This is a genomic window from Butyrivibrio fibrisolvens (assembly GCF_023206215.1).
Classification (GTDB): domain Bacteria; phylum Bacillota; class Clostridia; order Lachnospirales; family Lachnospiraceae; genus Butyrivibrio; species Butyrivibrio fibrisolvens_C.
Genome location: NZ_CP065800.1, coordinates 288,358 through 519,043, shown reverse-complemented (window position 1 = coordinate 519,043; position 230,686 = coordinate 288,358). Strand labels below are relative to the sequence as shown.

200 protein-coding genes, 2 tRNA genes, 1 other RNA gene, 1 riboswitch and 1 other annotated feature (2 of these 205 running past the window's edge) are annotated in these 230,686 nt (G+C 40.5%); of the genes, 175 read left to right on the top strand and 28 right to left on the bottom strand.

Features of this window, described 5'->3' with window-relative positions; genetic code table 11:
- The 4 genes from I7804_RS02130 to I7804_RS02115 all read left to right on the top strand — a co-directional run.
- A protein-coding gene (locus tag I7804_RS02130; RefSeq protein WP_248404703.1) for a GH25 family lysozyme crosses the window boundary here: on the top strand, positions 1 to 34 show its 3' portion. It extends 1,478 nt beyond the left edge of the window; 34 of the gene's 1,512 nt are visible here — the last part of the coding sequence; its start codon lies beyond the left edge, outside the window; it ends in the stop codon at positions 32 to 34.
- A 182-nt stretch (positions 35 to 216) separates the two neighbouring features.
- Positions 217 to 1,308 carry a PucR family transcriptional regulator gene (locus I7804_RS02125; protein WP_022753819.1) on the top strand — a complete coding sequence of 364 codons (1,092 nt, stop codon included), beginning with the start codon at positions 217 to 219 and terminating at the stop codon, positions 1,306 to 1,308.
- Positions 1,309 to 1,376: 68 nt separating this feature from the next.
- Positions 1,377 to 1,475: signal recognition particle sRNA small type (gene ffs, locus I7804_RS02120), an RNA gene on the top strand.
- A gap of 77 nt (positions 1,476 to 1,552) precedes the next feature.
- Positions 1,553 to 2,446, top strand: coding sequence for an AraC family transcriptional regulator (locus tag I7804_RS02115; protein WP_022753818.1), 894 nt, complete (start codon positions 1,553 to 1,555; stop codon positions 2,444 to 2,446).
- Between the two features lie 2 nt (positions 2,447 to 2,448).
- Here I7804_RS02115 and tadA read toward each other — a convergent pair whose 3' ends face one another.
- A complete protein-coding gene (tadA, locus tag I7804_RS02110; protein WP_022753817.1) occupies positions 2,449 to 2,964 on the bottom strand; it encodes a tRNA adenosine(34) deaminase TadA in 516 nt (171 codons plus the stop codon).
- Between the two features lie 100 nt (positions 2,965 to 3,064).
- Between tadA and I7804_RS02105 the strand changes: the two genes are divergently transcribed.
- Positions 3,065 to 3,514, top strand: a complete 450-nt coding sequence (locus I7804_RS02105) for an RrF2 family transcriptional regulator (protein WP_022753816.1) — start codon at positions 3,065 to 3,067, stop codon at positions 3,512 to 3,514.
- On the opposite strand, the gene I7804_RS02100 is transcribed toward I7804_RS02105, so the two are convergent.
- Positions 3,515 to 4,573, bottom strand: coding sequence for a radical SAM protein (locus tag I7804_RS02100; RefSeq protein WP_248404701.1), 1,059 nt, complete (start codon positions 4,571 to 4,573; stop codon positions 3,515 to 3,517). It abuts the gene before it with no gap.
- 335 nt (positions 4,574 to 4,908) lie between these two features.
- On the opposite strand from I7804_RS02100, the gene I7804_RS02095 reads away from it, so the two are divergent.
- The 12 genes from I7804_RS02095 (at position 4,909) to ftsH (ending at position 19,469) form a co-directional block, all read left to right on the top strand.
- Positions 4,909 to 6,108 (top strand): 5-bromo-4-chloroindolyl phosphate hydrolysis family protein, encoded by a 1,200-nt coding sequence (locus tag I7804_RS02095; protein WP_022753814.1) that lies wholly within the window; start codon positions 4,909 to 4,911, stop codon positions 6,106 to 6,108.
- 29 nt (positions 6,109 to 6,137) lie between these two features.
- Positions 6,138 to 6,377 carry a hypothetical protein gene (locus I7804_RS02090; protein ID WP_027218878.1) on the top strand — a complete coding sequence of 80 codons (240 nt, stop codon included), beginning with the start codon at positions 6,138 to 6,140 and terminating at the stop codon, positions 6,375 to 6,377.
- Between the two features lies 1 nt (position 6,378).
- On the top strand, positions 6,379 to 7,557 hold the full coding sequence (locus I7804_RS02085; RefSeq protein ID WP_022753812.1) for a toxic anion resistance protein: 1,179 nt from the start codon (positions 6,379 to 6,381) through the stop codon (positions 7,555 to 7,557).
- 27 nt (positions 7,558 to 7,584) lie between these two features.
- Positions 7,585 to 7,877 (top strand) — a binding site (T-box leader).
- Positions 7,878 to 7,952: 75 nt separating this feature from the next.
- Positions 7,953 to 9,389, top strand: a complete 1,437-nt coding sequence (proS, locus tag I7804_RS02080; protein WP_248404699.1) for a proline--tRNA ligase — start codon at positions 7,953 to 7,955, stop codon at positions 9,387 to 9,389.
- Positions 9,390 to 9,551: 162 nt separating this feature from the next.
- Positions 9,552 to 10,910, top strand: coding sequence for a CCA tRNA nucleotidyltransferase (locus I7804_RS02075; RefSeq protein WP_248404697.1), 1,359 nt, complete (start codon positions 9,552 to 9,554; stop codon positions 10,908 to 10,910).
- A gap of 310 nt (positions 10,911 to 11,220) precedes the next feature.
- Positions 11,221 to 13,563 carry a PEGA domain-containing protein gene (locus I7804_RS02070; RefSeq protein ID WP_248404695.1) on the top strand — a complete coding sequence of 781 codons (2,343 nt, stop codon included), beginning with the start codon at positions 11,221 to 11,223 and terminating at the stop codon, positions 13,561 to 13,563.
- 597 nt (positions 13,564 to 14,160) lie between these two features.
- Positions 14,161 to 14,439 carry an HU family DNA-binding protein gene (locus I7804_RS02065; protein WP_022753808.1) on the top strand — a complete coding sequence of 93 codons (279 nt, stop codon included), beginning with the start codon at positions 14,161 to 14,163 and terminating at the stop codon, positions 14,437 to 14,439.
- 158 nt (positions 14,440 to 14,597) lie between these two features.
- Complete coding sequence (locus tag I7804_RS02060; protein ID WP_022753807.1) at positions 14,598 to 14,837, top strand: RNA-binding S4 domain-containing protein; 240 nt, start codon at positions 14,598 to 14,600, stop codon at positions 14,835 to 14,837.
- 136 nt (positions 14,838 to 14,973) lie between these two features.
- Positions 14,974 to 15,279, top strand: coding sequence for an FtsB family cell division protein (locus I7804_RS02055; RefSeq protein ID WP_022753806.1), 306 nt, complete (start codon positions 14,974 to 14,976; stop codon positions 15,277 to 15,279).
- 81 nt (positions 15,280 to 15,360) lie between these two features.
- Complete coding sequence (tilS, locus tag I7804_RS02050; protein WP_248404693.1) at positions 15,361 to 16,896, top strand: tRNA lysidine(34) synthetase TilS; 1,536 nt, start codon at positions 15,361 to 15,363, stop codon at positions 16,894 to 16,896.
- A 23-nt stretch (positions 16,897 to 16,919) separates the two neighbouring features.
- Positions 16,920 to 17,444 carry a hypoxanthine phosphoribosyltransferase gene (gene hpt / locus I7804_RS02045; protein ID WP_022753804.1) on the top strand — a complete coding sequence of 175 codons (525 nt, stop codon included), beginning with the start codon at positions 16,920 to 16,922 and terminating at the stop codon, positions 17,442 to 17,444.
- A 147-nt stretch (positions 17,445 to 17,591) separates the two neighbouring features.
- Positions 17,592 to 19,469, top strand: a complete 1,878-nt coding sequence (gene ftsH, locus I7804_RS02040; protein WP_022753803.1) for an ATP-dependent zinc metalloprotease FtsH — start codon at positions 17,592 to 17,594, stop codon at positions 19,467 to 19,469.
- 431 nt (positions 19,470 to 19,900) lie between these two features.
- On the opposite strand, the gene I7804_RS02035 is transcribed toward ftsH, so the two are convergent.
- A complete protein-coding gene (locus I7804_RS02035; protein ID WP_022753802.1) occupies positions 19,901 to 20,806 on the bottom strand; it encodes a helix-turn-helix domain-containing protein in 906 nt (301 codons plus the stop codon).
- A 298-nt stretch (positions 20,807 to 21,104) separates the two neighbouring features.
- Between I7804_RS02035 and I7804_RS02030 the strand changes: the two genes are divergently transcribed.
- The 6 genes from I7804_RS02030 to fba all read left to right on the top strand — a co-directional run bounded on the left by I7804_RS02030 (position 21,105) and on the right by fba (position 29,356).
- On the top strand, positions 21,105 to 22,493 hold the full coding sequence (locus tag I7804_RS02030; protein WP_022753801.1) for an ABC transporter substrate-binding protein: 1,389 nt from the start codon (positions 21,105 to 21,107) through the stop codon (positions 22,491 to 22,493).
- Positions 22,494 to 22,613: 120 nt separating this feature from the next.
- Positions 22,614 to 23,501, top strand: coding sequence for a carbohydrate ABC transporter permease (locus tag I7804_RS02025; protein ID WP_022753800.1), 888 nt, complete (start codon positions 22,614 to 22,616; stop codon positions 23,499 to 23,501).
- Positions 23,502 to 23,598: 97 nt separating this feature from the next.
- Positions 23,599 to 24,465, top strand: coding sequence for a carbohydrate ABC transporter permease (locus I7804_RS02020; RefSeq protein ID WP_242952715.1), 867 nt, complete (start codon positions 23,599 to 23,601; stop codon positions 24,463 to 24,465).
- A 420-nt stretch (positions 24,466 to 24,885) separates the two neighbouring features.
- Positions 24,886 to 26,994 carry a glycoside hydrolase family 13 protein gene (locus I7804_RS02015; protein WP_248404691.1) on the top strand — a complete coding sequence of 703 codons (2,109 nt, stop codon included), beginning with the start codon at positions 24,886 to 24,888 and terminating at the stop codon, positions 26,992 to 26,994.
- A 119-nt stretch (positions 26,995 to 27,113) separates the two neighbouring features.
- Positions 27,114 to 27,851, top strand: a complete 738-nt coding sequence (surE, locus tag I7804_RS02010; protein WP_248404689.1) for a 5'/3'-nucleotidase SurE — start codon at positions 27,114 to 27,116, stop codon at positions 27,849 to 27,851.
- A 566-nt stretch (positions 27,852 to 28,417) separates the two neighbouring features.
- Positions 28,418 to 29,356, top strand: a complete 939-nt coding sequence (gene fba, locus I7804_RS02005) for a class II fructose-1,6-bisphosphate aldolase (protein WP_022755333.1) — start codon at positions 28,418 to 28,420, stop codon at positions 29,354 to 29,356.
- A 144-nt stretch (positions 29,357 to 29,500) separates the two neighbouring features.
- Here the strand turns inward: fba and I7804_RS02000 are convergent, their stop codons facing one another.
- Positions 29,501 to 30,811 (bottom strand): SLC13 family permease, encoded by a 1,311-nt coding sequence (locus I7804_RS02000; RefSeq protein WP_248404687.1) that lies wholly within the window; start codon positions 30,809 to 30,811, stop codon positions 29,501 to 29,503.
- 531 nt (positions 30,812 to 31,342) lie between these two features.
- Here I7804_RS02000 and I7804_RS01995 point away from each other — a divergent pair.
- From I7804_RS01995 to I7804_RS01975, 5 genes are all read left to right on the top strand, one after another.
- On the top strand, positions 31,343 to 31,846 hold the full coding sequence (locus I7804_RS01995; protein ID WP_074755887.1) for a GreA/GreB family elongation factor: 504 nt from the start codon (positions 31,343 to 31,345) through the stop codon (positions 31,844 to 31,846).
- A gap of 97 nt (positions 31,847 to 31,943) precedes the next feature.
- Positions 31,944 to 34,109, top strand: coding sequence for a beta-glucosidase (locus I7804_RS01990; RefSeq protein ID WP_248404685.1), 2,166 nt, complete (start codon positions 31,944 to 31,946; stop codon positions 34,107 to 34,109).
- Between the two features lie 102 nt (positions 34,110 to 34,211).
- Positions 34,212 to 36,197 carry a glycoside hydrolase family 31 protein gene (locus tag I7804_RS01985; RefSeq protein ID WP_248404683.1) on the top strand — a complete coding sequence of 662 codons (1,986 nt, stop codon included), beginning with the start codon at positions 34,212 to 34,214 and terminating at the stop codon, positions 36,195 to 36,197.
- Between the two features lie 112 nt (positions 36,198 to 36,309).
- Positions 36,310 to 37,779, top strand: a complete 1,470-nt coding sequence (locus I7804_RS01980; RefSeq protein WP_022755338.1) for an alpha-L-fucosidase — start codon at positions 36,310 to 36,312, stop codon at positions 37,777 to 37,779.
- A 186-nt stretch (positions 37,780 to 37,965) separates the two neighbouring features.
- Positions 37,966 to 39,549 (top strand): LCP family protein, encoded by a 1,584-nt coding sequence (locus tag I7804_RS01975; protein WP_248404682.1) that lies wholly within the window; start codon positions 37,966 to 37,968, stop codon positions 39,547 to 39,549.
- A 141-nt stretch (positions 39,550 to 39,690) separates the two neighbouring features.
- Here I7804_RS01975 and I7804_RS01970 read toward each other — a convergent pair whose 3' ends face one another.
- A complete protein-coding gene (locus I7804_RS01970; protein ID WP_248404681.1) occupies positions 39,691 to 40,476 on the bottom strand; it encodes a helix-turn-helix domain-containing protein in 786 nt (261 codons plus the stop codon).
- A gap of 158 nt (positions 40,477 to 40,634) precedes the next feature.
- On the opposite strand from I7804_RS01970, the gene I7804_RS01965 reads away from it, so the two are divergent.
- The 3 genes from I7804_RS01965 (at position 40,635) to I7804_RS01955 (ending at position 44,635) form a co-directional block, all read left to right on the top strand.
- A complete protein-coding gene (locus I7804_RS01965; protein WP_248404680.1) occupies positions 40,635 to 41,786 on the top strand; it encodes a glycoside hydrolase family 88 protein in 1,152 nt (383 codons plus the stop codon).
- A gap of 114 nt (positions 41,787 to 41,900) precedes the next feature.
- Complete coding sequence (locus tag I7804_RS01960; RefSeq protein ID WP_248404679.1) at positions 41,901 to 43,988, top strand: DUF2264 domain-containing protein; 2,088 nt, start codon at positions 41,901 to 41,903, stop codon at positions 43,986 to 43,988.
- Positions 43,989 to 44,212: 224 nt separating this feature from the next.
- Positions 44,213 to 44,635, top strand: coding sequence for a DUF1934 domain-containing protein (locus tag I7804_RS01955; RefSeq protein ID WP_248404677.1), 423 nt, complete (start codon positions 44,213 to 44,215; stop codon positions 44,633 to 44,635).
- Positions 44,636 to 44,782: 147 nt separating this feature from the next.
- Here the strand turns inward: I7804_RS01955 and I7804_RS01950 are convergent, their stop codons facing one another.
- The gene (locus tag I7804_RS01950) at positions 44,783 to 45,334 is read right to left on the bottom strand and encodes a hypothetical protein (RefSeq protein ID WP_022755343.1); all 552 of its coding nucleotides are present in this window, start codon (positions 45,332 to 45,334) and stop codon (positions 44,783 to 44,785) included.
- A gap of 287 nt (positions 45,335 to 45,621) precedes the next feature.
- Here I7804_RS01950 and tig point away from each other — a divergent pair, with 287 nt between their 5' ends.
- The 5 genes from tig to I7804_RS01925 all read left to right on the top strand — a co-directional run bounded on the left by tig (position 45,622) and on the right by I7804_RS01925 (position 52,126).
- On the top strand, positions 45,622 to 46,926 hold the full coding sequence (gene tig / locus I7804_RS01945) for a trigger factor (RefSeq protein ID WP_248404676.1): 1,305 nt from the start codon (positions 45,622 to 45,624) through the stop codon (positions 46,924 to 46,926).
- A gap of 65 nt (positions 46,927 to 46,991) precedes the next feature.
- Positions 46,992 to 48,362, top strand: coding sequence for an asparagine--tRNA ligase (asnS, locus tag I7804_RS01940; RefSeq protein ID WP_248404674.1), 1,371 nt, complete (start codon positions 46,992 to 46,994; stop codon positions 48,360 to 48,362).
- A gap of 373 nt (positions 48,363 to 48,735) precedes the next feature.
- Positions 48,736 to 50,001, top strand: coding sequence for a C40 family peptidase (locus I7804_RS01935; RefSeq protein WP_248404673.1), 1,266 nt, complete (start codon positions 48,736 to 48,738; stop codon positions 49,999 to 50,001).
- Between the two features lie 165 nt (positions 50,002 to 50,166).
- Complete coding sequence (guaA, locus tag I7804_RS01930) at positions 50,167 to 51,723, top strand: glutamine-hydrolyzing GMP synthase (RefSeq protein WP_027204318.1); 1,557 nt, start codon at positions 50,167 to 50,169, stop codon at positions 51,721 to 51,723.
- A gap of 163 nt (positions 51,724 to 51,886) precedes the next feature.
- Positions 51,887 to 52,126, top strand: a complete 240-nt coding sequence (locus tag I7804_RS01925; RefSeq protein WP_248404671.1) for a HigA family addiction module antitoxin — start codon at positions 51,887 to 51,889, stop codon at positions 52,124 to 52,126.
- A 74-nt stretch (positions 52,127 to 52,200) separates the two neighbouring features.
- Here the strand turns inward: I7804_RS01925 and I7804_RS01920 are convergent, their stop codons facing one another.
- The gene (locus I7804_RS01920) at positions 52,201 to 53,304 is read right to left on the bottom strand and encodes a GNAT family N-acetyltransferase (RefSeq protein ID WP_248404669.1); all 1,104 of its coding nucleotides are present in this window, start codon (positions 53,302 to 53,304) and stop codon (positions 52,201 to 52,203) included.
- 321 nt (positions 53,305 to 53,625) lie between these two features.
- Here I7804_RS01920 and I7804_RS01915 point away from each other — a divergent pair, with 321 nt between their 5' ends.
- The 4 genes from I7804_RS01915 (at position 53,626) to I7804_RS01900 (ending at position 56,907) form a co-directional block, all read left to right on the top strand.
- Entirely contained in the window at positions 53,626 to 54,234 is a 609-nt protein-coding gene (locus I7804_RS01915) for an SAP domain-containing protein (RefSeq protein ID WP_248404667.1), read from the top strand.
- Positions 54,235 to 54,419: 185 nt separating this feature from the next.
- Positions 54,420 to 55,181 (top strand): GNAT family N-acetyltransferase, encoded by a 762-nt coding sequence (locus I7804_RS01910; RefSeq protein ID WP_248404665.1) that lies wholly within the window; start codon positions 54,420 to 54,422, stop codon positions 55,179 to 55,181.
- 32 nt (positions 55,182 to 55,213) lie between these two features.
- Positions 55,214 to 55,969, top strand: a complete 756-nt coding sequence (locus tag I7804_RS01905; protein ID WP_248404664.1) for a class I SAM-dependent methyltransferase — start codon at positions 55,214 to 55,216, stop codon at positions 55,967 to 55,969.
- Between the two features lie 47 nt (positions 55,970 to 56,016).
- Positions 56,017 to 56,907 (top strand): aminoglycoside 6-adenylyltransferase, encoded by an 891-nt coding sequence (locus tag I7804_RS01900; protein WP_248404663.1) that lies wholly within the window; start codon positions 56,017 to 56,019, stop codon positions 56,905 to 56,907.
- A gap of 129 nt (positions 56,908 to 57,036) precedes the next feature.
- On the opposite strand, the gene I7804_RS01895 is transcribed toward I7804_RS01900, so the two are convergent.
- Positions 57,037 to 57,996, bottom strand: a complete 960-nt coding sequence (locus I7804_RS01895) for an AEC family transporter (RefSeq protein ID WP_248404662.1) — start codon at positions 57,994 to 57,996, stop codon at positions 57,037 to 57,039.
- Positions 57,997 to 58,520: 524 nt separating this feature from the next.
- Here I7804_RS01895 and I7804_RS01890 point away from each other — a divergent pair.
- The 4 genes from I7804_RS01890 to I7804_RS19045 all read left to right on the top strand — a co-directional run bounded on the left by I7804_RS01890 (position 58,521) and on the right by I7804_RS19045 (position 62,603).
- Complete coding sequence (locus I7804_RS01890; protein WP_248404661.1) at positions 58,521 to 59,303, top strand: aminoglycoside N(3)-acetyltransferase; 783 nt, start codon at positions 58,521 to 58,523, stop codon at positions 59,301 to 59,303.
- Between the two features lie 593 nt (positions 59,304 to 59,896).
- The gene (locus I7804_RS01885) at positions 59,897 to 61,579 is read left to right on the top strand and encodes a glycoside hydrolase family 9 protein (RefSeq protein ID WP_248404660.1); all 1,683 of its coding nucleotides are present in this window, start codon (positions 59,897 to 59,899) and stop codon (positions 61,577 to 61,579) included.
- 15 nt (positions 61,580 to 61,594) lie between these two features.
- The gene (locus tag I7804_RS01880) at positions 61,595 to 62,341 is read left to right on the top strand and encodes a cellulose binding domain-containing protein (protein WP_248404659.1); all 747 of its coding nucleotides are present in this window, start codon (positions 61,595 to 61,597) and stop codon (positions 62,339 to 62,341) included.
- Positions 62,342 to 62,450: 109 nt separating this feature from the next.
- Positions 62,451 to 62,603, top strand: a complete 153-nt coding sequence (locus tag I7804_RS19045; RefSeq protein ID WP_331477841.1) for a hypothetical protein — start codon at positions 62,451 to 62,453, stop codon at positions 62,601 to 62,603.
- Positions 62,604 to 62,839: 236 nt separating this feature from the next.
- Here the strand turns inward: I7804_RS19045 and I7804_RS01870 are convergent, their stop codons facing one another.
- Positions 62,840 to 64,363, bottom strand: a complete 1,524-nt coding sequence (locus I7804_RS01870) for an alanine/glycine:cation symporter family protein (protein ID WP_248404657.1) — start codon at positions 64,361 to 64,363, stop codon at positions 62,840 to 62,842.
- Between the two features lie 436 nt (positions 64,364 to 64,799).
- On the opposite strand from I7804_RS01870, the gene I7804_RS01865 reads away from it, so the two are divergent.
- The 18 genes from I7804_RS01865 (at position 64,800) to I7804_RS01780 (ending at position 82,291) form a co-directional block, all read left to right on the top strand.
- The gene (locus tag I7804_RS01865; RefSeq protein ID WP_034490026.1) at positions 64,800 to 65,423 is read left to right on the top strand and encodes an ECF transporter S component; all 624 of its coding nucleotides are present in this window, start codon (positions 64,800 to 64,802) and stop codon (positions 65,421 to 65,423) included.
- A gap of 79 nt (positions 65,424 to 65,502) precedes the next feature.
- Positions 65,503 to 65,617, top strand: a riboswitch (FMN riboswitch).
- Between the two features lie 385 nt (positions 65,618 to 66,002).
- Complete coding sequence (ribD, locus tag I7804_RS01860) at positions 66,003 to 67,211, top strand: bifunctional diaminohydroxyphosphoribosylaminopyrimidine deaminase/5-amino-6-(5-phosphoribosylamino)uracil reductase RibD (RefSeq protein ID WP_420314858.1); 1,209 nt, start codon at positions 66,003 to 66,005, stop codon at positions 67,209 to 67,211.
- Between the two features lie 5 nt (positions 67,212 to 67,216).
- Positions 67,217 to 67,930, top strand: a complete 714-nt coding sequence (ribE, locus tag I7804_RS01855; protein WP_248404655.1) for a riboflavin synthase — start codon at positions 67,217 to 67,219, stop codon at positions 67,928 to 67,930.
- A gap of 56 nt (positions 67,931 to 67,986) precedes the next feature.
- Positions 67,987 to 69,231: a bifunctional 3,4-dihydroxy-2-butanone-4-phosphate synthase/GTP cyclohydrolase II gene (locus I7804_RS01850; protein WP_248404654.1), complete on the top strand. Its 1,245-nt coding sequence runs from the start codon at positions 67,987 to 67,989 to the stop codon at positions 69,229 to 69,231.
- The gene (locus tag I7804_RS01845) at positions 69,221 to 69,373 is read left to right on the top strand and encodes a hypothetical protein (RefSeq protein ID WP_248404653.1); all 153 of its coding nucleotides are present in this window, start codon (positions 69,221 to 69,223) and stop codon (positions 69,371 to 69,373) included. The genes I7804_RS01850 and I7804_RS01845 overlap by 11 nt, the downstream gene beginning before the upstream one ends.
- Before the next feature lies 1 nt (position 69,374).
- The gene (gene ribE, locus I7804_RS01840; RefSeq protein ID WP_022757330.1) at positions 69,375 to 69,845 is read left to right on the top strand and encodes a 6,7-dimethyl-8-ribityllumazine synthase; all 471 of its coding nucleotides are present in this window, start codon (positions 69,375 to 69,377) and stop codon (positions 69,843 to 69,845) included.
- 176 nt (positions 69,846 to 70,021) lie between these two features.
- Entirely contained in the window at positions 70,022 to 70,462 is a 441-nt protein-coding gene (locus tag I7804_RS01835) for a hypothetical protein (RefSeq protein ID WP_248404652.1), read from the top strand.
- A gap of 2 nt (positions 70,463 to 70,464) precedes the next feature.
- On the top strand, positions 70,465 to 71,109 hold the full coding sequence (locus tag I7804_RS01830; RefSeq protein WP_110072507.1) for a prolipoprotein diacylglyceryl transferase family protein: 645 nt from the start codon (positions 70,465 to 70,467) through the stop codon (positions 71,107 to 71,109).
- Between the two features lie 193 nt (positions 71,110 to 71,302).
- The gene (locus tag I7804_RS01825) at positions 71,303 to 71,926 is read left to right on the top strand and encodes an RNA polymerase sigma factor (protein ID WP_248404651.1); all 624 of its coding nucleotides are present in this window, start codon (positions 71,303 to 71,305) and stop codon (positions 71,924 to 71,926) included.
- Entirely contained in the window at positions 71,923 to 73,092 is a 1,170-nt protein-coding gene (locus I7804_RS01820) for a hypothetical protein (protein ID WP_248404650.1), read from the top strand. Before I7804_RS01825 ends, I7804_RS01820 begins: the two co-directional genes overlap by 4 nt.
- A gap of 193 nt (positions 73,093 to 73,285) precedes the next feature.
- Positions 73,286 to 73,663 carry a helix-turn-helix domain-containing protein gene (locus I7804_RS01815; protein ID WP_027206848.1) on the top strand — a complete coding sequence of 126 codons (378 nt, stop codon included), beginning with the start codon at positions 73,286 to 73,288 and terminating at the stop codon, positions 73,661 to 73,663.
- Positions 73,663 to 74,484, top strand: coding sequence for an ImmA/IrrE family metallo-endopeptidase (locus tag I7804_RS01810; RefSeq protein WP_248404649.1), 822 nt, complete (start codon positions 73,663 to 73,665; stop codon positions 74,482 to 74,484). Before I7804_RS01815 ends, I7804_RS01810 begins: the two co-directional genes overlap by 1 nt.
- Positions 74,485 to 74,496: 12 nt before the next feature.
- A complete protein-coding gene (locus tag I7804_RS01805) occupies positions 74,497 to 75,312 on the top strand; it encodes a hypothetical protein (RefSeq protein WP_248404648.1) in 816 nt (271 codons plus the stop codon).
- 254 nt (positions 75,313 to 75,566) lie between these two features.
- The gene (locus I7804_RS01800) at positions 75,567 to 76,271 is read left to right on the top strand and encodes a response regulator transcription factor (protein WP_248404646.1); all 705 of its coding nucleotides are present in this window, start codon (positions 75,567 to 75,569) and stop codon (positions 76,269 to 76,271) included.
- A gap of 345 nt (positions 76,272 to 76,616) precedes the next feature.
- A complete protein-coding gene (locus tag I7804_RS01795) occupies positions 76,617 to 77,615 on the top strand; it encodes a sensor histidine kinase (protein WP_248404644.1) in 999 nt (332 codons plus the stop codon).
- Between the two features lie 300 nt (positions 77,616 to 77,915).
- The gene (locus I7804_RS01790; protein ID WP_022756844.1) at positions 77,916 to 78,611 is read left to right on the top strand and encodes an ABC transporter ATP-binding protein; all 696 of its coding nucleotides are present in this window, start codon (positions 77,916 to 77,918) and stop codon (positions 78,609 to 78,611) included.
- Positions 78,608 to 81,199, top strand: a complete 2,592-nt coding sequence (locus I7804_RS01785) for an ABC transporter permease (RefSeq protein WP_248404642.1) — start codon at positions 78,608 to 78,610, stop codon at positions 81,197 to 81,199. The genes I7804_RS01790 and I7804_RS01785 overlap by 4 nt, the downstream gene beginning before the upstream one ends.
- A gap of 138 nt (positions 81,200 to 81,337) precedes the next feature.
- Positions 81,338 to 82,291: a hypothetical protein gene (locus I7804_RS01780; RefSeq protein WP_248404640.1), complete on the top strand. Its 954-nt coding sequence runs from the start codon at positions 81,338 to 81,340 to the stop codon at positions 82,289 to 82,291.
- 96 nt (positions 82,292 to 82,387) lie between these two features.
- On the opposite strand, the gene I7804_RS01775 is transcribed toward I7804_RS01780, so the two are convergent.
- Positions 82,388 to 84,151, bottom strand: a complete 1,764-nt coding sequence (locus I7804_RS01775) for a hypothetical protein (protein WP_248404638.1) — start codon at positions 84,149 to 84,151, stop codon at positions 82,388 to 82,390.
- 812 nt (positions 84,152 to 84,963) lie between these two features.
- Here I7804_RS01775 and I7804_RS01770 point away from each other — a divergent pair.
- From I7804_RS01770 to I7804_RS01730, 9 genes are all read left to right on the top strand, one after another.
- Positions 84,964 to 85,293 carry a PadR family transcriptional regulator gene (locus tag I7804_RS01770; RefSeq protein WP_022754015.1) on the top strand — a complete coding sequence of 110 codons (330 nt, stop codon included), beginning with the start codon at positions 84,964 to 84,966 and terminating at the stop codon, positions 85,291 to 85,293.
- Position 85,294: 1 nt separating this feature from the next.
- Positions 85,295 to 86,710 carry an FtsW/RodA/SpoVE family cell cycle protein gene (locus tag I7804_RS01765; protein ID WP_248404636.1) on the top strand — a complete coding sequence of 472 codons (1,416 nt, stop codon included), beginning with the start codon at positions 85,295 to 85,297 and terminating at the stop codon, positions 86,708 to 86,710.
- Positions 86,711 to 86,820: 110 nt separating this feature from the next.
- The gene (locus I7804_RS01760) at positions 86,821 to 88,179 is read left to right on the top strand and encodes an MATE family efflux transporter (protein ID WP_248404634.1); all 1,359 of its coding nucleotides are present in this window, start codon (positions 86,821 to 86,823) and stop codon (positions 88,177 to 88,179) included.
- 34 nt (positions 88,180 to 88,213) lie between these two features.
- A complete protein-coding gene (locus tag I7804_RS01755; RefSeq protein WP_248404632.1) occupies positions 88,214 to 88,570 on the top strand; it encodes a hypothetical protein in 357 nt (118 codons plus the stop codon).
- Complete coding sequence (locus I7804_RS01750) at positions 88,509 to 89,015, top strand: hypothetical protein (protein ID WP_248404630.1); 507 nt, start codon at positions 88,509 to 88,511, stop codon at positions 89,013 to 89,015. The genes I7804_RS01755 and I7804_RS01750 overlap by 62 nt, the downstream gene beginning before the upstream one ends.
- A 450-nt stretch (positions 89,016 to 89,465) precedes the next feature.
- Complete coding sequence (locus I7804_RS01745) at positions 89,466 to 89,990, top strand: GNAT family N-acetyltransferase (RefSeq protein ID WP_248404628.1); 525 nt, start codon at positions 89,466 to 89,468, stop codon at positions 89,988 to 89,990.
- A gap of 13 nt (positions 89,991 to 90,003) precedes the next feature.
- Positions 90,004 to 90,561 carry a GNAT family N-acetyltransferase gene (locus I7804_RS01740; RefSeq protein WP_092041651.1) on the top strand — a complete coding sequence of 186 codons (558 nt, stop codon included), beginning with the start codon at positions 90,004 to 90,006 and terminating at the stop codon, positions 90,559 to 90,561.
- Between the two features lie 3 nt (positions 90,562 to 90,564).
- Positions 90,565 to 91,329, top strand: a complete 765-nt coding sequence (locus I7804_RS01735) for a nucleoside phosphorylase (RefSeq protein ID WP_248404626.1) — start codon at positions 90,565 to 90,567, stop codon at positions 91,327 to 91,329.
- Between the two features lie 204 nt (positions 91,330 to 91,533).
- Entirely contained in the window at positions 91,534 to 91,905 is a 372-nt protein-coding gene (locus I7804_RS01730) for a hypothetical protein (protein ID WP_248404624.1), read from the top strand.
- A 182-nt stretch (positions 91,906 to 92,087) separates the two neighbouring features.
- On the opposite strand, the gene I7804_RS01725 is transcribed toward I7804_RS01730, so the two are convergent.
- Positions 92,088 to 92,984, bottom strand: coding sequence for a LysR family transcriptional regulator (locus I7804_RS01725; RefSeq protein ID WP_022754023.1), 897 nt, complete (start codon positions 92,982 to 92,984; stop codon positions 92,088 to 92,090).
- Between the two features lie 477 nt (positions 92,985 to 93,461).
- Here I7804_RS01725 and I7804_RS01720 point away from each other — a divergent pair, with 477 nt between their 5' ends.
- The 5 genes from I7804_RS01720 (at position 93,462) to I7804_RS01700 (ending at position 99,953) form a co-directional block, all read left to right on the top strand.
- Complete coding sequence (locus I7804_RS01720; RefSeq protein ID WP_022754024.1) at positions 93,462 to 94,784, top strand: O-acetylhomoserine aminocarboxypropyltransferase/cysteine synthase family protein; 1,323 nt, start codon at positions 93,462 to 93,464, stop codon at positions 94,782 to 94,784.
- A gap of 350 nt (positions 94,785 to 95,134) precedes the next feature.
- Complete coding sequence (locus I7804_RS01715) at positions 95,135 to 96,256, top strand: cysteine desulfurase family protein (RefSeq protein ID WP_248404622.1); 1,122 nt, start codon at positions 95,135 to 95,137, stop codon at positions 96,254 to 96,256.
- A gap of 81 nt (positions 96,257 to 96,337) precedes the next feature.
- Positions 96,338 to 97,414 carry a tRNA 2-thiouridine(34) synthase MnmA gene (gene mnmA / locus I7804_RS01710; RefSeq protein WP_074754898.1) on the top strand — a complete coding sequence of 359 codons (1,077 nt, stop codon included), beginning with the start codon at positions 96,338 to 96,340 and terminating at the stop codon, positions 97,412 to 97,414.
- Positions 97,415 to 97,604: 190 nt separating this feature from the next.
- A complete protein-coding gene (locus tag I7804_RS01705; RefSeq protein ID WP_248404621.1) occupies positions 97,605 to 99,104 on the top strand; it encodes an ABC transporter substrate-binding protein/permease in 1,500 nt (499 codons plus the stop codon).
- A 99-nt stretch (positions 99,105 to 99,203) separates the two neighbouring features.
- Positions 99,204 to 99,953, top strand: coding sequence for an amino acid ABC transporter ATP-binding protein (locus I7804_RS01700; RefSeq protein ID WP_278303924.1), 750 nt, complete (start codon positions 99,204 to 99,206; stop codon positions 99,951 to 99,953).
- An 84-nt stretch (positions 99,954 to 100,037) separates the two neighbouring features.
- Here the strand turns inward: I7804_RS01700 and I7804_RS01695 are convergent, their stop codons facing one another.
- The 3 genes from I7804_RS01695 to I7804_RS01685 all read right to left on the bottom strand — a co-directional run bounded on the left by I7804_RS01695 (position 100,038) and on the right by I7804_RS01685 (position 102,864).
- Positions 100,038 to 101,087 carry a sensor histidine kinase gene (locus I7804_RS01695; RefSeq protein WP_248404619.1) on the bottom strand — a complete coding sequence of 350 codons (1,050 nt, stop codon included), beginning with the start codon at positions 101,085 to 101,087 and terminating at the stop codon, positions 100,038 to 100,040.
- Positions 101,088 to 101,202: 115 nt separating this feature from the next.
- Positions 101,203 to 101,892 carry a response regulator transcription factor gene (locus I7804_RS01690; RefSeq protein ID WP_027206867.1) on the bottom strand — a complete coding sequence of 230 codons (690 nt, stop codon included), beginning with the start codon at positions 101,890 to 101,892 and terminating at the stop codon, positions 101,203 to 101,205.
- Between the two features lie 84 nt (positions 101,893 to 101,976).
- Positions 101,977 to 102,864: a DUF975 family protein gene (locus I7804_RS01685; RefSeq protein WP_248404617.1), complete on the bottom strand. Its 888-nt coding sequence runs from the start codon at positions 102,862 to 102,864 to the stop codon at positions 101,977 to 101,979.
- 578 nt (positions 102,865 to 103,442) lie between these two features.
- On the opposite strand from I7804_RS01685, the gene I7804_RS01680 reads away from it, so the two are divergent.
- On the top strand, positions 103,443 to 104,075 hold the full coding sequence (locus tag I7804_RS01680; RefSeq protein ID WP_248404615.1) for a metallophosphoesterase: 633 nt from the start codon (positions 103,443 to 103,445) through the stop codon (positions 104,073 to 104,075).
- A gap of 1 nt (position 104,076) precedes the next feature.
- Here the strand turns inward: I7804_RS01680 and I7804_RS01675 are convergent, their stop codons facing one another.
- Positions 104,077 to 104,904, bottom strand: coding sequence for an exodeoxyribonuclease III (locus tag I7804_RS01675; RefSeq protein WP_248404613.1), 828 nt, complete (start codon positions 104,902 to 104,904; stop codon positions 104,077 to 104,079).
- A 235-nt stretch (positions 104,905 to 105,139) separates the two neighbouring features.
- On the opposite strand from I7804_RS01675, the gene I7804_RS01670 reads away from it, so the two are divergent.
- From I7804_RS01670 to I7804_RS01580, 19 genes are all read left to right on the top strand, one after another.
- Positions 105,140 to 106,018 (top strand): SPL family radical SAM protein, encoded by an 879-nt coding sequence (locus tag I7804_RS01670; RefSeq protein WP_248404611.1) that lies wholly within the window; start codon positions 105,140 to 105,142, stop codon positions 106,016 to 106,018.
- A gap of 421 nt (positions 106,019 to 106,439) precedes the next feature.
- Positions 106,440 to 107,282 carry a hypothetical protein gene (locus I7804_RS01665; RefSeq protein ID WP_248404609.1) on the top strand — a complete coding sequence of 281 codons (843 nt, stop codon included), beginning with the start codon at positions 106,440 to 106,442 and terminating at the stop codon, positions 107,280 to 107,282.
- A 570-nt stretch (positions 107,283 to 107,852) separates the two neighbouring features.
- A complete protein-coding gene (locus I7804_RS01660; RefSeq protein WP_248404608.1) occupies positions 107,853 to 109,361 on the top strand; it encodes an AAA family ATPase in 1,509 nt (502 codons plus the stop codon).
- A 79-nt stretch (positions 109,362 to 109,440) separates the two neighbouring features.
- Positions 109,441 to 110,736 (top strand): glutamate-5-semialdehyde dehydrogenase, encoded by a 1,296-nt coding sequence (locus I7804_RS01655; RefSeq protein WP_022754037.1) that lies wholly within the window; start codon positions 109,441 to 109,443, stop codon positions 110,734 to 110,736.
- A 69-nt stretch (positions 110,737 to 110,805) separates the two neighbouring features.
- Complete coding sequence (locus tag I7804_RS01650; RefSeq protein ID WP_248404607.1) at positions 110,806 to 112,170, top strand: hypothetical protein; 1,365 nt, start codon at positions 110,806 to 110,808, stop codon at positions 112,168 to 112,170.
- Positions 112,171 to 112,458: 288 nt separating this feature from the next.
- Positions 112,459 to 112,890, top strand: a complete 432-nt coding sequence (locus tag I7804_RS01645) for a hypothetical protein (protein WP_248404606.1) — start codon at positions 112,459 to 112,461, stop codon at positions 112,888 to 112,890.
- 37 nt (positions 112,891 to 112,927) lie between these two features.
- Positions 112,928 to 114,214, top strand: coding sequence for a zinc ribbon domain-containing protein (locus tag I7804_RS01640; RefSeq protein ID WP_248404605.1), 1,287 nt, complete (start codon positions 112,928 to 112,930; stop codon positions 114,212 to 114,214).
- A gap of 49 nt (positions 114,215 to 114,263) precedes the next feature.
- Positions 114,264 to 115,277 (top strand): hypothetical protein, encoded by a 1,014-nt coding sequence (locus I7804_RS01635; protein ID WP_248404602.1) that lies wholly within the window; start codon positions 114,264 to 114,266, stop codon positions 115,275 to 115,277.
- Positions 115,270 to 115,761 (top strand): FHA domain-containing protein, encoded by a 492-nt coding sequence (locus tag I7804_RS01630; RefSeq protein ID WP_248404600.1) that lies wholly within the window; start codon positions 115,270 to 115,272, stop codon positions 115,759 to 115,761. The genes I7804_RS01635 and I7804_RS01630 overlap by 8 nt, the downstream gene beginning before the upstream one ends.
- Before the next feature lie 29 nt (positions 115,762 to 115,790).
- Positions 115,791 to 117,704 carry a serine/threonine-protein kinase gene (locus tag I7804_RS01625; RefSeq protein ID WP_248404598.1) on the top strand — a complete coding sequence of 638 codons (1,914 nt, stop codon included), beginning with the start codon at positions 115,791 to 115,793 and terminating at the stop codon, positions 117,702 to 117,704.
- Between the two features lie 57 nt (positions 117,705 to 117,761).
- Positions 117,762 to 117,920 carry a hypothetical protein gene (locus I7804_RS01620; protein ID WP_248404596.1) on the top strand — a complete coding sequence of 53 codons (159 nt, stop codon included), beginning with the start codon at positions 117,762 to 117,764 and terminating at the stop codon, positions 117,918 to 117,920.
- Positions 117,921 to 118,023: 103 nt separating this feature from the next.
- Positions 118,024 to 118,302, top strand: a complete 279-nt coding sequence (locus tag I7804_RS01615) for a hypothetical protein (RefSeq protein WP_248404594.1) — start codon at positions 118,024 to 118,026, stop codon at positions 118,300 to 118,302.
- Between the two features lie 150 nt (positions 118,303 to 118,452).
- Positions 118,453 to 119,313, top strand: coding sequence for a transglutaminase domain-containing protein (locus I7804_RS01610; protein ID WP_110072534.1), 861 nt, complete (start codon positions 118,453 to 118,455; stop codon positions 119,311 to 119,313).
- Between the two features lie 32 nt (positions 119,314 to 119,345).
- Positions 119,346 to 120,803, top strand: coding sequence for a Wadjet anti-phage system protein JetA family protein (locus I7804_RS01605; protein ID WP_022756880.1), 1,458 nt, complete (start codon positions 119,346 to 119,348; stop codon positions 120,801 to 120,803).
- Positions 120,803 to 121,528, top strand: a complete 726-nt coding sequence (locus I7804_RS01600; protein ID WP_092041712.1) for a DUF4194 domain-containing protein — start codon at positions 120,803 to 120,805, stop codon at positions 121,526 to 121,528. The genes I7804_RS01605 and I7804_RS01600 overlap by 1 nt, the downstream gene beginning before the upstream one ends.
- An 84-nt stretch (positions 121,529 to 121,612) precedes the next feature.
- Positions 121,613 to 124,981: an SbcC/MukB-like Walker B domain-containing protein gene (locus I7804_RS01595; protein WP_248404593.1), complete on the top strand. Its 3,369-nt coding sequence runs from the start codon at positions 121,613 to 121,615 to the stop codon at positions 124,979 to 124,981.
- A gap of 212 nt (positions 124,982 to 125,193) precedes the next feature.
- Positions 125,194 to 125,466, top strand: a complete 273-nt coding sequence (locus tag I7804_RS01590) for a hypothetical protein (protein ID WP_022754043.1) — start codon at positions 125,194 to 125,196, stop codon at positions 125,464 to 125,466.
- Between the two features lie 215 nt (positions 125,467 to 125,681).
- Positions 125,682 to 125,767 (top strand) — tRNA-Ser (locus tag I7804_RS01585).
- Positions 125,768 to 126,059: 292 nt separating this feature from the next.
- Positions 126,060 to 126,935, top strand: coding sequence for a hypothetical protein (locus I7804_RS01580; protein ID WP_248404591.1), 876 nt, complete (start codon positions 126,060 to 126,062; stop codon positions 126,933 to 126,935).
- Between the two features lie 216 nt (positions 126,936 to 127,151).
- On the opposite strand, the gene I7804_RS18905 is transcribed toward I7804_RS01580, so the two are convergent.
- Complete coding sequence (locus tag I7804_RS18905) at positions 127,152 to 128,927, bottom strand: ammonium transporter (protein WP_282570453.1); 1,776 nt, start codon at positions 128,925 to 128,927, stop codon at positions 127,152 to 127,154.
- A 242-nt stretch (positions 128,928 to 129,169) separates the two neighbouring features.
- Positions 129,170 to 131,257: a glutamine synthetase III gene (locus tag I7804_RS01565; RefSeq protein WP_248404589.1), complete on the bottom strand. Its 2,088-nt coding sequence runs from the start codon at positions 131,255 to 131,257 to the stop codon at positions 129,170 to 129,172.
- 269 nt (positions 131,258 to 131,526) lie between these two features.
- On the opposite strand from I7804_RS01565, the gene I7804_RS01560 reads away from it, so the two are divergent.
- The 4 genes from I7804_RS01560 to asnB all read left to right on the top strand — a co-directional run bounded on the left by I7804_RS01560 (position 131,527) and on the right by asnB (position 139,635).
- The gene (locus tag I7804_RS01560; protein ID WP_248404587.1) at positions 131,527 to 131,682 is read left to right on the top strand and encodes a hypothetical protein; all 156 of its coding nucleotides are present in this window, start codon (positions 131,527 to 131,529) and stop codon (positions 131,680 to 131,682) included.
- Positions 131,683 to 131,912: 230 nt separating this feature from the next.
- Entirely contained in the window at positions 131,913 to 136,460 is a 4,548-nt protein-coding gene (gltB, locus tag I7804_RS01555; RefSeq protein ID WP_248404585.1) for a glutamate synthase large subunit, read from the top strand.
- Between the two features lie 2 nt (positions 136,461 to 136,462).
- The gene (locus tag I7804_RS01550; protein WP_248404583.1) at positions 136,463 to 137,965 is read left to right on the top strand and encodes a glutamate synthase subunit beta; all 1,503 of its coding nucleotides are present in this window, start codon (positions 136,463 to 136,465) and stop codon (positions 137,963 to 137,965) included.
- 83 nt (positions 137,966 to 138,048) lie between these two features.
- Complete coding sequence (gene asnB, locus I7804_RS01545) at positions 138,049 to 139,635, top strand: asparagine synthase B (protein WP_248404581.1); 1,587 nt, start codon at positions 138,049 to 138,051, stop codon at positions 139,633 to 139,635.
- Positions 139,636 to 139,700: 65 nt separating this feature from the next.
- On the opposite strand, the gene I7804_RS01540 is transcribed toward asnB, so the two are convergent.
- Together I7804_RS01540 and I7804_RS01535 are read right to left on the bottom strand one after the other, a co-directional pair.
- The gene (locus I7804_RS01540) at positions 139,701 to 141,023 is read right to left on the bottom strand and encodes an endo-1,4-beta-xylanase (RefSeq protein WP_248404579.1); all 1,323 of its coding nucleotides are present in this window, start codon (positions 141,021 to 141,023) and stop codon (positions 139,701 to 139,703) included.
- A 310-nt stretch (positions 141,024 to 141,333) separates the two neighbouring features.
- Entirely contained in the window at positions 141,334 to 141,702 is a 369-nt protein-coding gene (locus I7804_RS01535) for a S9 family peptidase (protein WP_248404577.1), read from the bottom strand.
- Between I7804_RS01535 and I7804_RS01530 the strand changes: the two genes are divergently transcribed.
- The 13 genes from I7804_RS01530 to dnaJ all read left to right on the top strand — a co-directional run bounded on the left by I7804_RS01530 (position 141,701) and on the right by dnaJ (position 157,322).
- Positions 141,701 to 142,087, top strand: a complete 387-nt coding sequence (locus tag I7804_RS01530; protein WP_248404575.1) for an MFS transporter — start codon at positions 141,701 to 141,703, stop codon at positions 142,085 to 142,087. The two genes, I7804_RS01535 and I7804_RS01530, sit on opposite strands and share 2 nt — an antisense overlap.
- A gap of 679 nt (positions 142,088 to 142,766) precedes the next feature.
- On the top strand, positions 142,767 to 144,194 hold the full coding sequence (gene purF / locus I7804_RS01525) for an amidophosphoribosyltransferase (RefSeq protein ID WP_248404573.1): 1,428 nt from the start codon (positions 142,767 to 142,769) through the stop codon (positions 144,192 to 144,194).
- Positions 144,195 to 144,389: 195 nt separating this feature from the next.
- Positions 144,390 to 145,463, top strand: coding sequence for a 6-phosphofructokinase (locus I7804_RS01520; RefSeq protein WP_022755267.1), 1,074 nt, complete (start codon positions 144,390 to 144,392; stop codon positions 145,461 to 145,463).
- Between the two features lie 157 nt (positions 145,464 to 145,620).
- Positions 145,621 to 147,471, top strand: coding sequence for a DNA polymerase III subunit gamma/tau (gene dnaX / locus I7804_RS01515; RefSeq protein ID WP_331477838.1), 1,851 nt, complete (start codon positions 145,621 to 145,623; stop codon positions 147,469 to 147,471).
- 127 nt (positions 147,472 to 147,598) lie between these two features.
- Positions 147,599 to 147,949, top strand: coding sequence for a YbaB/EbfC family nucleoid-associated protein (locus I7804_RS01510; RefSeq protein WP_027203832.1), 351 nt, complete (start codon positions 147,599 to 147,601; stop codon positions 147,947 to 147,949).
- Complete coding sequence (gene recR / locus I7804_RS01505; protein ID WP_248404571.1) at positions 147,949 to 148,548, top strand: recombination mediator RecR; 600 nt, start codon at positions 147,949 to 147,951, stop codon at positions 148,546 to 148,548. The genes I7804_RS01510 and recR overlap by 1 nt, the downstream gene beginning before the upstream one ends.
- Positions 148,545 to 149,612, top strand: a complete 1,068-nt coding sequence (locus tag I7804_RS01500) for an aldose epimerase family protein (RefSeq protein ID WP_248404569.1) — start codon at positions 148,545 to 148,547, stop codon at positions 149,610 to 149,612. Before recR ends, I7804_RS01500 begins: the two co-directional genes overlap by 4 nt.
- Before the next feature lie 95 nt (positions 149,613 to 149,707).
- On the top strand, positions 149,708 to 150,946 hold the full coding sequence (locus I7804_RS01495) for a DUF5711 family protein (RefSeq protein ID WP_110072553.1): 1,239 nt from the start codon (positions 149,708 to 149,710) through the stop codon (positions 150,944 to 150,946).
- Between the two features lie 334 nt (positions 150,947 to 151,280).
- Complete coding sequence (locus tag I7804_RS01490; protein WP_248404567.1) at positions 151,281 to 152,117, top strand: DUF6465 family protein; 837 nt, start codon at positions 151,281 to 151,283, stop codon at positions 152,115 to 152,117.
- A 183-nt stretch (positions 152,118 to 152,300) separates the two neighbouring features.
- A complete protein-coding gene (hrcA, locus tag I7804_RS01485) occupies positions 152,301 to 153,347 on the top strand; it encodes a heat-inducible transcriptional repressor HrcA (RefSeq protein WP_420314857.1) in 1,047 nt (348 codons plus the stop codon).
- A 39-nt stretch (positions 153,348 to 153,386) separates the two neighbouring features.
- Positions 153,387 to 154,025, top strand: a complete 639-nt coding sequence (grpE, locus tag I7804_RS01480; RefSeq protein ID WP_248404565.1) for a nucleotide exchange factor GrpE — start codon at positions 153,387 to 153,389, stop codon at positions 154,023 to 154,025.
- 129 nt (positions 154,026 to 154,154) lie between these two features.
- Positions 154,155 to 156,026, top strand: a complete 1,872-nt coding sequence (dnaK, locus tag I7804_RS01475; protein WP_248404564.1) for a molecular chaperone DnaK — start codon at positions 154,155 to 154,157, stop codon at positions 156,024 to 156,026.
- A gap of 114 nt (positions 156,027 to 156,140) precedes the next feature.
- Positions 156,141 to 157,322: a molecular chaperone DnaJ gene (gene dnaJ, locus I7804_RS01470; protein WP_022755277.1), complete on the top strand. Its 1,182-nt coding sequence runs from the start codon at positions 156,141 to 156,143 to the stop codon at positions 157,320 to 157,322.
- Between the two features lie 57 nt (positions 157,323 to 157,379).
- On the opposite strand, the gene I7804_RS01465 is transcribed toward dnaJ, so the two are convergent.
- Complete coding sequence (locus I7804_RS01465) at positions 157,380 to 158,717, bottom strand: sensor histidine kinase (protein WP_080651772.1); 1,338 nt, start codon at positions 158,715 to 158,717, stop codon at positions 157,380 to 157,382.
- A 97-nt stretch (positions 158,718 to 158,814) separates the two neighbouring features.
- The gene (locus I7804_RS01460; RefSeq protein WP_027203827.1) at positions 158,815 to 159,510 is read right to left on the bottom strand and encodes a LytR/AlgR family response regulator transcription factor; all 696 of its coding nucleotides are present in this window, start codon (positions 159,508 to 159,510) and stop codon (positions 158,815 to 158,817) included.
- A 146-nt stretch (positions 159,511 to 159,656) separates the two neighbouring features.
- Between I7804_RS01460 and I7804_RS01455 the strand changes: the two genes are divergently transcribed.
- The 5 genes from I7804_RS01455 to thiI all read left to right on the top strand — a co-directional run bounded on the left by I7804_RS01455 (position 159,657) and on the right by thiI (position 165,630).
- On the top strand, positions 159,657 to 160,601 hold the full coding sequence (locus tag I7804_RS01455) for a hypothetical protein (RefSeq protein ID WP_022756236.1): 945 nt from the start codon (positions 159,657 to 159,659) through the stop codon (positions 160,599 to 160,601).
- A 288-nt stretch (positions 160,602 to 160,889) separates the two neighbouring features.
- Entirely contained in the window at positions 160,890 to 161,963 is a 1,074-nt protein-coding gene (locus I7804_RS01450; RefSeq protein ID WP_022756388.1) for a 50S ribosomal protein L11 methyltransferase, read from the top strand.
- A gap of 190 nt (positions 161,964 to 162,153) precedes the next feature.
- Positions 162,154 to 162,906, top strand: coding sequence for an RsmE family RNA methyltransferase (locus I7804_RS01445; RefSeq protein ID WP_248404563.1), 753 nt, complete (start codon positions 162,154 to 162,156; stop codon positions 162,904 to 162,906).
- A gap of 208 nt (positions 162,907 to 163,114) precedes the next feature.
- Positions 163,115 to 164,275, top strand: a complete 1,161-nt coding sequence (locus I7804_RS01440) for a cysteine desulfurase family protein (protein WP_022755823.1) — start codon at positions 163,115 to 163,117, stop codon at positions 164,273 to 164,275.
- A 152-nt stretch (positions 164,276 to 164,427) separates the two neighbouring features.
- Positions 164,428 to 165,630, top strand: coding sequence for a tRNA uracil 4-sulfurtransferase ThiI (gene thiI / locus I7804_RS01435; RefSeq protein WP_248404562.1), 1,203 nt, complete (start codon positions 164,428 to 164,430; stop codon positions 165,628 to 165,630).
- 194 nt (positions 165,631 to 165,824) lie between these two features.
- Here thiI and I7804_RS01430 read toward each other — a convergent pair whose 3' ends face one another.
- Positions 165,825 to 166,055, bottom strand: coding sequence for an HPr family phosphocarrier protein (locus tag I7804_RS01430; RefSeq protein ID WP_022755825.1), 231 nt, complete (start codon positions 166,053 to 166,055; stop codon positions 165,825 to 165,827).
- Positions 166,056 to 166,141: 86 nt separating this feature from the next.
- Between I7804_RS01430 and mtaB the strand changes: the two genes are divergently transcribed.
- From mtaB to I7804_RS01365, 13 genes are all read left to right on the top strand, one after another.
- A complete protein-coding gene (gene mtaB / locus I7804_RS01425) occupies positions 166,142 to 167,524 on the top strand; it encodes a tRNA (N(6)-L-threonylcarbamoyladenosine(37)-C(2))-methylthiotransferase MtaB (RefSeq protein WP_248404561.1) in 1,383 nt (460 codons plus the stop codon).
- Between the two features lie 111 nt (positions 167,525 to 167,635).
- Positions 167,636 to 167,911 (top strand): IreB family regulatory phosphoprotein, encoded by a 276-nt coding sequence (locus I7804_RS01420; RefSeq protein WP_022755827.1) that lies wholly within the window; start codon positions 167,636 to 167,638, stop codon positions 167,909 to 167,911.
- Between the two features lie 27 nt (positions 167,912 to 167,938).
- Positions 167,939 to 168,382 (top strand): Holliday junction resolvase RuvX, encoded by a 444-nt coding sequence (gene ruvX, locus I7804_RS01415; RefSeq protein WP_022755828.1) that lies wholly within the window; start codon positions 167,939 to 167,941, stop codon positions 168,380 to 168,382.
- 33 nt (positions 168,383 to 168,415) lie between these two features.
- A complete protein-coding gene (locus I7804_RS01410; RefSeq protein WP_022755829.1) occupies positions 168,416 to 168,679 on the top strand; it encodes a DUF1292 domain-containing protein in 264 nt (87 codons plus the stop codon).
- A 106-nt stretch (positions 168,680 to 168,785) separates the two neighbouring features.
- Entirely contained in the window at positions 168,786 to 169,253 is a 468-nt protein-coding gene (locus I7804_RS01405; RefSeq protein ID WP_248404560.1) for a Fur family transcriptional regulator, read from the top strand.
- The gene (locus tag I7804_RS01400; protein WP_022755831.1) at positions 169,250 to 170,926 is read left to right on the top strand and encodes a ribonuclease J; all 1,677 of its coding nucleotides are present in this window, start codon (positions 169,250 to 169,252) and stop codon (positions 170,924 to 170,926) included. The genes I7804_RS01405 and I7804_RS01400 overlap by 4 nt, the downstream gene beginning before the upstream one ends.
- A gap of 11 nt (positions 170,927 to 170,937) precedes the next feature.
- Positions 170,938 to 171,480 carry an endolytic transglycosylase MltG gene (locus I7804_RS01395; protein ID WP_248404559.1) on the top strand — a complete coding sequence of 181 codons (543 nt, stop codon included), beginning with the start codon at positions 170,938 to 170,940 and terminating at the stop codon, positions 171,478 to 171,480.
- Positions 171,481 to 171,509: 29 nt separating this feature from the next.
- On the top strand, positions 171,510 to 172,157 hold the full coding sequence (locus I7804_RS01390) for an O-methyltransferase (protein ID WP_027206987.1): 648 nt from the start codon (positions 171,510 to 171,512) through the stop codon (positions 172,155 to 172,157).
- A gap of 96 nt (positions 172,158 to 172,253) precedes the next feature.
- Positions 172,254 to 173,507 carry a peptidase U32 family protein gene (locus tag I7804_RS01385; protein WP_027206988.1) on the top strand — a complete coding sequence of 418 codons (1,254 nt, stop codon included), beginning with the start codon at positions 172,254 to 172,256 and terminating at the stop codon, positions 173,505 to 173,507.
- Between the two features lie 88 nt (positions 173,508 to 173,595).
- Positions 173,596 to 173,668 (top strand) — tRNA-Gln (locus tag I7804_RS01380).
- A 128-nt stretch (positions 173,669 to 173,796) separates the two neighbouring features.
- Positions 173,797 to 175,407, top strand: coding sequence for a DUF5722 domain-containing protein (locus I7804_RS01375; protein WP_248404558.1), 1,611 nt, complete (start codon positions 173,797 to 173,799; stop codon positions 175,405 to 175,407).
- A 31-nt stretch (positions 175,408 to 175,438) separates the two neighbouring features.
- Entirely contained in the window at positions 175,439 to 176,206 is a 768-nt protein-coding gene (locus I7804_RS01370; RefSeq protein WP_027203820.1) for an acyl-[acyl-carrier-protein] thioesterase, read from the top strand.
- The gene (locus I7804_RS01365; protein ID WP_248404557.1) at positions 176,199 to 177,047 is read left to right on the top strand and encodes a S1 RNA-binding domain-containing protein; all 849 of its coding nucleotides are present in this window, start codon (positions 176,199 to 176,201) and stop codon (positions 177,045 to 177,047) included. The genes I7804_RS01370 and I7804_RS01365 overlap by 8 nt, the downstream gene beginning before the upstream one ends.
- Positions 177,048 to 177,111: 64 nt before the next feature.
- Here I7804_RS01365 and I7804_RS01360 read toward each other — a convergent pair whose 3' ends face one another.
- Positions 177,112 to 177,309 carry a YjfB family protein gene (locus I7804_RS01360; RefSeq protein ID WP_022753725.1) on the bottom strand — a complete coding sequence of 66 codons (198 nt, stop codon included), beginning with the start codon at positions 177,307 to 177,309 and terminating at the stop codon, positions 177,112 to 177,114.
- A gap of 282 nt (positions 177,310 to 177,591) precedes the next feature.
- On the opposite strand from I7804_RS01360, the gene I7804_RS01355 reads away from it, so the two are divergent.
- From I7804_RS01355 to I7804_RS01335, 5 genes are all read left to right on the top strand, one after another.
- Positions 177,592 to 178,680 carry a PucR family transcriptional regulator gene (locus tag I7804_RS01355; RefSeq protein ID WP_248404556.1) on the top strand — a complete coding sequence of 363 codons (1,089 nt, stop codon included), beginning with the start codon at positions 177,592 to 177,594 and terminating at the stop codon, positions 178,678 to 178,680.
- 105 nt (positions 178,681 to 178,785) lie between these two features.
- On the top strand, positions 178,786 to 179,478 hold the full coding sequence (ftsE, locus tag I7804_RS01350) for a cell division ATP-binding protein FtsE (protein WP_027203818.1): 693 nt from the start codon (positions 178,786 to 178,788) through the stop codon (positions 179,476 to 179,478).
- Positions 179,465 to 180,367: a permease-like cell division protein FtsX gene (ftsX, locus tag I7804_RS01345; protein WP_027203817.1), complete on the top strand. Its 903-nt coding sequence runs from the start codon at positions 179,465 to 179,467 to the stop codon at positions 180,365 to 180,367. The genes ftsE and ftsX overlap by 14 nt, the downstream gene beginning before the upstream one ends.
- A gap of 193 nt (positions 180,368 to 180,560) precedes the next feature.
- Positions 180,561 to 181,748, top strand: a complete 1,188-nt coding sequence (locus I7804_RS01340) for a murein hydrolase activator EnvC family protein (protein ID WP_248404555.1) — start codon at positions 180,561 to 180,563, stop codon at positions 181,746 to 181,748.
- A 29-nt stretch (positions 181,749 to 181,777) separates the two neighbouring features.
- Complete coding sequence (locus I7804_RS01335) at positions 181,778 to 183,142, top strand: S41 family peptidase (protein WP_248404554.1); 1,365 nt, start codon at positions 181,778 to 181,780, stop codon at positions 183,140 to 183,142.
- Positions 183,143 to 183,357: 215 nt separating this feature from the next.
- On the opposite strand, the gene uvrB is transcribed toward I7804_RS01335, so the two are convergent.
- Complete coding sequence (gene uvrB / locus I7804_RS01330) at positions 183,358 to 185,352, bottom strand: excinuclease ABC subunit UvrB (RefSeq protein ID WP_027206992.1); 1,995 nt, start codon at positions 185,350 to 185,352, stop codon at positions 183,358 to 183,360.
- Between the two features lie 348 nt (positions 185,353 to 185,700).
- On the opposite strand from uvrB, the gene uvrA reads away from it, so the two are divergent.
- The 16 genes from uvrA (at position 185,701) to I7804_RS01250 (ending at position 203,554) form a co-directional block, all read left to right on the top strand.
- Positions 185,701 to 188,529 carry an excinuclease ABC subunit UvrA gene (uvrA, locus tag I7804_RS01325; RefSeq protein ID WP_282570510.1) on the top strand — a complete coding sequence of 943 codons (2,829 nt, stop codon included), beginning with the start codon at positions 185,701 to 185,703 and terminating at the stop codon, positions 188,527 to 188,529.
- A 369-nt stretch (positions 188,530 to 188,898) separates the two neighbouring features.
- A complete protein-coding gene (locus I7804_RS01320) occupies positions 188,899 to 189,888 on the top strand; it encodes a rod shape-determining protein (protein ID WP_022753733.1) in 990 nt (329 codons plus the stop codon).
- A 128-nt stretch (positions 189,889 to 190,016) separates the two neighbouring features.
- Positions 190,017 to 190,844 carry a flagellar hook-basal body protein gene (locus I7804_RS01315; protein WP_248404552.1) on the top strand — a complete coding sequence of 276 codons (828 nt, stop codon included), beginning with the start codon at positions 190,017 to 190,019 and terminating at the stop codon, positions 190,842 to 190,844.
- Between the two features lie 52 nt (positions 190,845 to 190,896).
- Positions 190,897 to 191,721, top strand: a complete 825-nt coding sequence (locus I7804_RS01310) for a flagellar hook-basal body protein (protein ID WP_022753735.1) — start codon at positions 190,897 to 190,899, stop codon at positions 191,719 to 191,721.
- 59 nt (positions 191,722 to 191,780) lie between these two features.
- Positions 191,781 to 192,314: a hypothetical protein gene (locus I7804_RS01305; RefSeq protein WP_248404551.1), complete on the top strand. Its 534-nt coding sequence runs from the start codon at positions 191,781 to 191,783 to the stop codon at positions 192,312 to 192,314.
- Between the two features lie 120 nt (positions 192,315 to 192,434).
- Complete coding sequence (locus I7804_RS01300; RefSeq protein ID WP_110072571.1) at positions 192,435 to 194,678, top strand: ATP-dependent RecD-like DNA helicase; 2,244 nt, start codon at positions 192,435 to 192,437, stop codon at positions 194,676 to 194,678.
- A 97-nt stretch (positions 194,679 to 194,775) separates the two neighbouring features.
- Positions 194,776 to 195,543 carry a ComF family protein gene (locus I7804_RS01295; protein ID WP_143057189.1) on the top strand — a complete coding sequence of 256 codons (768 nt, stop codon included), beginning with the start codon at positions 194,776 to 194,778 and terminating at the stop codon, positions 195,541 to 195,543.
- Positions 195,544 to 195,600: 57 nt separating this feature from the next.
- A complete protein-coding gene (locus I7804_RS01290; RefSeq protein WP_022753739.1) occupies positions 195,601 to 196,008 on the top strand; it encodes a flagellar protein in 408 nt (135 codons plus the stop codon).
- An 85-nt stretch (positions 196,009 to 196,093) separates the two neighbouring features.
- Positions 196,094 to 196,483, top strand: a complete 390-nt coding sequence (locus I7804_RS01285; protein ID WP_022753740.1) for a hypothetical protein — start codon at positions 196,094 to 196,096, stop codon at positions 196,481 to 196,483.
- Positions 196,484 to 196,491: 8 nt separating this feature from the next.
- On the top strand, positions 196,492 to 197,682 hold the full coding sequence (locus tag I7804_RS01280) for a hypothetical protein (protein ID WP_248404550.1): 1,191 nt from the start codon (positions 196,492 to 196,494) through the stop codon (positions 197,680 to 197,682).
- Between the two features lie 77 nt (positions 197,683 to 197,759).
- The gene (gene cdaA, locus I7804_RS01275; RefSeq protein ID WP_330387516.1) at positions 197,760 to 198,578 is read left to right on the top strand and encodes a diadenylate cyclase CdaA; all 819 of its coding nucleotides are present in this window, start codon (positions 197,760 to 197,762) and stop codon (positions 198,576 to 198,578) included.
- Positions 198,575 to 199,888, top strand: a complete 1,314-nt coding sequence (locus tag I7804_RS01270; protein ID WP_022756411.1) for a YbbR-like domain-containing protein — start codon at positions 198,575 to 198,577, stop codon at positions 199,886 to 199,888. Before cdaA ends, I7804_RS01270 begins: the two co-directional genes overlap by 4 nt.
- 24 nt (positions 199,889 to 199,912) lie before the next feature.
- The gene (locus tag I7804_RS01265) at positions 199,913 to 200,179 is read left to right on the top strand and encodes an HPr family phosphocarrier protein (protein ID WP_022753744.1); all 267 of its coding nucleotides are present in this window, start codon (positions 199,913 to 199,915) and stop codon (positions 200,177 to 200,179) included.
- A 21-nt stretch (positions 200,180 to 200,200) separates the two neighbouring features.
- On the top strand, positions 200,201 to 201,067 hold the full coding sequence (gene rfbD / locus I7804_RS01260; protein ID WP_022753745.1) for a dTDP-4-dehydrorhamnose reductase: 867 nt from the start codon (positions 200,201 to 200,203) through the stop codon (positions 201,065 to 201,067).
- An 84-nt stretch (positions 201,068 to 201,151) separates the two neighbouring features.
- Complete coding sequence (locus I7804_RS01255; RefSeq protein WP_022753746.1) at positions 201,152 to 201,616, top strand: divergent PAP2 family protein; 465 nt, start codon at positions 201,152 to 201,154, stop codon at positions 201,614 to 201,616.
- A 30-nt stretch (positions 201,617 to 201,646) separates the two neighbouring features.
- Positions 201,647 to 203,554 (top strand): LIC_10190 family membrane protein, encoded by a 1,908-nt coding sequence (locus I7804_RS01250; RefSeq protein ID WP_420314856.1) that lies wholly within the window; start codon positions 201,647 to 201,649, stop codon positions 203,552 to 203,554.
- Here the strand turns inward: I7804_RS01250 and I7804_RS01245 are convergent, their stop codons facing one another.
- On the bottom strand, positions 203,555 to 204,427 hold the full coding sequence (locus I7804_RS01245) for an AraC family transcriptional regulator (protein WP_022753748.1): 873 nt from the start codon (positions 204,425 to 204,427) through the stop codon (positions 203,555 to 203,557).
- Positions 204,428 to 204,656: 229 nt separating this feature from the next.
- Between I7804_RS01245 and gmd the strand changes: the two genes are divergently transcribed.
- From gmd to I7804_RS01145, 20 genes are all read left to right on the top strand, one after another.
- Entirely contained in the window at positions 204,657 to 205,748 is a 1,092-nt protein-coding gene (gene gmd / locus I7804_RS01240; RefSeq protein ID WP_022753749.1) for a GDP-mannose 4,6-dehydratase, read from the top strand.
- Positions 205,749 to 205,826: 78 nt separating this feature from the next.
- On the top strand, positions 205,827 to 206,768 hold the full coding sequence (locus tag I7804_RS01235) for a GDP-L-fucose synthase family protein (RefSeq protein WP_027218582.1): 942 nt from the start codon (positions 205,827 to 205,829) through the stop codon (positions 206,766 to 206,768).
- A 144-nt stretch (positions 206,769 to 206,912) separates the two neighbouring features.
- Positions 206,913 to 208,433 (top strand): glycosyltransferase, encoded by a 1,521-nt coding sequence (locus tag I7804_RS01230; RefSeq protein ID WP_248404548.1) that lies wholly within the window; start codon positions 206,913 to 206,915, stop codon positions 208,431 to 208,433.
- Positions 208,430 to 209,146, top strand: a complete 717-nt coding sequence (locus I7804_RS01225) for a CpsB/CapC family capsule biosynthesis tyrosine phosphatase (RefSeq protein WP_248404547.1) — start codon at positions 208,430 to 208,432, stop codon at positions 209,144 to 209,146. The genes I7804_RS01230 and I7804_RS01225 overlap by 4 nt, the downstream gene beginning before the upstream one ends.
- A 32-nt stretch (positions 209,147 to 209,178) precedes the next feature.
- Positions 209,179 to 210,030 carry a YveK family protein gene (locus I7804_RS01220; protein ID WP_248404546.1) on the top strand — a complete coding sequence of 284 codons (852 nt, stop codon included), beginning with the start codon at positions 209,179 to 209,181 and terminating at the stop codon, positions 210,028 to 210,030.
- A gap of 119 nt (positions 210,031 to 210,149) precedes the next feature.
- Entirely contained in the window at positions 210,150 to 210,863 is a 714-nt protein-coding gene (locus tag I7804_RS01215) for a CpsD/CapB family tyrosine-protein kinase (protein WP_248404545.1), read from the top strand.
- Positions 210,864 to 210,944: 81 nt separating this feature from the next.
- Complete coding sequence (locus tag I7804_RS01210) at positions 210,945 to 211,742, top strand: class B sortase (protein WP_248404544.1); 798 nt, start codon at positions 210,945 to 210,947, stop codon at positions 211,740 to 211,742.
- Positions 211,743 to 211,757: 15 nt separating this feature from the next.
- Positions 211,758 to 212,390 carry a hypothetical protein gene (locus tag I7804_RS01205; protein ID WP_248404543.1) on the top strand — a complete coding sequence of 211 codons (633 nt, stop codon included), beginning with the start codon at positions 211,758 to 211,760 and terminating at the stop codon, positions 212,388 to 212,390.
- A gap of 49 nt (positions 212,391 to 212,439) precedes the next feature.
- On the top strand, positions 212,440 to 214,416 hold the full coding sequence (locus I7804_RS01200) for an LCP family protein (protein ID WP_248404542.1): 1,977 nt from the start codon (positions 212,440 to 212,442) through the stop codon (positions 214,414 to 214,416).
- 256 nt (positions 214,417 to 214,672) lie between these two features.
- Positions 214,673 to 215,377 (top strand): sugar transferase, encoded by a 705-nt coding sequence (locus tag I7804_RS01195; RefSeq protein ID WP_248404541.1) that lies wholly within the window; start codon positions 214,673 to 214,675, stop codon positions 215,375 to 215,377.
- 199 nt (positions 215,378 to 215,576) lie between these two features.
- On the top strand, positions 215,577 to 216,617 hold the full coding sequence (locus tag I7804_RS01190; RefSeq protein ID WP_248404540.1) for a glycosyltransferase: 1,041 nt from the start codon (positions 215,577 to 215,579) through the stop codon (positions 216,615 to 216,617).
- Complete coding sequence (locus I7804_RS01185) at positions 216,610 to 217,578, top strand: radical SAM protein (protein WP_248404539.1); 969 nt, start codon at positions 216,610 to 216,612, stop codon at positions 217,576 to 217,578. Before I7804_RS01190 ends, I7804_RS01185 begins: the two co-directional genes overlap by 8 nt.
- A gap of 10 nt (positions 217,579 to 217,588) precedes the next feature.
- The gene (locus tag I7804_RS01180) at positions 217,589 to 218,584 is read left to right on the top strand and encodes a glycosyltransferase family 2 protein (RefSeq protein WP_248404538.1); all 996 of its coding nucleotides are present in this window, start codon (positions 217,589 to 217,591) and stop codon (positions 218,582 to 218,584) included.
- A 15-nt stretch (positions 218,585 to 218,599) separates the two neighbouring features.
- Positions 218,600 to 219,001, top strand: coding sequence for a hypothetical protein (locus I7804_RS01175; protein WP_248404537.1), 402 nt, complete (start codon positions 218,600 to 218,602; stop codon positions 218,999 to 219,001).
- Positions 218,971 to 219,720 (top strand): EpsG family protein, encoded by a 750-nt coding sequence (locus I7804_RS01170; protein ID WP_248404536.1) that lies wholly within the window; start codon positions 218,971 to 218,973, stop codon positions 219,718 to 219,720. Before I7804_RS01175 ends, I7804_RS01170 begins: the two co-directional genes overlap by 31 nt.
- A 14-nt stretch (positions 219,721 to 219,734) precedes the next feature.
- The gene (locus tag I7804_RS01165) at positions 219,735 to 220,781 is read left to right on the top strand and encodes an SGNH/GDSL hydrolase family protein (protein WP_248404535.1); all 1,047 of its coding nucleotides are present in this window, start codon (positions 219,735 to 219,737) and stop codon (positions 220,779 to 220,781) included.
- The gene (locus I7804_RS01160) at positions 220,765 to 221,826 is read left to right on the top strand and encodes a polysaccharide pyruvyl transferase family protein (protein ID WP_092061422.1); all 1,062 of its coding nucleotides are present in this window, start codon (positions 220,765 to 220,767) and stop codon (positions 221,824 to 221,826) included. Before I7804_RS01165 ends, I7804_RS01160 begins: the two co-directional genes overlap by 17 nt.
- Positions 221,823 to 222,947, top strand: a complete 1,125-nt coding sequence (locus tag I7804_RS01155; RefSeq protein WP_248404533.1) for a radical SAM protein — start codon at positions 221,823 to 221,825, stop codon at positions 222,945 to 222,947. The genes I7804_RS01160 and I7804_RS01155 overlap by 4 nt, the downstream gene beginning before the upstream one ends.
- The gene (locus tag I7804_RS01150; protein WP_248404531.1) at positions 222,940 to 224,328 is read left to right on the top strand and encodes a lipopolysaccharide biosynthesis protein; all 1,389 of its coding nucleotides are present in this window, start codon (positions 222,940 to 222,942) and stop codon (positions 224,326 to 224,328) included. Before I7804_RS01155 ends, I7804_RS01150 begins: the two co-directional genes overlap by 8 nt.
- A gap of 13 nt (positions 224,329 to 224,341) precedes the next feature.
- Positions 224,342 to 225,418, top strand: a complete 1,077-nt coding sequence (locus I7804_RS01145; protein WP_248404529.1) for an acyltransferase family protein — start codon at positions 224,342 to 224,344, stop codon at positions 225,416 to 225,418.
- A gap of 409 nt (positions 225,419 to 225,827) precedes the next feature.
- Here the strand turns inward: I7804_RS01145 and I7804_RS01140 are convergent, their stop codons facing one another.
- Positions 225,828 to 226,394 (bottom strand): IS66 family transposase, encoded by a 567-nt coding sequence (locus I7804_RS01140; protein WP_282570509.1) that lies wholly within the window; start codon positions 226,392 to 226,394, stop codon positions 225,828 to 225,830.
- A gap of 126 nt (positions 226,395 to 226,520) precedes the next feature.
- On the opposite strand from I7804_RS01140, the gene I7804_RS01135 reads away from it, so the two are divergent.
- Both I7804_RS01135 and I7804_RS01130 read left to right on the top strand, forming a co-directional pair.
- The gene (locus I7804_RS01135; protein WP_248404525.1) at positions 226,521 to 226,985 is read left to right on the top strand and encodes a hypothetical protein; all 465 of its coding nucleotides are present in this window, start codon (positions 226,521 to 226,523) and stop codon (positions 226,983 to 226,985) included.
- 20 nt (positions 226,986 to 227,005) lie between these two features.
- Positions 227,006 to 227,146 carry a hypothetical protein gene (locus tag I7804_RS01130; RefSeq protein ID WP_248404523.1) on the top strand — a complete coding sequence of 47 codons (141 nt, stop codon included), beginning with the start codon at positions 227,006 to 227,008 and terminating at the stop codon, positions 227,144 to 227,146.
- A 13-nt stretch (positions 227,147 to 227,159) separates the two neighbouring features.
- Here the strand turns inward: I7804_RS01130 and I7804_RS01125 are convergent, their stop codons facing one another.
- Complete coding sequence (locus tag I7804_RS01125; protein WP_248404522.1) at positions 227,160 to 227,996, bottom strand: hypothetical protein; 837 nt, start codon at positions 227,994 to 227,996, stop codon at positions 227,160 to 227,162.
- 390 nt (positions 227,997 to 228,386) lie between these two features.
- Between I7804_RS01125 and I7804_RS01120 the strand changes: the two genes are divergently transcribed.
- On the top strand, positions 228,387 to 230,099 hold the full coding sequence (locus tag I7804_RS01120) for a hypothetical protein (protein ID WP_248404520.1): 1,713 nt from the start codon (positions 228,387 to 228,389) through the stop codon (positions 230,097 to 230,099).
- A gap of 104 nt (positions 230,100 to 230,203) precedes the next feature.
- On the opposite strand, the gene I7804_RS01115 is transcribed toward I7804_RS01120, so the two are convergent.
- Positions 230,204 to 230,686, bottom strand: the final stretch of a protein-coding gene (locus I7804_RS01115) for an ATP-binding protein (RefSeq protein ID WP_248404518.1). Its footprint extends 981 nt past the window's final position; the window shows 483 of its 1,464 coding nt (coding positions 982-1,464); the start codon falls outside the window, past its right edge; the stop codon is at positions 230,204 to 230,206.

Sequence of the window (230,686 nt, the reverse complement as noted above, 5' to 3'; positions counted from 1 at the left end):
CTGCGTAAGCAGCTACCTTATAGTTGTCGAATAATAGATTATTTCGGCATTAACTTGGATCAGTAGTATAACTATAAAACAATAACATATTTGTTATAACGAATTCTTGATTTGCACACATACATAAAATAGGCTAAAATTACCTTTGGTGTGAGCGATAATATGCACAAGTAGCACTAAGTAAGTGCTTACAGTAAATGAAGCGAGGATAAAAGAATGATTTCCGCACAGATAATCAAGCAGAGCATAAGCCAGCTGCAGGCTATAACAAGAGTTGATCTTACAGTCATGGATCTTGCAGGAGGTATTGTTGCAAGTACTAAGGACGGTGAAGATATAGATTCAAGCCTTGTTGTAAGCTTTGCTAACTCTCCTGTAGATTCACAGGCTATAGGCAACAGACACCTTCTTAAGATCATGGATGACAACGAGCCTGCATATATACTTATAGCAAGTGGCAATGATGAAGGTGCCTATACTATTGGTAAAATATGTGTCTGCCAGTTGCAGGATCTTATAGTTGCTTATAAAGAGAGATTTGACAGGAACAATTTCTTCCAGAATCTGATGCTTGATAATCTTCTTCTTATAGATATCTATAATAGAGCTAAAAAGCTCCATATCGATGCAGTAAGGCCCAGAGTTGTAATAATTGTTGAGACAGGCAAGGACAATGATAATACAGTATCAGAGCTTCTTGGCAGCATCTATACAACTCAGGCGGGTGATTATATCACTGCAGTTGATGAGAACAGTGTGATCCTTATCAAGTCAGTTGATAATCCTGACAGCTATGATGAGATCGCTCAGATAGCAACAACTATTGTAGATATGATGAATACAGAAGCAATGCTCAATGCAAGGGTTGCTTATGGTACAATAGTAGGAGAACTCAAGGATCTGTCCAAGTCATATAAAGAAGCCAAGATGGCACTTGAAGTTGGTAAGATCTTCTATGCTGAGAGGAATGTCAATGCATACAATACTCTTGGTATAGGAAGGCTTATTTATCAGCTTCCTGTTAACTTGTGTCATATTTTCCTTGAAGAGATATTTGGTGACAATGATGTCCTCGATCAGCTTGATGAAGAGACTCTTAGCACTATAGCCAAGTTCTTCGAGAATAACCTTAATGTATCAGAGACATCACGTCAGCTCTTCGTACATCGTAATACTCTCGTATACCGTATAGAGAAACTTGAACGCAGTACCGGCCTTGATATACGCAAATTCGATGATGCGCTTACTTTCAAGATTGCACTTATGGTTTCGAACTATATCAAATATCTTGATGCTAATGAGTATTGACAAATAAACGAAAAAAGGATATATTACTAGCATTGCGGCTCTGTGAAGGGTGCATATATTTTGTGAATAGCCGGGTCTTATGCAATGGGACTTTGCGAAACGTGTCAGGTCGGGAACGAAGCAGCACTAAGCATTTCATCTCATGTGTTGTAAGGTGCCTTGTTACTTTGCAGGGTATGTGCATCCGTCACAGGGTCGCAGTTTTTTTACAATTTTGTTGGTTTACTTTGGATGAGGTTATTTTATGGAAAAAGCGTATAAATTAGAATTCACCAAAGAAGAAAATGAAAGTTTATATGTTACCAGCTGTGGTCTGTCCAAAACCGGACCGAACCATCACTTCGGCCCTGCCATAAAGCCTCATCACATGATCCATTACATCTTAAGCGGTAAGGGAATATTCAGACTTAAGGGTAAGGAATATAAGCTTACTGAAGGGGCCGGATTTCTTATAACACCTGATGAGCTTGCATATTATGAGGCTGACGAAGAAGATCCTTGGACTTATGTGTGGGTCGGATTTGGGGGAAGCCTTGCAGGGTCTATAGTTGAGCAGTTGTCATTGTCTCCCGATCAGCCTATATTCAGAAACTCAGAATCAGACAAGATATATTCCATAGTTCATGACATGATGGAGCATAATACTTTTAGTGTTGCAGATATACTTGAGCGAAATGGCCAGCTCCATCTATTCCTTTCAGTTGTTGCAGGAAGCCTTATTTCTTCGAAGGGTGAATCGGAGAGTGCCAACAATTATGTTCAGAAAGCTATCTCTTTTATAAGGGCCAATTATTATAACCCAATCAAGATAACTGATGTTGCAGATTATGTCTGTGTTAACAGAAGCTATCTGTATACCCTTTTTGAAAAGGCGCTTGGAGTATCTCCTCAGCAGTATCTTAGTTCATACAGGATATCCAAAGCCTGTGACCTTCTAAAAGTCACAGATCTTCCTATAGAGAGTATTGCTATATCATCAGGATATAACGATCCGCTGGTCTTCACTAAGGCGTTTAGGATGAATAAAGGAATGTCACCTTCAAACTATCGTAAAGCTCACAAAAAAGATGCTCTCCCCGGAGGTAAAGAGCACCTTAAACAGCTTGAAAAGTATCTTGAAGGTAAGACCACAAACTAGTATTATTCCAGTTCTTTTCTTGCTTTCTTTTCAAGTTTGTTGCGGATACGAAGTTCTAAGAAGAATTTCTTTAATATAGAACTGCAATCTTCTTCCATAACATTCCATACAACTTCGCACTGATGGTTGAAGTCTGGATTTTCGAGGATGTTGAGGATAGTGCCTCCGCATCCTGACTTCTGGCTTTGACAGCCTATGACTACCTTGGGTATCCTGGCCTGAACTATAGCGCCTGCGCACATCTGGCAGGGTTCAAGTGTTACATACAAGGTGCAGTCTTCAAGGCGCCAGTCCTTGATGATCTTGCCTGCTTTCTTCATAGCAGATATCTCGGCATGGCACAGAACAGACTTGTCAGTATTTCTTCTGTTATAACCTCTGCCGATGATCTGCCCGTCATATACGATCACACATCCTATAGGAACTTCTCCAAGATCATAGGCTTTTTTAGCCTGCTTTAAGGCCTCTTTCATGTAGTAATTATGCTCTTTTTCAATATCATCAAAAATTTTTTTCATAAAATCTCAATCAAATCATACTATTCTGGTAGGTTTTGTGTTATAATAAGTCACACTAGAATAAACTAATGTTATTATACAACAGTAAGAGGTTTTTTATATGAAAATATCAACCAAAGGAAGATATGCACTCAGAGTCATGATAGATCTGGCTCTTCACGATAACGGAGAATACATAGCTCTTAAGGACATCTCCGAAAGACAGGGGATCACGGTCAAGTACTTGGAGCAGATCGTGACCAATCTTAACAAGGCGGGATTTCTTCGCAGTATGCGCGGCAACAACGGTGGTCACAGGCTTGCACGCAGGCCTTTTGAATACAAGGTTGGAGATATACTGCGCACTATGGAAGGAAGTCTTTCGCCTATAGAATGTCTTGCAGACTCTACATCAGACGGCGTGAACTGTCCACGTTCTGAAGAGTGTCCTACTTTGGGCTTCTGGCGCGGTCTTGATAAGGTTATCAATGAATACGTAGACAGATATACACTTCAGGATCTTATCGATCAGGAACAGATGATCGCCGGCGGGTACGACTATTCTATCTGATCATAGTCCGCTATAGTCAAAGGCGGGGATGAAGCTTGATTTATCAGTTTCATCTCCTTGAATGAAGGCGTATTCTACGCCTATGTCTATTGCATAGTCTACAAGCTTGTCGTAGTCAGCTACGCTTACAGTGCGTGTAAGCTCCGGGAATGCTGCACTATGCGGCATTGGAGTATACTGATTCATAATACTTATGTAGATATCATTTCCAAATCTGTTATGAATCCTGTTAACCACGTTTATAGAATCGTCAAGATGCCCCGGCAGTAAGAGGTGGCGGACGATGGTGCCTTTTTTCATCAAGGGGCCGGAATAATCAGATGACTCATCCTGCCCTGATATATCATAGTTCGTAGAGTCTTGATCAATTTTTTCTGTTTGGGTGACATCATCTAAAGATGAGTCTTCGCCGGTTACTATATCGTTATATTCATCAGCATTTAAGCTCTTTTGGCAGGCTTCTTTTCTAGAAATCCCCGGATGAACATGGGGATAATAAAATGTTGGAGCGCCAGTCTGTCTTACCATCTCTTCGATAGCAGGAAGTGCCTTTTCAAAATAATCCCTTGCTTTACTATACTTAAACGATAATTCGCTGTTATAGTACTTACAATCCGGAAGATATATATCAACAAGGCCGTCAAGCATCTTGATGGTGTCAACATTTTCATAAGCGCTTGTATTATAAACAACAGGGATTTTAAGGCCCTTATCTTTGGCGATTTCCAAAGCTTTGATAATACTTGGGACGAAATGAGTCGGAGTTACAAGATTGATATTGGCAGCTTTCTTGTCTTGAAGTTCTAAGAATATATCGGATAGTCTATCTACCGAAATCTCTTTTTTTACCTCATCATGCGCTATCTCATAGTTCTGACAAAAAACACATCCCATGTTGCAACCTGAGAAGAATACAGCTCCGGATCCTGTCTCTCCGGATATGCAAGGCTCTTCCCAAAAGTGAAGGGCAGCTCTTGCCGCAGCGATAGTTCCGGAAGCTTTGCAAAAGCCTCTTTCGCCCTTGGTGCGGTCTACGCGGCATTTTCTAGGACATATCATGCAATTTTCATATAGTAAGTTTAATTCATTATTCATAGCAATAGCATTTTAACGTAGTTACTGGTAATAATACAAGTTTTTGGATGGTGTGCATAAAAAAGCTAATGGTTGTAGTGTCATATATCAATGAGGTAGGTGTCAAAAGTTCCTTTTGACACCTTTTGACCCTTACGTCATATCAATTTAAGGGATTTAATTTAGAGAAAAATCAGTTTTTTTAACTTGAATGCTTGTGTATAATATGTTATGTAGAATTGCGAGATGAACGCAGTTCATATATTCTGATTTATAGTATTCATGTATAGATTTATTATTGTTTATGATTGGAGTACAAAATGGCATTCGGTGATGAGATAATGCAGGGGGTCATGAATGCGGCTGATACAGTAACCAAAGCTGTCGAAACCGGAAACTTCAGCAATTTGAGCAGTGACCTGTCTGCTACATTTAATGATACGGCTAAGAGGTTCAAAGAGCAGGCTGCGCGCAGCGGTATATACAATTCGTATATGCCTGGTGGCTCATCTGCAAGGAATAATTCCGGCGTTAACATGACAGAGCAGTATATTCTTAACAAAAAGAAGATCAGTGTATTTCAGAAGGCTCATGTTAGTAGTATATCAAGCACTATATCGGGTATAATCGCAGGCTTTTTTACAATATCATCTTTGCTTTTTACGTTAATAATGCTTCCCGGAGCTATAACTTTTACATCAGCATCTGAGATATCAGGATTTATATTTTTCTCTTTGATCACTATTTTATTTGGACTGTGGTGGAAGAAAGCTCATGATAAAAAGAAGCTTATAAAGCAGTTCAATCTTTTTAAAAAGGCAGTCGGTAACAGAGAGTATATATCAATTAAAGAGTTTGCAAGTATAGTTCAGATTTCGGAAGATGATCTTAAGAAATCTTTGAAGAAGATGATATCAAGCGGAATGCTCATTGGTGCAAGGTTTGATGATGAAGAGACAACTCTGATCCTGTCTGAGAATGCATTTGATGAGTACAAGAAATTCGTTCAAAGTCAGAGACAGCAGGAGATCTACGATCAGTCAGCTCAGGTTGATACTCAGGGTATGAATGTGACTTCTGATTCGCAGAAAGTTATTGATGAAGGCAATGAATACCTTGTCAAAGTAAGACGTATCAACGATATGATCCCTGATAATGATGAAGAGCATATGTCAGACAAGCTCTATAATCTCGAAAATATCATGAAGAGGATATTCGAACATGTAGGCCAGCATCCGGAGAAAGCGCAGGATCTTCGTAAGTTCATGAACTATTACCTGCCTACTACAGAGAAGCTCCTGAATGCATATGTTCATCTTGATGCTCAGCCTGAAGTCGGAGACAATATTAAAGATACCAAGAAGCAGATCTCTGATGCTCTAGATACCATTAATACAGCTTTTGAGAAACTCTTCGATGATCTTTTTGAAGAACAGGCTTGGGATATAGCATCTGATATATCTGTAATGCAGACAATGATGAGCCAGGATGGTCTTATGCAGAGCCAGTCAGGATTATAAGCGGTTTTTTTCCATGAAGACAGATGACAATGGCAATTAGCATATTCAAAAACAGAATTGTTTTTATCGGATATAAAGAAAAAGATATATATAGAAAAATAAGGAAAAGATATATAGAAAAATATAAAGAAAAGGATAGTTATAGTAAACGACTTAAGAAAAAGCACTTTGCCAGTCATCAAATGCCTTATATGCCAGCATTAGATAACTGGCATAAGGCATTTTCTAAAGTCGTTTACTATAGAAATAATCAGTTCTTTGGAGGATAATATGGAAAATCAGTTTTCAGATCTTAATGCAGCACCATCAGCACCAACACTTTCATTTGGTGATCCACAGCCTCAGGCAGCTACAGCAAGTGCTACTGCTACAGCTCCTGCAGCGGAGTCAAAAGAAGAGAGCACCAGAAAATTCGAAGCAGATGTTCAGCTCTCACCTGAAGAGCAGAAAATGGTTGATGAATTTGTAAAGCAGATTGATATAACAAATTCACAGGCTGTTATGAATTATGGCGTAGGAACTCAGAAGAAGCTTGCAGACTTCTCACAGAAGGCCATTGATAACGTAAGAACCAAGGACATGGGAGAAGTTGGAGATATGCTCTCAGGCCTTGTAACAGAGCTTAAGGATTTCGATGTCGATGAAGAAGAAAAGGGATTTATGTCTTTTTTCAAAAAGAGTGCTAATAGAGTAAATGCTATTAAAGCAAAATATTCTACTGTTGAAACTAACGTCAACGAGATCACTTCAAGACTTGAACAGCATCAGGTTACTCTTATGAAAGATGTAGCGCTTCTCGATCAGATGTATGCTCTTAACCTTAACTATTTCAAAGAGCTTACAATGTATATCCAGGCAGGTAAGAAGAAGCTTGAAGAAGTAAGAAATAACGAGCTTGTAGAACTTCAGCAGAAGGCTCAGGCATCAGGACTTCAGGAAGATGCAGAGAAGGCCAAGGATCTGTCAAACCTTTGCGATAGATTTGAAAAGAAGATCTATGACCTTGAGCTTACTCGTACGATTGCTATGCAGACAGGCCCTCAGATCAGAATGGTACAGTCTTCTGATACTATTATGGCTGAGAAGATCCAGTCTACTATCGTTAATACAATACCTCTCTGGAAGAACCAGATGGTCATTGCTATAGGCGTAGAGCATGCTAATCAGGCTGCCAAGGCTGAGCGCGAGGTCAATGACATGACCAATGCTCTTCTTAAGAAGAATGCAGATAAGCTCAAACAGGCTACAATAGCTACTGCTAAGGAATCTGAAAGAGGCATCATCGATATGGAGACACTGCGCCATACCAATGAGACTCTTATCAGCACTATCGATGAAGTTCTTGCAATCCAGAAGGACGGCAAGGAAAAGAGAAGAGCTGCCGAAGCTGAACTTGGCCAGATCGAGTCACAGCTCAAGGACAAGCTCATCGAGGCATCAAAAGCTTGACATAAACCGGCGAATTGATTACAATCAAACGTAACGTTGAAGAGGAATAGTAATGGAACTGTCCTGTCTCAGAGAGAAGACTTATCTGGTGCGAAGTCTTTACAGTGATGTCCGTGAACCTGCCTTGGAGTTCTGTGTGATAGTTGATTTTGTGATATAAGCTTGAATTTTTTGATGATAGTTTATATTCCTACTTCATTAACATAAACACAGCGTTTCCCGCGTTAAGGGATAGTTGAGAGAAATCTGCGTTTTTATCACATGCAGATTTAAATAGGGTGGTACCGCCGAAGATGAATTTATAACCTTTGGTCCCTGTTTTTAATTAAACATGGACTGAAGGTTTTTTTATGTGATAAAGCCTGATGGTCCTGGGTACAAAAAAGGAGAAAAAGATGGCAAACGAAAAGAAGAAAATGGTATCTGAGATCACATCCATGGATGAGGATTTCACACAGTGGTACACAGACGTGTGCATCAAAGCTGGTCTTATCAGCTACTCTAACATTAAGGGATGCATGGTAATAAAGCCTTCAGGATACGCTATTTGGGAGCTTATCCAGAAACACCTTGATGCCAGATTCAAAGAGACTGGTGTTAAGAATGTATACCTTCCTATGTTCATTCCTGAATCACTTCTTCAGAAGGAGAAGGATCATGTAGAAGGTTTTGCTCCTGAAGTTGCATGGGTAACACACGGAGGTCTTGAGCCACTTGCAGAGAGATACTGCGTACGTCCTACTTCAGAGACACTGTTCTGTGATTATTATAAGGGTGAGATCCACTCTTACAAGGATCTTCCACAGGTACTGAACCAGTGGTGCTCAGTAGTAAGATGGGAGAAAGAGACAAGACCTTTCCTTCGTTCACGTGAGTTCTTATGGCAGGAGGGCCACACAGCTCATGCTACTATGGAAGAGGCAGAAGAGCGTACAGTTCAGATGCTCAATGTATATGCTGACTTTTTGGAAAATGATATGGCAATCCCTGTTATCAAGGGTCAGAAGACAGAGAAGGAGAAGTTTGCAGGTGCTGAGCATACATACACAGTAGAAGCTCTTATGCACGACTGCCGTGCTCTTCAGTCTGCTACATCTCACAACTTTGGTGATGGATTCGCCAAAGCTTTCGAGATCCAGTATGCAGGTAAAGATAACAAGCTCCATTATGTATTCCAGACATCATGGGGACTTACAACAAGAACAATCGGCGCTATGATCATGGTTCACGGCGACAATGAAGGTCTTGTAATGCCTCCTAAGATAGCTCCTACTCAGGTAGTAGTAATTCCGATCCAGCAGAAGAAGGAAGGCGTCCTTGACTGTGCACAGAAGATTTATGAGAGTCTTAACGACTTCAGAGCATCTATCGATCTTACAGACAGAAGCCCGGGATTCAAGTTCGCTGAGCAGGAGATGCATGGAATCCCGATCCGTGTTGAGATCGGACCTAAGGATATGGAAGCCGGCAAGTGCGTTCTCGTAAGACGTGATACACGTGAGAAGATGGAGTGCGCTATAGCTGATGTTCCTGCTAAGGTTGGAGAACTTCTTGATACTATCCAGAAGGATATGTATAACAGAGCTAAGGCTCACCTTGATGCTCATACATATATTGCACACAATAAGGAAGAGTTCGAAGAGGATTTCAAAGAGACCAAGGGCTTTGTTAAAGCTATGTGGTGCGGATGCCGCGAGTGTGAAGACAAGATCAAGGAAGATTATAATGTTACAAGCCGCTGTATTCCATTCGAGCAAGAGAACATCTCAGATACTTGCGTAATCTGTGGCAAGCCTGCAACCAAGATGGTTTACTGGGGAAGAGCATATTGATGATATTTTAATATCTGTATCTTATAAAATGCTGCGCTAAGCCATAAACTTAGCGCAGTTTTTTATTGCCGGATTTGCTTTTATTGCAGCTTTTGAGCGGTTCATCTTATAATAAAAGCAATTTTTGAGCCCGTGTGTTAGAATATGCATAGGAGTTTAGATATGCGTAAAGAAGATATAAAAATCAAAATGCCCATAGAGGCAGCAGAAATACTTGAAACACTTCATGAGGCAGGATATGAAGCCTATATAGTCGGAGGATGCGTACGAGACAGTATCTTAGGACGTGTTCCCGGTGACTGGGATATCACAACCAGTGCCCTTCCTCAGGAGGTCAAGAAGCTTTTTAAAAGAACTATTGATACCGGCATCAAGCATGGTACGGTTACTATCATGAAAGGTAAGGAAGGTTTTGAAGTTACCACTTACCGCCTTGACGGAGTCTATGAAGATCACAGACACCCCAAGGAAGTTACATTCACAAGAAGTCTTATAGAGGATTTAAAAAGGCGTGATTTTACTATAAACGCCATGGCCTATAATGACACAGAAGGCCTTGTAGATGAATTCGATGGTCTTAAGGACCTTGATGATAAAGTAATAAGATGTGTAGGCGATCCTGTCAGAAGATTCGAAGAAGATGCTCTTAGAATACTTAGAGCAGTCAGATTCTCCGGACAGCTCGGTTATACCATAGATCCTGAAACAGCCAAAGCTGCCAAGGAGCTTGCACCAACACTTTCTAATATAAGCGCAGAACGTATACAGACAGAATTTATCAAGATGATGACATCCATGCATCCTGAAGTTATAAGAGATGCTTACGAACTGGGCATTACCAAAGTTTTTTTGCCGGAATTCGATCAGTGTATGGAATGTGAACAGAATGCCATCCACCATTGCTACACAGTAGGAGAGCACATGATCCGTTCTGCAATGGAAGTTCCGGCTGATAAAGTCCTTCGTATCACCATGATACTTCATGACATAGGTAAGCCTTCATGCAAGACAAGCGATGAGCGAGGTGATCACTTCAAAGGTCATGCCAAAGAAGGCACTGGTATGGCAAGGACTATACTTAGAAGACTTAAGTTCGATAATGCAACCACAGACCGTGTCTGCAACCTGATCCTGTATCACGACATCCTCATGAAGGATGAACCAAGTGAAAAAAATGTTAGAAAAACCCTCTACCTTGTAGGTCCTTCAAACTTTGAAGACCTTCTAATGGTCAAAAAAGCGGATATGCTGGCTCAAAGTACATATCGCCGCGAAGATAAAGAAAGACGCCTTGATCTTTTGGCATCCATTGGACACGAAATCTTAGAAAGAGGCGATTGCCTGTCACTTAAAGAGCTAAAAGTCGGAGGCAAAGATCTTATAGACTTAGGAATCACCCCCGGCAAAGACATAGGAATTATCCTTAACAACATGCTCAAAGACGTCATCGGTACCCCTAATCACAACGATAAGGAATACCTGATAAAACACCTTGCTAACTACAAAAATCCAGTTGAATGACATAATAATAAGAACGGTGCCAAAAGTAACTTTTGGCACCGAGGGTTATTGAATATTTACACTTGTTCGATCCTTCACCAAATTATAAATATTCGCAAGCTTGCTATTAAGAAAAGTATAAAAAAGCCGATATATTATCGGATAATGATAATCATTTTTAACCTCATGTCGCGAGCAAAGCGAGTGACTAATGGTTCAAATTTTCACATGAGGCGTTGATTTTATTTGTTAAAGTCTTGGGCATAACCTGCCTGTTATGGTCACAGCTTTTAATGCGTGCAGCCCACGGTTATTCAAAGGGGAGATGGATATGCGTAGATATGTTAGAAGTTTATTCGTAACCATTATAGCTTTTGTTGTAGCGCTGACTTTTTTCCCGGACATCTCGTATGCACAGACTGTTAACACAGTCTCTCTTGTAGGCAAGTATGATTCGTCAGATACTGCCATCATCAAATCAATCGATACAGATAACAATACCATCACGTTCCGTAATCATGATACAGGACGTGATTATACCCTTTCTTATGACAATACCACTTTGATATATAGCGAATATGGAAGAGCACTCTCGGCGCAGCTCCTTGAAGTCGGAGAGATTGCCAATATCACCTTTTTGTCAGGTTCAAGGCACCTTAACAGTCTTGATATAAATGGTGATGCTTTTACTATCGACAAGTCATACGGTTATGACCTTCAGGCAGGCACTGAGACAGCTCAGATAGGAAGCAGTTACTATCATATAACTGATAAGACACTGATCCTGATAGATGGCAGGTCAGGCCGCATCGCAGATGTGCTCCCCGGTGACAATATCAAAGTAACCGGAATAGATACAGAAATCTACTGTGTAGAAGTAAAGCAAGGTCACGGATATGTATCCCTTTCATCCAACATGGTAGGAGATGCTGACATCTCCGGATCCTATCTGGAGATTGGTGATAAGAATATATACCGCGTAACTGACGGAATGCTTGTGAGCGTTCCTGAAGGAACCTACAAGCTCTTTTTGACAGGTAACGGCGTAGATTATGAGACTACTATAACGGTTGACAGGGATAAAGAGACCATAGTGGATACCAGTCAGATAGAGATCGAATATAACTTCGGTCTTGTCACCTTCAATATCATCCCTCAGGAAGCAAGACTCTATATAGACGGCGAAGAGGTTAACCCGTCGTGGCCTATAGAACTAGCCTATGGAACTCACAAGATCGAAGCGACGGCAGAAGGGTATCTTCCTTGTTCGGAGTATCTTCATGTAGGCTCTTCCAAGGCAGAAGTTGAGATAACACTTCTTGTCGATGAAGATTATGAGAAGGAAGATGAGAAGGAAGATGAGAGTACTACAGCGACTTCTGTAAGCGACTCATCCACTGCCAATACAACGACCGAAGATAAATCCAAGGAGTCTGATAAGAGCAGTGACAATGCTTCAAGTAAGTCCAAGGCCAAGACAGTTAATACAGCCAAGGCATCTACAACCGCTACAACAGTTAAGGACGGAACTCTTATAAGCGGCTATTACATTAGGATAACAGCCCCTTCTGACGTAGAAGTATATCTTGATCCTGACAAGAACAAAAAAGGAGACGACGGCAAATACATCGGAATATCTCCATGTTCTTTTACCAAGATAACAGGAGATCATGTAATAAGGCTGAAAAAAGACGGGTATCTCACCAAGGACTATACTATTAGTATTGATTCTGAGAAAAAAGATAAAGAGTACGCCTTTGAAGCACTGAAAAAAGATCCTGCAGCATCTGCCAGCACTGCAAGTACAGAAGAACCGGACGGAACCTTGATAGAAGGATATGGCGTTTATGTGGATGCACCGGTTGGAGCTAATCTATATGTGGACGGCGAGGAAGTTGGAGAAGTTCCCTGCTCTTTTGATAAAGTCAAGGGAAGCCATACTATAACCTTCACCCGTGATGGATATGCTACCAAGAGCTATTCGATATACGTAGACGGCAATAAGAAGGACAAACTGTATGAATTCCCTGAACTTGAAAGGTATGTAGATATATATGCTCTTGCAGGGACCGAAGTGTTCGTAGACGACGAGCCTATGGGCGTGATAGAAGGCGATGAAGCTATCAGATTTGCAAAGCTGCCTGATGCTCACAGTCAAGGGTCATCTACTATAAGGCTTGAGCTTGAAGGATATAAGACCCTCGAAGAAGAGCTTAGCGTAAGTACCTATGACGGCGTAGACAGCCACTACTATGCAGACAGACAGGAAAAAGAGGAATCTGCTGATCCTGATTCCGGAAGCAGCAAATCTTCTGACAGTGCCAGCAGTGCATCTACAGAGGCATCATCCGACGAAGGATCGTCAGCAGCAAGTACTGATGCATCAGATACGGCTTCGACGGACGGATCTGATGAAGGCAGCTTGTCAAGTAGCGGAGATCAGAACGGTCAAGACCAAAATCAGGGAGATAATACAGAGAATACAGATCAGAACTCAGATCAAAATGGCGGCGACGAAGATCAAGAAGATAATCAGAGCATCCCCGACGAACAAGGTCAGGTTGATGACTCCGGAGGCGCTGATCAAAGTGAAGTTCAGGAAGGAAGTGATAATGCTACTACATCATCTTCCACTGCGCCTTCTTCCTCCAATACAGGAGGAACTACAGAATAGGGAGTTTGAGGCTGTAAAAGTCTGATTTTTGGAAGTTGTGTATATATTAGATACAGAAACTTCGCACTTGCCAAACATACGACACTTCTTATGGTTGTACCGATGCGGGTAGTTTATAAAGTCTTTTCGTGTTCTTTTGAAAGTGTTATAAAATTCAGGAGCGTGATAGATGGAGATTCATATTCCGCATAGGGTTCGCATGCCCCCGCGAAGCGAGTTTCGAACCCTGGAATATAAATCTCCAGATATCATGCCCTGAATTATAACACTTTCAAGACACGAAAAGACTTTATAAACTACTCGCATCGGTACAGCCGTAAGAAGTGTCGTATGTTTGGCAAGTGCGAAGTTTCATCTGGCTATTATAAATCGAGTCCGCCTTTAAACACAGATTATTACTGTAAAACGAAAAAAAGAATCTGTTCAAACGCAGTAAACTAGGAGTAAATTGGAATAAAAAGGCTAAAAAATGGCTTAAAATAAGGATTTTCCTTGACAGCTTTTGCGAAAACGTATATAAGTAAATATATACCGCTTGAAGCAGGTAATAAGAAGCGCTATTTTAGCGCATTACAATCTTAGAGGAGGAATTTCCTAATGAACAAGACAGAATTAGTAGCAGCAATTGCAGAAGATGCAGGATTATCTAAGAAGGACGCTGAGAAGGCTCTTAAGGCTTTCACAGACGCAGTTACAGCAGAGCTTAAGAAGAAGGGTAAGGTTCAGCTTGTTGGCTTCGGTACATTCGAAGTAGCTAAGAGAGCAGCAAGACAGGGCAGAAACCCTCAGACAGGTGCTACAATGAAGATCGCAGCATCAGTTGCTCCTAAGTTCAAGGCTGGTAAGGCACTTAAGGACGCTGTAAACAAGAAATAATTCCTTTGAATTATTTTAATAGAATAGGTATATAGACCTTTTCTAAAGATCAGCTATAAGTGTTTTGACACGAGTTGATAGCCTGCGGAGTTCATACTTCGCAGGCTTTTGTAAAGCTAGAGATTAGTTTTATACGGTTCATAGAAGGAGCTGTGAATATGAGACTTGATAAATATTTGAAGGTATCACGACTTATCAAAAGAAGAAGTGTTGCAAACGAAGCCTGTGATGCAGGCCGTGTTCTGATCAATGGAAGAGTTGCTAAGGCAGGAACCGAGGTCAAGGTAGGCGATCATCTTACGATCCAGTTTGGAAACAAAGACGTAAGTGTAGAAGTACTTGATGTGCAGGAGACTGTACATAAGGAAAATGCAGGTGAATTATACAAATATATTTAATATTGATAACAAAACGTCGTTGCGCCGAAACTCCCGAGGTGGTAAGATTAATGTAGCTATTAGTCTACATAATTACGGAAATTGATCAATACCAAGCTAGAAATAATATAATCCAGACCGCAGAGAGGAGTTCTATATGAAGACAAGATATAGAACCAGACGCAAGGAGAACCGATTTGGTGTACTACTTGCAGCGATTGTGGTGCTGCTTCTTACATTTGCAGTTTCAGTCAGGAGTATAGATTTACTAAGACAGGTTGGTGATAATGAAGCAAGGATAGAAGAGCTTCAGACTCAGATGGACAAAGAGAAGCAAAGAAGCGCCGAGATCGATGAGTTCGTAAAAGAGACGCAGACGCGTAAATATATAGAAGACATAGCAAGACAGAAGCTGGGGCTTGTATATCCCGGCGAGATCATTTTTGAAAAAGAATCAAATTAGGGGTGCAAACTTCCGCAAGTCAGGGAGTTTGCACTGTTTACGTTAAGGGAATGATATATGGATCTAAGGCAGCAGGTTCTAATGTTTATTAGAAAAGAAAATATGATACAAAAAGGCGACCACATCCTTGCAGGTGTATCCGGCGGGGCTGATTCAGTATGTCTTCTTGTATTACTTCATTCACTTATGGATGAATTGTCCTTTAAGCTGTCAGTTCTTCATGTTAATCATGGTATACGGCAGGAAGCATCAGAGGATGCCGATTATGTGAAGAATTTATGTGATAACTATAAAGTGCCTTTTTATCTGGAAGAGATTGATGTTCCCGGTATGACCAGAGAACTTTCTATCGGAGAGGAAGAGGCAGGAAGACTTGCAAGGTACGACCTTTTTTATAAGAAGATGGATGAGATCGGGGCAGGTAAGCTGGCAGTTGCTCATAACATGAACGATCAGGCAGAAACTTTTATCATGAACCTTGCAAGAGGAAGCGGGCTTAGGGGCTTGTCCGGAATAAGGGCGGTTAGAGATAAGATCATAAGACCTCTTCTTATGACAAGCAGAGAAGATATCGAGGCATATCTACAGGATCAGAATATCTTATTTAAAACAGATGCGACCAATCTTGAAGATGATCATACCAGAAACAGGATAAGGCATCATATCCTTCCTTACATGACAAGGGATATCAATTCAGAAACCTTAAGTCATATCAGCAGAGCGGCAGCTGAGCTTTCATATGCGCAGGAGTATATCGAATCACAGGCTGCAAGGTGGCTTGACGACAACGGATTCGGTATTGATAAGGATGAAAGATCCGATAAAACTATAGAACTTAATAAGACTACAGCATATTCTACTACAGAACTAAATACGACTATAGAACATAGTAAGGATTTGGGATTTAACAAGAACGCAGGCTATGATGAAGGCATGCATAGGTCTTACAGATTAAGTCTTCAAGGCTACAGAAGTCAGCCCTATATCATCCGTAAGTATATCATCATGAAACTGCTGGATCTTGTGACTATGCATCGCAAGGATATAACCCAGGCTCATATAGAGGCTGCAGACAGGCTTTGCATGGACAAGGCAGGAAGTAAGAAGCTGAATCTTCCATACGGTATCAGGCTTATAAGATCATATGATGAGCTTGAGATAGCTCTTGGCAGGGATGCTGTTATAGATGATGATGAACTGGTTGTTGATCTTGAGGCTATAAATAAAGCTGATAATGGATATATTTTTTCTTTTAATAATACAGATTTCCGAGCGCGTATTATCGAAATACAAGAAGATGACACAGAAGATTTTATTTCAAAGGTTCCGCGCTTGCCATATACTAAATGGTTTGATTATGATAAAATACTATCGTGCCCGACTTTTCGCTTTCGAAGAGCCGGTGATTATATTGTCATAGACAAAGAGGGTCACAAGAAGAGTCTTAAAAAGTTTATGACAGATGCAAAAATCCCTGAAAATAAACGAAACAGCGTGATACTTATGGCAGACGGCGACAGCATTATGTGGGTCTTGGGTTATCGCACAAGCTGCGCATATGAGATTTCAGCTAGTACAAAACACATCCTTGAAATAGATGCGTTATCAGTAAATTAAAAAGGAATGAGGTAGTAACAACAATGGCAGAAAGAGTTAGAGTTATGTTCACTGAAGAGGAAGTAGATAAGAGAATCAGAGAACTTGGTGAACAGATCAGTAAAGATTATGCAGGTAAGACAGTACATCTTATATGTGTACTTAAGGGCGGAAGCTTCTATATGACAGAGCTTGCTAAGCGTATTACAGTTCCGGTAACTCTTGATTTTATGAGCGCATCAAGTTATGGTTCATCAACTAAGTCAAGCGGTGTAGTTAAGATTGTCAAGGATCTTGATGAGCCTCTTAAAGATAAGGACGTACTTATTGTAGAAGATATCGTAGACTCAGGTCGTACTCTCAGCTATCTTATGAAGATGCTTGGAGACAGAGGACCGGCAAGCATCAAGCTTACAACTCTTCTTGATAAGCCTGATCGCCGTGTTACAGATGTTAAGGTAGATTATACAGGTTTTGTTATCCCTGATGAATTCGTAGTAGGTTATGGCCTTGATTATGATCAGAGATATCGTAACCTTCCTTATATCGGAGTTGTTGAGTTCGATTGATCATGATATGAGGACCTCGTGAGCTTTTGCTTTAACCGAGGCACTGATTTTGGTTTTGAAAACAGATTTTTCAAATTTAACTATAGTGAAGTGCTATGAAAAAAGTTCATTTCCGCGTATAGCGGATGATATATAAAGGAGGAAGTAGTGGAAAATCGCAGAAGAAGTTTTGGAACGATCTTCGGATTTATCATAGTTCTGCTCCTGTTATTGGTTGTCCTTGAGTTTTTCGGCGACAGCAATCGTACGGCCGACTCACAGGCATACACTATTGGCAAACTTCAGACAGATCTTGAAGAAGGGGACATTAAGAGCGCTGTTATCCTTCCCAATGGTGAAAATGCGACAGGTGCTGTAAACATCGAATTTAAAGATGATGATAAGAATACCGAGACCTTGTATGTGACCAATGTTACAGAGGTTAGACAACTCCTTATGGAGTACGGAATTGATGCAGAAGTCAGAGATGTATCTGATGACAGCTGGCTCTTTAACTGGGCGCTTCCTATACTGGTAGTTGTGATCATATTCGTAATGTTCCTGTCTATGATGAACGGATCACAATCATCCGGAAGTGCAAGCAACAACAGAATGCTCAATTTTGGTCGAAGCAGAGCCAGAATGACTGTGGGTGATGACAACAAAGTCAAGCTTGATGATGTTGCAGGCCTTCAGGAGGAGAAAGAGCAGCTGGCTGAGATCATAGAATTTTTGAAAAATCCTGATCAGTTCACTAAAGTCGGAGCGCGTATTCCTAAAGGAGTACTGCTTGAAGGTGCTCCGGGTACAGGTAAGACTCTTCTTGCAAGGGCAGTTGCCGGTGAAGCGGGAGTTCCCTTTTTCTCAATATCAGGTTCAGACTTCGTAGAGATGTTTGTAGGTGTCGGTGCATCCCGTGTCCGTGACCTCTTCGAAGAAGCCAAGAAGAATAGCCCTTGTATCATATTCATCGACGAGATCGATGCTGTAGCAAGGCGTAGAGGTACAGGTATGGGAGGCGGCCATGATGAGCGTGAGCAGACTCTTAACCAGCTTCTTGTAGAGATGGATGGTTTTGGTGTCAATGAAGGAATCATCGTTATGGCAGCAACCAACCGTGTAGACATCCTCGATCCTGCTATCTTAAGACCGGGACGTTTTGACAGAAAGATAACAGTAGGACGTCCTGATATAAGAGGCCGTGAAGAGATCCTCAATGTACATGCCAAGAATAAGCCTCTTGGAGATGATGTTGATCTGTCACAGATAGCACAGACTACAGCTGGATTTACAGGCGCTGATCTTGAGAACCTTCTTAATGAGGCTGCTATCAATGCAGCAATGGACAAGCGTCCGTACATCCTTCAGGATGATATCAAGAAGGCTTTCGTTCAGGTTGGTATCGGTACTGAGAAGAAGAGTCATCTTATCTCTCCTGAAGAGAAGAAGATCACTGCATATCATGAATCAGGACATGCGATCCTTTTTCATGTACTTCCTCATGTGGGACCTGTATATACGGTATCAGTTATTCCTACAGGTGCTGGTGCGGCAGGATATACAATGCCTCTTCCTGAGAAGGATGAGATGTTCCTTACAAGGACCAAGATGCTTGAAGAGATCATGGTAGATCTTGGCGGACGTATCGCTGAAGAGATAGTATTTGACGATATCACAACAGGTGCTTCCAATGATATCCAGAAAGCTACCAATATGGCCAGAAATATGGTTACCAAGTATGGTATGTCCACTAATATCGGTGTTATCAATTATGATGACAATGAAGATGACGTATTCATCGGATACGATATAGGCCATAGAAAGAGCCATTCAGAGCTTATGAGCGGCGAGATAGACAGAGAAGTTAAAGCGATCATAGACGAGTGCTACAACAAGGCTAAGCAGATCATTCTGGACAATCAGGATGTGCTTCATAAGTCAGCAGAGCTCCTTATACAGAAAGAGAAGATCGGAAGAGAAGAGTTTGAAGCTCTTTTCAATAGAAACGAGTCTATATTAGATGCTGAACCTTCATTTTCACTTTGATTTTTATTAGATCAATAAGAAACTTGAATCCCCGAAGAACTGTCCAAAGGCAGATTTTCGGGGATTTTTCAGGATAATTGGTTAAAATCACAAGAAATGAAAGAGCTTACATTTTTTCTCTGAAAAAATCACCAAAAACCCGTACATGTATTTGGCAATTTTGTTGAACCTGTTCATTGTGAGTATAGGGTACGGATGCTATTATAATACTCGTAACCCCCAATATTATATAGTTTTTTGCTATACCCCATAAGAAAGAAATACCTTCTCTAAAAAAGACAGCAACCCCTAAAGCTGTCTTTTTTGCTGTTTAAAAAACCAGATCCCGCAAGGAGCGTTTATAACACTTTTTGCGGGATCTGATTTTGTCAAAAAAGGAAGGATTCGATTATAGAGGAAGTAAGCGAAGTATATCGCTTACTAATATTACATTAACCAGACAACTGTTCATAGGACTCGGGATCCTCGCTGGGGATGGTAAGACTGCTGTCATATAGGCTCCTGAATTTGGTAGGTGTGTATCCTGTTATGATCCTGAACATCCTTATAAACGAAGACATGCTGCTGAATCCGCAGTTGATCGCTATGTTGGTAATAGTTGAATCAGAGTCCATAAGGAAAAGCTTGGCCTTCTGAATGCGGACCTGATTGATATATCTGTAGAAGGTTACACCGGTCAGCTGCTTGAATACTCTTGAGAAGTGGTATTTGCTAAAACCGGCGATCTTGGCAGCTGACTCAAGGCTGATGTCTTCTGCATAATGAATTTTAAGATAATCACATATTCTGTTGATCTGCTCAGCATACTCTCTTTGCTTTTTGATACTCGTATCTGCAAGAGAATTATTGATCTGATGATAATTCTTACCAAGTAGCAGAAGCATCTGGGCCATAGAAGTGTATATCTCAGGCTCTGCCATAAGGCCTGCGTGAGTATAGCTTTCACATATCTGCCTGAACAGGTTGTGGAACTGGTCATAGCATGGGCAGTTGGAAGGGCTTACGACATATACAGGATATATAAGTGATACGACATGATCGAAACCGCTTATGGCCTGAAGCATAGAGATGTCTATCTGGAATATGAGTCTTTTGCCGGGAAGAGCAGGCATAGAGTGTATGACACCCGGGCATATGAAGATCATCTCATCCTCTGCTATATCAAAGACATGTCCGCAGCTTTCAACCTTGTAGTTGTTCTGGATGGGCATGATTATCTCTATAGGAAGATGCCAGTGAGAAGGATATGCCTCGAAGTCGTCATTCTCATAGAGCCTGACACGGCCTGTGGGCGCATAGTTGACGGTCTCGTGCAGCCCGTTAAGATTCTCTATCATGATACTCCCCCTTTTACTAATACAAAATTACTAATAATTGCACATCGATTTTAGTCAACATGACTGAGAAAATCGAAAAACTTTCGTAAGATTAGTCATTACGTTGCCGAAAGCACCATAAATATAACATTTGTCTTAAAGATTATCAATATTGTGGGTAAAAGGATAGCAATAATTAGTAATTAATTAGCAATCATTGTAAAGATGAGCATACGTAATATTGCTAACCTTAAGGTGTAATTACAAATGAGGGGGCATCAGTTACACAACTGATGCAAAAAAGATAAGGAGGGTTATTATGAAAAGCAAGGCATTATCAATCGTGCTGTCATTGTCAATGGTAGCAGCAGCTCTTACCGGATGTTCGGTTTCTACGGATACTGGTGAAACATCTACACCTGCGCAGGATGAGGCAAAGGACACAGGCACAGATTCAGGTGCGACTGATACGGGCACAGGTACTGACAGCACAGATACAAGTACAGCTTCTGCTGACGAAGAAGAGATCACATGGGTATTCTGGGATGATCTTGAAGCTAGCACAGACCAGATGACACAGCTGTATGCTGAAACTGTTAAGCGCTTCAACGAAGCAGACAACGGTTATCATGTAAATGTAATAACAACTAATCTTGAAGAGTATGATTCTAAGGTTAATGCTCTTATCGCAGCAGGTGATACACCTGATCTTCTTATCTGTAATCCGGGTCCTAACGCAGATGTATATGTAGACGCAGGAGTTGTACAGCCTCTTAATCAGTATCTTGATGCTGATACAGAATGGAAAGATTCATTTGCAGGTGGTATGTTCGACAGAGTTACATATGACGGAGATATCTACGGAATTCCTACAAACTTTGCAGCCGCTTGCTGTTTCTATAACACAGAGATGTTCGAAGCTGCCGGTATATCAGAAGTTCCATCCGATATGGAAGGCTTCCTTGATGCATGCGCTAAGCTCAAAGAGGCAGGATATACACCACTTACATGCTCAGCTTCAACAGCATGGTGTCTTTCTATGATTGCAGGTTACTGCATGAACAGAGAAGGTGTTGATACCAAAGCTCTTAACGCAGGAACAGCACACTGGACAGATGAGAACTGTGTAAAGGGTGTTGAAGACCTCGTTGCTATAAGCAAATTCTTCCAGGATACATATCTTGGAGATTCCAATGATGATGCAACAGCTCATTTCTATAATGAAGAAGCAGCTATCCTCATCCAGGGTTCATGGTGCATAGCTCAGATGAATGGTAACTCCACAACTATCGAAGATAAGTGCGGCGTATTCTCATTTCCTAGCGTAGATGGCAGCATCGGCGATATGATCGTTAAGACAGACAATGTCCTTATGTCAGCTACAACTGAGCACCCGGAAGCTTGTGTTGCATTCCTTAAGATGCTCACAGATGAGACAGCTCAGAAGGCTACAGCTGAGAAGGCTGGTAAGATTCCTGTAACCAAGGTAGAAGTTGATACATCCAAGGCTCCTAAGCAGTTTGGCTATGTTTCAGATCTTCTTGCAAACCTTACAGGAACAATCGGATTCTATAACGAGTCACTTGTATCTGTAGAAGCTGGTGATACATTCGATAACAATATGGTTTCTATCGTAATGGGAGATGAGACTATAGAAGAAGGTCTTCAGAATATTGAAGACTTCTACAAAGAAAATGCGTGGAAGTAATAGTGACAATTAGAAACTAAGTCAAGTCATTATGATGCACGGAGATTATCTTGGGATTATCTTAGGATGATCCCCCATGAATGGATATCTCCGTGCATCTGTAATAAGTGGGGGAAGGCTATGAATAAAGCACTTAGGGATAAAAAAGCTATCCTGTTTTTTATACTACCGGCGGCTCTTCTTTTTACATTGGTTTTGTTTGGACCTATATTATACGCCGGCTATATTTCCCTTTGTGATTGGAATGCATTAACTAAACCCAAATTTATTGGTTTTGGTAATTTTAAAGCTCTTTTCACAAAGGATGATATATTCCTTACGTCTCTTAAGAATTCGATCTTCTTTATGATCTTCTCATTGATAACTCAGCAGATAATAGGACTGATCCTGGCAGCGATCCTTTCGGGACTTCGCTATGGTAAGAATGTTTATAAGAATATCATCTATCTTCCGTGTGTATTGTCTTCGGCAGCACTGGGACTATTGTTCAGCTTTATATTAAAACCTAATATGGGTCTTAATCAGCTCCTTGCGATATTTGGGATTCAGGGACCTAACTGGCTTATGTCCGTTAATGGCTATATACCGCTTACTATGTGGGTTATAGGCGTAGTTGCTCTTTGGATCTACGTAGGTACTACTATGATGCTGTATATGGCAGGAATAGCCGGGATTGACAAGAGTCTATTGGAGGCAGCTTACATAGATGGTGCAGGCAAGACCAAGACTTTCTTTTATGTAACACTTCCGTTATTAAAGCCTATGGCCAGAACTACTATATCGCTTACATGTATCGGATCACTCAAATTCTTTGACCTTGTATATAACATGACACAGGGAGGGCCTAACAACAAGACACAGACAATGGCTACATGGCTTTATTTTGAAGGCTTTTCATACTTCAAATACGGCTATGCAAGTGCTATATCAATAGTGCTTCTTATCATGTGCCTTCTTGTGACATTTATCATAAACAAATGTATCAGCATTAAAGATTTTGAAAACTAAGGGGAGCAAAAAGTTTGAAAGTGTTCCACTTTCAAACCCAAATTGGTGTCGCGAGCTCCACCAATTTGAACCATTAGTCACTCGCTTTGCTCGCGACATGAGGTTAAGTATGAAGAAGATAACTCTTTCAAAAGTCATCATATATATTGTGCTGACAATAATAGCTGTCTTATATGTAGCTCCGCTTGTGTGGATAGTACTTGTATCATTTAAGACCAATGCAGAGGTCTTTTCCAATCCATTCGGACTACCACAGGTATGGCAGCTTGGTAACTATATCTTTGCATGGACCAAGGGCAAGCTTGGAATAGCACTTTGGAACTCAGTATTTGTATGTGTATTCACGCTGGCAGTCAGCCTTCTTCTTGGAGCTATGGCAGCATTTGGAATTGCCAGGATGAGATTTGGATTTAATAATGCGACTCTCACCTATTTCATGATAGGAATGATGGTTCCTGTACACTGCGTTCTGATTCCTCTTTTTGTAATGTTCTCTAAGATGAAAATAAAGACGCCTCTTTTTGAGATCAGGTTCACCAACTCCCTCATAGGAATCATAATCCCGTATATTACATTTGCTCTTCCTATGACTATATTTATCCTTGTAGGCTTTTTCAGAAGCATGCCGGGAGAACTGTTCGAAGCAGCATGTATTGACGGATGCTCCATCTACAAGATATTCTTCTCAATCGCACTTCCACTGTCCAAGACAGGAATCTTCGTAACAGGTATGATGAGCTTCGTTAATACCTGGAACGAGTTGCTGGTATCGATGGTATTCATATCAGATCCAGAGAAGAAGACGCTTCCGGTTACACTGACCTACTTTGTAGGCCCGTATGCAACCAACTATGTACAGATGTTTGCAGCTATCGTAATAGCGGTCGTTCCTACTATTATCGTCTATAGTATATTCAGTAACCAGATAGTAGAAGGCCTCACTGCAGGAGCAGTAAAGGGGTGACGTATTTTGGCCCTCCAGGGACGCAAGTTAACCCCCTAAGGACGCAAGTCCTCCTCAGAGATAGAGTTAAGGAATTAAAAAACGAAAATATACGAAAATGATAACTCCCATATAAAATAAAAGCGTATGCTGCCTGAAATATAGACGGCATGCGCTTTTATGTCTTTTAATATCAGATGGGATATTTTGTATTAATACTGGAGTTTCGATGGCGGTATATGCTATAATGACGATATACGAAAAAATGCGAAAATTATTAAGGCATATATACTGATCTGTTTATTTATATCAAATAATTAGCCAAGTACTTTGATCAAAATATGAACAGTTCAGTATGCAGGATGCAGAATACAAGATACAGGATGCACCTTAGTTTATCTTATATACAATATGTTACCTATAGACAGGAGAGGGGATGCTATGATTGATCTTAGTTTGTTATTCCATGATATTTCCGGGCAGTATGTTGATAAGGCCGAGCAGGATATATTCAGCGATGTGAGCATCTATTTTAGGACAGGTCATGGGCAGGCTGACAAGGTTTTCTTATGCACTGATGAATATGAGTACCAGATGAATCTTATGAATAAGACCGGCGTCAAAGAAATGCTTCCAGGATATGAAAGCGAAGTATTTGATTATTATGAAGTCAGGATACAGCTTGGAGATAAGCCTTTATCCTACTTCTTTAAGGTGGTCGCATCTAAAGATAAAGACGAAGCTGCTAGTGATAATACAGAGGATCCGGCTATAGTCTATTATGACCACAGGGGCGCATTTACCAAAAAGCCCGCGGCAGATAATCATATGGCATTTCGCCTTTTCCCCGGAACACATGCTCCTTCTTGGGCAAGGGGCGCTGTCATGTACCAGATATTCGTAGACAGGTTCTGTAACGGCGATAAGTCCAATGATGTCCTGACTGATGAGTACCACTATAACGGTGGTCATACTGTAAGAGTAAGCGACTGGGACAAGTATCCTCATCCTTCCGAAAGCTACAAGGAGTTCTACGGCGGAGATCTTCAGGGCGTTATAGACAAGCTTGATTATCTAAAGGATCTTGGAGTAGATGTCCTGTACTTAAATCCAATATTCGCATCTCCCTCTAGCCATAAGTATGACACCATGGACTATGATCATATCGACCCTCACTTTGGCAAGATCGTAGAAGATAAGGGCGATACTCTGGAAAAAGATATTACCGATAATAGGAAAGCAACACAATTCGTAAATAGAGTTACTAACATCAAAAATCTTGATGCAAGCGATCTTTTGTTTGCTAAGCTTGTAGAAGAAGCCCATAAGCGAGGGATGAAAGTTATAATAGACGGCGTTTTCAATCACTGCGGATCTTTTAATAAGTGGCTTGACAGAGAACTTATATATGGAGGCGGTGCCTTTGAATCAGAGGATAGCGCATACCATAATTGTTTTGATTTTAAGAAAAAAAAGAAGTGGCCCTATAACAATTCCTATGACGGCTGGTGGGGCTATGATACACTTCCAAAGCTCAACTTTGAAGGCTCTGAAACCTTGCAGCAGTACATCCTGAAACTTGGAAGAAAATGGGTAAGCGCCCCCTTTAATGCAGATGGATGGAGGCTTGACGTAGCTACAGACCTTGGACATTCTGAGAGCTTCAACCACGAGTTCTGGTCGAGGTTTAGAAAAGCTGTAAGAGATGCTAATCCTGAAGCTATAATACTAGCAGAAAATTATGGTACTTCAAGAAACTGGCTCCTTGGAGATCAGTGGGATACCATCATGAACTATGACGCCTTTATGGAGCCTGTTACATGGTTTCTTACAGGTGAAGACAAGCATTCTGACAGCTTCCGGAAAAACAGACTCAATAATACCTCCTATTTCTGGAAGTCGATGAAGAAGGCAATCGGAGAGAACTTCGGTAACTTCTCTATGTATACTGCTATGAATCAGCTTGATAATCATGATCATTCAAGGTTCATGACAAGGACCAACATGAAACCTGGAAGATCATCTGATAAGAAAGGGCCAGAGGCAGCAGATGAAGGCATCAATAAAGGCATATTCAGAGAAGCTGTAGTCCTTCAGATGACATGGCCGGGAGCTCCTACTCTCTACTACGGCGATGAAGCCGGAGTATGCGGATATACAGATCCTGATAACAGAAGGACCTATCCATGGGGACATGAGGATAAAGAGCTTATAGATTTCCACAAGAATATTATCAGTATACATAAAAAATACGATGAGTTCACAGAAGGCGCTCTTATCCAGCTGGGCGACACCAAGGCTAAAGGAATCCTTAGCTACGGAAGGTTTACAGCAAAGTCAGCATCTGTCATAATTTTAAATAATAACAAAAAAGAAAAGGAAATAACGCTGGACTTAAAGCCTTTGGGAATACCAAAAGACTGCGTGCTTGAAAGGCTTATATTAACTACAGAAGATGGCTTTGACATTAAGAAGGAGGCGCTAAAAGTCAGAGAATGGACACTTACTTTGACAATGCCTGCTTATTCATCAGTTGTATTAAGATATTAACTAAGGCTTTATGCCGCGAGCAAAGAAAGCGGCTGATGGTTTATATCTTCCAAGTGGAAAGCTTGAAATAATATAAAATATAACTATGCGCTGATAAGTCCGGGGTTTGGGATCATACTATGAAGATACTTGTTACAAACGATGATGGAATAAATGCAGAAGGAATTGAGATCCTTGCAAAAACTGCCAGGAAATTCGGAGAGGTTATCGTTATCGCACCTGAAGATCAGTGCAGTGCTATGTCGCATCACATAACCCTTCGCGACAAGATGACTATAAGGAAGCACGACTTTGCAGTCCCTGGTGTATCTGCTTATGCTTTTGGAGGAACACCTGCAGACTGTGTCAGAGCTTCCTATCTGGGACTATTTAAGGATGGAGAAAAGCCTGATCTGGTTCTGTCCGGAGTTAATAAGGGAGCAAACTGCGGATATGATATACAGTACTCAGCAACAGTTGGAGCTGCAATGGAAGCACTTCTTTATGGAGTTCCGGCTATATGTTTTTCTCAGAACTATTTTACAGATGAGCATGAATGTCATACAGATGTAATGCATGCTCACATTGAGGAGATACTAAGAGATCTTATCTCTAAACCTCTGGACAAAGGACTTGCATGGAACGTAAACTTCCCATCATGCAAGATAGAAGATTATAAAGGTATACTCTTTGACAGATTCCCAGCCCAGAGTGCATTCTGGGACGATAAGTATGTTGTGGAAGACAGTGACGAAGCGCAGAAAGAAGTTGTTCTTAAAACTATACCGGTTGAAAAGGCGCAGGAAGGCAGTGATATGCAGGCTGTTATCGATGGCTATATTTCAATAGGAACCATAAGAAATACAGTTATTCGATAAGTATGACTTCTTGAATATAAAATTCAAGAATGTATACTTATCGAAAGAAATGTCATACACAATTAATGTCACATATTTTATAACTCAAACTTTGCACTTGCCAAACATACGCCACCATTTGAGGCAACGCCGATGCGGATAGTTTATAATGCATTTTCATATCTTTTGAAGGTGTTATAAAATTCAGGAGCATGAGAGATGGATTTTTATATTCTTCTTAGGGTCTGCATGTTTGAGCGAAGCGAGTTTCAGACCCTAGAATATAAAAAAAATCCAGATATCATGCCCTGAATTATAACACCTTCAAGATATGAAAATGCATTATAACCATCCGCATCGGCGTTGCCTCAAATGGTGGCGTATGTTTGGCAAGTGCAAAGTTTCAGTTTTATAATTAATCTTTCTGAATATATAACTATTATTAGTAAAAAGTTGCATATTTTTGATATGTAACTTTTTTAATGGTGCTATAATTAATTCAATTGTTAGATATAACTAATTGGGGAAGGAGTTCTTTTTTTCCTACACAAATCCAAGGACTATAATTTAAGAAAGGTGGTATTACTATGGCACTTGTTACATCAACAGAAATGTTCAAGAAAGCTTATACAGGCGGATATGCTATCGGAGCTTTCAACATCAACAACATGGAGATCGTTCAGGCGATCACTGACGCTGCAGCTGAACTTAAGAGCCCTGTAATCTTACAGGCTTCACAGGGAGCTAGAAAATATGCTAACTCCGTATATCTTGTAAAGCTGGTAGAGGCTGCCAATGAGATTCATCCTGAAGTTCCTATGGTACTTCACTTAGACCACGGTGCAGACTTTGCAACATGTAAAGACTGTATCGACAATGGATTTACATCAGTTATGATCGACTATTCAAGCCACTCTTTCGAAGAAAATATAGAAGAGTCAAGGAAGGTTGCTGAGTACGCACACGAGCACGGTGTAGTAGTAGAAGCTGAGCTTGGAACTCTTGCAGGAATCGAAGATGCTGTATCAGTTGATGCTGATAAGGCTATGTTCACAGATCCTGATCAGGTTGAAGAGTTCGTTAACAAGACAGGCGTTGATTCACTTGCAATCGCTATAGGAACAAGCCATGGTGCATATAAGTTTAAGCCAGGCACTAATCCTAAGCTTCGTCTTGATATCCTTGCTGAGGTTTCAAGAAGACTTCCCGGATTCCCGATCGTACTGCACGGATCAAGCTCTGTACCTCAGGAATATGTTAAGATCATCAACGAGCATGGCGGCAAATTAAAGGATGCCATCGGCGTTCCGGAAGATCAGCTCCGTGAAGCTGCAAGAGGCGCTGTCTGCAAGATCAACATCGACTCAGACCTTCGTCTTGGCATGACAGCAGGTATCAGAGAGCACTTCGTAGCAAACCCTGATCACTTCGATCCTCGTCAGTATATTGGCGATGGCCGTAAGTATGTCAAGGATATCGTAGCTCATAAGATCAAGAATGTACTTGGATCTGAGAATACCATCTGATAATGGTATTTGGACAGCATATAATCAATAATATTAATTCATATTTGAATTAAGTTTGAACAAACTCAAAAAATAACCATATCAAAAATGGATATCAGCCAACAATAAGCTGATATCCATTTTATTAATAAATAATTATTTACATCATGGCTTCCATACAAACCAAATGAAGAGATAACCTGTAATAACAGCTGTAAGTGTAAACGGAATACCAATCTTGAAGAAGTCTCTGAACTTAACTTCATAACCTTCTTTTCTAAGCATACCAACACCTGCGATATTGGCAGATGCTCCGATAGGAGTAATGTTACCACCAAGAGTAGCTCCTATGAGAAGACCGAAATACAGGAAGTTAGCATCTACATTAAGTGTTGCTGCGACAGAACCCAGAATAGGGAGCATTGTTGCAACGTAAGGTATGTTGTCTATAAAAGCAGATATAGCTACAGAACCCCATACTACAATTGAATACAAAATGAATACGTTGCTGCTACCTGCCTTGGAGATCATAGTTGCAAGATCATCTATGACACCAACATTGGTGATACCTGCTATGACGCAGAACAGACCTGTAAGAAGGAGCATTGTATCCCAGTCCATAGCCTTAAGTGAGTGCCACATTCCATCTGTGCTCTTCTGCTTGGCAATCTCCCATACTACAGTGAGGACGCCGCATACAAGGCAGATGATACCATTGGTTGTCTCCGGCTTCATCCCTTCCGGAATGAAGGATGCGATGATAAGCAGTACCACGTGTCCCAGCATTGTAATAGTCGGAACATAGTCAGTTACAACTGTGTGCTCTGTTGATGTAACAGATTCTTTGTCCTTGCGGAAGAGGAACATCATGATCGGAACAGTAAGAAGAGCACCAAGCTCAACTGCAAAGAAGATACCGGCTTTTCCGTGGAATACGAAGAAGTCATTGAAGTTCATGCCGGCAGCGCCTGCAAGCATGATAGATGTAGTATCACCAACAAGTGTTGCAGCGCCCTGAAGGTTTGAGGATACTGCGATACAGATGATCATGGATACAGGAGATATGTTCAGCTTCTTACAGATAGCAAGTCCTACAGGTGCTACCATAAGTACTGTAGCTACATTGTCGATGAAAGCTGAGATGATACCTGAGAAAAGTGACATGAGAATTGTAACCCACATTACATTAGGGGCAAGTCTTAGAAGCCACTCAGCAATAACATTGGGCATCTTGGATTCGATGAAATAGTCTACGATAACCATAGTTCCTACCAGCATCATAAGTATGTTCCAGTCGATAGCACTGGGTACCTGCGTGATTGGAAGGATAGGATCACCGCCTACTCCTATAAGTGTAAGGATTACATAGATTGCTGCAGTTGAGAGAGCAACAACAGCTCTTTTCTTTGGTAATAGCACCATGAGTACATACATAAGTACAAAAAGTGCTATCGCGATGGTTTTGGATGTTAACATTTTGTCTCCTTTGAATGAATTTTGGCAAAATAAAAAAAGACCTTGCCATGTGGTTGACCGCATATAGCGGTAAGCAAATGACAATTATAGAAGTGTCATCTACTAAAGTTACATGGTAAAAGTCTTGCTTTTGTGGATATCAGCAGAATAATATTTGTCGTCTCTTGCCATAAAATAAATGACAAAAATCTGCTGCGTTATATCCGGTTCCGAATGACCTTTGCCGGCCATTGTGCTGACGAATACCGGAAATCTATATACCTTGCCAATATATAGATCAGCTACTCCCTTTTACTCCCTATATAATAAAGATTTATTGCAAAAACGTCAAGAAAATCAGCATTCCATGACATCCCCTATATCAGGCTGTTTGTAGATGATGATCCAAGCAATATCAGATATTTTCTCATAAGATCTGTGGTTTAAAATTTCTTTAGTTTTTCAGTTATTAAAGTATTTTTTATCCTGTTGAAATGGTTTTTTTCTTATCATAAAATTGAATAAGCAGGAATTATAAGTGAGGTTTTTTATATGCACAACGAACTGACTAAAAAAGACATAGAAGATATGCAGGCTGAGATTGACAACCGCAAGATCAATATAAGGAAAGAGCTTCTTGAGGATGTCAAAGAGGCAAGGGCTCAGGGCGATCTGTCCGAGAACTTTGAGTACTATGCAGCCAAGAGGGCCAAGAACCAGAACGAGAGCCGCATACGCTTTCTTGAAAGGATGATCAAGACAGCCAAGATCATTGATGATGACTCAAGTGATGATCAGGTAGGCATGAACAAGACTGTAACTGTCTATGTCGAGGAAGATGATGTCGAGGAAGTGTATAAGATCGTCACTACCATAAGAGCGGACTCCCTTAAAGGAACCATAAGCGTGGAATCTCCGCTTGGTAAAGCCCTGATGGGACATAAGGTAGGAGACCGCGTCAATATAGTTATAAGCAAGGATTATAACTATGACGTGATAATCAGAAAAATTGAGAATACCGAGCTTACAGATGATGATAAGCTCAGGGATTTCTAACCCGTTACAGGATCAAGGTTTAGAGGACTTGATCAAAGGGAAGAATTCTTGGGGCTTTTTGTGATGCACAAAAATAATAATTGGTATGAGGGTTTTAATGAAAGAAGATTTTAAAGAGGAAATAGAAAAAGTCATCAGCAAGATGACTCTTGATGACAAGATTGCAATGATCCACGGTGCACATCTTTTTCAAAACGGGAGCGTGGATCACCTTAATATTCCACCGCTTACAATGTCGGATGGACCTATGGGTGTAAGGGCAGATTTTGAGCCTGATAAGTGGATGCCTGCCCAGCATGCAAGTGACGAAGTTACTTACCTTCCATGCAATTCAGCTCTTGCGTCTACCTGGAACAGAAGCCTTGCAAGGGATATGGGAAGCGTCCTTGGTGAAGAGAACAGAGGAAGAGGTAAGGATATAAGCCTTGCTCCAGGTATCAATATCAAGAGGACTCCCCTTTGCGGAAGGAATTTTGAATATTTTAGTGAAGATCCTTATATAACAGGTGAGCTTGCATCAGAGTTTGTTAAGGGGCTTCAGGAGTGGGACGTTGCAGCCTGTGTCAAGCATTTTGCACTTAACAATCAGGAGACGCAGCGTCTTGAAGTGGACGTAGATGTTGATGAAGAGGTGCTTAGGCGCATATATCTAAGAGCTTTTCATAAGGTGTTAAAAGATGGCGGAGCCTACAGCGTAATGGGCGCCTATAACAAGTTCAGAGGCGATTATTGCAATGAGAATCCATTCCTACTTACCAAGGTACTTAGAGATGAGTGGAAATGGGACGGAGCGGTAATATCAGACTGGGGCGGTGTCCACAATACTGATAAAGCAGCCGTGTCAGACCTTGATCTTGAGATGTCTGTAAGAGACAACTTCGATGATTATGTTATGGCAAAGCCTCTTAAGAAGATGGTTCAAAAAGGTAAGATAGATGAGTCATATATTGACAAAAAAGTCTACCATCTCCTTCTTCTTATGTATCGCCTTAATATGATGGAAGGATTTGTAAGAAAGTGCGGAAGTTACAACACTCCGATGCACAGGCAGATAGCACTTGATGTTGCAAGAGAAGGTGTGATCCTTCTTAAAAATGATAATAAGACACTTCCTCTTAAGAGAGATAAGCTTAGAAAAATCCTTGTAATTGGTGAAAATGGTGACAGGATCCATTCTAATGCCGGAGGATCAGCAGAGATCAAGACTCTATATGAGATAACTCCTCTTATGGGACTTAGAAGCCATATAGGCGGTAATTGCAAGATCGATTATGCAGAGGGCTATACTTCAAGGTTCAGAGCAGATGAGCCGTCAGCCTTCGAAGATGGCGGAACCAACTGGCAGAGGCTCGATGCTATAAGGAAGGCAGCAGAAGCTAACTGGCAGGAAGCTTCCCTTGAAAATGGTGGTGGTAAGACTCAGTCTGTTATTAAAGTAGACAAAAAACTGTCAAAGCTTCGTGCTAAGCTCCGTGAGGAAGCCCTGTCGATGGCCAAGGATCCGTCTTATGAGCAGGTTATATTCATAGGTGGAATCAATCACGATTTTGATTCTGAAGGAATAGACAGGATAAACATGGATATTCCTTATGAGCAGAATGAGCTCATAGAAGAGCTTCTTAAGATACGTCCTGATCTTGTTGTAGTTATGGTAGCAGGAAGTCCTCTTAATATGACTCCCTGGGCCGATAAGGTTGGGACTCTTATATGGACCTATTACAACGGAATTGAGGGAGGCAATGCCCTTGCAGATGTGATCCTTGGTAATGTCAATCCTTCCGGCAAGCTTGCAGAGACTATAGGACATGACCTTAGTGATTATGGAAGTCACGTTCTGGCAAGATTCCCTGAGCCTGAAACAGCGCATTATACAGAAGGCTTCAAGGTTGGATACCGCTTTAATGATACTGATAATGTAGAGCCTTTATTCCCGTTTGGATATGGTCTGTCTTATACGAGCTTTGAATATTCAGATCCTAAGCTGTCGCTTGATGATAAGGGTAATAAGGTTATTACTGTTAGTATCAAAAATATAGGAAAAGTATCAGGCTTTGAAACCGTGCAGGTTTATGCAAGAAGGGAAGGCGCAGAAGTATTCCAGGAACTTGCAGGTTTTGAAAAGGTATACCTTCGCGCGGGCGAAGAAAGAAGTGTGGATATAGCGATAGAACTTGACACAGAGACAGAGCTTTCCAAGAGCTTTAACAAGTCTGTTAAGTATGCGATAGGTTCATCTTCACGTGATATAAGACTTACAATTTAATGCTATAGGTTCGTTATAAGGCTTTTATGAGCCTTTGGAGTGTAATGATTATTTGAAAATAATAGTTATGATCTCATAAGATCACAGCACAAGGAGGAATGTATGTTTTTTGCACAGGATGGAAATATCCTAATTGGAAAAAGAGAGGGAGAGACTCTCAGAATCGAGCCTTGGGGCAATAATGCTCTCCGCGTTCGTTCTACAATGTATCCTGAATTTACAGGTAATAACTGGGGACTTGAAGAAGATATAGATCATGGAAGTGCCAAGATCGAGACTTTTGATGACCATGCTACGATTGAAAATGGCAATATATCTGCTCATATCAATAATTCAGGCGTTATCACTTTTTTCAAAAACGGACAGAAGATTCTCAAGGAATATTACAGAAGCTATGATGCCTCTGTAACTAAGGAGAGCATATGTCTTAAACTCATTGCTAGGAACTTTAAGCCTATAGTGGGCGGAGATTACAAGCTTACTATGCGCTTTGAGCCCAATGATGATGAGAAAATCTTTGGTATGGGCTGCTATCAGCAAAAGTACATGGATCTTAAGGGATGCGTACTTGAGCTTGCGCAGCGCAATTCACAGACATCTATTCCTTTTGCTCTTTCAAGTAAGGGCTTTGGATTCTTATGGAATAACCCGGCTGTTGGTAAAGCTTCTTTTGGTAAGAACTATACAGAATTTGAAGCATATGCAACCAAGGAACTTGACTACTGGATAGTAGCTGAGGATACTCCGGTAGAGATTATAGAAAGATATACAGAGGTTACAGGAAGAGCTCCTGTTATCAGAAATGATGTATTTGGCTTATGGCAGTCAAGGCTTCGTTACAGGACTCAGGAAGAAGTTCTGTCTGTTGCCAGAAAGTACAAAGAGCTCGGCATCAAGCTTGACGTGATCGTAATAGACTTCTTCCATTGGACAAGACAGGGTGACTGGCAGTTCGATCCTGAATACTGGCCTTATCCAAAGGCTATGATAGATGAGCTCCATGCAGGCGGAACCAAGGTCATCGTATCAGTATGGCCATCTGTCGATAAGAAGTCTATACACTTCTATGAGATGTGGGACAAGGGATATCTTATCCGTACAGAGCACGGATCTAACCAGACTTATGATTATCAGGGAGACTGTGTTGAGATTGACTGCACCAACCCGGAGGCTCGTCAGTATATCTGGGATATCTGCAAGAAGAACTACTATGATTATGGTATAGATATGTTCTGGCTTGATAATGCTGAGCCTGACTTTGGCGTATATGACTTTGACAATTATCGTTACCGTATGGGAACTGCTCTTTCCTGCAGCAACATCTATCCTAAGCTTTATGCTAAGGCTTTCTACGATGGTCAGAAAGCTGATGGCAATGACAAGATCTTCTCGCTTATCAGATGCGGCTGGGTTGGATCACAGAAGTACGGCACACTTTTGTGGAACGGTGATATCCAGTCAACCTGGGAAGCTCTGCAGTCAGCAGTTGGTCAAGGCCTTAATATGGGTATTGCAGGTATCCCATGGTGGAATACAGACGTTGCCGGCTTCATGAATGGTGATATGACTACAGATTATTTTAAAGAGCTGGCTCAGAGATGGTTTGAGTTTGCAATATTCACACCTATCCTTCGTCTCCACGGAGATAGAGAACCTATGAACATCCCGGCACTTGACACCACCAAGGACTGGGGTGGCGGATACCTCCACACAGGAGCACCTACTGAGATGTGGGCATGCGGCGATGAAGTCTTTAATGTTATGAAAAAGAACTTAGAGCTTCGCGAAAGTCTTGTTCCATATATTGACGAGCTCAACAAAGAGGCTCACAAAACAGGCCTTCCTATCATGCGTGCTATGTTCCTTGAATTCCCTGAAGATGCGAAGTGCTGGGAACTTGATGATCAGTACATGTTCGGTAGTAAGTACCTTGTAGCACCTGTCCTTGAAGCAGGTGTAACCCAAAGAGAAGTATACCTTCCTGAAGGAAAGTGGGAAGACATCCGTGATGGCAAGGTATATGAAGGCGGGGGCACAGTTAAGGCGCCGGCTCCTATAGACAGTATCCCTGTATTTAAGAGAGTATAATGATTTTTATGGCAAATATATCAAGATGATCAGATAAAGCGATTTGTATTTTGCAAATCGCTTTATCGGGTTATATGACTCAGAGATTATAAAAATATATTGAGGTTAAGATATGGAATTCGATCTTCAAAAAGAAATGGCCCGTATAGATGATCAGATTGCAAAAGGGCCTTATAAAGATACCTGGGAATCTATTTCTACATATCCTGTACCCAAGTGGTATGCTGATGCAAAATTCGGAATATTCATTCATTTTAGTGTATGCTCACAGACTGCCTATGCCAATGAATGGTATCCACGCGGGATGTATATTCAGGGAACAAGAGAATTTGAGCATCATGTCAAGACACATGGTCCTCACAAAGAGTTTGGATACAAAGACTTCATTCCGCTTTTTAAGGCAGAGAAGTTCAGTGCTGATGAATGGAATGACCTTTTTAAAGAAGCCGGAGCTGAGTATGTAGTTCCTGTAGGCGAACATCACGACGGATTTCAGATGTACAAAAGTAAGATATCTGACTGGAATGCAGCTAAGATGGGACCTATGCGCGATGTAGTCGGCGAGATGGAAGACTCTATAAGGGAGCACGGGATGATAGCAGGAGTATCATCACACAGGATAGAGCACTGGTGGTTTTTGTCCCATGCAAGAGAGTTTGATTCAGATATGACCGGCATGGAAGAAAGAGGTCATATCTACTGGCCGTCAATGAAGGAATGTGAAGATCAGATGGATCCTTTCTCAGAGCCTGTTCCATCTAAAGAGTTCCTTGAGGACTGGCTTGCAAGAACTGTGGAGATCATAGACCGCTTTGCTCCTAGAGTGCTTTATTTTGACTGGTGGATACACCACAGCGCTGCAAGGCCATATGTCAGGAAGATGATGGCTTATTATTATAATCATATGGAAAGCCTCGGTCTTACAGGAGTTGTAAACTACAAATACGGTTGCCTTCCTTTTGGATGCGGTGTTCCTGATGTTGAGAGGGGACAGTTCGCAGAGGCTAAACCCTACATATGGCAGACAGATACATCCATTGGAGATAAGTCCTGGGGCTATATAGAAGACAACCATTATAAGAGCTCAAGGCAGATTATTGAGAATCTTATTGATGTTGTGTCCAAGAACGGAAGGCTCCTTTTAAATGTAGGTCCTAAAGGCGACGGAACTATCTGTGAAGAGGAGACCAAGGTGCTCAAAGAGATAGGAAGCTGGCTTAAGGTCAATGGAGAAGCTATATATGGTACAAAGCCATACGAGAGATCTTCAGAAGGACCTACCAAGATTGAAGACGGATACTTCACAGAAAGTTCCAAGGAGTATACATCACAGGATTTCAGATTTACAGTCAAGGGTGATCATATGTATGTCATAGCCATGAAGACTTCCAAAGATGGAGAATATCTTGTTAGAAGTTTTGCAAGAAATCCTGAGCATGAGCAGTTCCATTATACGGGAGTTATCAGCAATGTTGAGGCTCTTTTGGGTGATTGCAGATTTGAACACAAAAACGACGGCCTCCACATATATTCTGAAATTACGTCAGATTATCCGATAGTATTTCGTATTTCTTTTTCTTAAAAAAGTGTGAAAAAATCCTCGGTAATTTGACCTAGGCGTTTTAATATATTATCATACATTCTTGAATATAAAATGATGTAAGCATCAAAACAGATTTTTAATACTTGCATCACAAAATGAAATAGGCATGACCGCTTTTGCGGAGGTGCCTGTTAGGCAACCTTATCATTGAACCGAGGTCACATTGTGGATACAAAAGAAGAAATAACAGAAACTGATAATAAAGCGGATGCTCATAAGAAGGCTTCAAAAGCCAGCAGATCCAGAAAAATCCGTACTGCCATCATCATCGTAGAGATAATCCTTATCTTATTGGAATGCGCTGTTCTATATGTTGTTAATAAGCTTGACAGGGTGCAGAGAGTTGCAATATCCGTGGATGAGCTTCAGGAGAACATAAGCGAGGAAGTTAAGGCCAACGCAGAAAGCGGACAGATGAAGGGTTATACCAACATTGCTCTTTTTGGTGTTGATACCAGAACAGGAGATCTTGAGAATAATACAAGAAGTGATACTATTCTCATTGCATCTATCAATAATACAACCAAGGAAGTTAAGCTTGTATCTGTTTTCAGAGATACTTATCTTAATCTTGGCAATGATTCATATAACAAGGCCAACAGTGCCTACGCACAGGGTGGCCCTACACAGGCCATCAATATGCTCAATATGAATCTGGATCTTAATATCACTGATTTCATCACAGTTGGATTTGAAGGCCTTGTAGATGTTATAGATGCTCTTGGCGGTATAGATATAGAGCTTACAGATGCTGAAGTTAAGCACCTTAATGATTATCAGAAGATAATGGCTCGTCAGCAGGGCAAAGAATATATAGCTGTAACGCAGGCGGGATATCAGCACCTTAACGGTCTTCAGGCTACAGCATATTGTAGGATCAGATATACGTCAGGTGATGACTTTAAGAGAACTGAGAGGCAGAGAGAAGTTCTTGAGAAAGTATTTGAAGCAGCCAGCAAGGCTTCACTTTCTGAACTTAATTCTATAATCGATGCGGTAACAGATGAGATATATACATCTCTTTCTACATCGGAGATACTCGGATATGTCTCTAATATCACAAGTTACAGCATAGTAGATACAACAGGTATACCTACTTCTGATATGAGAACAGGTGCTACAGTCGGCAGAAAGGGAAGCTGCGTAATACCCGTAACCCTTGAAGCAAATGTTATATGGCTCCATGAATATCTCTTCGGAGAAGAGAATTATAGCCCATCATCCAAGGTACTTGAGTATAGTGAGAAGATTCAAAGCGATTCAGGATATACTCTTGATGAAGATGGCAATGTTGTATCAGGTTATAGGAGCAGTTCTACAACTACGACTACTACAACGTCTGGTACTACAACTACCCCAAGTACAACTACTCAGGAAGATACTACGACTACAACAGATCCGTATGCAGGACTTATGTCTATGACTGATCCTAATACAGGAGCCACAGTCTGGTATGATCCGTATACAGGAGCTGTTATAGATCCCGCTACAGGACAGCCTACAGGTGCAATGGCAGATCCTGCTACAGGCAATGTTGTATATCCGGGAGGATCAGGAAGTGGTCAGAATACTACTCCGGATCCTAACGCGCAGACTACAACTCCTGCTGTGACCGACCCGGCTACAGCTACTCCTGCGGATCCATCAGCAACAACAGTAGATCCAAATGCCGCAGCGCCTGCAGTAGATCCTTCTACTACAACACCTGATCCAAATGCAACGACTGCTGCGCCGGCAACAACAAATTAATTCTTATATACATATAAAATATAAAGACTTCCAAAAATCTCACTTAGTAACTGATGAGTAAGGTTTTGGGAGTCTTTTTGCTTAGAAGTCTTTTTGTGTGATCTTTTGGGAATGTTGGTTCGTCCAAACGGGAAGTCTGAGTTAATTATTAAGCTGTCTATACTGCCCGGGAGTCATTCCAGTTATTTTTTTGAACTGTCTGTAGAAATGTATCTCATTTGTGTAACCGCACAGGCTGGCTATATGTTCAAGCTTATTATCAGTACTTTTAACAAGCCTCTTAGCGTACTCTATGCGCATCTGTATAACATCCTTTTGATAAGATATTCCGAAGAATTCTTTGTACAGGTGCTGGAAATAGGATACACTCATAGACATGGAATCAGCTACCTTCTGCATGCTGATATCATATAGACGCCCCGACAGCATAGAAAGGCGTATGGCCTGAAAATGAGGATAGTATGGATTTTGATATCTCTCATCCCCCTGCATCTTGTAGGCACTTAGCAGATGATTTATAAGGACGTTCATAAGACAATTTATGTTATCTTTCTGAACTTCCTCATCCTTGGTATAGGACAGTTCGAACAGTATCTGCCTAAGGAGAGTTGCCGGATCTTCTATATCACTTAATGAGAAAAAAGTATTAAGAGGGAGCTTCCTGTTTGAAATAATATTATCCCCCTCAAAGCCAAAATGCAGCCAGTCATCTATATACTGCCCCTTAGGGTTGGAATAAGAGTAAGGGACCTTAGGATCCAGTATGACCGCACTTGCAGGAGGAACTGTCTGAATACTGCCATCAATATTGTATTCACCGCCGGATCTTATAAGCAGGATCACATAATGCCCCGCCCCCTTGGGCCTAGACATCATAAATCCTTCCGGATGCACCTTATTACTTCCCCCATAGAAAACTTCGTACATATCTCACCTTACCATGCAAAAAGCAGAAAATGTTAGTCAGTTAGTATTATCTGATATTATAAAAATCCAGTCAAATAGATAGAATTGTATATGAGCTATTTTGAGAACTGTAAATAATAAGTAAGATAATCTAACTAAAAAGAAGGGTGGGGCATGAAATGGATAGTAAGGCATTGGAATATGCTAAGGAGATTTCTTTAAAGATTAAAGAAAAGGAACTAAAGGTTGCAGGCAGGACCTTGAACAAGATTCCGTACACAGCAGTTGACGGAGTTTTTGATGACTGGACTTCTAAGAATCTGTGCTGGTGGACCAATGGGTTCTGGGGAGGTATGATGTGGCAGCTATACGGTGCCACCAAAGAGGATATTTATAAGAAAAGAGCTATGGAGCTTGAAGATAAGCTTGACGGCAACCTTATGAATTATAACGGAATGGATCACGACAGCGGTTTTAAATGGCTTACAACATCCCACGCTTCTATGCTGCTTACAGATAATAAAGAGTCACGTAACAGGTTACTGTTAGCTGCAGCCAATCTTGCAGGACGTTTCAATCCGGCAGGATTTATAAGGGCATGGAATGATGATAAGGGTGACAATGCAGGCTGGGCGATCATAGACTGTCTTATGAATCTGCCTCTTTTATATATTGCATCAGAGCTTACAGGTGATCCTAGATTTAAGAAGATCGCCATGATACATGCTGATACAGCAATAAAGCATTTTGTAAGAGAAGATGGATCCGCAAGGCACATAGTCATATTCGATCCTGAGACAGGTGACTTTCTCGATGAGCCGGGAGGCCAGGGCTATGGCAAGGGTTCAGTATGGACAAGAGGGCAGAGCTGGGCTTTATATGGCTTTACTATGAGTTTTCTTCACACAGGGCAGACGAGATATCTTGAGACCGCTGTTAGATGCGCAGACTTTTTTGTCAAGAATACTCCTCAAAATGGCAGGATACCGGTTGATTTCAGACAGCCAGCAGAGCCTGACTATACAGATTCCTGCGCAGCTTCTATCGGCGCAAGCGGACTGCTCCTTCTGGCAAGGACTCTTCGAAATGAAGGCAAAGATATAATTGACGGCGCAGAATCTGTTGCGGACAGGTATGAGGAGGCTGCCCTCAGGATTCTTCGCTATCTGACAGACAACGACAGCGACTTTGATCCGGAGACAGACAATATACTTAGATCCTGCACAGCTGCATATCATGACAAGGAACACGAGTTCCCGATAATATATGGCGATTACTATCTGATCGAAGCTATATTCAGAATCACGGGCGAAGAGACATACATTTGGTAAAAGATATAACTATAACTTCCCACTTGGACAGACCAGTATCCCCAAAGCCTTTACAGTGGCAAGTAGTATATAGATCATATATAGTCTGCGTCTGCAGATATTCGGAGAGATATGATGAGCATAAACAATACTTGGAAACCTAAATATACAGATTTTGAATTAAGTCCTTATACAGGACTTACGCGCGAGAGCTGGCTTGATGCCGGCAGATATATGCTTGAAGGGATTTTTAGGCATATTGATTCTATAGAAAGGCCTGTAGTTGTCCCTCGCAAGGAGACTGATGTTACGTATCCCCACAAATATAGCACAGGTGAGGGACTTGTAGCAGAGCAGAAAGCGGAGATATTTGAAGGACTTACAAGATCTTTTTTTATAGCATCCGTGATGATCCATAATGAGCCTGATATCACAATTAATGGCATAAAACTTGCGGATTATTATAAGCATCAGATCTATAAGAGCTGCTGTGACAAGGAAGACCCTTCATATGTCGGGACTTATGAAGAGCTTCATACAGGTGCATTTGCAAGTGATCCTATAAAGCCTTTTCAGCAGACTGTCGAGACCTGCGCCCTTGTGATAGGCCTTGATGCGTGTGCATCTGAGATCTGGGATACATATTCTGATCAGGAAAAAGATGATATCGCCGATTTTCTGAAAAGCTATGCTTACAATCCTACAGTTCCGCAGAACTGGCGCCTTTTTAACATGCTGGATATGGCCTTTTTGTATAAGTATGGGTATAAGATTGATGAAAAGATAATGGGAGATCATGCTCAGGCGATTATTAATTACTATGTAGGAGATGGCTGGTATAGGGATGGTCAGTGCTTTGATTATTATTCATGCTGGGCGTTCAATGTATATGGGCCTATCTGGTGTAATTGGTACGGATATGAGAGGCTGTCTTATGTTGCGGCTAGAATAGAAGATGCTTCCAATGCTCTTATGAAGACTTATGCAGACATGTTCGACAATGACGGATACACCAATATGTGGGGCAGGAGCTGTATATATAGAAATGCTGCAACAAGTGCATTTGATGCCAATATGTTCCTTAGAAATTCTAAGGCTGATCCGGGGCTTTCAAGGCGCATATGTTCAGGATCTTTGTTACAGTTTCTTACAAGAGATGATTTTCTATGGAACGGAGTGCCTACTTTGGGCTTTTATGGCCAGTTCACGCCTCTTGTTCAGGGATATTCCTGTGCTGAGTCACCTTTTTGGCTTGGTAAGGCTTTTCTATGTCTGCACCTTCCTAAAGATCATCCTTTCTGGACTAGCAGGGAATCTGAGAACTCTTTTGACAAGCTTGGTGATCATGAAGTCAAGGAGACAGTTCTCAAAGGACCTTCACTGTGTTTTTCCAACCACAAGGATAATGGAGAGACGATACTTAGAAGTGCCAAGGTCTTCAAGACAGCAGGTGACATGCATGGGATGTGGAATTATAACAAGCTCTCTTATAACAGTAAGTTCCCTTGGGAAGCAACGCCTTCCTACCAGGATGGATCAGCTGTAGAATCCCAGATGTATGTCATAACAGATGATCATAATGGTGATAGGTTATATCCAAATGCTGTATTTGCAGCAGGATATAGAGATGGCGTACTATACAGACGCGGCTTTTTTGACTACAAGATTGAGAATGAAAGACACTGGGTTCAGAGTATGGACTTCGCAGATTTTGGCGTAAGTGAGGGACTTGTGCGTGCCGATAAGCTTGTACTTTACAAAAGGCCTGTTACTATAACACTAGGTTCTTATGGCTTCCCGGATAATGATACGCAGATTATCCGTAAAAATGAGGGCGAAGCCAAGGCCATAATCCTTAAAGGAACTGACCATATGGGAAGTCCATGCCAGCTTGCCATGACAATATATTCCGGCTGGGAGGATATTGATATCGTAAGATCAGAAGGTACCAATCCTGATTCGTGTAAGTCTATCGTAGTATATGCTAAGGCTGGATCAGGACCTAGGCTCTATGATGCCTCAAAGCCATATGCCCTTGTATCTCAGACTATCACAAGACATAGTCATGAAGATTTTACAGATGATGAGCTGTTCCCAATACGCAATATAGAGTACACGGATCCCTGGAATAGCGGCGCTTTTGGACCTGTTACTATAACCATGAAAGACGGAAAGCAGCACGCAGTGGTATTTGAAGGAATAGAAGCTGATCTTTCGCTGTGATAGTGTTTATAGTCATGAGGTTTTAAGTTTGAAAGTGTTTCTCTTTCAAAACCAAATTGATGGCGCGACGTATGCGAAAACCCACAAACCTTCCTGTGGGAACAGTCAGTCCCAAGTATTTGCCTATTTGCTATTTGATGGAGTATCATCTTAAGTAAGATAACGGATGCATGGTAAGAGCTATGTCTTTGATCCATGACATGATCAAAAAGATGAGGAATCATATGGAGAGAAAAGCAAATATTAGTGTTATAGGAATACATGACAGAGGAGAGAAGACTCCCGAGAAGATTGAGTCCAATGGTACCTGTACCTGGGACATAACTGATGATGGAATAAATGTTATAAAAGGTGACGAATCCAGGGACGAATCAGGAGAGATGGTCACAACCTCTTTTCGCATATCATCTTCTAAGATCAAGATGGTCAGGAAAGGAAGCTTTGCATCAGTCATGGTCTTTGAAAAGGGCGTAGATCACGTATCAACTTATAATACTCCATACGGCGCTATGGATATGAAGGTTAAGACTGATATACTTGAAGTGGATGGTGATGAAAATCATCTGCATGCTCATGTTAGGTACATGCTTGAGATGGACGGTCAGGTGACTTCGAATTCTGATATCAAAATAGATATCAGGGCATGAAAAACTTCCCACTTTGGAGATGCCGGCGCATCCAAGTTTTAGTTAAGAATAAAAAGTTTAATAAAAAGCGCAAAAAAACAACCTGATAAAATCTTATCAGGTTGTAATATTAAACAAAGAAATCAAATAATTATAATGCAAAGAGCATCATTTAATCTGCTTAGCTCCAGCCTTTTCCTGAGCTTTCTCAAGTGTTCTCTTCCAGAATCCCTTCTTTTCTTCAGGTTTCTTAACACCCTTGTTGCCGTGAAGACCCTTAACAGAAGTTACATAAAGACCTGCTACTGTAGCTTTAACTTCTTTCTTCTCAGGAACAGAATCAAAGATTTCAGGCTCGCAGATAAGGTTCATGATCTGAGGACCAACCTTGACTTTGAGGATTGGAAGTTTCTGACGACGAGCGAGCTTGGATACAGATTCAAGTGCAGCTGCAGGAAGTCCTGCTTCGCTCATTCTCATTTTCTTCTTGCTGATGATGAACATTGAAACTGTCTGCTTGGCAGCTTCAAGCTGTGCCTTAGACTCTTCCTGCTGAGCAAGTCTCTTGGATCCGACAATGTATAAAACAGTTCCGGCGATAGCAAGAACAAGAGTTATTATTGCCAAAACCGGCTGATGGAATACGAAGAGCAAGATTACAAATGCAAGGACAACGGCGTCTACAATGACAACCTTCAAGTTTTCTTTAAGTACGTTCAAAACTTAACCTCCCAGATAATTAACAAAAAATAGTTGGTGCGTAGTACATATTAACATTTTTAAAAAAAAAAGGCAACGTTTCCCTACATATTTACTAAATTTTTATCTATTAATTATTTAAAAGGGTTCTTACTTTTTTGACTTGCAGTTCACATGGGCGCCAAGGTATGGTAATATGGTAAAAGTTGACTTGAATAAAAGATTCATTATCATGGGTTTTCTGAATCTAATTTCGGCATTACGCCGGATATATATTGCCAACAGGCACAAAAGAAGGGATTTTTATTATGAAAAAGAAACTGACAATTGTTATGGCAACAGTTTTAAGTGGGGTGTTGCTCGCAGGATGTAATAAAGCTGAAGATGCCAGCACTAATGCAAACAGTGCATCATCGTCTGCTTCACTTGCAGAGGGAATTGATGCTCAGTCTCTCCAGGGGGCTGTTGACGGATCATCTGCAGGAGCTTCTGCAGAGCCTCTTACCGAGGATGGATATCTTTCATACTACACAGCAAGTGATTATGTAACTCTTGGTGATTATAAGGGATTTGAAGTCAAGGTTCCGATAGTGGAAATTACTGACGAAGATGTTCAGTCTACTCTTCTTTCATCCTATGCATCATCATTTACACCGGTAGAAGTTACAGATCGTACAGATGTAAGAATGGGAGATACAGCCAATATCAACTACGTAGGCAAGTATGCTGATACACTTGAAGCATTTGATGGTGGTACTGATGATTCTGCAGAAGGCTATGACCTTGTTATAGGTTCAGGAAGCTTTATTCCCGGTTTTGAGGATAGTCTTATCGGAGCAGAAGTTGGTACAACTGTTGATATAAATCTTACATTCCCTGAAGATTACAGCGCAGCTGAGCTTGCAGGAGTAGATGTTATCTTTACTGTTACAATTAACAAGATCTCTGCACCAGCTTATTCTGACGAAGAGGTAGCAGCTCTTGGTATTGAAGGCGTTACAGACAAGGATAGCCTTCTTGAATATATCAAAGAAGACCTTACCACTCAGGCTCAGGAAGAAAACAAGGAGACAGCAAGATCATCCGCTCTTGATCTTGCATATGAAAATGCTACATTTGCAGAGGAGTTCCCTCAGGTACTTGTAGACAGATTCATTTCTGACTATGAAGATACTCTTGAGTATTACATGCAGATGTACAGCTACTATTATGGCGTATCATATTCATCTGTTGATGACTATATCAGCCAGAACTATGGAATAGCTGCAGAAGAGGTTGCATCCTACAAAGAGGAGCAGGCTGTAGAGCAGCTCAAATATATATTCCTCGAAAGAGCTATCGCAGATGCTGAAGGTCTTACAGTTACAGATGAAGACATAGAAGCAGAGCTTTTAGATATTGCAACTCAGTCCGGATATGAAGACGTAGACTCTTTTGCAGAGTTCTATAATTCTACTTACGGAAGAGATGTCAGGGAGCTTGCAGCTGAACAGCTTATCGCTGAGAAGGCACAGGATTTCCTTGCAGAGAATTCTACACTTGTAGAAGTTGAAGCTTCCGAACTTGAAGAAGAGGCAGATGATGCTTCAGAGGCAGCATCAATAGCAGAATAAATACTAAAATAATTAATAAAAATATATACACAATACTCTCGCATGATCGGGAGGAAAGGAGCAGTATGGATTTAATTGATGTTTTTAAGACCAAAAAGATCGGAGATACAGTAGAACTTGAGGGCTGGGTTAGAAATAATCGTGACCAGAAAGAGTTTGGATTTATAGATTTCTATGATGGTACTTCTGTTAATACTCTTCAGGTAGTATATACCAAGGAACTTGCAAATTTTGATAGTATCACTAAGATTCATCCCGGATCTGCTATTGAAGTAAAGGGAATACTTGTAGAATCTAATGGAAAACAGGAGTATGAGCTTAAGCCTGAAAGCATCAATCTTATCGGTGACTGCCCTACAGATTATCCTATTCAGCCTAAGAGACACACAGTTGAGTTCTTAAGAAGCCAGGCTTATCTTCGTCCCAGAACTAAGCTTTTCCAGGCTGTATTTAAGATCAGATCTATCGCAGCTGCTGGTATTCATGAGTACTTCCAGAACAACAACTATACATATGTTCATACACCTATCATGACCAACTCTGACTGTGAAGGTTCTAATCAGATGTTCAAGGTTACAACTTTTGACCTTGCTGATGTTCCGAAGACTGAGGATGGAAGCGTAGATTACACTCAGGACCTTTTTGGAAAAGAGGCTTATATCACAGGTTCAGGTCAGCTTCATGGCGAGACATATGCTATGGCATTCAAGAAGATCTACACATTTGGACCTACTTTCAGAACAGAGGATTCCAACACCAAGACTCATGCCAACGAGTTCTGGATGATCGAACCTGAGATGGCATTTACTCATCTTGAAGGACTTATGGATGCAGAAGAGGATATGCTCAAGTATGTCATCAAGTATACTCTTGAAAAGGGTGCTGCAGAGATTGAATTCCTCAACCAGTTCGTATCCAAGGGACTTAAAGAGAAGCTTGAGAAGGTTGCAAATTCTAACTTCGTAAGGATCACACACCACGAAGCAATAGACCTTCTTCTTGGATCAGGTGAGAAGTGGGAGTTCACTCCTGACTATGAGTCTGATATTGCCAAGGAGCATGAGAAGTGGATAACAGAGCATTTTGGAGCTCCGGTATTCATCTACAACTGGCCCAAGGATATCAAAGCTTGGTACATGAAGCTCAACGATGACGGCAAGACAGTTGCTGCTGTTGACCTTGAAGTTCCCGGATCAGGCGAGCTTATGGGCGGTTCTGAGAGAGAAGTAGACATGGACAAGCTCGAAGAACTTATCAAGATCCATGGCGTAGACAGAAGCCAGGTAGAATGGTATGTAAACCTTAGAAAGTTCGGCGGATGCTACCACTCAGGATACGGAATGGGATTTGAGCGTCTTATCATGTACTTAACAGGCGTTGAGAACATCAGAGACGTAATACCTTTCCCAAGAACACCTGGTAACCTTAACTATTGATATAAGAGATAAATTTTAGCAAAGAGGTGAAGATCAAAATTCACCTCTTTTTAATGTACATCTTGAAATGGCGAGAAATGATGATGGACAATACAGATCATAAAGATGTTACATATATGCCATGGATGGCGAAGGATACAGTATTGTGATAAAATTACTCTAATAGGACTACATTTACCGGGGGATTTTTATATCGAACGGAATAATCTAAAACATAGACAGGCACCAAAGCTTGAAGTTTGAAAATGTTTCATTTTCAAACCCGCCTTGATGTCGCGAACTCCATTAAGTTGAAACAGTAGTCACTCGTTTCATTCGCGATATGAGGTTGAAATTGAACTAAAAGCATTCAGACTTTGATGTGGGAGAGACCATGAAAAAAGGCAAAAGGATTTTTTCCGTATTAACTATAGCTATACTTACGACAATTCAACTGGTGGCAGTACCTGTATGGGCAGCCACCAGTTCTGATTTGAAAAAACAAAAAGAAGAGCTACAAAACCAGCAGTCGCAGACTCAGGATGCATATGACAGCGCCAGTGACGCAGCGCAGGAGATAGCTGATGAGCAGACTGAACTTGGTGAACAGATCGATGATACCAATGACCAGCTTGTTGGGCTTATAGCAGATATCTCCCTGATTGAAGACGAAATAGCTGATAAGGAAGCCGAGATAGAAGTAACTCAGGCAGCTTATGATGAAGCCAAGGCACAGGAAGAAAAGCTCTATCAAGAGATGTGCGCACGTATCAAATATATGTATGAAAAGGGTGAGACTACATATGTTGAGATACTCATGAGTGCAACGAGCTTTTCGGATTTTACCACCAAGGCTGAGTATGTAGAACAGCTCTATGAATATGACAGGCAGCAGCTTGAAGCTTATGTAGAGGTGCAGCTTGAGAAGGCTACCTACAAAGTTAAGCTTGAGGATGAAAAGGGAGAATTGGAGACAACCAAGGAAGAGCTTGCCCAGGAGCAGGAACTTCTTCAGAAGACGCTGAATGAATATAAGCTGGCATATGCCGATTATGAGACTCAGCTTGCCAATGCCCGTGCCCAAGCTGCCACTTATAAAGAACAGCTCAAGGCTCAGACAGCACAGATCGCATCACTTGATAGTGAGATCAAGGCCAAGGAAGCTGAGGAAGAGGCTGCCAGAAAGGCGGCAGAGGAAGCTGCCAAGAAAGCAGCCCAGGAGTCGGCCAATGCTTCTTCCGGATCGGATTCGACTTCTTCGTCATCATCATCTACGCCGTCATCTTCTTCAGGCAAGACTTATTCGCCTGCGGGAGAAGCTACAGGTGATAATATAGCAGCCTATGCCTGTCAGTTTGTAGGCAATCCATATGTATTTGGCGGTACGAGTCTTACTGATGGGTGCGACTGTTCGGGATTTGTTTATTCTGTTTACAAGGCATTTGGAATCACTGTGCCAAGGACTTCGTATGCACTTAACTCTGCCGGAACGGGAGTTGCCTATGAAGATGCTAGACCGGGCGATGTTATAGTATACGCAGGTCACTGCGCTATATACCTTGGTAATGGAAGGATAGTACATGCAAGCTCTGAAAAGACAGGAATTAAGTATGGATATGCAACATACCGCACGATCACCTCAGTAAGAAGGTTTGTATGACTATCTTTACAAATATATCGTGAAGAGATGAGATATTTTGAATAATTGTTCAAAATTGCATGATAAATCTCGATTTTTAGCCTGTTTTTTTTACTTGCGTAATTTCGGCAATTTATGTAGAGTAATAGTGGTTTATTAAAAAGATATTATTTATAAGGAGAGTTTATGGCACAGGAACTTATTATCGTTCTTGATTTCGGTGGTCAGTACAAACAGCTGATCGCAAGGCGTGTCAGGGAATGCAATGTATATTGCGAGATTCACCCGTATACTATGCCTCTTGATGAAATCAAAGCAAAAAATCCCAAGGGAATAATTCTTACAGGCGGTCCCGCAAGTGTGTACAAAGAAGATTCACCGACTTACTCCCGTGAACTCTTTGAAGCAGGAATACCGATCCTTGGAATCTGTTATGGTTCACAGCTTATGGCTTACAGAATGGGAGGCGTTGTTAAGACTGCTCCTGTTTCAGAATATGGTCATACAGAAGTTACTTTGGAAGCACTTGACAGCCTTCTTTTCCAGGATGTTGAGACAGATGGTGATGGCAACACAAGCTGCTGGATGAGCCATACAGATTATATTGCTAAGGCTCCGGAAGGATTTATGATCACAGGTCACACCAGAAACTGCCCAGTTGCAGCTATGGAGAATGCTGATAAGAAGCTTTACGCAGTACAGTTCCATCCTGAAGTACTTCATACTCCTCAGGGAACCAAGATGATCAGCAGCTTCGTTCGTAATGTATGCGGATGCTCTGGCGACTGGAAGATGTCTTCATTTGTTGAGACAACAGTTAAAGAGCTTAGAGAGAAGATTGGCGATGGTAAGGTTCTGTGTGCACTTTCAGGCGGAGTTGATTCTTCTGTATGTGCAGTTCTTCTATCCAAAGCTATCGGCAAGCAGCTTACATGCGTATTTGTAGATCATGGTCTTCTTCGTAAGGACGAAGGCGATGAGGTTGAGGCTGTCTTTGGTCCGGAAGGCCCTTATGAACTTAACTTTATCAGAGTCAATGCACAGGATTATTTCTATGAGAAGCTTGCAGGCCAGACAGATCCTGAGACCAAGCGTAAGATAATCGGTGCAGAATTCATAAATGTATTCGAGAAGGAAGCTAAGAAGATAGGAGCAGTTGATTTTCTGGCTCAGGGAACTATATATCCTGACGTAGTAGAGTCCGGAATCGGCAAGGGTGCTACTATCAAGTCACACCACAATGTAGGCGGACTTCCTGATCATGTAGATTTCAAAGAGATCGTTGAGCCTCTTAGAATGCTCTTCAAGGATGAAGTAAGACAGGTCGGCCTTGAACTTGGAATACCTGAAAAACTCGTATTCCGTCAGCCATTCCCAGGTCCCGGACTTGGAATCAGAATCATCGGAGAAGTTACTCCTGAGAAGGTTAGAATCGTCCAGGATGCTGACTATATCTATCGCTCAGAGCTTGAAAAGGCAGGCATAGACATGGGTAAGGGTCAGTTCTTCGCAGCACTTACCAACATGCGTAGCGTAGGTGTAATGGGAGATGAGCGTACATATGATTATGCTATCGCTCTTCGCGGAGTTATAACATCTGACTTCATGACAGCAGAAGCTGCTGAGATCCCGTGGAATGTACTTCAGATATGCATGACTCGTATCATCAACGAAGTTAAGGGCGTTAACAGAGTAATGTATGATCTTACTTCTAAGCCGCCGGGAACTATTGAGCTGGAGTAACGGGTGAGTATTCCAAGTGATTTACAAGTGTATGGAAATCCAGTAATATCAAGAGCTGAGAGCATTTGCTCCCGGCTCTTTTTACTATAGAACAGTTATAACGCGTCATGTGAACAATGTTTTCAAAGAATGTGAATTGGATAAAGAGAGCAATGTGCAAAAAATGCACATTGCATATAGACTTGCCAAAGAGATTCATATTCCTCAGTCAAGAATTAGTGATATCTTAAGTGGCGAGAGAGGAATTACAGCAGATACTGCAATGAGATTTGCAATGTATTTTGGAACTACCCCACAGTTTTGGCTGAATATTCAGAATCAGTACGACTTGGATATGCTTAAGGTATCCGGTAAGATTGTAAATATGTCTGATATCAGACCATATAATTTGATGCAAGGATAATCGGTTGCAAAAAGGATCGGATTTTACTCCGATCCTTTAAAAATGCAATCCTTATTTTTCTGTAAAAAGAATTATTAAATATCTTTTGAATACAGAAGATCATCACCGCCACCGTAATTAGTGATCTCTTTTACAAACGAATATCCGTAGTGCTCATACAATCCAACATTTTCTACAGGTGCTGGGATATAGCTTTTTCTAAATTCATGCTCTTTCAGATACTCATTTGCATGATCGATCAGCTTTCCGCTGATCCTTTGTCCGCGGTATTCTTCAGATACAAATACACAGGATATCCAAGGATAAATATCAGGCAGGGGATAATAATCCTCTTTCATGGCGGATGCCATTCCGATTATTTTGCCCTTGCTCTTTGCAACAAACATTGTCTCCCAATCGGTGAATTCCCAGTTCCTTACGAGATCTGCAATGTGATCTTTGGCTTCATCCCAAGAACAGTTCTCTATAAAAGACAGGAGTTCATTTGCAAGATCGGTTCCTTTATCGACCTTTTCGATAGACAGATCATCCAGCAGACGCCATCCGAAATGATTCGCAACTAAAGCAGCAGTATCTTCAACACTTCTGCTATTATCACGCTCAACCCTGAAGTAATCGCTCTGCTTAATATAGTTGTATGCTTCAATGTTTAGTTCAGTCAAAGTCTGCTCGCAGGTTGCCTTGGCTTTTTCGTAATCAGTTGCACTGTGGATGAAATCGCTGAATGGTTTGTGATCCGGACGGTTGCAATATGTATCCACAATATTCTCAGGCTTGGAGATCATGAAAGCAATTCTGGAAGGATCTGTAATTATGTCAGCTTCTTCTACAACGATGTGGAGATCGCACAAAATGATCTGATCTCTCGAAAGCTTGATAAGATCAAGAAGTACATAGTCGAGCTGCTCTCTCTTATTTCCCAAAAGCCAGTTTTTGTATTCTTCTACGCTTCTTCCAAAGAACTCATCTGCATCTCTGAATCGGGTATTCATAGAGGGCTGATGTTCTTTGTTTGACATAAGCTGATGAACTGTGAACTGATCATCAATAATATAAACGGGAATACCATATTTTTCACTGAGCGCCTTAGTAACTGTTGTCTTGCCGCCGCAAGCAGTGCCTGAAATAAAATAAACGTTGCGTAAATACTCTTTAATTATATTGTCTTGAAATATCATCTGGATTCTCCTTATAAAAATAGTTTTCGTTTCGAGTTGATCGAAGCATGAAACTATTCTATAAGTTTCATGCTATTAGATATTTCTTAACTTTAAGAACATAACCATGTGTGTTACCACCTTTCTTAATTTCATGATTTATATATTAAAACAATATCAGAAAATAACGCAAGACAGGAAATGATTTATTTTTTTATGTTATCATTGTAGGGTGTGTTTAGGAGAATAAACATATATTGAATTTTTGATTATAGCTAGCTGAAACTTAAGACGAAACAATTGCAGCTATATAAAGAAAAACAAAAGGATGGATCATAAATTGTGCAACGACCTGAATTTGACAGCATAAAAGATTATACAGAATTCTGCAAATACTATTGGTATAGAGACGAACTTATCAAGATTTGCAAGGCTCATGGGCTTAAAGCGACCGGCAGCAAGATAGAACTTAATAAGGTTATCGAAGCCTATTTTTCAGGTGAAAAGATCTTACCGGAAAAGAAGAAACCAGCTAAAAAGAAAACAGCAGTGGTAACCGAGCTCACGCTGAATACAAGTCTTATAGCCTGCGGCTTCACATTTGGAAACAGGTTCCGTGAGTTCTTCAGGCAGCAGACAGGAGAAGAGAACTTCAAGTTTAACGTCGATATGGTTGCTACTGCAAAAGCAGTTAAAGAAAGCGGCGATGAGAGTTTTACACTTGGAGATCTTTTGGATATCTATTATGGAAAAAAGACGTATGCTACATACGATAAGTCAGCTCTTCAGTGGAATAAGTTTGTAAAAGATTTCTGCGCGGACGAAGCAACCGGTATATATAGTGAGAGACTTAAAGCAGCTGCAGCTCTTTGGAAAATTGTCAGAGAGTCTGATATGAAAAAAGAGTATTCTCATGATCTGTTCGAAAAGTACAAAGATATGTTCTTGTAACTCTGAAACATAACTATACATTTCCTCGCGTTAAAGAAATATACTAGAATCATACATTCCAGCTAATTTGAAAGATAGAGTATTTTACATAGAAAACGACTGTGCCGATATTTGGGCATGGTCTGAGAAGGTATATGAATTTGCAAAAAATCATAAGTGAAAAAGATAAGCAAGGATGATAAAAGATGTTTAAAAAATATTATGAAAAGCTTTTTAAGCAGATAGCTATTGATTATAACTGTACTCCGGAAGATTTGAAGAAGGGTGAGATCATCATCACAAAATCAGAATGGAATGATGGCAGAAGAAGCTACAGCCCAGATATGCCTTTTTTGCAAATGGCGACACTTGGAGCAAGCACAGTGATCATGGCTGATGAATGCCTGCATGAGTTCTTGCACGGTTTTATCAAAGATGTTGAGGGGCATAGACTGTTTGAACTTGATAATCTTATAAAGATAAACGAAGAGCTGAAACAGTATGGTTATCAGATGAATTCTACACATCATATGTTTTTACCCTGCTGTGATGTAATCGTACCAGAACGTTTTCAGGTGAAGTGGCTGTATGATAGTGAAATAAACAAGTTCTACGGAGATTTGCGCTTCCCCAATGCAATTGCATATCCGGAGCCTTGTCCGGTGCGGCCTGACAGGATTGTAGTCATTGCTACCGATGGAGATAATATTATGGGAATGGCAGGTTGCTCGGAAGATGCGCCGCACTGGCAGCAGGTTGGAATTGATGTGCTTCCTGAATACAGGTCAAGAGGAATTGGCACTTACCTGGTGACACTATTAAAGAACAAGATTATTGAGATGGGCGATACACCTTTTTACGGAACTGCAGCAGCTAATATCATGTCGCAAAACATTGCCATTAAGAGCGGATTCAGACCTGCATGGGTAGAAACTGATGCAGTTAAGATCACAGAAGATCATTCTTGATTGTAAAAAGAACTGATAAGGGGGAGAAACATTTGGAAGATTATAGCATGCAACATAAGAAAGCCTGGGAGTTTGACGCATACGATTTCTGGGTTAGAACAGCAGGGTCGCCACAGGAACGAGCTGCTAAGGATAAAGAAAATCCTGAAAAAATGCTCAAGCAGTATGCAAACTATTTTGATTCATATAAGGGAATCAAAGTTGCCAATATATGCGGATCATGTGGTAAAAAAGCAATTCCGCTGGCACTTCTGGGATCCGAAGTAACTGTTTTTGACATATCGGAAGCAAACAAAAAATATGCAGTAGAAACAGCAGATGCAGCAGGTGTCAAAATGGGCTACGAAGTCTGTGACATTATGGAAATCGATATGAACAAATACGCAGGTTTCTTTGATGTAGTATTCATGGAAGGTGGAATTCTTCATTACTTCCATGATATAGACGCCTTTATGAAAGTTATGAACAACCTTCTTAAAACCGGTGGAAAGATGATCTGCAGTGACTTTCATCCTTTTACCAAAATCTCGGATATATTGGGGTTACAGCAGCCTACCATGAGTTATTTCTCCACAGATATCTTTGAAGGAGAGATGGCTCACGCAAGATTTTACGATGAGGAGATCCGTAAGCAGATCCCGAAGTGTCATTACAGGAAGTACACCATCAGTGAGGTCATCAACTCCATTATAGGAAATGGATTTACTTTGGAGCGTTTTGATGAGCATCCTTCATGGGAGAATGAAAAACTTCCGGGTGAGTTTACTGCGATTGCAAGAAAGAACTGAAAGAAATGTCTAAGACTTCTCAATCAACAATGCGGGGTAAAATATAGATGCGTACAGAGAAAGAGATGATGGAACTGATCCTGCGTACAGCGAAGGAAGATGCCAGGATCCGTGCCGTTTATATGAATGGATCACGAACCAATCCCAATGCACCAAAGGATATTTTTCAGGATTATGACATTGTTTATGTCGTAGAAGAAACCGGATCCTTTATTCGGGACAAGGAGTGGATTCGGCGGTTCGGGGATATACTGTTTATGCAGTACCCGGACGAACATCCGGATTACCCGAGTGATAAAGAAAACTCCTATGGCTGGCTGATGATATTTACGGACGGAAACAGGCTGGATCTTACAGTTAAATCGATTTCACATGCAAAGGAAAACGTTACGGAAGACAGCTTATGCAAGATTCTGCTGGATAAAGACGGAATTCTTCCTGAGATTCCTGAAGCGTCGGAAGATACTTATGTTGTTAAACGACCGACAAAGGAACAGTATGCGGCCGTTTGCAACGAATTCTGGTGGTGCCTTAACAATATCGCAAAGGGCCTTTGGAGAAAAGAAGTGACATATGCACAGGATATGTTGAACTTCGTGGTCAGAAAGCAGCTTGAAAAGATGCTTTCCTGGAAAATAGGAGAGCTGACCGATTATTCTGTCAGCATCGGTAAATCCGGAAAGTATATGAAGAAATGGCTCTCTGAGGAAGAGTGGCAGAAGTATCTGGACACTTATTGCGGCACCGATGTAAACGACATGTGGAGCGCCGTGGAAATTATGTGCCGGCTGTTCATAGACGTTTCAAAATGGGTGGCAGAACATGGCAATTTCGTCTTTGACAGGCAGGAAGCTGATAATAGTTTCAAATATTTTGTTGCTGTGAAAGAAATGGATGAAAACGCTGTAAGCATTTTTGAAAATATGGGTGACGAATGAGCGAGACAATGTTAGAATCATCTCGTCACTCGTGACAATAATGACAATTTAACTGGCAACTAGGAAGGGATTTAGTTTTGTGCCTTGGGGGCATCATTGTTTGATGACTAAATATATATAGAATTCACCTCAGATTATCCCAAATGTTTTTAACAAAAAGAGCCAAAAGGCCAGAGAGAAGGAACATCCAAAGGTTGTCATCATAATGATGCTGCTACTAAGTGTTCCTTCATGGCCCATGCTTTTTGCCATGATGAAGCAGCTAACTGTTGTGGCGGAGCCTAGCATTACTAGAAGTGCGACAATTTGTTCGCCTCTAAATCCAAAGCTTACAGCCACTGGAATGAAGATGGCAACCAGTAGAAATAACTTGATGAATGAGGCTGTAAGAGCTGGCTTTACATCCTTTGCTGCTTTTTTGAAATCAAAGGTTGCTCCCATAGACATAAGTCCTAGAGGAGTAGCGAGCTTTGCAAGATTATTTATAATTGACTCTCCAATCTTGGGCATTGGAATTTGAAAAAGTGACCATAAAAGACCTGCCACGATGCCTAGAATAATAGGATTTGTGAGGATTCCCTTAGCAGTTTTCTTGAAAATGGTCTTTGAATCCTGGCTTTCGCCGTTATCCTCAGCAGTAAACATCAGAATTATCACAGCAAAGATATTATAAAGTGGGACGCTTCCAAGTATCATGAGGGGAGCCATACCGGAACTTAATTCGCCGTAAATGTTGTGTATAAAGGCGATTCCCAGTAATGCGGCGCTGCTTCTATATGCACCCTGCACGAATTCACCTCTTTTGGCAGTATCCTTTATAAGAACTCGTGATAACAAGTATATTCCTGCGATGCTGACCATAGTGACAACAAAGCAGAAAAAGACAAATTTGCTATTCCAGGTTCCTGCAAAGTCTTGATTAGCAAGGTCTTCAAAAAGAAGAACCGGAAGAGCAACTTTAAATACAAATTTGTTCATCCATGAAGCGGCCTTTTCATCTATAAGTCCAATTTTATTGAAAAAATATCCCAGGATCATAAGTGAAAATATAGGTAGAGTGGCGTTTAAGCTAAAGATCAGATTTTCCATTTTTATCCCCGATTATCAATCATTACATGCTGTGTTTTGCATTTGTATAATATGATACCACAGGAAAAACAACAACAAATACTTAAAATGTTGATATATACCGGGGGTTACAGGTAGGAATTTAATATTAATATGTTTTTGATATATCTTCCTATTTGCCTGGGAAAAAGATATCATAAATGATATGTGAAAACGATTCGCTTGGGAGGGTGAAGAATGGATAAGTTGGAGTTTAATAACAAAAAGCAATGCGGTCTTTGGTTAATAAAACAATAGGATATGCCTATGCAATCACAAAAATACTGTTTGGCATATATTTATTTTTTATATCAAAACCTTCTGTATTTGTTATCAAAAAGAAAACAACATAAAAAAATCAGTAAACTTGATTTTTTTAGAGTTCTTAAATCAAGTAATAGTATTATTTTGCATAATAATGAAATTGTAAATATGTAATTTAAAATGGGAATAGGCTTATTTTCGAACACTACTTGATAATTTTTAGAGAGGATTCTGTGATTAATATGAAAACAATAACTAAGCAAGAGTTAATTAATGATTTTATTAGGATTGGACTAGAAAAAGGAGATGTTGTTATTGTACATACATCTTTAAAAAAAATCGGATATGTATGTGGAGGAGCACAAACAGTAATTGAAGCGTTGATAGATGTGGTTGGTCTTGAAGGCACAATCATGATGCCGACCCAGTCGTGGAAGAATTTGGATCCAGAAACGGGAGTACACTGGGAGGTGGATGAATCAGAGTGGGACAAAATCAGAGCAAATTGGCCGGCATATGATAAAAATATTACTCCGACTAATACAATGGGAGCGGTTGCTGAGATGTTTCGTAGATGGCCTGGAAGTGTAAGGTCAAATCATCCCGCAAGGTCAGTCTGTGCCTGGGGAAAATATGCTACGTATCTTACTGAAAATCATTCATTATCTAATATTTTTGGAGAAGGTTCTCCAATTGCAAGGCTCTATGAGCTTGATGCTAAGGTTTTGTTAATTGGGGTAGGCTACGACAAAAATACTTCAATACATTTAGCCGATGTCAGAGCAGATTATCCGGGAAAGCATGATTGTATAGAACACAGTGCAATCATAGAGAACGGCATCCGAGTGTGGAAAGCATACTCCACATTATTTGTTGATGGAGAGGACTTTGAGGATATAGGATTAGAGTTTGAAAAAAATAGTAAAGTTAACATTGGAAAAATAGGAGAAGCTGAATCAAGATTGATGAGCCAGGTAGAGCTGGTTGATTATTCTGTCTCTTGGATAGAACAAAATCGAAGATAAAGTTTGCGGCTACGAATTTAATCAGGAGGAAGCTGATAACTGTCTCCTGTTCCTAAATAAGGTCAAGGCGCTAGGTGCAGATGCTGACAGCATATTTTGATGGAACTCTTATCTTATATAAATTCGATGCAGTCATTAAAAAGTATACTAAAAGTATACTTTTTTAATGACTAAAATCCACAAAACAAGAAAAAACAGTACGATATTTTGTGATTAATATCTATAAAAAGCGTAATAATATTAATAGATATTAACAAATATTAACTTGCTATATTTACTAAAGTAAACGTTTAAGTTATGATATTTATGGCATCTATAGATGGCTTTGTTTTTAGCTCAAAATATAAGTGTGAAGATATTGATGTAAAAATTACGTTATTTGTAAACTGAATTTTTTCATTCTCTAAAATATACTGATTGTATAGTTGTTTGATGGAAACTAAATGCTTTTTCGATACATAATAGTGCTTTAACAAGTTACTTTTTGTAGTAAAACTATTCGAGAATGTATACATACTACGAGATACCGAATTCTAATATCATGCGCGCTGATATTACTAAATACAAAACCATTTAAAGGAGGAAGCCTTGAAATGCACAAAGAAACAAAGTCTTTTTGCAAGAAAGTTCTAGTGGGGTCATTGTCGGCAGTCCTGCTTGCGACATGTTGCAGATTCCCATCAGTAACAGTTACGGCAGATGCTGCAGGCAATTACAATTATGGGGATGCTCTCGCCAAATCATTGCTTTTCTATCAGCTTCAGGAGTCAGGTAAGCTGTCCGAAGAGACACTTTCGAGGACTAACTGGAGAGCTGATTCAGGATTAAATGATGGTGCTGACAATGGTCTGGATCTTACAGGCGGCTGGTACGATGCAGGCGATAATGTTAAGTTCAATCTGCCAATGTCTTATTCATCAATGGTTCTTGGCTGGTCATATCTTAACAACCCGGACGCATATTCCCAGTCTGGGCAGGCCAAGTGGATGCTTCATGATATCAAGTGGGCCAATGACTATTTCGTAAAATGTAATCCCGATTCAAGCACATATTATTATCAGGTTGGCGATGGTGGCAAGGACCATGGCTTCTGGGGAGCACCTGAACTTGTTGAACTCAAGATGGACAGACCTTCATTCAAGGTTGATGATACGTCAGCTGGTGGCGGATCCTGCGTTACCGGTGAAGCAGCTGCTTCCCTTGCAGTAGCATCACTTGTATTCAAAGATTCTGATCCTTCACTAAGCGCTTTATATCTTGAACATGCAAAGACTCTTTATGGTATGGCAGAGAGAGCTAAGAGCGATTCCGGATACAAGGCTGCTAATGGATTCTATACATCTTATAGCGGTTTTTATGATGAACTTTCACTTGCTGGATGCTGGCTGTATAAGGCTACAGGAGATGAGTCTTATCTGGAAAAAGCTGAGCAGTACTCTGCATACTTTGGCAAAGAGTTCCAGGGCGGTGACGAGGTTGCATTTTCATGGACCATGTCCTGGGATGATACTCACCTTGGAGCATGCCTCCTTCTTGCAGAACTCACTGGCAAGGACGAATACTATGATGTTATTGAGAATAGTATTGACTGCTGGAATGGCAAAAAAGAAGGCTCCAATTCTATAACAATCACACCCGGCGGATTATCATTCCTTAGCGAGTGGGGCTCAGTACGTTATGCATGTAATCAGGCTTTCATAGATACTATCTATGTAGGACTTGATAATGCAGATGCTGCTCATATCGCAGATGCTAATGCATATATCGAAAGAACTATTAATTATACACTTGGTAGTTCCGGTCAGAACTTCATGGTTGGCTATAATGAGAACTCTCCTAAGAATCCTCACCACAGAGCAGCTCATGGCTGCTGGTCCAACAACCTTAATGCAGCTCCTGAGAATTCAAGACATACACTTGTTGGCGCTATAGTTGGCGGCCCTGGAGCTCCATCAGACAGCTCTTACAAGGATGTCCGCAGTGATTATCAGGCCAACGAAGTTGCATGTGATTACAATGCAGGTTTTACAGGCGCATGCGCATACCTTTATGAGAAAAACGGATATGGCGCAGTTCAGACCCCTAGTGCTATAGAAGAGACAGATGGCAAAGAGTTCGTCCTTACAGCAGGCATCAACTGTGAAGACAAGAACAATGCGATCAATTTTGTTGAGATCAAGACTGTTATGGAGAACCATACAGCATGGCCTGCAAGATTGACCGACAACTTAACACTTCGAATGTTCTTTGATCTTAGTGATGTTATCGCACAGTGATACAGTGCTTCAGACATGAAAGTATCAACAACTTACATGCAGCACGCAGTTAAGATCTCCGAATTCAAGGAATCTGATACAAAAGGTATATATTATATAGACCTTAACCTTGATGGAGCTAAGATATATCCCGGTGGACAGAGCGAATGCAAGTGTGAGCTTCAGATAAGAGTATCAGCTCCCGGCAAGTGGGACTATTCTAAGAGTCCTTGCGTTGCAGGCCTTGGCGGCACAAGCAATAGCCAGATGACAGCACCAACAGGTATGCAGTTGTTCGAAGGATCCAAGCTTGTAATAGGTGAAGGCTATGCTCCTGAACCTGTTCAGGATCCCGATCCAACACCAGTTCCGGATCCAACACCAACACCCGATCCAGAGCCAATACCGGATCCTGATCCAACACCTACTCCCGATCCAGAGCCAACACCAGATCCAGAGCCAGTACCAGACCCTGATCCAACACCCACGCAGCTAGGTGAACTTACAGCTGATTATACAGTCAACAATTGGGGAAGTGGATATCAGGTTATTATCAAGGTTGAGAATAATTCCGATACTACAGTCGATGGCTGGACAGTCAAAGTTAAGAAGAGCGAAGTTACGATTGATTCAAGCTGGTGCGTCAAAGTTGCAGAGTCAGGTGATTACTATGTTATAACTCCTGAGGCCTGGAATTCTACATTACAGCCGGGTTCATCTACAGAATTCGGTATTCAGGGTGCAGGCAGTGTTAGTGAATCGATCAGCGTGACAGTAGAGTGAGGGAAAGGACAATCTCAATGCATAATATGAAAAGAGTTATTCGAAATAGAGCACTGGTCGGTATGCTGTCAGCTTGTATACTCACCTCACGACTATGGCCCATTTGTATATGCACAGAGCTGGTTCAAAAAAGACTTCACTGAGCAGACACTTCTTGATGACGTATGGTACGACAGATGGTTCTAATGGCAAGTTCATAGGTCTTGATCATGTTGTAGCTCTTGGAGACAACGGTGAAACAGTAACAGCTTATTATCGCTGATAAAAAGCATTGCAAAAAAGCATTGCAAAAAAGCATTGCAAAAAAGCATTGCAAAAAGCCTTGATAAGTTCAAAACATAGCTTATCAAGGCTTTTTAAATATTTGTCGTTTTATACAACACATTAGGAGAATGTAATGATAAAACTAAAACTCTCTTGATGTGATAATGATTTATAAAATGCAGGCACTGGCAAATCCCAAGGGATGAACACTTTTCTGATTTTGGTTTGCAGCACTTATGCAGTCTCTACCTCATCATTTTCAAGCTTTTCTCTTAATTCCCTTTCGTGAAGTTCCTGAATATCATCAATAGCTGACAGCATTGGCTTTATATTCTGGTGTAGGATATTACGCTGTACATAGTTGCGTGTGATCTTCATAACAGTACCGCTTAAGGAGATGACACCGATAAGGTTAGGTATAGCCATCATACCATTGAAGGTATCAGACAGATCCCATGCAAGTGTCAGATCCATAGTAGCGCCGAATACTATGAACACTACGAAGATTATATGGTAGAACTTAATATTTTTTCTTCCAAAGAGGTATTCAAAAGCCTTGCTTCCATACTGGCTCCAGCCAAGAGTTGTAGAGAAGGCAAAGAGCAGGATCGCAATAGCGATAAATGCATATCCAAACTTACCAAATACAGTAGAGAAGGCTTCTGCTACAAGAGCAGTAGACACCTGATCTGATATAACAGTTCCTGTTTCGAGATCCACAAGGCCGCTTGAAAGAACTGCAAATGCAGTAATAGTACATACGATAATAGTATCTGCAAATACTTCGAAGATTCCCCACATACCCTGAACTACAGGCTCTCTTACGTTAGAACTTGAGTGAACCATAACTGAAGAACCAAGACCTGCTTCGTTAGAGAACACACCTCTTTTCATACCCCACTGAACAGCCATAGCTACGCCGCTGCCTACAATACCGCCGCCTACAGCGCGCATACCAAAGGCACTCTTGATGATGGAAGTAAATACAGCACAGAACTGATCGATGTGCACAAGGCATACGATGATAGCACATATCATATAGATGATAGCCATGAATGGGACGAGCTTCTCTGTAACAGAAGCAATCCTCTTAAGACCACCTACTATAACAAGGGCTGCAATGATCATAAGAAGGATACCAGTGACTATGCTGGGAACACCAAAAGCGGTATTCATATTAACAGCGATAGAATTGATCTGGCCCATGTTGCCTATACCAAAAGAAGCGAATATACAGAATATACTAAAAAGAACAGCAAGTATAGAACCGATATACCTGCATCCTGGCTTTGAACCAAGACCATCGCTAAGGTAGTACATGGCACCGCCGCACCATTCATTGCGTTCATTTCTTCTGCGGTAGTAGATACCAAGGACATTTTCTGAGAAATTGGTCATCATTCCAAAGAAAGCGACGATCCACATCCAGAATATTGCACCGGGACCTCCGGAAACGATGGCAGCAGCAACACCTGCGATATTGCCGGTTCCTATCGTAGCTGCAAGGGCAGTACATAGGCTCTGGAACTGGGATATCTGCGTGTCATTCTTCTTAGTATGCGCAGTTACATGAGAGTCTTTGAATATTCCGCCGATGGTATTGGATATCCAGTGCTTGATATGTGATATCTGGAAAAAGCGGGTAAGGCATGTCATAAGGATTCCGGTTCCTACCAAGAGGATAAGCATTGGAAGTCCCCATACAAAGCCGTTTACAGCGTTGTTGACGTTTTCTACCGTAGATAAAAAATTATTCATAATACTCTCCGTTCCTGTAATCTAGTGTGCTGACTCATTTATATTTGACCAAATATGAATGAGTTGGTGCACTGGCATCGATGTGGCATTAAAAAAGCAATATCCAAGTAATGCATAAACATGCACTTCTTTACTTTACCACATTAAAACAACAAAATAAAGAGAAAAAATGTCCATACATAAAAACATTTGTCTTTGCTGGACGTATTTTTTGTTAAAATTTTACATACCAATCAAACTGGTATTAATTATTTTTGCATAATTGGTAATATCATCAAGATCAGATCAGTGTTATATTATCTGAAACAAAAAGTCTGAGTGAATAATATCTCATCCATCTTTTGACATGCTTCATTATCTATCGTCATATGATGGCTAAGGAAACTTATGACACCTGACCCATATGATATTAATTCGCTTATAAAGGGAGGACATTATGAAAAAGACAGAAAAGAACCAAAGACTATTAAAGCTTGCATATGCAGGTCTTATGGCTGCACTTTGTTATGTAGGATATACAGTATTTCCTGCAATAGATGCGGCGGGAACCAAGATTCATGTAGGTAATGCATTTGTTGTGCTTGGAGCACTGCTTCTTGGCGGCGTATATGGCGGCTTTGCAGGTGCTATTGGACTTTCAATAGCGGATATCCTCGGCGGATTTGCAGCAACAGCTCCCAGAACATTTATCTGTAAGCTGCTTATAGGACTTATCGTAGGCCTTGTTGCACATAAAGTTGCAAGCATATCCCACAATCATGATAAGGCTTATATTGTAAGATGGTCCATAATTGCAGCAGTAGCCGGTCTTGCTTTTAACTGCGTGTTTGAGCCGATCCTTAAATATATCTGGTATACCATTCTCATACCTAATGCAGACAAAGCCCAGTCAGCCATCGGTTCACTTCTTGCAGTTACCAGTACAGTGACTGTTATCAATGCTGTTACCAATTCCATAATAGGAGTGATCATATATCTTGCACTTCGTCCTGTTCTATTTAAGACAGGTCTTCTTGGAGCAGTAGATGGAAACTATTCTGAATCCAAAACAGTTGCATAAAAATGTATTTGACAAGTATATAAAAACTAATCTATACTATGTGGCGTAAGCTTATGCTTACATAAAATTAAATACTAATAATAAACTTCGGGGCTGGGTGCGATTCCCAACCGGCGGTATAGCCCGCGAGCCTTATGGCATGACCTGGTGAGATTCCGGGGCCGACAGTAAAGTCTGGATGAGAGAAGTAGGATTACCTTCGTACTTGTATCTATAGTTATAAGATTATATCAATATTGATGATATAGCTATTATTGTATGTAGCTACTTATTATCGGATTAGTAGTATTATCATAATTACTATTTATTGATATAAATACAGATATAGTATATGAATCTTTAAGATGGTGATGTGTCTCTTTCCGAAGGGGCACATTTTTTATTGGTTCTAAGGGGATAATTCTTATCATATTAGTCGGTATTCTTCTGGGCTTATAATATCTAAGCCATTTACTCATCATCTTATCGGATTCCCATATCCCCGAAGAAAAGGGGGAACAATTGAATCAAAACAACCTAGTATGCACTGCTTCGCAGTATGTTAATTCCTCAATAGAATCTGATCTTGATCCGCAATATATGAGGCGAGCTATCGAACTGGCACTATCAGCCAAGGGACGTACTAATCCCAATCCCATGGTAGGAGCAGTGATAGTCAAGGATGGCAGAGTTATAGGTGAAGGCTATCATCACAGATATGGCGATCTTCATGCTGAAAGGGATGCTATAAGGCATCTTAAGGAAAGCGCTCAGGGTGGGACTATATATGTGACTCTTGAGCCGTGCTGTCATTATGGCAAACAGCCTCCCTGCACACTTGCCATAGTAGAAGCGGGGATAGAGAGAGTAGTTATAGGCTCAAGAGATCCTAACCCTCTTGTAGGTGGTAAGGGCACAGCCTTTCTAAGAGAGCATGGGATAGAAGTAGTAGAAGATTACCTAAAGGATGAGTGCGATGCTATAAACCCTGTTTTCTTCCATTATATTACTGGCAAAGAACCATATGTGGCCTTGAAGTACGCGATGACAGCTGATGGCAGGATCGCTACAGACTTTGGGGATTCCAAATGGATCACAGGAGAAAGTGCCAGGGCATACGTCCATGAGCTTAGGAACTACTACACAGGTATTCTTGTAGGGATAGGTACTGTTCTTACTGATGATCCGATGCTGACCTGCCGGCTTCCGGGAACCAGAAATCCTATAAGGATTGTCATGGATAGTCACTTGAAGATCCCCCTTGACTGCAATCTGGTAAAGACTGTAAATGAGGCGCCATTAATAGTTGCCTGCCTGGACAAGTATCTTCATGATGGGGCCGATGATCTGGAATATTCAGATGCTATTAGAAAAAAGATATCTGCGCTTAAGTCCATGGGAGTTACTGCGCTGGGAGTAGCTTCTAATGGTGAAGTAAGATGTGGTCAGGATGATCTTACGGATGCATCTAAGAATAGGCATGTAGATGAAGGCGAGCATATAAGTGTTGATGACCTTTTGCGTCAGCTTGGCCTGCTCCATATAGACGGGATACTGGTAGAAGGCGGCAAGCATATAAATGCAGCATTCCTTGAAGCCGGCAAAGTCAACAAGATATACACATTTGTTGGTGCGCAGATAGTAGGAGGTATAGGTATATATACACCTGTAGCAGATATCGGGATTACCAAAATGAAAGAGAGTATAAGATTGTCTGATCCAGAGATAAGAGCTTTTGATACAGATGTGCTGATCGAGTATGAAGTAAAACGAAAAAACAATAATGATAATGCCCCAGACAGAAGGTAAAACATATGTTCACAGGAATAATTGAAGAAAAGGGAAAGCTCCTTGCAAAGCATCTGCAAGGCACAAGCTCCTATATCCGAGTAGGAGCTCACATGGTTTTGGAAGGTACTAATATAGGAGACAGCATAGCAGTTAACGGCGTATGCCTTACAGTCACTTCCATGGACGATACATCATTCACGGCAGATGTCATGCCGGAAACCCTTAACAGGACAGGACTTGGAAGCCTTAAAACTATGGAGCATGTCAATCTTGAAAGAGCGATGGCAGCAGACGGTAGGTTTGGCGGTCACATAGTCAGTGGCCATATAGACGGAACGGGCAGGATCGTATCACTTATACGAGATAGCATAGCTATTCGCGTAACTATAGAAGCTTCTGAAGATATCTTAAGCCTGATCATAGAAAAAGGTTCCATCTGTATAGATGGCATCAGCCTTACTGTTACTGATGTTGGTAGTAAGACCTTCAGCGTATCAGTCATCCCACATACAGGATCCCAGACAACTCTTCTTGATAAGAAAAAAGGAGATATCGTCAATCTGGAAAATGATGTTATTGGAAAATATGTCATGAAGCTTCTGGGAATGACAGGCAGCCATGTCAAAGAAAACAGAAGTGATCTAAAAACGGAAGGTTTAACAGGATCTTCTCATAATACAAATACGCTGTCGCATAGCGGTATAACAATGGATTTTCTTGAAGAACACGGATTTTAATATACCACTCTACTAAAGTAACAAGACTGAGTAATGAATAGAAAGAAGGATAGAATATGAACCCAAATTTTGACCAGGCATCTGTAGTTAAGGCTCTTGAAGATCTTAAGAATGGCAAGATCATAGTAGTTGCAGACGATGATGACAGAGAGAATGAAGGAGACCTTATCTGCGCTGCAGAATATGCAACTCCGGAGAATCTCAACTTCATGGCCAGTATCGGTAAGGGCCTTATCTGCATGCCCATGAGCGGCGACATAGCAGCAAAGCTTAATATACCGATGATGGTAACAGACAATACAGACAATCACGAGACAGCATTTACAGTATCCATAGACCATGTAGATACCAGCACAGGAATCTCAGCTTACGATAGATCGCTTACAGCTATGAAGACAGTATCTGATGATGCAAAGCCCGAGGACTTCAGAAGACCTGGACATATGTTCCCTCTTGTGGCCAAAAAGGGCGGAGTCCTCATCCGTAATGGACATACCGAAGCAACCGTAGATCTGATGCGACTTGCAGGTCTTAAGGAGTGCGGCCTTTGTTGCGAGATAATGCAGGAAGATGGTCACATGATGAGAGCAGATGGGCTTAAGAGACTCTCAAATGAGTACGGACTTACTTTTATCACGATCAAAGATATCCAGGACTATATCAGAATCCATGAAAAGCACGTTGTAAGAGAGGCAACAGTCAATCTTCCTACGCAGTATGGCATGTTCAAGGCATACGGCTATGTCAGCGATGTTACAGGTGAGCACCACATCGCACTGGTTAAGGGCGATATAGGAGATGGAGAGGGTGTGCTGTGCAGGGTGCATTCTGAGTGCCTTACAGGTGATGTGTTCGGGTCCCTTAGGTGCGACTGTGGCAAGCAGCTCTCAGCGGCTCTTTCACAGATAGAGAAAGAAGGCAGAGGCATCCTTCTATACATGCGTCAGGAAGGAAGAGGCATAGGCCTTATCAATAAATTAAAAGCCTATGAACTTCAGGAACAGGGCAGAGATACAGTAGAAGCTAATCTGGAACTTGGCTTTGCACCTGACCTTCGCGAGTACTGGGTAGGAGCCCAGATACTAAGAGACCTTGGAGTTAAGTCCCTTAACCTCCTGACCAACAACCCCAGCAAAGTGTATGGCCTTGACGGACTGGGCCTTTCTATAAACAAGCGCATCCCAATAGAGATAGAAGCCCAGCAGTACGATGAGTTCTATATGCTTACTAAGGAAAAGAAAATGGGCCATATCTTCCTAAATGAGAGCACCAAGAAGATACAGCCCAAATATGCAGGATGAGTTCTTAAAACAAAAGCTAATAAAACTTGCAGAACAAAATCCAGAACAAAGAACTAATAATAATTGCAGGCTGAGATCTGAAAAAGTTAATAAAAATAATAACAATAGCATAAAATTAAAAAGTAAAGAAAGAAGGACATGAAATGAGCACAAATTTACTTGAAGGAAAACTTGTAGCAAAAGAAGGAATGAAAGTCGGAATCGTAGCATCCAGATTTAACGAGATCATTGTTAATAAGCTTGTTGGAGGGGCAGTAGATGGTCTTAGAAGACACGGAGTAGATGAAGACAATATCGTGACAGCATGGGTACCGGGAGCTTTTGAGATCCCACTTATCGCACAGAAGATGGCAGCAAGCGGCAAGTATGACGCTGTTATTGCAGTAGGCGCAGTTATAAGAGGATCAACATCTCACTATGATTATGTATGTAATGAAGTATCCAAGGGCGTTGCACAGGTAGGCCTGTCTACAGGTGTTCCGGTACTCTTTGGAGTAGTAACTACAGAGAATATCGAGCAGGCAATAGAAAGAGCCGGATCCAAGGCTGGCAATAAAGGCTACGACTGCGCTCTTTCAGCTATAGAAATGGTAAACCTTATAGACCAGATCTGATCATATCATATTTCATAAATGTATCTCATGAATATATCCCTTCGGCCATTTTGGAACCGGCAGTTTATAACCTATCAGTTTCGGCAAGGCAGAAGGGATTTTTGTGGTTGATTCAGCAATAATAATGTAAAATATGTCGTGAGGTTCAAAAGACATTTTTTTACAGAGGGAATCATATGGGAGAGAACGAACAGAACACTAATATAACAAATGGTCCGGCTGTGCCTGAGTATATTGCCAAGGAGGCTATCAAACAACAGAAAAAATATAATGACAACCACAGTGCTACATGCAAGACTTTATGTACTGCATCTCTTGTGTGCTGGGCACTGGCCAATCTGATACTTATCGTGAGTAATCAGTTCTTTGATCTATTAATAGATGTCATGGCTATGTTCACCGAAGCTGTACCGGGCTTGTTGCTTATATCCGGATATGTCCTTGCTATAGTCGCGATAGTCAGGTATCCCAGAAGTACTTTTGCCAGAGTGCTTGTCATCATCTATATAACGGAGCTTATATTATTTTTCTTGATGATGCTATTACTCGTTATCGCATGCTCAAGCGCGATTGGTAGTTGCAGCGGAGGATTTATTTCCTGTCTGGAGATGGGGTGACCATGTATCGTTTAATGATTTTAACATCATTTGTGCTGGGACTTTTGTCTGCAGCACTTGTACTTAAAAGACAAAATGTAAAAGCATCTATTATAGGATTATCTGTTATTTTGGAGATGACATTTACATTTTATATGGCGCTTATCGTAACAGTCATATTATCAGGCGCCAAGAGCTGCGGACTTAATAGTACGGGAGGAGCTTTAGGACTTATACTTGGAGTGATAGTATTCGGATTTATAACGCCTCAGTACCGAAAAGATTTTTGGATAGCTTATACTCTAAGCCTTCCTCTTATGTACGGAGTTGGTAAAATAGGCTGCTCTTTTGCCGGATGCTGTGCCGGAATTTGCTACGATGGTATATTTCATATTGCTACAGACAAAGGGAATCTTTTTCCTGTGCAGATAACTGAAGTTGTTATCTTTATATTGTTATATATTTTTTCCATGATTATATATTATAAAGATATGTACAATCCCTTCGTGGCATCTGTTATATATGCTGTAGCTAAGATACTACTTGATTTTCTAAGAGATACACATGAAGGTAGGATTATTAGTACCAATCAGATAATGTGTCTTACGATAGTTATAATACTAATAGTATATGTAATCGTAAGGAAGCGCCATGAATCCAAGAGCTAGATAATGATTAATATGCAAGAAACGGAGTTACAGATTTGCTGGAAGTAAAACGCAAGAACCTTGACAGAAGAGAATGGTATGACGATTCTCAGAGGACTTTTGAATGTAAATATATAAAGGAAGAACAAAAATAAAGATTATAGCCTTCTGATTTTATAAATCCGGAGGCTATTTTTTATATAAATGAACCTTTTTGACGCCTTATTACGATATATCTGTGAAAGGATTAATGAAAGCTTTCAAAATACAAGACGTCTTGAAAAACTATGGTGATCAAATGAAACAAACAGAACTTGAGTATGTAATAGAAAAGTATGGCAGGGATATATATTCTTTTTGCTGCTATCTTACCAAAAGCCGGCAGGAAGCAGATGATCTCTATCAGGACACTTTTTTAAAAGTCATGGAAAGTCCAAAACTTCAAAGCGGATATGATGATATGAAAAACATGTTACTATCTGTTTCTGTAAATCTTTGGAAAGATAAGAAAAGGAAATTTGCCTGGAGAAAGAAGATTGAAGAAGAAAAATATCTTCCACAAGCTCAGCTTGATATCAGTCCGGAATATTCTGATCAACTGGAGGAACGCATCATAAGAAATGAAGATGGAGCTTTCGTGAGAAAATGTGTAGCAGCACTTCCGGAAAAGATGAAAATTGTGGTTCTGCTTTATTATATGGAGAACAGAAAGATGGCAGAAATATCAGAACTGCTTGGCATTCCTGAGGGAACTGTTAAGAGCCGGCTCCATCAGGCGAAGGCTTTGCTCTTTAGAAAACTGACTGAAAGCACGGGTGAGGAGGTAATTGCCAGATGAAAAATATGGATGATGTATTATATGAAGCACTTTCTCCTATGGAGAAACCATCTATCAACCTGAACCGGAAAATATTAGAAGCTAACAAGGAGATTAACATGAAAAGAATTGTTCCGCTTAAACATAAGTTTTCATTATCTGCAGCAGCTATTTTTGCTTTGGTGATTGCACTTTCTTCCGTAACAGCATATGCTGCTCTGAAATACTTATCAGCACAGGAAGTGGCATCAGCTCTATCTGAGAATAAACTTGCTGAAGGTTTTGTTTCGGATAATCTTCTAAAGGAAGCTCAAACTCAGCATTTTGAGGACTATGATGTAACTCTCCTTGGGCTTGTATCAGGTCAAAATCTGTCTGAATACATCTCTATAGATAATGGAGAAATAATCAGTGATAATACATATGCTGCTGTTGCGATCAGTAGAACAGATGGTTCGCCTATGCCTGACACATCAAGCGATGATTATGGAAAAGAAGATTTTCTGGTATCACCATATATTGAGGGCTTAGATCCTGCCCAGTATAATATTTTTTCACTGAATGCAGGAGGGTATTTGGCTGTTGTAGAAAACGGAGTTCAGTATAGAATCATGGAAGTTGAAAACATTGAAGCATTTGCAGATCGTAAAATATACTTAGGTGTATCTGATGGATCTTTCTATAATTCTGAGGCTTATATTTACGATACAAATACCGGTTCATTATCAAGGAACAGTGACTACAGCGGTGTGAATGCCCTGTTTGTCCTTCCAATTGAAGCTTCAAAAGCTGATCAGGATAAAGCAAATGCTATTCTTGAGAAGATCAACAATCCGGATGAGGCTGATGAGAATGAACTTTCTCAGGAACTGCCTGCAGATGTAGAAGAATTCATGGCAAAGCTGACTATAGACAATATTGATGAATATGCCGAGCCGGTAGAATCCACAAGACAGATACTTACTCCTGATAAGGATGGCTTAATAAATTATGAGTACGTGATTCCTTCAGGCGGCTCCGGAAATGGGTGTGTGGCAGTCGATGATCTGTTTCCTGATGGTGTGGCAGGCATGAGTGACAGATTTGGATGGGCATCATCAGAAGGATTATCAGATCTTTGGATAGAAACATATACTCTCAATGAGGATGGGACAGTTACTTTTGTAATATATGTACCCAAGAGCTGATAATGATAAACGATGATCCTTTTTGAACACATAATGATAGGCCTCAGAGATGTATCTGAGGTCTATTCTTGTGTGTTCAAAATAGTTACTAACGAGGATGATGACACCAATTGGTAAACAAAAAATTGACTGATGCACGTGCACGTAATATAATGAGGCTGAGAAAACATATATTGTCTATGGAGGTAGCAATATGGTTGATATGAATATGATTATCGCAGGCAACATAAGTGCCCTGCTGAAAAAACAGAATAAAAAGCAGACGGATCTTGCAGAAGCCCTTGGAACAAATAAACAGACTGTGAACAAAATGATGAATGGCTCACGTATGATTAATGCCATCGAGCTTAAGTCTATATCGGATTACCTTGGCGTTAAAATGGAGGAGCTTACAAAGATATCTTCCGGACGTGAAGATACTAACATCGTGCATGCTTTTATGGGCAAGGTTCAGTCAGAGGAGGCAAGGCGTGCTCTGAAACTTGCTGATGAACTTTCAGACATGATCATTTTTCATAAGAGAGTACGTGAAAATGGAAACACAATGATGCAGCCTTGGGAGGATGACTGATGGGAAGTGTACTTGATGAGAGTCTGTTTAAAAGACAGCCTAAGCAATTTGATAGCATTAATGCCAGAGCCAAGTCATTTGCTGTGAATTATTGTGGAACTACAATAATCCGCGATTCTATCTTTGGTATTGCTGAAAACTATGCAAGGAAAAGAGATCTGCCCCTTGAAGTACTCAGATATCCTTTTGATGATGATGAGCTATGGGCTTTTACTTTTGTAAAAAAAGGAACCATATTCCTCTGTGTTAATTCTGGACTTGCTATGTGCAAACAGATATTTGCTGTTGCACATGAGCTGTACCACATCCATTGTTATGCGGAGGATATTGATCCAGAGACAATAACTGTCGGGTCACTTCTTGATTCTAAAACTGCTGATGATGAGGCAATGTCACAGGAGGATCTTGAAGCTAATGCCTTCGCAGGACTTCTTTTGATGCCCGATAACATGCTTGATGAGCAGATAAAGATTTATGGGATATCACAGGATAAGATATCTGTTGATGACATACTTATACTTATGGAACTTTTTGCCCTGCCATTTAAGGCTGTGGTCATGCGACTTTTGGAGAATCACAATATTTCAAATACAAAGGCAAAAGAACTTCTTGAAACAGAATCTGACTATATTGACGAAAGAATAAAACTCACTGGAAAGGCTCAGGCCTGGCAGCAAAATAGTAGAGCTCTTACCTATTTCGGAAGTCTACTTGACAATATGGAGTATAACAGAGAACAGGAGCTTCTTATAAAAAGTCGTGAGGAGTCGGATACAGAGTATCTGGAAAAAATCAGAAAGGGCTTTCGTATGGAAGTTTAAGGTGGGCATATAGTGAAAGAAAAGTATGCACTCCTTGATACAGACTTTATTTCTAAGACGCATCTTGTAAGAAAAGATGATCAGGACAGGCTGATTGATCGTATAACAAAGATGCCGGGTTACCGCTTTTTCTGTCATGAACAGATCAGGACAGAGCTTAGGAGGCATAACATAGCAGGTTCTCCTAATTGGCTTGATGCGAAGATATCTTCAGGCGTTGTTTCATGCATTACTGACAGCGAGATTTTTGATGAACTCAGGGATATATACGCAGATTCAGCTGCTGCAGTTTATGCCAACATGTTGAAAAATGGATGTGAAGCATACAGGCGCGCTTATTTTGTAGATAATTTCAAGAGATTGCAGAATCTTAATTATGCAGAGATTTCCAAGGATGAATTTCTGGAGGAGCTTTCGAAGGACTGCGATGAAATCGGAGCAGGAAATAATCTTGGAGAACTCAAAAGCTATGTTCTGCTTCAGATGCTTGCTGTAAAGTTTGGAGAGCAGATATATGTCTTTTGTTCAGATGATAGAAATGCAAGAAATGGCATAGTAAGTCTCGGGGGAGCAAGGTGTATAAGTGTTCTGTCTTCCTTTATGCGTCTTAGCATAGATGCTCATATGACAAGGGAAGAAGCGCAGCCATACATAGACTCTTATCTTAAAGACAATCTCAGTAAGAATCAGACGACTTTTAGAGTTTACGATGCTTCAAAGGAAATGAGATTTTGTAAGGTGCCATGTGAGCAGGTGTTTGATGAAATATATGCAGGGAAATTTGAGCTTCTGCAAAACGGTAATCTTCGCTACAAGAGTATAAAGTGAGTGACGTCAATTTGGCGTCACTTTTTGTATGCCATAACTACTTGTGAGAAAGAAACAAGTTTTCTCACTGATCTGAAATCTATAGGATTAAGGAGAATCGTAGAATGATACGATTCTCTTTTTATGACTCGTCTTTTACTATATAAGAGAATGTAATATAAAACAAATTGTGACAAAACTGTAATGTAAAAGCTTCAGTATTGTAATATGATGGTAGAGACAACAACCGGGACACTGATTTTGAGGAGATATCTATGAAGCTGTTCTTGCTGGAAGATGATGATGCAATTGCAATGGGGCTTAAGTACTCGCTGGAAAAAGAGAATTACGAAGTGGTTCATGTAAGGACCAAGAGCGAGGCGCTGAGCACATTTGCAGAAAATGAATATGACCTTTGCATACTTGATATCAATCTTCCTGACGGAAACGGATACGATGTCTGCAGATATATTAAAGGAAAAGAAGATGTACCGGTAATCTTCTTAACAGCCAGCGATGCAGAAGTCAACGTAGTCATGGGACTTGAAATGGGAGCTGATGATTATGTATGTAAGCCCTTTAGGATCAATGAACTAATGGCCAGGATCAAAACAGTACTCAGAAGAAGTGGCCATGGCAGAGAGAATAACGCAGATAATGAAGGCATTCTTCAGATTCAAAATGTTCGTATATATATAAGTGAAGCCAAAGTAGGAATAGTCAACGACACAGGCAAAGAGGAGATGGCTGAGCTAACAGCACTGGAATATAGGCTGCTTCTTGCCTTTTGCAATAACAGAGGAACTGTCATGTCCAGAAATCAGCTACTTGAAGATATGTGGGACGTTAACGGAGATTTTGTTAACGACAATACACTCACTGTCTATATCAAAAGACTAAGGGATAAAATAGAAAAAGATCCTTCTAATCCTCAGATCATAAAGACAGTACGAGGACTTGGATATATTATTGATAAATAAAATATATAATTGCTAAAACTTCTCACTTGGACGGACCAGCATCCCCAAAGCCTTTACAGTGATAGGCAGTATATAAGTTATTGTCACGCTTTTTAATCATTTTATAGAATTCATGAGTGTGATAGATGGAGCTTTTTATTCTGCCAGGGGTCCACATGTTTGAGCGAAGCGAGTTTGGACCCCAGAATAAAAAGCTACAGATATCATGCCATGAATTCATAAAATGATTAACAGTGTGAAAATGACTTATATACTGCCTATCACTGTAAAGGCTTTGGGGATGCTGGTCCGTCCAAGTGAGACGGTTGCTAATAACCTTTTGTACTAAAACCGGAGAAAACCTATATGCTTAAAAACAAAGATTTACGGACAATGATCATGGCAGCAGCGCTGGTTACTCTTATAGCTTCTATATGCGGGTATGCACTTTATGGCATAGCCGCATTTATTCTACTTACCGGGCTTGGAAGTCTTATAACATGCGGCTTTGTCTATATAACCAAGAAAAGGTATGAAGACATCAGTGCTCTTAGCTCCTATCTTGAGAAAGTACTTGCAGGCGGGGAGGCTCCCAATATCCTGGATCAGGAAGAAGGTGAGCTGTCACTGTTAAAGACCAATATCTATAAAGCCACATCAACCCTTCGCCATCAAAAAGAACTTCTTTCCAAAGATAAAGTGGCTCTGTCCAATGCTATTGCAGATATCAGCCACCAGCTCAAAACTCCGCTTACATCTATGATAGTGATGAATGATCTATTAATGACAGAAGATGATAAGCATAAACGAACTGAATTTCTTACGACTCAGTCCCATCAGCTTGACAGAATGAACTGGCTTATACAGACGCTTCTAAAACTATCCAAAATAGATGCAGGTACTATCACTATGAAGCCGGAAGTAGCAAGGGCAGACGAGCTTATCACAGAAGTGATGAAACCTTTTGAGATTCAGCTTGAGCTTAAAAACATCTCATATCACCATGATAATAAAAAGATGCTCATAAAATGCGACAGAAACTGGACCATAGAAGCTCTTCAGAATATTGTGAAAAATTGCATTGAACATATAGATGAAGGCGGGAGTCTTGAAATATCTGCAAACGAAACCAACATTTATTCAGAAATAGAAATAAAGGATAATGGCTGCGGAATTGCAGAAGATGAGCTTCCACACATTTTTGAAAGATTCTATAAGGGTAGTAATGCGGGAAAAGACAGTGTTGGAATAGGGCTTGCTCTTTCAAAGACTATAATCACAAGTCAGCACGGCGATATCCTTGTAGAGAGCAGGCAAGGAGAAGGAACCAGGTTCAAAGTTAGATTCTACAAGACAATCCTGTGAAAGAGGAAGACAATATATGTATACAGACGTAGTATCTACAATGGATTGCAGATCTATCTGGCATTAATCATAAATGTAGAGATATAAGTATATATGACTAAATTGTAATCTAATAGTCATTTGATAGTAAGGTCTTTACGATAATCTATTCTCAGAACAGCAAAACACAAGTGAACAAGAAAAGATTGCAAAGGTGAATGATTCTTTTGGCATTTTCATCAAATTAATAGAAAAACTATTACCGATTAAGTTCACTTGGATATTAGATGTTTTTGCACTGAGAAAGGAGATACTTATACGATGAATATTTTAGAAATCAGAAACTTATGTAAAGTGTATGGACAAGGAGAGACAAGAGTTGATGCTCTTAAAAATGTCTCTTTTGACGTAGAACAGGGAGAGTTCGTGGCAATCGTGGGGCCTTCAGGATCAGGTAAGTCTACACTTATGCATATACTTGGCGGAGTAGATGTACCTACATCAGGAACCTGCAATATCGCAGGAACTGACATAGGTAAGCTTGATGAAACCAAACTTGCTATCTTTAGAAGGAGAAATATCGGATTGATATATCAGTTTTACAATCTTATCCCAATCCTGAACGTTGAAGAGAATATGACACTTCCAATCCTTCTTGACGGCAAGAAGCCTGATAAGGATCTTCTTAATGAACTCGTAGACAAGCTAGGGCTAAAAGCAAGATTATCACACCTTCCAAACCAGCTGTCAGGCGGGCAGCAGCAAAGAGTCTCTATAGGAAGAGCACTCATGAATCATCCGGCTCTTCTTCTTGCAGATGAGCCTACAGGTAACCTTGATTCTGAAAACAGCAAGGAGATCATTTCTCTTCTTAGGAAGTTCAATAAGGAAAACAATCAGACAGTTATCATAATAACTCATGATGAGAGGATAGCTCTATCAGCAGACAGAGTGATAACTATAGAAGATGGCCATATTACCAGAGATTCAAAGAAAGACGGGGTGATGGCATCATGAATATCATATCCAAACTAACCCTAAGGCATCTTCTTGAGAATAAAAAAAGATCTATTGTTACAATTCTTGGCATTGCCACTTCAACAGCCCTTATCAGTGCGATACTTCTGGGAGTTTTCTCTTTCTTTAACTTTTTTGGCTATATATCAGTTCAGACTTCCGGCTCTGCACATGCTTCTTTTGATGAAGTATCCAGAGCTCAGTATCAGGCGCTGCTTAAAGATAAGAGCCTTAAAACTGTCGGACTTAGAGAACTCGACGAGGAGAAGACAGGCGTACGTCTTATAACAGATACAGAAGAAAGATATAAAGTTGGCAATATAGAGCATGCAACCATGGGAGATTATTCTATGAGCGTTGTTTCTGACTATGATGGTACACTTCCATCAGATTCATCAGAGATTGCTGTAGAAGAGCAGTTCCTAAAAGATGACGGCCTTGATCTGAAAGTAGGCGATACTCTCACATTTGAGGAAGGCTACAGATATATTGATGATGATCTTGAAGGCTTTTCTTATCTGGGAGGTAACTACAGATCAGGTGAACGCTTTGAGAAAAAGTCTGTTGAGACCTGCACTATTACTGCTATCTTGCATGGTAACAGGCCTACCAAGGATTGGGACATCCTTAGGGGACTTGATGAAGATTATTATCCTTCTCAGGATAAAGCGCAGGTTTTTATAATGCTGGATAAGTGCGACAGCTCTGCCATCAGACAGGTCAAAGATCTTGCAAAAAAGTATGGAATAGAGAAGTATACTATAAATACAGAATATATGCTAAGCAGGTTTGCATTTGAAGGAAGCGGCGGATCTTACAAGAACTTTTTTGTAATGCTGGGGATTGCACTTGCTATAGTTATTGGAACTTCAATTATATTGATATTCAACTCAATAGGTATGTCTCTTACAGAGAGAATGCGATATCTTGGAATGCTGGCAAGTGTTGGTGCAACTGCCAGGCATAAGAGATTTTCAATCTACTACGAAGGATTCGTCCTTGGAATGGTCGGCATCCCTCTTGGACTATTATTTGGTTATATTGGAACCAGGATTACACTTGCTGCTTTAGGAAGCAGGATCCTTGAAGCGGATATACTTGCAGGCGCAGAAGGAATGAGAGGTACGATTCCGATAGTAGTACAGATGCCTGTGGTTATAGCTATAGTCTTTTTTGCTGCACTTACAATTCTGATATCTGTGCTGGTACCCGGCATTAAGGCAGCCAGGATCATGCCTATCGATGCCCTTAGACAGAGCACGACTATCAAGGTAAAGGCAAGAAAGCTTCGCGTAAATCCTCTTGTTAGCAAGATATTCGGCTACGAAGGAGAGCTTGCCTATAAGAATATCAAAAGAAACGGAATAAAGGGCAAGGTTATTACAGTCTCTATTGCAGTTTCTATAATCCTTTTTCTTACTATTAATTTTATGTGCAGATCAATTGCAAGGGCTAACAGATATGACGTTGATATTCCTTATAAGATCATAGCATCCTGTTCGGTTGATGAAAGCGACAGACTTAGAAGCCGTATCCAAGAAATAGACGGAGTAGAAGCTGTCTATAGCGCCGGCATGATCCATTTTACATTTAAGAAAAAGCCTGATGACATACATACAACTCTTGCAAATACAGATATAGCAAATAGAGACTTCCTTACAGAGAGCTTTAGGGATAAGCCGGATGCATTTGACCTTTATACTATGGCTGTAGCAATAGTTGATGATGAGGATTTTGACAAGATACTGGATGATAATGGTCTTTCAAGGGATGATTATTATTCCGGAAAATTACGAGGCGTCCTTCTAAACAGCTATTTCCATGAAGAAAATGATACGCCTGTTTTTAATGATAAGATCATAGGTCAGAGCCTTCATTATGATGAAGCTTTAGGATTCCCACCTGCAATCGAAGTTGCAGCTATTGTACCGTATAGTGATGACAATAAGGTTTATAAGTACACACCTGCTGGTATGATGACAGTCTATGTACCAAGGTCAGTATATTATGATAAGGCCAAAGAGGTGCTGCCAGCTGATAAGCTCACTCTCGATCTTGGCGTAGAGTGTAGTAATAACGAAGAAGTCTTTGCTAAGATCAATGAGATTTTGAACGAGGAAGGTTATCATAACTATTTCTGTCAGGATCTTACAGGTTCTCTTAAGATCATGGACACTATCACTCTTATGCTGAACACTGCTATGTACGGTTTTTCCATACTATTAACTCTCATAGCTGTTGCCAATATTGTTAACACTATCTCTACAGGAGTACTCCTTAGAAGGAAAGAGTTTGCAATGTACAAGTCAGTGGGCCTTGATAATAAAGGCTTTAAGAAGATGATATGGCTTGAAGTATTCCTTTATGGCTTTAAGGCTCTATTATGGGGAATTCCATTATCACTTTTCATAAGCTATATGATGTACCGTTCATTTGACTCGGCTCTTTATGCCTTTAAGCCCAATCTGGATTTCTATGCCGTAGTTATAGCTGCGGTATTTGCAATACTTGGTATCAGCATGGGCCTAAGTATCCATAAGATCAAAGATGACAATATAATCGAAACGTTAAAAGAAGATGCGGTATAAATACTGGTACAAAAAAGCAATATATGGGAAGAGAATTATTAGCAATAATTGTAAAATGAATAGTGCATAAGGTATTTTTTTCTTATCTGCTCACGATCTATTTCGTGGGCAGACCATATTTTTTAGGGGGATACAGCTATGGAGGCACTATTTCATATACCGGGGCTTAGGTATAATTTTCCACTTAATATGTTACTTATAGACATGCTTGAAAGATTTCCGAAGTATTTCAGAGAAGGCGTTAAGATTTCGTCTGTCTTTGGCGATTTTCCAGCATCACTTTGGAGTAGCGGCAGATACAGCGCAGGAGATCAGTGCGCAAGAGAATATGTAACAGGCGTTGTAGGAGCTATTAATGCCAAGAACGTTGCTGTAAGATATACCTATACCAATCCGACTATCACAGAAGCTGATCTAGAGAACGAGTACTGCAATTTCTGCCTTGATCAGATCGATACTAAAAAGAAGCTGAACGGAGTTCTTGTAGTATCTCCTATTCTTGAAGAGTATATCAGAAAGACTCATCCAAACCTTAAACTCAACAGCTCTACCTGCAAGTGCATCAGAACTATTGACGGTGTTAATGAGGAGCTGAAAAAAGACTATAACCTCGTAGTTCTTGATTACAATATGAACAACCATTTCGATGAACTAGACAAGATCATCGACAAGGAAAGATGCGAAGTTTTGATCAACGCCTGCTGCATTCCGGACTGCCCCAGAAGAGCAGAGCATTACAGGGTTATAGGCGAGAATAACAGAATCACATTAGAGAACAGAAAGCTTCCAAAGGATAAGCAAAAACCCCTTATTCCATGGGAGTGCTCCTACGGCGATAACTCAATGCCGTCCATTACAAGGAAGTACAAAACTCACATAAGCCCTGATGCTATCTGGGACAAATATATACCCATGGGTTTTAAGAACTTCAAGATCGAGGGTAGGACAGCTAACATCTTCTCTCTTGTTAAGACATATGCCTACTACTTCGCAAAGCCTGAGTACAGGGATGATGTAGAGCTCCTTCTTCTTACAAACCTTGCAGCGAACAAGATCATAAATCTTGCAAAACCCAAGGCTGTGAGAGAGTAAAATAGCCAGATCGTCCATATATTAAGGTATCGTCCCCTTCGGATTTGCCGGAGCTGTCAGCTCCGGCAAATCCGAAGGGGTTTTTGTTTTTATGTTTTATCTTATTATTGAAAAGATTCTGAATACTCCAGGATCTGTGCCTAGTTTGAACACTGCTTCGTCGCCTTCATAATAGAGCGGTTCTATTCGGCTATTCTCCATAGGGAAGCGCTTGGGAGATGCTTCCAAGGCTTTGGCGCCTGCGACGTGTACGAGTATTTCTTCATGCTGTACGTTGTCCATTACATATGGATATATGATGAAGGAATCGTTGTCGTAAGCAAAGAGGCTGATTCTTGAAGGTCCTTCAAACCATATTCCATTAACAGAAAGTGCCTGTCTTATGCGGCTAAGTACAGGAGATGGCATTCTGTAATAATCTGGGAATGCGTCAGGTGCTGCAATTGTCCAGATATGTCCGTCGCAGTAATCATCGCGCAGGAGTATTCCAAAGCTTTCTTCGTCATGGGAAGCTTTAACAACAGCCCATGTAGAGTTGTTTCTAAACTCAGCTACAGGGATAGTTACAGGCTTATCGCTGTAAGGGAATGAGTAAGTTGGATGCCCTTTTGCAGCGGCGCTTTCAATTCTGTATCTGTTTGCACTTATCTTCCTTCCACGAAGCCTTATTGATGTAAGGTCATAGCCCTTTTCACCTACTGCTTCCCAGAATCCTGTTGTTACAAGGACGTTGCCGCCTTTTTCTCTAAGGTACTTTTCAAGCTTTTCAATAATATCGGGATCATATGCTGACGATCTTGTGAGCATGATCTGATCTTCTTTGTCCGGAAAATATGGACTGCATACTATAGGAAGACCCGCCATTCCAAGGAAGTCCTGAATATTGTCTTCGCCCTGGCAGTTGTCAGGAAGATAACAGGTGATTCCAACAGGTTTTCCGGCCTTGTCCATAACATCATCAAGCTTATCAAGCTGGAATCCAAGGGACGGCGTGAACATATTGTCATATATTGACTGGAAACAGAAGAGCATCAGTTCTTTTGGCTGTGAGAAGGCTGTGAGGTAAGCCTGTTCAAGATAATGCTCTGTGATATGCATATCAAAAGTATCAAACCAGCCGCCACCGTTATGACCTGGCCACATGTTCTCAAAATAGGTCATGAGGCTGTAGCTAAGGTACCTTGGCAGGTGCTGATCAGTTGATACAGGATCTCTAGTCTCTGTTCCTGTGTAGATGTTATCAAAAAGCTCGCGCTGTTCTTTAGGGTTATAGCCTGTTTCCTGGTAGCTTTCTGCCCAGTTGGGATATTTGATAGTGATCTTGATGTTCGGATTTTCTTTTCTTGCAGGAGCTATTATATCTTCTTTGCTGATTCTCTTTAGAAGATCAAGTCTGTATTCCTGCCATCCGCTTTCTATGCCATGAGACTTATTAAAGGCATTTTTTTCTTTAACACATTCCGGACACATGCAGTTAGTAAAGAAGAAATCATCTATTATAAATTCGTCAAAATGAGCCCCTAAAAAGCTTGTTACTTCCCTGAGCTTTGCTCTCATCTTGGGATCGTTATAACAGAAAGTGTCAAAAAGCCTGGCCTTTTCTTTGTCTCCTTCGGGAGTTGGGATTACAGTAGTGATCCCGCCTGAGACTTTGATTCCGTGTCTTTCAAATACTCTCTTGCACATCTCTACCTGTTCATGCGAAGCCATAAGACCGCGCCATGGCTCAAGGTATACTTTATCAAGTCTTATGTGCTTAAGTATAAAAGAAAGCTGCTTCTCAAGATCTTCTTCTGTGATAGTAGCAGTTGCCTGAGCTACGAAGTACGTAGTCAGAGTGAAGTTACGATAGTTCCCCATAAAAAGTATCTCCTTCCTATATATTCAATTTAATTGATATTAATTATCACATGTATACTTTGTGTATACAATATGTCAGTTTGAGTTTTGATTTGGGCATTTGAGTACATTTATGGTGCATTTCATCGGAAAAACCGTACGTTATAACGTAAATAGAGCGTCAAAATATTTGCTTAAAAAACGTTAAAACATATACAATACGTGATAAACATAGAGTTAATAAGGATTTGATTGGATGATTGCGCATAAATGATATTTCGAATAGTATGACGATATATCGCATTTTATGCAGTTCGTCGGGTGAAACGTGCATTTCGTCAGAAAATTGAGATAGACATTTTTAGTCATTGTATAGTGAACATGTAGCCGGCGCTTAGAAGGACCGAAAAGCAATGACATTATAGCTTTGTGCCTGCTGCAAATAAGTGAAACGTAATAGTAAATCACCCAAGAAATTTATTATTAACGGTTCATTGGAGTAGCCTTCATAAGAGGCTAATCCGAAAACTGAAAGACTTACTATCTTAAGTAAAGTCAGATGAATTAGTTCACATCCGTAAGTGTGGAAAAAGTGGGGATGAGCATTTGGGGAAATGCTCGAGTCAGAAGTTTTGCTATAAAGATAGCAGCAGGGTCCCGGGTAGAAATACCTGGGACCCTGTTCGTTTTTTAGATGTTTATCTGATGCTGAATAAAATAGTTGACATATATAGGCTGCCGATATAGTATATAGATAATCTACACACTATATCGGCGGCCTATATATTTTATAAAAACTAAACATTTCAGATAACTACAACAAGGAGGACACTATGGCTATTGATAAATCTTTAATTTCCGGAAGCATGACTATGCTGATCTTAAAACTCTTGTCTGAGAAGGACATGTACGGCTACGAGATGATCGACACTCTTCGCAAGAAATCTCAGAATATATTTGAGCTTAAGGCAGGCACTCTTTACCCTCTTCTTCATAACCTTGAAGAGAATAATTTCGTTACGGTATATGAGCAGGAAGCTCTTGGCAAAGTCAGGAAGTATTACAGCCTTACCAAACAAGGTAAAAAAAAGCTTGAAGAAAAGACTCAGGAATGGAACACCTATCAGAAAGCGGTTTGTAACGTACTTGTAATGGAGGCTTGAAATGGAAGAATATTTAAAGGCAGTAATAGAACAGATCCGGTGTAAGAACGTAAGACCATATGTTGAGAGAGAACTGCGTGACCACCTGGAAGACCAGATTAATGACAATATCGCAAGCGGAATGGATAAGGATGAAGCTGTAAGGGCGGCAGTAAAGGATATGGGAGATCCCATAGAAACCGGAATTGCACTAGATAGAGTTCACAGACCTAGTATTGCGTGGGGGATGATAGCTCTTGTATTTGTTATAAGTATTGCTGCAGCGCTTATACACTTTGCAATCGCAAGCGGTGCTGAAGGTAGTGTTTATAACCAGTCCAGTAAAACAATGATCATGTTTGGAGCAGGTTTTCTTGTAATGCTTGCAATATATTTTGTTGATTATACGCATGTTGCAAGATTTTCAAAATTGATTGCTCTTTGTCTGATTGGTCTTTGTATCTATGCAAGAATGTTTGGAACATACATTAACGGAGCTCAGTTATGGGTCAGAGCTTTCTTTATAGATATTAATGTTGAAGCGGTGATGATGCTGTATGTACCTGTGTTTGCAGGTATACTTTATAAATACAGGAATGTAAGCATTCAAGCAGGTAAGGATATATCTGGCAATGGCCTTGATGAAAGTGATTCTTCAATCAAAAGGAATAAGTTTTCAATAAAAAAACATAGCGCAGTATTTGATTTTATTAAGATACTTTTCTGGATGATCGTCCCTGTTTTTCTTGTAATGCAGATGCCAGCACTTGTAACAGCTCTTATGATGCTGATATCAATGCTTACACTACTTACGATTGCAATAGCAAAAGGCTGGTTCAAGGTTTCAAATCCTATAGCAATAGCATCAATATGGGGCGTATTTGTAGGACTTCCGGTGATCGGATCCATAGTCATGTTCTTTGGAAATGGATTAGCAGATTATCAGAAGGCAAGACTCGTAGCCTTTTTTACAGGCAGCGGCGAAGCAAATTATCTTACTAATGTATTAAGAAATGTAGCAGCATCCTGCAGACTCTATGGAAGTAACGGAGTAGATGCAAGTATTACAATACCTGAATATAACTCAGCATACGTTCTTTCATATATATCAATTACATACGGGCTGATCGCAGGAATACTTATTGCATGCGCACTTGCAGCTCTTATTGCGATAGTCTTTGGAATATCACTTAAGCAGAAGAATCAGCTTGGAATGCTCATGGGATGCGGCTGCGGAATGGTGCTTCTTGTAACTACTTTTATCAACATCTTTCAAAATCTTGGATGGTTCCCGCCTTCAAGAACATTCCTGCCACTTATGTCTTCCGGCGGAAGTTATATCATAGTTACGTATATACTAATAGGAATAGTTCTTAGCATATACAAATACAAGAGTATCTATCCAAAACACGTATCAGTAGACTATAGATTATTATAAAACTCAAACTTCACCCAAAATGATAAAAAACCGGCAACATATGATAAAAAGTTGCTGGTTTTTCTTTGCCCACTCATATAAACTTTAGATTGAAAGAAACGAGGTCTAAAGTGAAAAATCAAAAAACATCAATCTTAAACATGACCGAGGGTAATCCGGTCGCACTTATAATACAATTTTCGATACCCATGCTCATCGGTAATCTGTTCCAGCAGCTTTACAACCTGGTGGATTCTATTATCGTGGGACAATTCGTAGGAGCAGATGCCCTGGCAGCGATAGGTGCAACAGGATCTGTAACGTTTCTGTTTTTCGCGCTCTGCAATGGTATTGGCAGCGGCGGCGGAATCATAACATCACAGTTTTTTGGAAAAGGAAATGTAGAAGAAATAAAGTCCTGTATCGTAAATACAGGTTATATAATGCTGGTATTTCCTCTGATCGTGGGAATCTGTGCCTTCTTTCTGGCAGGACCCACATTAGCTCTTTTGGGAACACCGGACGATATCATGGGTGATGCAGTTCTCTACATGCAGATCATGTGTGTTGGTCTTATCTTTGTATCACTATATAACTATGCATCTTCAATGCTTAGAGCACTGGGAGACTCCAAGACTCCCCTTTATTTTCTTGTCTTTTCATGTATTCTGAATACTGGTCTTGACGTACTTTTCGTATGCGGACTGCATATGAGTGTAGCAGGCGCAGGTATTGCAACTGTGATCTCTCAGTTTATATCAGGCATCAGCTGCCTTTTATATGCGATAGCAAGAAACGAATACTTCCATATGACAAGAGATGATATGAAGTATGACACGCAGATTTCCATTAAAGTTCTCAAACTAGGAATTCCACTGTCACTCCAGTTTTCCCTGATCGCAATATCATGTATGGCCCTTCAGAAGGTTGTTAATTCTTATGGCAAAATAGCTGTTGCCGCATTCACAGCTACAAGCAGAATCGAGCAGATAATCCACCAGCCCTACCAGACACTTGGTGCAGCCCTTTCAACCTTTACCGGCCAGAACTACGGAGCAGGCAAGAAAAAGAGGATTACAGAAGGCTACCACAAAGGCCTTTTGCTTATGTTCATCTTCTCAGTACTGATGCTGCCTATAATACAGCTTTTCGGCGAGTATATGATAAGGCTATTCGTTGAAGACGAACCAGTTATTGTTATGGGTGCGAAGGCCCTCAAGATAACAAGCTTTTTTTATGTGATGCTTGGAATGATCTATGTTGTAAGAGGCGTATTGAACGGTCTTGGAGATTCCTTTTTTGCCCTATTTAATGGAATAGTAGAAGTCTTTGGAAGATTTACAGTTCCCTTCATGCTGACAGCAATCCCTGCAATCGGCCTGTGGGGAATATGGTGGTCTGTCGGAATCGTATGGGCGATAAGCGGAATCACAGCCTGGATGAGGTATAGGTACTTCAAAAAGAGGATGGCAATCGATCAGTCGCTATAACATGCCATCACAATCTATAAACGGGAGGCTTAATATGGGTAAAAATAATGCAAAAAGCGGTATTGGTTTTTGGCTACTTATCTGGCTTCTTGGACTTGCGGGGCAGCTATGTTGGAATATGGAGAATCAGTGGTTTAACACCTTTGTATATGCCAAGATAGCCAAGGACCCGACTATCATTTCATGGATGCTTGCAATATCTGCAGCAGCAACCACAGTTTCTACATTTCTTTTTGGATGTGTCTCCGACAGAAAGGGTAATAGAAAGACTCTTGTTTGTACATCTTGGGAACTTCATGATTTATTATCTTGGATTTACAGCAGACACTATGGGACTTATAGAAGGCGTGGGTCTTATTGTTGCTATGTTTGTGACTATTCCTGCTATTAAGCTTATAAAGGCTGACAGATCGTCGCTTCTGATATTTGTAGCGATAATTTTGAATTCTATTGGGCTTCTTGCTATTGGGCTTTTCGTATCACCTACAAACGTTGATCCGAGTACCATATGGAATCCAAATCTTATGGCAGGAATGCTGTTTGTTGGCGTTGGATATATTCTCTTTCTACAGACCATCACAGTATGGTCAAAGCGTCTTTACCCTGAGGATTCAAGAGGACAGTTTGAGGGGATTAGGATTGTCTTTTACGTGCTGATACCTATGGTGATCGCGCCGTTTATATCCAATCCTGTTATCAAGAATAGCGGCGAATTTGTAGATGAGTACGGATTTACTGAGTATCTGCCTACAAATGCTGTTTTTATCGCAGGGCTCATAGTACTACTCGTAACGCTGATTCCATTGTATTTTGCTGATAAAGAACATAAAAAGTAATTCATGCATAAATATAGGGCATATAGTAGCAATAAAGCTACTGTATGCCTTTTATTATTGACAAAAATAATCTGACAGTTATACTTACAACTAATATTTTTCTGAAATTCAATCAAACGATTACCAATTATACCTACAATGTGAGGTGATGAGTTATCCTTATATTAACTCCACAAATTGGTATCGAAAGCTTCACCAATATTGAACCAAGAGGTTAACAAATGAAAATGCTTAGACTCGTCAATTCAATGCTCACTACCAAATCCGTGAATAATAATCAGGGGTTTAAAAGTGTTGAACTGATGAGGATAAGAGAATTGCAGTATATTATATAAAAACAAGCAATTCAAAAGATATACCTATGAATTCATTCCTCATCATACTAATTCAGTTTGATGAGGATTTTTTTTACCAAAAGAAATACGAATACAGAATAGGAGAAAAGAAAAAATGAGTCTTAAGCTGATCAAACTAACAAAAGAATACGAACACCAGCTTGGTGAGATGATCGATGAATGGAAAGAAGACCAGGTCAAAAATAATACTGATCGCTCACCTTATGCGATCTTTAAAAATGATTATCACGATTTTGATTACTATCTTGAGAATCTGGAACTTAAGGAAGCAAGAGACGGACTTGTTCCAGACTCAACTTTTTTCCTTCTGGATGAAGACAGGAACAGACTCCTTGGTGCAGTCAACATAAGACACTACCTGAATGATCACCTTCTTAGAGAAGGCGGACATATAGGCGATGGCATAAGACCTTCAGAAAGACGTAAAGGTTACGCTACTAAGATGATTGGCATGGCGCTTGAAGAATGCAGGAAGCTTGGAATAGAAAATGTCCTTATAAGTTGCCATAAGACCAATATAGGCTCTGCCAAGTCCATAATGAATAACGGTGGAGTCCTTGAAAATGAGGTCACAGATGAAGACGGCGAAATTCTGCAGAGATACTGGATCACATTATAAAAGAGGAAAAAACATGAGAATCAAAGAACAGCAATACCAACTCCCCAATGGTGAAATAGCCATTATAAAAAGTGCAGGCCCTGAAGATGCCATGCAGATCAAAACTCATAGAGAGTTGACTTCTTCCGAGACCCATTTCATGGCAAGAGAACCAGAAGATGGTCAGATGAATCTGGAAAGAATTACCGAAATCCTGAAAGGTGTTTCGGAAAGCGACAGAGACTTCATGGTAACAGCCTATGTTGATGGCAAGGTAGTAGGTGATCTTGGAGTTACCCTTGTAAGACCACATGTAAAATATCTCCACCGCGGATACCTTGGAATGTCCATCCGCCAGACGTATACCGGCATGGGTCTTGGAAGCTTCATGATGAAGACAGCCCTTGAACAGGCCAGAGAGAACGGCTTTGAGCAGGTAGAACTTGGCGTATTTGCAGACAACGACAGAGCAAGACATCTCTACAAGAAATTCGGCTTTAAGGAATATGGCGTAAACCCAAGAGCCTTCAAACTTAAAGACGGCACTTACATTGATGAGATAATCATGGCGAATATTTTTGACGAGGAATAATATATGATAACCAAAAATGAAATCCCGGTTTTAGAATACGACGACACATCGCTTGAAGTCATTGCACCTGACCATGACTTTGAGGATACAAAACTCCCTGAGAAGTGCCTTTTTACCTTCCTTGGAGACGTAGTAGATGAATATGCCAAGGCGCATAATGCTAAGGTAGCAAGAGAATTTATAACAGTATCTCACAACGTCAACATCTACATACTCCATGAGGACCAGGAGGATATCGGCCTTGTGCAGTCCACTATAGGAGCACCGGCAGCAACATCACTTATGGATACCCTGGTATCCTGCGGCTGCAAGAAAGTAATCGCAGTAGGCTCCTGCGGCGTACTTGCAGAGCTTCCTGAGAATGCATTCCTTGTGCCAACAAAGGCTCTGAGAGATGAAGGTACATCTTACCACTACATGCCTGCATCAAGATATATAGAACTGGATAAGGAACCTATCGCAGCAATAGAAGATACCTTCAAAAAGCATAACCTACCATTCATCCCCTGTACCACCTGGACTACAGACGGGTTCTTTAGAGAGACCAAAGACATGGTTAGTTACCGCCTGGAGGAAGGCTGCCAGGTAGTTGAAATGGAATGCGCAGCTCTTGCAGCCTGCTGCAGGAAAAGAGGTGCAAGCTTTGGTCAGTTCCTTTTTACCGCCGATTCTCTTTCCAACGTTCACGAATACGACGCCAGAGACTTCGGAAAAGATTCTCATGAAAAGGCGCTGCTCTTGGGACTTGATATTCTAAGAAACTTCTAATAAAGCAATGATGTTTTTCATAAAAAGAGCATTGTTGATATTTCCAACACGGCAGCCGCATAGCTGTGGGATTTTCTTTGTGTGATACAGGAGGATTTTGTCCTTTTGGCTTGCCAAGCCTCTATTGTCGTGATAATATATGAATTTGTACGCAAAAATGAAAACCGTTTTTGCAAATGGGTTAAGAAATAGGAGATATACTTTATGTTAGTTAGAATTCAGTACAAATCATTAGATGACAATACTAAACGTGCCATAGAGGCCGGACAGCTAAACAAGAACCAGCTTACACAGATAAATGCAAGCATAACAGAGCATGTTAATTCTAAAAAGAAGAATGTGATCGTTTCATTTGCTATTATGCTTATACTGTTTGTATTCATGACAGTTTCGATGTTAAGTAACACAGCAGTGCAAGACAAAACACATCTGTTTATGTTCATAATCCCTATTTTTGCCATGATCCTTATCATGGAATATGTTTCTGCATGGCTTGCATATGGACGCCTTCGCAGTCAGTTCAACAAAGCTCTTAAAAAGGGCTATCCGGGATCTTACGGTGAGTTTTTGGTATGATAGGATAGCTCACACAGTAGGTAGATACAGGATGTATCTAGTACATGCCTAGAAATACAGGGATGTATTTCTATGTACGGAGATACAGGATGTATCTAGTACATGCCCAGAAATACAGGAATGTATTTCTATGTACGGCATATTTGCTAGTATTTCATATATGGGTGAAGAGTCTATTCTCTTTACCCATATTTTTTCATCTCTTTTATAAACTGCTTGGCGATTGGAGATAGCTTGGTGTCAGATCGCTTGATATAGCCTATGCGCATTACCTCATCACTTTGAAGAGGGATGGATGTGTATCCATCTCCGTTGAGCTCTTTGCAGATGACACCGCTGCACAGAGTGAAACCGTCTAAGAGAGTCATCATATTAAGGGCAGTCGCTCTGTCATTTACATGGATTATTTTTTTATAAGGATATGTGCTCAGAACTTCCTCTGCATAATAGAAGGAATTTTTCTCTCCCTGATGGAAAGATAGGCAAGGGTATTCTTCCAAGTCGCTTATGGATACACTCTTTTCACCGGCAAGAGGATGATCTGAACTTAGATATGCGTAGGTATTGCAGGTGAACAGCTCTGTGAACACCAGATTGTTCTCCTTAAAATCATCACTTAGTACTTTTTCATTGAAGTTGTTAAGATACAGGATTCCAAGTTCACTTCGCATATTCTTGACATCCTGGATTATCTCGCTTGTTCTTGTCTCGTATATGGCGAAGTCATATTCATCCATTCCTGCTTTTAATATAGTCTTGGAGAAAGCTTCTACAGCGAATGTATAGTGCTGTGCAGATACGTAGAATTTCTTCTCGTTTTCAGGCTTGCCCTGATAGTGGTCTTCCATGAGTTTGTACTGCTCTAAGATCTGGCGGGCATAGCCTACGAATTCACTGCCTTCTGTAGTAAGTGTTATGCCTCTGTTACTTCTTGAAAAGATGCTGATCCCAAGTTCCTTCTCAATCTCTCGCACAGCTCCTGACAGGCTTGGCTGTGATATGTAGAGAGCTTTGGAAGCTTCATTGATGGAACCGCGTTCTGCAATTTCTATTACATATTTCATCTGCTGTAGTGTCATGGTCAACCTCGTGATGTGGTGAATTTGTGGGTAATAGAGCCTTTAACTAAAGTGAATTTGATCGGCCCTTTTACTATATTTATTGAATAGTTGGCTTTATCTAATACTAGATTAGTACTGGTATCCTACATAAATATACCATTGTTTGGACCTATATAGAATAACAATATACATATAGCCGGTGTTATAGGAAACTGATATGCGTTTCATGGACCACATTGTAAATCCCATGGTTAAAACAATATGTCATTGATTAGCTGGTAATAATAGCTACGTAGTTATAGCTTTAGGCTATAACAAGTTCTTGGATTTAGGAATTATACAAGCTCATCTCTATAGTGTATTGTTATTTCAACAGCAAGAAACCTAATTCGAATAGGACAACACAAAAGATAACAATAACGAAATGATCAATATAAAGATCATTGCAAAAAAATCATCAAACAAAAAATGATAAGGTAAGCGGAGGATGAGAGTATGAGCGAACATAATTACAAATTTGAAACATTACAGTTACATGTAGGTCAGGAACAGGCGGATCCTACTACAGATTCAAGAGCAGTACCGATCTATCAGACAACATCATATGTATTCCACAGTGCACAGCATGCTGCAGACAGATTTAACTTAAGAGATGCAGGTAACATATACGGAAGACTTACAAACTCAACTCAGGGCGTACTTGAAGAGAGAATAGCAGCTCTTGAAGGCGGCGTAGCAGCACTTGGAGTTGCAGCAGGAGCAGCAGCTGTAACATATGCAATACTTGCACTTGCTAAGGCAGGCGACAACGTAGTAGCACAAAAGACAATCTACGGAGGAAGCTATAACCTCCTTGATCAGACACTTCCCGGATATGGCATCAGCACAACATTTGTAGATGTACATAACCTTGACGAAGTTGAAAAAGCTATTAACGATAAGACTAAAGCAGTCTTCATTGAAACTCTTGGAAATCCTCATTCGGATATTCCGGACATCGATGCACTTGCAGAGCTTGCTCATAAGCACGGCATACCGCTTGTGATCGATAATACATTTGGAACACCTTACCTTATCAGACCTATCGAACATGGCGCAGATGTCGTAGTACACTCTGCGACCAAGTTCATAGGCGGACATGGAACAACACTCGGCGGAATCATTGTAGACAGCGGTAAGTTTGACTGGAAGGCTTCAGGTAAGTTCCCTCAGTTCACAGAGCCCAATGCAAGCTATCATGGCGTATCCTTCGTAGACGCAGCAGGCCCTGCAGCATTCGTAACTTACATAAGAGCTATCCTTTTAAGAGATACAGGAGCAACACTTGCACCTATCAGCGCATGGATCCTCCTTCAGGGACTTGAGACACTTTCACTTCGTCTTGAAAGACACGCTGAGAATACCAAGAAGGTTGTAGAGTTCCTTGCTAATCACCCTCTTGTAGAGAAGGTTAACCATCCATCTCTTCCTGATCATCCTGATCATGAGCTTTATAACAAGTACTTCCCGAATGGAGGCGCTTCAATCTTCACATTCAACATCAAGGGTGGCCAGAAGGAAGCATATGCATTCATCGATGGACTTAAGATCTTCTCACTTCTTGCTAACGTAGCAGATGTTAAGAGCCTTGTAATCCATCCTTATGACACAACACATGCAGAGATGACACCTGAGCAGCTTGAGGCGGCTGGTATCTACCAGAACACAATCCGTCTCTCAATTGGAACAGAGCACATCGACGACATTCTCTGGGATCTCGAGCAGGGCTTCAAGGCAGTAGCAGAGGTTAGCCCTGAGCTCGTAGAAAAAGCAGTATAAGTTTTGCGAACTATATAAAGCAAAGATATAGTATCAAAACCTTATATAAAATCTGACTTGTAAGTCAGAAACAAAGTACAGTGTAACAACAAAATTTGCCATTTTAATCCTTAATAAATTGCCAACTACATACCAAAAAGTATAATTGCCGATACTTGTTTGAAATAGTTTTCAAACTCTGGTCTGTAAATCTCCTATACCTTATAACCTGAGGGCCGCTTGTCCGGTGACGAATGTCATTCGGAGGGCGGCTTTCTTGATGTTTTATTAAGGGCATGTTGACAGTAGTATATGTTTGTTTTTAAAATACCTAGTGAAGTAGTAGGAAAATAACCAAATAGAGGATTATGATGATATATCTTGATCACGCGGCTACGACCCGCCCGGAATCAGCTGTAGTAGAAGCTATGATTCCTTTTTTGACTGATAATTATATGAACCCTTCATCGTTCTACCAGCCTGCAGTCAGAACCAGAATGCAGGTAGAGAGAGCCAGAAGGAATATCGCACAGTTTATAAATGCTCCATATGACAGCATCATATTCACAAGCGGCGGTACTGAGTCTGATAACTGGGCTATCCGCATGGGAGTAAAGATAAGTGAAGATAAGGGAAAACATATTATAACAACCAGGATAGAGCACCCGGCTGTCCTTAATACAGCCCGCTTCATGCAGGAACAGGGATATGAAGTTACATATCTTGATGTGGACAGCACCGGACGTATAGATCTTGAAAGCTTTGAAAACGCTATACGTAAGGACACAGTTCTTATATCTATAATGCATGCCAACAATGAGCTTGGAACTATCCAGCCTATCAGGGAGATAGGAAGAATAGCCCATGATCATGGTATATTGTTTCATACAGATGCAGTTCAGACCTTTGGACATTTGAAAATAGATGTAAATGAGTGTAATATTGATCTTCTGAGCGCCAGTGCACATAAGCTGTATGGGCCTAAAGGAATCGGCCTTTTATATATCAAAGACAGGAAGAAGTTTGCAAAACTCTTATTTGGAGGAAGCCAGGAGCTTGGACTTCGCCCCGGAACTGAGAATGTAGCTGATATCATAGGTTTTGACAAGGCTGTAGAGATAGCTGCTTGCAAGATGGATGCAGATACAGCTATTATAAGTGCTTTAAGAGATAGTCTTAAAAGTGGGATTCTTAATAATATAAGAGGCGCCATTATTAATGAAAATGAAAATGAGCATCTTCCGGGAACTTTAAATGTAACATTTCCGGATGTAAGCGCCGAAACAATCCTTATAAGGCTTGATCTAAACGGTATATGTGCATCAGCCGGAAGTGCCTGCAGCGCAGGAGCCTTAGAGCCTTCGCATGTATTAACTGCGATAGGTAAGAGCGAGGATGAAGCCGGAAGGACTATCCGCTTTAGTATAGGAAGAGAGAATACGCAGGATGATATAGATAAGACTGTGAAGGTGTTATCAGAGCTTTTTTCCTGATGAATTTTTTTTGTACTTGGATTTGTTTTTATCGTTATTGTACTTTGATCATTTTTGTATTCAGATTAGGTAAGGTAATATATGAGTAAAAAAGTTGTAGTAGGTATGTCAGGCGGTGTGGATTCATCAGTTTGTGCCTATCTGTTAAAAGAACAGGGATATGAAGTCATCGGAGCTACCATGCAGATATGGCAGTCTGATGAATGCAAGATAGAAAAAGAAGGAAGCTGCTGCGGAATCTCTGCTGTAGAGGATGCAAGGAGAGTAGCAGAGTGTCTGGATATCCCCTATTATGTCATGAACTTCAGGCAGGAGTTCAGGAAGGATGTTATCGACCGCTTCACAAGCTCATATCTTAAGGGACTTACACCTAACCCGTGTATTGCCTGCAACAGATATGTGAAGTGGGGAGCTTTTCTAAAGCGCGCCAGCGAGATAGGTGCAGACTTCCTTGCAACAGGCCACTATGCAAGAGTAGAACAGCTCCCAAATGGAAGATTCTCTGTAAAGAAGTCTGTGACTGCTGAGAAGGACCAGACCTATGTCCTTTACAACCTGACTCAGGAAGAGCTCGCCCATACCCTTATGCCTGTAGGCGAATATACCAAGCCCCAGATAAGAGAGATAGCAGAGAAGTTAAACCTTCCGGTTGCACACAAGAAGGACAGTCAGGATATATGCTTTGTAGAAGATGGCGATTATGCCCGCTTTATCAAGGAAGAGACAGGTACTCTTGGCAAAAAAGGTGTGTTTAAACTGGTAGACGGAGAGGTTGTCGGCAAGCATACAGGAACAGTCCAGTACACAATAGGCCAGCGCAAAGGCCTTGGAATAGCTCTCGGTCACCCTGTATATGTAACCGGAATAGATGCAGAGACAGGAGATGTTATCCTTGGTTCTAATGATGACCTTTTTAGCGATGTTGTATATGCAACAGACATCAATCACATGGGTGAGGAGCGCTTCGATGAGAATAAGACTTATACTGCGAAGGTAAGATATTCTCAGACCAGCGTACCTTGCCACGTAAAATATGTTGATGACAACACTATTAAAATTGAATTTGAAAGCAAAGTCCGCGCCGCAACACCAGGCCAGGCAGCAGTAATCTACGATGGTGAATTCATCGCAGGTGGCGGAATGATAATTAGGAAATAATATATGCCTACAGCTTACAAGTGATCATAACTTTAGCTGTAGGTATTTGTTTTTCTATGATCTTTATGATAGTGCTCTCCTGCTGATTTGATGAAAATTAATATAAAATGCATATTTATACTTTTCATAATGTTAAAATTGTGATATAGTTTGTTTTGCATAAAAATAAATTATATAGGAATAAATATACATGAAGAAGAAATTATTAATTTTACAAGCTATTATTATGATGCTGGCAGCAACAGGCTGCAGTGCAGAAGATAAGGGTAAGAGCGTCGAGTCTGTTGATGATCTTCCGGGTGCTACTATAGGTGTTCAGCTTGGTACGACTGGCGATATCTATGCAAGTGATTATGAAGCTCCGGAGTATGGATCTACTGTAGAGAGATTTAATAAAATTACAGACGCTGTTCAGGCTCTGAAGCAGAGCAAGATCGACTGCGTTATAGCAGATGAGCAGCCTGCTATTGCTTCTATAGAGACAGAGCCCGGTCTTGTGATCTTAGATGAGCCTTTTGCTCTTGAAGAGTATGCAATGGTTGTTGCCAAGGACAATAATGAGCTTCTTGCCAATATCAATGATGCTCTGGTTCAGCTCAAGGATGATGGTACACTTGACAGCATCATAGCCAATTATATAGGCGATGATACTAAAGGTAAGACTCCATACGTAAGTCCTGAAGGAACTACTTATGAGAACGGAACTTTGGTAGTAGCTACCAATGCTGCATTTAAGCCTTATGAATACTATGATGGCAATGAGGTCGTTGGTATTGATATAGATATCATCCGTGCTATAGGTGACATCCTTCATATGGATATCGAGATTGAGGATATTGAGTTTGATGCTATCATAAGTGCAGTCAGCTCACACAAGGCTGATGTTGGTATCGCTGGTATGACTATGACCCAGGAGAGAGCCAAGTCCATCAACTTCTCCGATTCATATGTTACAAGTAAACAGGTCATGATAGTTCGCGGTGACAATGCATCTTTTTCCAACATGGGTTTTGTAGACAAAATCTATCAGAACTTCGTACAAAATGACAGATGGGCATATGTACTCTCTGGACTTAAGAACACTCTTATCATAGCGCTGTGTGCTGTAATCCTTGGTGTGTTCATAGGTTTCCTTGTAGGTATCGTAAGAGTTGCTCATGATAAGACCGGTGTACTTCCTATACTTAATGCTATCTGCAAGCTGTATCTTACGATCATCCGCGGAACACCGGCTATGATCCAGCTCCTTATCATCTACTATGTAGTATTCCAGTCAGTTAATATATCCAAGATTCTGGTTGCAGTTATAGCTTTTGCCATTAACTCTGGTGCATACGTAGCTGAGATCATAAGAGGCGGTATCATGTCTATTGATGAAGGTCAGACAGAAGCAGGACGCAGCCTTGGCCTTAATTACAGGCAGACTATGATCTACATAATCCTTCCGCAGGCAGTCAAGAACGTACTTCCTTCACTTGCCAACGAGTTCATCACTCTTATTAAGGAGACTTCTATCTGCGGTTATATCGGCCTTATGGATCTTACAAGAGGCGGAGATATTATCAGAAGCCAGACTTATGAACCGTTCCTTCCTCTTATAGCTGTAGCTCTTATCTATCTTGTGATCGTAGAGATCCTTACAGTGCTTGTAGGCAGATGGGAGAAGAGTCTTCGCAAATCCGACAGATAATTGGAAAATGGAATATTTTCATAATTTAGATTAAGAAAAAGACATATAGTCTCTAAGGCTGTTTTGAGACTTATAGCATAAGATATAGAGGTAAATATTTTGAGCGGAAATATAAATGATCAGATTTTAATAGATGTAAAGAATCTTTCTAAAGCTTTTGATGATGTAAGTGTTCTTGAAAATGTAGACCTGCAGATCAGGAAGGGCGAAGTTGTAGCTATCATCGGACCTTCCGGATGCGGCAAGTCAACTTTTATCAGAACTCTTAATCAGCTTGAAAAGGTCACAGGCGGCAATATACTTCTTGACGGCGAGGATATCACTTCAAAGTCAGCTGATATCAACCAGATCAGAAGGAGAGTAGGAATGGTATTCCAGCATTTTAACCTTTTCCCTCACCTTACGATCCTTCAGAATCTCACACTTGCTCCTGTGAAGCTTAAGATTATGTCTCAGAAAGAGGCGCAAGACAAGGCTTCCCAACTCTTAAAAAGAGTAGGACTTTATGACAAAAAAGATTCATATCCTGATAGCCTTTCAGGCGGACAGAAGCAGAGAATCGCAATCGCAAGGGCGCTTGTCATGAACCCTGAAGTGATGCTCTTCGATGAGCCTACATCAGCTCTTGATCCTGAGATGGTTGGAGAGGTTCTGTCTCTTATGAAGGAACTTGCAGATGAAGGCATGACAATGGTTGTCGTAACTCACGAGATGAGATTTGCCAGAGAAGTTGCAGACAGAGTCCTGTTCTTCGATGAAAAGGGTATCAAAGAACAGGGAACTCCCGAAGAGATCTTCGAAACTCCTAAGAGCGACAGACTTAAGGAATTTCTGTCCAGGGTATTATGATCAGTCGCTTCCCACATGATACCTGGATGGGCAAACATGTATCATGTGGGAAGTTTGCAAATATATTGTATTTCTATGAAAATATTATAATTCTGTGAATTTAAGTATGAATGCTTTTGTGTATTCTCTGTAGGGCTGTATTAGATGTATTTCATAACCATGCATATCCATGACCTGCTTGGCAACGGATAGGCCGAGGCCGCTACCTTTAGTTTGGGAGCGGGAGTCTTCGCCTTTGACGAAGGGTTCAAAAAGTTCTTCTTCGGATTTTGTTATTGCATCGCCGCTGTCAGCTACGGCGAGGAATTCGACGCCGGCAAGTTTTGTGATTTCAAATCCGACTTTAATTCCGGAGGGGTTATGACGGATGATGTTGATTATCAGGTTTTCTATTACTCTTTTTAGGTGTAGTTCGTCGGCGCTTATATAAAAGGTATCTTCAGGGATGTTTATATCTACTTCCATTCCGGCGTCTTCAAGGTCGGTATAGCTGTTTGCGATTATTTCGGTAAGGAAAGCATGGAGATCTATTTTTTTTCTGTCTAAGGTGAATCCGGCACTTCCGACTCTGACGTATTCAAATAGTAAAGTTATGAGTTCGGTCATTCTCTTTGACTTTGAAGCTATTGCGGTAAGATACTCTTTTTTCTGAGCATCGTCTTTGACCATGCCATCATTTATGGCTGTAGCATAGCCGCCTATTGTCATTATTGGAGTACGCAGGTCGTGGGCGAAATCTGAGAGCATAAGGTTACGCTGGGCTTCAAAATCTTTTCGTTCCTGATCACGTTCTTTTTCCAAGATTTCTACCTGTTTGGTGACTATCGTTGCATATGTAAGTATGCCTATTATGACAGGCAGAGCCAGAAGGAAAATTGATAAAAGAATGAGGAATACGGCTGCGGATGTTCTAAATGAACCGAATATAAATGCGTTGTTGCCGGTTAAAATTCCCCAGATTAAATATGGAATGTTAGTGATTGATAAGGCGGATGATCCGGAGACTCCCATAAGCATCTGTATTAAAGGAAAAAATGCAAAGTTAACTATTGCGTTTAGAATTAATTCTATCGTGACAACTATTATAAGAATCAGGATCAGTCGTTTTATTAAAAAGCTTTTGAGTTTGTCCATGATAACCTCATATTTGAACTAATGTCTCTTTATTCTCAAAGTCATGGATTTGTATATGAAATCCGTAGTAGGTGAGGGCTTTTGAATTAAAGCTGCAATGGTTAAAAATATCGTTTTATTCTTTTTCAATACGATAACCAAGTCCTCGTACAGTTTTGATATAGGCTGATGGGTTATCGTCAAGCTTTGATCTTAGCTTACTTATAGCTACCATTATGTTATTATCTGCGACTACGTAATTATCTCCCCAGGCATATTCATAGATTTTTTCCTTGGTAAAAACTTTACCCGGGTTTTCCATGAAGAGTTCCATCATCTTAAGTTCTGTTGAGGTAAGCTCTATCTTATTTTCACCGCGATAGAGAATGCAGGCATCTCTGTCGAGTTTAAGATCTCTGAGAGAAAGAAGTCCTTCTTTCTTTACTTCCATATCTCCTTTTAAAGAGTGGTAACGGCGCAGGTTAGAACGGACTCTTGCAACAGCTTCAAGAGGGTTGAAGGGCTTTACCATATAGTCATCTGCTCCAAGGTCGAGACCTATGATCTTGTCAGGATCGGTATCCTTGGCGGATATGATGATAACAGGAATGTTATTGTTTTTCCTGAGCTCTTTTAGCACATGAAAACCGTCCATTTCCGGCATCATGACATCAAGCAGGCAGAGACTTACGTCTCCGCCTGCAAGAACTTTAAGAGCTTCTTTGCCATCGCCTGCTTCTGCTACAGCATAACCTTCATTTTCGAGATATAGTTTTAGTAAACTTCTGATTTCAGCTTCATCATCTGCTATGAGGATCTTGTCCATCAGGTGACTCCTTCTTAAAGTGAATCTTTTTATGTTTCTATGCCAAAAGCATAATGTCTTTTTTTGTAGCGTGAATGTTATTTTTTAGTTTTCTTCGATAGCAAGTCTTCCATACTCGAGCTTCTCATAAAGAGCTGCGTTTGTCATGTTTCTATAAGGTGTTACATAGAATGTTCCAAGGAGTCCAAGTGTAAACAGTGAGAGGATTCCCCATCCGATGAAAGAGAGGTCAAGTACGAATGCGTGCCACTTCTGGCCTTTCATCATTTCTTTACTCTTAGCGAATACTTCTTTGCTTGTAAGCTCTGGGTGATCAGCAAGGATGTAAGGGATCATACGATATTCATACATCTTTACAATACCAGGAATGATGAGGAGCAAACTCCAAAGAGCTGTGTACAGATCTCTGAAGAAAACAGTTTTTACAACAGTCTTGTAATTGTTATCAAATGCATATGCAACTTCACTTACGTTAGCTTTCTGGTTGAGGTTTCTTGTGAAGAATCTCTTGCAACCAACTTCCATAGGGTTGAGTATAAGGATATCAATGGCGATAGCTGTACCAATTAAAATAAGTACTACTGTTATAAGTACGAGGATTAGTACAATTATCATTCCTGCGCCGAATTTACCACTATCGATCATGTTAGAAACATGTTCGATTCTACCAGGAATGCTTTCAGGTGAATTGCTAAGTTCATAGCTGGAATTTCCATCAGAAAATTCTAATTTACCATCTTCTGTAGTTCTAAAGGGGAAATTCATTGAATTATTATCTGTAACGTTTTCTGTCTGATATTCTGTACTAACAGTATTATCAGTGTCTTTCTTTTCTGTAAGACTCTTTCCTGCAATAGAGCTTCCTGTTGAACCGAGTATGAATGCAAGTATCAGACTTACAAGCACGGTCTTCCAGTAGTTTACAGATAACGATTTCTTTGCCTTTTCTTTAAGTTCTTTTCTTGTCCACATGATTTTTATCCTCCGTTTATGTGAGTGCCGAATGAATTTGCGTTTTGTTCAATCGGTGTTGTTATCTTATGAACAAAGGATATCATCCGAACCTTTCCGGTAAACCTAAAGAACCTTAACATAACCTTAACACTTGCATAATTAATTCTATACTTAGGTGGTGTAGCATCCTCAAAGGATTTGCAGGGGTGGGGCTCCTCCGCGCAGGCAGAATATAAATCATTGCCTCGCTATAATTGTTTTATAAAATTCATGGCATGATATCTGGCGCTTTTCATTCTAGGGTTCAAACTCGCTACGCTCAAACAGGTGAACCCCATGCAGAATGAAAATCTCCATCTATCACGCTCATGAATTTTTAAAACAATTAAAAGCGAGACAATGATTTATATTCTGCCTGCACGGAGGAGCCCCACCCCTGCAAATCCTTTGAGGATACTTGAAAAGAATCAGATAAATTTATTATAAGCAGTTACTGGTATATATTGAAAGAATATTTTGCATTCGTGATAAAATAAGAAAAATAGAAATAATAGTAATGAATCATAGTAAATGTATAATAAGGGAGCGAATAACGATTGAGACGATATATTGCAGATCTGCATTTTGATGATGATGCGGTAAATAAGCTTATGGATAAGCGAGGCTTTGAAAATATAGAAGATATGAATGAGTATATGATAGCTCAGTGGAACAGCGTGGTTCAAAAGCGCGATGAAGTTGTCATTCTTGGGGACTTTATTATGTCCAAGGATGTAAAAAGGGCCAAGGAGATAATCTTAAGACTCAACGGCAAGAAGTTCATGGTTCTTGGCAATCATGATCATGTGCTTAGAAAGACAACTTTTGATACAACACTTTTTAAGAAGATGTCTGATTATATGGAACTTCATGACAATAATAGAAGAGTGATATGTTCTCACTATCCAGTCATGTGTTACAACAGGCAGTATGATATTACTAATGGCAAGGCGCATTCCTATATGCTGCATGGGCATATTCATGCTACAGCAGATCAGGAATTCGTAGACAGATTTGTACTTGATAACAGGAAGAGAACTCGCACGGTGACAACCAAAGATGGTGAAAATATCACCCTCCCCATACCATGCGAGATCATCAACTGTTTCTGCATGTATTCAGATTACAAGCCCCTTCCCCTTGATGAATGGAAAGTCATCAATGACAAAAGGTTGGCGATCTATTCGTAATTTAAATGTCGATCTCAAGCAGGATCGGAGTATGGTCCTGGCGCTCGCCTGAATCAAGCATTTCAGATTTTGTGACCTTGTCCTTGATCCTATCACTTACGAGGAAGTAGTCGATCCTCCAGCCTGAGTTGTTGATCTTGCTGGTCTTGATGCGCTGGGCCCACCAGGAGTATACATTTGGTATATTGCCATTGACGTGTCTGAAGGTATCTACAAATCCGGCATTAAGAAGGTTAGTAAAGCCTTCACGTTCTTCATCTGTGAAGCCTGCTGACATGTGATTGCTGTCAGGGTTGGCAAGGTCGATCTCTTCGTGAGCTACGTTATAGTCACCGCAGGAGATAACAGGCTTTTTAGAATCAAGAGTTTTTATATAATCAGTATACTTCTTGTCCCATTCCTGACGCTCTTTAAGGCGTTTTAATCCATCACCTGCATTAGGTGTGTATACAAGATTGAAGAAGAACTTCTCATGCTCAAGAGTGATCATCCTTCCTTCGCTATCCATAGTGTCAGGAGCACCGATTTCCGGGAAAGATGCATCTACTTTGATCCCCTTCTTATAAAGAGCCATAGTTCCTGCATAGCCCTTTCTTGCAGGCTCATGTGAGCTTACATATACATAGTCATATTCAGGAAAATAAGACTTAAGAGCCTCTTCCTGCTTTGCATTCATGCCTGCCGCTGGAAGCTTGGTCTCCTGAATGGCGATGATATCAGCGTCTTCTGCTGCGATTGTATCAAGCACCTTGCGGCTAAGCTCTGAACGTGGGCTTGTACCTGTAAGTGCTGCGTTAATTGAATCTATATTCCATGAGATGAATTTCATAGGGGACTCCTTTTTGAATGTGTTTTCACACTTAATAATAGCATACAGTGTATAGTAAAAGCAGTAGAATGATGTGATTCTTCAGTAACGTCAGATTTATATATTTTAAAACTTGTTACCAGGCACCATAAAACTCGGTATATATCGGAAAAAATCCTTTTCCTGTATAATGAAAGGAGTTTCTGTTGTACAAAAGTAAAGCTTATCTGTTGTATCAGAAAAAGGGTGAGTAGATATGCATTTTGTTGAGGCAAAAGGTATTTTGACCACAAACGGCGGACGATGCGGTATGAATATATATCGTGGTTGTTCCCATGGCTGTATTTACTGTGACAGCAGGAGTAAGTGCTATCAGTTTACGCATCCTTTTGAAGACATTGAGGTTAAGCAGAACGCACCAATGCTGCTTGAGGCGGCCCTTAAGTCAAAGCGTAAGAAGTGCATGATCGGAACAGGTTCCATGTCAGATCCGTACATGCACTGCGAAACCGAACTTGAGCTGACGAGGAAGTGCATTGAGATCATACACAGATATGGATTCGGGCTTGCAATTCAGACCAAATCTGACCGGATTCTCCGGGATATAGACCTCCTTCACGATATCAATAAAGATACCAAATGCGTTGTACAAATGACCCTTACAACATACGATGACGAGCTATGCAGCATTTTAGAACCAAATGTCTGCAATACTAAAAGACGCCTTGAAGTTCTCAAGATGATGCAGGAAAGGGGCATTCCAACAATCGTCTGGATCACACCGATCCTTCCTTTTATCAATGATACAGAAGAGAACGTAAGGCAGATTCTTGAAGCATGCGCCAAAGTGGGTGTAAAAGGAATCATTGACTTTGGTATGGGACTTACTCTCCGTGAAGGTGACAGAGAGTACTTCTATGCAGCTCTTGATAAGCATTTCCCGGGTATGAAAAAAAGATATATCGAAACCTACGGTAATGCATACGACCTTCCAAGCCCTGATTCAGGTAAACTCACAGGTATACTAAAAGAAATATGCATGGAAAATAATATGATGTACAAACCGGATGACTGTTTTAGGTACATGAATGAGTTTCCGGAGAAGTATAAGCAGATGAGTTTGTTTGATGTATAAAGATTTTATGGGCTCAATAAAATTCCTCTATAAGTACAAAAATAAACACTTATAGAGGAAAAAGAAATCGAAATCCCTTTATAAGTATGAAAAATAGACACTTATAGAGAAGTTTCAATTATAATTATGAATTCTCATATCCGCGAATCATCTACTTATAATATCACATTAAGCAACAACCAGCATTCATGCGCTGCTGTACATTTTGCTACTACATATTTTCACATCTAAGTCCTTTTTTGGAAAAAATGCGGAGTGGAATATATGGCCAAAAAGTGTATAATTGGATTCTTGAGTTCTATAGTAAACGATTTGGAAAATGCCTTGTATCAGTTGTCTATCGCTGATATTTATGGCGTTTGGTGACTTATTAAGCACATTTATACTAAGTCGTATACTACAAATAATTACGAGGTATCCCATGAATAACCAGTTATACATCTACGAAGAAGTTTGTGATCTTATTAATGAAAAAGGTCTTGATCATTACAAAAAGGAAAATGATGAAGATAAGTTTATCAGGAGATTTTCAGAAAGTGGATCTTCACTTCACGTTAATACAATATCAAGAAGTCATTATGTACTCTATGCTACAGAGAAAGACTATAACCTGATCCATAAAAAGGCTGAGGAGGCCAAGCTGGCACTGCCTATAAAGGAATCTAAGAAAGACATAATCGAACTTATGGTTTCCCAGTATGAGGGCGTTGCAAGTAAAGCAATCCTTTTTGTTAGAAATGGTAACAAGGGCCTTCTTCAGAACCCTGATGAGAAGAAGCTCTATCACGTAATCTACTTCTTTACTAATGATAATCTTAACTTCGTCCTTGACTGTCTTTTAGAGAATGCACTCTATAACGAGAAATTAAGACAGAAAAAGGCATATGAAGAAAAGCTTAGAGCATCTGAGGAGCTTAAGGCTCTTGCAGCTGCTCAGACAAGAATGATGAATAGCCAGAAGTACAGACGTAAGGTCCCTATGTATGGAGATGCAAAGTCGGGGGCAACTTCTTACGGCGTTGCAAGTGCTCTGTCATACATGAAACCGGGCGCCAGCGCAGGCTCAGCTCCAGTTAAGAAACTGTCCGACGAAGAGATCAGAAATGTCATCCCTGAAGGCGCATCCGTATCACACAAGAAATACGGCAATGGCAAAGTTAAGTCTATCATCGAAGGTAAGATTGACGTCCTCTTTGAAGATTCGGTAGAAAAGACCTTCGCCGCACAGGTATGCATAGACAAAAAAATACTTACTATCAACTAATAATTCAAACTTTCGACTGGGCGGTGCAGCATCTCCAAAAGTTTTTGGAACTGCCAAAACCAAGTAACAAGTTATCAGGCTGCAAGTGCTAAAATGCATTTGTAGTCTCTTTTTATAAAAACTATGTATAAAAATACATTTATGTTGTATTATGTATTTACGAATTACAAGCATATTGCGATAATAAGAATTAATACATCTCGCATACTTATGTTTACATTCCCGTTCGGATTTGGTGGTTCGGTAGTCTTGTAGGATTTGCAGGAGTCCGGGAACCCTTGGCAGGCAGAATATAAATTGTTGCCACGCTTTTAATTGTTTTATAAAATTCATGAGCGTGATAGCTGGAGGTTTTTATTCTGTCTGGGGTCCACATGTGTGAGCGAAGCGAGTTTGGACCCCAAGAATAAAAAAGCGCCAGATATCATGCCATGAATTTATAAAACAATTACAGCGTGGCAACAATTTATATTCTGCCTGCCAAGGGTTCCCGGACTCCTGCAAAGACTTCAAGGCTAGCGAACCATCAAATCCGAACAGGCGATACCATAAACCAAACTGGAGGTACATATGGCAAGGAGAGTTTTTGATTTTAGTAGTGATGAAGATGATGACAAGAAGGTAGCGGACAAGAATCCGGTTACTTATAAAGTCTTTTTTCAGGATGTATCTCTTCCAACTCCAAGAGAGCCTATCATGGTCCTTTCGAACCCCGAAGGCGCCTTTGAACATCATATAAGCGGACATTTCATGGATCCTGCCAAGCGTACATCTTTTAATTCTGATGATCCCAATGCCAAGGCAGATATACTTAAGATCGATGCAAGATTCGTAGAGTTCGTGAAGTGGCTTGGAGCTAACCGCATAAGCGTCAGACTATCCGGCAAAAGTGTAAGAGGCGGCTTTGCCATATACAAGATCCGTGAAGTTGAGTCCGGGATATCCTCACAGCTCTCTGCTCAGGATGGATTCCTTCAGTATATGATCACAAGGCTTCTATCAAGCCATATATCAGAAGAGGATTTTGAGGCAGGAAGTAGTGAAGATGATGAAGTAGATGATGATAATATGAAGCTTACATCCCTTCAGTCTATTACGGACTTTCTTAAGTGCGCAGGAGGAACTTTCCCATCCAATATCAGAAGCTGGGCAAGGCGTAACCTTGCTGTTGCTGCATCTGATGAAGTCAGTTCCGAAGAAAGGCGCCATGCCCAGAGGGCTCTTTCTACTATGATGAATATTCAGTGGAAAGATTCGTATTTTGAATCCATAGACCCTGTAGAAGCAAGGCGTATACTCGATGAAGAGCTCTATGGTATGGAGAAGGTCAAGCAGCGGATCATAGAGACCATAATCCAGATCAACAGAACTCACAAGCTTCCTGCATATGGAATCCTTCTGATAGGACCTGCCGGAACCGGCAAATCCCAGATTGCATATGCGATAGCCAGAATACTAAAGCTTCCCTGGGCAGCTCTTGATATGAGCGCAGTTCATGACCCTGAACAGCTTACAGGAAGTTCCAGAATATATGCCAATGCTAAGCCAGGGTCTATCATGGAGGCTTTCTCAAGAGCAGGTCAGTCCAACCTTGTATTTATAATAAACGAGCTGGACAAGGCTGACAGCGAGTCTACATCAGGCAATCCTGCAGATGCACTGCTTACGCTTCTTGATAACCTTGGCTATACAGACAACTATATGGAATGCATGATCCCGACTACAGGTGTATATCCCGTAGCTACCGCCAATGACAGGAGCAGGATCTCTGACCCTCTTCTTACCAGATTTGCTGTTATCGAGCTTCCTGATTATACACATGATGAGAAGAAGACTATTTTCCTAAAGTATTCTCTTCCAAGGGTCTTAAGAAGACTTGGTTTAAGTGACAAAGAGTGTGTTGTGACAGATGAGGCTGCTGATGTAGTTGTAGATCACTACAAGAACGTATCCGGCGTAAGAGACTTAGAGCAGGCAGCAGAACATATGGCAGCTCATGCACTGTATCTAATAGAGACAAGTAAAGTGGCGAGTGTACAATATGACAGAGAAGCGGCAGTAAAGCTTATGGAAGCATGATATCCTGTCTATATATGATATGGCTTATCATATTTCGTATACACTATATACTATTATTATTACAAATGGAGAATCCGTTATGAATATACAGATAGAAGCACGTAACATGAAGCTTGCAGCTCCAAAGCTTGCAAATACATCAATAGAGCAGCGCAATAAGGCTCTCCTTATGATCGCTGATGCCCTTGAGAACAGTAAAGACAAGATATTTGCAGCCAATGATGAAGATATGGAGGCTGCAGCAGGTGAAGGCCTTGCCATGTCTATTCAAAAAAGGCTTAAATTTAATGAGGCCAAGCTCGCTGATGCTATATCCGGTATCAAGCAGCTTGTAGATCTTCCTGATCCTACAGGAAGAGTTTTATTAAAAAGAGAGCTTGACGAAGGACTTGTACTTACAAGAGTCAGTGTGCCCATAGGCGTTATAGGTGTTATCTTTGAAGCTCGTCCCGATGCCCTTGTTCAGATCGCATCTTTGTGCATCAAGAGCGGTAACTGCGCTATTTTAAAGGGAGGCAAGGAGACAGCAAAGACCAATAGAGTTCTTTTTGATATAATAAAATCCAGTGTCATAGAGGCTGGACTTCCTAAAGAGTGCCTTCTTCAGGCACAGCTTCATAACGAGATTGATGAGCTTCTTGCTTGTGACAAGGATGTAGATCTTCTGATACCACGCGGGTCTAACAAGTTTGTAAGATATATCATGGAGCATACCAAGATACCTGTAATGGGGCATTCCAGCGGTATCTGTCATATATATGTTGATGACAAGGCAGACACAGATGCGGCAATCCCTGTTATAATAGATGCTAAGACTCAGTATCCTGCTGCTTGCAATGCTGTAGAGACTATCCTTGTTAATAGAAAGATAGCTGATAGCTTCCTTCCAAAGCTTGCCAATGCTTTTAAAGACAATAATGTCAAAATGAGAGGAAGCAGTGAGGTCTGCAACATGCTTAAAGGCTCCTTTGAAGTCGAAGTTATGGAAGATGACGACTTTGCTACTGAGTATAATGATTATATAGTTTCTATCAAATTAGTAGATGATGTGGTAGAAGCTGCTGATCATATCAACCGATTTGGATCGCACCATACAGATAGTATTCTTACAACAGATGATAGTGCTTCTGAATACTTTACCAAGATGGTGGATAGCGCCGGAGTATATGTTAACTGCTCGACACGTTTTGCTGACGGATACAGATACGGATTTGGAGCAGAAGTCGGTATCAGCACCGGCAAACTCCATGCAAGAGGTCCTGTCGGACTTGAAGGACTTGTTACTTATAAATATAAACTTATCGGAAGCGGTCATATAGTCGGAGACTATGCCGGAGGCCTTAGATCTTTTCATCACAAGGATCTTGACTTCTAATACGATAAGAGATCGAGTACATTGTATAAAAGCATGAACAATAAAAAGCTATTAATCTCTTTTTTTATAATGATATTGGTCCTTACCGGATGCACTGACAAAAAAACGCCCGTAGAAGTAGATGATGCAATAAGTGCTGCATCCGGCCAAGCATCCAGTGATTCCTTCAATAGTGCAGACTATGAAGAAGATGATAATATGGCAGGGCCTAAAGAGGGTACCAGTGCTTATGAGCTTGATTGGATAGAGATAGCTTATAATGGTATATCTTTATATATACCTTCAGAATGGGAACTTGTAGATTACGAAGATGCGGATATGGTGAGGTATCAGGATACGCAGAGTCCCGACTGTATAGTCCTTGCATATTATAATGATCCGGATATTAGTAAGGAGCAAAGAGAGGATGCAGTCCTTTTTGGAAATGCGCTTATAGACAGAGGTTATATGAGACAAGGAACCCAAAAAGGTGTACCTGCCGTGAATGGCTCAAATATTGTATTTAAGGCAATAGGTACTCTGTATATTGAAGAGGATCCTTATCAGGCTCTTATGTACTACTATCCTGTAGGTGACTATGGTATTGTGGAAGCCTTGTTCATGCATGCAAACGATGTTGACAATAAAAGCGACAGATCATGTCTTGAGATGGCAATCTCAACTATGGAAGTAGATGATGAATCTGTTCCGGAAGATAGTAAAGATCTGGGGATACAAGATCTTGGAACTCTTCCTGTAACACTTTTAGACAATGATGAGATGACACTGACAGTTACAGGCGTAGTGGAGGACAGACTTACTGTAAGTATTGCCAATAAGACGGACGGAGAGCTTAACCTGAGTCTGGATGCGATGTCTGTTAACGGCTATGACGTAGATGGAACCTGGATTTATGATTTTGATGGATACGAGTTTGATAGTTCATTATATACAGTGGATGCAGGTAGTGAAGATGAGATCTATCTGACGGCAAGTGACCTTGACACTTACAATATCAAAGAGCTTGGCAGAGTCGGGGTCATGTTCAATTATTACGGACCGGATTATAAGACCCGCTTTAGAAGCGATTATCTCTTGCTTGACACAGTAGATGATTATAAACAAGAAGACTATGTATCATATGAACCTTCTGATGATGTAGTATATGAAGATGACAAGATGATCATCACATACGAAGGTGTCAAGGATGGTACCGCATGCTTTATGGTACAAAGCCTTACCAATGAACGCTTTGATGTAAGCGGCAGCAAAGTATCTATTGACGGCGAATATAAGGACAATATGTCTTCAGCTACAGTATATCCCGGAAATATGTGTATGATGGCTATAGACGATGTCGAGGTAGAATCCGGAATGACTATGATGATATCTTTTTCGATAAAAGATTCAAACGGATCCCGTTATAGTACAGACACCTATTCTGTGGATCTGTAACAGTTTTCCTAAGCGTCGTGTAGATGATTTTAACATGAATATCAGCTTTTTATAATGGAAGACTTTTGGAACAGTATGAGCTTGATACTGTGGGACTGACCAAGATGAAACAATTTTTTATGTTATAAAACTAAGCCCTGCTTTGGTTATATGCCGAGCGGGGCTTTTTAGTGTGTAAACTTTGGGTGAAAAATGCCTTCATGGATTCATGTAATATGATCTCAACAGCAAGAGATACACGAAAAAACTAAACACTAATAATATGAGTTCCTGAAGGAGGAAAAAGAAATGATGAACAATGAAAACACTATGGCAGCAGGTAACAACCAAAAGGTAACAAATGCCTTTGACAGGGCAGGGGATAAGAAGAAAAAGGCACTTATTGGAGTGCTTATAGCAGCATTTTATTGGATCCCTGCTATGCTGATCGATTTTCTTTTGAGTAAAGTAAGTTCTGGTTTGGGCACAAATGTATTCTTTATCATTATGATCGCAAGCTCTATAACAGCTTATACATTAACAGGCGGACTAGATATGGTTTTTGGAATCGCCAAAAAGATAGCATTTTTCGGATGGATCATACTTCCGTTTCCGATTGATATAGTAACAGGAATTGCAACATTTTTACTTGCACTGTTCTTGTTTGCAGCATTCCCGATAGTATTTGCAGTTATCGGCTGGCTTAGAATTCAGAAAGAAACAAAAAGCAGTATGATATAATACAAGTAATAGCTTAAAAAGTCGAAAGGAGCATTTTATGGTCTGTCCTGGTTGCGGTAAAGAAGTTAAAAATAATGCGGAATTTTGTCCTAATTGTGGTAGATCCCTGAGAAGAACAAACGATAACAAAGGTTCAAAAAAGATAATTGGGATAGTAGCTACGGTTCTGGCAGTTCTGATTTTGGCTTCTGTGGCTGTTCTGATATTAACTAATATTTCTGCTTACAGATATAATCGTCTTATCGATAAAGGTAATAACTATCTTGATCAGATGCAATATGAAGATGGAATAGTCGCTTTCGACGAAGCAATCAAGATAGATCCCAAGCGCCCTGATGCTTATGAAGGAAAAGTAAGTATTTATATAGCAAAAGGCGATTATGAAAGTGCGCTTTCTGTAATAAATGACGGCTTTGAAGCAGTTGAAGGGCAGGATTACATAGCTGCCTTCACTGAATTTGCAGTGGGTGTATACGATCAGTATGCAGATGTATTGGTATCGGAGGGAAACTACCAGGAAGCGCTTGAAGTGCTTGAAAAGGGCAATGATCTGATGCCGGGACAGTTAGTAAACCAGATCGCTGATGTTATGCAAAGTGCAAGCGAGCAGCCAAAAGCTGATGAAAGTAAAAACTCTTCAGATAATAAAACTGATGCTGTAAGTGAAGCAGATGCTTTGGCAAAAGAAAGCAGTAATGATACAGAAGATGCATCTGATAAAGACCTTGTTCAGGAAACTTTAGATATTTTCGATATAGATCTTTCAGTAGGAAATGATGGAACGTATACCCTGAAAGGAAATGTAAGTAGAAAAGACCCAGTGACGGTGTCTTATGATGATTACCAAAATATGAATATCGGCGATGTAATGACTTTTGATTTTGGAGGCAACTCATCAAATGTCTTACTACAATGTTATTTTATTGAGGATGGTGTCAAATATTTGAGTGACGAAGGTAAGACATTTTCATCAATTGATGAATTTTACGAACTCGAGCTTAGCATGGGTGGGTATTACTATCTGGATCCCAAAAACACTTATGGTAGTGATATAACTCTATATTGGGCATCAGATGATGATGAAATCGGAGGGCATGGTCAGATGGCCAGAACGAGTTACTCTGTAGAATCATTTACAGTAAACAGTAATTGTTATGTTAAGGTTCAATATGATGAGAATGGAATGTGGACTGACACAAAACGAGAAATTACACTTGAGCAGTTTTACGAGGATTTTACTAATGGTTTAGTACCAAGTTATTTAGAGATTGGTATAAATGCAGCAAATGAAGTTATATCTATTCGTTCAGAGTTCGTTTCCTGATAAATGTACTAAACACAGAAACTTAAGAATTCAGAGGATGATAATTTAAATGCCTGATTCAGACAGAGAATACGAAACCATATTTATAAAAGATGAAATCGCCAGATGCGAAGATATAGATGAGCTGAGGAAAAGTATTTTCCCATTGATCAAAACTCAGCAGGACATGTGGGCTGCGAAGATTATTTCCATTATAGGTGATAATAATCTAACCAAGAAAGGTCTTGCTGAAGCAGTCGGTGTCAGCAGGGTATCTGTCGATAAATGGTGTAAGGGATCTCTACCCAAAAACCGTGAGACGTTTTTGAGAATCGGGCTTGTGGCAGGATATGATATTGAAAGGATGAATCAGCTTCTGCAAAGGTACGGAAGATATCCGGCATTATATTCAAAGAGTCTCGAAGATTGCATCTGTATCTATGTTTTATCCAGAAAACGTGGAATAGAAGCTTTGAATGCATATCTTTATATTCTTGACAGGATCAGGAATAATATCACGAACAGTTCAAATGATGATGACGATGATCCTGAAACAGTGTTATTTGATCAGAGAGTTTCTCAGATCGAAACGGATGATGAGTTTGAGAAGTTTATTTCAGATAACATATCTGTTTTTTCCAAATCATATAATAAGTTTTATGCATATGTGAAAATGTGTATCAAGCAGAACTACGGCGGATATGCTGACAGCGTATTCGAACTTGCCGAAGGTCAGAACTGGTCATCATCTCTAAGGCACTGCGTTTCAGCAATAAGACAGGGCAAATGGTATCCTACCAGAAATAAGATAATATCTCTTGGCCTTCATCTGTCCATGGATCATGATCAGATAGATGAAATGCTTGAACTTGCCCACATGGAACCATTGTGTGCCAAGAACATATTTGAAAGCGTTGTGATGTTCATATTGGATGACGCACTTCTTAATGACATGCTGGACAGTAGCCTTGATACTTATGATCCTGATGAACTATGCAGATATGCAAGAAATATACTTGGAAAGCTGAATATTCCGGAAGTGGAAGCTTTTATTTCAGAATTACCGGAGGACAATGATGAGTGAAGATAATCAGCTCCTTGTAATAGAACAAGGAAAGACATCCATATATACGCTGGATGAACGTCCTATATGGGAAGTTGGCAGACAGTCAGGAGACGTAGTTCCTGATATATGCCTTAATGTACATACAGTAAGCCGCAGACATGGGAGCTTTCAGAATATGGATGGCAACTGGTTCTATATTGACAGAAACGGCAAGAATGGAACCACTTGCAGAGGCAGGAAAGTCGGAACCGGAATAGGCGGAAGAACCAAGCCTGTTATGCTTAAAGATGGAGATGTACTTGTTTTTGGCGGTGGTGAAAAAGGCGTTGTATGTGATAAGACAGCACTTGCCGTTTTTTGTACACATAGAATAGACAGTTCTATAAAAAAGGTTGATACAAAGCAGTATAATGAAGCTGATGCAGGAACAGTCATTAAATCAGACGATGGCCTGACTGTGGTTATGGGAGACTATAGTTATATCATTGAATATATGATTTAAGTAATTATGTATTCGATACGAGGTTAAGTATGCTGAAGATCGGGCAGATAATAAACGGTGTGTATGAAGTTGAAGAGCCGATAGGTGAGGGCGGCTCCGGTCAGGTCTTCAAAGCCTGGCACAAAAATCTCCGTAAACACGTTGTAATAAAGCGCATAAAGGACAACTATGTCGGCAGGATCAATGAACGTAAAGAAGCCGATATCCTTAAAAATATCAAACATTCAAATCTGCCTCAGGTATATGATTTCATTCAGATGGACACAGAAGTGTATACTGTCATGGACTATATCGATGGTAATACCATGATGGAGTACATAAAGGCAGGGGTACGATTTGACGAGCCTCAGACGATCAAGTGGCTCAAAGATTTATGCTTGGCTCTCCATTATCTCCATTCACAAAATCCTACAATCATTCATAGTGATATAAAACCTTCCAATATCATGATTAGTGCTGATGGAAATATATGCCTGATAGATTTCAATATATCACTTAATGATCCTGATCATCAGATGACAACAGGATATTCAAGAAACTATGCGGCACCGGAGCAGCTCGGCGGCATATCATCCGGAAAGGTTTTGGGAGCAGTTGCAGATGTAAGAACCGATATATTCAGTCTAGGTGCAAGCTTCTATCAGCTGATGAGCCGTAAGAATGCCCTAAAACAGATGGAATCAGGACTTCCTCTATGGGATGAGAGTACTCCTTATTCCGGACTTCTTACAGATATCATAGACAAGGCTCTGGAAAAAGATCCTTCAAAAAGATTCCAGTCTGCTTCTGATATGTACAAAAGTCTTGATACCATGAAGTTTCGTGACAGAAGATACAAAAGGCTTGGAAGATTGCAGACAGTATATACACTCATTTGCCTGATAATATTTGCATCCGGTGTATATATGACTGTAAAAGGCGGACTTATAAGGCGTGAAGAGGCATTTGGACGAGAATATGACATGCTTATAGATAATGCAGAAACCATGTCTGAAGATGAGATAATAGAAGGTGCATTTTCTTTACTTAATAATACAAGCTATACCAGGATTTTAGAGAATAATAGCCAGGAAAAGGGAACTATTCTGTATCTTGCGGCAAGTTCATATTTTGATCTGGAAGACTATGAAAGTGCAATAAAGCTCTATGAAGAGGCGATAGAAACAGATGGATCGGATCCTGATAATTACAGGGATCTTGCAATAGCATATGCAAGATCAGGAGATACCGATAAGGCTAGGAAGGTTCTGGAAGAGGCGATAAACAAAGGCCTCGATGACGCCGGCCTGTACCTTGTAAGAGGCGAGATTGCAGGCGCTGATCAAAACTACAATGACGCAATAGATGATTACCTTAAGGTGCTAAAGCTATCAAGTGATGAAGATATAATTGCAAGGGCAGGAATATTATGTGCAAGAGCATATGCAGAGCTTGATGATTATGACAATGCAGACCTTATACTGACTGATGTATTTAAGCGTGTGACCGGCAAATGGACCATAAGAGTTATGAGAGAGAACGCACAGATATGTCTTAAGTATCTGGAAAAAAGCAGTGTGGAAGACTCTGCTAAGTGGCTCTCAAAAGCCGATGAATGTTATACATATCTTATGGATCATTCACAGGCTATCGTTTCTGATTATATAAACCTGTCTTATATAAAAAACATGAACGGAGAAACTGATAAAGCTCTGGAAATAATGACTCTGGCAGCAGACCTGTATCCTGAAGATTACAGAATCCCCATGAGACAGGCTGAGTACTGCATGATCATTCAAGGTTCGCTTTTAGAAGACGAAAGAGACTATTCTAAAGTCCTTGAATACTACGAAAAGGCCAAAACCATATATGACAAAGTCAAAGTATCAGGCGACAGTGATGACGAAATGCAGCGCCTTGAGGATGATATCGAAGAGCTGTATGCGCTTGGCTGGTTACAATGAGATTCTATATATGGAAATAAGTCTGGTTGGAGCTTTTGGTGAAGGAGTAATAAGATTATGAACCTTAGTGATATGACAAATGGTGAACTCTTTTTTTACGGAGGGATAGCTATCATGGCGATAGCTGCTATAGCACTTATGATCGGTATCACCTATTTTTCTATAAGACGCAGAATTATAAAAAAGCAGCTTATGAAAAAATATGACTTTAGCTAATAATTTGCAGACTTCCCACTTGGATGATGCAGTATCACCACGGGTTTTGCTGTGGTGATACTGCATTGTCCAAGTGGGAAGTCCAAAGGCGTGGAGGATGGATATGATTTCTGATAATGATAGAACTGAAACATTCAGCATAGATAGTGACGAAACACAGACCTTTAATCCTGAAACTGACCAAGCAGAAAATCCTGCAGGGCAAAACAACTATACGAAAAGCAAAACTCCTGCAGAGCAAAACAATCTTACGAAAGCCCAAACTTCCTCGCTGCAGAGCAGTAATGGCCTGTGTTCCGGCATAGGCAATAAAGAAGTAAAAAAAGAAGAAATCAGAAAAAAACTAAAGTACATGGAGCATGTACTCGACATCGAAAATTGAATAAATTGCAGATTCGCTTCTATATGGTATACTACATAGGCACCAAAAATGTCATTACAAAAATGTTCGAAAAATAAAAAATAATCCGATATAATGTAGTAGTGCCAAATAGATTTTTGGTGTAATAAAGTTTTATGAGGTGAATTTTGTATGAAGATTTTCAGAAAAGTAGCAGCAGCGCTTGCGGCAGTAGTTATTTGCAGCAGCTTTGCATCATTTACTTCTCATGCAGGTGAGTACATCCTGTTTGAGAATCCCGAAGGATTCGGATATTATTCCTATGCAGATATGTATCCAGATCTGTATCAGGCTTATGGTTATGATAAAAACAAGCTCTGGTCCCATTATGTCAACAACGGCTTTGGGGAAGGCCGCCTTGCAATGGTGGACAGACGTTCTATTCTTACAGTTGAGAACTTTGATGCAGCCCGTTATGCAGCAGAGAACCCTGATGTTGCTGCAGCAGTAGGAACAGATCCATATGCACTCCTTATGCATTACAAGAACAACGGATATCTTGAAGGACGTCAGGTATACTCTACAGACGTCAGGATCCAGGGTGTTCTTGATGCCTGCAACGTAGCAGATAGTATTACAAACAGCTCCATGAGCGAGATGGATAAGGTTCTGGCTATACATGACTGGATGTGTTACAATCTTACATACGACTACACTTACTCTAAGTATAGCTATCTTAATGCAATATCTGAAGGGACCGCAGTATGCCAGGGATATGCAGAGCTTTTTGACCTGTTCATGCATATTGTGGGAATAGAATCCAAGATTGTTACAGGATACGGCACTAACGGTCTGCAATCAGGACTGCATGCCTGGAATGAAGTTATTATAGGCGGAGTGACATATGCAATTGATGTCACATGGGATGATATGGGAGAATATGGCATTCCTGTCCGCTACAACTATTTCCTTATAACACCACAGCAGATGTCTGCAGATCATTGGGAAGATGACTATTACGTAGCCTACAAATATATTTATATTCACAGATGATATTTGACAGGTAGTTTAATAAGAGGTTTTGAATGGATTATAAAGGGTTATCGGGAGCATTTTTTGCAACTGTTCCCGGGGATTTTTTCAGTATATTATCATCACCTAACAGAGAGCTGTATCTTGCAGCTCTTTTTGTTGTGCGTGATGCATTTGAAGATGAACTTGCCATCAGCAAAAAGGATCTTAGAGAACAGATACTTATATCGCTTGAGAACAGTATCGCAAGTGCTGATCTGTCAGAAGATGTAGAAGAGGGAGAAGTCATAGATGCGGAACTTTTTAAAACTTTGCCCGGTAAAGCCTCTTTCCTTTTAGGCAAGCTCATACGAAAGGGCTGGCTGTGCGAAGAAGATTCCAAACAGGGATTTGAGCGTGACATAGTTATGCCTGATTATGCATCGGATATGCTGGAATATCTCTATAGAGAGACAAGACCCAGGGCAGAACTTGCAGACTGTGATGTATTCTCAACCTATGCTGTTCTTAGTATGGCAGGTGAAGAAAGTGGTACAAGGCGCGCCCGTACTATGTCCAGAGCATTAAAGGTGGCATCAGACAATGCCGGAGATCTGTCCAAGACTTTCAGGAACCTATACTATTACATCGGTAAGTATTACAGAGAGCATGCTGATGATGAGAATGTCAGAGATATGCTTGAGAAGAGATTCAAGGAAGGCGGTGAGCAGAGCGTCATAGATGCTTATTATCATCCCTTGAAGACCAGTGATTCCATAGCCCTCTACGGAGGCGATATCTTAAGGTTCGTAAGAGAACTGGACAAAGATCCTGACCTTATCCGTCAGATGGCGCAGACTGATACCTCGGCTGAGATGTCAGGACTTGATGAAGATGAGAGGATCCTCGAGATCAGAAGGCGTATCGATATCATCTATAGAACCTTCTCGGAAGCAGATAACAAGATTGATATGATCACTGACAGGAATGCTGATTATAACAGGCGTTTTACACAGGCTGTCATCCACAACCTTAGAAGTGACAATTCTATTGTTAATAAGATTGTCCGTATCATGAAGGGAATGGAAGAGAACAAGGCATATTCCATGAAGGTACAGTCGGGTCTTGGTGCGGTTCAGTCCACCTTTATCGATGAGAAGTCTCTTAGAACCGATACATACAGACCTGAGAAAAATGAAGAAACCAAGATGCTACTACGCCCTCACCATGAAAAGGATGAGAAGAGAACCAGAGACTTCCTTAAAAGGAGCTTTGGTGGTTATACCATGGCTGATGCAAGAAGCTATGTCAAAGACAAAATGCATGGCAGAAAGCGAATGGAGACAAGTGAGATCATCAGGGAGACAGATAACTTTACGGAGGATGATTATACACTTCTTATCATGGCTTCACTGTATGGATTCTCCAATGGTGAATACAAGGTACAAAAGTCAGGAAGACACATTGAAGCCGGATCATACAGTGTACCTGATATGACATTTACGATTAAAGAAAGCGGAGCTGATTCTTAATGAGTGACTATTATAACAATGATTTATATGAAAATGATGACCAGTTAGAATTCGACGTACCTCAAAGTCGTCAGGGTACAAGAGAGAGCGATTTTGAAGACAATGCAGATCGCACGGTTACAGGCCTTTATAACAGACTCAGAAGATATGATCAGGACTATTTTAAGAGGGTAGTAAGACTTCTTTTGTCAGGAACATATATCCTTCAGATGGATTATGACACAGAGACAGGACTCTTATCCAGAAACGGCGATTATATCTTTATCGAGTCCAATTTCGACCTGTTATATCTGTATTTTGAAATGGGCGGTTTTGAACTTGTGCATGACAAGGACAATGGCCTTTTTGCACTTCAGAGTGAGTCTGACACAGCAAGGTTTCATTTTAATCTCAATACTACAAGGATAGCTCTTGCTCTTAGATGTATATATCAGAAGAAATACAGCGATCCGTCTACGGGAGATCAGATCACATCTGATGTTGGCGAAGTGGTTCAGTTTCTAAAGGACAATGTCAAAGTTGACATAACCTCCAACAAACAGCAGATGGCCAATGACTTCAAGACATTTGTTAATTTTCATATCATTGAAAAAGGCAAGGGCGAATGGAGAGACCCACAGACCATGTTCCGTATAACTCCTGCTATACTCCATCTGGTATCTGCAGCCAAGGTTACAGAACTCTTGGAGCTTAGGGATGAGATGGAAGAAGACAAGGAAGCATAACATGGTACATACGATAATACTTAGCTATAGCAATGAATTGAAAATGGGACATTTTCAAAAAGCTAATTATGATGGGAGATTTTAATGATAAGACTTAATAAGGTTTATGTATATAACTGGGGTAAGTTCGATGAGCCTACGCTCCTTCCGATAGGTGATGTGACCCTTTTGTCAGGAGCCAATCAGGCCGGTAAATCCCAGATCATAGATGCAGTTATGATGGTCCTTACAGGCAAGAAGAAAGGAATCTTCAATAAGGCTGCAGACAAGCATTCTGCAAGAAATGTAGAGAAGTATCTGTATGGCTACTGGGCCTCCAACAACCAGGAGAAGTTCCTTCGTCATGACGGCTTTTTTACAAGCTATGTAGTGCTTGAATTCTATAATGATGTCAAGGATACGTATTTCTGCGATGGTTTTGTAGCAGACTGTCCTCAGGATCACACAAGACATGCAGAGCGCTGGATGTCTTTTGCCGGTAAGGGAATCCCTGAGAACCTCTTTGTACTTGATGATATGGCTCTTAATATTAGTGAGCTCAAGAGGTTTCTTGCAACCTATGTAGGCGAAGAGAATTACCATTTCTATACAGATACCGAATACAGTAAGTATATAATGGCAGCCTATGGCCAGATAAGAAGTGAATATATATCACTTCTAAAGGCAGCAGTATCCTGTAGTATCGGTGAGAACCTCAATATAGGAAGCTTTATAACAGACTCTATATGTTCTGTAAATGAAAGTGTCGATCTTACTTCCATAAGAAGTACCATACATGACTACTATGATCTTCGTGACAAGGCTCAGTCCAGCCGCAGGAAGCTTGAGAAGCTTGAGAAGATAAGTGAAGCTTATAACGTATATCACGAGGATGCAGTACTTGTTAAGACCCTTGACTATGCGATACTTCGTGATGAACAGAAGATTCTTGAAAAAAGCTGTGAAGATTCCCAGAATCTCATCGAGCAGCTCACCATGGATATAAGTCAGGCCAAAGCCATGAATGAGACCAGGAAGGACAAGCAGAACCGCCTTCAGGACAAGATAGGTCATGTACATGAAGAGCTTGGTAAGTCTGATACAGAGCAGATCAAAAAGAACCTTGAAAGCAAAAGGCAGGCTGTAGATGAGAAGCGAAAAGGCTATCTTGATAACCTTCAGAGTGTACATCAGGCCATTACAAGCAGGGCAGGCAGCTGGCTCATGCTCCTTATGGAAGCTGAGAATGCAGGCTTTAACTGCGATGATGAGTACAAAGAGATACTTAAGAATGCTCAGAATATTAAAATAGAGGACCTTTCTTCTTACCCGGAGAAAGAGGTTGATGACAAGATAGGCAGCCTCTATCAGGAACTGTCCGCTTTTCATGCAGGACTTAAGGCAAGGAGCCTGGAAGTTCGAAATAAGGTGAAGGAGCAGGAAGATAAGATAGAGGCTCTTAAAAGTAATCAGAAGCAGTATCCCAAGGAGACTCTTAAACTTAAAGAGCTTTTGGAAAAAGAGCTTTCGAAGAAATTCGGAAAAGATGTTGAAATCCCGATCTTTGCAGATCTTCTTGAAGTCAAGGATGCAAGCTGGCAGGCAGCAATAGAGGGATATCTTGATAATCAGAGATTCGATTTATTGGTTCCGGAGGAGTATTATGATGAGGCTCTTAAGATATATAGAGCCAGTAAAGATGCTCTTCGTGCCTATAAGTCAGGTCTTGTCGATACCAGAAGGATAAGGGAGAACTGGACAGGAAGTGCTGAAGAGGGTTCTCTTGCACAGGAACTTCTGACGGACAACGATGATGCAAGGCTCTATGCAGATTATAAGCTTGGATTTATCATCAAGGTAGATAATACAGAGGATCTGTATAAGCACAAGTGTTCTATTACCAAGGACCTTCTTATATATAAAGGATTCGTAACAAGAGGTAAGCAGACCAGTCAGACCTTCTATATAGGTAAGAGCGCCATAGAGCAGCAGGCCAAAGAAGCTGCGGATGAGCTTGCAAGACTTGCCGAAGAGAAAGATGCTCTTATGGCCAGCATGTCAGTTACAAGAACTGATAAAGTTGAGAAGTGCCTTGTAGACAGAGACTTTTTTGACAATGCTGTAAGTCATGCAGATGATATAAATGCTCTTGAAGAGGAATCACTTGAACTTCTAAGACAGATAGGAAGCGTTGATACTACTCGTGATGAAGAGCTTCACAATGAGCTTAGAGGCTTGTCCGCCCGCCTTGAAGAGGTAACAGAGCAGATCAGGCTTAGCAGTATCGAATGCGGACGTGCTGAGAACAAGATAGAAAGTGAACAGCGAAAGCTTGCTATAGCCAAGGATGAGATCGCTACTCTTGAAAGTCAGGCTGTTGACGGATCAAGATTCTCTATGGACTGGCGCATGAATGTAGGCGATCCATGGATCAGAGAAGATTCCGGACAGAACAGACGCGGAAGCCTTAAGAAGATCCGTGATGCTCATAACAGAATGAGGCAGGAGACTTTGGATGCTTCTACAAGGCACTTTGCACTTGTAAGAAGGCTTAGGACAGCTTACAACCAGGAAGAGATCGCAGGCTTTGATCCTGAGAGAACCTTCGATAATGAAGAGTATGAGACAGAATACAAGAGACTGTCTGAGAGCGGCTTCACAACATTTGAAGATGAAATAGACAAGGCTGCCCAGAAAGCGACCAATGAGTTCAAGGTTGAATTTATAGGTAAGCTTAAATCCAATATCCAGAAGGCTCAGGAACAGATAGATGCTGTTAATGAAGTGCTGGCTTCCAAGTGGTTTGGTAATGTCAAATACAAGCTTATCCATGAGAAGGCCAAAGGATACGAGCGCTTTTATGATATGTTCATGGATCCAAATCTTGTTAAGGTCGATCCTGATCTTCCGGGATACGGCGGAATATCTATCTTCTCAGGTTTCTTTGAAGAAGCTCACAAAGATGAGCTTGATGAGCTGTTGCAGCTTATAATGGATGAGAAGAATCTGACAACAGAACAAAGGCTTAGCAGAGAGAAGAAGCTTGAGATGTACACAGATTACAGAACATACCTGCGCCTTGACCTGTGCTCCATAGACCATTCCGGATCCAGCAAGTATATGTCTGATGTCATAAGAGATGAGTCAGGATCAGGTATTCAGACTCCTTACTATATAGTAATGTTCGCTGCTATAGCTCAGAAGGTCCGTGCGGCTCAGGGTGAGAATACTTTAAGAGTCGTAATCCTTGACGAAGCATTTAACAAGATGGATGAAAGTAAGATAGCAGCATCAATTGAGCTTCTAAAGAGTTTTGACCTGCAGCCGATATTCTGCTGCGTACCTGAGAAGGTTAAGGTTATAGCTCCTAAAGCTGATATAACCAATATCGTAATGATGTATACCGATAAGAGTAGTTATGTAGAGCACTTCCTTGATAACGAAGCGCTTACACGCATAGTGGAAACTGCCTGAATTTGTAAAGAATTTGGAGATTTTGGTCTGTCCAGGTTAGAAACTTTAGTTAATGATTTTGAACTAAAACTTGATGGTATAGTCGCCGATAACTTATATGCATGTGAGATGGACCAAAATTATTACCTGTTTTGATACCAAGCTTACATTGCTGCTGCGTTTGTTATAAATTACAAAGCTGTAACTATATTTATTAGTTTTAGGAGGTGGATATGACCAGAACAGAAGCGGTTGATAAGAACTTATCTCCGGAGGAGACCAAAGATGTCGTATCCAGAGGGCACGTTTACAATATGCCTTTTGAGGTGAATCAGTATGTATATATGATCACCGGTGGAAGAGCGCTCAAGGTAGTAGTAACTGATATAGGAGTTGGTTCTATCCAGCTCAATGGTCAGTGGTACACCTGGGAAGAGATGGAGAACAAGGGCGGAGTATATGAGGCAGAGTTTGATGCCCTTACTGCTATCGCACAGATGATGTGATGTAGAGTTCCCGACATTACAGGACGTAAAAGGGAATGTCCAGAAGTACATGGATGCACTTCTATTCCCGTCTTTATTTGGGACGCTGGATTTACCTTTGGCGTGGATAAATGCATCTTGACGCACATTTTGTGTGGCTATATAATTAAAAGGCGCTGTACAGGCGCCTTTTATTATTGGGTTGTGCATTAAAGTGTACATTCTATCATATGTTTGGAGACGTATCAAAGTGGTCGTAATGAGGCGCACTCGAAATGCGTTTGTCCGCAAGGGCACGCGGGTTCGAATCCCGCCGTCTCCGCTGATTAGAGCTATAGTTGTTATGGTTGACAATTATGGCTCTTTTTTATGATGATGGTGGCATGCTTCTTTCTGAATAAGAATAGATATAAAGAACAGATCACGTCATCATATTTAAAAAATGTATAACGATTTTCTTGAAGATGGACGTTTTTTTGTTAATATATTACAAAAAAATACTTGATTGTTGTAGGTATTTTTGGTAGATACAATTAACGAAATATCGTATAATGATGGTCGCGGGAGAGGAGTCTTACCACCTTTTGTTTTACTTTTAATTAAGGAGGTACAGTATGTATTTTAAGACAAAGACTATCGCAAAAACTCTCACCGCAGTTCTTTTGGCTATGATCATAGCTGTTATTCCGCTTATAAAAGTAACTGCAGCAAAATCCAAAGATTCGGATTTTGAAGAAATAACTGTTGTTGACATTGATGAGACAACTGTTACGATCACAGACATTGATGAGGATGGAACATGGGGCTATACACTTAAGGTTACTATTGAGAACAAGTCCGAAGATATCACTTACATGTATACAATTGATAATGCATCTCTTAATGGAGTATGTGTTGATCCTTACTTCTCTGCAGAAGTTAAGCCCGGCAAGAAATTAAACGAAGAGATAGAGTTCTATATGACAGATGAAGAAAAGGAACTTATCGGCGAAGTTACGGATATCCATATCCTTATGTATGCTTATGATTCTGATGACTGGTCTGCTGACAATATCTTCGATGAAGACTTCCATATTTATCCTAAGGGAGAAGAGAATGCTGAGGATGTAATAAGAGAAGATGATGATGAAGATGTAGTATTATCTGAAAATGACGATGTAAGATTTATTCTTACCGGCATAGAGTGGGATGATACCTGGGGCTATGAGCTTTCAGTATATATGGTCAATAATACTGATAAGAACGTAGTATTCACAATTGATGATGCATCAATTAATGGATACATGGTAGACGTATACTGGGCAGATTATCTTATGGCGCAGACCAGTGCCCTTGGCGAGATCACCTTCTACCTTGATGATCTTGAAAAGATAGATATTACAGAAGAAGACGAAATAGAAGATTTAGAGTTCTATTTCAGCGTATATGATTCAGATGACTGGTCAGCTCCTGATATCTATAATGAAGATATTTCTCTTACAATTAATTAATAGTAAGTCATATCTATAAAGGCAATCTATGCCTGAGAAAATCCGGTATTAGATAAGATTCCTACACCAAAGCTCTTAATCGAGGGAGAGCTGAGAGGGTTCTTACTAATACCGGATTTTCGTTTGGAACTATTTTTTGACTATAGTTTTAAAATATAGTTTTTAAATTTAGATCTGAAGTATTGTTTTGAAATTATTATTCGTAAGTTTCTGAACTTATTCTACGTCTGCCAGAGCTGCCACATCTTCTTCGCCTGTACGGATCTTTACAACCTTGCCTACATTGTAAACAAAGATCTTACCATCTCCGATGTGGCCGGTGAAGAGAGCGCGCTTTGCAGTTTCAATTACTTTTTCTACAGGGATCTTGGCAACTACGATCTCAAGCTTAACCTTAGGAAGAAGCGTTGCATCCATTTCTACGCCGCGGTATTTTTCGCCCGCACCCTTCTGAATACCGCATCCCATAACCTGAGTTACTGTCATTCCGGTTACGCCCAGATCATTCATTGCTTTTCTGAGCTTATCATAGCGAGAAAGCTTAGCTATGATAACAACCTTATGTATACCGGAATCAGCTTCGGGATAAGTAGGAGCTTTGATAACCTTGACGGATGCATTTTTAAGAGCTTCAGAAGCCTTATCGTATTCCCCGATTCCAAGATCTGTATTTTCATTTTCCTCCATCTCCATGCCTGTGATATCCATAATGGAGAATCCTGCATATGCAGATGAAAGACCGTGCTCAGTAATATCAAGACCAGAAAGCTCCTCTTCTTCAGAAGCCCTAAGCCCAAGAGTTGCCTTGATGACAGCGAATGTGATAACAATAGTTACTACTGTCCAGAGGATTGTTGCAAACATTCCTACAAGCTGTATTCCAAGAAGTTTTAAGCCGCCGCCGTAGAAAAGGCCTACAAGTTCGTTGCCATTAGCATCAGCAAGTGAATATCCCGGAACAGTGTTAGTAGAAAAGAGACCTACAGCGATAGTTCCCCATATACCATTCATCATATGAACTGCTACAGCACCAACGGGATCATCAATCCTAAGAACATTATCAAGAAGCCATACACCAAATACTACAAGAAGTCCTGCTACAACACCAATCATGATAGAACCAAATGCATCAACGCTGTCGCAAGGAGCTGTGATAGCTACAAGACCTGCAAGTGAAGCGTTAAGACACATAGATACATCAGGCTTGCCATATTTTATCCATGTGAAGATCATGCATACTACAGTTGCTACAGCAGGAGCGATAGTTGTTGTTACGAAGATATCACCAAGCTGTTCAAGAGATGTTGCTGCAGCTCCGTTGAATCCATACCAGCCAAGCCAGAGAATGAATACGCCAAGAGCACCGATCGGAATATTGTGTCCTGGGAATGCATTGACCTTAGTGATCTTACCATCAGAATCCTTAGTGAACTTACCAATACGAGGCCCCAGCATCCAAGCGCCGATAAGTGCGCAGATACCACCAACCATATGGATACAGTTAGAACCTGCAAAATCGTGGAATCCCATCTGAGCAAGCCAGCCGCCGCCCCATGTCCAGTGAGCTTCTACAGGATAGATAACACCTGAGATAACAGCTGAGTATACACAGTAAGATATGAACTTGGTTCTTTCAGCCATAGCTCCTGATACGATAGTTGCTGTTGTTGCACAAAATACAAGGTTAAATACAAATCCTGACCAGTCAAAGTCCGCATAGTGTGAGAAGATGTCGAAGTTGGGCATTCCCACAAGACCAAAAAGTGTATCTTCTCCAAGAAAAAGACCAAATCCTATCAGGATGAACATTACAGTTCCGATACAGAAGTCCATAAGGTTCTTCATAATGATATTTCCGGCATTCTTGGCTCTGGTAAATCCTGTTTCAACCATTGCAAATCCTGCCTGCATCCAAAAGACCAGTGCGGCTCCTGCAAGGAACCAGACTCCGAATACCAGTGAGTCAACATAAGATAGCATTTCTTCACTCATAATAAGCCTCCTTTGGGTAAATATATATTTACTCATTCCTCCCATGGTGAGTTTTGAACTCATCCAAATAATTTATATAATAAAAGCGCCGGTAGAGTGGACGTCTCACTCTATCAGCGCCTTTGCTGTTTGTATTGAAGTCGATCTGGCTCTATCAAATCTACTTCAAAAACTATGGAAGTCGATTTGCCTTTGCAAATCGACTTCTGGAGTTAATCTTCATTTATGAAGATTAATCTCCTTTATTCTGAAAACAGAAGATCAGCGTATACAGGGAATGGCCAGTACTGCTCATCTACTACAGCTTCAAGAGCATCTGAAGCACTTCTTGCGTCGTCCATATCCTTGATAATAGTCTTATGAAGATACTTCATAGCTTTGTCAGGATCAGCAGGAACCTTGGCAAAATCTGCTTCAAGCTTGCTGCAGGCAGCTGCAAGAGTATCTGTAAGTATAGCAGTATTTGTAGCAGTATTTTTCTCATACTCAACTACTACGCCGGCAGCTTTAAGTGCAGCAGCTCTCTGACACAGCTCAGCAGTATAAGCTGATGCTGCAGGAAGGATCTGGCGATGGATCATGTCGATCATAGTACGAGCTTCGATCTCGATTGTTGCATTGTAGGTCTCTACGTGGATAGCACCTCTTGCACGAACCTCTTCCTCTGTGTATACATTGTTATCTACATACAGGGCGATATTCTTCTTGGATACATATTCAGGAAGAGCATCTGCTGTAGATACAAGGTTTGCAAGACCTCTCTTCTTGGCTTCCTTGATCCAGGATTCATCATAACCGTTGCCGTTGAAGATGATCCTCTGATGATCTGTGAAAGTCTTCTTGATAAGCTTCTGAAGATCTGACTGGAAGTTCTTGCTCTTTTCAAGTGTATCTGCAAATTCTTTGAGCTCCTGTGCCATGATAGTGTTAAGGGCAATGTTTGGACCTGAGATTGACTGTCCTGATCCAAGCATACGGAACTCGAATTTGTTACCTGTAAATGCCATAGGTGATGTACGGTTTCTGTCAGTATTGTCCTGAGGGATAGAAGGAAGTACATCGATACCGATCTGGATTGAATGCTTGCCTGATCCCTTGTAGGACTTGCCTTCGATGATGCTTCTAACTACTGCATCAAGCTCATCACCAAGGAAGATGGAGATGATAGCTGGCGGTGCTTCCTGAGCTCCAAGTCTGTGGTCATTACCGGCAGATGCTACAGTACATCTAAGAGCTTCCTGATATTCATCTACGCCTTTAACGAATGCTGCAAGGAAGAGAAGGAACTGTGCATTTTCACCTGGAGTTGAACCTGGTTTGAAGAGGTTAACACCTGTATCTGTAGAAAGTGACCAGTTATCATGCTTACCAGATCCGTTAACACCTGCAAAAGGCTTCTCATGAAGAAGACATACAAAGCCGTGTCTGTCAGCAACTTTCTTCATGATCTCCATAGCAAGCTGGTTCTGATCGCAGGCTGCGTTAGCACCTGAATATACAGGAGCCATCTCATGCTGGGATGGAGCAACTTCGTTATGCTTGGTCTTTGAAAGAACACCAACTTTCCAGAGCTCTTCATCAAGATCCTTCATATAAGCGGCAACTCTTGGCTTGAGCTGTCCGAAGTAGTGATCTTCAAGTTCCTGTCCGCGTGGTGGCTTGATACCAAAAAGTGTACGACCTGTAAGCTTTAAGTCTTCACGCTGGTTGTAAAGTTCCTTGTCTACAAGGAAGTATTCCTGCTCAGGACCAACCTGTGCAAGAACTCTGTTACTTTCTGTATCACCAAAAAGTCTTAAGATTCTGATAGACTGTCTTGATACCTCATCCATAGAACGAAGAAGAGGAGTCTTCTTATCAAGTGCCTGACCTGAGTAAGAGCAGAAGATTGTAGGAATGCAAAGTGATCCGTCTTTGATGAAAGCAAAAGATGTAGGATCCCATGCTGTATATCCTCTTGCTTCAAATGTTGCACGAAGGCCACCTGAAGGGAAGGAAGAAGCATCAGGCTCGCCTCTTACAAGCTCCTTACCTGAAAAGTCCATTACGATCTTGCCACCACCAGCAGGCTGAATGAAGCTGTCATGCTTTTCAGCAGTTACACCTGTCATAGGCTGGAACCAGTGTGTATAGTGTGTAGCACCCTTTTCTACAGCCCACTGCTTCATAGCCTGAGCTATCTCATTAGCAGTTGCAAGATCAAGCGGCTGAGCATTAGTGATGCATGTCTTCCATGCATTATAGGATGCTGCAGACAGACGCTCTTTCATGGTCTCTTCATTAAAAACATTGCTTCCGAATAATTCCGGCAATCCTTTTTCCTCGATCATTATGATCCACCTCCGTACTTGATATACTAAAACATTAGTTTTGTTACAAATGAAAAAGGCGCCAAGTGTATCGCTGTGCGAATACAATTGGCGCCTTTGCCTATTATTGACTGGTTATTTTATTGCAACAAAAAGGGCAGTTGGGATATGTCCCACTGCCCGGCTCCATTGTCGAAACAATTGATAGACAGATAATAATCCCAGAAAAATAATTTGTCAACAGGCAATTTAAAAAAATGTCACGCTAATTTGTAGCGCGGACTTCCCAATTGGGAGTTGATGAGTTCAAGAGGGTAGATATGGAAGGAATGGTGCACTTCGCATATAAAAATGAAGGTGATATTAATCTGGTTATAAAAACGGAATGGAGCGTTTTTAACATCTTTATAATCGTAGTTGACAAAAATAATATAATTGCTGCATAATTACAAAAAACAAAATTGTATACACTAATACAAGCGATATACTTTTATTTGCATTTAGATACTATACACTAATATAAAACGCAACGAAGACGTTGCCTTGAACTTATTAATAAGTTCGGGCTGCGTCTTTTTTTATATCTATAGTAAGTTGTTCAGACTTCTCAAAATATGTGGGAAGCAGATGAAATTCTCTAGTAGGCAGATTTTAGTAAAGGAAAAGGGATCAGATTATGTCACAGGAAAACCAGCAAAGTTGCAGTGATCAAAGAAGTAAAGAATTCTGGCAAATGGAGCATGACGCATGTGGTATCGGCGCTGTCGTCAATATTGACGGTCATGCTGACAACAAAGTTTTGGATGATGCTCTTACCATAGTAGAGAAGCTTGAGCATAGGGCAGGTAAGGATGCAAGCGGCAAGGTCGGTGACGGCGTTGGTATCCTTACACAGATCTCACACAGCTTTTTCAAAAAAGAGGCTAAAAAGCTCGGTATTAATATCGGTCATGCCAGAGACTACGGCGTTGGTATGTTCTTTTTCCCACAGGATGATCTTAAGAGAACCTTCGCTATGCGTATGTTCGAAGTGATAACTGAAAAGAACGGTCTTAAATTCCTTGGATGGAGGAAGCCTTCTGTTAATCCTCAGATCCTTGGAGATGTAGCAAGAGACTGTATGCCTTATATCATGCAGTGTTTCATCGAAAGGCCTTCGGATGTCTCCAGAGGCATAGAGTTCGACAAAAAGCTCTATGTTCTTCGCCGCGAGTTCGAGCAAAGTTCAGACGATACCTACATTACATCTCTTTCATCAAGGACCATCGTATATAAAGGAATGTTCCTTGTAGCTCAGCTTAGAAAGTTCTATGAAGACCTTAAGGATCCCAGCTTCGAGACAGCTATAGCTATCGTTCATTCAAGGTTTTCTACCAATACTACTCCAAGCTGGGAGAGAGCGCATCCTTATAGATTCATAGCTCATAACGGCGAGATCAATACTATAAGAGGTAACAAGGACAGGATGCTTGCAAGAGAAGAGACTATCACATCATCTCCTCTTGGAAGTGACCTTGATAAGGTATTCCCTGTAGTATCAGCCCAGGGTTCAGACTCTGCTATGCTGGATAACACTCTTGAGTTTATGTATATGAATGGTATAGATCTTCCACTTGCAGTTATGATGACTATCCCTGAGCCCTGGAAGCACAATAACTTCATGGATGAAGACAAGAAGGACTTCTATCACTACTATGCGACTATGATGGAGCCATGGGATGGTCCTGCAGCGATCCTGTTTACAGACGGAGAGATAGTAGGAGCTACCCTTGATAGAAACGGTCTTAGACCAAGCCGCTATTACATCACAGATGATAACAGACTTATCCTGTCATCTGAAGTTGGAGTTCTTGACATAGAGCCTGAGCATATAACTGTTAAGTCAAGGCTTCAGCCCGGCAAGATACTACTTGTAGATACTAAGAAAAAGAGGATCATATCAGACGAAGAGTGTAAGCGCTACTATGCAGGTCAGAACCCGTATGGTGAGTGGCTTGACAGAAACCTTCTGCACTTAAAGCACCTTTCTATTCCTAATAAAAAGATTCCGACTCACACTCAGCAGATGCGTGACAAGCTCTATAAGGTGTTTGGCTATAGCTATGAAGATGTCAAGACAGGGATCCTTCCTATGGCTACTAATGGCATAGAGGCAACTCAGTCCATGGGACATGACGTACCTCTTGCAGTATTGTCTGAGAATAGTCAGCCCTTTTTTAACTACTTCAAGCAGCTCTTTGCACAGGTTACTAATCCGCCTATTGACTCGCTTCGTGAGCAGATAGTTACAGATACAACAGTATATGTGGGATCTGACGGTAACCTCTTAAATGCAAGCGCAGATAACTGCAGAGTCCTTGAGATCGACAATCCTATCCTTACAGGTGTCGATATCATGAAGATCAAGCACCTGGACCAGCAGGGACTTCGTTCCAAGGTTATATCACTTCTATACTATAAGAATACACAGATAGAGAAGGCTATCGATCAGCTCCTTGTATCAGTAGACAGAGCATATGCCAAGGGCTACAACATCGTGATCCTGTCAGATAGAGGAGTTGACGAAAACCATGTACCTATCCCGTCACTTCTTGCAGTATCAGCTGTAGAGCAGCACCTTGTAGCTACTAAGAAGAGGACTGCGGTATCCATAATCCTTGAAAGCGGCGAGCCTCGTGATGTACACCAGATGGCAACACTTCTTGGATTTGGTGCAAGAGCTATTAATCCATATCTTGCTCATGAGTGTATCTCTGAGCTCATAGACATAGGGATACTTGATAAGGACTATCATACAGCGATTGCAGATTATAACAGTGCTATCCTTCACGGAATAGTCAAGATCGCTGCCAAGATGGGTATATCTACACTTCAGTCTTATCAGTCTGCAAGGATATTCGAGGCAATAGGCCTTTCGAAAGAGCTTATTGACAAGTATTTTACAGGAACAGTGTCAAGAGTAGGAGGAATAGGTCTTAAAGAGATAGGCAATGAAGTTGCAGCCCGTCATGATCATGCCTTTGATCCTATGGGACTTACAACAGATACAAGCCTTGACAGTATAGGATTCCATAAGCTTAGAAGCGGCGAAGAGAAAGAGGATCATCTCTATAATCCTCAGACTATCATCGCACTTCAGCAGGCAACAAGGACAGGAGACTATGCAAGATTCAAAGAGTATACAGCTCTTGTAGACAATGAAAAGCCCCATACACTTCGAGGTCTTCTTACATTTGAGCATGTAAATGAATCTATACCGATTGAAGAGGTAGAGCCGGTATCTGAGATAGTAAAGAGATTTAAGACAGGTGCTATGTCTTATGGTTCTATCTCAAAAGAAGCTCATGAGACACTGGCTATAGCCATGAACAGACTCGGCGGAAAATCAAATACAGGTGAAGGCGGTGAAGATCCAAACCGCTTTGGAACAGAGAAGTGCAGTGCTATAAAGCAGGTAGCATCAGGAAGATTTGGTGTTACAAGTGAGTATCTTGTTAATTCCAAGGAGATACAGATCAAGATGGCACAGGGCGCAAAACCCGGAGAAGGCGGACACCTTCCAGGAGGTAAGGTATATCCCTGGATTGCAGAAAGGAGATATTCAACTCCCGGAGTTGCACTTATATCACCTCCTCCGCACCATGATATCTATTCTATAGAAGACCTTGCCCAGCTTATCTATGATCTCAAGAATGCCAACAGGAAGGCCAGGATATCAGTCAAGCTTGTATCAGAAGCAGGCGTAGGTACTATAGCATCAGGTGTTGCCAAGGCAGGAGCTCAGGTCATCCTTATATCTGGTTATGATGGCGGTACAGGTGCTGCTCCCGGAAGCTCTATACATCATGCAGGACTTCCATGGGAACTAGGTCTTTCAGAAGCGCATCATTCACTTATAGAAAGCGGCCTTCGTGACAAAGTAATCATCGAAACAGATGGTAAGCTCATGAGCGGAAGAGATGTAGCTATCGCAGCCCTTCTTGGAGCAGAGGAGTTTGGATTTGCAACAGCTCCCCTTGTAACTATGGGATGCATGATGATGAGAGTCTGCAACAAGGATACATGTCCTTTTGGTATAGCAACTCAGAATGAGAAGCTCAGGAAGAACTTTAAAGGTAAGCCCGAATATGTCATGAACTTCATGAATTTCATAGCACAGGAACTTCGTGAGATCATGGCAGAGCTTGGATTTAGGACTGTAGATGAGATGGTCGGAAGGTCAGACTGCCTTAAGATGAAGGATCATCAGATAACAGAAAGAGCTGAGACCGTAGACCTTAAGATGGTCATCGATTCATCATATGCCAAGGTACCCGAGAGGCATTTTAATCCGTCCAAGGCATATGACTTCCATTTGGAAAAAACTGTTGATGAAGCAATCCTTCTTTCTAAATTCAAAGAAGCACTTCGTACAGGAGAGCCTACCAGTGTAGATATCAAAGTAAGCAGCACTAACAGAACTGTAGGAACAATCTTCGGTTCTGAAGTTACGCAGAAGTTTGGAGATACTCTTTTGGATGATACCTTCACTGTTAATTGTGAAGGAGGCGGTGGCCAGTCTTTTGGTGCATTCCTTCCAAAGGGTGTAACACTCAGACTTTCAGGAGATGCCAATGACGGATTTGGTAAGGGATTATCAGGAGGTAAGCTTGTAGTAGTTCCTCCAAAGGGATCGGTATTTGATACTTCCAAAAATATCATCATAGGTAACGTGGCACTCTACGGAGCTACCAAGGGTAAGGCTTATATAGCAGGCGTTGCAGGTGAGAGGTTCTGTGTACGTAATTCAGGTGCTGTTGCTGTTGCAGAAGGTTGCGGCGATCACGGCCTTGAATACATGACAGGAGGACTTGCTGTAATACTTGGAACAACAGGCAAGAACTTCGCAGCAGGTATGAGCGGTGGTATAGCTTATGTTCTTGATGAGCAGCATGATCTATACAAGAGGATGAATAAGAGCATGGCTTCGCTCAATGAAGTGACTGAGAAGTATGACATAGAAGAACTTAGAAATGTTCTCATAGATTATGTCAAAGAGACAGGATCAGAACATGGCAGGAAGATCCTTGATAATTTCGAAGCTTATCTTCCTCACTTTAAGAAGATAGTTCCAAATGACTATCAAAGGGTCCTTGCAGCTATCAGTAAGTACGAAGAGCAGGGCCTTAAAAGAAGTAATGCTGTTCTTGAAGCCTTTAATGAAATCACACATAAAGGAGCATGATCATGGGCAAGTCTACAGGATTTATGGAATATAAAAGAGTTGATGAAAACTCCGGAGCTGTCAAAGACAGGATCAAAAATTTTAATGAATTTCATAAGCATCTAAATGAAGATGACAGGATAAAACAGGCCGCAAGATGCATGGACTGCGGCGTTCCTATGTGCCAGTCAGCTATTAGATTAAAAGGTATGGTAACAGGATGTCCTCTTCATAACCTCATACCTGAATGGAATGATGAGATATATCAGGGCCACTATGAGCATGCGCTTTCAAGACTTTTAAAGACCAGTAACTTTCCGGAATTCACAGGAAGAGTATGTCCTGCATTATGTGAGAAAGCCTGCATCTGCGGAACTGTAGAAGATGCTGTAACTATACACAACAATGAACTTTTCCTAATAGAAAAAGGCTTTGAAGAAGGTTACATGAAGCCCAGGATCCCTGCGATCAGAAGTGGCAAGAAGGTTGCAGTCGTAGGAAGCGGTCCATCCGGCCTTGCAGCCGCTGATCAGCTCAACAGAAGAGGACATAGCGTAACTGTATATGAAAGAGACGACCGTATAGGCGGATTACTTATGTATGGAATCCCCAATATGAAGCTTCAAAAGGAAGTTATCATACGAAGGCAAAAGCTCATGGAAGCAGAGGGAGTTGTATTCAGAACATCAGTTGATGTGGGCGTAGATATAAAGGCAGCAGATCTTCTTAAAGAATATGATGCTGTAGTCCTTAGCTGCGGAGCTAAGAACCCAAGACCACTTGCAGCAGCTGATATTGATAATACAAAAGGTATATACTATGCCGTTGACTTTCTTAAGTCTACCACCAAAGCCATAATTGCCAGCGGCGCCCTCCTTCAGGACAAGGTTACACTTACATCTGCCAAGGAAGGTTCATATATAAGCGCCAAGGACAAAAATGTTGTGATCGTAGGCGGCGGAGATACAGGTAATGACTGCGTTGGAACATGCATAAGGCACGGAGCAAGGTCTGTAACTCAGATAGAGATGATGCCATGCCCTCCTGTAGAAAGAGCAGCTTCCAATCCATGGCCCGAATGGCCCAAAGTCTTAAAGACAGATTATGGTCAGGAAGAAGCTATAGGAGTATATGGTCATGATCCAAGGATCTATGAGACTACAGTAAAAGAAGTTATATCCAAGAATGGCAAAATACTTGCAGTTAAGACTGTAAAAGTTAAGTTCGACAATGGAAAACTTGTAGAAGTCCCCGGAACAGAAAGTACACTAAAATGCGACCTTCTCCTTATAGCGGCAGGTTTTATCGGTTGTCAGGAATATGTAGCCAAGGATTTCGGCGTAGCCCTTTCTAAGAGAAATACTGTAGCAACTACTGATCCTGATGTATATACAACAGGTGTCAAAAAGGTATTCACAGCAGGAGATATGCACAGAGGTCAGTCCCTTGTAGTATGGGCTATTGCAGAAGGAAGAGCCTGTGCAAGGGAAGTTGATGAGTATCTGATGGGATATAGCAATATGTAATATACAGGATCGTAATGACCTATCAAATATGATGAGGTAGGTGTCAAAATTGAAATAATATAGGATGTTTGGAGGATGTATAGATGTGTACAATACTCGGATTTTGCTCTAGAGGAGCAAAAGAAGAAGTCTGCGAAGACATGCTTTTAAAATGTGCTTCCAGAGGCCCTGATATGACCAGAGTGCAGAGGGTTGAAGAAGGGATTCTTGGATTTGGAAGACTCTCTATCATGGGACTTACAGATAAGGGAATGCAGCCCTTTAATCATAAAGGTAATACGCTTGTATGTAACGGAGAGATATACGGTTTTAGAAAGTTAAAAGATTATCTTATTGGTATAGGATACAGCTTTGAATCTGACAGTGACTGTGAGATTCTTCTCCCCTTATATGACAGACTTGGAGCAGCGATGTTCTCGCTCCTTGATGCAGAATTTGCTCTTATAATCTATGACCATAGAAAGAGAACATTTGTAGCAGCAAGAGATCCAATCGGAATAAGACCCCTTTATTATGGATATGACAAGAATGGTCATATAGTATTTGCATCTGAGCCCAAGATGCTGGTAGATGTATGCGATAAGATAAGTCCATTCCCTCCCGGATACTACTACGAATATGGCAAGTTCATAAGATATGCAGATCCTTCTCAGGTAAGCGGCCCTTATATAGATGGAAGTCTGGAAGATATCTGCAAAGGTATACATGATAGGCTGGTAACAGGAATAGACAAAAGGCTTGATGCAGATGCCAAGGTTGGGTTCCTTCTATCTGGCGGTCTTGACTCTTCACTTGTATGCGGCGTTGCTGCAAGAAAGACGGACAAGCCTCTTGAGACATTCTCTATAGGTATGGATATAGATGCCATCGATCTTAAGTATGCAAGAGAAGTTGCGGACTATATAGGAAGTAATCATCACGAAGTCATCATATCAAGAGATGATGTAATAGGAGCTCTTGATACTGTTATTAAGACTCTTGGAACCTATGATATCACTACGATAAGGGCATCTATAGGTATGTATCTTGTATGCAAATGGATCCATGAGAATACTGATATTAGGGTTATCTTGACAGGTGAGATATCAGATGAACTTTTTGGATATAAATATACTGACTTTGCTCCAAGTGCTGAGGCTTTTCAGGAAGAGTCAGCCAAGCGTATCAGAGAGCTTCATATGTATGACGTACTTAGAGCAGACAGATGCATCTCTGTTAACTCCTTAGAAGCAAGGGTCCCTTTTGGTGATCTTGACTTTGTAAACTATGTAATGAGTATAGATCCAAAGCTTAAGATGAATACCTACGGTATGGGAAAATATCTCCTTCGTCATGCCTTTGAAGATGATAAGGTCATACCTGAAAACATCCTGATGCGTGAAAAGGCAGCATTCTCGGATGCAGTAGGTCATTCACTTCGAGATGATCTTGTAGAGTATGCAGAGAGTCTGTACACAGATGAAGAGTTTGAAGAAGGATGTGAGAAGTATACTTTTGCAAAACCTTTCACCAAAGAGTCACTTCTGTACAGGGATATATTCGAGAAGTATTATGGCGATAACGCTCAGATGGTAGTAGATTTCTGGATGCCCAATAAAGAGTGGGAAGGCTGCGATGTAGACGATCCGTCTGCAAGAGTCCTGGCTAATTACGGCAACAGTGGCGTATAACAAGTAATATAAATCCCAAGCTGGAATTAGTATCTGGCTTGGGATTTTTATAGTAGCATGAATGCTTAGTATTGTTCCATTTCGTTTTTGATTGCGAAATATGCTGGTTTTGGTTCGTAGTTCTGGTCGAAGATACGGGTATTGGTGGTGTCGCCTTCGCGGTAGTGATCTACAAGTCCGAACAGTGTTACGCAGGTGATGTTAGCAGGGCCGCCTGCTTCTGTGTCCATGTCGTGAAGGAGCTTAAATACTTGTCCGTATCTGGTTGCCTGCTTTTCGAACTGTTCAGGAGTTTCGGATTCTACGCCGATAGAAAGCTCTGTTACCTGAATCTCAAGGCCAAGTTCTGCGAATTTGGTGATAGCAGTCTTGATGGCTTCATCATTGGGATAGTCGATGCCCCAGTATCCCTGCATTCCGATACCGTCTATAAGTCCCTCGTCCTTAAGGTGTGAGCACAGGTCATAGATGGCCTGAGTTTTTGGAGTCTGGTAGGTGTTGTAGTCGTTGTAGAAGAGCTTGACGTCTTCATCGACATATTTTCTTGCATAGGTAAATGCCATCTCTACATAATCTTCGCCGATGGTGTCATACCATGGGTTAGGGTCTTCGCCTGTCATAGTCCTGCACATGAAGTAGCTGTCAGGATCATAAGCGCCGGGTTCTACAGCTTCGTTGACAACATCCCAGCAGTATATAACTCCGGGGTATTCGTCCTGAACATGAGTTACAAGCTGTCTTATATAGCTTTCCATTCTAAGGAGCATTGTATCCTTATCTACATATTCACCGTCATCAGTGTAGCCTTCTCTGAAGAACCATCCCGGAGCCTGGGTATGCCATACAAGAGTATGCCCACGCATCTTCATTCCATTGTCTTTGCACCACTGCAGAGTAGGATCGATGGATGCAAAGTTAAGTGCAGGCTCTTCGTTACCATTTTTAAGATTATCCTGTGATCCGAACTGATCGAGGATATAGCAGCTCTTCATAAGATTGGTCATAGTACAACTATTAAACTGCTCTTTGCTAAGTTCCATATACTGTGGGATATTAAGTGTCTGATTCTCAAGAGTACTTCCATTGATACCAACCCCAAGCAGGAAGTAATCTTCGCACAGATCCTTAAGAGGAACAACTTCCTGATCTTCATAAGCGCTTGTCTCATCACCTGTAACAAGGTTTTCGGAATCAGAACTGCCTTCACTTGCTGTATCCCCATCTGACGCGCCTCTCTCCGCTGCATCGGCAGATCCTTCTACAGATGCAGCTTGCCCGGAAGATGCATCTGTTCCATCTTTGGCTCCGTCCTCATTAGATGCTGCCGCGCTGCATCCTGATAGCAGAGCGATTATTAGTGCCCCCGATAATAGTTTTCTTACCTTCATAACGCCTCCCATATATTGTATTGATATAGTTTTTGATATTAAAAATATACGTCATGACGTCTCGCCGTGCTTATCATCTGTTGTTATTCACTTGTGGATGATTGCTAAGTTGAAGCGATAATGGGTGAACTACTCCGACTTCTATAAGTCGGAGTAGTTCACAGAATGAATCAAAGAAAAGTACGATGAATCAGGCTCACAAATGCACATACATAATAGCAGGAATAGAAAGATGGAAAAAGAATAGCTGCTAAGAATAGAGTGATATATGGCGCAGACCAAGATGTTGGTTCTGCGCCTTTCGTGTCATTTAAATGTTTTTAGTAGTGCCTCTCCAAAAGTCTACAGCTTCTTCAAGCCATCCGGATACTTCAAGTCCGTTTCCAAGTCCAAAGCTGTGACCCCCTTTTGAGCCAATCCTGGTGATATGTTCTACGCCAAGCTTAGTAAGAACTGCGTCCATTGCCTTACTATTGGCTACAGGAACTGTGCCGTCATCTTCATTGGCAACGATGTATGTCTTTGGATAGGAGCTGTCTATGTGTGATGGAAGGTCATAGGATGACACAAGCTTACTATCAACATCAGGACCTGCAAGGCGTCGCAGAAATGGCGCGATGCCTTCTCTCATAGGATTGCCTACAGGAAGAGAAGTATATGCCTTATAGAACTCGTTCATGCAGACAGCTGTATATCCAAGGAATATTGTAGGACTTGGTATTTTCGCTCTTGTATGCTGGGCTATGATCATCGATGTAATTGATGATATTGAAGTACACAATAACTACCGTTCAGATGGTACTGTATACGCTGTATATTCATTTGCAAGAAAGCTCGGCCAGGCCGGTGCATCAGGTCTTACAGGACTTCTTCTTTCTATCACAGGATACACAGCTGAGACAGCATTTGATACAGGCGTAGTCAACGGCATCTATAACGTTGCTACCCTCATTCCGGCTATAGGAATGGTTCTTCTTTCACTCTCACTTATTTTCTTCTATCCTCTTTCAAAGAAGAAGGTTGAAGATAACATAGAAGTACTCAGAAAGCGTAGAAACGGCTGATTCCATAATTGGCAGACGACCTTACAATTCTTGGTGTTAACAGATAAGTATAAAAAGAGTTTCTTAACTGTTGACAAAAGATAAGAATGGCGAAATAATAATTCGGTGTTATACGAGTTTTATTTGAAAACATAAAGTTATATTTATAAAGAAATTTGCATATATGAATTTAAATAAAAATTCACTTTTACTATTACTTCGAATTATAATAAGTTGATTTTTAAAGAAAAGCTGACGAAGGCGTTAGGGATTTTCATTAGTTCCTGTACCCTTTTGTCAGCTTTTTTATTATCAATAACTCAAACTACCCACTTGGCCGGGGGCATGTCCGGAAAAACCTCGCCAAGGCAGGCGGAATATAAATCTTTGCCACGTTTTTTAATTGTTTTATAAAATTCATGAGCGTGATAGATGGAGATTTTTATTCTGCCAGGGGTCCACATGTCTGAGCGAAGCGAGTTTGGACCCCAGAATAAAAAGCTCCAGATATCATGCCATGTTACAGGATGTAACTGGACATGTATAGAAATACATGGATGTATTTATATGTCCTAGAATTCATAAAACAATTAACAACGTGGCAAAGATTTATATTCCGCCTGCCTTGGCGAGATTTTTCCGGACATGCCTCCGACCAAGTGGGAATCTTGATCTCATCATTTAGAAATAGGAGAAGCGTATGTTGTCGGAAGATCGAATTGGCGAAGAGTGTGGTGTTTTTGGTATGTATGACCTTTCGGGAGGTGATGTTGCAAGATCCATATATTATGGACTTGAGTCACTTCAGCACAGAGGTCAGGAGAGCTGCGGTATTGCAGTAAGCGATACAAACGGCCCCAAAGGAAAAGTCCTTTCCCGCAAGGATATGGGACTTGTGAATGAAGTATTTACAGGTGAAGACATAGACAAGCTTGTGGGCAATATAGGCGTTGGCCATGTCAGATACTCAACTGCAGGATCCTCAGTAAGAGAAAATGCCCAGCCCCTTGTTCTTAACTATGTTAAGGGAACCCTTGCCCTTGCACACAATGGCAACCTGACCAATGCTCCAGAACTTAGAGATGAGCTTGCATATACCGGAGCAATCTTCCAGACTACAATCGACTCTGAGCTTATCGCTTATCTTATTGCAAGGCAGAGACTTCGTACAGCCAGCGTTGAGGATGCTGTTGCTCTTGCTATGCCTCAGATCAAGGGAGCTTACAGCCTTGTTATCATGTCCCCTCGTAAACTTATAGGAGCAAGAGACCCTCACGGATTCAGACCACTTGTCCTTGGCAAAAGAGACAACGCATACATCTTTGCATCAGAGACCTGCGCTCTTGATACTATAGATGCCGAATATATAAGAGATGTTGAGCCCGGAGAGATAGTAACTATCACTTCTGATGGACAGATCCTTTCTAATAAAACAAGATGCATTCCTGAAAAAGAGCACGGACACTGCATCTTTGAATATATCTATTTTGCAAGACCTGATTCTGTTCTGGATGGTCAGAGCGTATATGATGCAAGAATAAGAGCCGGAAGATTCTTATACAAGGATGATCCGATAGATGCTGATATCGTAGCAGGTGTACCAGAATCCGGCAATGTTGCAGCACTTGGTTATTCCATGGAGTCAGGTATTCCTTATGGTCAGGTCTTTGTCAAGAACTCTTATATAGGAAGAACCTTTATAAAGCCCGGACAGAAGAACCGTGAGAGCAGCGTCAAGGTCAAACTCAATGCTTTAAACCATGCAGTAAATGGTAAGAGAGTTGTCATCATAGATGACTCTATAGTACGTGGTACGACTTCAGACAGGATCATCAGGATGCTGCGAGAAGCTGGAGCCAAAGAGGTACATATGAGGATATCATCGCCTCCATTTCTCTGGCCATGCTATTTTGGCACAGATATCCCTGCAAGAGAGCAGCTTATTGCCTATAACAAAAGTATAGAAGATATACGAAAGATAATAGGGGCAGATTCTCTTGGTTATCTTAAGCTTAATAGACTTGGGGACCTTGTAGATAACAAGATGTCTATCTGCGAAGGCTGCTTTACAGGAAGATATCCTGAAGAGCCGCCTGTAAGCGACATCCGCGGTGAATTTGAAGCATAATATTTTTATTAAGAGAGCGCTATAAGTATTTGGTTACTTATAGCGCTTTATAATATGTTAGAATTAGTGGTAGTGTTTTTTGAGGTAAGGAGGGATGAGTTTGAAAATGTTCCATTTTCAAACCCGAATTGATGTCGCGAGCTCCATCAATTCGAACCATTAGCCGCTCGTTTCACTCGCGACATGAGGTTATTTATGATTAGAATAGGTATGCTTACAAGTGGTGGTGACTGTCAGGCTTTAAATGCAGCTATGAGAGGCGTGGTTAAGTGCCTTGATGCTAGCGGCACGCAGATGGAGATCTATGGATTTCTTAATGGTTATAAAGGCCTTATTAACGGCGATTTTAAGATGCTTACGCCTCGAGATTTCTCAGGACTTCTTACAAGAGGTGGGACGATTCTTGGTTCATCCAGAGTTCCTTTTAAGACTATCCACGAACCCGATGAAGAGGGCAAAGACAAGGTTGCATGCATGAAACAGACCTATTACAAGCTTCAGCTGGATGTCCTTGTAGTTCTTGGCGGCAATGGTTCTCAGAAGACAGCCAATCTCCTTAGAGAAGAAGGGCTTAATATCATATCTCTTCCTAAGACAATAGATAACGATCTCTGGGGGACTGATATGACTTTTGGTTTCCAGAGCGCAGTTGATGTTGCTACTAATGCAATCGACTGCATCCATACAACAGCAGATTCTCATGGCCGCGTATTTATAGTAGAAGTTATGGGGCATAAAGTCGGCTGGCTTACCCTTAATGCAGGTATTGCAGGAGGCGCTGATATCATCCTGATCCCTGAGATTCCCTATGATATAGACAAGGTTATAGAAGCTATCGAAAGACGTGCTACAAATGGTTCGAGATTCACCATCCTTGCAGTTGCAGAGGGTGCTATCTCCAAAGAGGATGCCAAGCTTACCAAGAAAGAGTATAAGAAGAAACTTTCAAGTTATGCATTCCCTTCTGTATCATACGAGATCGCAGATCAGATTCAGAAAAAGACGGGTCGCGAAGTCAGAGTTACAGTTCCCGGGCATATGCAAAGAGGCGGAGTGCCTGATCCTTATGACAGAGTATTTGCAAGCCGTGTCGGAGTAGAGGCAGGACAGCTTATTCTTAACAAAGAATACGGATATATGATCGCATACAAGAATCGTGAGATGGTCAAGGTCCCTCTTAAAGAGGTTGCCGGCAAGCTCAAGTCCCTTCCAAAGGATGCAAGTATTATCAAGGAAGCCAAGATGCTTGGTATCTGCTTTGGAGATTAATGGTAAGAGAGATTCCTTTCTTGTGTTATAATGTTGTAGGTGTCAAAGCTCATGGCCAAGAGCGCCTATCATAGATTTTATTAGCCTATGCTTATAGTTTTGGCAGTGTAACATTATTATTTATAAAAAATAGGATATTGCGAAAAGAGTATTAGAGATGCCATACGTAGCATTATATAGAAAGTTCCGTCCTCCGACATTTGAAGATGTCAAAGGCCAGGATCATATAGTAACAACACTTAAAAATCAGATAATATCAGACCGTGTGGGACATGCATATCTGTTCTGCGGAACCCGTGGAACAGGTAAGACGTCTGTAGCCAAGATACTTTCAAGGGCTGTTAACTGCGAGCATCCCGTAGATGGCAATCCTTGCGGTGAGTGCGAGACCTGCAGAGCCATAGCAGAAGGCAGATGCGTTGACGTTGTCGAGATCGATGCTGCATCCAACAATGGTGTTGATAATATCAGAACCATCATAGATGAAGTGTCCTATTCTCCTACAATGGGCAAGAAGAAAGTGTACATCATCGATGAGGTACACATGCTCTCTACAGGAGCTTTCAATGCACTTCTAAAGACACTTGAAGAGCCTCCGGAATATGTGCTTTTCATTCTGGCTACTACTGAAGTTCAGAAGATACCGATCACTATTTTATCAAGATGCCAAAGGTATGATTTTCATCGTATCACTATAGATACTATAGAAGACAGACTTAAGGAAGTTACTGAAAGAGAGGGTATCAAAGCACAGGAGAAGGCACTTAGATATATCGCAAGAGCTGCTGACGGATCCATGAGAGATTCCTTAAGCCTTCTGGATCAGTGTGTTGCCTTTAACTACGGGCAGGAGCTGACCTATGATAAGGTACTGGGAGTGCTGGGAGCAGTTGATACAGCAGTCTTTGGTCAGATGTTTAAAGCTCTGACACAGTCAGATGCCAAGGAAGCACTTAGCATCCTTGCAGATGTAGTTATACAGGGAAGAGAGCTTTCACAGTTCGTTGCGGATTTTGTATGGTATCTTAGGAATTTGATGCTGGTCACAACTTCTGATAATGTAGAAGATGTTGTTGATATATCATCTGATAATCTTGAGGTATTAAAGGATCAGGCCCAAGCTACTGACATAGATACTATAATGCATTTTATAAGCGTATTTTCAGAGCTTGAAGCAAGTTTGCGTTTTGCTGCGCAAAAGCGTATTCTGATTGAGATGGCGCTTATAAGGATCTGTCGCCCTCAGATGGAAGGCACAACAGATGAGGGACTGGCTCAGCGTGTAAGAGCTCTTGAGAATAAAGCAAGAGAATCTGCTGATATCATAGACAGGATCAGGAATGGACAGATTGCTGTGACAAATGCTGCGTCTTCCGGCGCATCATTAGAAGCTCCAAAACCTGTAGCAGCAAGGAAACTTGATAAGCCGATCCCTGAGGATATCAAAGCTGTAGTTGACGGGTTCGATCGCTTTCTTGGCGGTATGAAAGATGCTGCCCTTAAGAACTTCATGAAGACTGACAGACCCAGACTGTCTCTTGGAGCTGATAATACTCTTCAGATGGTATTTAATAACCAGGTCACCATGGGAATCATTGAGGCTCAGAAGAAGTATCTTGAACAGGAACTTGCAGATGCTTTTGGCAAGGATATCAAGGTCGAGATAAGAGCTCTTGCCAAGGGTGAACAGTTTGAGGAGTCATATATAGACCTTGAAGCTATAAAGTCTGCAATACAGTTTGATGTTGTGACAGAAGATGAAGTTAATAGGCCTGTAGAGGATACAATCTCTAAGGACAATGTGTCTGATGGTGCAAGTGATAGTCAGCCGACAGGCGGAGTATCTGATAGTATAAATGAAAGTCAGGCTGTGGATGAAGTATCCGGTGATATAAGCGATATGCATGATGCGGACTACGGATTTATGACGGAGTCGCTTCAGAATCTTAGTCCTGAAGATGATGGCAATTCTTTTGAAGAAAAGGATGAGCCTGATGATGAGGTCTGATCGTGTTTGGATTTAGAAGTATTTTAAATGTAGATCCAAATGCATTAAATTTTATTTTTTAATAATTAGTACATAGAATTTATTCATATGTCTTTTTATAAAATGGATTTTACGGAGGTATTATTTTATGAGTAAGCGTGGAGGATTTCCTGGCGGAATGCCTGGAAACATGAATAATCTGATGAAGCAGGCACAGCGTATGCAGCGTCAGATGGAAGAGAATCAGAAAGAGCTTGAGACTAAAGAGTTCACAGCTAAAGCCGGCGGCGGTGCTGTAGAAGCAACTGTTACAGGTGGCAAAGAGCTCAAGTCTATCAAGATTTCTCCGGAAGCGGTTGATCCTGATGATGTAGAGATGCTCCAGGATCTTATCGTTGCTGCAGTTAATGAAGCTATGGGCGAAGCTGATAAGGCTAACGCAGAAGTCCTCGGCAAGATGACAGGCGGACTTGGCGGCTTTGGAGGACTTGGATTCTAATGGATCTGTACAGTGGCCATGTTAACAAGCTGATAGAAGAGCTTTCTTCTCTCCCCGGAATAGGAGGGAAGTCAGCTCAGAGGCTTGCTTTTTATATTATCAATATGCCCAAGGACCGTGTTGCAAGGCTCTCAGGTGCTATCAATGATGCCAGAGAGAATGTTCACTATTGCAAGAAGTGTTGCACACTTACAGATGGTGATCTGTGTCCTATCTGTTCCAATGACAGCAGGGACAAGTCAACAATAATGGTTGTCGAGAACTCAAGAGATCTTGCGGCATATGAAAGAACAGGCAAGTACAATGGTCTATATCATGTGCTTCAGGGCGTAATATCACCTATGCTTGGCGTAGGACCATCTGATATAAGACTTAAAGAACTATTACAGCGTCTTCAGACAGAGGATGTAAATGAGGTCATCCTTGCTACAGGATCGAGTCTTGAAGGCGAGACGACAGCTATGTATGTAAGTAAACTGGTGAAGCCCACAGGTATCAAAGTGACTCGTATTGCGAGCGGTGTACCTGTTGGAGGGGATCTGGAATATATTGATGAGGTGACGCTACTACGCGCACTAGAGGGAAGGACGGAAGTATGAGCGTAAAGAGAGAATTTGTTGGGGAGACACAAAAGGGACAGGCTGTATATCTTTTCCATATTACTAATAAAAATGATATGGAAGTAACTGTTCTTAATTATGGTATCAACATCCAGAACGTCTTTGTTAAGGACAGTGATGGAAACAGATGCGATGTGGTTCTTGGATTTGATGATTTTGAAGGCTATACAGACAATAAGCCTACTCTTGGATCTACTATAGGACCATCAGCTAACCGTGTAGAGGGTGGTAAGTATACCATTGCAGGCAAGGAATATCATCTTCCACTTAATGAAAACGGTGTAAACAATCTTCATACAGATGGAGACAATGGTTTTCACAAGACAGTATGGGACAGCGAAGAGGGAGACAATCTTGTAAGATTCACTTATAAGGCTGCTGATGGCGAGCTTGGATTCCCAGGCAATCGTACATTTACAGTAGAAGTTTCACTTTCTGATGACAATGAGCTTAAGCTTCATTATCATGCAGACAGCGATGCTGATACTCTTATCAATATCACTAATCACACCTATTTCAATCTCGGTGGCAGCGGAAGCGGCAAGGTTCTCGGTCATGTGCTTCAGCTCAATTCTCATTACTTTACACCTGTTAAGGACAAGAATTCTATTCCTTCAGGTGAGAAGCGTGCTGTTAAAGGAACTCCGCTTGATTTTACAACTCCTAAGACTATCGGTCAGGATATTGCATCAGATTATGAGCAGATCGCTCTTGCAAACGGTTATGATCATAATTTCATAATCGATGGTGCAGTTGATGAGGATGGAAATGTTGACGGTGGTATGCATGAGTTTGCTATAGTTACTAATCCTGCAACAGGAATCACTATGCATGCATCTACCAATCTTCCGGGATTCCAGTTCTATTCAGCTAATTTCCTTAAGGATATTGTTGGTAAGGACGGATATGAGTATGGTCAGTATGATGGATTTTGTCTTGAAACACAGACATATCCTAATTCTATCAATACTCCTTCATTCCCAAGTCCTGTATATGGACCTGATCGTCCATATGATGCTGTTACAGTTTATAAGTTTAACTAAGTGGTGTTAAGTATAGGTTAAAAACTTGAATCCCTACATCACTTATCTTGTAGAAATATAAAGATCTTTTACAGGTTTTTCTATATGGAGGACTGATGGCTGAAGTCAAAAACTTTAGAGATTACAGCAGAAATTTTAGAGATGCAGATGCACCGGACGAAGAAACCGGTGCATCTTTTTCCAGAGAGCCTTCTTATCAGGAGAAGATAAGAAATCATAGGCTTATAGTATTTTACAGAACTATTTTTTTGCTGATTGCGGCGGTTGCCATAATAGCATTTATATATGTGAACTGGCACAACAAGGTGTATTCGGAATCCAGGGTTCTTAGCTCTACATCTCTTACCGGCATGTCTGGTGTCACAGTACTTCCGCTTGGACAGAATATAATCAGATACAGTAAAGATGGTATCAATTGTATGTCTGCAGACGGAAGGGCGCTATGGAATATGACCTATGATATGCAGGCACCTGTGGTGAGAATATGCGGTGAGACCGTTGCAGTTGGTGATTATAATGGTAATACTATCTATGTTGCCAATTCGCAGGGAACTCTTGGAAGTTTTGGAACCAATCTTCCTATCAGGGATTTCTGCGTTTCATCACAGGGGGTAGTTGCGGTCATTCTTGACGATGATGATATAACAAGGATCAAGCTTTTTGATACATCGGGCAAGGAACTTGCAGCTATCAAGGCTACTATGGCCAACAGTGGATATCCTACCAGCATGTCCTTGTCTCCCAATGCTGAGCTTTTGGCAGTATGTTATCTGAAAGAGTCGGGAGGTTCTATTCTGACAGGCGTTACCTTCTTTAACTTTGGAGCTGTAGGTCAGAATGAGACAGATAACATGGTAAGCTCATTCAAGTATGAAGATACTATCATCCCATATGATGTGTTTCTTGATTCAAGTACTAATATGGCTGTATCTGATAAGAGTATAGTCTTCTACAAGGGTGAGGATGTTCCTAATGACCCTGTTGTCAATGAGATCGGTGAGACTGAGATCATGAGCGTTTATAACAACGAAGACTACGCAGGCATCATATGCGCCGGAACAGCAGAAGAGGGAGCTTATAAACTTACAGTCTACAATACTTCAGGTAAGGATATTCTGGAGAAGTATTTTGATCTTGATTATACTGATATGTTCTTCTCAGATGATCAGTTTGTTGTGTACAATGACAAGCACTGGCAGTTATATGGAATAGATGGAACTCTTCGATTTGAAGGGGAGTTTGATGAAAGTATAAAGGCAATCATCCCTGGACCTAGCAGGAACAGATTTACTATAGTGACAGCTGATTCGATAGATCAGATAGAACTGAGATAGAACTAATATAGAACCGAGATAGAACTAATACAGAACTGAGATAGAACTATATAGAACTAAGACTGATCTTTACATATATAGTAAGAGCATAAAAAAGAGTCATTTGGTATAATATATTATTTTGATAGCAAATATACAAAAAATATATTACCCCAAATGGCTCTTTGTTTGTATTTGGAGATATCAAATCATTGACATTGTAACGAAATTGCGATAAACTCGAAAACGTAAGTATTTTAGTTCAAACAGATTCACTGTATTTTTTTCCAAAACATCTTTTAATAATTGACCTTGCGACTTGTAAGGCATGCTTGTGCATGGGGAGGATTCCAATATGATAGAAAGCAAAGACACTCAGGTAAGACCTACAGCAACTATAAAATCCATTGTAAAGGCTGCAGTGATAGAGCAGAGTGAGAAGGCAGCAGCACTTGCCAAAGAGGAAAAGGCAAAGCAGGAAGAAGCTGGTATCAAAGTTATAAAGCTTGAAAAAGGTGCAGTAAAAAAGGCTAAAGAGGCTAAAGCTTCTGTATCAAAGAAAGCTGCAGAAGAAGATAAGAAGATAAAGGAAAAGGCTGCAAAGGTAGAAAAAGAAACCAAAAAGAAGGTAGCCAAGGCTAAGAAAGAAGCATCTGAAGTTAAGAAAGATGTAGTGAAAAATGCAACTTCAGCTAAAAAAGAAGAAAAGAAGATAGCTGAAGCTAAGGATGAAGTAAAAGAAAAAGCTACAGCTGTAAAAACGGAAGCGCCTAAAACTGAGGCTTCTAAAAAAGAAACTCCCAAAAAAGAAGCTTCTAAAAAGGTAGCATCTAAGAAGGCAGTTAATACAAAGAAAGAGGTTGTAAAGAAAATCTCTGATATAAAGCAAGAGACAGTAAAGAAAGCTAAAGAAGTCAAGAAGGAAGTGGCAAAGAAGGCAGAATCAGTAAAAGATACTGTGGTTAAAGACACTGCTGCAAAGGATACTGCTGCTAAAACTAAAGAACCTGAGGTCAAGCTTGTACTACAGTATCGCGATTATGATATAGAGCAGAGTGTTCTTTATAATAAAGCAAGAGCTGTTATTGGTGATAAGTTTGAATCTGTAAAGAACCTTAACCTTTATGTTAAGCCTGAAGAAGGTAAGGTATATTTTGTTGCAGATGAAGAGACTGGAAGTTTTGATCTGTAACAAGTCCTAAATTGCCCCATATCTTTTTTGTTTTTTTAAGAAGCGTAGATCCTATAAGGATTTGCGCTTCTTTATATTTTCTTTAGACTTTTTATTTATTAGTCGGTTGACAGTATAGTTTTAAAGTGATAATTTAACGTATGTAAGATGTTAGCACTCAAGTCGAGTGAGTGCTAACATCGGATGAGAAGAGGTAATCATTTGGAACTTACAGAGCGTAAGAAAACAATTCTAAATGCAATCGTTCGTAATTATCTGGAGACCGGAGAGCCGGTTGGAAGCAGGACGATTTCCAAGTATACGGATCTGAACCTTTCATCTGCGACTATCCGCAATGAGATGGCAGACCTTGAAGAGATGGGACTTATATTACAGCCACACACTTCTGCAGGACGTATACCATCCGATCAGGGCTATCGTATCTATGTAGATGATATGCTCGCCCAGAAGGAGAAGGAAGTCGACAGCATGCGTGAGATGCTTCTTGATAAGGAAGAGAAGCTTGAGAATCTTCTTAAGCATGTTGCAAGACAGCTTGCGGACAATACCAATTATGCGACCATGGTTTCAACACCTACCATGAGCAAGAACAAGCTCAAATTCCTTCAGATAAGCAGAGTGGATGCTGATCATCTTCTGGCTACCATAGTTCTTGAAGGCAATCTTATCAAGAACAAGATGATACCGGTTGAGGAAGAGCTTGATGATGCGACAATCCTTAAGCTCAACATGATCCTGAATACGAACCTGAGCGGTATATCAGTTGAGAATATCAACCTTGGCCTTATCGCAGCTCTCAAAGCGCAGGCTGGTATCCACTCCGAGATTGTAGGTCATGTGATAGACGCAGCTGCAGAGTCCATAAGAGCCGATGAGGAGCTTGAGATATATACAAGCGGTACCAACAATATCCTGAAATATCCCGAACTTTCAGATAATAAAAAGGCGAGTGAACTTATCAATACATTTGAAGAAAAGAGTGATCTTACAAGTCTTGTAGAAAGTTCTCTTAGTGCTACGGAACACGGGATTCAGGTTTATATAGGCAATGAAACACCGGTAGATACTATGAAGGATTGCAGCGTAGTTACAGCAACCTACGAACTTGCCGAAGGTATGAGAGGCACAGTCGGTATCATAGGCCCCAAGCGAATGGACTATGACAAGGTCATATCTACACTTAAGGAAATGATGCATCAGCTGGATGATCTTTATAAGAAGAACGACTAGCTATTTTCATATAATAAATAGTAATAAAGGAGAATCAACTTGAGTCAGGAAAAGGAAATCAAAAAAGAGCAGGAAGAAGTAGAAGAAGCTCTTAAAGAAAACGAAGCTCAATCAGGAGATGCGGTTGAGAACGAAAATACTGCAGAAGCATCAAAAGAAACAGCTGATGCAGATACTACAGATAAGGCTTCTGAAGAAGTCAAGGAAGAGGGCAAGAAATCTCTTTTTGGAAAAAAGAAAAATCCTCTTCAGGACAAGCTTGACGACATGACAGACAAGTACAAGCGTCAGCTTGCAGAGTTCGAGAACTTCCGTAACAGAACTGAGAAAGAGAAGTCTCAGATGTTCGATGCAGGAGCAGGCAATGTACTTACCAAGATACTTCCTGTTGTAGATAACTTCGAAAGAGGTCTTGCAGCAGTTCCGGAAGATAAGAAAGATGATTCTCTTGTACAGGGATTTGACATGATCTACAAGCAGCTTTTAAAGACTCTTGAAGACATGGATGTTAAGCCGATAGAAGCTCTTGGCAAAGAGTTTGATCCTAATCTCCACAACGCAGTAATGCAGGTAGAGAGCGATGAGTACGAAGAAGGAATTGTCGCACAGGAGCTCCAGAAGGGCTATACATATCACGATACAGTTATCCGTCACTCAATGGTGGCTGTTGCTAAATAGAGGAGATAGAGATTGTCTTCGATGTTTTTGCCAAGAAGGCATTTATGATCACAAAGCTTTACACATCTCCGATTTCCCAGTAGGGATAGATCAAAAATAAGATGAAATAGTTATGGAGGTAAATTAACTATGGGTAAAATCATTGGTATCGACCTTGGTACTACAAATAGCTGCGTAGCAGTCATGGAAGGTGGAAAGCCTACCGTTATAGCAAATGCAGAAGGTGCTAGAACAACTCCTTCAGTTGTAGCTTTTACTAAGAATGGTGAGAGACTTGTAGGTGAACCTGCTAAGCGTCAGGCTGTTACAAATGCAGATCACACAATTTCTTCAATCAAGAGAGATATGGGTACAGACAATGGCCGTAACATCGATGGCAAGAAGTACTCACCAGAGCAGATCTCTGCTATGATTCTTCAGAAGCTCAAGAAGGATGCTGAGGACTACCTTGGAGAGTCTGTATCACAGGCAGTTATCACAGTTCCTGCATACTTCAATGATGCTCAGCGTCAGGCTACTAAGAACGCTGGTAAGATCGCAGGTCTTGAAGTAGAGCGTATTATCAACGAGCCTACAGCTGCAGCTCTTGCTTATGGTCTTGACAATGAGAAAGAGCAGAAGATCATGGTATATGACCTCGGTGGTGGTACATTTGATGTATCTATTATCGAGATTGGTGATGGTGTCATCGAAGTTCTTTCTACAAACGGTGATACACACCTTGGTGGTGATGACTTCGATAACAGGATCATCGACTGGATGGTAGAAGAGTTCAAGGCTAAGGAAGGCGTAGACCTTTCAGGCGATAAGATGGCTATGCAGAGACTTAAGGAAGCTGCAGAGAAGGCTAAGAAGGAACTCTCTTCTTCTACAACAACTAACATCAACCTTCCTTTCATCACAGCAACAGCAGAAGGCCCTAAGCACTTCGATATGGATCTTACAAGAGCTAAGTTCGAAGAACTTATCCATGATCTTGTAGAGAGAACAGCTATTCCTGTTCAGAATGCTATGAGAGATGCAGGTCTTACAAATGCAGACCTTGGTAAAGTCCTCCTTGTTGGTGGTTCTACACGTGTTCCTTGCGTAGTAGAGAAGGTTAAGCAGCTCACAGGTCAGGAGCCTTCCAAGAACCTTAACCCTGATGAATGCGTAGCAGTAGGTGCAGGTATCCAGGGTGGTAAGCTTAATAACGAAGCTGGTACAGGAGATATCCTTCTTCTTGATGTAACTCCACTTTCACTTTCTATCGAGACAATGGGTGGTATCGCTACAAAGCTTATCGAGCGTAATACAACTATTCCTACCAAGAAGAGCCAGATCTTCTCAACAGCAGCTGATAACCAGACAGCAGTTGATATCAACGTACTTCAGGGTGAGAGACAGTTCGCAAGAGACAACAAGTCACTTGGTCAGTTCCGTCTTGATGGTATCCCTCCGGCAAGAAGAGGTATGCCTCAGATCGAAGTTACATTCGATATCGATGCTAACGGTATCGTTAACGTATCTGCTAAGGATCTTGGTACAGGTAAAGAGCAGCACATCACAATCACATCCGGCACTAACATGTCTGATGATGATATCGATAAGGCTATCAAAGAGGCTCAGGAATATGAGGCTCAGGACAAGAAGCGTAAGGAAGGCATCGATGCAAGAAACGAAGCTGATTCCTTCGTATTCCAGACAGAGCAGGCTCTTAAGGATGCAGGCGACAAGATCGATGCAACTGCTAAGTCAACTGTAGAAGCTGATCTTACAGATCTTAAAGCTACACTTGATGCTACTAAGGACAAGGAACTTACTGATGAAGAGATCGACAAGATCAAGACTCAGAAAGAAAAGCTCATGACAGATGCTCAGCAGCTCTTCTCAAAGATGTATGAGAATATGCAGCAGCAGGCTGGCCCTCAGGCTGGTCCTGGACCTGATATGGGTGGCGCAGCAGGCAGCCAGACTCAGAACAATGATGATGTAGTTGACGGAGACTACAGAGAAGTATAAGGTATATAAGGTCGGTGACTTTGTATACGATGATCAGATGATCATTATTAATGAAATTAACCCCGAGCTGCTTAAATGGCAGCTCGTGGGTATTTTGCGCTAAGGAAAGGTATTATGGCAGATCAGAAACGCGATTATTATGAAGTGCTTGGAGTAGGCAAAGGTGCCTCGGATGAAGAGATCAAGAAAGCATACAGGGTACTTGCTAAGAAATATCATCCAGATATGAATCCCGGTGATGCTAATGCAGCTGAAAAGTTCAAAGAGGCTTCCGAAGCTTATGCTGTACTTTCAGATCCTGAGAAGAGACGCCAGTATGATCAGTTCGGTCATGCTGCATTTGAAGGTGGCGGAGCAGGATTTAACGGTGGCGGATTTGATTTCTCCGGCGCTGATTTTAGTGATATATTTGGTGACATATTTGGTGAATTCTTTGGTGGTGGAAGGAGTCGTGGCGCTCGTTCCGGACCTGCTAAGGGAGCTAATATACGTGCCAGCGTAAGGATTACATTTATGGAATCCATCACAGGCACAGAAAAAGAACTTACTCTTAATTTGAAAGATCCTTGCCCGACATGTAAAGGTACAGGCGCTAAGCCAGGTACTACGCCACAGATGTGTCCTAAGTGCGGTGGTAAGGGACAGGTTGTATTCACACAGCAGTCGCTTTTTGGAACCGTCCGCAATGTTCAGACATGTCCTGAGTGTGGTGGATCAGGCAAGATTATTAAAGATAAATGTGCAGACTGCGGCGGAACAGGTTATAAGACAAGCCGTAAGACCATTAAGGTTACTATCCCTGCAGGTATTGATAACGGACAGAGCGTTCGTATAAGAGAAAAGGGTGAGCCCGGTATCAACGGAGGACCAAGAGGTGATCTTCTTGTAGAAGTTCTGGTATCAAGTCATCCTACATTCCAGAGAGAGGATTATGATATCTTCTCAGTTGTAGATATGTCATATGCAGTTGCTGCTCTGGGCGGATCTGTTGTGATCGACACTGTTGACGGCAGAGTAGTATATGATGTTAAGCCGGGTACTCAGACTGGAGCAAGAATAAGACTTAGAGGTAAGGGTGTTCCGTCACTTCGTGACAAGGACATACGAGGAGACCACTATGTAACTCTTGTTGTTAAGACTCCTGAGCGCCTTTCCAAGGAAGCCAAAGAGCTCCTTACTAAGTTTGATGAACTTACAGGTGACAGCCTTAATGAGGCAGAGAGACTTACATCGGATGGTTCTGATGACAAGGACGGCAAAGACAAAAAGAAGAAAAAAGGCTTCTGGAATAAATAAAGATAACTTTATAGGGGTGTCGCATAAAATAGCGGCACCCTCTTGTTATTAATAGCTTCACGGGTTCTGTAATTGGACTCTTAAGCTGAATTCTACTTTACTGCAGGAGATGAGGCATTTGCCATGATATTTACCTGCAAGCTCCTGAATGATCTTAAGACCATAACCGTGACTTACCTTATCCTTTTTGGTCGTGGAAATAAGATTTCCGCGTATATGGCGCTGTACAAGCACAGGATTGACTACGGAAATAGTAGTGAAGTTGCGTGTTCTGACTGCCTTGACATTAATATAAGGATTTTCAATGTTTTCACAGGCTTCCAGCGCATTATCAAGAGCATTGGCAAGAATGGAGCATATATCAGGGGCAGGCATATCGGTAAGCCCTGCCAGTGATCCTTCATAGCCAAAGGTAATGCCCTTTTTGTTTGCAATCTCCATTCTGCTGGTCAGGATTATATCAGCAATATTATTGCCGCTAATAGGAACAGGAGCGGCAGGAAGGCTGGCAGTAAGATCTTTAGTATATTTTTTGATTTCATTGTAATTACCGTCTTCAGCCAGTGTTTCGATTATTGCCATATGTTTTTTGAGATCATGTCTCTTTTTCCTGATCTCATCTTCTTGCAGCTGGAGGTTCTGCATAGCGTCCAGCTGAGTCTGCAGATAGGTCATATGAATTCTTGCAAGCGTCTCATTCTCAAGACGGATTCTTTTTTCAAACAAACTGTAAATATAGAATACAATGCAGCTGACATATGCTATAGGCAGGAAGAACCTCCAGAATATATCAGCAAATCCCAAATAGTCGCTTGTTGCGAATAACATAGTACACAGCGCCAGTATCAGCATTGTAAGGCAGAACAGTATCATTGCCAGCGCGATTTCTCTTAACGTAATATGAAAGACCAGTCCTTTCTTTTGGGAAATGATGTGTATTGTCACAAGAATCAGCATGATAGTCAGGTCTGTAATGACATCAGAGAGTTTCAGTGTCAGGTAAAAGCAGGAAAATGAATCATCCACATACGGGAATACTGTCGTGAAAATATATGATGGCATTATTGAAAAAACGGTATATAAGAAAAAAGTCGGAATGGTCAAAAGAACATCCGTAAGCTTAAGTGAACTAAGTCCCAGAATAGTCAGATATACCATTGCAAGGACCATGATCATATAAAGTGATGGTATTGGGATGAAAATATTAGTTATGAATAAAACGAGAAAATAGGACGGGAAGAGCAGATACAGCCTTTTTCCTGAAATATCAAGATGCCCCCCGCAGAAGTACTGGAGGAGCAATATAAGTTCAGTGCAGGCTATAGCATTTGAAATTGCGGCAATTACATAAGGGCCAAAAAGATCAATGATATGGAGATTCATAATTAACCTCATGTCGCGAGGAAAGCGAGTGACTAATGGTTCAAATTGATGGAGCTCGCGTCATCAATTTGGGTTTGAAAGTGGAACACTTTCAAACTTAACCTCATACTTATTCTCCTGAAATAAATGCATTGAAGGCAGATTCAAAGTCCTTGTATCTGCGCCTGCTAAGAGTCAGTGTGTTTCCATTATCAAGTGTTATGTGTGAAGAATCATACTGCGAGATTCTCTCAAGATTAACAAGAATGCTGCGGTGTATTCTGCAGAAATGCTGCCCGGAAAGTTCTTCTTCAAAATCAGTCAGGTTCTTTCTGACAGTTATAGAATCATCATCCGTATAAACAGCTGTATCCTTGTTGTTGGCTTCTATATAGAGAATATCAGCAGTGTTTAGAATCATTGATCCAAATGATGCATCGATACGAAGTAAGCGCTTTTTCTTACTGTGAATTTCTTTCCGGATGCTTTCGAGGGTGTCTGACAGAGATTTTTCATCAATAGGTTTTATCAGATATCTGAAAGCATTGACTTCGTAGCCTTTGGGAGCGGAAGAAAGGTCGCTTGTCAGATATATAATGAAGCAGGTCGAATCATAGGTACGGATCTTCTTGCCAACTTCGATTCCGTTAAATGGCTCCATGATAACGTCGCAAAAGATAATATCGAATCTTTTGCCAAGTGAATAATCCTCAAGAAGCTTATTGGGATCAGTATAAGTGAAAAGCTCAAAGTTCATTTCTTTCCACAATAATTTGTATAAGCTGTCGACGAATATCTGTTCGTCATCAAGTATTGCTACCCGCATATTTAGTCCCTGTATAAGAAAAGCCTAAGTTAAACAGTAATATTATAACCGTTCGCACCTGATTTTCAACCACTTACGAAAAAATAGGATATACATTGAAATATCTGCATAAAATGAATGCATAAATGTACTAAAGGAGGAAGAGTATGAAAGCTAACGAAGTATACACTAAGACACTGAAATTTGCATGGATAAAGCTGGGAATGGGTTTGGCTACGGTACTTTTGTCAATCATTCTGTTCGCGATAGTCATGGGGATAAGCGTGCTGATGGAAAGTGAAGAAGTTGGAATGATCGGACTTTTAATCTGGTTTGCAGGAACACTGCTTATAAGCTACATAATAAACACCTATTTTGGATATCTTGTTAAAGCAGGACATGTTGCAGTAATCGCTGAAACCTTCAGAACCGGTCAGGTACCTGCAGATGAAGTAAACTATGGAATCAGAATGGTTAAGTCAAGATTTGCTACAAGCAACATTTATTTTGTTCTTGACAGACTTGTAAGCGGGGCTGTTAACCAGCTTCAAAGTGCAGTAGGCAAGGTGGAGAGCTTCCTTGATTTTGTTCCCGGAATGAGCATAATAGCGGGATTTGCCAAGAGCCTTATCAGAATCGGACTTGGATATGTAGATGAATGCTGCCTTGGCTACACGTTCTATAACAATCAGCAGAGTGCATTCAAAAGCGCAGCAGATGGCGTAGTTATCTATTTTCAGAACTGGAAGACAATCCTCAAGGATGCAGCCAAGGTATCTCTTATTGTGATAATCGGAACAGTAGTAGCAAGTATATTACCTGTTTATTTATTTGTATTATTGTTCAAGGCTCTTGGCTGGTTTACTTTTATAGGATTTGTTGTGGGTGTCATAGTTGGCTGCGTTGTAAGATATGCATTTATAGACAGCTATATCCTTGTAAGAATGATGAGCTCATACATGCAGGTTGCACCTACAACTGTGATATCATTTGACTTATATGGCAAGCTCAGCAGACTTTCAGGTAAGTTCAGGGAACTTTGCAAGCGTGCCGGAAACGAGATCGGTAATGCCGGTATGAATAATCCATATCCCGGCAACATGGCAGGTTGACTCGGTATGAATAATCCATATTCCGGTAATATGGCAGGTTGATATATACAAACATCTTCAAACTTTGCATTATCGTTTGTTGTGCGTTAAAATGGGCTGAGAAGAAGGCTTTTTTGTTGCACAAGACCGGCAAGCGAATGGATGCTTGCATACAAATTCATTTGCCGGTCGTAAGAACATGGAGCACTAAGTGCGGAATGTTCGTGTGCGAAATCGAGTAGGAGTCAGCCTACTCGATCAGAACTGGTCTTAATGACACGTAACAGGTTTTAGATGAGGTTTTAACGTATGAAATGGATGAGGTTTAGAATTCGCACAAATGAAGAGGCTGAAGATGTCATTATCAGCGAGATGGTTGATATAGGCCTTACAGGTGCGCAGATAGAAGATAAGGTGCCGCTTACAGCTGCAGAGAAGGAACAGATGTTCGTAGATGTTGTTCCGGAGCAGGAGGATGATGGAATTGCTTATCTTAATTTCTTTGCAGAGCTTGCAGATGATAATACTCTGACAGTTACAATACCGGACGAGGATGCCGAGGATACATCTGCATCTGATGGAACAGGTGATGTATCTTATCAGATGGAAGCTGCAGGTGGTAAGCAGGTTAAGAAGACTCCTGAGCAGCTTCAAAAAGAGATAAGGCAGATACTTGATGGAATCAGTCAGTACATGGATATAGGAGATGGCACTATCTCTGTTGATGTTACTGAAGATATAGATTGGATGAATAACTGGAAGCAGTATTTCCACAAGTTCATCGTAGATGATGTTCTTATTATTCCTTCCTGGGAAGAACCATCCAAAGAGGATCTTGAAAAGACAGATAAGATATTCCATATAGATCCTGGAACAGCATTTGGTACAGGTCTTCACGAGTCCACACAGCTTTGCATCCATCAGCTTGGCAAATATATTACACCAGGCTGCGAGGTTCTTGATGTAGGAACAGGAAGCGGAGTACTTTCAATTCTGGCTCTTATGTATGGCGCCGGCCACTGCGTAGGAACAGACCTTGATAAGGGTGCAATTCCTGCTATAGCAGAAAACCTTGAAGCTAACGGATATACAGATAAGGACCTTAAGCTTATCATCGGCAATATCATTGATGATAAGAAGGTACAGGATGAGGTCGGATACGAAAAGTATGATGTTGTTCTTGCTAATATCCTTCCTGTAGTTCTGGTACCGCTTGCTCCTGTAATAGGTCAGTTCATGAAGAAGGGTGCAGTATTTATCACATCCGGTATCATGAATGAAAAAGGAGAAGAGGTTGCAGCTGCCCACAGAGCAGCAGGCTTTACAGATATTGAGATGATACACCAGGGAGACTGGGTATCTGTTACATCCAGAAAAGCATAAATGACAGTTTTTTACATGGCCATACTTCATTTAAGGTATGGCCTTTTTAGTGTTAAGATATATCATGAGATGAAAATTGGCCTTTGAAAATAGAAGGATGGCATTAGGTGATTTGATATTGCTATAATGATGTATTATAGAACTGTAATTATTCATGATTTTTTGGGAAAAAATTAAGGAAAGACAAACTATGTATCATTTTTTTGTAGACAAGGAACAGATAGACGAAGTCGATAAGACTCTTATGATAGAAGGCGATGACTACAATCATATAGTCAATGTCCTTAGAATGAAAACAGGCGAAGAGATATCCGTAAGTACCAGGGTATATGATGGCAAGGAATACCGCTATGGTATAGAAGAGATAGAAGATGGCGTAGTCATCTGCAAGCTTCGCTTTATCAAAGAAGATGATATTGAGCTTCCGTCTAAGATATATCTTTTTCAGGGGCTTCCTAAAGCTGACAAGATGGAACTTATCGTTCAGAAGGCGGTTGAACTTGGCGTATATGAGATCATTCCTGTCGCTATGAAAAGATGTATCGTTAAGCTTGATGAGAAGAAGGCTAAGTCTAAAGTTCAAAGATGGCAGGGAATCGCAGAAGCTGCTGCTAAGCAAAGTAAGAGAAGCATAATCCCTAATGTCCATACACCTGTATCTTATACAGAAGCTCTTAAGATGGCAGATGATATGGATGTAAAGCTTGTACCCTATGAGCTTGCCAAGGGTATGGAAGATACAAGAAGTATCATATCGGGAATAGAGCCGGGGCAGAGCGTTGCCATATTTATAGGACCTGAAGGCGGCTTTGATGATGCTGAGATTGAGAAGGCGCTGTCTCATGATATGAAAACCATAACAATGGGAAGACGTATACTTAGAACTGAAACTGCCGGTTTTACGATACTGGCATGGCTTTCATATATGCTTGAACAAAGGTAAGATATCAGTCGTTAACAGATAATTTATAATTATCGTTTTGAAGTTGTAAGGCTCTTATAAAAGGGCTATACAAGGATTAGTATCAGTAAAAGTCTGCGGCACATGTTGCAATGCAGACTTTACTTTTTAGTCTATATTGGTTATACTCTCGAAGGTAATTAAATTATAGAATATTGCGATTATTTTTTGGACTGGAGCATTAAATAAAATGGAGTGTTATCTTGATAACTCCGCAACAACACGCGCATTTGACGATGTTGCACAGCTTGTTGCAGATACAATGACAAAACAATACGGTAATCCGTCAAGTATGCATCATTATGGTAAGGTTGCTGAGGATATTGTTAAGAATGCCAAGAAGCAGATAGCAGCTACTTTGCATTGTAATGAGAAAGAAATCTTTTTTACATCAGGTGGAACAGAATCCGATAATATGGCTATAATCGGAACAGCCAGAGCCAAGGAGAAAGAGGTTGGAAGACACCTTATCACTTCCTGTGTTGAACATCCTGCAATACTTGAGACTATGAGATATCTTGAGAAGCAGGGCTTTGAAGTTACATATCTTCCTGTTGATAAGAATGGTCAGGTATCACCTGAGGATCTTAAGAATGCGATAAGACCTGATACTATTTTGGTTAGTATCATGCTTGTTAATAATGAGATCGGTGCCCTTATGCCTATCGAAGAATGTGGCAAGATCATAAAGGCCGCTAATCCCAAGACTTATTTTCATGTAGATGCAGTACAGGGATATGGCAAGTTTCATATAAATCCGTCTAAGATGGGTATAGATCTTATGTCTGTCAGTGGACACAAGATACATGGACCTAAGGGAACAGGTTTTCTGTATGTCAGAAACGGTGTCAGGATCGTGCCTATAAACTATGGCGGTGGTCAGCAGCAGGGTATGCGTTCAGGAACTGAGAATGTGCCTGGAATAGCCGGACTTGGAAGAGCAGCACAGGAGATATATGAAAACCTTGATGAGCATGTATCTGATATGCGAGGTCTCAAAAGCTATTTTATAGAAAATGTCATGAATAAGCTTCCTGATGTTACTGTTAATGGTAAGACAGACGAAGACTGCGCTCCGCATATCATAAGTTTGAGCTTTAAGGGAGTAAGAGCAGAGGTGTTGTTACACGCGCTCGAAGACAAGGATATATACGTATCTGCAGGTAGCGCCTGCTCCACCAATCGCCCTCATGTAAGCGACACACTTAAGTCTATAGGACTTGATACAGATCTTCTGGATTCTACTCTTCGCTTTAGTATGTCGGTATTTACAAACAAGGATGAGATAGATCATACGATTAATGCTTTAGAAGAAATTGTTCCTATGCTTAGGAGATATTCTCGTCAATAAGGGTAGGCTTTTGTTTTTTGCCTGGAAAAATGTAAACGGTATCGGATTTTTATGAACTGTTTAAATAGAGAATAATAGTGTAATTAAGTCTTTTGGAATAAAGTGTCAAAAGGCGATAAAACTTTTAGTTAGGATAAAAGAAAGAGGTTAAGATGCAGTATCACGCATTTATATTAAAATATGCCGAGATCGGCTTAAAAGGTAAGAACCGTTATGTATTTGAAGATGCTCTTATGCGTCAGATCAATCGTGTGCTTTCAAAATGCACAGGTGAATTTTATGTAACAAGAACAGCTGGTCGTATATATGTAGAAGCTAAGGATTATGACTTTGATGAGACTGTAAAGGCTCTTCAGACTGTATTTGGATTGTCCGGAATATGTCCTGCAGTTACTGTAGAAAGAGATGAGGATGGTAAGCTTCCTGATCCTAAAAAGCTTGCAGAGCTTGTGGCAGGTTTTATGGGAGATGTATATCCTGATAAGCACAAATCTTTTAAGGTTCAGGCACGCAGAGTTGATAAGTCATATCCTCTTGATTCCATGGAACTTGGTAGAGATCTTGGTGCAGCTATACTTGAGGCTCATCCTGACTTTACGGTTGATGTTCATAAGCCGGATATCCTTCTTCACGTAGAGCTTAGAGAGAAGATCAATATCTATTCTGAAGTTATCCCGGGACCGGGAGGAATGCCGCTTGGTACTGCAGGAAGAGCTATGCTCCTTCTGTCAGGTGGAATCGACAGCCCTGTTGCAGGTTATATGATCGCTAAGCGCGGTGTTGAGATTGAAGCTGTATATTTCAATGCTCCTCCGTATACTTCAGAAAGAGCAAAACAGAAAGTAGAAGATCTTGCCAGAGTAATTGCCAAGTATACAGGTAAGGTTAAGCTCCATGTCATTAACTTTACAGAGATTCAGATGTATATATATGACAGATGTCCGCATGATGAGCTTACTATCATCATGAGAAGATATATGATGCGTATAGCTGAGATTCTTGCCAAGAAGTCAGATTGTATGGGTCTTATAACAGGTGAATCAATAGGACAGGTTGCTTCACAGACTATGCAGTCACTTCTGTGCACCAATGCAGTTGTAGAATCCATGCCTGTTTACAGACCGGTTATCGCTTTTGATAAGCAGGATATTGTAGATATATCCTTGAAGATCGATGCTTATGAGACTTCTATCCAGCCTTATGAAGACTGCTGTACTATATTTGTAGCTAAGCACCCTGTTACTAAACCAAGGCTTGATATCATCGAAGATCATGAAGGTAATCTTCGTGATAAGATCGATGCTATGGTCAAGAAAGCTATTGATACAGATGAGATCATTGAGATTACAGCCTGATAACAGCAGATATACTTTTGAAGATAAAAGTATATAACAAATAGATAATAAAGATGCCTGTCTTTTTTATCGCCAAATAAAAAGTAGTATTCAAAAGGGCTCCGGAGAAGCTCCAGAGCCCTTGGACTAACTATTAAACAAATTGTAAAGCCCTAAGGCTTTACATCACCCACACAATATCTGCGCATTGATACTCAGATCATGTAAGGCTTTAAAACGTTGATAACTTCATCAACGCCGTCTTCTGCATGGATATTCAGATCGATCGGTTTAGAAAGATCGAGTGAGAAGATGCCCATGATTGACTTTGCATCGATAACGTATCTTCCTGATACAAGATCGAAATCATAATCGAATTTTGTGATCTCGTTAACGAAAGATTTTACCTTATCGATAGAATTAAGTGAAATTTTAACTGTCTTCATTGCGCAAATACCTCCTTCTTTTTTTAATGATAAACGAGAGGATGGGATAAGTCAATGTCAAAAACACTCAAAAAAGGAGTTAGTTAGTGAAAAGTGTTGCCCTCCACAACCTTGGTTGCAAGGTTAACAGCTATGAGCTGGATGTAATAGAACAAGACCTTAAGGAAGCAGGATATGAGATCAAACCTTTTGATCAGCCTGCTGATATATATATAATCAATACCTGTACTGTAACTAATATCGCAGACAGAAAGAGCAGGCAGATGATACACCGCGCCAAAAAAGAAAATCCAGGTGCTTTGGTGGTGGCAGTAGGCTGCTATGTTGAGACCAATGAAGATAAGGTCAAGATGGATGATTGCATTGATATAGCTATCGGTAATAACAAAAAGAACCAGGTTGTAAATATATTAAAAAAATATTTTGATGAGAATAAGAATAGCCTTGATCAGCAATCCGGCATTGTGGTCAATGACCGTCCGAAGACTGTCTCTATGGAGATGGATCCGTCTATCAAAGTTGGTAGTAAGGAAAAGACTGAATATGAAGAAATGAAGCTTGATCATGTAACAGAACATACCAGAGCTTATATCAAGATTCAGGATGGATGTAATCAGTTCTGCTCATACTGTCTTATTCCTTTTGCCAGAGGAAGGATCAGATCAAGGCAGCAGGGCGATGTGGTTTCAGAAATTCTGGGACTTGCGGCGCTGGGTGTTAAAGAGGTTGTAATAACAGGTATTCATATAAGTTCTTACGGCCTTGACAGAGAAGGGTCCGAGCTTCTTGATCTTCTTAAGAAGATACATGCTATTAAGGGTATTGAGAGAATAAGACTTGGCTCACTTGAACCCAGGATCATTACACCTGGTATGGCTACAGCTCTGTCCAAAATGCCCAAGATATGTCCTCACTTCCATCTGTCACTACAGTCAGGATGTGAAAATACTCTTAAGAGGATGAACAGACATTACAGCGCGGATGAATACTACAAGGGTGTTGAACTCTTGAGAGAGGTTTATGACAGACCGGCTATCACTACAGATGTAATTGTAGGATTCCCTGGAGAGACAGCTTCTGAGTTCGAAGAAAGCCGTGCATTCTGTGAGAAGGTCAACTTCTATGAGATGCATGTGTTTAAGTATTCTGTCCGTAAGGGTACTGTTGCTGAGAAAATGCCTGACCAGTTGACAGACAGACAGAAATCAGAAAGAAGCGATGTGCTTTTGAAGATGACAAGCGAGCAGTCCAGAAAGTATAGAGAGAGCTTTATCGGTGACAGAGTAAAAGTTCTGTGGGAAGATACCGAAGAAATAGATGGCAGATTATATATAACGGGACATACCGAAAGATATGTCAGATTTGCTGCACCGGTAACAGACAAGGAAGAGGCTGATAAGCTGTCGGGAACTTTTGCTGAGGGAATGTGCGAAAGCTTTCTGACGGAAGATATCATGCTTTTGAAATAAAATGACATAGTGGCATCATTTTAACGTAAGTTGCACGAAAACTTGCATTAGGTTAAAATAATAATATCTATACGTTTTTTGCGCACACATTATAGTGCAGAAAGGATGCTTATGGCACAGGATCTTGGACATACACAATTTTTTAAAGTAGAGACACCTCAGGAAACTGCAGTTGGAAAGATACTGGAAGTTGTTTATGAAGCTATGGTCGAGAAGGGATATAATCCGGTCAACCAGATCGTTGGCTATATAATGTCCGGTGATCCGACGTATATAACCAGTCATAATGGTGCCAGAAGTCTGATCAGCAAGGTAGAAAGAGATGAGCTTGTCGAAGAGATGCTGACAGCTTATATTCACAATAATAACTGGGATCAGAAGAAGTAAGAAGCAGGAAGGATTTATTGTAGTACTATGAGATATATGGGACTAGATTATGGTTCGCGTACCGTTGGAGTTGCGATCAGCGATATGCTTTTGTGCACTGCACAGCCCAAGGAGATAATACGTCGCAAGGAAGAAAATAAACTCAGAAAGACTCTTGCACGTATTGAGGAGCTCATAGTAGAATATGACGTCACACAGATCGTATTGGGACTTCCTGTTAATATGGATACATCAGTTGGCGAGCGTGCCCAGATGGCTCTTTTGTTCAAAGAAAAGCTTGAAAGGCGTACAGGACTTCCGGTTCATATGCTTGATGAGAGGCTTACAACTGTAGAAGCCGATGAGATCATGGATGAACTTGGGATTAAAGGGCGCGACCGCAAAGACCATGTGGATATGATAGCTGCTGAACTTATACTTCAGGATTATCTTGATAACGTGGTCAATAAGGACAAGAACGGTAATCCATAAACTTATATAATATTAAAACGGAAATAGACAAATATGGAAAAAATAACATTAAACATTGATGGCGAAGGTGCACAGGACTTTTACGCGCTTGAACAGACAGTTGTAGCAGGTAAGACATACCTTCTTGTAACTGATTCTAAAGAGGGCGACGGAGAGGCCTTTATTCTTCGTGACGATTCTGAAAGCGAAGATGCTGACGGTCTTTACAGTATTGTAGACAGCGATCAGGAACTTCGTGCCGTAGGGCAGATTTTTGTAAAATTACTTGATGAAGATGGTATAGAACTCGATTTATGATCAGAGGCATACTTTAATTCATATATATTACAGGACGTAAAAGGGGAATGTCCAGAAGTACAGGGATGTACTTCTATTCCCGACACTAAAGGAAGGACGACTGACAATGGGAGATCATGAAAATGTGAACCAGGAATCATTCAAGGGCATGCTACGCGATAGAGGACTCAAGGTCACGAATCAGCGTATTTATGTGCTTGAAGCTCTGCAGGCGTCTAGGAAGCAGCATCTTACTGCTGAAGAAATCTATAACAAGGTGAAAGCAGACCATCCGGAGATCGGATTGGCAACTGTTTACAGAACAATACAGGTACTAAGGGAGTTACATCTTATCGATCGTATCAATTTTGATGACGGTAGTGAGAGATATGAGATTGCGGACCTTGAATCGCCCGGAAGTCATCACCACCATCATCACCTGATATGCGTCAAATGCGGCAAAGTCCTTGAATTTGAGGATGATATGATGGAAGGGCTGGAAGCCTCCATAGCTGATGAGATCGGATTTCAGGTTATCGATCATGAGGTTAAACTCTACGGTTACTGTAAAGAATGTGGAGGAAATACTGATTGAAGAAACAAAAAAATACAGATAATACCTCAAAGCTGCAGATCATCCCACTGGGAGGTCTGGAGCAGATTGGTATGAACATTACTGCCTTCCGATATGAAGACAGTATTATTGTTGTGGACTGTGGTCTGTCATTCCCGGATGATGACATGCTGGGAATAGATCTTGTCATTCCTGATGTAACTTATCTTCTTGATAATATAGATAAGGTCAAGGGATTTGTAATAACGCATGGTCATGAAGACCACATAGGAGCACTTCCCTATATCCTGAAGGAAGTCAATGCTCCTGTATATGCAACAAGACTCACTATGGGTCTTATAGAGCACAAGCTTGAAGAACATGGGCTTATGCGCTCTACGCGTCGTAAAGTCGTTAAATTCGGACAGTTCATAAATCTTGGAGATTTCAGGGTCGAGTTCATCAAGACTAATCACTCAATTGTTGACGCAGCTGCGCTTGCAATCTATTCACCTGCCGGAATCGTAGTACATACTGGCGATTTCAAGGTTGACTATACACCGGTATATGGAGATCCTATTGATCTTCAGAGATTTGGTGAGATCGGTAAAAAAGGCGTTCTTGCTCTTTTATGCGATTCTACTAACGCAGAAAGACCGGGATTTACAGCTTCTGAGAAAACTGTTGGTGCTACGCTTGATACTCTTTTCCGTGAACACAAGAAGTCACGTATCATAGTTGCGACCTTTGCAAGTAATGTTGATCGTGTACAGCAGATCATCAATGCAGCCTACCAGTATGACAGGAAAGTTGTTGTAGAAGGCCGTAGCATGGTGACTGTCATTGACATTGCACAAAAGCTTGAATGCATTAAGGTTCCGGATAATACACTTATAGATATCGATGAGCTTAAGAACTATCCTGATAATAAGCAGGTCATTATAACTACAGGATCTCAGGGTGAGTCTATGGCTGCTCTGTCACGTATGGCAAGCGGTCAGCACAAGAAGATCTCAATCAAGCCCGGAGATACAGTTATTTTCTCATCTACACCTATCCCGGGTAATGAGAAGTCTGTCACCAACGTAGTTAATGAGCTCATGATGAAGGGCGCTGAGGTTATCTTCCAGGATGTACACGTATCAGGTCATGCTTGTCAGGAAGATATAAAGCTGATATATAATCTTGTAAAGCCTAAATATGCTGTTCCGGTTCACGGTGAATACCGTCACCTTGTGGCTCAAAAAGAGATCGCGCGCAAGCTTGGTATCCCTAAAGAGAATACATTTATTTTGAAATCAGGTGATATTCTTGAAATGGACGCTAAAGGCGCCAGAATACACGGCAAAGTTCCTACAGGTGCAGTCCTTGTAGATGGTATCGGAGTAGGTGACGTTGGTAATGTTGTTTTAAGAGACCGTCAGAGACTTGCTCAGGATGGTATTGTTATCGCAGTTCTTGGAATTGATAAGGGAAGTGCTCAGCTTGTTTCCGGTCCTACTATCGTTTCAAGAGGCTTTGTATATGTAAAGGAGTCTGATGAACTGATTGAAGATGCTACTGACCTTGTTCTTGATGAGGTTACAGAAGCACTTTCAAGAGGTATAACAGACTGGCCTAAGATCAAGAATCTTGTCAAAGATATACTTGGCGAGTTCATCTGGAAGAAGACTAAGAGGAGACCTATGATTCTCCCTATTATCATGGACAATTAAGAAGGACTATTATGAACAAAAAAGAAGTAGGTATCTCTATCACCAGTGCAGTTATAAAAGTTGTACTTCTGATAATAATTTTATTTCTGCTGATCCAGTATTCTAAGGTGGCTTACAGCTATGGCCGTGGAATATTCAATCAGACAGCTGTTTCTTCAGGGGAAGGTGAATATTTTAATGTCACTATTCTTGAAGGTGAGTCAGTATCAGAACTTGCAGATGCACTGGAGGGTGCCGGACTTATCAAAGATGCATTCCTTTTCAGATTGCAGGAATATTTCTCAGAATATCATGGACTTGAGCAGCCGGGTGTATATACACTTTCTACTGCTATGACTCCGAATGAGATGCTTGCCATCATCTGTGCGGATGCAGATAAGAAAAGTACATCTTCTGAGACTTCTGAGGAAACCCAGAGCACTCCTTCTGATAATACTGATGTAGAAGATAATACATCCGGAACCGGAGCTGCTGAAGGTGAAGATATGGGCAGTGAAGGCGAAAATTCAGTTTCTGAAGATACAGGAAGCAGTGAAGGAGAAGATGTAGAGTAATGGGTGCTCGCTTTGATGAAGAAGCTCTTATGGCTATTGATCCCGAAAGAATGAGGGATTTTATATGCGCCATGGATAAAGGGAACAAAGATTATCTTGATGAGCTTGAAAAAGAGGCGATCAAAGACGATGTTCCGATCATAAGAAAAGATATGCAGTCTCTTCTTAAGTTCCTGCTGGCGCTTACTCATCCTGTCAATATTCTTGAAGTTGGCACAGCTACCGGATTTTCTGCGCTTTTGATGGCTGAGTATTCGGATGATGATACTCGTATTACAACTATTGAGAAGTACGAGAAGAGGATCCCGGTTGCCAAAGAGCATTTTGACTTATGGGATAAAGGTAATAAGATAACCCTTCTTGAAGGTGATGCAGCTGATATCTTAAAAGAACTTGATGAAGGCTATGATTTTGTATTTATGGATGCTGCCAAGGGACAGTATGAGAACTTTCTTCCGCATGTCATGAGGGTTCTTAAAAAAGGAGGTCTGCTTGTCACAGACAATGTCCTTCAGGATGGCGATATAGTTCAGTCCAGATTTGCTGTTACAAGGCGTAACAGGACTATACACGCCCGTATGAGAGAGTATATCTATGATATAACTCACACAGATGATCTTCAGACTGTGATACTAAATACAGGCGATGGAGTAACCCTAAGTGTTAAGATGAGATGAATCATACTTGAGGGTATATAAAAAGGCTATATTTATATATTTTAGATAAATATGGTTTTGTAGTGTGTTTTTGTTTTTTATAGAAAGAAGAAGTAAATGAACAAAGTAAAGAAACCTGAATTACTGATACCTGCCAGCAGCCTTGAAGTTTTAAAGACTGCTGTTAATTATGGGGCCGATGCCGTTTATATCGGCGGAGAAGCTTTCAGCCTTCGTGCCAAAGCCAGAAACTTCTCCAAAGAAGATATGATTGCCGGCGTGAAATATGCTCATGATCATGGTGTCCATGTTCATGTAACTGCCAATATCCTGGCTCATAACTATGACCTTAAGGGTGCAGAAGAGTATTTTCACGAACTTAAGGAAATAGGTCCGGATGCGCTTATAATAGCAGATCCTGGAATGTTTATGATGGCTAGAAGGATATGCCCTGAAATAGAGATTCATGTATCAACTCAGGCCAATAATACCAACTATGAGACTTATAAGTTCTGGTATAACCTTGGTGCTAAGCGTGTTGTAGCAGCAAGAGAACTGTCTCTGGCAGAGATCAAAGAGATCAGAGCTAATATACCTGATGATCTTGAGATAGAATCTTTTATCCACGGAGCAATGTGTATCTCTTACTCCGGAAGATGCCTTTTGTCCAACTACTTCACAGGCCGCGATGCCAATCACGGTGCCTGCACACATCCATGCAGATGGAAATATGCAGTTGTTGAAGAATCAAGGCCGGGTGAATATCTTCCCGTATATGAGAATGAAAGAGGTACATTTATATTCAACTCTAAGGATCTGTGCATGATAGAGCATATTCCGGAACTTATAGATGCAGGCATCAATTCCTTCAAGATCGAAGGACGTATGAAGACAGCACTCTATGTTGCTACTGTTGCCCGCACTTACAGAAAAGCTATTGATGATTATCTTGAATCTGAAGAGAAGTATCGTGCTAATATGCCATGGTACCAGGATGAAATTGCCAGATGTACCTACAGGCAGTTTACAACGGGCTTTTATTTTGGTAAGCCTTCTGAGGAGTCACAGATCTATGATAGTAATACATATGTCAATGAATACACATATCTTGGCATAGTTGACAGTATAAATGACAAGGGACTTGCCCGTCTTGAACAGAGGAATAAATTCTCTGTAGGCGAGACTATAGAGATCATGAAGCCTGATGGAAGAGATATCGAAACTCTTGTCAAAGCTATATTTGCAGAAGATGGCACCCAGCAGGAATCTGCTCCTCATCCTCAGCAGCTTATTGATATCGAACTTGAAACAGTTCCTGAAGCGGGTGATATCCTTAGGATTCATGCGCCTCAGAATGGAAATCTGCGTTAATTTCTTAACGCGGATTTCCGATTATAAAAAATCGTTAAAAAAACTGTTGACAGAGTGGATAGAAGTGCGTATACTTTTATCTTGTCGATGGGCTATCGCCAAGCGGTAAGGCAACGGACTCTGACTCCGTCACTTCGCAGGTTCGAATCCTGCTAGCCCAGCTTGTTAGATAGAAGCTCTGCAGTTATTTTACTGTAGAGCTTTTCTTTTTGCCTACTTTTCCTGTATAATGAAATAAGTGCCGCGCATTACAATGATGTTATGCGACTAAATAATTAAGGAGATTATTATGAAGGGGAACAACAGATTTGTTGTAGGGGTTAAAAGGTGTATCTGTGCACTTTTGTGCATAGCACTTGTAGTTATGTCTGTGATATATACAGACAGTGCTTGTATTAAGGTCGAAGCTGATGGTCTTGTATCACTTAGCGCCAGTATCAGTGGTTCCAATGTAGTCATTAAGGCGACTACTTCCAGTGTTCCGTCCAGTGCTGATGGTCTATATCATCTCTATGCGCAGAATGTATATGATACAGGTGTTAAAGGAACAGAGGTTGCCAGTGCAGCAGTAGGAACATCTGCAACTTTTACCGTTGCTCTTAATAATAATTCCGCAAATTCCATGCTCTACAAGAAATTTGTAGTTGCTACTTCTCAAAGCGGAGTCATGACTCAGGTTAGTAATGCTGCTTATATTACAAATCCTGAGGCTGTGGCTACACATACAGTTGCAAGAGTACAGGCAGGTAAGAAGGGTATCATACCTGAGTCTACAATGATTCACTCAGGAGATATCGTAACACTTGGGATCGATCAGTGCTCATACAACCTTCTTATGTCACAGCTCCTTAATAAGAGCGGTGCCCAGATAACATACAATTACAACGGCAAGACATATTCATTTAATGCAGGAACTGTACAGGCTTATGACTGGCTTATATCCATGTTTAAGCAAAATGGTATCTCCTGTACGATGGTTCTTTTGAATGACTGGCATGCAGATCTTACATCTATCAATCCGCTCTCAAGGTCAGCAGGACATTCATATTATGCTTATAACGCAGCTGATCAGGCAGGCGTAGAGCTCCTTGCGGCTATCGGTTCATTCCTTGCTTCAAGATACAGTAATCAGGGACTTGGTCAGATAGATAACTTCGTAATAGGTAATGAGATCAATGCAAGATACCTTTGGAACTATATGTCCAATGTGGATGTAACAACATATACAGTACAGAATGCCAATGCATTCAGGGTATTCTACAATGCCATCAAGTCACAGAATGCCAATGCCAATGTATATACCTGTATAGATCAGATGTGGGCATCAACCAATGAACCTAACAGATATTATGCAGGTAAAGAGTACCTTGATATTTTTAACTCATATATTTCATCTGAGGGCAATATAGACTGGTCACTTGCGGTTCATCCTTATGATGTACCTCTTACCAACAGCTATGCATGGGCTAACTCATCTAAGTATGTGACACATGATATTTCTTCACCATATGTAGCTATGCAGAACGTAGAAGTTGTAACAGACTATATGTGCACACCTACATTCAAGGCTCCTAACGGACAGGTCAGATCCATAATCTGCAGTGAAGTTGGATATAGCTCTACAGCCGGTGAGGCTGTTCAGGCAGCTGCTATCACATATGCTTATGAAGTCGCTATGAACAACCAGTATATAGATGCTTTCATTTATAACAAAGAGATGGATGCTTCTGCTGAGCTGGCACAGGGACTTGCTCTTGGACTTGTATCTTCAAGAGGTACTCACAAGCAGGCTTATGCATATTATCAGAACCTTGACGGACCAAATGCTCAGCAGTATATTAATGCAGCAGCAGCAACTATCGGTGTTACAGATCTAAACTCAATAATTGTAAAGAGATAATTGATGTTTTTTAATTTGACGGATAAACTTTATGTATACTTTTAATTCCAGAATAAGATATAGTGAACTGAACTCTCAGGGCTTCCTGTCTACGGAGGCCCTTATGAATTATTTTCAGGACTGTTCCACATTCCAGTCGGAAGATCTTGGAATAGGTCTTGAATATCTTGACGAGATGAATGCTGCATGGGTGATAAACTCATGGCAGGTCGATATTATAAGATATCCAAAACTTGGCGAGAACGTCATAATCGGAACTATTCCCTATGATATAAAGGGCTTTGTAGGTTGTAGAAATTTCTATATGGACACATTGGAAGGCGAACGCCTTGCGATAGCCAATTCTGTATGGGCTCTGATCAATATAGAAAAAGGCACTCCTGTAAAAGTAACATCTAAGATGTTAGAAGGATATAAAATTTCTGAAAAGCTTCCCATGGACTATCAGGGCAGAAAGATATCCTTTCCCACGGATGGAAATATCAGAACTTTAAACGAGATAATAGTACAGCCTTTTCATCTTGATACCAATCAGCATGTTAATAACAATCAGTATATAAACATGGCTAAAGATTGTATGAGACTTCTTGATGGCAATGACAAAAAAATCCCTGTTATCAGCAGGATACGAGCTGAGTACAGGATGCAGGCACATCTTGGAGATACGATATATCCTGTATGCAGCACTCAAGACAAAGACGGATCTGTTGTATATACAGTTTCTTTGAATGATGGAAGTGGTAAAGCGTATAGTATTGTCGAAGTGACAAGTTTGAAAAAGGATGAAAGAAATGTTTAATTTAGGTGAAAAACAAACTCTTGTAGTTACAAAAAAAGTGGATTTTGGTATATATCTTGCAGAAGAGGGAACTGACGGAAGTGAAAGAGTTCTTCTTCCCAAGAAACAGGTGCCAAAGGATGTAAAGCTCGGAGATAAGCTTGAGGTGTTCCTGTATAAGGATTCCGATGACAGGCTTATATCTACTGTTACTGAGCCAAAGCTCATGCTTCATCAGGTTGGCAGACTGACTGTAACAGACGTTGGTAAGATAGGAGCATTCATGGACTGGGGACTTGAGAAGGATGTACTTCTTCCGTTCCATGAACAGACAAGAAGGGTGAGAAAGGGAGAAGAAGTACTCTGTGCCCTTTATATAGACAAATCAAGCCGTCTGTGCGTTACCATGAATGTATATGAGTATCTTAGCACTGACAGCCCTTATAAGAAGGATGACCGTGTTACAGGCGTTGTCTATGAGATGAGCGATAACTTCGGAGCTTTTGTAGCTATAGATGATAAGTATTCGGCGCTTATTCCTAAAAAGGAACTGTATGGCGACATACAGATAGGAGATATCGTGGGAGCCAGAGTCATATCAGTAAGAGATGATGGCAAGCTCACTCTTAGCATCAGAGAGAAGACTCTCGAACAGATGGATATAGATGCAAAGAAGATCCTGGAAGAAATCGATGCTTATAACGGAGTGCTTCCTTTTACCGATAAGGCAAGCCCTGATATAATAAGGGACAAGATGTCAATGAGCAAAAATGAATTTAAACGTGCAGTTGGAAGACTTCTTAAAGAAGGTAAGATCGAGATCTTCGAAAGAGGAATAAGAAAGACTGATAAAGCTGACTAATAAACAAAAAAGCACGGCAACAATTGTTGCCGTGCCTACGCTTTACTGACTTTTGATGATATTATCATACAGAAAGGTCAATATTGCTGCCTACACCGGGGTTGACAGATAATTCCATCTGTTTACCTATTTCGTCGAGGGACTGCGTCATTGCTGCTCCCATGTCTTGATAGGTATCCAGCTGTTTTGCAAACATCGCTACGCCAAAGTCGTTTTGAAGTTTGCTCATGGATAGCGCGGTAGATAGTGATGCAATATCCATATACACCTCACCTCCTTGTGTGGTAATGACACAGGCATAATCGTCTGTATCTTATTATAAATATCGGACACGAAAGTGTGAAAAATGATATATAATAATTTTTTTGTGCAATTTTATAGGACTTAAATTGCTTTTCACACCCCCAATTGATAAAAAGGCGCGTTAGCTATTAATTATTCACAAAAAATCGCTATGTAATTATGGATTTTTTCACTAAAGTGCTTTACAATATAGCAAGGGGGCAAATATCCAATCTTGTGAAATGAAAGGGGCACTTCATAAATGATTTCAAATCAGATATTACAGAATACTATTGACGGCCTTAAGAACATCGCTCATGTTGAGCTTTGCGTACTTGATGTCGACGGCAAAGAGGTTGCATCTACACTGGCAGAGGCAGCAGATGTATCTGTTTCCGCAAGAGAGTTTGTAGCATCTCCTGCAGATTCTCAGGAAATTCAGGGTCAGCAGTATTTTAAAATATATGATGAGCAGCAGCTTGAATATATTCTGATCGCAAAGGGTAGCGGTGAGAATATCTATATGCTGGGCAAGATGATTGCATTCCAGCTTCAGAGCTTGCTTGTAGCCTATAAAGAGCGTTTTGACAAGGACAACTTCATCAAGAACCTCCTTCTTGATAACCTGCTGCTTGTTGATATCTATTCACGTGCCAAGAAGCTTCATATTCAGTCTGATTCTCCTAGAGTTACTATGATCATGGAGTCTGACAATGGAAGAGATGCAGGAGCGCTTGAGATTACAAGGACTCATATTGGCTCTACAGGCGATGACTTCGTTACAGAAGTAGATGAGGATAATGTCATCATCGTCAAGGATGTGTCATCTATGGACTCTCCATCTGAGATCAGTAAGTTTGCATCAGGCCTTGCTCAGGAACTCGAGAAGGATGGCCTTAAGGGAGTGCGTATTGCTGTAGGTACTACAGTCAAAGAGATCAAGGAAGTCAGCCGTTCCTACAAGGAAGCCAAGATGGCTCTTGATGTCGGCAAGATCTTCTTCGAAGGCCGTAAAGTAATAAGCTATGGTGAACTTGGAATAGGAAGACTTATATATCAGCTGCCTATACCTCTTTGCAAGATGTTCATTAAAGAGATTTTTGGTGGCAAGAATCCTGATGATTTTGATGAAGAGACTCTTGTTACTATCGATAAATTCTTTGAGAATAACCTTAACGTATCCGAAACATCAAGACAGCTTTTCATACATCGTAATACTCTTGTATATCGTCTGGACAAGCTTCAGAAGAGTACAGGACTTGATCTTCGTATCTTTGAAGATGCTATTACTTTCAAGATCGCACTTATGGTTGTTAAATACATGAAATACATGGAAAAGTTTGAATATTAAATAATAAGTCCGTTTGCATATGGCGAGTAGAAGCTGCGGGACTTATGGGAAGGACTATGGATGGAAAAAGCGCGGAGAAAGAGGAGACGAATCCCCAGCGATGAAATAATAACACTTGAGAATGTGACTAAATCCTATACAACCGGATCTCCGGCCCTTGATGGAATCTCACTTCACATCAAAAAGGGCGAATTTGTATTTATAGTAGGAGATTCCGGTTCAGGTAAGTCTACACTTATAAAGCTTCTTCTACGTGAGCTCACTGCTACAGAGGGTGATATCACGGTAATGGGATACAACCTGAATCATATAAGGCATCGTAAGATACCGAAGTTCCGCCGTAATCTCGGCATAGTATTCCAGGATTTCAGACTGCTTCCTGATAGGAACGTATATGAGAATGTGGCATTTGCCCAGCATATCATCCAGAAACCGGGAAGTGAGATTCGCAGAAATGTACCAAAGATTCTGGCAACAGTTGGTCTTGCCGGCAAATATAAAAATAAAGTAACTCAGCTCTCCGGAGGTGAGCAGCAGCGTGTTGCGCTTGCTAGAGCACTTGTTAATAAACCAACTATCCTTCTTGCGGATGAGCCTACTGGTAATCTTGATCCCAATACTTCATGGGAGATCATGAAGCTGCTTGAGAAGATCAATGAAAATGGAACGACCATAGTTATGGTTACTCATAACCGTGAGATCGTTAATGCAATGCAGAAGCGTGTTATTACAATGAAAAAAGGCGTCATAGTTGACGACGCTGAGAAGGGCGTATATATCGATGATGAGGATTTTTAGTACTTTTTTCTATACAATAGGCCAGGGCTTCCGTAACCTGACAAGAAACCGCTGGTATACACTTGCATCCATCGCAACAATAGCTGCGTGTCTCTTCCTTCTTGGCATGTTCTATTCGATAATTGTTAACTTTTCAAATATTGTTAAGACAGCTGAGGAAGGCGTTTCAGTAACAGTATTTTTTAAACAGGGTACTACAGAAGAACAGATACTTGCTTTTCAGTCCTCTATTCAGAACAGAACTGAGGTCAGCAAGGTAGAATATATCTCAGCTGAGGCGGCATGGGAGAGCTTTAAGACAGATTATCTCGGAGAATATGCTGATGGTTTTACAGAAAACCCTCTTGCAGATTCTGCCAATCTTCAGATTTATATGACAGATGTATCTCTTCAGCCTTCGCTTGTCACATATCTTGAAAGTCACCAGGATATTGTAAGAGAAGTCAGAAGATCAGAGATTACAGCTTCTACGCTTAGTGGCATGAATAAGCTTATAGCTCTTATATCAGTTGGAATCATATTGATACTACTTTGCGTATCGGTATTCCTTATAAGTAATACTGTTACGATAGGTATATCAGTAAGAAAATCAGAGATTACTATTGCCAAATACATAGGTGCTACTGACTATTTTGTCAGAGCGCCATTTGTTATCGAGGGTATTCTCATTGGTATTATAGGATCTATTATTCCGCTTATCGTTATTTACTTTTTGTATAATAAAGTTGTTGAGTATATTACAACACATTATTCTATACTCAGTAACTTGCTGACATTCTTGCCGGTCCAGCATATTTATGAATCACTTGTTCCGATTTCAGTGCTGATCGGAGTAGGTATTGGCTTCTTTGGTAGTGCATTCACTGTGCGCAGACATCTTAGTGTATAAGTTCATTAATCTGTAAGATCCGTTGAGGGGTGTGATTGGTTTTGATCTTAGGGTTCGCTTGTTTGGTATTGCCGGACCCGACGATTTATTCCCGTCCTTGCAACGGATTTTTTTATAAGCTTTGGGGGAACATTACTTGATAAGGATAAGACATTTTTGGAAAAAAAGAATCTTCCGCAAGTTAGTGGCACTCATGGTAATGGTGACACTGTGCATTACAATGTTTAGTGATAACCTCGCCATTAAAAGCTATGCAGAAGTCACGCAGGAAAGTATCAAAGAAAAGGAAGATCAGATAAACGAAGCAAAAAAAGAGCGTGACCAGATGAAATCGTCTCTTACTGATATAGAGACTGTCAAAAAAGAGCTTGAGAAAGATAAGAATAATCTCAATGAATATATTACGCAGCTTGATGCTTCACTGTCAGATATGCAGGCTAATATTGATGCCTTGGAGCAGCAGATAACTGATAAAGAGGCTGAGATAGAGGAGACTAAAAAGGAACTGGAAGCTGCCAAAGAGCAGCAGCAAAAGCAGTATGAATCCATGAAGGAAAGAATCAGGTTCATGTATGAGCGAGGCGATACATACCTGTTGGAACTTCTGATAGAGTCTGATAGCTATGCGGACATGCTTAATAAGGCAGAGTATATATCTGAAATATCCGCGTATGATAATCAAAAGCTTCAGGAATACATACTGACCACACAGCTTATAGCGCTGACTCAAAGTGCTCTTGAAGAAGAACAGGCAACGCTTGAAGAAGCCAAAGCAGATGTAGAGGCTGAGCAGGCTAGTATGGAAGCTCTTCTTGCAGAAAAACAGACACAGCTTTCGGCTGTCAACGCAGATATTTCTGACAAGGAAGCTGCAATAAAAGAATATGAGGCTCAGATTGCAGAGGAAAATGAGACTATTGCTGCTCTTGAAAAGGCTGTAGAGGCTGATAAAGCTAAGCTTGCAAATCAGAGCAAAAGGACTTATGATGGCGGTATGTTCACCTGGCCGTGTCCTGCTTATACCAGAATCTCTGATGATTATGGTATGAGAATGCATCCTACACTTGGTGTTCAGAAGATGCATAATGGTATAGACCTTGCAGCTCCTACAGGATCCAGTATACTGGCGGCCTATAGCGGAACTGTTGTAGCTGCTGCATATTCAAGCTCCATGGGCAATTATATCATGATAGATCATGGCGATGGACTTTATACCATCTATATGCATGCATCTGCCTTGTATGTATCTACAGGTCAGGAAGTATCTGCAGGACAGAATATAGCTGCAGTAGGATCTACAGGAAGATCCACAGGCCCGCATCTTCATTTTGGTGTGCGCCTTAACGGGTCTTATGTAAGTCCTTGGAATTATTTGAAATAAAAGGAAAGTATAGAAAGGTTTTATTGAAAATGGAAGACAACAAATTTGAAGATCATGATCTGTATCAAAGTGATCATGATACAGATGGAACAGTTCCACCTGAAACAGGGAAAAAATTTAGCTGGGGAACATTTTTTCTTGGAGTAATAGCCGGTGCATTTATAAGCACCTGCGTATTTGGGGTAAGCTATGCCCTTGTTAGAAATAATCCGTCAACGATAACTATAGGTACACTTGAGCAGGCCAATAATAGAAGCAGCTCGAAGACAGATTCAAATGAAGATGAGTCAGCTTCTGAAGACGGCGCTTTTCAGGAAGATGACCATGAATCTGTAGTCAATGATGATACAATGGCTAAGCTCCAGCTACTTGAGCAGACGATAGATACATACTATATAGATTCCGAAAATGTATCAACCAAGACTCTTGAAGACGGCATGTATGAAGGAATGCTGGATAGCCTTGGGGATGTATATTCTGTATATTATACAGAAGAAGAGCTCAATGCTCTTATGGAAGATACCAATGGTATCTATTATGGAATCGGCGCATATATAAGCACTGATGCTACAACAGGACTTCCTGTGATAGCAGGAGTTATGGATGGATCACCTGCTCAGGAAGCAGGCCTCAAAGATGGTGATATCTGTTATAAAGTAGACGGAGAGCTCACAGAATCAATGGAGCTTGAAGAGTTTATCAGTAAGGTCAAGGGAGAAGAGCATACAACTGTTGTCCTTACAGTAGTAAGACAGGGTGAGTCTGATTATCTTGATATAGAAGTCGAAAGACGTCAGATAGAAACTCCAACTGTTAATTATGAGATGAAAGATGGCAACATTGGATATATACAGATCAAAGAGTTCGACTCTGTAACCAGTGATCAGTTTGCAGAAGCTCTTGCAACTCTGAAAGGTCAGGGCATGAAGGGCCTTGTGATAGATCTAAGATCTAACCCGGGCGGCAATCTTGATACTGTATGTGAGATAGCCAATATGCTTCTTCCTAAGGGAACAATAGTTTATACAGTTGATAAAGATGGTAACAGAGTAGATTATGACTGTGATGGCGAAAACGAGATCGATGTTCCAATGGCGGTTCTTGTAAACGAATACTCTGCAAGTGCATCAGAGATTCTGGCTGGTGCTATCAAAGATTATGAAAAAGGTGTTCTTGTTGGAACTACAACCTTTGGTAAAGGAATCGTTCAAAGGATAATTCCTTTTAGCGATGGAACAGCTGTTAAGCTTACTGTAAGTAAGTACTATACACCAAATGGAGTCAACATCCATGGAACAGGCATAGATCCGGATGTTGTGATCGAGTACGATGCTGAGGCTGCTGAGAAAGGAATTGACAATCAGCTTGATAAGGCGCTTGAACTGCTAAAATGATAGGTTATAAAAGATAAGGTTATAAAAATAAGCCTGGAAAAAGGTTATAAAATCAACTATTTGAAATAAACTATATGAAATAAAAAACGGTATATTTAGATGAGTGATTCTTCTAAATATACCGTTTCTAACTATTATTAAAAACTGTTTCAGTAATTCAAACTATGCACTTAGAACAGTGTGGCAGCCTCGAAGTTTGAGCCGGTAATTGTAAATCATACTCCACCTGTAAGCTCGTTAAGATGAGTTTTTAGTGATAGCATCTGGTCTCTAAGAGCAGCAGCGGTCTCGAAATCGAGTTCTGCAGCTGCTTTTTTCATCTTCTTTTGAACCTTGCCAATGAGCTTTTCAAGTTCGTCTCGGCTCATAGATTCAGGATCTTTCTCAAACTTGACTTCTTCTTTGGTGATCTCCTTGGTTATAGCGATAAGGTCACGAACAGCTTTCTTGATAGTCTGAGGAGTGATACCATGTTCCTTATTGTATTTCATCTGTATCTCACGACGTCTGTTGGTCTCATCTATGGCATTTTGCATAGACTCTGTCATATTGTCGGCATACATGATTACATGGCCTTCTGAATTTCTGGCAGCTCGTCCTATGGTCTGTACAAGAGAGGTTTCTGATCTAAGGAATCCTTCCTTGTCTGCATCCAGGATAGCTACAAGAGTTATCTCAGGGATATCAAGACCCTCTCTAAGCAGGTTGATGCCGACTAGTACATCAAATACATCAAGACGCATATCCCTGATGATCTCAGCTCGTTCCAGTGTATCTATATCAGAGTGGAGATATTTGACTCTTACGCCATTTTCAGCAAGGTATTCTGTAAGATCTTCTGCCATACGCTTTGTGAGCGTAGTTACAAGAACCTTATTCTTGTTGCCGGTTTCTTTTCTTATCTCTGCAAGGAGATCATCTATCTGACCTTCAGTAGGTCTTACGTCAACTTCGGGATCCAGAAGACCTGTTGGTCTTATGACTTGTTCGGCTCTTAGTAGCTCGTGCTCCTGTTCGTATTTACCGGGGGTGGCTGAGCAGAAGAGCATCTGGTCGATCCTTGCTTCAAACTCTTCGAAGTTCAGAGGCCTGTTATCAAGAGCGGATGGAAGTCTGAAACCATAATTGACAAGAGTTTCTTTTCTGCTTCTGTCGCCGTGATACATAGCGCCTATCTGTGGGATAGACATGTGAGATTCGTCCACGATTATTAGGAAGTCTCTTGGGAAGAAATCCATAAGTGTAAGAGGCGGCTCCCCTGGTGCCATAAAATTAAGATGCCTTGAGTAGTTCTCAATTCCTGAGCAAAAACCTGTCTCCCTCATCATCTCAATATCGAAGTTGGTCCTTTCAGCTATACGCTGAGCTTCTATAAGCTTGTCTTCACCTTTAAAGAAGCGGACCTGATCTTCAAGCTCTTTTTCTATATTCTCACATGCCCTGTTGATCTTCTCCTGAGGGACAACATAGTGGGAAGCAGGGTATATCATAACGTGCTCGAGCTCGTGAGTTACCTTGCCTGAAAGTGGTTCGACTTCGCATATCCTGTCAATCTCATCACCGAAGAACTCGATCCTTATAAGGTAGTCGTCGGCATTGGCAGGGAATACCTCTACTACATCGCCGTGTACACGGAAGTTACAACGGGATAAATCCATATCGTTGCGCTGATACTGTATTGCTATAAGGTCTTTGATGACATCATCTCTGTCTTTGGACATGCCGGGTCTTAAGGATATAGACATACCTTTGAATTCGTCAGGGCTTCCAAGGCCGTATATGCAGGAAACAGATGCTACGACTATGACATCGTTTCTTTCGGCAAGAGATGCTGTTGCAGAAAGTCTTAATTTATCTATCTCATCATTTATAGAAGAGTCCTTGGCTATATAAGTATCCGTCTGCGGTACATATGCCTCTGGCTGGTAGTAATCGTAGTAGGATACAAAATATTCAACTGCATTTTCAGGGAAAAACTCTTTCATCTCACCATAGAGCTGACCGGCAAGGGTTTTATTGTGAGATATGATTAGGGTTGGCTTATTAAGGGCAGCTATTATATTGGCCATGGTGAAGGTCTTGCCGGAACCTGTTACGCCAAGGAGGGTTTCAAACTGGTTGCCGTCCTTAAATCCCTGGACCAGTTTCTCTATAGCCTGTGGCTGATCGCCGGTAGGCTTAAAAGTACTTACAAGCTTGAATTTGTCCATGTTTACTCCGATATTCTTTGGGGTTGTGTGTTACGAACTTAGATACCACGCCGCTAGGGTTGGAAATTTAAGTTATAATTAGTATTAGCATTTTTATTGTAGCAAAGACGTGGGGCCGTTGCAAAAGTCTGAAATTTTCATAAAAGGATTTTAGAATTTTAAATGCTATGATACAATGATTTTGCTACGCAAATAAAGACAATTATATTGTTAAAAATTTAAGCTTCGATTTTTTAAAAAGGAAATAAGGATTATGTCTGAAAAAAGGTTAAAGAACAAGGAAATGCCGAGAAGAAATCTCATTTTTCCAAGACTAATACCACAGGAAGGCGTCCTCTTCCTGTAGATATACATGATTATATAAGGGTGCGTCATGCCAATGAGCACAATTTAAAAGGGGTAGATGTTAATATCCCGAGGGGGACACTTACTGTATTTACAGGGCTTTCAGGCTCTGGTAAGTCTTCTCTTGCTTTCGATACTATTTTTGCAGAAGGACAGAGAAGATATATGGAGTCACTCTCTTCTTATGCAAGGATGTTCCTTGGACAGATGGACAAGCCTGATGTTGAGAAGATAGAAGGTCTGTCACCTACTATTTCTATTGATCAGAAATCAACCAATAGAAACCCTCGTTCTACAGTAGGTACTGTTACAGAGATATATGATTATTTCAGACTTTTATACGCTAGGATAGGTATTCCGCATTGTCCTAACTGCGGAAGGGAGATAAGGCGTCAGAGTGTTGATGAGATGGCAGATCAGATTCTCTCACTACCTGTAGGAAGTAAGATTCAGATCTTGGCACCTGTTGTAAGAGGCAGGAAGGGTATGCATGAGAAGGTCATCGAGAGAGCCAAGAAGGGCGGCTATGTACGTATCAGGATCGATGGCAATCAGTATGATCTGTCAGAAGATATCAGTCTTGATAAGAATATCAAGCACAATATTGAGATCATAGTAGACAGACTTGTAGTCAAGGAGGATCCTCAGAGCATAAGAGGTCGTCTTACAGATTCTATAGAAACAGCGCTGTCTTTGGCAGAGGGACTACTGGTAGTTGATGTGATAGGAGATAAAGAGATCAACTTCTCCCAGAATTTCGCATGTCCTGATTGCGGAATATCAATTCCTGAGATTGAGCCTAGGAGCTTTTCTTTCAATAATCCATATGGTGCATGTCCGGAGTGTTCCGGTCTTGGATACAAGATGGAGTTTGACGAAGACCTTATGATCCCGGATAAGTCTCTTTCTATAAATGAAGGAGCTATTCAGGTTATGGGATGGCAGTCCTGCAACAAGGAAGGAAGCTTTGCCAATGCAACATTAAGAGCTCTTGCCAAGGCTTATGGATTCGACCTTGATACTCCTTTTGAGAAGTATCCTAAGAAGATTCATGATGTTCTTATATATGGAGCAGATAAGACAGTCAATGTGCATTACAAGGGCCAGAGAGGTGAGGGCGATTATCCTATCTTATTTGATGGTCTTATAAAAAATGTCGAGCAGCGTTACAGAGAGACTGCATCTGAGACTGCCAAGGCAGAATATGAAGAGTATATGACTATCACACCATGTACAGCCTGCAAGGGTCAAAGGCTCCGCCCAGAATCACTTGCTGTAACTGTTGATGGCAGGAATATCTATGAGATAACTTCTATATCGATTGAAGATCTTCACAAATATCTTGAGAATCTGTCTCTTTCAAGGCAGCAGGAGCTTATAGGTGCTCAGCTGCTCAAAGAGATAAGAGCAAGAGTTGGATTTCTTGTAGATGTAGGCCTTGACTATCTGTCGCTTTCAAGAGCTACAGGAACTCTTTCCGGCGGAGAGGCTCAGCGTATCAGACTGGCAACCCAGATTGGATCAGGACTGTGCGGAGTGTGCTATATACTTGATGAGCCCAGTATAGGTCTTCACCAAAGGGACAATGATAAGCTTCTTAATACACTTAAGAATCTTCGTGATCTTGGTAATACTCTCATCGTAGTAGAACATGATGAGGATACTATGAGAGAAGCTGATTATATTGTAGATGTAGGCCCGGGCGCCGGATCGCATGGCGGACGCATAGTAGCTACCGGTACAGCCGAGGATATCATGAACAATCCTGATTCTATTACAGGTCAGTATCTATCCGGAGCCAAGACTATTCCGGTTCCTTCTGTTCGAAGAAAACCTACGGGATGGCTGGACGTTAAGGGCGCAAGAGAGCATAACCTTAAAGATATTGATGTTAAGTTCCCTCTTGGGGTACTTACAGTAGTGACAGGTGTATCGGGTTCAGGTAAGAGTTCACTTGTTAATGAGATCTTATACAAACATCTTGCTAAGAGCCTTAACAGAGCACGCTGCATACCTGGGGATCACAGGGCTATAGAAGGGCTTGAACAGCTTGACAAGGTTATAAATATAGATCAGTCACCTATAGGGAGGACTCCTCGTTCCAATCCTGCTACATATACAGGAGTATTTGATCTTATCAGAGATCTTTTTGCAGGAACACCTGATGCCAAGGCCAAGGGTTATGCCAAGGGCAGATTTTCATTCAATGTCAAAGGAGGCAGATGCGAAGCCTGCTCAGGTGATGGTATCGTGAAGATAGAGATGCATTTTTTACCTGATGTATACGTGCCATGCGAAGTCTGCGGAGGTAAGCGCTATAACAGAGAAACTCTGGAAGTCAGATATAAGGGCAAAAATATCTATGATGTACTTGATATGACTGTAGAAGAAGCTCTGGAGTTTTTTAAGAATGTACCTAAGATACATAAGAAGATACAGACTCTCTATGATGTAGGTCTTGGTTATGTCAAACTCGGTCAGCCATCTACAGAACTCTCAGGTGGTGAAGCTCAGCGTATAAAGCTTGCAACAGAGCTTTCAAGGACCAGTACAGGTAAGACTATCTACATTCTGGATGAGCCAACAACAGGTCTTCATTTTGCAGATGTAGCAAAGCTTGTAGATATACTTCAAAAGCTTGTGGAGCAGGGCAATTCTGTAGTAGTTATAGAACACAATCTTGATGTTATCAAAACTGCTGACTACATAATAGATCTGGGCCCTGAAGGCGGTGCCAAGGGAGGTACTATAGTAGCCAAGGGAACACCAGAACAGGTTGCCAAAGTTAAGGAGTCATATACAGGACATTATATTGCCAAGATGCTCAAATGAATGTAAGGGTTAATATTGAGCGCAGTTATTCCGATATACACAACGTAGAATAATATTCGTTTTTAAAGATTTTATTTTTGAAAACTGTATATCGGAAGCTGCGCATGGATGCGGGAGCACAGATGAAAAGGAACTTCAACGAAAGTAAAAGTTGTCAATGAAAATTTTTACTTTTAAGGCTAAGTCAAGGCCTGAAGTAGCTTAGATGTGCTACCGCTATATTTTTTTCAATTAGCCTGTTTTCAAAATGAGTCTGTTAGTTTATAATACTTTGTGAATTATACGCTTTATAGTTTAACAAAGATAACAACTCGCATAAGCGATAACAATAACAATAACAGACTTTAAGCAAATTGAAAGGACTTATCCATGCAGTATACAGATATCGGAATTGATTTAGGAACAGCAAGTATTCTTGTTTATATAAGAGGAAAGGGCGTAGTACTTAAGGAGCCCTCTGTTGTAGCATATGACAGAGATACAGACCAGATTCTTACATTTGGTGAAGATGCACGTCAGATGCTCGGCCGTACACCCGGCAACATCGTAGCAGTTCGTCCTCTTCGTCAGGGTGTTATCAGTGATTACCAGATCACAGAGCAGATGATGAAGCACTTCATAACTAAGGCTCTCGGACGTAGAATCTATCGTAAACCTCTTATCGCTGTATGCGTTCCTTCAGGTGTAACTGAAGTTGAGCGTAAGGCCGTAGAAGATGCTACACGTATGGCAGGTGCCAGAGACGTTCGCATCATCGAAGAGCCTATAGCAGCAGCTATCGGTGCAGGTATCGATATCATTAAGCCATGCGGCAATATGATCGTAGATATAGGTGGTGGTACAACAGATATCGCAGTTATCTCTCTTGGCGGTACAGTTGTATCTACATCAGTTAAGATCGCAGGCGATGACTTTGATGAAGCTATCGTCCGTTATATGAGAAAGAAGCACAATCTTCTCATCGGTGAAAGAACCGCAGAAGATATCAAAATCCGCGTAGGAAGTGCATATCCACGTCCTGAAGCAGATTATATGGATGTGCGTGGACGAAATCTTGTTACAGGTCTTCCTAAGACTGTCAAGATCAGTTCAGAAGAAACAGAAGAGGCATTGAGAGAACCTACAACACAGATAGTAGAAGCTATCCATGGTGTACTTGAGAAGACTCCTCCGGAACTTGCAGCAGATATTGCAGATCGTGGTATCGTGCTTACAGGTGGTGGATCACTTCTTAGAGGTCTTGAAGACCTTATCGCTGCTAAGACAGGCATCAACACCATGACAGCCGAGGATCCGATGACAGCTGTTGCTATCGGAACCGGTAAATATGTTGAGTTCCTCAGCGGTGCAGTAAAATAATCCGGTAAAGTACCGGGATAACTTTAACCAAGCCTCCTTCTGCAGTTTTTATAAGGGTATGGAGTTTGAAGGACTTAAAAGTCCTGATGATTCCAGACACAGGGTGCAGGCGCAAGGAGGCTTGTTATATGGTTAAAGGACTGTACACTGCATGGACAGCGATGGTCAATGAACAGCATCGCATGGACGTGGCTACAAACAATCTGGCTAATGCCAATACTAATGGTTACAAAAAAGAGGGTTCAACCCAGCAGACATTCGATTCTCAGCTGGCCCTCAAGATCAAGGATACATCTGAGCCCGGCTCTTATCCTAGGAGACTTGGTCGTATCGTTCCCGGTGTAAAGACCGGAGAGGACTATACAGACTGGTCTGAAGGACCTATGAAGTCCACAGGCAATACCTGGGATCTGGCAATTTCGGGCAAAGGCTTTTTCGCCATAGATTATACCAGTGCTCACAATAATATAGCGGGTCATACTCAAGGGCAGCAGACTGTCATGTATACAAGGGATGGAAGCTTTACATTAACAGCTGACGGCGCGCTTGTTACGCATGACGGAGACTTTGTTCTTGATACAGAAGGCCAGCATATAGAAGTCGATCCTACCAAGAAACATGCTGTCAATGTCAAAGGTCAGGTACTTGAATTCACCGGAGATGGTGCAGATGAGACAAGCGAAGTGGTCGCAACCATCGGACTTTTTGATTTTGAAGATTATGATGCTCTTTATAAATACGGTGAGAATCTGTATGAACCCACAGATGTTGCGGTTCGTATCGACAATGCAACCGGAAGTATCAATGCAGGATTTTTAGAGCAATCTAATGTCTCAGTAGTTGATGAAATGGTGTCGATAATAAATATACAAAGACATTATGAAGCAGCATCAACTATGATCCAGACAGCAAATGAAACACTCAAAACAGCAACTACCGACCTTGGAAGGTTGTAAACTGCAGCACAATGGGAATACGCATAAATAGTATTTCAGAAAAGAGGTAATTATGGTACGCAGCTTATGGTCAGCCGCAACAGGCATGAATGCTCAGCAGACAAATGTAGATACGATCGCCAATAACCTTGCGAACGTTAATACAACAGGATTTAAAGCTCAGCAGGCAGAGTTTAAGTCCCTTCTCTATCAGGATCTCAATTCTGTGACAACAACTGCCAATGGCGATCCAAAGCCTACGACTTCACAGGTTGGACTGGGTGTTAGAACAGCAGCTCTTACGCAGCTCTTCTCGCAAGGTTCGCTTCTTGATAATCCAAGTACATCGGCTTTTGCTATAAGTGGTGATGGATTCTTCTCATACAATGATGCTGATGGCAATGCAGTATATACCAGAAACGGTGATTTCATCTGGGCTATAGGTAATGCAGAAGGAACAGAGCTTGTACTTACAACTTCTGATGGTAATCCTATACTTAGTACCGAAGGTGAAGAGATAAGACTAGAAGGCGGTATCATATCTAACAGGATCTCGGTAGGCGCTGATGGAACCATATATTATCCTGACGAAGAAGGCGTCCCTCAGGAAGTTGGATTCAGAATAGGCTTATGGCAGTTCCAGAATCCGGGAGGTCTTGAAAGAGTAGGAAGTACTACCTGGAAAGTATCTGCAGCAAGTGGCCCGGCCATCAATGAAGCAGAAGATGACAATGTTCAGTCCAGCATCATAAGACAAGGATATCTTGAAGGCTCCAATGTCAACGTGGCAACAGAGATGGTCAATCTTATAGTAGCCCAGCGTGCATATGAGATGAATTCAACAGCTATCACGACTACAGACCAGATGATGCAGACAGCTAATAGACTTAAACAGTAATGATGAAGGTATTTGAAGATCATGATCATACATGGTCTATGTAAAAAGAGGATTAGCCTATGCCGGATTTTAGTAATTTAAGCGGAATAAGTTCTGCAGCATATACAGATTATGCAGCCAAAAACCAGTATTCCAATGATGTTCAGAAAGTAGTTTCGAATGCTCCAAAGTCAGAGACGGAGAAGGAACTCATGGAAGCCTGCAAGCAGTTTGAAGCATATTTTCTGGAGCAGGTATTTAAAGAAATGACCAAAACTGTCGATGCTTTTAAGTCAGACGACAGTCAGATGAGCGATGCTCTGTCCATGACATCTTCCAACTCTCTGGTGGACTATTTTAAGGACCTTACGATTCAGGATATAGCAACTACTTCGGTAGATACTCAGAGTAACGGTCTTGCCCAGATGCTGTATGAGAATATGAAGAGAACATATGGAATTGGTGATGATGCTTCAAAAAATATTCCGGCAGATGCATCAAGAGCTCAGGTTATGTCTACAGTTTCTTCGCTTCAGGAAGAAACGTCTGAGAGTACAGATAAGACTTCTGATACGGAAGCTGATGAAAAAGAAGTTCCAAGAATCGGGGAATAGAGGTACAGGGATGTACTTTACATATATTAGTAGTTGATAATAAAAGGGGAGGAAATACATTATAATGATTATATGCCCTGCCGCTTGCGGCAGGGTATTTTTCGGGGCATAATTAGACGTATGGAAAAGATTAAGGGATATATAGAACATTTTGTTTATAGAAATGAAGATAACGGATACGGCGTTGCAACCGTAATATCAGATGGGGATGAGATCACCTGTGTGGGAACCTTTCGTGATGCTGATGTTGGAGACACTCTCGAGATAGAAGGAGAGCTTGTTCAGCATCCTATGTATGGTGACCAGATCAGGGTCTTAAGGTATACGATCATAGAGCCGGAAGACGCCCAGGCAATGGAGAGATACCTTGCAAGCGGAGCTATCAAAGGAGTCGGAGCAGCACTCGCTGCGCGTATCATCAAGAAATTCGGCGAAGATACTTTTCGCATAATAGAAATGGAGCCTGAACGCCTTGCGGAGATCAGAGGCATCAGCGAGAGAAAAGCTATCGAGATAGCAACTCAGATGAGCGAAAAGCGTGAAGCAAGAGATGTTATGATATTCCTTCAAAGGTACGGAATATCGGACACTATGGCTGTTAAGATCTATAACACTTATGGCGGCAGTGTCTATACAGTCATGCAGCAAAATCCCTACAAGCTTGCCGAAGATATAGGTGGTATCGGATTCAAGACCGCAGATGAGATCGCGGCGAGGATCGGATTTGCAGTTGATTCGGACTTTCGTATCAGAAGCGGAATATTATATGTCCTTCAGGAAGGTGCTCAGGAAGGCAATACATATCTTCCAAGGACAACTCTTCTAAAAAGGACTGCATCACTGCTTAGAGTAGATGAAGATATGATAATCCCTCAGATTGATTATCTTGCAATGGATAGAAGGATAGTCATAAGAGATGAGGACAAAGTATACAGTTCACAGCTTTATGGAGAAGAGAGAGCATGTGCGCTCAGACTTCATGACCTTAATATCCATCTTGATGTAGATGAGAACTCAGCAACGGTTAAGGCTCAGCTTGACAGGATACATCTTATTGAGAAGAAAAAGAATATTGAACTTGATGACCTTCAAAGAGAAGCGATACTTAAGAGTGCCTCCAACGGAATACTTCTTTTGACCGGAGGCCCGGGTACAGGTAAGACGACAACTATCAATACCATAATCAGTTATTTTGAAGAAGAGGGACTTGATATACAGCTTGCTGCGCCCACAGGCAGAGCTGCTAAGCGTATGACCGAAGCAACAGGATATGAAGCAAGGACCATTCACAGACTCCTGGAGATATCAGGCGGTGTCAGCGATGATGATGCAGTGAGACAGACTGCAAGATTTAACCGTGACCAGGACAATCCCCTTGAAGCGGATGTCATCATAATAGATGAGATGTCCATGGTAGATATCCATCTGTTTCATGCCTTGTTAAAAGCAGTGATCCCCGGAATGCACCTTATATTTGTAGGTGACTCAAGCCAGCTCCCAAGCGTAGGCCCCGGGCAGATCCTTCATGATCTTATCTCTTGCGGCAAGTTTGCTACAGTAGTACTCAATCATATCTTCAGACAGGCCAAGGAAAGTGATATAGTCATGAATGCTCACTATATCAACCAGGGACAGATGCCGGGACTTTCCAATAAGAGCAAGGATTTCTTTTTCCTTGAAAGAAGTGATTATAACATCATCTACAAACATATGATAATGCTCATAAGAGACAAGCTCCCCGGATATGTAGATGCAGATCCTTTCGATATTCAGGTTCTGACTCCTATGAAAAAAGGAGCTTTGGGATGTGAAACTTTAAATGGCATATTACAGCAGTACTTAAATCCGGCAGACCCGTCCAAGACTGAATACATGCATGGTGACAGGATATTCAGAGTGGGCGACAAGGTCATGCAGATCCATAACAATTATCAGGCGGAATGGGAGATCATCGGTAAATACAATATAGCGATAGATTCCGGAACCGGAATATTCAACGGAGATATGGGACGCATAGTCAGTATAACTCCGGTTTCCTCAAGTCTTGTAGTTGAGTTTGATGAAAAAAGAAGAGTTACCTATTCTTTCAGTAATCTCGATGAACTGGAACTTGCATATGCTGTAACCATACATAAGTCGCAGGGTTCAGAGTATCCTGCTATTGTGATCCCTCTTCTGGGAGGCCCCAGAATGCTTATGAACAGGAATCTTTTGTATACAGCTGTTACAAGAGCAAGGAAATGTGTAATGATCCTTGGAAGCAGTGATGCCATCAGACAGATGGTCGAGAATGAAGATCAGCTTGTACGATTTACGGGATTGCAGGATCAGATCAATGAGGTGATGTCCTATGAAGAGCAATAATACAATAAATAGGACAAATAATAACCCTGCAAATAGGACAAACAGTAACCCTGCAAATAAGGCAATCATAAAACCTGCTGATAGAGCATCCGCCAACTTGTCAAATCGCATATCTGGTGGAAGATTTTCAAAGAAAATATTGACTCAAAAGGCATATGGCTTTTTTGACAAAGTAGTTACGATTCTCTACCCAAGGCATTGTCCTTTCTGCGACAGGATAGTCCCATATGGAAGCATGGCTCACGAACAGTGCAGGCGCAAGGCTGAATATGCAGATAGTTATGAGACATGCATAAAGTGTGGAAAGCCCCTTTTGTATGGTCATGCAGAATATTGCAGAGACTGTCTTAAAGGCGGTCATGTATTTGACTATGGCATGTCTTTATATAATTATCGTACAGTATCAGGATCAATCTATAGGTTTAAATATGATGGCAGGCAGGAATATGCTGACTTCTATGCGGGAGAGATAGAAAGACATCTTGGCTCAAAGATAAGAGCACTTAAGCCTGACGCACTTATTCCTGTACCGATGTACAAAGGCAAGAAGAATAAAAGGGGTTATAATCAGGCGGAAGTTCTTGCTAAAGCAATCGGAAGAAAAATGAATATTCCGGTCAGATGCGATATCATCGAAAGAGTCCGTGATACGACTCCAATGAAGGAACTATCGGCAAGTGAGCGCCACGTGAATTTGAAAAAAGCTTTTAATATAGTGCAAAATGATGTAAAATTAAAGAATATTATAATAATTGACGATATCTATACGACGGGTTCAACAGTTGACCATATGACTTGGCAACTGAAAAAGGGACCGGCATCGTCTGTTTATGTGCTGACACTAGCAATAGGTCAGACGGCATAATAGGACAGCAACAGTGTACAACAACCGTAGGTCAAGCAATCAACAAGGAGGCTGCTTATGAATTTACGTAACTGTTCAAGATGTGGTAAGATGTTCAATTATGTGGCAGGACCACCAATTTGTGATGCCTGCAAAAAGGCTCTGGAAGATGATTTCCAGAAGGTTAAGCAGTACGTTCAGGACAATCCGAACGCATCTTTAAAACAGATTGCGGAGGACAATGAAGTAAAGCTTAATCAGATCAAGGAATGGATCCGTGAAGAAAGACTCATGTTCTCAAAGGATTCGCCTATCCAGTTAACATGTGAGAGTTGTGGTGCTCCTATTCAGACAGGACGTTTGTGCCAGAATTGTAAAGGCAAGATGGCCAACAATCTGACTGATGCATTCCGTAAGGAAGCACCTAAGATTCAGATGCCTGCGAAGAAGGATGATAAGGGAGGTATGCGCTTCCTGCGTCCTTAATACGGAGGATATATGGGAGATTAGAATTGTCCTTGGATGATTCTGGCTCTCGGCTCAGACAATCGAGCCTGAAGGGTTATTAAATATGGTTCAGGAAGAAAAAGTCATTCTTATGACTAGAATGGCTGCTTTTACAGCGCGTGAAGGTTCAAACGACAACAGAATAAACGGTTATTTTAGAAGTGATTATATTGGCCTTGAAATAGTAAAATCCGCGATCAGTGCCACAATTTCATTTGTGATACTGTTCGCGGTATACGCTGTGTCTGCTTTTGAATCACTTCTTGAAGATATGTACAGTATCAATCTGGTGGCGTTTGGACAGAAAGTTTTAACTTATTATCTGATCTGGTTGATCGGATATTGTGTGGTATCATACATCTTTTTTTCCAGACGTTATTCTAAAATGCGTAAAAGAATGAAAAAGCATTACAATAATCTCAGAAGGCTGAGAAAAATGTATGAAAAGGAATAAAAGATATTATGGCTACCTTACTGGAATTAAAACAGATACTTAAGTCTTACTATGTCAAATTTGAATTTTATATTACGCTTGTTTGGAAGTTTTTCCTTACACTTATCACTTTGAATGTTATTAATTCAAAGATAGGCTGTCAGGAAGCCCTTACAAGTCCTCTTATTGTACTCATGTGTTCACTTCTGTGTGCTATTCTGCCACAGACTTTCATCATTATACTTTCGGGTTTGTTCATAATGGCTCATCTTTGGGCTTTATCTATGGAGACAGCAGTTATAGCTCTTGCTGTTTTTATGGTTATGTATCTTCTGTACTATCGTTTTTCACCGAATGATTCTACAGTACTTATTTTGACAGCACTTTGTTTCTCGCTGCATATTCCTTATGTTATGCCACTTGCAGTTGGACTTCTGGGTTCTGCCCATGCTGTAGTGTCTGTCATATTTGGTGTAGTTGTCTATTATTATCTGAACTATATCTCTGATAACACCAGCATATTCATGTCGGGAGCATCTGATGACGATTCTTCTGCAGCTGTTATTGCAAGAGTTCAGTCTATAGTAGACGGAGTATTTGCAAGCAAAGTCATGATCAGTGTCATAGTGGTGTTCGCTATTACAACTTTGATCGTATATATAATAAGACGCCTGTCTATCAAGCATTCATGGGATGTTGCAATCGTAGCAGGAACCATCACACTTATGATCGGTATGCTTGTTGCCAATGTTGCAGGTGATGCAGGATTTTCAGTGATCGGTGTGATCTTTGGTTCTGTTCTTGCAGGACTTGCCATGAAGGTACTTGAATTCTTTGCATTTAACCTTGATTACAAGCGTATTGAGAATGTTCAGTTTGAAGATGATGAGTATTATTACTATGTCAAGGCTGTTCCGAAGGTAGCTGTAGCAACACCTGACCGTAAGGTCAAGCAGATCAACAGAGCTACAACTCCTCATACAGAAGAAAGAACAGAACGCGTAGAAAGAAATACTACAAGGAGCCAGTCTCAGCAAAGACCCGGCTCAGCAGCAGGAAACGCAGCTTCTCATGTTCAGAGGAGCAGAAATGCTGGCAGTGCTTCAGGAAGAAGTCAGCAGCAGTCAAGATCAAGAGTAGCTAATAACCATGCGGCAGGTAACCGTCAGTCACGTAATAGTCAAGGAGCAAGTAGCCTAAGGAGTAACAGATCCGAATAATTCTTGCAGCCAGGCAATTGAGGTAAGAAATGGATACGCTTCAGTCATTACTGGATACAAATTTTACAAATTTTCATATGCCGGATATCAGAGGGACGGATATTGTTGAGATTCTGATAATTGCCTTTCTTGTATATCATATGCTGGTCTGGATGCGTAATACCAGAATATGGTCACTGATGAAGGGCATCGTTGTCATAGTAATCTTTATCATCATTGCCGCTCTCTTTAATATGAATACAATTCTGTGGATAGTACAGAATGTCCTTAGTATTGCGGTTATAGCTGTAGTAGTAGTTCTCCAGCCTGAGCTTAGAAGAGCGCTGGAACAGCTGGGACGAAAGAATTTCCTTTCCGGGATATTCCCCTTTGACATAAGCGGAGGTGAAGGTCGATTCTCAGACAGGACTATTGATGAGATAGCAAGAGCCTGTGTTGAGATGGCCAAAGTCAGAACCGGTGCACTTATAGTCATCGAACAGGAGCACTCTCTTGCAGAGTATGAACAGACCGGAATTGAGGTTGATGCTATAGTTACAAGTCAGCTTCTTATCAATATATTTGAGCATAATACACCACTTCATGATGGCGCGGTAATAGTAAGAGGCAACAGGATCACAGCCGCAACCTGCTATCTTCCGCTTTCGGACAACATGAATATAGGTAAAGAGCTCGGAACAAGGCACAGAGCCGGTGTTGGTGTTTCAGAAGTAACTGATTCACTTACCATAATCGTTTCAGAAGAAACAGGTAAGATATCGGTTGCTTATGGCGGAGTTCTTGATAGATCCCTTGATTCTGAGAAGCTTAAGGACAGACTTAGGAAGATTCAGAATAAGACTGAAGAGGAACATAAACACAGACCTGTTTTCAGAGGGAGGGCCAAGGCAGAATGAAATTCTTAAGAGGACTTTGCTCTAACTGGGGACTTAAGATTGCATCAGTTCTCTTTGCGGCAGTTATGTGGTTCCTTGTTACCAATATAAATGATCCTGTTTCGACAGAGAGATTCAACAACATATCTGTCACTTTCAGGAATACAAGTGTGATCACAGATGCTGGTGAAGTGTACGAGGTACTTGATAATTCTGATGTTATCAGTTCTGTTACAGTAAGGGCACCTAGATCGGTTATTGAGAATTTTTCTAAAGATAATATTGTTGCGGTAGCTGATTTTGAGAAGATGACAGATGATAGTACTGTACCGATCGAGATCACTATAACCAAGGATTCGGGCAAGATCGACTCTGTTATACCAAGCAGCTCTGAAGTAGCGTTGTCTATCGAGAATCTTGCAACAAGTACTCTTGCACTGGGAGCTACAACTTCCGGAACAGTCAGCGATGGCTATATTGTAAGCTCTGTATCTACAGATCAGAACCAGGTACGTATAAGCGGACCACAGTCTGTAATAGACAGAGTAGATAAGGCTTCTGTTGATGTTGATGTTACGGGATTTACTTCCAATATCGGAACAGATGTAGCTATAAAGCTGTATGATGCAGACGGCAATGTGATAAACGATTCTGCTATATCAATGAATATCACAGCTGTCAGAGTTAATGTTACTATCCTTGCGGTCAAGACTGTACCTATCAATTATCATACGATAGGAGAACCTGCAGATGGATTCATGCTCACAGGTGATATAACAAGTACGCCTGAGACGGTTGTTATAGCCGGTAAGTCATCAGTTCTTTCTGATGTTAACAGTATTACTGTTACGGATGCACTTGATGTAACGGGTCTTACTTCTGATCTTCAGACGACTGTTAATATAGCGGATTACCTGCCAAGCGGAATATCACTGGGTGATTCGGATTTCAACGGAATATGTACAGTTGTAGTTGATATAATTCCGCAGTCCAAGAGGACAGTCACTATTGATGCCGGAAGCGTAACGTATGATAATGTTCCCGAGAATTATAAGATTGTTCTTGGTAACGGGTCAGATGATGCAAGCTTCACAGTTGAGATTGAAGGTCTTGATGAGACAATCAGTAATGTATCAGCTGCTGATCTTAATGCTACTATAGATCTAAGTCAGCTTACGGCAGGGCTTTCTGAAGGTGAGAGCCTTGAATCCGGCACATATACAGTCACAGTTAGCTTTACACCACCCGATGGTGTAGAGATAGATGGAACAGTTCGTGTTACTATCACAGCAACTGCTCCGCAGCAGAAAGAAGACAAAGAAGATAATTAGTATTGATGGAGGTTTTTGGTTTTTATGGTAAGTCAGAAGGTAGTCATTAAGAATCCTACCGGGCTACACTTACGTCCAGCAGGCATTCTTTGCAAAGTGGCTATGAGATATAAATCACTGATCACTTTTCAGGTTAGAGAGAATACTGCTAATGCAAAAAGTGTATTAAGTGTACTCGGCGCAGGTGTTAAATGCGGTGATGAAATAGAATTCACATGTCAGGGAAGCGATGAAGAGGAAGCTCTTGCCGGCATGGTACAGGCTGTAGAAGACGGCCTTGGTGAAAAATAAAGATCAGGAAGGTATAGGATTTTGAAAAAGATAATTGTTACAGGATGTAATGGTCAGCTTGGAAGACAGATAGGCAAAGAGATCGGAGATGAATTCGAACTTGTAAATACAGATGTATGTGAAGGCGACGGTATCCGCAGCCTTGATATCACTAATGTTGACAGTGTTATAGCACTTGCAAGAGAAGTTAAACCATATGCTATAGTCAACTGCGCAGCTTATACAGCAGTAGATGCTCAGGAGAAAGACTGGGATCTGTCCTATAAGATCAATGCAATAGGTCCTAGAAACCTTGCAATAGCAGCTACCGAGACAGGTGCTAAGCTTGTCCATATCTCTACAGATTATGTTTTTGCAGGCAACGGAACAAGACCTTATACAGAGTTTGACCAGACAGGCCCTGTTAGTGCATATGGAACTACCAAGCTTGCCGGAGAGAAATTTGTAGAGCAGTTCGCAGAGCATTTTTTTACTATCAGAACAGCTTGGCTTTATGGCGATGGCAAGAACTTTGTCAAGACTATGCTCAGACTTTCTGAAAATCATGATGAAGTATCAGTTGTAGATGATCAGGTAGGAAGTCCTACAAGTACTGTAGAGCTTGCCAAGGCTATTCACTATCTCCTTCCTACAGATAACTATGGTTTGTTCCACGGTACTTGCGAAGGATCCTGTAGCTGGGCTGACTTTACAGATGAGATATTCCGTCTTGCAGGTAAGAATACCAAAGTTAATCATGTATCAACAAGCAAGTACATGGAGATGAATCCAAACTCAGCTCCTCGTCCTGCGTATTCAATACTTGAGAACTATATGTTCAAGCTTACAAGCGATTTTATGTTTGCAGACTGGCATGATGCTATTGCAGAGTATATTAAGAATATCTGATAACAACATAGAAGCATATCCATGAACATGATGACATGACGAAGTGCATGTACTTATCAAAATAAATATTTTAGAAAGAAATATATGGCGAATTTTTTTTACGAGCTTTTTAGTAACGAAATTGTAATGTGCCCAGTAAGTGCTTGGGTTACAGCACAGCTCCTCAAAACACTTATTTATACCATCACATACAAAGAATTCAATAAAGAAAGATTGCTTGGAGATGGTGGTATGCCAAGTTCACATTCAGCAACTGTAATGAGCCTTGTAACCATCGTAGGTTTTACCTATGGCGTATCCGGATATGAATTTGCTCTGGCCGGTATACTAGCTCTTATTACAATGCATGATGCCATGGGAGTAAGACGTGAGACCGGAAAACAGGCAGTCGTTATCAAGAATCTTGCAGAGCTCTTCGAAGAGATGGGCAAGGACATACCTGATGATGAGAAGCTTAAGGTCTTCGTAGGACATACTCCGCTTCAGGTTATAATGGGAGCAATCCTTGGTGTCATTGTTGGATGCGTATTCTATGGCATAATAGGATGAGTTTTAAAATGGTGGAGGAACTTAGATCAGATGTTGATCACAGCTATTAACTGGCTTTATGTGATTTTTACAACTTATTTTGCGGGATATGGTTTTCACCATTTGATGACCGGCATTTCTTTTCTGCAACATTCTGTGCCGCAGAGAAGGAATGCCGCTTTGCGTACAGCACCCTATGAAGTGAAGTTTCGTGAGAACTATCTGATAACAGGTATAGTACTTGTATCTATTTATTCCCAGTTTGTAAGTATATGGCATGGAGTAGGATGTGCCGCTAATATCATACTTTTTGTAATGTCCCTGGTAGTGTGTGTATATGCCATTCGGGAGATGTTCTATAAGATACTTTCATACGGTCTTGGAAGAAACATCAGTATGAACCAGATAATTATCTATATTGTGATCTTTCTGATCGTAGCCTACTGTACTTCTCATGGAATAGAGCATTATGATACAGGCTTGTATCATGCTCAGGCTATACACTGGAATGAAGCATATGGTGCAGTAAAAGGTCTTGGTAACTTCAACCAAAGACTTGCCTATAACAGTGCAGTGTACCCCTTGTCTGCATTATATAGCTTTGCATGGGCAGGTGGAGTGTCTATGCATACAATGGCAGGATACTTCGTGCTCCTTTTGTCATGGAAGTGCGTAGATATAATACAGGTTAAAAGAAGAGGTTATTTTACACTTCCGGATGCTGTAAGACTTATAGCTATCTACTATATATTCACAATACTTGATGAGATAGTATCACCTGCATCGGACTATTTTGTCATGTGTATGGTACTGTATATACTCATATCTTGGCTTGATCTTGACAGAGACAGAGAGAAGAGATTCTATCCATATGCCATGTTATGTATACTTGTAGTATATGCAGTTACTTTGAAACTGTCAGCAGCGCCTCTTTTGTTACTTGCAATAAAGCCTATATGGAAGATCATGCATGCAAAGCTTATCAGTAGACCCAAGGCAATCTGGTATTTTATAGGGCTTGGACTTTTTGTGGCTATACCTTTTTTTATCAGAAATATGATCATATCAGGCTGGCTGGTATATCCTGTTACAGCTATTGATCTGTTTAGCTTTGCCTGGAAGATTCCAAAGGGAACAGCGCAGTATGATGCTCATGAGATAGCTGTCTACGGACGAGGATATACGGATGCCGGACTTTATAACATCAGCATTTGGGACTGGTTCCCAGGCTGGTTTAAAGCCCTTTCTGCTTTTAACAAGGCTATGCTTATAGCAGACGCTGTATTTCTGGCCGGACTTCTTGTATTCGCTGCCATCTACCTGGTCATGCAGATAAGAAGTGGAGGGATCACTTTTGAATTCTCTTTTAGAAAGAGCAATGGAAAAAGAAGGAGAAGAAAAGGTCAAAAGCTAGGTAATAAATCCGGTATCAAGCCTTTTAAAAAGGGGAAGAAGAGCCTTTTTGACAATGCCGGAAAAGTTGTCCTTATGGCAAGGCACAGAACAGTCTCGTTTAAAGATTTTATATTTATAGATACTATCGCTTATGTCGCACTTGCATTTTTTATACTCTCATCTCCGCTTGTAAGATACGGAGCGCTGTACATATGGCTTCCAGCTGTACTTATGACAGGTAAGCTTGTTACACTTTTGTTCTATCAAAGAGGTGCAGAGAAAAGGCTTATGCCGGTGGTCATCGCCTTTATAGCTGTATTTATAGGTTATAAATCCATACGACTTGTGATGTATGAGATTCCAAGATTTAAGCCATACTACCTGCTAACACAGCAGGACTATATGACCTATGAACTTGAGTCTTACGAGATAGATGGATACACCTTCTATTATCCTGTAACAGGTGATCAGACAGGTTATGCGCCCTTCCCTTCAGCTCCCACCAGAGCAGATGTCAAGCTCATGGGAGATGATATAAAGGACGGCTTTTTGAGAAATAAGTGATCACAGCTGTGACCAGAGCTTGCGATAGTTGTGAGGTGTTGTACCTTCTATTTTTCTAAAGATTCTTGAGAAGTAGTTGGAATCACCAATCCCGACAGCAGATGCTATATCATCAATGGGCATCTCTGTGAATCTTAGAAGGTGCTTGGCTCTGGTGATCCTAAGCTCAAGTATATAACCCGTTATAGTAGAACCATACTGCTCTTTGAAGATCCTAGTCAGATAATATTTGTTTATATAGAATCTTGCAGACAGATCATCAAGAGTCAGCTTTTGCACATAATTGGTCTCCAGGTATGCTTTGATATCCTGGAGGCTTTTCTTTTTGCCTGCAGTATTCTCCGGCATGTTCTCAGGGTTCCAACTCTCTTCCATAAGAAGAGTAAGGAGCTTTGTGAGCTGTTCGTATATCTTCATGTCTCTTAGATAATCGTCAGATGATGCAATCCCGTATATATTGTCGATAAGGTCAAGATAGTGCTTGGGATTATCTGCATGGAATAAAGGAGCGCCGCCACGTTCTATGTACTTTTGGTATATATTCTCCATATTGGTTCCCTGAAAGTGGACCCAGTCAAGCTTCCACAACTCTTTGGAAGTTGTGTGGGAATATGGCTTACGACAATCTATAAAGACACAGTCGCCTGCGCTTAGAGCATAAGTCTTACCTTCATAAGAAAGCGACCCGGAGCCCGATTCTATCAGGAAAAAAAGATATGAACCAAGTCCCTGACGGCTGCTTGTATGCTGCCTAGTAGCCTGAAGAGACCCAACTTCCTGAAGGTGGATAAGGGAAGACTTGGCAAATTGGGAAGGAGTATACAATATCCTGTTGGAAGCAACCAGGTTGCCGTGAAATAAATAATTCTCCATAAAAGACCTCGAATCGGAATATATCGCTATCTTTGGTGTATCAGTATCTATTCAAATTATAAGCATGTAAAATAGTCAGGTCAATATAATGCTATTTTTGGTCAACTTAGTGTCTTCGCAAATGTAAATAATAGTTATATAATGCCTACAGTAAAGGGATTGATATGTAAGTCAATCGTATCCTTAGTTATAGTCGATTAATGTTTTTTCACAAAGAAAGGAATTATATATGGCAAAGAAAGCACTTATCACAGGAGTAACAGGTCAGGATGGTTCTTATCTTGCAGAGCTTCTTCTTTCAAAGGGATATGAAGTTCATGGCATGATCCGTCGTTCATCAGTAGATTATAGAGAGCGTATCTCACATCTTGAAGGCGAGAGGAACTTCCATCTTCACTATGGCGATCTTGGAGATTCTATGAGCCTTATCAAGATCATCGGATCAGTTCGTCCTGATGAGATCTATAACCTTGCTGCACAGTCACATGTTCAGGTCAGCTTCGATGTTCCTGAATATACAGCTGATGTTGTAGCTACAGGAGTTCTGCGTGTACTTGAAGCAGTAAGGATCTGCGGACTTGCAGAGACTTGCCGTATATATCAGGCTTCTACATCAGAGCTTTATGGTAAGGTTGAAGAAGTTCCTCAGAATGAGAAGACTCCTTTCCACCCTTACAGCCCATATGCTGTCGCTAAGCAGTATGGTTTCTGGATCGTCAAAGAGTATCGTGATGCTTATAACATGTTCGCATGTAATGGTATCCTCTTCAATCACGAGTCAGAGAGAAGAGGAGAGACTTTCGTAACACGTAAGATCACTCTTGCTGCTGCAAGAATAGCTCAGGGCAAGCAGGACAAGCTTCTTCTTGGTAACCTGTCTTCACTTCGTGACTGGGGTTATGCAAGAGATTATGTTGAGTGCATGTGGCTCATCCTTCAGAATGAGAAGCCGGACGATTTCGTAATCGCTACAGGTGTACAGCACAGCGTACGTGAGTTCTGCCAGCTTGCATTCCACTATGCAGGTATCGAGCTTGAGTTCAAGGGCGAAGGCATGGATGAGAAGGGTATCGATAAGGCTACAGGAAAGGTACTTGTAGAAGTAAGCCCTGATTTCTACAGACCTACAGACGTTGTTAACCTTTGGGGAGATCCTACTAAGGCTAAGACAGAGCTTAACTGGAATCCTACAAAGACATCTTTCGAAGAACTCGTACATATCATGGTAGAATCTGATATGAGAAAAGTTGCAGTAGAAAGATCTGAAGAGAATATCAAATTCAATCTTGAAGAGTACCTTGAGAAGGGTCTTGTAAAATAAAAACTGATCATCAAGGAGACTGTGGTCTTAGGGTCATGGTCTCCCGTTTAAAGTTATAAAAAGAGGTAAAGAATTAAAATGGAAAAGAATGCAAAAATATATGTTGCAGGTCATCGCGGAATGGTTGGTTCTGCAATCGTAAGAGAACTTGAGCGTCAGGGTTATACAAATATCATCACACGTACACACAAAGAGCTTGATCTTACACGTCAGGATCAGGTTGAAGAGTTTTTTGCTAAAGAAAAGCCTGAGTATGTATTCCTTGCAGCTGCAAAGGTTGGCGGAATCATGGGCAATGCTACAGCCAAGGCTGATTTCATGTATGACAACATGATCCTTGAGATGAACGTGATCCATGCTGCATGGCAGAACGGCTGTAAGAAGCTTGAATTCCTCGGTTCGTCCTGCATCTATCCTCGTATGGCTCCTCAGCCTATGACAGAGAAGGTTCTCCTTACATCTGAGCTTGAGAAGACCAATGAGGCATATGCACTTGCCAAGATCAGCGGCCTTAAGTACTGCGAATACTTAAATGGTCAGTATGGCACAGATTATATCTCTGTAATGCCTACTAACCTCTACGGCCCTAATGATAACTATCATCCTGAGCACTCACATGTACTTCCTGCTCTTATCCGCCGCTTCCACGAAGCTAAGGAGCAGAACCTTCCATTCGTAACATGCTGGGGCGATGGATCACCACTTCGTGAGTTCTTATATGTTGATGACCTTGCTAACCTTTGCGTATTCCTTATGAACAACTACTCAGGCGATGAGACAGTTAACGCAGGTACAGGTAAAGAGCTTACTATCAAAGAGCTTACAGAGAAAGTTGCCAAGATCGTAGGATACGAAGGCGAGATCAGATGGGATTCTACAAAGCCAAACGGAACACCAAGAAAGCTTCTTGATGTATCTAAGGCAACAAATCTTGGATGGACATACAAGACTGAGCTTGACGAAGGAATTAAGCTCACATACGAGGATTTCCTTAACAATCCTATGCGTGCAGAAAGATAAAATCAGTCTTTCAAGATAATTAATATTTAGCCATGCTTACAGATATGCTGTGAGCATGGCATTTTTTTGTAGAAAGACAGTCGGCATAGCGTTATAATGTAAACGTGGGATAGTATAGGGTTTTAGCAGGGAGGGCCGACATCTATGTCTTTTTTCGAGACCATTGAAAGCGCATCTGACGTAAGAAAAAGAGAACGTGAGAAGAATAATCCCCAGGTAGCGCCGGTTAAAAAGCGTATACCTTCTACTATACGTGTGTCTGAAAATGTTCCCAAAGCAAAGATCAGAATACTTCATGTACTTAATTCCATCGATCTGAGCGGAATGCAGGCACACATCATGAATCTGTACAGAAATTTTGACAGAAGCCAGATTCAGTTCGATTTTTTGATTCCAAGAGATCCAACCCCGACAGGTAAAGAATTCCCATCATCTGATGAGCTGCTTCGCCATAGAAGAGCAGGATTCTTTGATGCAGAGATAACAAGGCTCGGTGGCCACGTTTATGCCATACCGACATATAACAGCAATAACCTTTTTGGATATACAGAGCTTGTGAACAGCTTTTTTGCCCAGCACGAAGGTGAATGGAAGATCGTGGAAGGGCATATGTATTCTGCTGCGTCAATATATCTTCCCCTTGCCAAAAGACACGGCGCGATAACAATCATGCATGTAGGAAGCGTAATTGATGCAGGACTCGTTCAGAAGATAAGAAAAGCTAACTTCACATCACCTATACTAAAAGAAGACTGCGCGGACATCTGCTTTGCATCAAGTATGGGAGCTGCAAGAGCCATCTTTGGAGATATTGCAGTAGATGCAGGAAGAATACATGTAATACAGGATGGAATCAATATACAAAGCTTTTTGTATAATGGCAAAATACGTGATGCCTTCCGCGAAAAACTAGGCCTTGCGAATACCTATGTTTTTGGATGCGTGGCACAGTTTCATAAAAATCAGAATCATGAATTTCTTTTTCATGTCTTTGCCTGGATGCAGAAAATATTGGCAGAAGACCCTACTGGGGAATTTGACAGCCTTAAAGGCCTTCCTATGAAGCTTCTTCTTATAGGCGATGGAGAAGAACTTATGGACTGCGCACAGATAGCGGCGCAGCTTGGAATAATAGGCAATATACTCTTCCTTGGCACCTGGGGCAATGTATACGATTTTTATCAAATTATGGACTATTTTATATATCCTGCAAATGTAAATGGAGCTCCGGCAGCCCTTATGGAAGCGCAAGTATCTGGACTTCCATGCATGGCGTCTGATACTATTTCAAAAGATATAAATCTGACAGGACTCATAAACTATTTTTCACTGGAGAATCCACCAGAGGCCTGGGCATACCACATCCTTGATGAGATGAACAAAATGGGTGTCATAGCACCTGCAAGATCGGGCGCAGATGAATATTATGACTATGATACACTTATGAATCTTCATCGCCTTCTTTCAGGCAAGGATGATAAGGAAACACAGATGCAGTTCGATCAAAGAAGCTATCTCCTTAACAGAAGTGCATCGCCTCAGATGGTTGAGAGAATATTTAAAAATGCAGGACTTAACATTGAGCAGGAAGTAGCTTTCATGACAAGATTGTACCAGAATATAGGTGTCCCTAAAGAAAATAAGCAAGAAGAGAGAACAACATGAGTAAAAATTTCAAGTATGGTTTTGTGGATATGCATTGCCATGTGATCCCTGCTGTTGATGACGGCTCCAAAAGTATGGAGATGTCACTTAACATGCTTAGGATTGCCTATGAAAATAATATACGGACAATTATCGCTACGCCTCATAACAAGATCTATGTTAAGTCCGTATCTCCCAAAGGCATCCATAAAAGGGTCATGCAGCTTCAGGAAGAAGCTGATAAAGCAGGTATCGACATAAAGATATATCCAGGCAATGAACTATACTACGACGAAACACTTCCCCAAAGGCTTGAAGAAGGAAATGCCCTTCCCATGGGAGAATCGTCAGATATACTTGTTGAATTTAATCCTTCGGATGAGTACAGCTATATTTCTGAGGGATTAAGGCGCCTGGCCTATGAGGGATGGGATCCTATACTGGCCCATTGCGAAAGATATGAATGTTTCTATAAAGATAAATCAAGAATTGACGAAATAATAGATGGAGGAGTGCGACTTCAGATCAATTCCGACAGCGTTATGATGGGAATGTTTAACCCCGTGGGCCGATTTGTAAGAAAGCTTCTATCCCAGGAAAAAATCAGTTTTGTAGGTACGGATGCACACAGAGATACGGGCAGTCGTATTCCTGATATGCTTGATTGTGCTAACTATATAAGAAAAAATACGGAGAAGATTACGCCAGAGAAATTCTATATGAGAACGCTATGAACCTTTTACGTTAAAAGAGTTTGGAGGTACGTATGGAACAGACTGATGTTAATGTAAGCCAGAATGCTCAAAACGGCAAGACCGCAATAGAGATTGACATTGGTGAGATCATAGGTGTGCTTGTTCATCGCCTGTGGCTTATTGCGATCGTCTCGATAGGATGCGCTGTTGCAGGATTTGCCTTCAGTAAATTCGTACTACCCGAAGAATTCAGATCGACTACAAAAATTTTTGTTCTTGATAAAGATAGCGCTGACTCCAGCAATATCTATACAGATCTTCAGGTTGGTTCCCAGCTGACCAAAGACTATGCGGAGCTTATTAAGAGCCGCTACGTTCTTGAATCTGTCATTGATACTCTTGGTATAGGTGACAGATATGATTATGATGATTTTCTAAAAAAAGTATCTGTTAATACTCCTTTGGATACGCGTATCGTAGCTATTACAGTAACAGATACTGATCCATATACAGCCCAGACCATGGCCAATTACATAAGAGAAGTCAGTGCCCAGCATATTGAAAATGTTATGGACATTGATGCCGTTAACGTTGTAGAAGTTGCAAATCTTCCGACCGAAAAATCAGCTCCAAGTTGTCTTCTATGGACACTTGGAGGATTCGTACTTGGAACAGTTCTTGTTGCAGCTCTTCTTATCATACATTTTCTTGTAGATGATACAGTCAAGACCTCTGAAGATGTTGAGAGATATCTTGGCATCAGTGCTCTTGGTATCATCCCGTTTGATGAAAATGTTACTCAGGATATAGGTTCCCAGAACAGTAAAAATAGTAAGAAATCAAGAAAGCATAGAGAATCACGGGAGATCAGTCATATTGGCGTAAGTGATATGGACGATTCTGAATCGAATACAGGCTCATAAGAGTTATATCTATAAAAGATTTTTCTCAAAAAATGTAAATAATAAGTTGATTGTAGCCGATATCTTTAGTGCGTAGGACTTTGATTATCTATGACATAGTCCTATATAGGGGAGAATACATGCAGAGAGTAATGATAAGGGATAATGAACTTGAATTCAGGACCAGAGAAGCGTATAAGACGCTTCGAAGTAACATCGAGTTCAGTGGCAGGGACATACGTACAATAGCAATTACATCAAGCACACCTAATGAGGGTAAATCAGAAGTTGCATTCGAGCTTGCAAGAACCTTTGCTCAGGCTGATAAAAAAGTACTTCTGATAGATGCGGATCTCAGAAAATCTGTTATGAGAGAGCATTTTAAAAACGGCAAGATCAGATATGGTCTTACCAATTTCCTCGTAGGACACTGCAAGATCGATGATTGTCTGTGCCAGACAGATGAGCCCGGATTCTACATGATATTCTCGGGGCCGAACACACCGATGCCATCAGAGTTACTTGGAGGTGAAGTGTTCGGGCAGCTGTTAAAAGAGGCTCATGATGTATTCGATATCATCATTATCGACACACCACCTCTTGGATCAGTTATAGATGCCGCTATCGTCGGCAAACAGTGCGACGGTACAGTTCTCGTTATAGCCAGCGGCAGGATAAGCTATAGATTCGTTCAAAATGTTCAAAACCAGTTACGCAAGGCAGGATGCCACGTACTGGGTGCAGTCATGAACATGGTTTCCATGGATGGAAATAAATTTTATGGTAAGTATTATGGCAAATACTATGGTAAGTATTATGGCAAATACTATGGCAACTACGGAGATTATCAGTAAAGTGTAAGGACTTAAAACATAAGGGTTCGAAGGGAGAAGATGCGAATGTACTTCAACTGGAAATGCACTATTTGCTGTCTTATGACATTAACTTTGGTAAGCGGATGTAGTAAGATCGGATCTTTCAGTATAGATGATGAGAGTACGCCCCTGTCTGATGGAGCAACTTATCAGTCAACTGTAGAAGTATTGGAAGAAGGACTTGCAGAAAGCTATCTCAAAGACCTTGAAGACGGAGAAGTGCTGGTTGGCGGTGCAAGCGATGCCTTCGTATGTCAGGGCACAGTTCCTGATCTAAAGCCTGACTGGGATACTATACTTATTGAAAATCCTGATACCGTTGCATATCTTGTCATACCTGAAGCCGGAATAACAGTTCCTGTAATGCAGAAAGCAGGAGACCAGACCTATTATGACACGCATAATTCAAAAGGTAATATTCAGGAAGGCGGAGCACTTCATCTTGATATAGGCAATAATGCTGATTATACAGATCCTAATACTATAATCTACGGAAGCAACGAAAATGGTGGCCCTCTTGAATACCTTGGAATATATGGAAATCCTGAATACTTTGAAGCTAATCCATTTATATACCTGTATATTCCGGGATACGTACTTGAATTCAGAGTGTTTGCTGCAATGAGCGGTGGCGATACAGATATACTCACAAATACTAATTGTTATGATTATGATGTTTTTAGTAGATATGTAGAACAGATATATGCATCCAGAAGTATGGATTTGCAGAAGACGGATTATCTTAAGGAAGCAGTGATTAACGGCTGGAGAATGCTTACGTTATCAGCAGGATCCTCCACAGATTCAACCAACAGATATTTTGTTTACAGCACTTATTCAGGTTCACAGATCCAGTGAGAAATGAGGTATGTTATGAAAAAGAAAATCATGTCAGTCTGGGCAGCAGTTCTTCTTCTTTGCTACACATGTGCATTCAGTACTAGTGCCGCAACAAGTCCTACGACTGCTAATGTAACCATCATCACTAATATATATGTAAATGGTGGCAGCTCCGGCGGCGGCGGTAATTCCGGCGGCGGAGGCGGTGGCGGAAGGTCATCCGGCGGAGGCGGCGGAAGATCATCTGTTCCATGTAACAGTATGGGCGCTGCATATGTAATTCCAAGAAGCGGAACTCCTGTACGTATTACATCAACCTATAGCGGAGTTACAGATGGAAGAGCAGTATCAACTGCGATATCACCAAAGCCAGGAACAGACAGCCTGTCAGATACACTTATGGCATATGTTAATGGCGCGTCCGGAGGAAAGACTGTAATAGGACCATTCAAACTTCGTATGTATGTAGCCGGAGTATCGATATGGTCAGGATTTGGTACCTTCACATCAACTTATGGTGTTGGTAATGCTTACGAGGGAAGAAATGTTACTATCTACCAGATACATCAGGACGGATCTGTTACAGCTGCATCATCAGTTGTTGTAGGCGGTAAAGTATCTGTAACAATGGACGATATGGGAAGCTTTGCAATAGTTGTGAACTGAAACCAAAGTCTCATAAGGGCAAGGGGGCGATGTATCAGTGCATAGGAAAATGAGAAAATTTAATAAAGATACTTCTCCCCTGAAAGAAGATAACAGCCTTGTAATAGACTATGATATGGGCGACATAATGCTGGACAGAAGGCAAGGCAAGGTTGTTAATCCTGATTTTGAGTTCGAAGATATCAGCAATAATAGGCACAGAGATGCTTATAACGATGATGTTGAAGGGTGGGTATCTTCAAAGAAAAGTGCTGTAAGGACAGTAAAAAACGGTTCATATGTAAATAACAGGCAGCTATATGAAAGCTCCATTAACAATTTAAGTCTTGATTATACAGAGCCTAAAAAAGAAGATAAGAAAGAATCAGGGCAAAGAAAGACAGCACTTGAACAGCTTGCGGAGATAAGAGGAGATAACCCTCCACCAAAGCCCTTTGTCAGCAGAGCTGAAGAAGTCAGATACCAGTTTTCGGAAAAGAAGCGCAGAGAAGAAATCAGAAAGTTTGCACAGGAAAGACAGCGGGAATTAGGTATTAAAAGACAGAAAGACGAAGACCGGCGAAGGACTGAAGAACTAAAAAAAATATTCGATCTTGATGATGGCGAGGAATCATTGGAGCCATCATATGAAGAACTGAAAAGAAGGGTAAAAGCTTCTAAAGCTGACGATTCAAATGTTTTCTTTGCAAAAGAGTTGCTCAAAGAAAGAACAAGAGAAAAAGCAAGAGACAATAGAAAAGATAATTATAGGGAAGATTATAAAGAATATCATCAAGAAAAATATAAAGAGCCTGTAAAAGATGATGAGGTTGAAGAAGACGATTTTATAAACATTTCTGATGGCTTTGATCCAAGCAAGATCAAAAGCAGAGGCTCAGTTAAGACACAGGAACAACATCATAGTCACAGACATCACCATTCAAAAGCTCGTAAGGTTTTAAGAATATTCAGAAATATAGTGCTAATTGCCCTTGTGGTAGTCATAGGATTTGCAGGAATTGGTTATGGCGCATACAGGATCATGGACTATACAGGAGGCTTGTCACTATATGGTAGAACCCAGGATCAGGCTCCTGATCTGTCACAGGCTCCTTTGTACGAGGGTGTTACTATAGGAAATGATCAGATGCCTCTTACAGCATCTGCATCAACCTGGCAGTCCGGATGGATCAGATACGACGGAAAGACATATGCATATAATTCAAATCTTCTTACATTCCTTGTGCTTGGAATCGACAGCATGGACAAGGTTCATGAAGGAGAAGACGGCATAAGCGGCGGACAGTCAGATGCAATGTTCTTCCTGGTACTCGATCCTGACAATAAAGAAATAAAAGTTATAGCTATTAACAGAAACACAATGACAGATATAGATGTCTACAATGAAGAAGGTATATATGTAGGAACGGGAGAAGCTCAGATATGCCTTCAGCACGGATTTGGAGACGGGCTGACTCAAAGCTGCGATCGAACAGTTAAGACGGTAAGGAATTTGTTCCATGAGCTTCCGATAAATGGATATATATCTATTAACATGGGAGCTATACCAACAGTAAACAATACGGTTGGTGGAGTAACATTAAAAGTATTGTATAATCTTCCAGCAGCAGGGCAGTACAGGTCACTTCGTAAGGGAGAAACGGTGACGCTAACGGGAGATGATGCATACTGGTACACCCAGCACAGGGATATAAATGTAGACTGGAGTGCTAACGAAAGACTTGAAAGGCAGCTTCAGTACCTGATAGAGTTCGTACCGGCTCTTCAGGAAAAAGTAAAAGAGGACCCAAAATCAATTGCTTCAATTTACAGTGCTTTGTCCCCATATATGGTGACAGATATAGGACTAAATGAAGCAGTGTATCTTGGAAATGAAGCAGCGCAGTATAGCTTCGATTCCACAAAAATATACCAGATGAAGGGAGAGAGTATCATAGGGAGATCTGGTTTTGAAGAATTCATCTATGATGAAGAAGGTTTGTATGACCTTATCTTAGATGTCTTCTACACCGAAGTGGATGCTTGATGAAAGCACTCATGACTGAAAGGGAGACTTCCTTTGAAGTAACTAATGCTCTGCGGCCCGGAACTGGCTTTATCATCAGAAATTTTATTATTTGCTCATGTCAAAGCCCCCGGAAGATATCTCTACCTTGAAGTTGTGGAGATGCCAACATTGCATAGCGCGGATATCATAATCCTAGACGTTATGAAAGACTTGCATTGACAGAGATACTTATAGCTTGTAGAAATCCAATCACAGCCTATAAGGGGGTAATGAGATGGCAAAAACAGCAACGCTTAGGGCAGAAGCCTTAAACAATACGTTTGTAGGCCGTAAAATCATTGAATTGAATTATCAGGAAATCTTTGATTACAAGCCTAACATCTACAAATGGACAAAAAGAGCTTTTGATATTGTAGCAGCAAGTATTGCATTAATTCTGCTTTTTCCAGTATTTCTTTTGACTGCACTAGCAATCGAGCTGGAAGATGGAGGACCTGTGTTCTTCACTCAAATGCGTGCCGGTCAGAACATGAAACCGTTTAAAATATATAAATTCCGTAGTATGTACAAAAATGCAGAATCCCAGTTTGAACGTATGCAGGCTCAGAACGAGCAAACAGGGCATGCCTTCAAGATAAAGAATGACCCCAGAATAACTCATGTAGGAAAATTCATCAGAAGATACTCAATCGACGAACTTCCTCAGTTACTGAATATAATTAAAGGTGATATGAGTATAGTAGGTCCTAGACCTATTCTTTATAACCAGATGGAAGAATGTAACGCGTATGAGAGGCAGCGCCTTATTGCGAAGCCGGGTCTTACGTGCTATTGGCAAGTGTGTGGCAGAGCTAAGATTAAATGGGATCGTTGGGTGGAATTGGATCTTCAATACATAGAAGATATGAGTATTATTAAGGATATAGAACTTATTTTTAGAACCTTCCCTGCAGTATTTGGCAAGGACGGAGCATATTAATTATTTAGTAAAAGGTAATTATTGAAGCGTAGATTCTCAAAAAGAGTCTACGCTTTTGAGTTATATATAAGGCGTTAAATAAAGAAATAGAAGTATATATCAGATACAAAATTAACGTTTTTACCTATGACAAGAAACATTATATAGTTTATAATTAATTATGTATAGGTATAGTTAGTGACAAATTTTGGGGGCGGAGATGAAAACTATATTACATGTAACAGAAGTGTTGTCAGGTGGGGTTCTTCCGGTAGTGGCTGGTATATGTAATGGTTTATGCGATAAGTATAATTTTGTTGTCGCATATGGTATAAGGCCAGATATGCCTAGTAATCTTTCTACTCATTTTGATTCCAGAATAAAAATGATTCCAATTCCAGAGTTAAAACTGAAAATGTCACTTAAGGGAGATTGTAATGCTATTAGAGCGATAAGAAAAATTGTAAAAGAAGAAAAGCCTGATATAGTTCATATACATTCGACAAAAGCTGGTATAGATGCACGAATCGGGCTATTGGGATGTGAAGCAGTGAAATATTATACCCCTCACGGCTTTTGCTTTTTGCGGAAAGATCAATCCTGGTATAAGCGCGTTATTCTAAGGAAAATGGAAAGCTTTCTAGCTAAATTGTGTGATGGGATAATTGCCTGCGGGAAAAATGAATATGAAGAAGCAAAGAAAATAACCTCAAAAGCTTTTTTGGTAGAGAATGGCTTAGATACAGATTTTATTGACAATACTTTAAAAGATATAGAGCGATATGGTCACCAATACACTATTTATACAGCTGGAAGAATTGGACCGCAAAAGAATCCAAGGTTATTTAATGAAATTGCTGAAAAAATGACTGATTATAAGTTTGTATGGATAGGAGATGGTGAAGATAGAGAGTTGCTTAAAAGTAAGAATATTGAAGTGACAGGGCTGCTTGATAGAAGAGATGTAATAAAAAAATCTGTTAACTACGATTGCTATATATCTACAAGTCTATGGGAGGGATTGCCAATTGCTCTCATGGAGGCAATGTATATGAGAAAAGAATGCGTTGTTACGGATATTGAGGGGAATAATGAGCTGATTATAGATAATACATCAGGATGTTTGTTCAAATCACTAGATGAAGCGTGCAAGGCATTAGCTGCTAATAAAAAGACTTTTGGAGAAAATGCTAGGCAAAGTATTATTTCTAATTATTCTTTGACAAAAATGTGTGAAAAATATGAGAACGTGTATGGATAAAATGTTTAAAAATTATGATATTACAGTGGTGATTACACATAGATGTAACGCCAGATGCAGAATGTGCAATTCATATGAAAATGCTATATGCGCTCGTGAAGAAATAAGCTTGGATGATATAAAGAAGATTCCGAATTCCAAGTTTATTCAGATTACTGGCGGTGAGCCATTTATGCGAACGGATTTAGAAGAAATAGTTGATATTTTGTATAGAAAATCAAAGCGGTTAATGATTAATACCAATGGATATTTTACAGATGAATTAGTGCGTATTTGCTGCAAGTATCCTAAGCTTGCAATACGAATATCTATTGATGGAAATAAAGAAATTCACAATGAAATTAGAGGTATTGATATTTATGACAGAGCAGTGAATAGTCTTGAAGAAGTAAAAAAGCTAGGAGTGACGGATTTGGGAATTAGCTTTACACTTCAGGAAAAAAATGTTAATCAGCTGATTGATATGTACAGGTTTGCCTTAAAAAAGGAAGTGGATTTCGGCGTTAGCGTTATTCATAACTCTTATTATTTTAATAAATCCGATAATGCTATAAAAAGTGAAGACTCATTAAAGAATGCTTTGAAGTCTCTTGTTGATCTACAACTGAAATCCACAAGAAAGAAAGATTGGGCAAGGGCATATTTTAATGATATGAGTATTAACTATATAGATGGAAAACCTATGCCTGTAAAATGTGATGCCGGAGTGAGTTCGTTCACCATTGAGTGCGATGGAAATGTACTTCCGTGTAATATGACTCCTATGCCATGGGTAATGGGAAATCTAAAAATGCAGACATGGGAAGAAATTATTTCAAGTGAGATAGCAGAAACAATTAATAGCAAATGTAGGAATTGCAAGTTAAATTGTTGGTCTATTTGTAATGTTCAAAGCGCCATAAAGAAAAAAATATGGATTCCAGCTAGTTGGTTGATTGTGAATATTGTAAAAAAACGATAGGACATTATTTATGAACGAGTTGGTTAGCGTGATTGTTCCTGTTTATAACACTGAAGAGTATTTAGAAGAGTGCTTAGATTCTATACTTGAGCAGACATATAAAAATTTGGAAGTTATATTAGTTAATGATGGTTCGACTGATAACTCTTCTTTGATTTGTTCATTGTATGAAGAACGCGATTCAAGGGTGTGTGTTATTAACAAAGAAAATGGAGGACTGTCCAGTGCAAGAAATGCTGGTATACGAAAGGCTAACGGAGAGTATCTGGTATTCGTAGATAGTGATGATATAGTTGCACCTTTTTTTGTTGAAGCCATGGTTAGTTCTATCCAATTGTATGATTGTGATATCTCTTGTTGTGAGAGTGTAAAGTTTATTGAAGATGGATCAAATAAGGCACGAAAATGCTGGTCGGAATTTGGAATAAATGATGTCAATGGAACAATTTACACTAAGGAAAGAGCGATAAAGGATAATTTATATGAAAAAATAAGGATAACTGAGATTCCATATAAAGTGTATAGAAGACAAGTTTTCAAGGATATATTTTTTCCGGAAGGTATTATTTACGAAGATTTGGCAGTTACTTTCAGGTTGTTTATGAATGCTAACCAAATTGTTGTTTTGAATAAAAAATTATACGGATACAGAAAAAGGAAACAATCAATTATAAGTAGTAAATTTGGTGGAAGGAATATGAGTAGTGTCCGTGTGGCTCAAATATTGCAAGAGCACTTGGGAAATGATCCTCTTTATCAAAATGCGGCAGCAAACGCATGTTTCCGAATTAACAGGGTGGCTTTTTCAAAGGTGCCTTATCATATGATTAGAAGCCAAATTTGGGAGCAAATTACTACATATAGAAAGAAAGTTATGCTTGATAAAGAAGCAAAAACGTATGAAAGACTATTGGCATTTTCTTCTTTCCTAGGACCACTATTCTTTAGGTTTACAGTTGGATTGTTTGAACGCCTGAAATATGGGTATTACCATATTCAAAAATGAATGGAGATTTGAACGATGCAGTTTTGGGGAGTTAATGCAGCTATATTTCTTGCATATTCACTGATTCTGAATAAGTTTAATAAAAAGGAAATATATTTATGGATTTCCTTCATACATTTATGCTCTTTGGCGGCCCTTAGAGGAATTAGGATTGGTACAGATACATTTAGATATTCTAGCGACTACCTGCGAATTTCAAAAAATATTTTTGGTGGAAGCGTAACAATACCAAAATCATCTCTGATGCATAGATATTTTTCTTTTGTTTCTATATTTTTTCCTGGCAGAAATGGATATATGATTACAACATCAATTCCAACGATTAGTGGTGTATTTCTCCTGATAAAGAAATATTCAAAAATTACTTCTATAGCATTTATCTATATTTGGGCTTTTATTTATACTTCTTTTCTATGAACGCAGGAAGACAGTTTTTTGCCATTTCATTAAGCATTGTCGCTTTTATTTTGCTACGCGAAAAAAAGCTATTGCTTTCGTTTGTGTTCTATTTATTTGCTGTATTGATGCACAGTTCAACTATTGTATTCGGAGCATATTACATTATTCATATGATAGAGTGGAATATGGCATTGTTCATTAGTTATTCCGCATGCGCGACTGCTGCAAGCTTGTCTATAGGATTCTTTTTGAGACTTTTTCTCTTTGTTTTTCCGAGATACAAATGGATGGTTAAAACATCCTTCTTATACGAGTGGTCATCAAATGGACGTACTTCTGTTTTACTGGCCCTTTATTGTGTTACAGCTATAGTTTTATCTTTGTATTGGATGGCTGTAAGTGAAGGACGATTTGTATTTACAATCGGAGATAGGAGAATATGTGGAAAAAGAGTTCTAAACAAGGATAGTATAGCATTTATGTACGAATTGATGGCTTTATTGGTAATTGTGGTGGTTATAAATGGTTTTCACCCAACAGTTATTCTTTTTACAAGGCTTACATATACGCTATTTATTTATATTCTGGTACTGCTTTCTAATGCAATCGATAATTTTGGCAAATTGGGTAAATATATCGCCATAGTACTGTTTGCACCATTATTTGTTTTTATGTATCTGCAATTAAAGGGTAATTATTCGGATGTATTGAATTATACGTTCTACCAGTTGTGGTAATAGGGATAATACATATGAATATAAGGGTTATTCTAAATAGAGTGATACAGAATTTAGAAAAAATAAAGATTAGGCTACTGTATTTCGATATTTATGATAATGGAAAAAAATATCTTGCACTAGAAAATTCGTATGAACGAGAATTAGGAGATTATACTCCGAATGCTAATAAGAAGATTTCTAAGAATAAGCAGTATCCTGCAGGCAAAATATTGCGATTTATATTTGAGGGTAATTATTTTGATATTGCAGTTATATATAGTAAAAGATGTTTCATTAAAAATATGTCACCTAAGGCTACAAGTGCGTTGAGCATATTTAGAGTAGATAAGGGAAAGTATGAGAAACTCGCGGAAATAGCACCTAAGAATCCGCATGGACTATTTATACAAAAGAGAGTACCAATAGATAGCGCTGATCCCAATGAAATAGCTATTTTTTTACCTTCGTTCGCGAAAATAGACAGGATATCATTAGTGGCACCAAAAGAAATAAAAAAGGTATCTATCCATAGAAAGAACATATTGTTTTATGGATCGAGTATAACTCAAGGCTGTGCAGCTAGTGCGACGAGTAGTAGTTATGTTTCAAAAATAGCCATAGCCATGGATTTGAATGTTTTGAATTTTGGGTTTTCTGAGGGCGCTAGGGGCGAACGTGAATTAGCTGAATTCTTGGCTTTAAAACATGCAGACTACTATGTAATCGAATATGATCATAATTCTGATGAAAAAGAGTTAACTGAAAGGCATTTGGAGTTTTATAAAACAATCAGAAAAGAGAATCCAGAGACACCTATTATTATTATTTCAAGGCTGTCGTATGGAATATCAGTTTCTGAATCTGAAGCACGGAGACGAGAAGAAATAATAAAAAGAACAATTGGATACGGAAGAGAAATGGGTGATAAAGCATTATTTCACATAAATGCGGGTAGTAGTTCTATCGATGAGAGACGAAAGCTACTTGCTGATGATAGACATCCTAATGACGATGGAATGGATTATCTTGCCAGGCAAGTGATAAGCATACTAAGGGGATGGAATGATAAAGATAATTAAAAGTAATCTAAAAAAGATACTGCCAAAAAGATGCCAGGCTTTTCTTAAAATGGGAAAAGATTTTTGGACTTTAAAAAATAGAATAAATAATATTGGACAAAGCGGTGTTGTTGATGTTTTAGTTGGAACACCTTTGCATCAGAATATTGGGGATCATATTATTGCGGAAGCTGAAAAACAATTTTTACTTAGATGTCAAAAAGAAGTAATAGAAATTCCGATGGAAGCTTTTGTGTATTTTAAGGGGAGAATTCAAAACAAAATTGATTATATAGGGACAGTGTATATAAGTGGAGGTGGATGGCTTGGGAATTTATGGCCAGAAGATGAAAACAACTTTTTGAATATGATCAAAGTGTTTGAAAACAAGCGAATAGTAGTGTTTCCACAAACTGTTTATTATGATGACAGCTTAGAGAGCACATTGAAAAAACGTGAAAAAGAAGTTTTGTCAAATAAGAGTGACTTGTATTTCTGCGCAAGAGAACGAACAACATATGACTATGCTAAGAATAATTATGTCGGCGTAAATGTATATTTGTTCCCAGACATTGCGTTTTTTGAAAATTTTGATGATATGTTGGAAAGAAAGAAAAACAGCAATGTTGTAGGGGTTTGTCTGAGAAATGACAGAGAGAAAGATGTGGACTGTAATATAAGTGATCAGTTAAAACAACATAATTATGAAATACGTAAAGTAAACACCATTTACCCACATAGAGTTCACTTGGCAGATAGAAAACAAGCGATTAGCAAGGTTGTTAGGGATTTTTTAAAATGTAATTGTGTTATTACTGATAGGTTACATGCAATGATTCTTTCTGCAATTCTCGGTATTCCGTGCATAGCCATTGATAATAAAACTCATAAGGTAAGGGGGATATACGACGAATGGTTGGGAAACTTTAAGTGGATTTGTTTTGTTGAAAAGAACAAGGTATCAGAAATGGATATTGAGAATATGATAAATACGCTTAAAATACCGGATTCTTTTGACTTAGATTTATTGCGTTCAAGATTTGACGATATGAGGCAAATAGTATGAGTCAAGTAATTAAGAAGCTAATTTTATGTTATTTACCAAATAATACTTGTAACTTACGTTGTTCATATTGTTATATTACGCAAAGTGATAGATGGGAAAAACCGAAAAAGCTTGAATATTCTTATGACTATATTAGAAAGTGTTTTTCAAGAGAAAGATTGGAGGGAACATGCCTTATAAACCTTACTGCGAATGGTGAAACATTGCTACATCCCGATGTGGAACTGCTAGTAAAGGCTTTTTTGGATGAAGGCCACTTTGTGGAGATAGTAACTAATGGAGTGCTTACAAATGCTATTGATAGAATACTAGATAAGAATTGCGATAATCTTGCTCATCTGTTTTTTAAGATTTCATTTCATTATACAGAACTAGTAAACAAGAACCTTTTGGAAGTGTTTTGGAATAATGTTAAAAAAAAAAAAAGTTCTGGATCGTCATTTACTATAGAACTTATGCCGAATGATGATCTGGAAAATGAAATAGACAGTATTAAAAAGATCTGTATAGAACAGGTAGGAGCGTACTGCCATCTAACGGTAGGTAGAAATGATAGTATAAATTCTAAACCTTTATTATCAAAGCACCCTGAAGCAGAATATAGATGTATATGGGGGAGCTTTGAATCAAAAATGTTTGATTTTAAGATGGATATCTTAGGGAAAAAGAATCGAAGTTTTTGTTATGCCGGCGATTGGAGCTATTTTGTTAACTTGTATTCTGGTGACGTTCAAGGGTGTTATTGGCAGCCTGTTATTCAAAATATATATGAAAATCCAGAAGAAAAACTTAAGAGTATTCCTATCGGAGGACATTGCAAATTGCCTTATTGTGTAAATGCGCATGCCCATATGGCCTGGGGAATTATTCCAGAGAAAAAGACACCATATTACAACGAGATTAGAAATAAAAAATGCTCAGATGGAAGTGAGTGGATTGTTGGCGAATGCAAGGAGTTTTTCTGCACAAAATTGTATGATTGTAACGAACAGTATAGTTTAGTTAGCAAAAAAATAAAGAATATTCTCTATTACTACTACGCTATAGGTGGCATCTTGGGTAAACCAAAAGAAAGCTGGGAGCGGGTTGAAAGATATCTTAAGAGAAAGAAAAATGGATAAGAATTTTAGTAAGAGCAAGGGAATTACATTTGATGTCTTAGTTTTTTTAATTGGGAATGTGTTAGCTAAGGCAGTTCAATTTTTTTTATTACCATTGTTCACTGCTTATATGTCTACAGATGCATATGGAAGTGGAGAATTAATTAACAATTTTTCCGAATTATTATTACCGTTTGCTACTTTATGTATTTATGATTCTGTTTTTAGATTCTCTGTTAATGAGAATAATTCTGCTTTCCTTAATTCGGCAATTAGTCTATTGATGAGGAGTGCGATAATATGTGGAGTCGCAGTAATTGCTTTTTGGCTGATAAGCAAAGATTGGGCTATAGTTTACTTGTTTGTGATAGTTTATTTATATTCGCTAAAAATGATCTTGGCCTATTACATTAGAGGAAAAGGGAAAAGCGTTTATTATGCATTAAGCGGGGTGATTAATGCATTTTCACTATTCTTATTTAGTAGTGTTTTTTTGGTACTATTAGGTTTTGAAGCGAGGGGATACTTGGCATCTATAGCATTGGCATATATGGTTACATCAATCTTCTTGTTATTTGGCATCGAAGAGAAGATGGTTATAACAATCTGGCCAATTGATAAAGAGATATATAGAAAGATGCTCAAATATAGCACTCCTTTGATCATTTATAATACAGGATATTGGATTACAAACATGTCCGGTAGATATGCGATTTCTATTTTTTCGGGAGTTGGAAATGCCGGAATATACTTGGCTGCGATGAAGATTGCGACGATTATCAATATGATACAACAAGCTTTTTTTATGGCATTTCAATTAAATGGAGCAAAACAATATGATCAAAAAGGCAGTAATGAGTATTTTGACGATATATTAAAAATATATCTGGCTGTAGTTTTTATTTTTGGCGGTGCTGTTATGATGCTGTACAAAGTTATAGCAAGGATAACACTTCACGGTGATTTCTATTCTGCTGTAGTTTTCTTGCCTGTAATTATATTAGGTGCTATTGTTGATTGCTTTTTTTGCTATTTTAAGGTCTTGTATACAGTATTTAAAAGAACAAAAAGGATTATTATTAGTGTTTTGATAGGGGCTATAGTTAATGTTTTTATGTGTGTGATTTTGGTGCCGCAATTGGGAATTCTCGGAGCATGTATATCGAGTATTATTTGTTTTTTTGCGCAGGGAGTATTTAGAATATTTGATACTAGGGCTTTCATAAAGATAAGGATTAATTGGGCGGAACTGCTGACGGTTTTATTTGGAATGGTAATGCAAATGTTCCTATATATGAATGGATATTATTGGGAAGCTGTTTTGCTATATTTAATCATTTCAGCCGTTTTGGTAGTTGGAGTAGTTAGGTTTTGGAGAAGCAGAAGTTATCGACAATTGTAATCTAAAGATAAAAATGGAATATACAAAGACTATGGAAAAAAATGAGAAAAAACTAGCTAGATTGGATTATATTGATTGCGTTAGAGGTATCGCGATATTCCTGGTTGTTTTTGCGCATATAGCAGAGCGATACATGAAATTTGATAGTTATCCAGAATATTATTCTTTGTATGAACTTGTTTACAAGATAACGTATGCGTTTCATATGCCATTACTAATGATGATCTCTGGGTATGTGTATTGCTATGTTTTTTTTAGTGAAAAAAGAGTTCGTGAAGTAAAATTGAAAAATCATGTATTGGATTTGGGCATATTATATTTTCTAATGAGCTTTCTGGCTTTCTTTTCAAAAATTATGTTTTCAAATGATGTTTTGGAACCGATATCTTTCGATAGCATTCTGTATATTTTCATAAAACCCATCGGGCATCTCTGGTATCTACATGTTTTGATTGTCCTTTATTTTATAAATATTTATTTGGTTAAGCTGACAAATGTTTATAAAAGCACTGTTTTTATAGTTGCATTTGTGCTGCTTTGCATGTTCTCAGATTTTGTTCCTCGCGATACGATGATAGCTTCGTTATTGGCACGAATAATGAAATATGAGCTGTATTTTTATATTGGTATAGTGATGAAAGAAGAACCAGAGCATTTTCTATTAAAAAAGTCTCTTATATATATATTTTTTATTGCCTCAGTTATAACGTTATATTTTGCAATGGCTCAAACAGAACGGCCTGATAATCAGAGATTTATTCATGTTATTATGGCAGTTGGATTATCGTTGGGAATTATATATTTTTGCAAGTGGTATAGTATCGGAAATGTGGGAGTGTTTAGAAAACTTGGCCTTATTAGTCTGGAAATATATCTTTTGCACCAGTATTTGATAACATTGCTTAGACTATTACTTTCTAGAATATGCAGTAACGGAATAATTAGCCTTTTCTTGAATGTTACTATTACTTTGGTTTTAATTGCGGCGCTAGTGAAAACTATTAAGCATTATGGGATAAGAGATTATATATTCAAACCTTACAGTAGTATATGTACTGTGCTGAGACGCAAGCAGCGTATATGCCGCTAATAATAAATGTAGATTAATACAATATAGATAATCCTGATTATTAAAATGATAGCACTTAAAATGATAGCGCAAAATAAGAATCATAGCAAATCGAACAAATGTTTGCTATAATAACCAATGGTGCTACCATTTTCGGTGGGCGGTTGGCTATTTTGCCAGGGATGACCTGAGAACTCTCATGTGTTATAGGAGGGATACTATATGGGAAATCTGAAGCTAGAGCTATCTTGATGATTGAGATTGTGATGACGATTATCAGTATCATCGTTACCATAATTAGTATTTGCAAGAACTCAGAGGAATAAGTATTTTATTTTGTCCAAGGTAAGTCCTCATCCATGAGTACTGGATATCAAAAATCCCCACATTTCTGCAGGGATTTGGATATAGATTTATGAACTTTGAAAATTTAAGACTTTTTAAATCTGCTAGGGCATTTTTTTTGGACAGTTTTTGACCAGGGAAGAAGGGCATCTAGGAATTTAGTATCCTTATCATTCTGATGCTTTGGAATCTCTGACAGCAAGAGGTTGAAGTACTCGTAGGTGTTTATGGCATTAGCTTTGGCTGTTTCAGCAATGCTGAATATCATGGCACTTGCCTTCGCTCCCTTATCGGATTCCATCAGTACAAAGTTCTTTCTGGCAATGGTGAAGGGGCGTATGGCCTGCTCTGCGTAGTTATTATCCATAGGTATTTTTCCATCAGTCAGAAACATACGGAGATATTCTTCCTGATTTAAGCTGTAAGCCAGAGCTTTGCCGATGGTGCTATTGTGTGTAACTTGACTGTACTTGAGTTTTACCCACTCAAAATAGGCATCGACTTTGTCCTGAAGGACAAGCTGACGCTGCTTTTTGCGGTCTTTGTTTGACAGGTCGTCAAAGCCATTATCCAGATGCATTATCTCAGTTATCATTGAGTATGCTTCTGCTGCTATGGAACCTTTGGCTGCTTTTACGCCTACTGATTTTATGAATTTATGGTATCAGGAACTGTGAACATAGAAGAGGTTTTAGTACCATTGAATACATTTCATAGATCTTTTATCTGCAAAACAATCAAATGATGTGATGTGGATTTTTATTATATGGAGATAACGATGTCAGGACCAATAACTTATTCAGATATAGTAAAGGTATGGCATGATAAAAAGATTAGAACAGCTTCTGATTTTGAAGCTGTTCTTTCGAATTTTAAGATTTTTTTCGCTTTTCATTCCAATAAAATAGAAGATGCTGGAGTTTCAATTGATCATACTAGGGAGATTTTTGAAAACGGTAAGGTTATCAACTATACCGGTGATTTACAAGCTCTTTTTGAAACTGAGAATCAGAAGATCTGCTACGAGTTTTTGAAGGAAAAACTTATAGCTAAAGAGCCATTATCAGGAGGGTTGATCAAACAGATGCATGAGAAGCTTACTCATGGTTGTTACGACGAGACCAGATGGGCTAAGGGCGAAAGGCCTGGTGAATACAAAAAGAATTATTATGGAGTCGGATTATCAGTAGGTGTTCCACCAGAAGATGTTCAAGAAGAGGTGGATTATATTTGTAAGGAATGATCTTCCTCCGGTCATTATCTTTGATGAAGACAAAGAGACATATTTTATGGCTCTTTGATCATTCTGATAAGATAGATGGATTCGTAACATTCATTAAAGAGCAGGCTTTAAAGACATGGTGCAGGAAGACGCCAAGAGGTAAAGAGTTTATAGCTATGTAAGGGAATTTTAATCCTACCATTTATTTTTTAGCACTTCCCCTTTCAAGTAAAGATTACCCTTAACATTTTCTTTAACCGGCGTTAGCTGCTTTTGCTTAACCATATAAGATATATTCTGACGGGAGCATTCTAATTCGTCGCAAGCGTTTGTTGTATCTAGAATGTTTCTTTTGGCAAAAGTAATAAAGTCCTTGTACTCAAGTGGGATGATTTTTCCACTTGAATAGAGGATATGCGATGGTATATCAATAGAGTTATTAAAGGTTGCAGCGTATCCGCCGGTAGCTACTTTACAGGATTCAAAGAGTTTTTTGTTTTGGAGTATCTTATCAAGCCCGTCTACCGGATCAAGCTTAGCTAAATCTATTTTCCTTGCAGTATTATCATTGAAAAAACACAAAATTGTATTATCCTCCAGAACCACACAATCAGATAGGTTTTGGAGATTTCTTTTTTGTACATATTCTGGAAGCGAATCTATTTTTTTGATATACAGGCTGTCCTGGCTGCAGCGGCCTTCTGATAGCTCGAGAAATTTCATTTCATCATAGGCTTTGAGCTTATGCGTAGTTAAGATTGATCCTATATTTTGTCTGCTACTAGGAATGATTCTTTCGCATACCCATAATTTACTGATATCACGAGGTATAGTATAGATTCCGCATTTTACGTATGCTGTAAGAAGGAGGGGAGCAGTCCATTCATCGAGTTTTTCCACAAGTTCAATATAGAAGTCGTTGGCTTTTTTGTAATATAGTAACGTGCCAATAGATAAGTTGTTTTCTTCATCAATGATTTCAAAGGCTTTCATTTTTTTACGTTTTGTAATGATAGCCATAATTAACCTCATGTCGCGAGCAAAACGAGTGACTAATGGTTCGATATTGGTGGAGCTCGCGACACCAATTCGTAATACTCCATAATCTTAGGGTACAACTATAATTTGTATTTATATCATGTGTATGAATTTTATTTGACGTGCGACAAATATGAACACACAATAATGATAAAACAATATTTGACGCGCGTCAAATACACTTGCAATCACAAAATTCCTGGTATTTAGGGCTGAAAAATCACAAAATTCCCAGCATTTTGGATCAATAAATCACAAAATTCCATTTTTTATAAAATTCCCAAAATCAAAAAATATGTTACTATATCTTGGTGTCTTTACTGAATGACGTTTGATTGAAAATTGTCATCCATTCTAGGACATTGATATGGAGGTATTATTTGTATGAATAAGCATATTAAAAGCGGCATAGCTACAATGTTTTTTATTCCGCTGTGGTATTACAAGACCACCCCGGCTCTGAACATTCATAGTGAGGGGCTGTGGTTTTTTGCAATCTCAGTAGCCATGTTTTACGGAACTATTGAGATGTTTGGAATTTCAAAAGAGCAGGGAAGACGCCCAAAAGAAAGATCTCTTCGAGTGATTTCAACTGGCTCCAGTAAAGATAATCAAAGTATGACTCTGATTAAATATATGTTCAAAAGTATTGGATTTAGAGTTGCTCTTGGGATATTTGCTTCGATGTTTATTTTGTCTTTCTTTGCTGAAGGCGAAATCTTTCATTCCAAGAAATATAGTGAGCTTATAACTGTAACTGAGGCTGATGTATCAGAAATACCTTCTGCGGAAGGAACAAGTTCCATTGCTTTGATGGATACTAAGTCAGCAACCAAACTTGGTGATAGAGAAATTGGTGCATTATCAAATGTTGTCAGCCAGTATGATGTGGCAGGTTATACCCAGATAGATTTTCAGGGCTGCCCAATCAAAACTGCACCTTTAAAATATGCGGACTTTTTTAAGTGGCTGAAAAACAAAGATACAGGTATTCCTGGATATGTTACTGTTGATCCAGTCAATATGGATGCGGAATATGTGGCATTGGATGAAGGAATGAAGTATGTTCCATCAGCTTGCTTTAGTCAGAATTTAAAACGCCACGTAAGATTTACGTATCCTACTACCATATTTTCTAATGGCCATTTTGAAATAGATGAAGAGGGAACACCCTGGTACGTGTATTCAGTATACGAGCAGCAATTTGGATTATTCGATGGTAAACAGGTGACTGGCTGTATACTGGTTAATCCGTTTAATGGTGAAACCCAAAAGCTTAGTCTTGATGAAATTCCTACATGGGTAGATGTGGTATTCAAAGGAGATCTAATCTGTAAGCAGTACAATTATTATGCTCAGCTTAATGGCGGTTATTGGAATTCAAAGTTTGGGCAGGTTGGATGTAAGAAGATTACAGAATCTTCAGATTCAGATAGTGTTTCTGACTATGGGTATGTGGCCAAAGATGGAGATATCTGGATATATACAGGTGTTACTTCTGTAAATTCAGACAGTTCTAACATAGGTTTCATTCTTTCAAATGAACGAACAGAAGAAACACTATTTATACCATGTACAGGCGCTGATGAATTTTCAGCTATGGCAGCAGCTGAGGGTGAGATTCAGGAAAAGGGGTATGTTGCATCATTTCCATCACTTATTCTGGTTGATAATAATCCAACCTATATAATGGTGCTAAAAGATAATGCCGGCTTAGTAAAAATGTATGCAGCAGTAAATGTTGAGCAGTACAATCTGGTTGCTACAGCTACAACTCAGGAGGATTGTATTGCTAACTATAAGGCACTTCTTAATGGGACACTATCTGTAGAAGAAGCAAATACAGAGAACACAACGAGTACAGCAACACCAGAGACAAAACCGATTTCTAAGGATTTGTCTGATGCCCCAACGAAGCAGATTACTATTATAAAAATAGAAACTATTGTAGAGAGCGGTAACACTTATATTTACATTGTTGATGAGAATAACAAAATTTATAAAGCGTTATATGTAGATGTTATCGATATGTTGCTTGTAAATGTTGGAGATACGATCACTATTAAAACTGATGGAGAATACTTTGTTATAGAATAGTTACAAGATAAAGCTATTTGACGCGCGTCAAATAAAAATGTCATAAGTATAAAAGCCCTCTGAACGAGGGCTTTTAATGTTTAGTTGCATTCTATGAAAATCTTTTAAATTTTCAATTTTACTTTTTCTAAATTGGCAGTATACATACTGGCTGTTGGATTCTTTATTTCAATAAGCATTCCAGAGTTCACCAATCTATCAATTACCTTGCTCCTAAAATAAGTTGATGGAGTAACGCCTATCTTAGTGGCGATTTCCTTAACGGTGTGCTTAGTGTTATAGCAATATGATAAGATTTTCAGATCGTTTTTTCCTTCCAGTATTTCTTCTACATATACATCTGGTGATTCAGCGGTAATATCAATGACGCCTTTTTCAAATGTTAGATCTGGCAAGGTCAATGTAAATGAATTTGCATCTGCGGTTATAAATGGTGCAAATTCTTCACCGGCTTTTGCATAGTCTTCTTCTATAAAATCAAATCCAGAGCCTTTTTTCTCCATGTATTTACACATCTCTAAAATATTGCAAATAATATCATTCCTTCTACGAGGGATAATAGAAGCAATATTTTTCTCTTTATAGAG

Coding starts and splice junctions, on each gene's coding strand:
- gmd (WP_022753749.1), top strand. CDS start 204,657: ATGGCAAAGAAAGCACTTATCACAGGAGTAACAGGTCAGGATGGTTCT.
- I7804_RS01450 (WP_022756388.1), top strand. CDS start 160,890: ATGAAATGGATGAGGTTTAGAATTCGCACAAATGAAGAGGCTGAAGAT.
- I7804_RS01605 (WP_022756880.1), top strand. CDS start 119,346: ATGGATTATAAAGGGTTATCGGGAGCATTTTTTGCAACTGTTCCCGGG.
- I7804_RS01595 (WP_248404593.1), top strand. CDS start 121,613: ATGATAAGACTTAATAAGGTTTATGTATATAACTGGGGTAAGTTCGAT.
- I7804_RS01375 (WP_248404558.1), top strand. CDS start 173,797: ATGAAGGGGAACAACAGATTTGTTGTAGGGGTTAAAAGGTGTATCTGT.
- I7804_RS01135 (WP_248404525.1), top strand. CDS start 226,521: ATGTCAGGACCAATAACTTATTCAGATATAGTAAAGGTATGGCATGAT.
- I7804_RS02055 (WP_022753806.1), top strand. CDS start 14,974: ATGAAGACAAGATATAGAACCAGACGCAAGGAGAACCGATTTGGTGTA.
- I7804_RS01300 (WP_110072571.1), top strand. CDS start 192,435: ATGGAAAAGATTAAGGGATATATAGAACATTTTGTTTATAGAAATGAA.
- I7804_RS01780 (WP_248404640.1), top strand. CDS start 81,338: ATGGAGGCACTATTTCATATACCGGGGCTTAGGTATAATTTTCCACTT.
- fba (WP_022755333.1), top strand. CDS start 28,418: ATGGCACTTGTTACATCAACAGAAATGTTCAAGAAAGCTTATACAGGC.
- I7804_RS01990 (WP_248404685.1), top strand. CDS start 31,944: ATGAAAGAAGATTTTAAAGAGGAAATAGAAAAAGTCATCAGCAAGATG.
- I7804_RS01645 (WP_248404606.1), top strand. CDS start 112,459: ATGATGAACAATGAAAACACTATGGCAGCAGGTAACAACCAAAAGGTA.
- gltB (WP_248404585.1), top strand. CDS start 131,913: ATGTCACAGGAAAACCAGCAAAGTTGCAGTGATCAAAGAAGTAAAGAA.
- recR (WP_248404571.1), top strand. CDS start 147,949: ATGGATCTGTACAGTGGCCATGTTAACAAGCTGATAGAAGAGCTTTCT.
- I7804_RS01270 (WP_022756411.1), top strand. CDS start 198,575: ATGAAATTCTTAAGAGGACTTTGCTCTAACTGGGGACTTAAGATTGCA.
- I7804_RS01590 (WP_022754043.1), top strand. CDS start 125,194: ATGACCAGAACAGAAGCGGTTGATAAGAACTTATCTCCGGAGGAGACC.
- I7804_RS01850 (WP_248404654.1), top strand. CDS start 67,987: ATGAACCCAAATTTTGACCAGGCATCTGTAGTTAAGGCTCTTGAAGAT.
- I7804_RS01195 (WP_248404541.1), top strand. CDS start 214,673: ATGGCAAAAACAGCAACGCTTAGGGCAGAAGCCTTAAACAATACGTTT.
- tadA (WP_022753817.1), bottom strand. CDS start 2,964: ATGAAAAAAATTTTTGATGATATTGAAAAAGAGCATAATTACTACATG.
- ribE (WP_248404655.1), top strand. CDS start 67,217: ATGTTCACAGGAATAATTGAAGAAAAGGGAAAGCTCCTTGCAAAGCAT.
- hpt (WP_022753804.1), top strand. CDS start 16,920: ATGGCAGAAAGAGTTAGAGTTATGTTCACTGAAGAGGAAGTAGATAAG.
- I7804_RS01150 (WP_248404531.1), top strand. CDS start 222,940: ATGGATAAGAATTTTAGTAAGAGCAAGGGAATTACATTTGATGTCTTA.
- I7804_RS01600 (WP_092041712.1), top strand. CDS start 120,803: ATGAGTGACTATTATAACAATGATTTATATGAAAATGATGACCAGTTA.
- I7804_RS01925 (WP_248404671.1), top strand. CDS start 51,887: ATGCACATTGCATATAGACTTGCCAAAGAGATTCATATTCCTCAGTCA.
- I7804_RS01685 (WP_248404617.1), bottom strand. CDS start 102,864: ATGTGGACAAGAAAAGAACTTAAAGAAAAGGCAAAGAAATCGTTATCT.
- I7804_RS01175 (WP_248404537.1), top strand. CDS start 218,600: ATGCAGTTTTGGGGAGTTAATGCAGCTATATTTCTTGCATATTCACTG.
- I7804_RS01460 (WP_027203827.1), bottom strand. CDS start 159,510: ATGCGGGTAGCAATACTTGATGACGAACAGATATTCGTCGACAGCTTA.
- I7804_RS02020 (WP_242952715.1), top strand. CDS start 23,599: ATGAGGTTAAGTATGAAGAAGATAACTCTTTCAAAAGTCATCATATAT.
- I7804_RS01835 (WP_248404652.1), top strand. CDS start 70,022: ATGGGAGAGAACGAACAGAACACTAATATAACAAATGGTCCGGCTGTG.
- I7804_RS01665 (WP_248404609.1), top strand. CDS start 106,440: ATGAATAACCAGTTATACATCTACGAAGAAGTTTGTGATCTTATTAAT.
- I7804_RS01365 (WP_248404557.1), top strand. CDS start 176,199: ATGTTTAATTTAGGTGAAAAACAAACTCTTGTAGTTACAAAAAAAGTG.
- I7804_RS01305 (WP_248404551.1), top strand. CDS start 191,781: ATGCCGGATTTTAGTAATTTAAGCGGAATAAGTTCTGCAGCATATACA.
- I7804_RS02085 (WP_022753812.1), top strand. CDS start 6,379: ATGGAAAATCAGTTTTCAGATCTTAATGCAGCACCATCAGCACCAACA.
- I7804_RS02065 (WP_022753808.1), top strand. CDS start 14,161: ATGAACAAGACAGAATTAGTAGCAGCAATTGCAGAAGATGCAGGATTA.
- I7804_RS01205 (WP_248404543.1), top strand. CDS start 211,758: ATGAAAAAGAAAATCATGTCAGTCTGGGCAGCAGTTCTTCTTCTTTGC.
- I7804_RS01890 (WP_248404661.1), top strand. CDS start 58,521: ATGAAAACAATAACTAAGCAAGAGTTAATTAATGATTTTATTAGGATT.
- proS (WP_248404699.1), top strand. CDS start 7,953: ATGGCAAACGAAAAGAAGAAAATGGTATCTGAGATCACATCCATGGAT.
- I7804_RS01225 (WP_248404547.1), top strand. CDS start 208,430: ATGAGTAAAAATTTCAAGTATGGTTTTGTGGATATGCATTGCCATGTG.
- dnaX (WP_331477838.1), top strand. CDS start 145,621: ATGCCATACGTAGCATTATATAGAAAGTTCCGTCCTCCGACATTTGAA.
- I7804_RS01255 (WP_022753746.1), top strand. CDS start 201,152: ATGGCGAATTTTTTTTACGAGCTTTTTAGTAACGAAATTGTAATGTGC.
- I7804_RS02035 (WP_022753802.1), bottom strand. CDS start 20,806: ATGATAGAGAATCTTAACGGGCTGCACGAGACCGTCAACTATGCGCCC.
- I7804_RS02025 (WP_022753800.1), top strand. CDS start 22,614: ATGAATAAAGCACTTAGGGATAAAAAAGCTATCCTGTTTTTTATACTA.
- I7804_RS01510 (WP_027203832.1), top strand. CDS start 147,599: ATGAGTAAGCGTGGAGGATTTCCTGGCGGAATGCCTGGAAACATGAAT.
- I7804_RS02015 (WP_248404691.1), top strand. CDS start 24,886: ATGATTGATCTTAGTTTGTTATTCCATGATATTTCCGGGCAGTATGTT.
- I7804_RS01220 (WP_248404546.1), top strand. CDS start 209,179: ATGGAACAGACTGATGTTAATGTAAGCCAGAATGCTCAAAACGGCAAG.
- I7804_RS01440 (WP_022755823.1), top strand. CDS start 163,115: ATGGAGTGTTATCTTGATAACTCCGCAACAACACGCGCATTTGACGAT.
- I7804_RS01520 (WP_022755267.1), top strand. CDS start 144,390: ATGATTAGAATAGGTATGCTTACAAGTGGTGGTGACTGTCAGGCTTTA.
- I7804_RS01635 (WP_248404602.1), top strand. CDS start 114,264: ATGCCTGATTCAGACAGAGAATACGAAACCATATTTATAAAAGATGAA.
- dnaJ (WP_022755277.1), top strand. CDS start 156,141: ATGGCAGATCAGAAACGCGATTATTATGAAGTGCTTGGAGTAGGCAAA.
- I7804_RS02000 (WP_248404687.1), bottom strand. CDS start 30,811: ATGTTAACATCCAAAACCATCGCGATAGCACTTTTTGTACTTATGTAT.
- I7804_RS01660 (WP_248404608.1), top strand. CDS start 107,853: ATGGCAAGGAGAGTTTTTGATTTTAGTAGTGATGAAGATGATGACAAG.
- I7804_RS01550 (WP_248404583.1), top strand. CDS start 136,463: ATGGGCAAGTCTACAGGATTTATGGAATATAAAAGAGTTGATGAAAAC.
- uvrB (WP_027206992.1), bottom strand. CDS start 185,352: ATGGACAAATTCAAGCTTGTAAGTACTTTTAAGCCTACCGGCGATCAG.
- I7804_RS01745 (WP_248404628.1), top strand. CDS start 89,466: ATGAGTCTTAAGCTGATCAAACTAACAAAAGAATACGAACACCAGCTT.
- I7804_RS01810 (WP_248404649.1), top strand. CDS start 73,663: ATGGGAAGTGTACTTGATGAGAGTCTGTTTAAAAGACAGCCTAAGCAA.
- I7804_RS01800 (WP_248404646.1), top strand. CDS start 75,567: ATGAAGCTGTTCTTGCTGGAAGATGATGATGCAATTGCAATGGGGCTT.
- I7804_RS01285 (WP_022753740.1), top strand. CDS start 196,094: ATGGTTCAGGAAGAAAAAGTCATTCTTATGACTAGAATGGCTGCTTTT.
- I7804_RS01655 (WP_022754037.1), top strand. CDS start 109,441: ATGAATATACAGATAGAAGCACGTAACATGAAGCTTGCAGCTCCAAAG.
- I7804_RS01340 (WP_248404555.1), top strand. CDS start 180,561: ATGGTAATGGTGACACTGTGCATTACAATGTTTAGTGATAACCTCGCC.
- I7804_RS01405 (WP_248404560.1), top strand. CDS start 168,786: ATGGGAGATCATGAAAATGTGAACCAGGAATCATTCAAGGGCATGCTA.
- I7804_RS01310 (WP_022753735.1), top strand. CDS start 190,897: ATGGTACGCAGCTTATGGTCAGCCGCAACAGGCATGAATGCTCAGCAG.
- I7804_RS01165 (WP_248404535.1), top strand. CDS start 219,735: ATGAATATAAGGGTTATTCTAAATAGAGTGATACAGAATTTAGAAAAA.
- I7804_RS01910 (WP_248404665.1), top strand. CDS start 54,420: ATGTTTAAAAAATATTATGAAAAGCTTTTTAAGCAGATAGCTATTGAT.
- I7804_RS01235 (WP_027218582.1), top strand. CDS start 205,827: ATGGAAAAGAATGCAAAAATATATGTTGCAGGTCATCGCGGAATGGTT.
- I7804_RS01625 (WP_248404598.1), top strand. CDS start 115,791: ATGCTGAAGATCGGGCAGATAATAAACGGTGTGTATGAAGTTGAAGAG.
- I7804_RS01960 (WP_248404679.1), top strand. CDS start 41,901: ATGAGCATAAACAATACTTGGAAACCTAAATATACAGATTTTGAATTA.
- I7804_RS01455 (WP_022756236.1), top strand. CDS start 159,657: ATGAAAGCTAACGAAGTATACACTAAGACACTGAAATTTGCATGGATA.
- I7804_RS02100 (WP_248404701.1), bottom strand. CDS start 4,573: ATGATATGTCCTAGAAAATGCCGCGTAGACCGCACCAAGGGCGAAAGA.
- I7804_RS02095 (WP_022753814.1), top strand. CDS start 4,909: ATGGCATTCGGTGATGAGATAATGCAGGGGGTCATGAATGCGGCTGAT.
- I7804_RS01640 (WP_248404605.1), top strand. CDS start 112,928: ATGGTCTGTCCTGGTTGCGGTAAAGAAGTTAAAAATAATGCGGAATTT.
- I7804_RS01410 (WP_022755829.1), top strand. CDS start 168,416: ATGGAAAAAATAACATTAAACATTGATGGCGAAGGTGCACAGGACTTT.
- I7804_RS01845 (WP_248404653.1), top strand. CDS start 69,221: ATGCAGGATGAGTTCTTAAAACAAAAGCTAATAAAACTTGCAGAACAA.
- I7804_RS01280 (WP_248404550.1), top strand. CDS start 196,492: ATGGCTACCTTACTGGAATTAAAACAGATACTTAAGTCTTACTATGTC.
- mnmA (WP_074754898.1), top strand. CDS start 96,338: ATGAGTAAAAAAGTTGTAGTAGGTATGTCAGGCGGTGTGGATTCATCA.
- I7804_RS01995 (WP_074755887.1), top strand. CDS start 31,343: ATGCACAACGAACTGACTAAAAAAGACATAGAAGATATGCAGGCTGAG.
- I7804_RS01765 (WP_248404636.1), top strand. CDS start 85,295: ATGGAAGAATATTTAAAGGCAGTAATAGAACAGATCCGGTGTAAGAAC.
- I7804_RS01955 (WP_248404677.1), top strand. CDS start 44,213: ATGGAGAGAAAAGCAAATATTAGTGTTATAGGAATACATGACAGAGGA.
- I7804_RS01900 (WP_248404663.1), top strand. CDS start 56,017: ATGCGTACAGAGAAAGAGATGATGGAACTGATCCTGCGTACAGCGAAG.
- I7804_RS01770 (WP_022754015.1), top strand. CDS start 84,964: ATGGCTATTGATAAATCTTTAATTTCCGGAAGCATGACTATGCTGATC.
- I7804_RS01740 (WP_092041651.1), top strand. CDS start 90,004: ATGAGAATCAAAGAACAGCAATACCAACTCCCCAATGGTGAAATAGCC.
- I7804_RS01815 (WP_027206848.1), top strand. CDS start 73,286: ATGGTTGATATGAATATGATTATCGCAGGCAACATAAGTGCCCTGCTG.
- I7804_RS01820 (WP_248404650.1), top strand. CDS start 71,923: ATGAAAAATATGGATGATGTATTATATGAAGCACTTTCTCCTATGGAG.
- I7804_RS01360 (WP_022753725.1), bottom strand. CDS start 177,309: ATGGATATTGCATCACTATCTACCGCGCTATCCATGAGCAAACTTCAA.
- I7804_RS01355 (WP_248404556.1), top strand. CDS start 177,592: ATGATTTCAAATCAGATATTACAGAATACTATTGACGGCCTTAAGAAC.
- I7804_RS01250 (WP_420314856.1), top strand. CDS start 201,647: ATGTTGATCACAGCTATTAACTGGCTTTATGTGATTTTTACAACTTAT.
- I7804_RS01675 (WP_248404613.1), bottom strand. CDS start 104,904: ATGAAATTCATCTCATGGAATATAGATTCAATTAACGCAGCACTTACA.
- I7804_RS01565 (WP_248404589.1), bottom strand. CDS start 131,257: ATGATCGAGGAAAAAGGATTGCCGGAATTATTCGGAAGCAATGTTTTT.
- hrcA (WP_420314857.1), top strand. CDS start 152,301: ATGAGAAGAGGTAATCATTTGGAACTTACAGAGCGTAAGAAAACAATT.
- I7804_RS01970 (WP_248404681.1), bottom strand. CDS start 40,476: ATGTACGAAGTTTTCTATGGGGGAAGTAATAAGGTGCATCCGGAAGGA.
- I7804_RS01720 (WP_022754024.1), top strand. CDS start 93,462: ATGAGCGAACATAATTACAAATTTGAAACATTACAGTTACATGTAGGT.
- I7804_RS01390 (WP_027206987.1), top strand. CDS start 171,510: ATGGCTATTGATCCCGAAAGAATGAGGGATTTTATATGCGCCATGGAT.
- asnS (WP_248404674.1), top strand. CDS start 46,992: ATGGATTTAATTGATGTTTTTAAGACCAAAAAGATCGGAGATACAGTA.
- I7804_RS02070 (WP_248404695.1), top strand. CDS start 11,221: ATGCGTAGATATGTTAGAAGTTTATTCGTAACCATTATAGCTTTTGTT.
- I7804_RS01445 (WP_248404563.1), top strand. CDS start 162,154: ATGTATCATTTTTTTGTAGACAAGGAACAGATAGACGAAGTCGATAAG.
- I7804_RS02125 (WP_022753819.1), top strand. CDS start 217: ATGATTTCCGCACAGATAATCAAGCAGAGCATAAGCCAGCTGCAGGCT.
- I7804_RS01650 (WP_248404607.1), top strand. CDS start 110,806: ATGATATTGGTCCTTACCGGATGCACTGACAAAAAAACGCCCGTAGAA.
- I7804_RS01420 (WP_022755827.1), top strand. CDS start 167,636: ATGGCACAGGATCTTGGACATACACAATTTTTTAAAGTAGAGACACCT.
- I7804_RS01620 (WP_248404596.1), top strand. CDS start 117,762: ATGAACCTTAGTGATATGACAAATGGTGAACTCTTTTTTTACGGAGGG.
- I7804_RS01315 (WP_248404552.1), top strand. CDS start 190,017: ATGGTTAAAGGACTGTACACTGCATGGACAGCGATGGTCAATGAACAG.
- I7804_RS01870 (WP_248404657.1), bottom strand. CDS start 64,363: ATGAATAATTTTTTATCTACGGTAGAAAACGTCAACAACGCTGTAAAC.
- I7804_RS01670 (WP_248404611.1), top strand. CDS start 105,140: ATGCATTTTGTTGAGGCAAAAGGTATTTTGACCACAAACGGCGGACGA.
- I7804_RS01180 (WP_248404538.1), top strand. CDS start 217,589: ATGAACGAGTTGGTTAGCGTGATTGTTCCTGTTTATAACACTGAAGAG.
- I7804_RS01530 (WP_248404575.1), top strand. CDS start 141,701: ATGCAGACAGCTGTATATCCAAGGAATATTGTAGGACTTGGTATTTTC.
- I7804_RS01690 (WP_027206867.1), bottom strand. CDS start 101,892: ATGGACAAGATCCTCATAGCAGATGATGAAGCTGAAATCAGAAGTTTA.
- I7804_RS01185 (WP_248404539.1), top strand. CDS start 216,610: ATGGATAAAATGTTTAAAAATTATGATATTACAGTGGTGATTACACAT.
- I7804_RS01265 (WP_022753744.1), top strand. CDS start 199,913: ATGGTAAGTCAGAAGGTAGTCATTAAGAATCCTACCGGGCTACACTTA.
- I7804_RS02030 (WP_022753801.1), top strand. CDS start 21,105: ATGAAAAGCAAGGCATTATCAATCGTGCTGTCATTGTCAATGGTAGCA.
- I7804_RS01920 (WP_248404669.1), bottom strand. CDS start 53,304: ATGATATTTCAAGACAATATAATTAAAGAGTATTTACGCAACGTTTAT.
- dnaK (WP_248404564.1), top strand. CDS start 154,155: ATGGGTAAAATCATTGGTATCGACCTTGGTACTACAAATAGCTGCGTA.
- I7804_RS01210 (WP_248404544.1), top strand. CDS start 210,945: ATGACATTAACTTTGGTAAGCGGATGTAGTAAGATCGGATCTTTCAGT.
- I7804_RS01705 (WP_248404621.1), top strand. CDS start 97,605: ATGAAGAAGAAATTATTAATTTTACAAGCTATTATTATGATGCTGGCA.
- I7804_RS02090 (WP_027218878.1), top strand. CDS start 6,138: ATGGCAATTAGCATATTCAAAAACAGAATTGTTTTTATCGGATATAAA.
- I7804_RS01395 (WP_248404559.1), top strand. CDS start 170,938: ATGAACAAAAAAGAAGTAGGTATCTCTATCACCAGTGCAGTTATAAAA.
- I7804_RS01725 (WP_022754023.1), bottom strand. CDS start 92,984: ATGACACTACAGCAGATGAAATATGTAATAGAAATTGCAGAACGCGGT.
- I7804_RS19045 (WP_331477841.1), top strand. CDS start 62,451: ATGCACAGAGCTGGTTCAAAAAAGACTTCACTGAGCAGACACTTCTTG.
- I7804_RS01120 (WP_248404520.1), top strand. CDS start 228,387: ATGAATAAGCATATTAAAAGCGGCATAGCTACAATGTTTTTTATTCCG.
- I7804_RS01730 (WP_248404624.1), top strand. CDS start 91,534: ATGTTAGTTAGAATTCAGTACAAATCATTAGATGACAATACTAAACGT.
- I7804_RS01215 (WP_248404545.1), top strand. CDS start 210,150: ATGCAGAGAGTAATGATAAGGGATAATGAACTTGAATTCAGGACCAGA.
- I7804_RS01980 (WP_022755338.1), top strand. CDS start 36,310: ATGGAATTCGATCTTCAAAAAGAAATGGCCCGTATAGATGATCAGATT.
- tilS (WP_248404693.1), top strand. CDS start 15,361: ATGTTTATTAGAAAAGAAAATATGATACAAAAAGGCGACCACATCCTT.
- ribD (WP_420314858.1), top strand. CDS start 66,003: ATGAGGCGAGCTATCGAACTGGCACTATCAGCCAAGGGACGTACTAAT.
- I7804_RS01795 (WP_248404644.1), top strand. CDS start 76,617: ATGCTTAAAAACAAAGATTTACGGACAATGATCATGGCAGCAGCGCTG.
- I7804_RS01245 (WP_022753748.1), bottom strand. CDS start 204,427: ATGGAGAATTATTTATTTCACGGCAACCTGGTTGCTTCCAACAGGATA.
- I7804_RS01935 (WP_248404673.1), top strand. CDS start 48,736: ATGAAAAAAGGCAAAAGGATTTTTTCCGTATTAACTATAGCTATACTT.
- ftsX (WP_027203817.1), top strand. CDS start 179,465: ATGAGGATTTTTAGTACTTTTTTCTATACAATAGGCCAGGGCTTCCGT.
- I7804_RS01335 (WP_248404554.1), top strand. CDS start 181,778: ATGGAAGACAACAAATTTGAAGATCATGATCTGTATCAAAGTGATCAT.
- I7804_RS01320 (WP_022753733.1), top strand. CDS start 188,899: ATGCAGTATACAGATATCGGAATTGATTTAGGAACAGCAAGTATTCTT.
- I7804_RS01715 (WP_248404622.1), top strand. CDS start 95,135: ATGATATATCTTGATCACGCGGCTACGACCCGCCCGGAATCAGCTGTA.
- I7804_RS01785 (WP_248404642.1), top strand. CDS start 78,608: ATGAATATCATATCCAAACTAACCCTAAGGCATCTTCTTGAGAATAAA.
- I7804_RS01200 (WP_248404542.1), top strand. CDS start 212,440: ATGAGAAAATTTAATAAAGATACTTCTCCCCTGAAAGAAGATAACAGC.
- I7804_RS01695 (WP_248404619.1), bottom strand. CDS start 101,087: ATGGACAAACTCAAAAGCTTTTTAATAAAACGACTGATCCTGATTCTT.
- I7804_RS01885 (WP_248404660.1), top strand. CDS start 59,897: ATGCACAAAGAAACAAAGTCTTTTTGCAAGAAAGTTCTAGTGGGGTCA.
- I7804_RS01985 (WP_248404683.1), top strand. CDS start 34,212: ATGTTTTTTGCACAGGATGGAAATATCCTAATTGGAAAAAGAGAGGGA.
- I7804_RS01880 (WP_248404659.1), top strand. CDS start 61,595: ATGAAAGTATCAACAACTTACATGCAGCACGCAGTTAAGATCTCCGAA.
- I7804_RS01830 (WP_110072507.1), top strand. CDS start 70,465: ATGTATCGTTTAATGATTTTAACATCATTTGTGCTGGGACTTTTGTCT.
- surE (WP_248404689.1), top strand. CDS start 27,114: ATGAAGATACTTGTTACAAACGATGATGGAATAAATGCAGAAGGAATT.
- cdaA (WP_330387516.1), top strand. CDS start 197,760: ATGCCGGATATCAGAGGGACGGATATTGTTGAGATTCTGATAATTGCC.
- I7804_RS01615 (WP_248404594.1), top strand. CDS start 118,024: ATGATTTCTGATAATGATAGAACTGAAACATTCAGCATAGATAGTGAC.
- I7804_RS01290 (WP_022753739.1), top strand. CDS start 195,601: ATGAATTTACGTAACTGTTCAAGATGTGGTAAGATGTTCAATTATGTG.
- I7804_RS01735 (WP_248404626.1), top strand. CDS start 90,565: ATGATAACCAAAAATGAAATCCCGGTTTTAGAATACGACGACACATCG.
- I7804_RS01230 (WP_248404548.1), top strand. CDS start 206,913: ATGTCTTTTTTCGAGACCATTGAAAGCGCATCTGACGTAAGAAAAAGA.
- tig (WP_248404676.1), top strand. CDS start 45,622: ATGAAAAAGAAACTGACAATTGTTATGGCAACAGTTTTAAGTGGGGTG.
- I7804_RS01755 (WP_248404632.1), top strand. CDS start 88,214: ATGGGTAAAAATAATGCAAAAAGCGGTATTGGTTTTTGGCTACTTATC.
- thiI (WP_248404562.1), top strand. CDS start 164,428: ATGCAGTATCACGCATTTATATTAAAATATGCCGAGATCGGCTTAAAA.
- I7804_RS01540 (WP_248404579.1), bottom strand. CDS start 141,023: ATGAAGGTAAGAAAACTATTATCGGGGGCACTAATAATCGCTCTGCTA.
- I7804_RS01775 (WP_248404638.1), bottom strand. CDS start 84,151: ATGGGGAACTATCGTAACTTCACTCTGACTACGTACTTCGTAGCTCAG.
- I7804_RS01500 (WP_248404569.1), top strand. CDS start 148,545: ATGAGCGTAAAGAGAGAATTTGTTGGGGAGACACAAAAGGGACAGGCT.
- I7804_RS01370 (WP_027203820.1), top strand. CDS start 175,439: ATGTATACTTTTAATTCCAGAATAAGATATAGTGAACTGAACTCTCAG.
- purF (WP_248404573.1), top strand. CDS start 142,767: ATGTTGTCGGAAGATCGAATTGGCGAAGAGTGTGGTGTTTTTGGTATG.
- I7804_RS01495 (WP_110072553.1), top strand. CDS start 149,708: ATGGCTGAAGTCAAAAACTTTAGAGATTACAGCAGAAATTTTAGAGAT.
- I7804_RS01430 (WP_022755825.1), bottom strand. CDS start 166,055: ATGAAGACAGTTAAAATTTCACTTAATTCTATCGATAAGGTAAAATCT.
- I7804_RS01580 (WP_248404591.1), top strand. CDS start 126,060: ATGTATTTTAAGACAAAGACTATCGCAAAAACTCTCACCGCAGTTCTT.
- guaA (WP_027204318.1), top strand. CDS start 50,167: ATGGCACAGGAACTTATTATCGTTCTTGATTTCGGTGGTCAGTACAAA.
- I7804_RS02075 (WP_248404697.1), top strand. CDS start 9,552: ATGCGTAAAGAAGATATAAAAATCAAAATGCCCATAGAGGCAGCAGAA.
- I7804_RS02060 (WP_022753807.1), top strand. CDS start 14,598: ATGAGACTTGATAAATATTTGAAGGTATCACGACTTATCAAAAGAAGA.
- I7804_RS01190 (WP_248404540.1), top strand. CDS start 215,577: ATGAAAACTATATTACATGTAACAGAAGTGTTGTCAGGTGGGGTTCTT.
- I7804_RS01125 (WP_248404522.1), bottom strand. CDS start 227,996: ATGAGGTTAATTATGGCTATCATTACAAAACGTAAAAAAATGAAAGCC.
- I7804_RS01630 (WP_248404600.1), top strand. CDS start 115,270: ATGAGTGAAGATAATCAGCTCCTTGTAATAGAACAAGGAAAGACATCC.
- I7804_RS01750 (WP_248404630.1), top strand. CDS start 88,509: ATGGGACTTATAGAAGGCGTGGGTCTTATTGTTGCTATGTTTGTGACT.
- I7804_RS01160 (WP_092061422.1), top strand. CDS start 220,765: ATGATAAAGATAATTAAAAGTAATCTAAAAAAGATACTGCCAAAAAGA.
- I7804_RS01610 (WP_110072534.1), top strand. CDS start 118,453: ATGAAGATTTTCAGAAAAGTAGCAGCAGCGCTTGCGGCAGTAGTTATT.
- I7804_RS01145 (WP_248404529.1), top strand. CDS start 224,342: ATGGAATATACAAAGACTATGGAAAAAAATGAGAAAAAACTAGCTAGA.
- I7804_RS01535 (WP_248404577.1), bottom strand. CDS start 141,702: ATGAACGAGTTCTATAAGGCATATACTTCTCTTCCTGTAGGCAATCCT.
- I7804_RS18905 (WP_282570453.1), bottom strand. CDS start 128,927: ATGAGTGAAGAAATGCTATCTTATGTTGACTCACTGGTATTCGGAGTC.
- I7804_RS01965 (WP_248404680.1), top strand. CDS start 40,635: ATGGATAGTAAGGCATTGGAATATGCTAAGGAGATTTCTTTAAAGATT.
- I7804_RS01155 (WP_248404533.1), top strand. CDS start 221,823: ATGAGTCAAGTAATTAAGAAGCTAATTTTATGTTATTTACCAAATAAT.
- I7804_RS02105 (WP_022753816.1), top strand. CDS start 3,065: ATGAAAATATCAACCAAAGGAAGATATGCACTCAGAGTCATGATAGAT.
- I7804_RS02115 (WP_022753818.1), top strand. CDS start 1,553: ATGGAAAAAGCGTATAAATTAGAATTCACCAAAGAAGAAAATGAAAGT.
- I7804_RS01490 (WP_248404567.1), top strand. CDS start 151,281: ATGATAGAAAGCAAAGACACTCAGGTAAGACCTACAGCAACTATAAAA.
- I7804_RS01865 (WP_034490026.1), top strand. CDS start 64,800: ATGAAAAAGACAGAAAAGAACCAAAGACTATTAAAGCTTGCATATGCA.
- I7804_RS01790 (WP_022756844.1), top strand. CDS start 77,916: ATGAATATTTTAGAAATCAGAAACTTATGTAAAGTGTATGGACAAGGA.
- I7804_RS01385 (WP_027206988.1), top strand. CDS start 172,254: ATGAACAAAGTAAAGAAACCTGAATTACTGATACCTGCCAGCAGCCTT.
- ruvX (WP_022755828.1), top strand. CDS start 167,939: ATGAGATATATGGGACTAGATTATGGTTCGCGTACCGTTGGAGTTGCG.
- ribE (WP_022757330.1), top strand. CDS start 69,375: ATGAGCACAAATTTACTTGAAGGAAAACTTGTAGCAAAAGAAGGAATG.
- I7804_RS01895 (WP_248404662.1), bottom strand. CDS start 57,996: ATGGAAAATCTGATCTTTAGCTTAAACGCCACTCTACCTATATTTTCA.
- I7804_RS01465 (WP_080651772.1), bottom strand. CDS start 158,717: ATGAGGTTAATTATGAATCTCCATATCATTGATCTTTTTGGCCCTTAT.
- asnB (WP_248404581.1), top strand. CDS start 138,049: ATGTGTACAATACTCGGATTTTGCTCTAGAGGAGCAAAAGAAGAAGTC.